General features: G+C 71.5%; 202 protein-coding genes, 1 tRNA gene and 4 pseudogenes (2 of these 207 running past the window's edge). 93 read left to right on the plus strand and 114 right to left on the minus strand.

The annotated features are described in order from the left end of the window. Positions 1–1230, minus strand: partial view of an MFS transporter gene (locus IE269_RS23940; protein ID WP_189825175.1) — the 5' portion only. Its footprint begins 306 nt before the window's first position; only the first 1230 of its 1536 coding nucleotides appear in the window; it begins with the start codon at positions 1228–1230; its stop codon lies off the left edge, out of view. Between the two features lie 88 nt (positions 1231–1318). Then, positions 1319–1987: a TetR/AcrR family transcriptional regulator gene (locus IE269_RS23945; protein ID WP_229898176.1), complete on the minus strand. Its 669-nt coding sequence runs from the start codon at positions 1985–1987 to the stop codon at positions 1319–1321. Positions 1988–2272: 285 nt separating this feature from the next. Between IE269_RS23945 and IE269_RS23950 the strand changes: the two genes are divergently transcribed. Then, positions 2273–3676, plus strand: coding sequence for a M6 family metalloprotease domain-containing protein (locus tag IE269_RS23950; protein ID WP_189825176.1), 1404 nt, complete (start codon positions 2273–2275; stop codon positions 3674–3676). A 27-nt stretch (positions 3677–3703) separates the two neighbouring features. On the opposite strand, the gene IE269_RS23955 is transcribed toward IE269_RS23950, so the two are convergent. Further along, positions 3704–5776: a PIG-L family deacetylase gene (locus tag IE269_RS23955; RefSeq protein ID WP_229898177.1), complete on the minus strand. Its 2073-nt coding sequence runs from the start codon at positions 5774–5776 to the stop codon at positions 3704–3706. Between the two features lie 107 nt (positions 5777–5883). Next, positions 5884–7578, minus strand: coding sequence for a stealth family protein (locus IE269_RS23960; RefSeq protein ID WP_189825399.1), 1695 nt, complete (start codon positions 7576–7578; stop codon positions 5884–5886). A gap of 578 nt (positions 7579–8156) precedes the next feature. Here IE269_RS23960 and IE269_RS23965 point away from each other — a divergent pair. From IE269_RS23965 to IE269_RS23975, 3 genes are all read left to right on the plus strand, one after another. Beyond that, complete coding sequence (locus IE269_RS23965) at positions 8157–9233, plus strand: hypothetical protein (RefSeq protein ID WP_189825178.1); 1077 nt, start codon at positions 8157–8159, stop codon at positions 9231–9233. After that, positions 9230–12121 (plus strand): stealth conserved region 3 domain-containing protein, encoded by a 2892-nt coding sequence (locus tag IE269_RS23970; protein WP_189825179.1) that lies wholly within the window; start codon positions 9230–9232, stop codon positions 12119–12121. The genes IE269_RS23965 and IE269_RS23970 overlap by 4 nt, the downstream gene beginning before the upstream one ends. 31 nt (positions 12122–12152) lie before the next feature. Next, positions 12153–12225: transfer RNA gene (locus IE269_RS23975), tRNA-Arg, on the plus strand. Positions 12226–12285: 60 nt separating this feature from the next. On the opposite strand, the gene IE269_RS23980 is transcribed toward IE269_RS23975, so the two are convergent. From IE269_RS23980 to IE269_RS23995, 4 genes are all read right to left on the minus strand, one after another. After that, positions 12286–13365 carry a hypothetical protein gene (locus IE269_RS23980; RefSeq protein WP_229898178.1) on the minus strand — a complete coding sequence of 360 codons (1080 nt, stop codon included), beginning with the start codon at positions 13363–13365 and terminating at the stop codon, positions 12286–12288. Positions 13366–13390: 25 nt separating this feature from the next. Beyond that, positions 13391–13843, minus strand: coding sequence for a hypothetical protein (locus IE269_RS23985; RefSeq protein WP_189825180.1), 453 nt, complete (start codon positions 13841–13843; stop codon positions 13391–13393). Positions 13844–13889: 46 nt separating this feature from the next. Further along, positions 13890–15437 carry a DEAD/DEAH box helicase gene (locus IE269_RS23990; protein WP_189825181.1) on the minus strand — a complete coding sequence of 516 codons (1548 nt, stop codon included), beginning with the start codon at positions 15435–15437 and terminating at the stop codon, positions 13890–13892. A 313-nt stretch (positions 15438–15750) separates the two neighbouring features. After that, complete coding sequence (locus IE269_RS23995) at positions 15751–15954, minus strand: cold-shock protein (RefSeq protein WP_189825182.1); 204 nt, start codon at positions 15952–15954, stop codon at positions 15751–15753. Between the two features lie 331 nt (positions 15955–16285). On the opposite strand from IE269_RS23995, the gene IE269_RS24000 reads away from it, so the two are divergent. Next, positions 16286–18238, plus strand: coding sequence for a DUF4855 domain-containing protein (locus IE269_RS24000; RefSeq protein ID WP_189825183.1), 1953 nt, complete (start codon positions 16286–16288; stop codon positions 18236–18238). A 221-nt stretch (positions 18239–18459) separates the two neighbouring features. On the opposite strand, the gene IE269_RS24005 is transcribed toward IE269_RS24000, so the two are convergent. Then, positions 18460–21162: a D-alanyl-D-alanine carboxypeptidase gene (locus tag IE269_RS24005; RefSeq protein WP_189825184.1), complete on the minus strand. Its 2703-nt coding sequence runs from the start codon at positions 21160–21162 to the stop codon at positions 18460–18462. Between the two features lie 205 nt (positions 21163–21367). Between IE269_RS24005 and IE269_RS24010 the strand changes: the two genes are divergently transcribed. From IE269_RS24010 to IE269_RS24020, 3 genes are all read left to right on the plus strand, one after another. Continuing rightward, complete coding sequence (locus IE269_RS24010; RefSeq protein WP_189825185.1) at positions 21368–22141, plus strand: GOLPH3/VPS74 family protein; 774 nt, start codon at positions 21368–21370, stop codon at positions 22139–22141. 337 nt (positions 22142–22478) lie between these two features. Then, positions 22479–23342, plus strand: coding sequence for a helix-turn-helix domain-containing protein (locus tag IE269_RS24015; RefSeq protein ID WP_189825186.1), 864 nt, complete (start codon positions 22479–22481; stop codon positions 23340–23342). Between the two features lie 280 nt (positions 23343–23622). Next, entirely contained in the window at positions 23623–23832 is a 210-nt protein-coding gene (locus IE269_RS24020) for a DUF397 domain-containing protein (RefSeq protein ID WP_189825187.1), read from the plus strand. Positions 23833–23963: 131 nt separating this feature from the next. Here the strand turns inward: IE269_RS24020 and IE269_RS24025 are convergent, their stop codons facing one another. After that, on the minus strand, positions 23964–24803 hold the full coding sequence (locus IE269_RS24025) for a hypothetical protein (protein WP_189825188.1): 840 nt from the start codon (positions 24801–24803) through the stop codon (positions 23964–23966). 80 nt (positions 24804–24883) lie between these two features. Between IE269_RS24025 and IE269_RS24030 the strand changes: the two genes are divergently transcribed. Continuing rightward, positions 24884–25669, plus strand: a complete 786-nt coding sequence (locus IE269_RS24030; protein WP_189825189.1) for an SDR family oxidoreductase — start codon at positions 24884–24886, stop codon at positions 25667–25669. Between the two features lie 157 nt (positions 25670–25826). Here the strand turns inward: IE269_RS24030 and IE269_RS24035 are convergent, their stop codons facing one another. From IE269_RS24035 to IE269_RS24050, 4 genes are all read right to left on the minus strand, one after another. After that, the gene (locus tag IE269_RS24035) at positions 25827–26963 is read right to left on the minus strand and encodes an ADP-ribosylglycohydrolase family protein (RefSeq protein ID WP_189825190.1); all 1137 of its coding nucleotides are present in this window, start codon (positions 26961–26963) and stop codon (positions 25827–25829) included. Positions 26964–27055: 92 nt separating this feature from the next. After that, positions 27056–28489: a flotillin family protein gene (locus IE269_RS24040; protein ID WP_189825191.1), complete on the minus strand. Its 1434-nt coding sequence runs from the start codon at positions 28487–28489 to the stop codon at positions 27056–27058. Between the two features lie 82 nt (positions 28490–28571). Beyond that, a complete protein-coding gene (locus tag IE269_RS24045; protein ID WP_189825192.1) occupies positions 28572–29087 on the minus strand; it encodes a hypothetical protein in 516 nt (171 codons plus the stop codon). Positions 29088–29317: 230 nt separating this feature from the next. Continuing rightward, positions 29318–31933 (minus strand): bifunctional FO biosynthesis protein CofGH, encoded by a 2616-nt coding sequence (locus tag IE269_RS24050; RefSeq protein ID WP_189825193.1) that lies wholly within the window; start codon positions 31931–31933, stop codon positions 29318–29320. Positions 31934–32163: 230 nt separating this feature from the next. Here IE269_RS24050 and IE269_RS24055 point away from each other — a divergent pair, with 230 nt between their 5' ends. Next, positions 32164–32592: an SSI family serine proteinase inhibitor gene (locus tag IE269_RS24055; protein ID WP_229898179.1), complete on the plus strand. Its 429-nt coding sequence runs from the start codon at positions 32164–32166 to the stop codon at positions 32590–32592. A gap of 151 nt (positions 32593–32743) precedes the next feature. Here IE269_RS24055 and IE269_RS24060 read toward each other — a convergent pair whose 3' ends face one another. Beyond that, positions 32744–33571: an LLM class F420-dependent oxidoreductase gene (locus IE269_RS24060; RefSeq protein WP_189825195.1), complete on the minus strand. Its 828-nt coding sequence runs from the start codon at positions 33569–33571 to the stop codon at positions 32744–32746. A 117-nt stretch (positions 33572–33688) separates the two neighbouring features. Between IE269_RS24060 and IE269_RS24065 the strand changes: the two genes are divergently transcribed. Further along, positions 33689–34027 (plus strand): hypothetical protein, encoded by a 339-nt coding sequence (locus tag IE269_RS24065; protein WP_189825196.1) that lies wholly within the window; start codon positions 33689–33691, stop codon positions 34025–34027. 18 nt (positions 34028–34045) lie between these two features. Beyond that, a complete protein-coding gene (locus tag IE269_RS24070; RefSeq protein WP_189825197.1) occupies positions 34046–35539 on the plus strand; it encodes a CehA/McbA family metallohydrolase in 1494 nt (497 codons plus the stop codon). A 131-nt stretch (positions 35540–35670) separates the two neighbouring features. On the opposite strand, the gene IE269_RS24075 is transcribed toward IE269_RS24070, so the two are convergent. From IE269_RS24075 to IE269_RS24085, 3 genes are all read right to left on the minus strand, one after another. Then, positions 35671–37269, minus strand: a complete 1599-nt coding sequence (locus tag IE269_RS24075) for an APC family permease (protein WP_189825198.1) — start codon at positions 37267–37269, stop codon at positions 35671–35673. 287 nt (positions 37270–37556) lie between these two features. Then, positions 37557–39893, minus strand: coding sequence for a scabin-related ADP-ribosyltransferase (locus tag IE269_RS24080; RefSeq protein WP_189825199.1), 2337 nt, complete (start codon positions 39891–39893; stop codon positions 37557–37559). A 5-nt stretch (positions 39894–39898) separates the two neighbouring features. Further along, on the minus strand, positions 39899–40288 hold the full coding sequence (locus IE269_RS24085) for a hypothetical protein (RefSeq protein WP_189825200.1): 390 nt from the start codon (positions 40286–40288) through the stop codon (positions 39899–39901). A 141-nt stretch (positions 40289–40429) separates the two neighbouring features. On the opposite strand from IE269_RS24085, the gene IE269_RS24090 reads away from it, so the two are divergent. Next, on the plus strand, positions 40430–41029 hold the full coding sequence (locus IE269_RS24090) for a TetR/AcrR family transcriptional regulator (RefSeq protein WP_189825201.1): 600 nt from the start codon (positions 40430–40432) through the stop codon (positions 41027–41029). Between the two features lie 54 nt (positions 41030–41083). On the opposite strand, the gene IE269_RS24095 is transcribed toward IE269_RS24090, so the two are convergent. After that, positions 41084–43135 carry a galactose-binding domain-containing protein gene (locus tag IE269_RS24095; RefSeq protein WP_189825202.1) on the minus strand — a complete coding sequence of 684 codons (2052 nt, stop codon included), beginning with the start codon at positions 43133–43135 and terminating at the stop codon, positions 41084–41086. Between the two features lie 513 nt (positions 43136–43648). Beyond that, entirely contained in the window at positions 43649–43813 is a 165-nt protein-coding gene (locus IE269_RS24100) for a hypothetical protein (protein WP_229898180.1), read from the minus strand. Positions 43814–44003: 190 nt separating this feature from the next. Here IE269_RS24100 and IE269_RS24105 point away from each other — a divergent pair, with 190 nt between their 5' ends. The 3 genes from IE269_RS24105 (at position 44004) to IE269_RS24115 (ending at position 46536) form a co-directional block, all read left to right on the plus strand. After that, the gene (locus IE269_RS24105; RefSeq protein WP_189825204.1) at positions 44004–44552 is read left to right on the plus strand and encodes a GntR family transcriptional regulator; all 549 of its coding nucleotides are present in this window, start codon (positions 44004–44006) and stop codon (positions 44550–44552) included. Continuing rightward, entirely contained in the window at positions 44549–45328 is a 780-nt protein-coding gene (locus tag IE269_RS24110) for a GntR family transcriptional regulator (RefSeq protein ID WP_189825205.1), read from the plus strand. The genes IE269_RS24105 and IE269_RS24110 overlap by 4 nt, the downstream gene beginning before the upstream one ends. 371 nt (positions 45329–45699) lie before the next feature. Continuing rightward, positions 45700–46536, plus strand: a complete 837-nt coding sequence (locus IE269_RS24115; RefSeq protein ID WP_189825206.1) for a hypothetical protein — start codon at positions 45700–45702, stop codon at positions 46534–46536. Here IE269_RS24115 and IE269_RS24120 read toward each other — a convergent pair. The 6 genes from IE269_RS24120 to IE269_RS24145 all read right to left on the minus strand — a co-directional run bounded on the left by IE269_RS24120 (position 46500) and on the right by IE269_RS24145 (position 53759). Continuing rightward, positions 46500–47957, minus strand: coding sequence for an aldehyde dehydrogenase family protein (locus IE269_RS24120; RefSeq protein ID WP_189825207.1), 1458 nt, complete (start codon positions 47955–47957; stop codon positions 46500–46502). The two genes, IE269_RS24115 and IE269_RS24120, sit on opposite strands and share 37 nt — an antisense overlap. Beyond that, positions 47954–49696: an N-acyl-D-amino-acid deacylase family protein gene (locus tag IE269_RS24125; protein ID WP_189825208.1), complete on the minus strand. Its 1743-nt coding sequence runs from the start codon at positions 49694–49696 to the stop codon at positions 47954–47956. The genes IE269_RS24120 and IE269_RS24125 overlap by 4 nt, the downstream gene beginning before the upstream one ends. A gap of 590 nt (positions 49697–50286) precedes the next feature. Then, complete coding sequence (locus IE269_RS24130) at positions 50287–51405, minus strand: LLM class flavin-dependent oxidoreductase (protein WP_189825209.1); 1119 nt, start codon at positions 51403–51405, stop codon at positions 50287–50289. A 121-nt stretch (positions 51406–51526) separates the two neighbouring features. Beyond that, positions 51527–52312: an SDR family NAD(P)-dependent oxidoreductase gene (locus tag IE269_RS24135; protein WP_189825210.1), complete on the minus strand. Its 786-nt coding sequence runs from the start codon at positions 52310–52312 to the stop codon at positions 51527–51529. Between the two features lie 27 nt (positions 52313–52339). Beyond that, positions 52340–53287 (minus strand): LLM class F420-dependent oxidoreductase, encoded by a 948-nt coding sequence (locus tag IE269_RS24140; protein WP_229898181.1) that lies wholly within the window; start codon positions 53285–53287, stop codon positions 52340–52342. A gap of 136 nt (positions 53288–53423) precedes the next feature. Next, complete coding sequence (locus IE269_RS24145) at positions 53424–53759, minus strand: YkvA family protein (protein WP_189825211.1); 336 nt, start codon at positions 53757–53759, stop codon at positions 53424–53426. Between the two features lie 189 nt (positions 53760–53948). Here IE269_RS24145 and IE269_RS24150 point away from each other — a divergent pair, with 189 nt between their 5' ends. From IE269_RS24150 to IE269_RS24160, 3 genes are all read left to right on the plus strand, one after another. Next, positions 53949–54851 (plus strand): NAD(P)-dependent oxidoreductase, encoded by a 903-nt coding sequence (locus tag IE269_RS24150; protein WP_189825212.1) that lies wholly within the window; start codon positions 53949–53951, stop codon positions 54849–54851. Positions 54852–54982: 131 nt separating this feature from the next. Next, positions 54983–55336 (plus strand): type II toxin-antitoxin system RelE/ParE family toxin, encoded by a 354-nt coding sequence (locus tag IE269_RS24155; RefSeq protein WP_229898182.1) that lies wholly within the window; start codon positions 54983–54985, stop codon positions 55334–55336. Beyond that, positions 55333–55671: an XRE family transcriptional regulator gene (locus IE269_RS24160; RefSeq protein ID WP_189825214.1), complete on the plus strand. Its 339-nt coding sequence runs from the start codon at positions 55333–55335 to the stop codon at positions 55669–55671. The genes IE269_RS24155 and IE269_RS24160 overlap by 4 nt, the downstream gene beginning before the upstream one ends. A 91-nt stretch (positions 55672–55762) precedes the next feature. Here the strand turns inward: IE269_RS24160 and IE269_RS24165 are convergent, their stop codons facing one another. From IE269_RS24165 to IE269_RS24175, 3 genes are all read right to left on the minus strand, one after another. Then, positions 55763–56134, minus strand: coding sequence for an RNA polymerase sigma factor (locus IE269_RS24165; protein ID WP_308436977.1), 372 nt, complete (start codon positions 56132–56134; stop codon positions 55763–55765). 553 nt (positions 56135–56687) lie between these two features. Then, positions 56688–56891 (minus strand): cold-shock protein, encoded by a 204-nt coding sequence (locus IE269_RS24170; protein ID WP_189825216.1) that lies wholly within the window; start codon positions 56889–56891, stop codon positions 56688–56690. A 247-nt stretch (positions 56892–57138) separates the two neighbouring features. Continuing rightward, complete coding sequence (locus IE269_RS24175) at positions 57139–57480, minus strand: MerR family transcriptional regulator (RefSeq protein ID WP_189825217.1); 342 nt, start codon at positions 57478–57480, stop codon at positions 57139–57141. A gap of 921 nt (positions 57481–58401) precedes the next feature. Between IE269_RS24175 and IE269_RS24180 the strand changes: the two genes are divergently transcribed. Further along, positions 58402–60516, plus strand: coding sequence for an outer membrane protein assembly factor BamB family protein (locus IE269_RS24180; protein WP_189825218.1), 2115 nt, complete (start codon positions 58402–58404; stop codon positions 60514–60516). Positions 60517–60841: 325 nt separating this feature from the next. Here IE269_RS24180 and IE269_RS24185 read toward each other — a convergent pair whose 3' ends face one another. Next, positions 60842–62107 (minus strand): amidohydrolase family protein, encoded by a 1266-nt coding sequence (locus IE269_RS24185; RefSeq protein ID WP_189825219.1) that lies wholly within the window; start codon positions 62105–62107, stop codon positions 60842–60844. 234 nt (positions 62108–62341) lie between these two features. Here IE269_RS24185 and afsR point away from each other — a divergent pair, with 234 nt between their 5' ends. The 4 genes from afsR to IE269_RS24205 all read left to right on the plus strand — a co-directional run bounded on the left by afsR (position 62342) and on the right by IE269_RS24205 (position 66554). Continuing rightward, entirely contained in the window at positions 62342–65278 is a 2937-nt protein-coding gene (afsR, locus tag IE269_RS24190) for an SARP-family global regulator AfsR (RefSeq protein WP_189825220.1), read from the plus strand. Positions 65279–65474: 196 nt separating this feature from the next. Further along, positions 65475–65630 carry a hypothetical protein gene (locus IE269_RS24195; RefSeq protein ID WP_189825221.1) on the plus strand — a complete coding sequence of 52 codons (156 nt, stop codon included), beginning with the start codon at positions 65475–65477 and terminating at the stop codon, positions 65628–65630. Positions 65631–65818: 188 nt separating this feature from the next. Beyond that, positions 65819–66196: a DUF6247 family protein gene (locus tag IE269_RS24200; RefSeq protein WP_189825222.1), complete on the plus strand. Its 378-nt coding sequence runs from the start codon at positions 65819–65821 to the stop codon at positions 66194–66196. 157 nt (positions 66197–66353) lie between these two features. Further along, positions 66354–66554, plus strand: a complete 201-nt coding sequence (locus IE269_RS24205) for a hypothetical protein (protein ID WP_189825223.1) — start codon at positions 66354–66356, stop codon at positions 66552–66554. A gap of 152 nt (positions 66555–66706) precedes the next feature. On the opposite strand, the gene IE269_RS24210 is transcribed toward IE269_RS24205, so the two are convergent. Genes IE269_RS24210 through IE269_RS24220 form a run of 3 tightly spaced genes read right to left on the minus strand, consistent with a single transcriptional unit; the run spans position 66707 to position 69092 of the window. Then, positions 66707–67102 carry a hypothetical protein gene (locus IE269_RS24210; RefSeq protein WP_189825224.1) on the minus strand — a complete coding sequence of 132 codons (396 nt, stop codon included), beginning with the start codon at positions 67100–67102 and terminating at the stop codon, positions 66707–66709. Continuing rightward, positions 67103–67393, minus strand: coding sequence for a ribbon-helix-helix domain-containing protein (locus IE269_RS24215; RefSeq protein ID WP_189825225.1), 291 nt, complete (start codon positions 67391–67393; stop codon positions 67103–67105). Positions 67394–67439: 46 nt separating this feature from the next. Continuing rightward, entirely contained in the window at positions 67440–69092 is a 1653-nt protein-coding gene (locus tag IE269_RS24220; RefSeq protein ID WP_189825226.1) for a fatty acid--CoA ligase family protein, read from the minus strand. 97 nt (positions 69093–69189) lie between these two features. On the opposite strand from IE269_RS24220, the gene IE269_RS24225 reads away from it, so the two are divergent. The 5 genes from IE269_RS24225 (at position 69190) to IE269_RS24245 (ending at position 73077) form a co-directional block, all read left to right on the plus strand. Next, entirely contained in the window at positions 69190–70338 is a 1149-nt protein-coding gene (locus tag IE269_RS24225) for a lipid-transfer protein (RefSeq protein WP_189825227.1), read from the plus strand. Positions 70339–70348: 10 nt separating this feature from the next. Further along, positions 70349–70789 carry a Zn-ribbon domain-containing OB-fold protein gene (locus IE269_RS24230; RefSeq protein WP_189825228.1) on the plus strand — a complete coding sequence of 147 codons (441 nt, stop codon included), beginning with the start codon at positions 70349–70351 and terminating at the stop codon, positions 70787–70789. Further along, positions 70786–71565: an enoyl-CoA hydratase/isomerase family protein gene (locus IE269_RS24235; RefSeq protein WP_189825229.1), complete on the plus strand. Its 780-nt coding sequence runs from the start codon at positions 70786–70788 to the stop codon at positions 71563–71565. The genes IE269_RS24230 and IE269_RS24235 overlap by 4 nt, the downstream gene beginning before the upstream one ends. 115 nt (positions 71566–71680) lie before the next feature. Next, positions 71681–72715, plus strand: coding sequence for a DUF1648 domain-containing protein (locus IE269_RS24240; RefSeq protein ID WP_189825230.1), 1035 nt, complete (start codon positions 71681–71683; stop codon positions 72713–72715). 2 nt (positions 72716–72717) lie between these two features. Continuing rightward, positions 72718–73077, plus strand: coding sequence for a GntR family transcriptional regulator (locus IE269_RS24245; RefSeq protein ID WP_189825231.1), 360 nt, complete (start codon positions 72718–72720; stop codon positions 73075–73077). Positions 73078–73150: 73 nt separating this feature from the next. Here IE269_RS24245 and IE269_RS24250 read toward each other — a convergent pair whose 3' ends face one another. After that, a complete protein-coding gene (locus tag IE269_RS24250) occupies positions 73151–73756 on the minus strand; it encodes a hypothetical protein (protein WP_189825232.1) in 606 nt (201 codons plus the stop codon). A 209-nt stretch (positions 73757–73965) separates the two neighbouring features. Between IE269_RS24250 and IE269_RS24255 the strand changes: the two genes are divergently transcribed. Beyond that, the gene (locus tag IE269_RS24255) at positions 73966–74493 is read left to right on the plus strand and encodes a hypothetical protein (RefSeq protein ID WP_189825233.1); all 528 of its coding nucleotides are present in this window, start codon (positions 73966–73968) and stop codon (positions 74491–74493) included. 205 nt (positions 74494–74698) lie between these two features. On the opposite strand, the gene afsK is transcribed toward IE269_RS24255, so the two are convergent. Beyond that, positions 74699–77071, minus strand: coding sequence for a protein serine/threonine kinase AfsK (gene afsK / locus IE269_RS24260; RefSeq protein WP_189825234.1), 2373 nt, complete (start codon positions 77069–77071; stop codon positions 74699–74701). 251 nt (positions 77072–77322) lie between these two features. Next, entirely contained in the window at positions 77323–78138 is an 816-nt protein-coding gene (gene kbpA, locus IE269_RS24265; RefSeq protein ID WP_189825235.1) for an AfsK-binding protein KbpA, read from the minus strand. Positions 78139–78417: 279 nt separating this feature from the next. Here kbpA and IE269_RS24270 point away from each other — a divergent pair, with 279 nt between their 5' ends. Then, positions 78418–79065, plus strand: a complete 648-nt coding sequence (locus IE269_RS24270) for a TetR family transcriptional regulator (protein WP_189825236.1) — start codon at positions 78418–78420, stop codon at positions 79063–79065. Positions 79066–79163: 98 nt separating this feature from the next. On the opposite strand, the gene IE269_RS24275 is transcribed toward IE269_RS24270, so the two are convergent. Further along, complete coding sequence (locus IE269_RS24275) at positions 79164–79664, minus strand: nitroreductase family deazaflavin-dependent oxidoreductase (RefSeq protein WP_189825237.1); 501 nt, start codon at positions 79662–79664, stop codon at positions 79164–79166. After that, complete coding sequence (locus IE269_RS24280) at positions 79664–80698, minus strand: acyl-CoA dehydrogenase family protein (protein ID WP_189825238.1); 1035 nt, start codon at positions 80696–80698, stop codon at positions 79664–79666. The genes IE269_RS24275 and IE269_RS24280 overlap by 1 nt, the downstream gene beginning before the upstream one ends. A gap of 130 nt (positions 80699–80828) precedes the next feature. On the opposite strand from IE269_RS24280, the gene IE269_RS24285 reads away from it, so the two are divergent. The 3 genes from IE269_RS24285 to IE269_RS24295 all read left to right on the plus strand — a co-directional run bounded on the left by IE269_RS24285 (position 80829) and on the right by IE269_RS24295 (position 84175). Beyond that, positions 80829–82019, plus strand: a complete 1191-nt coding sequence (locus tag IE269_RS24285) for a thiolase C-terminal domain-containing protein (RefSeq protein ID WP_189825239.1) — start codon at positions 80829–80831, stop codon at positions 82017–82019. 167 nt (positions 82020–82186) lie between these two features. Beyond that, positions 82187–83425, plus strand: coding sequence for an FAD-dependent monooxygenase (locus IE269_RS24290; RefSeq protein WP_189825240.1), 1239 nt, complete (start codon positions 82187–82189; stop codon positions 83423–83425). A 72-nt stretch (positions 83426–83497) separates the two neighbouring features. Continuing rightward, positions 83498–84175: a pyridoxine/pyridoxamine 5'-phosphate oxidase gene (locus tag IE269_RS24295; protein WP_189825241.1), complete on the plus strand. Its 678-nt coding sequence runs from the start codon at positions 83498–83500 to the stop codon at positions 84173–84175. A 162-nt stretch (positions 84176–84337) separates the two neighbouring features. On the opposite strand, the gene IE269_RS24300 is transcribed toward IE269_RS24295, so the two are convergent. Further along, positions 84338–84769 carry a Zn-ribbon domain-containing OB-fold protein gene (locus tag IE269_RS24300; protein WP_189825242.1) on the minus strand — a complete coding sequence of 144 codons (432 nt, stop codon included), beginning with the start codon at positions 84767–84769 and terminating at the stop codon, positions 84338–84340. Continuing rightward, positions 84769–85218, minus strand: a complete 450-nt coding sequence (locus IE269_RS24305; RefSeq protein ID WP_189825243.1) for a DoxX family membrane protein — start codon at positions 85216–85218, stop codon at positions 84769–84771. The genes IE269_RS24300 and IE269_RS24305 overlap by 1 nt, the downstream gene beginning before the upstream one ends. Before the next feature lie 181 nt (positions 85219–85399). On the opposite strand from IE269_RS24305, the gene IE269_RS24310 reads away from it, so the two are divergent. From IE269_RS24310 to IE269_RS24340, 7 genes are all read left to right on the plus strand, one after another. Continuing rightward, on the plus strand, positions 85400–86584 hold the full coding sequence (locus tag IE269_RS24310) for a flavin-containing monooxygenase (protein ID WP_189825244.1): 1185 nt from the start codon (positions 85400–85402) through the stop codon (positions 86582–86584). A gap of 73 nt (positions 86585–86657) precedes the next feature. Continuing rightward, positions 86658–88082, plus strand: a complete 1425-nt coding sequence (locus IE269_RS24315; protein ID WP_189825245.1) for a serine/threonine-protein kinase — start codon at positions 86658–86660, stop codon at positions 88080–88082. 83 nt (positions 88083–88165) lie between these two features. Then, positions 88166–88993, plus strand: coding sequence for an NmrA family NAD(P)-binding protein (locus IE269_RS24320; RefSeq protein WP_189825246.1), 828 nt, complete (start codon positions 88166–88168; stop codon positions 88991–88993). Positions 88994–89123: 130 nt separating this feature from the next. Beyond that, positions 89124–89648, plus strand: coding sequence for a DinB family protein (locus IE269_RS24325; RefSeq protein WP_189825247.1), 525 nt, complete (start codon positions 89124–89126; stop codon positions 89646–89648). Between the two features lie 258 nt (positions 89649–89906). Further along, on the plus strand, positions 89907–92210 hold the full coding sequence (locus tag IE269_RS24330) for an acetate--CoA ligase family protein (RefSeq protein WP_189825248.1): 2304 nt from the start codon (positions 89907–89909) through the stop codon (positions 92208–92210). Between the two features lie 106 nt (positions 92211–92316). Beyond that, on the plus strand, positions 92317–93186 hold the full coding sequence (locus IE269_RS24335) for an enoyl-CoA hydratase/isomerase family protein (RefSeq protein ID WP_189825249.1): 870 nt from the start codon (positions 92317–92319) through the stop codon (positions 93184–93186). 93 nt (positions 93187–93279) lie between these two features. Beyond that, positions 93280–93996 (plus strand): flavin reductase family protein, encoded by a 717-nt coding sequence (locus IE269_RS24340; RefSeq protein WP_229898183.1) that lies wholly within the window; start codon positions 93280–93282, stop codon positions 93994–93996. On the opposite strand, the gene IE269_RS24345 is transcribed toward IE269_RS24340, so the two are convergent. Together IE269_RS24345 and IE269_RS24350 are read right to left on the minus strand one after the other, a co-directional pair. Continuing rightward, complete coding sequence (locus tag IE269_RS24345) at positions 93997–94815, minus strand: ICP22 family protein (protein ID WP_189825250.1); 819 nt, start codon at positions 94813–94815, stop codon at positions 93997–93999. Positions 94816–94936: 121 nt separating this feature from the next. Continuing rightward, entirely contained in the window at positions 94937–96247 is a 1311-nt protein-coding gene (locus IE269_RS24350) for an MFS transporter (protein ID WP_438817618.1), read from the minus strand. A 70-nt stretch (positions 96248–96317) separates the two neighbouring features. On the opposite strand from IE269_RS24350, the gene IE269_RS24355 reads away from it, so the two are divergent. After that, positions 96318–97304 carry a GlxA family transcriptional regulator gene (locus IE269_RS24355; RefSeq protein ID WP_189825252.1) on the plus strand — a complete coding sequence of 329 codons (987 nt, stop codon included), beginning with the start codon at positions 96318–96320 and terminating at the stop codon, positions 97302–97304. Positions 97305–97332: 28 nt separating this feature from the next. Here the strand turns inward: IE269_RS24355 and IE269_RS24360 are convergent, their stop codons facing one another. From IE269_RS24360 to IE269_RS24375, 4 genes are all read right to left on the minus strand, one after another. Next, on the minus strand, positions 97333–98505 hold the full coding sequence (locus IE269_RS24360; protein ID WP_189825253.1) for an MFS transporter: 1173 nt from the start codon (positions 98503–98505) through the stop codon (positions 97333–97335). Positions 98506–98566: 61 nt separating this feature from the next. Next, positions 98567–99217 (minus strand): ester cyclase, encoded by a 651-nt coding sequence (locus IE269_RS24365; RefSeq protein ID WP_189825254.1) that lies wholly within the window; start codon positions 99215–99217, stop codon positions 98567–98569. Positions 99218–99340: 123 nt separating this feature from the next. Continuing rightward, on the minus strand, positions 99341–100390 hold the full coding sequence (locus tag IE269_RS24370) for a Zn-dependent alcohol dehydrogenase (protein ID WP_189825255.1): 1050 nt from the start codon (positions 100388–100390) through the stop codon (positions 99341–99343). Continuing rightward, a complete protein-coding gene (locus IE269_RS24375) occupies positions 100387–101316 on the minus strand; it encodes an SDR family NAD(P)-dependent oxidoreductase (protein WP_189825256.1) in 930 nt (309 codons plus the stop codon). The genes IE269_RS24370 and IE269_RS24375 overlap by 4 nt, the downstream gene beginning before the upstream one ends. Positions 101317–101401: 85 nt before the next feature. On the opposite strand from IE269_RS24375, the gene IE269_RS24380 reads away from it, so the two are divergent. Beyond that, entirely contained in the window at positions 101402–102328 is a 927-nt protein-coding gene (locus IE269_RS24380) for a cyclase family protein (protein WP_189825257.1), read from the plus strand. A gap of 393 nt (positions 102329–102721) precedes the next feature. Here IE269_RS24380 and IE269_RS24385 read toward each other — a convergent pair. The 4 genes and pseudogenes from IE269_RS24385 to IE269_RS24400 all read right to left on the minus strand — a co-directional run. Further along, positions 102722–103216 (minus strand): annotated as a pseudogene (locus IE269_RS24385) (ATP-binding protein); the annotation flags it as partial. Positions 103217–103632: 416 nt separating this feature from the next. Next, positions 103633–104526, minus strand: a complete 894-nt coding sequence (locus IE269_RS24390) for an acyl-CoA dehydrogenase family protein (RefSeq protein WP_189825258.1) — start codon at positions 104524–104526, stop codon at positions 103633–103635. Between the two features lie 10 nt (positions 104527–104536). After that, on the minus strand, positions 104537–105679 hold the full coding sequence (locus tag IE269_RS24395) for an acyl-CoA dehydrogenase family protein (RefSeq protein WP_189825259.1): 1143 nt from the start codon (positions 105677–105679) through the stop codon (positions 104537–104539). After that, positions 105679–106902, minus strand: a complete 1224-nt coding sequence (locus IE269_RS24400; protein WP_189825260.1) for an amidohydrolase family protein — start codon at positions 106900–106902, stop codon at positions 105679–105681. The genes IE269_RS24395 and IE269_RS24400 overlap by 1 nt, the downstream gene beginning before the upstream one ends. A 152-nt stretch (positions 106903–107054) precedes the next feature. Between IE269_RS24400 and IE269_RS24405 the strand changes: the two genes are divergently transcribed. Beyond that, complete coding sequence (locus IE269_RS24405; protein WP_189825403.1) at positions 107055–108599, plus strand: class I adenylate-forming enzyme family protein; 1545 nt, start codon at positions 107055–107057, stop codon at positions 108597–108599. Positions 108600–108629: 30 nt separating this feature from the next. Here IE269_RS24405 and IE269_RS24410 read toward each other — a convergent pair whose 3' ends face one another. Continuing rightward, positions 108630–109160 carry an EF-hand domain-containing protein gene (locus IE269_RS24410; protein ID WP_189825261.1) on the minus strand — a complete coding sequence of 177 codons (531 nt, stop codon included), beginning with the start codon at positions 109158–109160 and terminating at the stop codon, positions 108630–108632. 103 nt (positions 109161–109263) lie between these two features. After that, positions 109264–109638 (minus strand): STAS domain-containing protein, encoded by a 375-nt coding sequence (locus IE269_RS24415; protein WP_189825262.1) that lies wholly within the window; start codon positions 109636–109638, stop codon positions 109264–109266. Between the two features lie 245 nt (positions 109639–109883). Between IE269_RS24415 and IE269_RS24420 the strand changes: the two genes are divergently transcribed. Together IE269_RS24420 and IE269_RS24425 are read left to right on the plus strand one after the other, a co-directional pair. After that, positions 109884–110486 carry a sigma-70 family RNA polymerase sigma factor gene (locus IE269_RS24420; RefSeq protein WP_189825263.1) on the plus strand — a complete coding sequence of 201 codons (603 nt, stop codon included), beginning with the start codon at positions 109884–109886 and terminating at the stop codon, positions 110484–110486. Beyond that, entirely contained in the window at positions 110483–111637 is a 1155-nt protein-coding gene (locus IE269_RS24425) for a maleylpyruvate isomerase N-terminal domain-containing protein (RefSeq protein WP_189825264.1), read from the plus strand. The genes IE269_RS24420 and IE269_RS24425 overlap by 4 nt, the downstream gene beginning before the upstream one ends. 80 nt (positions 111638–111717) lie before the next feature. Here the strand turns inward: IE269_RS24425 and purU are convergent, their stop codons facing one another. From purU to IE269_RS24445, 4 genes are all read right to left on the minus strand, one after another. Further along, complete coding sequence (purU, locus tag IE269_RS24430; protein WP_189825265.1) at positions 111718–112599, minus strand: formyltetrahydrofolate deformylase; 882 nt, start codon at positions 112597–112599, stop codon at positions 111718–111720. Between the two features lie 29 nt (positions 112600–112628). Continuing rightward, entirely contained in the window at positions 112629–113144 is a 516-nt protein-coding gene (locus tag IE269_RS24435; protein WP_189825266.1) for an SCO4402 family protein, read from the minus strand. Positions 113145–113276: 132 nt separating this feature from the next. Beyond that, positions 113277–114905, minus strand: coding sequence for a hypothetical protein (locus tag IE269_RS24440; protein WP_189825267.1), 1629 nt, complete (start codon positions 114903–114905; stop codon positions 113277–113279). Positions 114906–115148: 243 nt separating this feature from the next. Then, the gene (locus IE269_RS24445) at positions 115149–116537 is read right to left on the minus strand and encodes an NsdA family TPR-like regulatory protein (protein WP_189825268.1); all 1389 of its coding nucleotides are present in this window, start codon (positions 116535–116537) and stop codon (positions 115149–115151) included. Between the two features lie 309 nt (positions 116538–116846). Between IE269_RS24445 and IE269_RS24450 the strand changes: the two genes are divergently transcribed. From IE269_RS24450 to IE269_RS24460, 3 genes are read left to right on the plus strand one after another with little or no spacing between them, the layout of a single operon-like run. After that, positions 116847–117536, plus strand: coding sequence for a bifunctional DNA primase/polymerase (locus tag IE269_RS24450; protein WP_438817619.1), 690 nt, complete (start codon positions 116847–116849; stop codon positions 117534–117536). Positions 117537–117577: 41 nt separating this feature from the next. Next, positions 117578–118396, plus strand: a complete 819-nt coding sequence (locus IE269_RS24455) for an ABC transporter ATP-binding protein (RefSeq protein WP_189825269.1) — start codon at positions 117578–117580, stop codon at positions 118394–118396. After that, positions 118393–120030, plus strand: coding sequence for a transporter (locus tag IE269_RS24460; RefSeq protein ID WP_189825270.1), 1638 nt, complete (start codon positions 118393–118395; stop codon positions 120028–120030). Before IE269_RS24455 ends, IE269_RS24460 begins: the two co-directional genes overlap by 4 nt. A gap of 15 nt (positions 120031–120045) precedes the next feature. Here the strand turns inward: IE269_RS24460 and IE269_RS24465 are convergent, their stop codons facing one another. Next, positions 120046–120921: an alpha/beta fold hydrolase gene (locus IE269_RS24465; RefSeq protein ID WP_189825271.1), complete on the minus strand. Its 876-nt coding sequence runs from the start codon at positions 120919–120921 to the stop codon at positions 120046–120048. A 515-nt stretch (positions 120922–121436) separates the two neighbouring features. Beyond that, positions 121437–122129, minus strand: coding sequence for an iron-dependent transcriptional repressor DtxR (locus tag IE269_RS24470; protein WP_189825272.1), 693 nt, complete (start codon positions 122127–122129; stop codon positions 121437–121439). Positions 122130–122396: 267 nt separating this feature from the next. On the opposite strand from IE269_RS24470, the gene IE269_RS24475 reads away from it, so the two are divergent. Continuing rightward, positions 122397–123152, plus strand: a complete 756-nt coding sequence (locus IE269_RS24475) for an SIS domain-containing protein (protein WP_189825273.1) — start codon at positions 122397–122399, stop codon at positions 123150–123152. Positions 123153–123270: 118 nt separating this feature from the next. On the opposite strand, the gene IE269_RS24480 is transcribed toward IE269_RS24475, so the two are convergent. The 3 genes from IE269_RS24480 to pdxH form a co-directional block, all read right to left on the minus strand. Beyond that, positions 123271–124632, minus strand: coding sequence for a PAS domain S-box protein (locus IE269_RS24480; protein ID WP_189825274.1), 1362 nt, complete (start codon positions 124630–124632; stop codon positions 123271–123273). Positions 124633–124816: 184 nt separating this feature from the next. Further along, complete coding sequence (locus IE269_RS24485; RefSeq protein ID WP_229898184.1) at positions 124817–126046, minus strand: RNA-guided endonuclease InsQ/TnpB family protein; 1230 nt, start codon at positions 126044–126046, stop codon at positions 124817–124819. Positions 126047–126446: 400 nt separating this feature from the next. Further along, a complete protein-coding gene (gene pdxH, locus IE269_RS24490; protein ID WP_189825405.1) occupies positions 126447–127073 on the minus strand; it encodes a pyridoxamine 5'-phosphate oxidase in 627 nt (208 codons plus the stop codon). Positions 127074–127397: 324 nt separating this feature from the next. On the opposite strand from pdxH, the gene IE269_RS24495 reads away from it, so the two are divergent. Then, entirely contained in the window at positions 127398–128498 is a 1101-nt protein-coding gene (locus IE269_RS24495; protein WP_189825275.1) for a citrate synthase 2, read from the plus strand. 47 nt (positions 128499–128545) lie between these two features. On the opposite strand, the gene IE269_RS24500 is transcribed toward IE269_RS24495, so the two are convergent. From IE269_RS24500 to IE269_RS24540, 9 genes are all read right to left on the minus strand, one after another. Next, a complete protein-coding gene (locus tag IE269_RS24500) occupies positions 128546–129133 on the minus strand; it encodes a TetR/AcrR family transcriptional regulator (RefSeq protein ID WP_189825276.1) in 588 nt (195 codons plus the stop codon). Beyond that, positions 129121–129864, minus strand: a complete 744-nt coding sequence (locus tag IE269_RS24505) for an enoyl-CoA hydratase family protein (RefSeq protein ID WP_229898185.1) — start codon at positions 129862–129864, stop codon at positions 129121–129123. Before IE269_RS24505 ends, IE269_RS24500 begins: the two co-directional genes overlap by 13 nt. A gap of 560 nt (positions 129865–130424) precedes the next feature. Then, entirely contained in the window at positions 130425–131456 is a 1032-nt protein-coding gene (locus IE269_RS43825) for a hypothetical protein (RefSeq protein ID WP_438817620.1), read from the minus strand. A 228-nt stretch (positions 131457–131684) separates the two neighbouring features. Then, entirely contained in the window at positions 131685–132860 is a 1176-nt protein-coding gene (locus tag IE269_RS24515) for an acyl-CoA dehydrogenase family protein (RefSeq protein WP_189825277.1), read from the minus strand. Further along, positions 132857–134845, minus strand: coding sequence for an ATP-binding protein (locus IE269_RS24520; RefSeq protein WP_189825278.1), 1989 nt, complete (start codon positions 134843–134845; stop codon positions 132857–132859). The genes IE269_RS24515 and IE269_RS24520 overlap by 4 nt, the downstream gene beginning before the upstream one ends. Positions 134846–134871: 26 nt before the next feature. After that, positions 134872–136476: an acyl-CoA carboxylase subunit beta gene (locus IE269_RS24525; protein ID WP_189825279.1), complete on the minus strand. Its 1605-nt coding sequence runs from the start codon at positions 136474–136476 to the stop codon at positions 134872–134874. A gap of 144 nt (positions 136477–136620) precedes the next feature. Then, positions 136621–138321 carry an acyclic terpene utilization AtuA family protein gene (locus IE269_RS24530; protein ID WP_189825280.1) on the minus strand — a complete coding sequence of 567 codons (1701 nt, stop codon included), beginning with the start codon at positions 138319–138321 and terminating at the stop codon, positions 136621–136623. Next, complete coding sequence (locus IE269_RS24535) at positions 138318–139127, minus strand: TIGR03084 family metal-binding protein (RefSeq protein WP_189825281.1); 810 nt, start codon at positions 139125–139127, stop codon at positions 138318–138320. The genes IE269_RS24530 and IE269_RS24535 overlap by 4 nt, the downstream gene beginning before the upstream one ends. 109 nt (positions 139128–139236) lie before the next feature. Continuing rightward, positions 139237–140181 (minus strand): EamA family transporter, encoded by a 945-nt coding sequence (locus tag IE269_RS24540; protein WP_189825282.1) that lies wholly within the window; start codon positions 140179–140181, stop codon positions 139237–139239. Positions 140182–140453: 272 nt separating this feature from the next. Here IE269_RS24540 and IE269_RS24545 point away from each other — a divergent pair, with 272 nt between their 5' ends. After that, positions 140454–140756, plus strand: coding sequence for a hypothetical protein (locus IE269_RS24545; protein ID WP_189825283.1), 303 nt, complete (start codon positions 140454–140456; stop codon positions 140754–140756). Between the two features lie 1847 nt (positions 140757–142603). Here IE269_RS24545 and IE269_RS24550 read toward each other — a convergent pair. Next, the gene (locus IE269_RS24550) at positions 142604–145498 is read right to left on the minus strand and encodes an FAD-binding and (Fe-S)-binding domain-containing protein (protein WP_189825284.1); all 2895 of its coding nucleotides are present in this window, start codon (positions 145496–145498) and stop codon (positions 142604–142606) included. A gap of 210 nt (positions 145499–145708) precedes the next feature. Here IE269_RS24550 and IE269_RS24555 point away from each other — a divergent pair, with 210 nt between their 5' ends. From IE269_RS24555 to serC, 7 genes and pseudogenes are all read left to right on the plus strand, one after another. Continuing rightward, positions 145709–147247: a sensor histidine kinase gene (locus IE269_RS24555; protein ID WP_189825285.1), complete on the plus strand. Its 1539-nt coding sequence runs from the start codon at positions 145709–145711 to the stop codon at positions 147245–147247. 333 nt (positions 147248–147580) lie between these two features. Beyond that, complete coding sequence (locus IE269_RS24560; protein WP_189825286.1) at positions 147581–148036, plus strand: roadblock/LC7 domain-containing protein; 456 nt, start codon at positions 147581–147583, stop codon at positions 148034–148036. Between the two features lie 116 nt (positions 148037–148152). After that, positions 148153–148503: pseudogene (locus tag IE269_RS24565) on the plus strand (DUF742 domain-containing protein); the annotation flags it as partial. Further along, positions 148484–149107, plus strand: coding sequence for a GTP-binding protein (locus tag IE269_RS24570; protein ID WP_189825288.1), 624 nt, complete (start codon positions 148484–148486; stop codon positions 149105–149107). The pseudogene IE269_RS24565 and the gene IE269_RS24570, both read left to right, overlap by 20 nt. After that, positions 149104–150360, plus strand: a complete 1257-nt coding sequence (locus tag IE269_RS24575) for a cytochrome P450 (protein WP_189825289.1) — start codon at positions 149104–149106, stop codon at positions 150358–150360. The genes IE269_RS24570 and IE269_RS24575 overlap by 4 nt, the downstream gene beginning before the upstream one ends. Continuing rightward, positions 150357–151619 carry a cytochrome P450 family protein gene (locus IE269_RS24580; protein WP_189825290.1) on the plus strand — a complete coding sequence of 421 codons (1263 nt, stop codon included), beginning with the start codon at positions 150357–150359 and terminating at the stop codon, positions 151617–151619. The genes IE269_RS24575 and IE269_RS24580 overlap by 4 nt, the downstream gene beginning before the upstream one ends. Before the next feature lie 118 nt (positions 151620–151737). Beyond that, positions 151738–152856, plus strand: a complete 1119-nt coding sequence (gene serC / locus IE269_RS24585; protein ID WP_189825291.1) for a phosphoserine transaminase — start codon at positions 151738–151740, stop codon at positions 152854–152856. Positions 152857–152957: 101 nt separating this feature from the next. On the opposite strand, the gene IE269_RS24590 is transcribed toward serC, so the two are convergent. Together IE269_RS24590 and IE269_RS24595 are read right to left on the minus strand one after the other, a co-directional pair. Continuing rightward, entirely contained in the window at positions 152958–153797 is an 840-nt protein-coding gene (locus tag IE269_RS24590; RefSeq protein WP_189825292.1) for an ABC transporter permease, read from the minus strand. Beyond that, a complete protein-coding gene (locus IE269_RS24595) occupies positions 153794–154765 on the minus strand; it encodes an ATP-binding cassette domain-containing protein (RefSeq protein WP_189825293.1) in 972 nt (323 codons plus the stop codon). Before IE269_RS24595 ends, IE269_RS24590 begins: the two co-directional genes overlap by 4 nt. 85 nt (positions 154766–154850) lie before the next feature. Here IE269_RS24595 and IE269_RS24600 point away from each other — a divergent pair, with 85 nt between their 5' ends. Further along, complete coding sequence (locus IE269_RS24600; RefSeq protein WP_189825294.1) at positions 154851–155687, plus strand: TetR/AcrR family transcriptional regulator; 837 nt, start codon at positions 154851–154853, stop codon at positions 155685–155687. 193 nt (positions 155688–155880) lie between these two features. Here the strand turns inward: IE269_RS24600 and IE269_RS24605 are convergent, their stop codons facing one another. Then, positions 155881–156843, minus strand: coding sequence for an esterase-like activity of phytase family protein (locus IE269_RS24605; RefSeq protein ID WP_189825295.1), 963 nt, complete (start codon positions 156841–156843; stop codon positions 155881–155883). 69 nt (positions 156844–156912) lie between these two features. On the opposite strand from IE269_RS24605, the gene IE269_RS24610 reads away from it, so the two are divergent. After that, positions 156913–157605: a GDSL-type esterase/lipase family protein gene (locus tag IE269_RS24610; RefSeq protein ID WP_189825296.1), complete on the plus strand. Its 693-nt coding sequence runs from the start codon at positions 156913–156915 to the stop codon at positions 157603–157605. Further along, the gene (locus IE269_RS24615; protein WP_189825297.1) at positions 157592–157798 is read left to right on the plus strand and encodes a hypothetical protein; all 207 of its coding nucleotides are present in this window, start codon (positions 157592–157594) and stop codon (positions 157796–157798) included. Before IE269_RS24610 ends, IE269_RS24615 begins: the two co-directional genes overlap by 14 nt. A gap of 19 nt (positions 157799–157817) precedes the next feature. Here IE269_RS24615 and IE269_RS24620 read toward each other — a convergent pair whose 3' ends face one another. Next, a complete protein-coding gene (locus tag IE269_RS24620; RefSeq protein WP_189825298.1) occupies positions 157818–158279 on the minus strand; it encodes a type 1 glutamine amidotransferase family protein in 462 nt (153 codons plus the stop codon). 51 nt (positions 158280–158330) lie between these two features. Beyond that, positions 158331–159116, minus strand: a complete 786-nt coding sequence (locus IE269_RS24625) for a DUF4184 family protein (protein WP_189825299.1) — start codon at positions 159114–159116, stop codon at positions 158331–158333. A gap of 324 nt (positions 159117–159440) precedes the next feature. Between IE269_RS24625 and IE269_RS24630 the strand changes: the two genes are divergently transcribed. Then, the gene (locus IE269_RS24630) at positions 159441–160373 is read left to right on the plus strand and encodes an SH3 domain-containing protein (protein ID WP_189825300.1); all 933 of its coding nucleotides are present in this window, start codon (positions 159441–159443) and stop codon (positions 160371–160373) included. Between the two features lie 100 nt (positions 160374–160473). Here the strand turns inward: IE269_RS24630 and IE269_RS24635 are convergent, their stop codons facing one another. Both IE269_RS24635 and IE269_RS24640 read right to left on the minus strand, forming a co-directional pair. Continuing rightward, complete coding sequence (locus IE269_RS24635; RefSeq protein WP_189825301.1) at positions 160474–161487, minus strand: hypothetical protein; 1014 nt, start codon at positions 161485–161487, stop codon at positions 160474–160476. 108 nt (positions 161488–161595) lie between these two features. Continuing rightward, positions 161596–162015 carry a hypothetical protein gene (locus tag IE269_RS24640; RefSeq protein WP_189825302.1) on the minus strand — a complete coding sequence of 140 codons (420 nt, stop codon included), beginning with the start codon at positions 162013–162015 and terminating at the stop codon, positions 161596–161598. Positions 162016–162098: 83 nt separating this feature from the next. On the opposite strand from IE269_RS24640, the gene IE269_RS24645 reads away from it, so the two are divergent. From IE269_RS24645 to IE269_RS24660, 4 genes are all read left to right on the plus strand, one after another. Beyond that, positions 162099–162929: a helix-turn-helix domain-containing protein gene (locus tag IE269_RS24645; RefSeq protein ID WP_229898186.1), complete on the plus strand. Its 831-nt coding sequence runs from the start codon at positions 162099–162101 to the stop codon at positions 162927–162929. Continuing rightward, positions 162926–163135 (plus strand): DUF397 domain-containing protein, encoded by a 210-nt coding sequence (locus IE269_RS24650; protein ID WP_189825304.1) that lies wholly within the window; start codon positions 162926–162928, stop codon positions 163133–163135. Before IE269_RS24645 ends, IE269_RS24650 begins: the two co-directional genes overlap by 4 nt. A gap of 68 nt (positions 163136–163203) precedes the next feature. Continuing rightward, positions 163204–164214, plus strand: a complete 1011-nt coding sequence (locus IE269_RS24655; protein WP_189825305.1) for a quinone oxidoreductase family protein — start codon at positions 163204–163206, stop codon at positions 164212–164214. 258 nt (positions 164215–164472) lie between these two features. Then, positions 164473–164862 carry a YrdB family protein gene (locus tag IE269_RS24660; RefSeq protein WP_189825306.1) on the plus strand — a complete coding sequence of 130 codons (390 nt, stop codon included), beginning with the start codon at positions 164473–164475 and terminating at the stop codon, positions 164860–164862. A 143-nt stretch (positions 164863–165005) separates the two neighbouring features. On the opposite strand, the gene IE269_RS24665 is transcribed toward IE269_RS24660, so the two are convergent. Then, positions 165006–165962: a hypothetical protein gene (locus IE269_RS24665; RefSeq protein ID WP_229898187.1), complete on the minus strand. Its 957-nt coding sequence runs from the start codon at positions 165960–165962 to the stop codon at positions 165006–165008. Between the two features lie 87 nt (positions 165963–166049). On the opposite strand from IE269_RS24665, the gene IE269_RS24670 reads away from it, so the two are divergent. The 3 genes from IE269_RS24670 to IE269_RS24680 all read left to right on the plus strand — a co-directional run bounded on the left by IE269_RS24670 (position 166050) and on the right by IE269_RS24680 (position 168834). Next, entirely contained in the window at positions 166050–166775 is a 726-nt protein-coding gene (locus IE269_RS24670) for a COG1361 family protein (protein WP_189825307.1), read from the plus strand. An 83-nt stretch (positions 166776–166858) separates the two neighbouring features. Next, positions 166859–167356: a peptidylprolyl isomerase gene (locus IE269_RS24675; protein WP_189825308.1), complete on the plus strand. Its 498-nt coding sequence runs from the start codon at positions 166859–166861 to the stop codon at positions 167354–167356. A 269-nt stretch (positions 167357–167625) separates the two neighbouring features. Next, positions 167626–168834 carry an esterase/lipase family protein gene (locus IE269_RS24680; RefSeq protein WP_189825309.1) on the plus strand — a complete coding sequence of 403 codons (1209 nt, stop codon included), beginning with the start codon at positions 167626–167628 and terminating at the stop codon, positions 168832–168834. A 10-nt stretch (positions 168835–168844) separates the two neighbouring features. On the opposite strand, the gene IE269_RS24685 is transcribed toward IE269_RS24680, so the two are convergent. Both IE269_RS24685 and IE269_RS24690 read right to left on the minus strand, forming a co-directional pair. Next, on the minus strand, positions 168845–170002 hold the full coding sequence (locus IE269_RS24685; RefSeq protein WP_189825310.1) for an alpha/beta hydrolase family protein: 1158 nt from the start codon (positions 170000–170002) through the stop codon (positions 168845–168847). A gap of 106 nt (positions 170003–170108) precedes the next feature. After that, positions 170109–170612 (minus strand): carboxymuconolactone decarboxylase family protein, encoded by a 504-nt coding sequence (locus tag IE269_RS24690; protein WP_189825311.1) that lies wholly within the window; start codon positions 170610–170612, stop codon positions 170109–170111. 27 nt (positions 170613–170639) lie between these two features. Here IE269_RS24690 and IE269_RS24695 point away from each other — a divergent pair, with 27 nt between their 5' ends. From IE269_RS24695 to IE269_RS24705, 3 genes and pseudogenes are all read left to right on the plus strand, one after another. After that, positions 170640–171200, plus strand: coding sequence for a MarR family winged helix-turn-helix transcriptional regulator (locus IE269_RS24695; protein ID WP_189825312.1), 561 nt, complete (start codon positions 170640–170642; stop codon positions 171198–171200). A 115-nt stretch (positions 171201–171315) separates the two neighbouring features. Beyond that, entirely contained in the window at positions 171316–171909 is a 594-nt protein-coding gene (locus IE269_RS24700) for a Uma2 family endonuclease (RefSeq protein ID WP_189825313.1), read from the plus strand. A 65-nt stretch (positions 171910–171974) separates the two neighbouring features. Beyond that, positions 171975–172358 (plus strand): annotated as a pseudogene (locus IE269_RS24705) (aldo/keto reductase); the annotation flags it as partial. 752 nt (positions 172359–173110) lie between these two features. Here IE269_RS24705 and IE269_RS24710 read toward each other — a convergent pair. Further along, complete coding sequence (locus IE269_RS24710; protein ID WP_189825314.1) at positions 173111–173410, minus strand: hypothetical protein; 300 nt, start codon at positions 173408–173410, stop codon at positions 173111–173113. Positions 173411–173520: 110 nt separating this feature from the next. Between IE269_RS24710 and IE269_RS24715 the strand changes: the two genes are divergently transcribed. Then, positions 173521–174390, plus strand: coding sequence for a helix-turn-helix domain-containing protein (locus tag IE269_RS24715; protein WP_189825315.1), 870 nt, complete (start codon positions 173521–173523; stop codon positions 174388–174390). Continuing rightward, positions 174359–174562 carry a DUF397 domain-containing protein gene (locus IE269_RS24720; protein ID WP_189825316.1) on the plus strand — a complete coding sequence of 68 codons (204 nt, stop codon included), beginning with the start codon at positions 174359–174361 and terminating at the stop codon, positions 174560–174562. Before IE269_RS24715 ends, IE269_RS24720 begins: the two co-directional genes overlap by 32 nt. A gap of 99 nt (positions 174563–174661) precedes the next feature. On the opposite strand, the gene IE269_RS24725 is transcribed toward IE269_RS24720, so the two are convergent. The 18 genes from IE269_RS24725 to IE269_RS24810 form a co-directional block, all read right to left on the minus strand. Next, positions 174662–175171, minus strand: a complete 510-nt coding sequence (locus IE269_RS24725) for a hypothetical protein (RefSeq protein WP_189825317.1) — start codon at positions 175169–175171, stop codon at positions 174662–174664. Further along, positions 175168–175404, minus strand: a complete 237-nt coding sequence (locus tag IE269_RS24730) for a hypothetical protein (protein WP_189825318.1) — start codon at positions 175402–175404, stop codon at positions 175168–175170. Before IE269_RS24730 ends, IE269_RS24725 begins: the two co-directional genes overlap by 4 nt. 2 nt (positions 175405–175406) lie before the next feature. Next, positions 175407–176567, minus strand: coding sequence for a hypothetical protein (locus tag IE269_RS24735; protein ID WP_189825319.1), 1161 nt, complete (start codon positions 176565–176567; stop codon positions 175407–175409). Between the two features lies 1 nt (position 176568). After that, on the minus strand, positions 176569–177906 hold the full coding sequence (locus IE269_RS24740; RefSeq protein ID WP_189825320.1) for a hypothetical protein: 1338 nt from the start codon (positions 177904–177906) through the stop codon (positions 176569–176571). After that, positions 177906–179666 (minus strand): phage tail tape measure protein, encoded by a 1761-nt coding sequence (locus IE269_RS24745; RefSeq protein ID WP_189825321.1) that lies wholly within the window; start codon positions 179664–179666, stop codon positions 177906–177908. The genes IE269_RS24740 and IE269_RS24745 overlap by 1 nt, the downstream gene beginning before the upstream one ends. Before the next feature lie 93 nt (positions 179667–179759). Continuing rightward, entirely contained in the window at positions 179760–180080 is a 321-nt protein-coding gene (locus IE269_RS24750) for a hypothetical protein (protein ID WP_189825322.1), read from the minus strand. After that, positions 180073–180465, minus strand: coding sequence for a hypothetical protein (locus tag IE269_RS24755; protein ID WP_189825323.1), 393 nt, complete (start codon positions 180463–180465; stop codon positions 180073–180075). The genes IE269_RS24750 and IE269_RS24755 overlap by 8 nt, the downstream gene beginning before the upstream one ends. Positions 180466–180479: 14 nt before the next feature. After that, a complete protein-coding gene (locus IE269_RS24760) occupies positions 180480–180944 on the minus strand; it encodes a hypothetical protein (protein ID WP_189825324.1) in 465 nt (154 codons plus the stop codon). Further along, positions 180941–181309 (minus strand): hypothetical protein, encoded by a 369-nt coding sequence (locus tag IE269_RS24765; RefSeq protein ID WP_189825325.1) that lies wholly within the window; start codon positions 181307–181309, stop codon positions 180941–180943. The genes IE269_RS24760 and IE269_RS24765 overlap by 4 nt, the downstream gene beginning before the upstream one ends. 5 nt (positions 181310–181314) lie before the next feature. Further along, positions 181315–181710, minus strand: coding sequence for a hypothetical protein (locus tag IE269_RS24770; protein WP_189825326.1), 396 nt, complete (start codon positions 181708–181710; stop codon positions 181315–181317). Then, entirely contained in the window at positions 181707–183470 is a 1764-nt protein-coding gene (locus IE269_RS24775; protein ID WP_189825327.1) for a phage major capsid protein, read from the minus strand. The genes IE269_RS24770 and IE269_RS24775 overlap by 4 nt, the downstream gene beginning before the upstream one ends. Then, a complete protein-coding gene (locus IE269_RS24780; protein ID WP_308436978.1) occupies positions 183467–184753 on the minus strand; it encodes a phage portal protein in 1287 nt (428 codons plus the stop codon). The genes IE269_RS24775 and IE269_RS24780 overlap by 4 nt, the downstream gene beginning before the upstream one ends. A 99-nt stretch (positions 184754–184852) precedes the next feature. Next, entirely contained in the window at positions 184853–186220 is a 1368-nt protein-coding gene (locus IE269_RS24785; RefSeq protein ID WP_189825330.1) for a terminase large subunit domain-containing protein, read from the minus strand. Between the two features lie 37 nt (positions 186221–186257). Beyond that, positions 186258–186608, minus strand: coding sequence for a hypothetical protein (locus IE269_RS24790; protein WP_189825331.1), 351 nt, complete (start codon positions 186606–186608; stop codon positions 186258–186260). A gap of 201 nt (positions 186609–186809) precedes the next feature. Continuing rightward, the gene (locus IE269_RS24795) at positions 186810–186986 is read right to left on the minus strand and encodes an HNH endonuclease (RefSeq protein WP_229898188.1); all 177 of its coding nucleotides are present in this window, start codon (positions 186984–186986) and stop codon (positions 186810–186812) included. A 132-nt stretch (positions 186987–187118) separates the two neighbouring features. Continuing rightward, entirely contained in the window at positions 187119–187340 is a 222-nt protein-coding gene (locus IE269_RS24800) for a hypothetical protein (protein ID WP_189825333.1), read from the minus strand. 148 nt (positions 187341–187488) lie between these two features. After that, the gene (locus tag IE269_RS24805) at positions 187489–187731 is read right to left on the minus strand and encodes a hypothetical protein (protein ID WP_189825334.1); all 243 of its coding nucleotides are present in this window, start codon (positions 187729–187731) and stop codon (positions 187489–187491) included. A 12-nt stretch (positions 187732–187743) separates the two neighbouring features. Further along, positions 187744–188883: a tyrosine-type recombinase/integrase gene (locus IE269_RS24810; RefSeq protein WP_189825335.1), complete on the minus strand. Its 1140-nt coding sequence runs from the start codon at positions 188881–188883 to the stop codon at positions 187744–187746. 265 nt (positions 188884–189148) lie between these two features. Here IE269_RS24810 and IE269_RS24815 point away from each other — a divergent pair. After that, positions 189149–189775: pseudogene (locus IE269_RS24815) on the plus strand (aldo/keto reductase); the annotation flags it as partial. 641 nt (positions 189776–190416) lie between these two features. On the opposite strand, the gene IE269_RS24820 reads toward IE269_RS24815, so the two are convergent. After that, positions 190417–191148, minus strand: coding sequence for a TetR/AcrR family transcriptional regulator (locus IE269_RS24820; protein ID WP_229898189.1), 732 nt, complete (start codon positions 191146–191148; stop codon positions 190417–190419). Between the two features lie 380 nt (positions 191149–191528). Here IE269_RS24820 and IE269_RS24825 point away from each other — a divergent pair, with 380 nt between their 5' ends. Together IE269_RS24825 and IE269_RS24830 are read left to right on the plus strand one after the other, a co-directional pair. Next, positions 191529–192977, plus strand: a complete 1449-nt coding sequence (locus tag IE269_RS24825) for an APC family permease (RefSeq protein WP_189825408.1) — start codon at positions 191529–191531, stop codon at positions 192975–192977. Positions 192978–193024: 47 nt separating this feature from the next. Continuing rightward, positions 193025–194677 (plus strand): amidohydrolase, encoded by a 1653-nt coding sequence (locus tag IE269_RS24830; RefSeq protein ID WP_189825337.1) that lies wholly within the window; start codon positions 193025–193027, stop codon positions 194675–194677. A gap of 72 nt (positions 194678–194749) precedes the next feature. On the opposite strand, the gene IE269_RS24835 is transcribed toward IE269_RS24830, so the two are convergent. Continuing rightward, on the minus strand, positions 194750–196087 hold the full coding sequence (locus tag IE269_RS24835; protein WP_189825338.1) for an MFS transporter: 1338 nt from the start codon (positions 196085–196087) through the stop codon (positions 194750–194752). Between the two features lie 64 nt (positions 196088–196151). Beyond that, entirely contained in the window at positions 196152–196589 is a 438-nt protein-coding gene (locus tag IE269_RS24840; protein WP_189825339.1) for a MarR family winged helix-turn-helix transcriptional regulator, read from the minus strand. A 154-nt stretch (positions 196590–196743) separates the two neighbouring features. On the opposite strand from IE269_RS24840, the gene IE269_RS24845 reads away from it, so the two are divergent. Next, a complete protein-coding gene (locus IE269_RS24845) occupies positions 196744–196926 on the plus strand; it encodes a ribbon-helix-helix protein, CopG family (protein WP_189825340.1) in 183 nt (60 codons plus the stop codon). 25 nt (positions 196927–196951) lie between these two features. On the opposite strand, the gene IE269_RS24850 is transcribed toward IE269_RS24845, so the two are convergent. Next, positions 196952–198430, minus strand: a complete 1479-nt coding sequence (locus IE269_RS24850) for an NCS2 family permease (protein WP_189825341.1) — start codon at positions 198428–198430, stop codon at positions 196952–196954. 200 nt (positions 198431–198630) lie between these two features. Between IE269_RS24850 and IE269_RS24855 the strand changes: the two genes are divergently transcribed. Then, entirely contained in the window at positions 198631–198936 is a 306-nt protein-coding gene (locus tag IE269_RS24855; protein WP_189825342.1) for a DUF2530 domain-containing protein, read from the plus strand. 232 nt (positions 198937–199168) lie between these two features. Continuing rightward, on the plus strand, positions 199169–201589 hold the full coding sequence (locus tag IE269_RS24860) for a cation-translocating P-type ATPase (RefSeq protein WP_189825343.1): 2421 nt from the start codon (positions 199169–199171) through the stop codon (positions 201587–201589). A gap of 196 nt (positions 201590–201785) precedes the next feature. Here the strand turns inward: IE269_RS24860 and IE269_RS24865 are convergent, their stop codons facing one another. Next, a complete protein-coding gene (locus IE269_RS24865; RefSeq protein WP_189825344.1) occupies positions 201786–204959 on the minus strand; it encodes a sacsin N-terminal ATP-binding-like domain-containing protein in 3174 nt (1057 codons plus the stop codon). Between the two features lie 725 nt (positions 204960–205684). After that, entirely contained in the window at positions 205685–206593 is a 909-nt protein-coding gene (locus IE269_RS24870) for a DUF3027 domain-containing protein (RefSeq protein ID WP_189825345.1), read from the minus strand. 300 nt (positions 206594–206893) lie between these two features. Between IE269_RS24870 and IE269_RS24875 the strand changes: the two genes are divergently transcribed. From IE269_RS24875 to IE269_RS24890, 4 genes are all read left to right on the plus strand, one after another. Further along, a complete protein-coding gene (locus tag IE269_RS24875) occupies positions 206894–208279 on the plus strand; it encodes an MFS transporter (protein ID WP_189825346.1) in 1386 nt (461 codons plus the stop codon). A 118-nt stretch (positions 208280–208397) separates the two neighbouring features. After that, positions 208398–208883 (plus strand): DUF2771 domain-containing protein, encoded by a 486-nt coding sequence (locus IE269_RS24880; protein WP_189825347.1) that lies wholly within the window; start codon positions 208398–208400, stop codon positions 208881–208883. Positions 208884–208888: 5 nt separating this feature from the next. Continuing rightward, complete coding sequence (locus tag IE269_RS24885; protein WP_189825348.1) at positions 208889–209524, plus strand: futalosine hydrolase; 636 nt, start codon at positions 208889–208891, stop codon at positions 209522–209524. Further along, positions 209517–210368 carry a 1,4-dihydroxy-6-naphtoate synthase gene (locus IE269_RS24890; protein WP_189825349.1) on the plus strand — a complete coding sequence of 284 codons (852 nt, stop codon included), beginning with the start codon at positions 209517–209519 and terminating at the stop codon, positions 210366–210368. Before IE269_RS24885 ends, IE269_RS24890 begins: the two co-directional genes overlap by 8 nt. 7 nt (positions 210369–210375) lie before the next feature. On the opposite strand, the gene IE269_RS24895 is transcribed toward IE269_RS24890, so the two are convergent. Beyond that, positions 210376–210759, minus strand: coding sequence for a cold-shock protein (locus IE269_RS24895; protein ID WP_189825350.1), 384 nt, complete (start codon positions 210757–210759; stop codon positions 210376–210378). A gap of 198 nt (positions 210760–210957) precedes the next feature. Between IE269_RS24895 and IE269_RS24900 the strand changes: the two genes are divergently transcribed. Beyond that, positions 210958–211209: a hypothetical protein gene (locus IE269_RS24900; protein ID WP_189825351.1), complete on the plus strand. Its 252-nt coding sequence runs from the start codon at positions 210958–210960 to the stop codon at positions 211207–211209. Positions 211210–211229: 20 nt separating this feature from the next. Here the strand turns inward: IE269_RS24900 and IE269_RS24905 are convergent, their stop codons facing one another. After that, the gene (locus IE269_RS24905) at positions 211230–213395 is read right to left on the minus strand and encodes an MMPL family transporter (RefSeq protein WP_189825352.1); all 2166 of its coding nucleotides are present in this window, start codon (positions 213393–213395) and stop codon (positions 211230–211232) included. Positions 213396–213505: 110 nt separating this feature from the next. Between IE269_RS24905 and IE269_RS24910 the strand changes: the two genes are divergently transcribed. Together IE269_RS24910 and IE269_RS24915 are read left to right on the plus strand one after the other, a co-directional pair. Continuing rightward, entirely contained in the window at positions 213506–214207 is a 702-nt protein-coding gene (locus IE269_RS24910) for a response regulator transcription factor (RefSeq protein WP_189825353.1), read from the plus strand. Further along, complete coding sequence (locus IE269_RS24915) at positions 214204–215898, plus strand: HAMP domain-containing sensor histidine kinase (RefSeq protein WP_189825354.1); 1695 nt, start codon at positions 214204–214206, stop codon at positions 215896–215898. Before IE269_RS24910 ends, IE269_RS24915 begins: the two co-directional genes overlap by 4 nt. Positions 215899–215907: 9 nt before the next feature. Here the strand turns inward: IE269_RS24915 and IE269_RS24920 are convergent, their stop codons facing one another. Further along, positions 215908–216555 (minus strand): HAD family hydrolase, encoded by a 648-nt coding sequence (locus IE269_RS24920; RefSeq protein WP_189825355.1) that lies wholly within the window; start codon positions 216553–216555, stop codon positions 215908–215910. A gap of 130 nt (positions 216556–216685) precedes the next feature. Between IE269_RS24920 and IE269_RS24925 the strand changes: the two genes are divergently transcribed. Beyond that, on the plus strand, positions 216686–217654 hold the full coding sequence (locus IE269_RS24925; RefSeq protein WP_189825356.1) for an ABC transporter substrate-binding protein: 969 nt from the start codon (positions 216686–216688) through the stop codon (positions 217652–217654). A gap of 10 nt (positions 217655–217664) precedes the next feature. On the opposite strand, the gene IE269_RS24930 is transcribed toward IE269_RS24925, so the two are convergent. Beyond that, a complete protein-coding gene (locus IE269_RS24930; RefSeq protein WP_189825409.1) occupies positions 217665–218660 on the minus strand; it encodes a hypothetical protein in 996 nt (331 codons plus the stop codon). A 175-nt stretch (positions 218661–218835) separates the two neighbouring features. On the opposite strand from IE269_RS24930, the gene IE269_RS24935 reads away from it, so the two are divergent. Continuing rightward, positions 218836–221469, plus strand: a complete 2634-nt coding sequence (locus IE269_RS24935; RefSeq protein ID WP_229898190.1) for a helicase C-terminal domain-containing protein — start codon at positions 218836–218838, stop codon at positions 221467–221469. A 9-nt stretch (positions 221470–221478) separates the two neighbouring features. Here the strand turns inward: IE269_RS24935 and IE269_RS24940 are convergent, their stop codons facing one another. Continuing rightward, a complete protein-coding gene (locus IE269_RS24940; RefSeq protein WP_189825357.1) occupies positions 221479–222126 on the minus strand; it encodes a VanZ family protein in 648 nt (215 codons plus the stop codon). A gap of 332 nt (positions 222127–222458) precedes the next feature. On the opposite strand from IE269_RS24940, the gene IE269_RS24945 reads away from it, so the two are divergent. Genes IE269_RS24945 through IE269_RS24955 form a run of 3 tightly spaced genes read left to right on the plus strand, consistent with a single transcriptional unit; the run spans position 222459 to position 223994 of the window. Beyond that, positions 222459–222668, plus strand: coding sequence for a hypothetical protein (locus tag IE269_RS24945; RefSeq protein ID WP_189825358.1), 210 nt, complete (start codon positions 222459–222461; stop codon positions 222666–222668). Further along, entirely contained in the window at positions 222655–223164 is a 510-nt protein-coding gene (locus tag IE269_RS24950; protein WP_189825359.1) for a DUF6879 family protein, read from the plus strand. The genes IE269_RS24945 and IE269_RS24950 overlap by 14 nt, the downstream gene beginning before the upstream one ends. A gap of 23 nt (positions 223165–223187) precedes the next feature. Continuing rightward, positions 223188–223994, plus strand: a complete 807-nt coding sequence (locus IE269_RS24955; protein WP_308436981.1) for a helix-turn-helix domain-containing protein — start codon at positions 223188–223190, stop codon at positions 223992–223994. Positions 223995–224816: 822 nt separating this feature from the next. Here the strand turns inward: IE269_RS24955 and IE269_RS24960 are convergent. The 3 genes from IE269_RS24960 to IE269_RS24970 all read right to left on the minus strand — a co-directional run. Beyond that, on the minus strand, positions 224817–225395 hold the full coding sequence (locus tag IE269_RS24960) for a recombinase family protein (protein WP_189825360.1): 579 nt from the start codon (positions 225393–225395) through the stop codon (positions 224817–224819). A 246-nt stretch (positions 225396–225641) separates the two neighbouring features. Then, positions 225642–225932: an HNH endonuclease gene (locus IE269_RS24965; protein WP_189825361.1), complete on the minus strand. Its 291-nt coding sequence runs from the start codon at positions 225930–225932 to the stop codon at positions 225642–225644. A gap of 773 nt (positions 225933–226705) precedes the next feature. Next, positions 226706–228131 carry the 3' portion of a recombinase family protein gene (locus IE269_RS24970; RefSeq protein ID WP_189825362.1) on the minus strand. Its footprint extends 215 nt past the window's final position, so only the last 1426 of its 1641 coding nucleotides appear in the window; its start codon lies beyond the right edge, outside the window; the stop codon is at positions 226706–226708.

Here is a 228131-nt window from a genome sequence, read left to right on the forward strand (position 1 = left end):
CATGGCGGAGGCGACACCCGCGTCGCGGGCCTCGACGCCGTGCGTGGCGAGCGACATGGCCGGCATGAACGCCGTACCCATGCCGAGGCCGAGCAGCAGCTGCGCGGGCAGGATCAGACCGGCGTACGAGGAGCCGATCTCCAGCTGGGTGAGCAGCAGCATGCCGAGGGCGGCGACCAGGAAGCCGGGGCCCATCAGCAGGCGCGGCGGAACCCGGGTCATCAGTCGGGCGCCGATCTGGGTGGAGCCCGTGATCATGCCCGCGATCATCGGCAGGAAGGCGAAGCCGGTCATGACGGGCGAGTAGCCCTTCACGATCTGGAGGTAGTACGTGAGGAACAGGAACAGGCCGAACATCGAGATGACGGCGAGGCCCAGCGAGGCGTAGACACCGCCGCGGTTGCGCTCCAGCAGGACGCGCAGGGGCAGCAGCGGGTTCTTCACCCGTGCCTCGACGGCCACGAAGGCGGCCAGCAGGACGACTGCGGCGGCGAACAGGCCGAGCGTGGAGGCGGCCAGCCAGCCGTCGCCCTCGGCGCGCGTGAAGCCGTACACCAGGGCCACCAGGCCGAGGGTGGAGAGCACCACGCCCGGGATGTCGAGCGGGGCGCGGTTGCGGCCGCCGGCGGGCTCGCGGATGAAGAGGTAGGCGCCGACGGCGGCGACCACCGCGAAGGGGATGTTGACGAAGAAGGTCCAGCGCCAGTTCAGGTACTCGGTGAGGAAGCCGCCGAGGATCAGGCCGACCGCACCGCCACCGCCGGCGATGGCGCCGAAGATGCCGAACGCCTTGGCGCGCTCCTTCATGTCGGTGAAGGTCACCGCCAGGAGGGAGAGCGCGGCGGGCGCCAGGAGGGCGCCGAAGACGCCCTGGAGGGCGCGGGAGCCGAGCATCATCGCCTGGCCGGTCGCGGCACCGCCGAGGGCGGAGGCGGCCGCGAAGCCGATCAGGCCGACGAGGAAGGTGCGCTTGCGGCCCCACAGGTCGGCGATGCGGCCGCCGAAGAGCAGCAGACCGCCGAAGGCGAGGGCGTAGGCGGTGATGACCCATTGCCGGTTGGCGTCGGAGATGCCGAGGTCCTGCTGGGCGGACGGCAGCGCGATGTTCACGATCGTCGCGTCCAGGACCACCATCAGCTGGGCGAGCGCGATGAAGACGAGCGCCTTCCAGCGGTTGGGGTCGGGTATGGACTCGGCCTTGAGGGAGGGGTTGAGGTCTGTTTTCGGCATGGGAGTAGCCACCTAGGGGTGCGAAAGGCAGGAAAACGGGCGCAGGCCGCGCTGGTGTGCGCAGTCAGCTACTGAGGTCGGCGGGGGTCTACTGAGGTCGGCGGAGGTCTTCCAGGGTTGCCGCGCTGCCCGGCAGCTCGGAGCGTGCGGGCGCTTCGAGCCCGTCGAGGAACAGCTGCAGATGGCGGTGGACGAACTGGTCGAAGTTCACGCAGCCGCCGCTTCCGGGCAGCGGGCGGGTGAGCTGGGACAGCGCCACCATGAGGTCTCCGACGGCGACGTCGGCGCGGAGACGGCCGGCCTTCCTGGCCCGGTCCATGAGGTCTTCGACAGCCGCTTCGAGACGCTCGCGTCCGGCGAGCAGGTCCTCGTGGTTCTTGTCGAAGCCCTCGGACAGCATGGGGCACAAAGCCCCGATCCGCTCGTCGGCGGCCTCGTGGACGAAGCGCCGCAGGGCCTCGAAGGGGTCGCCGCCCTCTTCGGAGACGGTACGGACGGCGGCCTCGGCCCGCTCGGCCACCCGGGACATCACCGACAGCACGACCTCGTGCACGAGGTCGGCGCGGTCAGGGAAGTGCCGGTAGAGCGTGGCGTTGCCGATCACCGCGCGGCGGGCGATCTCGTCGAACGGAACGTCCGGCCCCTGCTCGACGAACATCTCGCGGGCCGCCGCGACGATCCGCTCCCTGTTGCGCAGGGCGTCGGCGCGCGGGCGCGGGACGCTGCGCACTGCGGGTGTTCCGGTTCCGCTCGACACTGCGGCTCTCCTGACTCCGTACGGACTGACTCCCTACGGACCGACTCCGTAGGGACTGCCGGAGAAACGGGGATCAGCTCCCCACTTCCTGCGGACACAGTTCCAAACGGGGATTCGGTCCCCGGTTATTTCCACCACCGCATGTGACCTGGATCACAAGCCGCCCCACCTTCGGCCCACCCAACGCGCGCCTCCGCACCCCCCGCCGGAGGGTGGGCGAACAGGAGCAGTCGGGACTGTCCGGGACGGAACGGACAGGGCTGCGTGGAGCGGAAGGCGATTCCCATGCAGCAGCCGCGCCCCCGCCCCGGCATAACCGGCGGCCCCCTCCCCACCCCGGAAGGCCGCCCCCGCCGGGTCCGCAGGGGCCCGCGCCGCGCGCTCACCCTGGCCGCTCTGGCGGCCCTCAGCCTCGCCGCCGTGACCTCGGCGAGCACCTCGCTCGGGGACACCGGCCGGGTCGCGGCCGGACCGGCCGGAACGCTCCGCGCGGGCCAGGGCACGACCGTACGGACACAAGTGCAGCCCGAGGGTCCGCCGGGCTCCCCGGAGGCCGCGGAGGCGGCCGCGCAGCCGTGCCGCATCGCGGGCACCCGGGGCGTGCAGATGTCCGAGGGGATGCCCACCCCGCCCGGCTACACCCGCTCGACCGGCGAGGTCCGCGCCCTCAACCTGATGATCGACTTCTCGGACGCGCCCGGCGCGGGCCGGGCCCTGGACCGCTTCCAGGAGTTCGCCCCGCAGACCGCCGCCTGGTTCGAGACCAGCAGCTACGGGCGACTGCGGTACACCCCGGAGGCGCCGATCACCGACTGGCTGCGGATGCCGCTGCCGTTCGCCGAGTACGGGATAGAGCGCGGCGCCCCCTTCGAGCCGGGCTACCAGCAGCTGGTGCAGGACATCGTCACCATGGCGGACCCCCAGGTCGACTTCTCCGCCTACGACTTGGTGAACATCCTGGTCACCCCGAACGCGGGCCCCTCCGCCCTGGAGACCGTCCTGTCGGTGACCTTCTCCGGCAATCACGAGGCACCGGTCGCGGACGGAGTTCCGCTGGCCAACACCTCGTTCGTCTACAGCCGCCAGGACGACGGCTCCGGTTCGTACGCGGAGACCGGCTTCAGGGTGCTGCCGCACGAGAACGGGCACGTCTTCGGGCTGCCGGACCTGTACACCACCGACGGCGGCGCCTCCGTGGGGCACTGGGACATCATGTCCGAGGACTGGGGGGCCAACAACGACCTGCTGGGCTGGCACAAGTGGAAGCTGGGCTGGCTGGACGCCCGGCAGGTCGGCTGCGCGTCCCGCCCCGGCCGCACCGAGCTGACCCTGGCCCCGCTGTCCTCCCCCACCGGCGACCGCAAGCTGGCGTTCGTCCCGCTCGACAACGCGTCCGGGTACGCGGTCGAGGTGCGCACCCGGGGCGGCAACGACGACGCGGTCTGCAAGCCCGGTGTGCTGATCTACCGGGTGGACGCCGACGTGGACACCGGCAACGGGCCCATCACCGTCGCCGACAGCGAACGCGACAGCGGCGGCTGCACCCGCCGTCCCAACGTCCACCTGGAGCTCTCCGACGCCCCCTTCGAGCCCGGTACGTCCTTCACCGACCGGGAGCGCCGGGTGCGCGTCGACGTCCTCGGCAGCGACGAGTCGGGCAACCACCGGGTGCGGATCACCCGCAGGTGAGCCCGGCCGCCGCGCCCCACGAAGGCGTCAGGCGGAGGTGACCCCCGGCACCGGCACCGTCTGCAGGGTCGCGTCCGGCGCCAGGCGGGCCAGCAGTGTCTGACCCGAGGCGGTGGCCGCGAGGGTGGCCGCCCCGACCACCGTGCCGGTGACGCTGGACCAGCGCGGCACCTCCGCCGTGCCCAGGGTGGCCAGGCTGGTGCCGCCGTCGTTGTTGCGGGCGGCGAGCAGGATGCTGCCGTCCGGCTCCGTGTGCAGGGCGAGCGCCCCGTAACCCCGGGCCACCAGCCCGGTGCGTACGGGAGTCCACGTCTTGCCGTCGGCGGCCAGCCGGTACGCCAGCGGCTCGGACGTGCCGCCCGCCCGGTAGGCCAGCAGCAGGGTGCCGTCCGGGCGCGCCAGGACGGCCGGCGGGTCGGCCGGTACCGGCAGCCCGGTCGCGGTGAACGTCACGGGCCCCTTGGGGCGCTGCTGCCGCCAGTGGTGCACGGTTCCCTGGGAGCTGCCGAAGACGTGCACGCGCCCCGCCTTGTCGGTGACGGCACACAGCCCCTCCTGCACCTCGGCGCCGCCCAGGTCCTGCCAGGGGCTCCAGCTGCCGTCGGCGCCGCGCTTGCGGCAGGAGACGCCCCTGGCCCAGTTGCGGACGAACAGCCAGACCGTGCCGTCGCCCGCGGTCGCCACCACGGGCGCGCCGACGCGGCGGCCGTGCCCCGGGTCCTTCTCGGGGTTGCCGAGCGACACCCAGGCGCCGAACGGGCCGCCCACGCGCGTCTGTACGGCCGTGACGATCTCCCGGCGGTTGTCCTTGGCCTTGGCGCCCAGTTCGGCGATCCGCGCCGCGTACAGCTGCCTGCGGCCGTCCTTGTGCTGGGTGACCGCGAGTCCCGGCAGCAGCCCGTCGCCGCCGAGCATGCGCGGCTCGGACCAGGTGCCCTCGACCTCGTCGGTCTGCCGCCACATGGCGGCCTGCCCGGACAGCACCGCGAAGGCGGTCAGGGTCTTGTCCGCGTCCAGGAGCAGCTGGGGTGCGGCGGTGGGATGCCGGTGGGAGGTGCGCTGCACCCAGCCGGTGCCCCGGGAGCGGTTGCGGCCGACGTCGTAGTCGCCGCAGCCGGCGACGAAGTCGCAGCCCTCGGGGGTGCCGCCGTAGGCGTTCAGGGCGTTCACCTTGCCGCCGATGACGCGCCGGGGCAGGTTGTGGGGCCAGCGCTCGTTGTAGTAGCCGCGGTAGGAGACCACCGCGCAGGGCGTTCCCTTGCGCTTCTTGAGGTGCTTGGCGAGGGCGGCCTGCGTGAACAGGGCGGCGACGGTGTGGTCGGGGTGGTCGGAGTAGCCGGGCTGGTCGTGGTGGAGCCGGTGCCGGGCGTCGTGGATCTGCCGGTCCGGGTCGGCGTCCAGCATCCGTACGAGGGTGGGCTCGTGGCGGTCCATGAGGTGCACCAGCGCCTCGATCAGCGAGCGGCGGGTGACGCGGGACGGGTCGGTCACCGGGGAGCCGGTGCTGACCAGGGTGCCGCTGACCATGTCCGGGTCCAGCCACATCTTCGGCAGGGTCTGGTTGCCGGGGCGCGGGCCGCCGGGGCCGTGCTGGCGCACGCCCAGGAAGACGAGCCGGACGCCCTCGTGGTCGTCGAGGGTGCTGGTCTCCACCCGCATCCCGCCGGGCAGTTCCTCGGCCCGGGAGGTCCACGTGGCCTTGGGGTCGCCGGTGGCCATGAACGCGTACGCCTGGCGCAGGCCCTGGCGGCGGGCGCCCGCGTAACCGGGGATGTCGGATTTGAATTTGGACTTGGGCTGGCCGGGGACCCGGTTGCGGCCGCTGCTCTCGCCGCAGTTGATGTAGATGCTGACGATGGTGTCGTTGGCGTCCAGGGACTGCTGCGTCTCCGGGTTCATGAAGTACAGGTCGTCGTCCGGGTGGGCGAGCACCTGGAGCACCCGGGTGCCGCTCTTGCCGTCCTCGCCGGGCTGCACGGCGGCGCGCGGCGCGGGCTGCTTGTCGGCGAGGTGCGCGCCCGGCACGTCGGACGGCGGGGGCCCGACGGACGTGCGGGAGGTGCAGCCCACGGCGGTGGCCGCGACGGCGAGTCCGGCCACGACGGCTCGGCGAGAAGGCAGGGGGCGCACGGCGACTCTCTTGCGGACGGGCCGGGCGACTCCGGCGGGACAGGACGGGCCGGATCTGCTCCGGCTGAAGGAACGATTCAGCCGGACGGCAGCTCGTACCGGCTGGGCACCGGGAAGTAGGTCTCCAGGAACGGGCGCAGCAGCGCGTTGCTGCGTGCCATGTCCGCTTCCGTGGAGAGGGTGTCGTTGAGGCAGAAGGCGGCCTTGTCGCGGTCCAGGAGCAGCCGGTCGAGGCGGTTGGCGGCGTTCGGCTTGGAGACGTCGATGTAGGAGTACTCGATGTCGCTGGGCAGCGCGCGCCGGGTGTGGAACGCGTAGTAGTGGTACAGCGACGACGGGATGGCGATGTCGCTGCTGCTGCGGAAGCGCTGTGCGGCGGTCTGCCGGTGCTGCTCGGCGAACTCCGTCTCGATCTCCGCGAGCACCGTGCGCGACAGTGCGTGCGGGACGTGCCGCATCTTGCCGACGGGGGTGGTGCCGAAGCGCTCCTCTATGAGGGCGCGGTTGTTCTTGCCGGCGATGGAGACGGGGACGTCGTCGGGGCCGGGCGGGCCGAGGGGCACCAGCGCCGGTGACGGGAAGAACTTGGTGAGGCCGTTGGAGAGGAAGAAGTCCTTGGGGGACGCCTCCTCGCCGAGGAAGACGTCGTCGTTGAAGTAGAGGAAGTGCTCGGCGAGCCCCTCGATGTGGTGCAGCTGGCTCTCGATGGCGTGCGAGTTGAACGTCGGCAGCACCGAGGGGTCGCGGAAGATCTCGCGGTGGCTGACCACCTTGAGGCCCGGCTGCGAGGTGTCCAGCCACGCGGGGGTCTGGTCGTCGGTGACCAGGTGGATCGTGCGCACCCAGGGGGCGTACATCTCCAGGGAGCGCAGGGAGTAGCGCAGTTCCTCGTGGTCGGCGTACCGGGCGGCGTTGGCGGCCTCCTCGTGGTACGAGGTGCCGCTGACGGAGGCGCGGCGCTCCAGCCAGGCGGGGTCGGAGCCGTCCACCCAGGTGTAGACGACGTCGACCGGGAAGGGGATGTCGTCGGGCAGGACGGTGACGAACTCCTCGCGGGTGCGCACCGTCACCGACGAGGTGTCGCGCGTGCCGTGCGGCGCGGTGAACGTCGCCACGGGCACCTCGACCGACTCGGCGGCGACGGCCACCGACTCGGTGACGGCGTTGCGGCGCAGCGCGGGGGCGGTCAGCCGGTCGTCGGTCTCGCGGGTCCAGAACTCGACCTCGCAGCCGCTCTCGGGGCCCAGGACCAGGCGGCGGGTGGCGTCGGTGCGGTACCAGAACAGGTGCACCGAGGCGGCGCGCTCGTAGCGGCGCCAACCCGCGCCGCGGTAGGCGGGGGCGACGCGCGGCTTGTCGTCGCCGTGGGCGCCGAAGTAGCCGGGGAGGGTGTGGCACAGCTCCTGGAGGGTTTCCAGGGTGCGGCCCCGGTCGACCGCGGAGACGGCGACGGTGGTGGTGCCGGTCTGGCTGCCCCGTACGCAGAAGTAGTCGATGTCCGCGGCCTCCAGGGCGGCGGTGACGGCCGCGAGGTTGGCTCTGCGGGCCGTCTGGGGGGAGAGCCGCTCCTCGGTGAAGGCGATGCGCGGGCGGCCGTCCACGGCGACGACAGCGCCGCCGGAGGAGGCGATCAGCGGGCGGTGCTGGGCGCCGAGGCGGGCGTTGCGGACCTGGCGGACGCCCTGGACGACGGTGGCGGCGCTGACGGCCTTCTTGATGCCGCGGCGCATCTCGGGCGAGTACCGCCCGGCTATCGCGCGCCGCAGCCGCATCGGGGTGACCTTGCGGTACGCGGCGACCAGCGGGGACGACTCGGTGTTCACGGCACCGGCGGCACGCACGGCGGGGCTGCCGCCGGCGGAGGCGCCGGGGGCACCGGCACCGGCACCGGTGACAGCGGAAGCACCGGCGTCGGCGGAAGCACCGGTGCCGGTGGCAGCCGGTGCTGACGGTGCCGAGGAGCTGTCGGCGTCGTCGGTCGCGGCCGTCGGTACGGACGGCCCCACGGCCTGCCGCACGGTCGCCTTCGCGTCCTCGATCTGCTTCATTACCCCTCGCCCGCCCTTGATGATCCCGAACCGGAAACCGGCCCATTCACCTAAACTTTACAAACGCAACAGCCAAGGCACTTCCGCCGGACTCCTCTCATCAATGAGGACAGAGGGAATTCAGAGGAAGTTCGCTCCCGGTCCACAGAGTGGCGTCGATCACACTCCCCTGTCCGGGAGTTGGGCCGCCTCGGGAATTTGCCGCAGCGTGCACGCCCTTGGCAGGATGCCGGGACCCCGGACCGCCCAGCGGCCGAACAGAGAGTGAACATCACCGTGAGTGACGATTTCTTGAGCGGCTCATGAACGACGCCCTGCTCTCCCAGGCCGTCAAGGCCGTCTCCCGCGCCCGGCGCACCGCGGGCCGTGTCCGCCGCCGTGTGGAGCGGATCAACACGGTTCCGGCGCTGGGCGCACGGGTCGGGTCCCGGCCGACGCTGCCGCCCGTGCACCTCTCCCTGCTGTCGGGACGGACCCTCAATCTGGCCGTCCGATGCCCCTCCGCGAGCACCCCGCCGGAGCACGCCCGCCTCGTGTTCGAGCACCGGGGCCGGCGACAGAGCGTGACGCTCGCACAGGAAAAGCACCCCGAGGGGCTGCTCCTGACCGCCACGGTGTCACTGCGGCACGCGGAACTGGACGCACCGGAGGCGACCGGCCCGCGCCTTTCCGACGGTGTGTGGAGACTCACTGTCGTCACGACCGACCGCACCGGCAACGAGAGCCGCTACGGCATAGCCGACCCCACCGCCACGGCACCCGAGGGTCCGACCCTGCCGCACTCCCCCAGCACCACCAGTGGTGCTCTGTTCCGCCCGGTGCGGTCGGTCGACGGGCACGCCATGATCAAGGTGTCCGGCCCGCGCGAGCAGGCCGAGCTGCTCGGCTTCGACCTGTACTGGGACCGGGTGACGGTGCAAGGACGGCTGTTGACCACCGCCGCCCCGCACACCGCCTGGACCGTCGAAGCGGTACGCCGCGGAAGCTCCTCGGCGACAGTGCGCGTGACGCCCGTCTGGGACGGCGACCGCTTCACCTTCGACGTCCCGCTGGACGCCATGGCCCGCGGCGCCAAGGGTGCCCGGGTGTGGGACTTCCAGCTCCAGCGCGGCCGCAGCAAGGCCAGGCTGGGGCGCAGGCTCACCGACGTACGCCATCCCAAGAAGGTGCTCCGTACGCCGTTCCGGACCATCGCCACCCCGGCCGGCGCCCTGCTGCGCGTCCACGCGCACCTCTCCCCGGCGGGCACCTTCGCGGTGAACTGCGCGCCGCTGCCGAACCCGGCCAAGGACACCCCGCCGAACCCGGCCGCCACCACCACCGCCACCGCCAAGACCCCCACGACCGCCACCCCCACGCCCGAGGACTCCGCCCGATGAAGATCACGTTCCTGCTCACCTGGGGCGACGAGATGGGCGGCACCGAGCTGGCCGTCTACACCCAGGCCGCCCATCTCGCCCACCGCCACGAGGTCGAGGTGCTCAGCGTGGTGAAGACCCGGGAGGAACCTTTCTTCCCGGCCGGGCGGGCGATACCCCGCCGCTACCTGGTCGACCGCACGGGCTCCCACCCCCGCCCGGTGCGCGAGCACGACCTGGACGCGAAGACCTGCCGCACCCTGGCCTCCCAGCCCAGCGAGATCATCGACCCCGCGTGGGAGCCGACCTTCGACCGGCTCACCGACATCGAGATGACCCGCGCCCTCAGCGCCCTCGACAGCGACGTCGTGATCAGCACGTCGCCCGCGCTGATGGCCGCCGTCGCCCAGCTGGTGCCGTCGCGCGTGATCACCGTCAACCAGGAGCACCGCGCCTCCCAGCAGCGCGGCGCCGACGTCGAGCCGCTGCTCGCGCAGGCCTGCCGGATCGACGCGCTGGTCGCGCTGACCGACCGTACGAAGGACTGGTTCGCCGACTCCCTCGGCCGCTCGGCCCCCGAGCTGCACGCCATCCCCAACGCCGTCCCCGACGGCTTCCGGCCGCGCTCCGACCTCGGCAACAAGACCATCGTCATGGCCGCGCGCCTGATGGCGGGCAAGCAGGTCGACCACGCCATCGAGGCGTTCGCGCAGATCGCCGGCGAGCACCCGGAGTGGAAGCTGCGCATCCTCGGCGACGGCCCGCACGAGGTGCGCCTGCGCCGCCTGATCGAGGGCCTCGCCCTGCACGACCGGGTCGAACTCCTGGGCCGCAGCGCCAACATGGAGCAGGAGTGGGCGGCCGCCGGCCTCGCCGTCCAGTCCTCCCGCAGCGAGGCGTTCCCGCTGGTCCTCCTCGAAATGTTCGCCGCGGGCGTCCCCGTCGTCTCGTACGACGTCGTGACCGGACCCGCCGAGATCATCCGGCACGGCGTCGACGGCCTCCTCGTCCCCGCGGGCGACAAGGACGCGCTCGCCGTCGCGATGTCGAAGCTGATGGCCGACGACGAGATGCGCCGCGCGTACGGGCAGGCGGCCCGCGAGGGCGTATACGAGCGCTTCAACTCCGAGCGGATCACCGCCCTCTGGGAGGACCTCTTCGCCCGGCTGGTGGCGCGCCGCGACGACCCGCGCCGGCTCGCCGAGCGCGCGGACCGCACCGCGCACCGGATCGCCGCGGGCGGCAGCCGCAGCTTCACCCCGGCCGCACCGGTGTCCATGCTCGCGGGCTCCTCCGACGAGCAGAAGGCCCGCGAGGTGCTGCTCCAGGCGCAGGACCGCACCGGCACCCTGGTCCGCTCGGCGGGCCGGCTCGCCGAGGTGCGCGACGACATCCTCGCGCCGCGCATGGCCGACTGGAACCTGGAGCTGGCCACCGACGCGCTCACCGCGCACGGCGTCCCGTACGTCATCCTGCGCGACGACTCCTTCTCGCACCGCGTCGCCGTCGAGCTGGAGCGCCGCAAGGAGGCCCTGGACGCCCTCGCCACCGCCCTGCACGGCAAGCCCGTGTACGCCGAACTGGTCGGCCCGGACGGTCCCGCGCCCGGCGCGGTGCTCGCGGAGCGGCTGCGCGAGGTCGGCGCGGTGGCGGGCGTACGCGTCTTCAAGCCGGTCGCCACCGAGAGCCGTTCGCTGCGGTACGGGCCCGCCTACGGCTGCACCGTGGAGTTCTGGGCGCTGACCGACGAGGACGACGAACTGCCCGGCTGGCGCACGGCCCCCCGGGGCACCACCCTGCTCGGCCCCCGTCTGCCGCACCTGGACGCGGACGCGACGCTGCGCGTGGGCGAGCGCGACCACCCCACTCTCGCCGCCTTCACCGAGACGCTGATGTGGGAGGTCGACTTCCCCATCGACGTGGTCTACACGTGGGTGGACGACTCCGACCCGAAGTGGCGCGAGCGCCGCGACACGGCGAAGCGGGAGGCGGGCCTGCTCGCACCGGAGGCGGCGGCCGCGGACGCAGACGCCGAGGACAGCGAGGACACCGACGCCGACGCGGGCGACGTCCGCTTCCGCAACCGCGACGAACTCCGCTACTCCCTGCGCTCGCTGGCGATGTACGCCCCCTGGGTGCGCACGGTCTACCTGGTCACCGACGACCAGACCCCGGAGTGGCTGAACACCGAGCACCCGGGCGTCAAGGTGGTCCCGCACCGCGAGATCTTCGCCGACCCCGAGGCGCTGCCGACCTTCAACTCGCACGCCATCGAGAGCCAGCTGCACCGCATCGAGGGCCTCTCCGAGCACTTCCTCTACTTCAACGACGACGTCTTCCTGGGCCGCCCGGTCAACCCGCGCGACTTCTTCTCCAGCAACGGCCAGGCGCTGTTCTTCCGCTCCCCCACGGCCATCCCGCCGACGCCCTTCGCCCCCACCGACGAGGGCTACTTCGGGGCGGCGAAGAACAACCGCGCCCTCCTCAAGGACGCCTTCGGCCGCACCGCCACCCACGGCTTCCTGCACACCCCGCACCCGCTGCGCCGCAGTGTCCTGGCGGAGCTGGCGGAGCGCTTCCCGGCGGAGACCACCGCGACCGCCCGCAGCCGTTTCCGCGCCCCCACGGACCTCTCCGTGGCGGCCTCCCTGCACCACCACTACGGCTACCTCACGGGCACCTCGGCCCCCGCGACCATCTCCTGCACCATGGTCAACGCGGGCTCCTACGCCCACCACACCCGCCTCAGCCGCCTGCTGTCCGCCCGCAGCCACACCATCTTCTGCATCGGCGAATCCCCGACGGCCGAGGTCCCGCCCGAGGAGCAGGACCGGGTGGTCCGCGCCTTCCTCGGCGCCTACTTCCCCGTCCCCTCCCCCTTCGAGCGCGCCCCCTCCTCCATCCGCTAACCTGTCCAGAGCTGCCCCCAGGGGCAGTGTCGCCTCCGTAGCTCAGGGGATAGAGCACAGCTCTCCTAAAGCTGGTGTCGCAGGTTCGAATCCTGCCGGGGGCACAGCAGCAGGCCGAAGGCCCCGCAGCCCGTGAGGGCGGCGGGGCCTTCGGTGTTCCCCGGCTACGCCGTGCGGGCGAACCAGGTGCGGGTCTCGTCGTCGGGCAGTACGCGGATCAGCTCGGCGGAGCCCGCAAGGTGCGGGAAGAAGCGGTCGGCGTTCCAACTGCGCGGGTACACCGGTTCGTCCAGGACGAGCAGGCGGCGGCCGTCCACCACGGGGATGTCGTCGGGCAGCCCCTCGTTCCAGATCCGCTCCCCGTCGGGGGCGAGCAGCTCGAAGGCCCCCAGCGCGACGACGCCGGACATCCCCTGTGCGGGCGCGGGGTCCGTGGCCAGGCGGACGCTCTCGGCACAGGGGGCGGTGCCGGGGAGGTGGCCGCCGCCGACGAGGGTGTGGGCGAGGAGCGTGTGCAGCTGGAAGTTGTCGCCGATGCCCCCGATCCGTACCTCGAAACCCCGTCCCGTCGGCCGGTGCAGCACCACCAGCGGCTCGTCGTCGAGGACGGCAAGGGCGTACGCCAGGCACTTGAGGTCGTGCTGCTCCAGGGCGGCCAGCTCGCGGCAGACGGACAGCAGCGCGGCCGCGTGGCGGCGGCGCACCTCCGCGCTGCGGCACAGCACGGCCAGGGCGGGCGGCTGCCACTGTTCGAGCGCGCACCAGGCCAGCGCCAGCCGGGTGGCCTCGTACTCGTCCCCGTCGAGGCCCAGCCGGGCCGCGAGACCCGCGTCGATGATCTTCTCGTCGGGCTCGGGCAGTTCGCCGGCGCCCCACAGCCGCGCGAACTCCCGTGCGGCGAGGAGGTCTTCTCGTACGGCGTCGAGCACGGGCTCCGCGCAGGCGAGCGGGTCGGCGCCGCGCTCGACGCAGAACCCGGCGGCCATCGCCAGCATCGGACGCGGGCCGACGGGCGGGAAGAGGGGCAGCAGCGCGGCCAACCGGGGCCCGGCGGCGGCGCATTCGGCGTCCGTGGCGCTCTGCACCACCGTCAGCACGGCCGCGAAGGCGGTCTCGGTGCGGCCGCCGTCGCGTGCCTCGACGGCCTGCTCCAGCTCGGATATGACGGTCCCCAGGTCCGGGGCCTCGGGCTTCTTCTTGAAGATCACCGGCACACAGTAGGGGCGGGCACTGACAGCCGTCATCCGCCGGCCTCCGAGGGCGTCCGGCTCAGAAGAACCAGACCACCAGCCGTACGTTCTGCGCCCCGTGCAGCTCGCCGAGCACCCGCATCACCGTCCACACCGGCCCCCAGTGCGTCGCGTCCCCGGCCACCTCGCGGCGGGTGAGGGTGCCGTCCCGGTCCGTTCCGTCCCAGTCGGCGGCGGCCAGTTCCGCCCAGGTGATCCAGGTGGTGCCGCGCTCGTCCGGGGCGCCCGGGTAACCGGCGTACTCGGTGCGGACGCCCTCGGACGCGTCGTGCGGCATGCCCCGGTCCTCGGCCAGGGGCAGGAAGCCGAAGGAGTTCCGTACGCCGAAGAGGCAGGCCAGGGCGGCGTACGCGTTGCCCGTGTTCAGGTGGAGCACGTCGATGGCGGCCTGCCAGCGGGAGTCCTCGTCGTCGGGGCCCCAGAGACGGGCCCCGGGTCGGCACTCGATCATCCCGGCGAATTCGGTGGACATGCGGGAAGTATCGCGGCCGGGCAGCCGGGGGCCCTCCCCTGGTGCGTTACGAGGCCCTGCGTACCGCCGCCGCCTTGCGGGCCGCCGCCATCTCGGCGCTTTCGCGGCGTCCGCGGGAGGGGGCCGGGGAGCGGCGGGCGCGCGGGGCGCGGGTGCGGGTCTCCGGGGCGGCCGGGGACTTCGGGGCGCGGACCGGGACGCCCGAGGGGGCCTGGGCGCCGGTGATGCGGGTCAGTTCGGCGTCGCCGGAGCGGACGGCGGCGGTCTCGGGGCGGATGCCCGCCTCGCGCATCAGGCGGGAGAAGTCGCGGCGCTGGCCGGGGGTGACCAGGGTGACGACACGGCCGGACTCGCCCGCGCGGGCGGTGCGGCCGCCTCGGTGCAGGTAGTCCTTGGGGTCGGTCGGGGGGTCGACGTTGACGACGAGGTCGAGGTTGTCGATGTGGATGCCGCGGGCGGCGACGTTGGTGGCGACGAGGACGGTGATCTCACCGTTCTTGAAGCGCTCCAGGGTGCGGGTACGCAGGGGCTGCGACTTGCCGCCGTGCAGGGCCGCGGCACGGACGCCGCTGGCGAGGAGGTCGGTGGTGAGGCGGTCGACCGCGTGCTTGGTGTCCAGGAACATCAGGACACGGCCGTCGCGGGCGGCGATCTCGATGGTGGTGGCGTGCTTGTCCGCGCCGTGCACTTCGAGGACGTGGTGCTCCATCGTCGTGACCGCTCCGGCGGACGGGTCGACGGAGTGGACGACCGGGTCGGACAGGAAGGTGCGCACCAGCTTGTCGACATTGCGGTCGAGGGTGGCGGAGAAGAGCATCGTCTGCCCGTCTTCCCTGACCTGCTGGAGGAGTTCGGTGACGTCGGGCATGAAGCCCATGTCGCCCATCTGGTCGGCCTCGTCGAGGACGGTGATGCGCACCTGGTCGAGGCGGCAGTCGCGGCGCTCGATGAGGTCCTTGAGGCGGCCCGGGGTGGCGACGACCACGTCCGCGCCCCGGCGCAGGGCGGAGGACTGGCGGCCGATGGACATGCCGCCGACGACGGTGGCGATGCTCAGGCGCAGCGCCTTCGCGTACGGGTCGAGGGCGTCCGTGACCTGCTGGGCGAGTTCGCGCGTCGGTACGAGCACGAGGGCCAGCGGCAGCTTGGGCTGGGCCCGACGGCCGTAGGCGGCGGTGCGGGTGAGCAGCGCCAGGCCGAAGGCGAGGGTCTTGCCGGAGCCGGTGCGGCCGCGGCCCAGCACGTCGCGTCCCGCGAGGGAGTTGGGGAGCGTGGCGGCCTGGATGGGGAAGGGGGTGGTGACGTTCTCCGCGACCAGGGCGGCCTGGACGGACGCCGGGAGGTCGAGTTCGGTGAAGGCGGTGACCGGGGGAAGTCCCGGGGTGACCGTCACCGGGAGGGCGAATTCGCCCTTCAGGGGGACGGGGCGGCGGGAGCGGGGGGCGTTGTTGCCGCCCGTGCGGTTGTTGTTCGTACGGGTGCCGCCGCTGCTGGTGCGGTTTCCGCTGCGGTTTCCGTTGCCGGAACCGCCGCCGGATTTCTTGCCGGCGCTGGTGTCCCGGTTTCCGCCGAAGCGGGCGTAGTTCGTACTCACAAGGGAGTCCTCTCGATACCGGCACGTATCGAGGAAATCCCGGCGCACCGCGAAGGCGCGGGCCGCATTTCAAGAACGAGCCGAATGTCAATAAAAAGCAAAAAGTCGGTCCGGTGCGTTTGGACGCAAGCTGGACGGTGTTCAAACACTAGCCGGGCCGGATTTATTCCCGGGCCCCTCGGCAGACTGCCGGCGCCCGGCGCAAAAACGGGCTGGGACCCGCACACGAGGTGCGAGTCCCAGCCGCGCTTGTCACCGCTGATCAGGCATGGAGCCGTGATCAGAGATCACTGACCCGAGGGTCTGCGATCACTTAGGCGGGGACGATGTTCTCCGCCTGCGGGCCCTTCTGGCCCTGCGTGACGTCGAAGTTCACCTTCTGGCCTTCCTGGAGCTCACGGAAGCCGGAGGTGGCGATGTTCGAGTAGTGGGCGAAGACGTCGGCGCCGCCGCCGTCCTGCTCAATGAAGCCGAAGCCCTTTTCCGAGTTGAACCACTTCACGGTGCCAGTAGCCATGTCAATTCTCCTTCGGGGTGAAACCCGGGGAACACACACTGTGCATGTTCCACGTCGCGCGATGATGACCCCGTCCGGGAGAAAAGCACCGGAAATACAAAAGAAAAGTGCGCCCATCGGAAACGAATGTGACGATTCCGAGGAGAGCACTTGTAAGTCTTTTCGGGAACCACAACTGCAACTGCTAATAACCGTAGCATGCCGCGAGCATTTCGGCACGGCGAGTATTCGTGCCGGTTGCGCAGAGTGCTCGCACAGCGCTTGCACAGCGCTTCGGATACCCGGCTGTGTCGGCCGGATCCTGACGCGGTACGGGTGCGAATCTACCCGCGTGATCAAGAAGGCAACCTTCCTCGGCGCGACGACTTTCCTGGTGGCGGCGGCCCTGGGGGCGCCGGGCCCCGTACCTCCGGCGCCCGGCCCCGCACCCGCACCCGCACCCGCACCCGGTTACCTGACCCCCGCCAAGGCCGGTTTCCACCACGCGGCGCTCGTCTACCACGAGGGCCGGCGCCGCCCCGCGCATCTGGACGCCCTCGCCTCCCTCGGCTTCGACGCCTACGTCGCACTGCGCTTCGTCGCCCCGGCGAGCGGTGAGTGCACCGACTACGGGGCGACGACGGCCGCCGACTGGCGGGGGCTGCTGGACGCGTGGTTCGGCGACGGCGGCGATCTGGCACGCCTCGACGCCGCCGTCGCCCGGGCCGGGAAGGGGCCCGCCCGGGTGGCCGTGGCCGTGCCGTGGCCCTCCCCCGAGCAGCCCGCCTTCGGGCCGGTCGAGGAGGGCGGCCGGTCGCTCGACTTCGGGCGGGCGCAGGACCGTACGACCGCAGTGGACTGGTACGCCCGCGAGGTGCGCGCACGCTTCGACGCGGCCGGGTATCGCCAACTGCGGCTCTGGGGCCTGTACTTCATGCGCGAGGACGCCACCGGCGGCGACCCGGCGTGGCTGCCGCAGGCCACCGCCGCCGTCCGCGCGCACGGCCTGCGCACCCTCTGGATCCCGTACGCGGACGCGCCGGGCGTGGAAGAGAGCGCGCGGCTCGGCTTCGACGCGGTGGTGCTCCAGCCGTCGTACGCCTTCACCTCGCCCCTCGACGGGGGCACCACCAGCGCGTCCCGGCTGCGTGCGACGGCGCGGCGGGCGCAGCGGCTCGGGCTCGGCGTGGAGATCGAGGCGCGGCGGGGCGGGACGGGCGAGGACGGCGGGCGGCTGTTGCGGCAGTACCTCGCGGAGGGGACGGTCCAGGGCTACCGGGGGGCGGCGACGGCGTGGTTCACCGGCTGGGGCGACACGGTGCCGTGGGCGCCGGGGTCGCCCGTGCGCCAGGCGCTCGCGGACTACCTCGCGGGGCGTCCGGTACGGGACGACGACCTGCACCCGCACTGGACCTGGTCCCCGGACCGGACCGTCGCCCGGGCCGCCTTCCCCGCACGGGACGGGCTGCGGGCGCTGCGGGTGGACCTGGAGCCGGGCAGTGCGGTCTCTCTCGTACGGGTCCGGACGCACGCGGCGTCGGGCGGCCGGCGGGACGCGGGGTGGGCGGCGGTGCGGCCGCCGGAGCAGGTCGACGAAGGGGCGCCGTCGGTGGCGGTGCCGCTGGAGGGGCGGGGCGGGGTGGACGGGCTTGAGGTGCGCTTCGACCGGCGGGTGGATGCTCCGGTACGGATGACGGGCGACGCCCAGTGGCAGTGGCCGCCGGTGCGGCCGCCCGCCGCCTCGCCGCCGCTGTACCCGGACGGGGGGCGGCTCACGGACGGGGCGTGGGCGGCGGGGGCCTGGGAGCCGGCGCGGTCGGTGGGCTGGTCGGGGTGGCTGGACGGGGCGCGGGTGGCAGTCGACCTGGGGCGGTCGGGGCCGGTGTCGGAGGTGGTGGTGCGTACGCACGGGGGTGGGGCGGCGGGGGTGTCCTGGCCGGACCAGCCGGTGGTGCTCGTCGCGGACTGTCCGGTGGGGAATCACGCGGGGGCGGGGGTGCTGCCGTGCCCCGTCACTGCGGTACGGGCGGCTCCGCTGGAGGTCACCGGTGGCTCGCACCCGGCGCTGGGCGGGGCCCTCCGCTTTCGGCTGCCGCGCGGGGTGCGGGGCAGGTACGTCACCGTGGCGGTGGGCGGGCGGGGGTGGCTGATGCTGGACGAGGTGTCGGTGCGGGACGCGGCGGGGCGGGAGGTGGGGCTCGGAGCCCCCTACCGGGTTTCCCCGGCCCCGAGCGGGCCGGACCCCGAGGGTGGGCCGTACGGGGAGGGGGCGCGGTGCCCTCGGGAGGGGACGGGGTCGCTGTAGGGCCCTCGGGCGAGGGGCCGGTGCCGGGCGCGTCCGGCACCGGAGGGTGCGGGGAGGGGCCGGAACCGGGGCGGGCCCGGATCGGGCGGGCCGCCCCCTTGCCCGCCCGTCCCGCCCCCGGGGGGGGCGGCGGCGGAAGGGGAGGGCGGCCCCGCCGCCCAAGGGGGCTAGGGGGGGGAGGGAAGCGGGCGGAGGGAACCGGGACCACCCACTCCCCCCACTCAGCCCAGACGCCTCAGCTTCGTGCCGAAGCCCGGTTCGATCAGGTCGGACTGGAGGGCGACCGGGGCCGAGACCTTGCCCGGGCCCGTGCCCACCGTGACCTCGCCGACCACGTCGCCCGCCTTCCCCGCGTGCGGGACCGGCTTGCCCGCCTGGGCGCCGACCGCCAGGTCGACCTTCAGGCCCGGCCAGCCGATGGCCTTCAGCTCCTTGGTCGCCACGACCGGCGTCCGCCCGCCGAGCCCGTCGTCCACGTACCCGACGACATCGCCCTTCTTGATCACCTGCGCCGAGGTCACGACCTCCTGCGCCTTCTTGATCAGCTCCAGGCTCTTGTCGATCGCCCGCTGGAGCTTGCGTTCCAGCACCGGTCCGGTCGTCTGGTTCATCACCGCGCCGATGATCCGGCGCGGCTTCCCGTCGACGATCGTGGACGCCGTGAAGAGGAGGTTGCCGCCGGCCGGGGTCGTCGAGCCGGTCTTGATGCCGTTGACGCCCGGCTCAAGAAGGATCTTGTTGTTGTTGTAGATCCGGCCGGGAAGGCCCGGGATGTCCACCTGCGGCATGTCCACGATCTCGCGGAACACGTCGTTCTCCATCACGGCCCGGCCCAGCTTGATCTGGTCGAGCGGGGTGCTGACGGTGCCCTTGTCGAAGCCGCTGGAGTCGGTGTACTTGGAGTTGGTCATGCCGAGGTCCTTGGCCGCGGCGTTCATCTTCTCCAGGAACTTCTCCTCGGAGCCCGCGTCCCAACGACCCAGCAGCCGGGCCACGTTGTTGCCCGACGGGATCATGAGCATCATCAGCATCTGCCGCTGCGTGTACTCCTGCCCCTCCTTGATCTGCGCCGTGGACTCGTCGCCCTTCTTGCCGTCCTCCTCGGCGGCCTTGTCCACCTTGATCTTCGGGCCGGTCTCCTTGCCCGTGATCGGGTGGTCCTTGAGGATCACGTACGCCGTCATGGCCTTCGCCATGCTCGCGATCGGCGCGGGCTTCTGCGGGCCCTCGGTGCCCATCGAGCCGACGCCCTCGACCTCGATCGCCGACTGGCCCTCGCCGGACCACGGCATCTCGGTGGTGCCGCCGCCGAAGGTGTACGTCGGGTTCGCGCTCAGTGCCAGCTTCGGGTCCGGCAGCGGCCGTACGAACTGCACCACCGCGAAGATCAGCAGCAGCAGAACGATCAGCGGCGTCCAGATCTTGAACCGGCGCACGGTCGTGCGCACCGGCGTCTCCGGCGGCGCGGGCTTGTTCGTCAGCTCGGCCAGCAGGTCCAGCGGCGGCTTCGGCGGCAGCGGCTGCTGCCGGGTCCGCTCGGTCTCCGGCAGCCCGGGCCCGGCCGGCGGCGGAACCGGCCGCGGCTGCGCGGCCCCCGGCTGCGCGCCGGTCTCACCGGGCTTACGGGGCGGCCGCGGAGCCCGTACGTCGTCGGGCTTCAGCGGTACGAACTTGCTGGTGCGCTCGGCGTCCGACTCCGGCTTGGGCAGCGGCGAGGACTTCGCCGCGCCCGCGCCGCCGCTGGGCTTGAGCTGCTTGTCGGAGGGCAGCTTGAGCATGGCGGTGGGCTGGTCGACCTTCGGCCCGGAGGGCCGCATGGTCTTGAAGACGGCGGTCGCCTGATCGACCCCCTTGCCGTCGTCCTCGCCCTTCTCGCCGTCGCCGTCCTCGCCGTCGGCCTTGCCACCGTCGGCCTCGGCCTCGTCCTCGTCCGTCTCGGCGGCGGGTTCGGGCTTCTTCGCCGGTACGGGGGCGGCGTCACCGTCCTCGTCCGCCTCGGCAGCCGGTTCGGGCTTCTTCGCCGGTACGGCAGCGGACGCAGCCTTCGCGTCCGGGCCTTCGGCGTCGCGGTCCTCGTCCTCGTCCTCGTCCGCCTCAGCGGCCGGTTCGGGCTTCTTCGCCGGTACGGAAGTGGGGGCGGCCTTCTTGTCCGAGGCGTCCGTGTCGGGCGCGTCCGGGGCCTCGTCGGAGGCGTCGGAGGCCGATGCGGAGGCGTCGGAAGCCGAGGCCGAGGCCGCGTCGTCGCCCTTGTCCGCCGCAGTGGGCTTCTCGTCCGGTGCGGAGACTTCCGCTTCCGGTGCGGAGGCTTCCGCTTCCGGCGTGGAGGCTTCCGCTTCTGGTGCGAGGGGCTCGTCCGGGACGTCCTTGTCGGCATCGCCGGCCGCCGTGTCGCCGGTCGGGGACTTGGCGTCCGCCTCGGCGTCCTTGTCGTCGTCGTCCGAGGTCGCCACCCACGCGGCCACCGCCGCGCGCAGCCGGGAGTCGCCGGGCTCGGGAGACTCCGGGGACTCGGCCGCCTCGGGCTCCTCCTCGCCGGAGGGTGCCGACTCGGATTCCGCTTCCGCGGCGTCCTCGGACGCCTCCGGCAGCTCCGTGCCCCTCGGGCGGGTGCGGAAGGTCGCCGTCGGCTGGTCCGTGCCGCCGTCGGCCGGCTCCTCGTTCGCCGGAGCGTCCGGTGCCGGGTCGTGCGTCACCGGGGTGTCTGCGGCCGCATCCTCAGCCGTATCGGATGTGTCGGATGTGCCGGACGTAGCGGACGCGTCCGAAGCGGCGCGCGATGCGGACGGGCCGTCGCGGAAGACCGCGAGCCTCGGATCCCGCTTCTCGCTCGCATCACGCGCCTCGCGCACCTCGCTCGCTTCGCTGCCAGCCGTCTCCCCCGACGACTTCCGCTGCTCCGACTTGCCGGGGGACTCGCCCGCCACCGATGCCTCCTCAACGCCAACAAGAGTCGTGACGGGATCTCCCCCGCCTGTCCGATCCATGGACCAGTGTCCCGCTACGAGACCCGCACCCACGTGCTAGACGAGAACGACATACCTACTGGTTCCCGTACGAAGCACCCAGGCACTCTCGACAGATGAATGTGAGAGGGGTCACCCTGTCATTCATCCACGCGGGGAGGCATGGATGGGCAGGAGCCGCAGAACAATTCCGGAGGAGCTTCTGCTGCTCGCTCTGGACCCGGCAACGGGTACCACAGCGCAGCCGCAGTCGCTCGACCTCGGCCTGGCCGGGGCACAGCTAGTGGAGCTGGCTCTGGCAGGACGGATAGCCCCTGACGGGGATCGTATCGCCGTGGTGATGCCACGGCCGACCGGAGATCCGACACTGGACTCCGCACTGGAACTGCTGCGCCGTCGTGGCAGTCCGGTTCGGGCAGTGAACTGGATCGGCGGGCCCCGACTGGGGCTGCGCCAGATCTATCTCGCGCACCTGGAGCGGTGCGGCATGGTGCATGCCGTATCGGGTCAGATGTGCGGGGTCTTGCCGACGACTCGCTACCAGGCGACGGACACGGCAATCAGCCGGGACATCCGTGCCCGGCTGGACAGTGCGATCCGCACCGGCGTACCGCCGGACCCGCGGACCGCGGCGCTCGCCGCGCTCGCTCACGCAGTGGGGCTCGGCAAGCACCTGTATCCCGGCAACGAGGGCCGGTCGTCGAGGTCCCGTCTGCGGGATCTGATTCGGCACGACCCGATGGGCGGACTCGTGGCGCACGCCGTGATGGACGTCCAGAACGGGGTGGCCGCCGCGCCACGCCGTGCAGCACCCGGCAGCACGTCCTCCGGCCAGGGTTCCCCTGGCGGCGGCGGGGCCGGCGCACGCCAGTCGGCACAGTCGGCGTCCGTGTCCGCGCAGCCGCACCGCGGCAGCATGGCCAGGGCCGCAGCTCACTGACGTACGAACGCACGACGCATCACGCACGACCCGAAATAACAGCAAGCCGCCGCGCCGACGTCCCCAAAGACCCGGTTCGGGAGCCGCAGTACACACGCGGGGCAGTGGACCGGCCGTCCGGACGAGGGCCGGGCCACTGCCCCGCGCGTGCGTTTCCCCCGGGACCGGCCGGGACCGATGGCGGGGAAACACGGGAAACCGGTACGGATGCGTACACGGTGCGGCACCCTGTGTCGCCATTTCCCGGCGCGGCCAGCCCAGTTGGTGGCACTCTGCAAAGACCGAGCAGGACCGAGCAGAGCAGATTCGCGCAGCACGCAGCCGGAGGTGCAGTCCCGTGGCGTCCCCCAACATCAACCCGACCGTCAGGCGACGTCGACTGGGACAGGAGCTGCGCAGGCTCCGCGAGACGAAGGGCCTGACAGCGGAGGGCGTGGCCGAACGGCTGCTGGTCTCCCAGTCGAAGATCAGCCGTCTGGAGAACGGCCGCAGGAGCATCAGCCCGCGCGACGTCAGGGATTTGTGCAACGTGTACGAGGTGGAGGACCCGAGGGTCGTCGAATCGCTGATGCAGATGGCCAAGGACTCCCGCCAGCAGGGCTGGTGGCACGCCTTCGGCGACATCCCGTACAGCGTGTACATCGGCCTGGAGACGGACGCGGAGAGCCTGCGCGTGTACGAGCCCCAGGTCGTCCCGGGACTGCTCCAGACCACGGAGTACGCGGAGGCGGTGATCTCCGGCGCGCTGCCCGAGAGCACGCCCGAGGAGTGGCGCAAGCGGGTCGGCGTCAGACTGCGCCGGAAGGAGCGCATCACGACGGCCGCGGTGCCGCTGCGGCTGTGGGCGGTGATCGACGAGTCGGTGCTGCGCCGCGAGGTCGGCGACCGGCATCTGATGCTGGCGCAGCTGGAGCACCTCCAGGAGCTGTCGAAGCTGCCCCATGTGACCATCCAGGTGCTGCCGTTCTCGGCGGGCGCGCACACGGGTCTGAGCGGCCACTACGCGATCCTGGAGTTCCCGGAGACGACCGACTCCAGCGTCGTGTACATCGAGGGCGTCACCAGTGACCTGTACCTGGAGAAGACGGCCGACGTGCAGAAGTACACGGTGATGTACGAGCACTTGAGGGCGAAGGCGATGAGCGCGGAGGACTCGATGGAGTACATCGCCGACATCGCGAAGCAGCACTACGCGAAGTAGCGCTGCGCGAAGTAGCGCTGCGCGAAGCAGCCGGTTCCTGCTGTGCGCCCGGTGCGTCGCCTCTGTGGGAAACCCCGGGGCGGCGCACCGTACACCTTCCCCTCGTACGAGTGGAAGACCCACCGGTATATGCCATCCGGTCGAGTGAACACCCCCTGTGGGTAAGGGAGTTCCGGCGTAGCGTCGATCACGCCAAGCAAGACCGCTGGCAGACCGCGTCGAACGCCTTCGGCGGACGCTCGCGGCGATCGACGAACGACTGGTGGAGGCTGAAAAAGACATGGCGATTCTCAAGGGCGCGACGGCCGAGTGGACGAAGTCCTCTTACTCCGGCGGAAACGGTGCGTGCGTGGAGGTCAAGTCCCCGGCGGTGCAGGCGATCGACGTGCGGGACTCGAAGGCGCCCGAGGGCCCTTCGATCACCTTCGCGCCGGGTGCGTGGACGTCGTTCATCACCGAGGTCGGCCAGGGAAGCCTCGGAGACCGCTGAAACCGTTCCGACCGCTGATACGGCAGATGCCGCCGACACGGCCACACCGCCGGCCGGCCTTCGCCGTACAGCACGCACGAGCCCTCTCGACCGGCCCGCCGTCCTGGCCGAGGGGGCTCTTCCCTTGCCGTCTAACGGAGTTGGTCGACGTAACGGTCCGTCCCGACCACCGTCGGAATGAACGGCGCGACGAGTTCGACCCGCCCGAGCCCGGCCCCGGCGACCGCCTCCCCGAGTCCGCCGAAGCGCTCCTCCCACCGCTCGCGGGGGTCCTCCTCCAGGAACCACAGCAGCGTCAGCCGGGTGTCGACGCCCTCCACCTGCTTGACGTACGTCATCCGGTCCCCCGGCAGGGGCGTCGGCCGGAAGACGGTCACCATGGCCGCCGACGACCCGGCGAGCTGCTTGGGCAGGTGCGCGGCACGCAGCCACTCCGCCAACTCCCGCCGCTGGTCTGCGTCCTGAGCGTCGATCACCTCCAGCACCAGCCCCTTGTACGGGTGGTCGAGGGCGTGGAAGTCGCGCGGCCCGGCGGCGCCGTCCCGGTAGACGGTCGCCACGTGGTCCTGGAAGGCCGTGAAGACATGGGTGCGGGCCTGGTGGACGCGGGCGTCGCGGTTGAGCCGCTTGTTGATGGCGACGGTCCACTTCATGTGGTCGTCGTAACGCCCTTCGGTGATCCAGTACGTGGACAGGTAGCACCCGGCGGTGACGGGCTCGGCGACCGCCGACTCGGCCGGATACCGCAGGAGTTGGAGGTCCCGGGTGGCGACCCACCTCCTGCCCGCGTACATCCAGGGCATGGCCATGGCGCCGGCCATGTAGTGGTCGTCCTCGTACCAGCGGTTGTACGCGTACTCCTGGCCCGGGTGCGGTTCGACCATGGTGATCAGGGCGTGCCCGGGCCGCACCCCGTACGGCCCGACGGCCGCCAGCTCGGCGTACGTCTCGCTGCGCGTGTCCTCGCTCATCCCCGCCCCTTCCAAGTGACGTGACCGGGACCTACCCTGACGGACCGTCAGACAATTGACCAGAGTCCGGAGGCAGTGACGTGCTCATCGAGGGAAAGACGGTCGTCGTGTCCGGCGTCGGCGCGGGCCTCGGCCACCGGGTGGCGGAGGCGGTGGTGCGGGACGGCGGCAACGCGGTCCTCGGCGCCCGTACGGAGTCCCGCCTGGCGGAATGCGCCGCCGCGATCGACCCGGACGGCAAACGGACGGCCTGGCTGGCGACCGACATCACCTCCGAGGCGGCCTGCGACCGGCTCGCCGCCGTGGCGGTGGAGCGCTTCGGGGCGATCGACGCGGTGGTCCATGTCGCGGCGTTCGACACGTACTTCGGCGGCCTCGAATCGGCGGACTTCTCCGCCTGGCAGCAGGTCCTGGACGTGAACCTGCTGGGCACGCTGCGGATGACCCGGGCCTGTCTGCCCGCCCTGAAGGCGGGTCCCGGGGGCTCGGTGGTCATCATCGGCACCCAGTCCGCGATCGCCGCGCCGACGGAGGTGGAGCAGGCCGCCTACGCGGCGTCGAAGGGCGCGCTCACCTCGGCGATGTACTCCCTGGCCCGGGAGCTGGGACCGCACGGGGTGCGGGTGAACACGGTGCTGCCGGGGTGGATGTGGGGGCCGCCGGTGGAGGGGTACGTGGCGTACGCGGCGGGCGTGGAGGGGGTGGCGGAATCGGTGGTCCGGGAACGCCTGAACTCCCGGATGGCGCTTCCGGCCATGGCCACGGACGGCGACGTGGCGAACGCGGCGATCTTCTTCGCCTCGGACCGGGCGGGGGCCATCACGGGGCAGCAGTTGTTGGTGAATGCGGGTGAGGTGATGCGGTGACCGGGGGCGGGGGTGCGGGCAGGGGGGCGGTGTCCGGGTGGGCCGGTGTCGGGGGTGCGGGCAGTGGGCGGTACCGGGGCGGGCCCGGATCGGGCGTACCGCCCCCTTGCCCGCCCGTCCCGCCCCCCGGGGGGGGCGGCCCCGCCACCCAAGGGGGCTAGGCGCGCGGGTATCGGGCCAGCCAGCCCGGGGAGCCTGCCCCCGGGGTGTGGAGAGACGCCCCCTGTGTCATCTCCATGGCGAAGTCGTCCGCCAGTTCCAGGAGCGTGGAGCGTCCCTCCACCTCCACCACCCACCCCGCCGGCAAAGCCGTCTCCCCGTGCATCGCCCCCAGCAGCGCCCCGCACAGAGCCCCGCAGGCCGCCGACGCCCCGCCGTGGTTCACCGCCAGGCGCAGCCCGTGCCCCACGTCCTCCCCCACGAGCGCGCAGTACACGGCCACCGCCAGCACCCCCTCCGGCGTCCGCCCGTCCCCCAGCGCCTCCACCCGCTCCGGCGTCGGCAGCCCCTGCCGGACCCCGTCCAGCGCCGCCCGCAGGGCATCACTCACCAGCTGGTGCCCCGGCCGGGCCGCGAGCTGTGCCAGCGCCCGCTGCACCGCCGCGTCCAGCCCCTCTCCCCGGGCCACCCCGTGCACCAGCACCGCGAGCGCCCCGGCAGCCAGGCAGGACACGGGATGCCCGTGGGTCAGCGCCGCGCACTCGGCGGCGAGCTGGAAGACCAGCGGCGCCTCCCACCCCACCAGCAGCCCGAACGGTGCCGCCCGCACCACTGCCACCGCGTCCCGCGAGGCAGGGTTGTGCGGGGCCTCCAGCGTGCCCATCGCGGGCTCCTTGAGCGCCCCGAGGCACTCGCGGGTCGGCGAGCGGCGTACGTACAGCCACTCCTCGCGGGCCAGCCACCCGTCCTCGGGGCGTCGTTCGTCGGGGCCCCAGTCGTGCTGGGTGGCGGCCCAGCGGAGGTAGGCGCGGTGCACGTCGGTGGGCGGGTGCCAGGCGCCGGTGTCGCGCCGCACCTGGGCCCGGATCAGCCCGTCGACGGTGAACAGGGTCTGCTGGGTGCCGGCGGTGATCGCCCCGCGTCTGCCGTACGCGGGCAGCAGGTCGACGACGCCCGCCTCTCCGCACCCGGCCCGGATCTCGTCCAGGGAGAGGGAGTCCACGGCGGCCCCGAGGGCGTCGCCGATCGCGCCGCCGAGCAGCGCACCGCGCACCCGGCTGCGGAAGTCCTGCTGCTCGGTACGGCCCCAGACGCCGGACGCGGCGGCGGTGGCGGCGGCAGTGCTGCTGCTCATGGCGCGCCACAATAGTTGATCGGCCTGTGGCTTTTAAGGTCCGGAAAGTTCCCGAAAAGCCACAAGCCGATCCGAATCACAGAGAGTTGATCTCAGTCGGTAATGGGAATCTGCCCGTTCGCGGTGGCACCCCCACCGGCCCCCGAGACCGCCCCGGACCCCTTCTGCGCGATCCCCTTCAGCAGGCCCGCCAGGTCGACCCCGGTCGTGGAGCTGAGCAGTTCCATCCCCTGCGCCACGTTGTCGGTGACCGTCCGGGAGAGCTGCGAGGCCCCGTCCGTGGAGATCACCGTCATCTTGTCGATGGCGCTGAGCGGCTCGGACGCCTTCGCCACGACCTGCGGCAGCGCCTCGACCAGCATCTGGATGACGGCCGCGTCCCCGTACTGGGCGAACGCGTCGGCCTTCTTCTGCATGGCCTCGGCCTCCGCCGAACCCTTCGCGGCAATCGCTGCGGCCTCGGACTCGCCCTCGATGCGCACGGCCTCGGCGAGCGCCGCACGGCGCAGCTTCTCGCCCTCACCGGTGAGCCGGGAGCGCTCGGCGTCCGCCTCGGCCTCCTTGACCTGGCTGATCCGGCGGGCCTCGGCCTCCTGCTCGGCCTGGTAGCGGGCGGCGTCGGCGGGCTTGCGGACCTTGGTGTCGAGCTCGCGGTCGGTCAGTGCGGCCTGCCGCTGGGCGACCTTCTCCTGCTCGGAGAGGACTTCCTGCTGACGGGCGGCCTCTGCGAGCGGACCTGCGGCGTTCGCCTTCGCGGCGGCCGCCTCGGTCTCGACGCGGATCTCCGCCTGCTTGAGGTAGAAGGTCCGTTCGGCGATGGCGATTTCCTCGGCGGCCTTCAGCCGGGCCTGCTCGGAGGCCCGCTTGGCGATGGCCTCCGCGATGTCGGCCTCCTGGCGGGCGCGGGCGGCCTCGGGCCGGCCCAGGTCCTCCAGGTAGGAGCCCTCGGTGGTGATGTCGTGGATCTGGAAGGCGTCCAGGACGAGGCCCTGCCCGGAGAGGCTCGCCTCGGCCTCCTCCGCGACCTGCCCGGCGAACGCGGCCCGGTCCCGGATGATGTCCTCGACCGACATCCGGCCGACGATGGCGCGCAGCGCGCCCGACAGCACTTCCTGGGTGAAGCTGTTGACCTGGCCCTGCTGCTGGAGGAAGCGCTGGGCGGCGGCCCGGATGGCGTCCTCGTTGCCGCCGACCTTGACGATGGCGACGCCTTCGAGGTTGGCCTTCACCCCGCGCAGGGTGACCGCGCCGCGCACCGAGATCGGGATCTGGCGGCTGGACAGGTCGAGCGTGGACTTCTGCTGCACGAACGGCACGACGAAGACACCGCCGCCGACCACGACCTTCTGGCCGCTGTTGTCGGTGCTGATCCGACCGGTGACCGGATCGGTGGACTTCTTGCCGCGCCGCCCGGTGATGATGAACGCCTCGCTGGGCCCCGCGACCTTGTACCGCGAGACGACGACGAGGGCGATCAGGACGAGGAGTACGACGACTCCGATGACGGCGATGACGACTGGACTCATGGGCATTCCCCCGAGCTGGTTGGTGCGTTGGGTGGGTCAGCCCCTCCGGCCTGGGAGGAGCGGGGAGTACGGGAGGGCCGGCTCAGCGCTCCACCGGCCGCACCGCCACGGACGTGGAGGACAGGCTCGCCTCGACCCACACGTCCGCGCCCCGGGCCACCGGTGTCGCGCTCTTGGCCGCGTACTTCACGGGCTGCCCGCCGAGGTACACCAGGACTTCTCCGTAGCCCTCGGCGGGGATCGCGGTGACGACGGAACCGGAGGTCCCGATCAGGTCCTCGCCGCGCGGTGTCGCGTCCGTCTGGTCGCGCATCAGCACCCGGGTGAGCTTCCAGGTGAGCCAGGCGGCGACGAGTCCGGCGACGATGCCCACCCCCGTGGCGGCACCGGCGCCGAGCCCCGTCGTACCGAGCGTGATCGCCCCGGCGAAGCCGAGCATCGCGGTGAAGCCCGCGATCACCGGCAGCGACAGCAGCCCGTCGAACAGTCCCTCCAGGGCGGAGAATCCGCCGAAGAGGCCCTCCAGTATCCCGTCGAAGACCAGCGCGAGGAGCAGCAGCACCACGCCTGCGATGCCGAGACCGAGAAACAAGGTCATGCCTGCCCCTTCCCTCGTGGGCGCCGAGTCTTTGACCTGACTGACTTGTCTGAACTCTCGCACACGGCACTGACATTCGACATTGCCCGATCCCGGCAGTCTTTACGCTTTCTTGATGCCGGGCGGAGGTGAGCCCCGAGAACGCCGAAGGGCGCCGCCGCACCAGCGACGACGCCCTTGTCCGGGCCGTGGTTCCGGGGTCAGCCCCCCGACACTCAATCCCCCGGCACTCAGTCCCCCAACACCGGCAGCAGTTCCGGAAGGTGACCGTCCGAGGCGTGCGCCGCGTCCACGCGCTCCTGCGGCACCTCCCCGTACAGGGTCGTGCGCGGCTTCGACGGGCGGCCCGCCGCGTCCGCGATGGCGATCAGGTCCTGGATGGAGCGGTAGGACCCGTAACTCGACCCGGCCATCCGGGAGATGGTCTCCTCCATCAGCGTGCCGCCGAGGTCGTTGGCCCCGGAGCGGAGCATTTCGGCGGCGCCCTCCGCGCCCAGCTTCACCCAGCTGGTCTGGATGTTGGTGATGTGCGGGTGGAGGAGGAGGCGGGCCATGGCGGTGACGGCCCGGTTGTCGCGGACGGTCGGGCCCGGCCGGGCGATGCCCGCGAGGTAGACGGGCGCGTTGGTGTGGATGAAGGGCAGCGTCACGAACTCCGTGAAGCCGCCGGTCTCCTGCTGGATGCGGGCCAGCGTGCGCAGGTGGCCGAGCCAGTGGCGGGGCTGGTCCACGTGCCCGTACATCATGGTGGAGGAGGACCGCAGCCCGACCTCGTGGGCGGTCTTGATGACGTCGATCCACTCGGCGGTGGGCAGCTTGCCCTTGGTGAGGATCCAGCGGACCTCGTCGTCGAGGATCTCGGCGGCGGTGCCCGGGATCGACCCGAGTCCGGCCTCCTTGGCGGCGGTCAGCCACTCGCGGAACGAAAGCCCGGTGCGGGTGGCCCCGTTGACGACCTCCATCGGCGAGAAGGCGTGCACGTGCATGTCCGGCACGCGGTCCTTCACGGCCTTCGCGATGTCGAAGTACGCGGTGCCGGGCAGGTCCGGGTGGATGCCGCCCTGCATGCAGACCTCGACCGCGCCGACGTCCCACGCCTGCGCGGCCCGGTCGGCGACCTGGTCCAGGGAGAGGGTGTACGCGTCGGCGTCGGTGCGGCGCTGGGCGAAGGCGCAGAAGCGGCAGCCGGTGTAGCAGACGTTGGTGAAGTTGATGTTGCGCGTGACGATGTACGTCACGTCGTCGCCGACCACGTCGCGGCGCAGGGTGTCGGCGATGCGGCACAGCTCGTCGAGGGCGGGGCCGTCGGCGTGCAGGAGGGTCAGCGCCTGAGCGTCCGTCAACTTGGTGGGGTCGTCAGCCGCTTGGGACAGTGCGGCCTTCACCTCGCCGTCGATGCGACTGACGTCGCCGTTGATCTGCGAGGGCACCATCCCGGGGGCGGCGGCCTCGCGCAGGGCCTCCCAGTCGCCGTACACCGCGTCGAAGTCGTTGCGGCGGTCGCCGGTGCGGCCGGTGGTGTCGATGGTGCGGTGCAGGTCGGTGCGGCCGGCGCTGGTGAAGGCCTCGTCGGGCTCCTGCCAGGGGAGACCGGTCGGCTTCACGTCCGTACGGGCGAGACCGGTGGCCGGGTCGGCGAGGGCGGTCACGTGCGGGACGATGCGCGGGTCCAGCCAGGGTTCGCCGCGCTGGATGAACTCCGGGTAGATGGTGAGGCGTTCGCGCAGTTCGAAGCCGGACTCGGCCGTGCGGGCGCCGAGTTGGTCGATGTGCGGCCACGGGCGCTCGGGGTTGACGTGGTCGGGGGTCAGTGGGGACACCCCGCCCCAGTCGTCGATTCCGGCGCCGATGATCAGCGCGTACTCCTCATCCACGAGGTTCGGCGGGGCCTGGATGCGGGCGGAGGGGCCGAGGATGTGGCGGGCGACGGCGATGGTCGCGGCCAGCTCCTCCAGCTCCGCGTCGGGCATCTTGCCCATCGCCGTGTCCGGCTTGGCGCGGAAGTTCTGGACGATGACTTCCTGGATGCCGTGGTAGGCGCGGGCCGTCTTGCGCAGCGCGAAGAGGGAGTCTGCGCGCTCCTCGTAGTTCTCGCCGATGCCGATGAGGATGCCGGTGGTGAAGGGGACGTTGGAGCGGCCCGCGTCCTCAAGTGCCCGCAGGCGGACGGCGGGCTCCTTGTCCGGGGAGCCGTGGTGCGGGCCGCCGGGCTCGCTCCACAGGCGGGTCGCGGTGGTCTCCAGCATCATGCCCATGGAGGGCGCGACGGGCTTCAGGCGCTGGAGCTCGGTCCAGGTCATCACGCCGGGGTTGAGGTGCGGGAGGAGTCCGGTCTCCTCCAGTACGCGGATGGCCATGGCGCGTACGTAGGCGAGGGTGTCGTCGTACCCCTCGGCCTCCAGCCACTCCCGGGCCTCCGGCCAGCGCTCCTCCGGGCGGTCGCCGAGCGTGAACAGGGCTTCCTTGCAGCCCATCTCCGCACCCTTGCGCGCGATGTCCAGGACCTCGTCCGGGGACAGGTACATGCCGTGACCGGCGCGGCGGAGCTTGCCGGGGACGGTGACGAAGGTGCAGTAGTGGCACTTGTCACGGCAGAGGCGGGTGAGGGGGATGAAGACCTTTTTGGAGTACGTGATGACGCCCGGACGTCCGGCGGCTTCAAGTCCCGCGTCGCGCACGCGGGCTGCGGAGGCGGAGAGGTCCTTGAGGTTCTCGCCGCGCGCCTGGAGCAGGACGGCGGCCTCGGTGACGTCGAGGGCGACGCCGTCACGGGCGCGTTTGAGGGCGCGCCGCATCGCGTTGTCCGTGGGACCTTGGCTGGTGGGCTGCGCTGCGGGGCTGGTCATCCTTTGAGGATACGTTCGACGTTTGTGGGGGGTCTGGGGGGCGGGGTGGGCGTGACACGGCGGTGGTGGGGGTCGTTGGACGGGGCGCGCCTCTGCAGCTTTTCCGCCTCTTCTGGGAGTTCCGTATGTCGCTTGTGCACCGTCGTCGTGTTGTCGCTGCCGTGCTTCCGTTGATCGCCGTCCTTGCCGGGAGTGCGCCGGGGGCTCAGGCCGTGGGTGGGGGTGGGGGTGTGGACCGTCTCATCGTGACGGTGGCCGGGTCCGGGTACGTCACGCACGACGGGACGTGGGAGCTGGTCTGCCACCCGGCGGGCGGCACGCATCCGTGGCCCGAGATGGCCTGCGACCACCTGGACGGGATGCAGGGGGATCCCTTCGCCCCCGTGCCCGACGATGCCATGTGCACGGATCAGTACGGGGGGCCGGCCGTGGGGCGGATCACGGGGACGTGGAAGGGGCGGGAGGTGGATGCGGTGTACTCGCGGACGAACGGGTGCGAGATGGTGCGGTGGGACGGGATGGTGCCGGTGCTGCTGCACACGAAGGGGGCGGGGATGCCGTTGGCGTACCAGGATGTGCCGGGGCCGATGAGCGAGGTGTCCCCCGCATCGCTCGACCCGGCGGCGATCCCGGGGCTGGCCCCGGGGCTGGCCCACTGAGCCTGGGGCTGGGGGCGCTTCCCCGGGCGGGGAGCGTTCGGCTCTGCCCCGCCTGGGCAGGGGTCCCCAGCCCCGCCCCTTCACCTAAAGCGCTTGGCCGCGCGGCGGAGTGGGTGGCTGGTCGCGCAGTTCCCCGCGCCCCTGAAGGGGCTTACAGGTACGTGGCGTAGTCGTCCAGGACCGTCAGGACTTCCGGCTCCGGCGACGGGGGGAGTTGGAGGACGACCTCCTCCACGCCCAGTTCCGCGTAGTGGTCGAGTTTGCCCGTGCTAGGGAGGACCGCGTACGGGACCACCTGGAGGGACTTGGGGTCGCGGCCCGCGTCCTCCCAGGCGCGGCGCAGGACCGGGATCGACTCCGTCAGGCCGCGGCCGCCGATCGGCATCCAGCCGTCCGCGTACGCCGCGATGTCCGCGAAGAGGCGGGGGCCCGCCGCCCCGCCGATGAGGATGCGCGGGGCGCCGCCGGACGGTTTCGGGTGGGCCTCGCTGGCGCGGACCGAGCCGAACTCGCCGTCGTAGGCGGTGGGTTCGGGGGACCACAGGGCCCGCATCAGGGCGACACGATCCTTGCCCAGGTCGCGGCGGGTGCGCCAGTCCACCCCGTGGTCCGCCGCCTCCTCCTTGTTCCAGCCGAAGCCCAGGCCCAGCGTGAAACGGCCGCCGGAGAGGTGGTCCAGGGTCGCCACCTGCTTGGCGAGGTCGATCGGGTCGTGCTGGGTGATCAGGGTGATGCCGGTGCCGAGCGTCAGATGTTCCGTCACGGCTGACGCCTGGCCGAGGGCGACGAAGGGGTCGAGCGTGCGGCCGTACTCGCGCGGGAGGTCCCCTCCCCCGGGGTACGCCGTCTCGCGGCCCACCGGTATGTGCGTGTGCTCGGGGAGGTAGAGGCCGGCGAATCCGCGCGTCTCCAGCTCCCTGGCCAGGCGTACCGGCGTGATCGTCTCGTCGGTCAGGAAGATCGTCGTCGAAATCCGCATGGAAACTCCTCCGTCGGGCACCTGTTGGCCGATTCACGCTAAGGCGTACCGTGCCGAAAGCCGAGGGTCCGCAAGGGCCCCGATCCCCACCCGTTCCGTACGGGAAGGCTCCCCACCATGCGCATCCGCACCAGGACCACCACCACCTTCCTCCTCGCGGGCACCCTCTTCCTGGGTGCGCCCGCCCTCTCCCTCTCGTCGGCCTCGGCCGCGCCCCGGACGGCGACGGCGGTGTCGGCAGCCACGTCCGCTTCCGCGTCCGTCACCGTGAAGGGCGTCCACAGCCAGGCCGCCGCGTCCGTCCACGCCGCCGATTCCCTCGCCAAGCCGAAGAAAAAGAAGAAGACGAAGTCGAAGATCGGCAAGCTGCTCGGGATCGTCATCGGGGTCGTCGTCGTGATCCTGGTCGTGCTCGTCATCCTCTATCTGCTGCGCCGCAACCGCCGGTCCACCTGAGCGGTCCACCCTCGCCCCATGACGGAGTCGACGGAACCGAGGGAGCAACACGCCTCCAGGCGTGCCCTGTTCACCGCCGGGGCGGCGGCCGTGCTCACGCTCGCGCCGATGAGCTTCGCCCGGGCGGAGGGCGGCGGCCCGGTGACACGCACCGTGCGCGGCACGCTGCCTCCGGGTGCGCCCGACTTCGTACACCTGCCGGTGGAAGTGCCGCGCGGGACACGGGAGTTGCGTGTCTCGTACGCGTACGAACGGCCGCCCTCCCCGCCCGGTGTCCCCGGCAACGCGCTCGACATCGGGCTCTTCGACGAGCGGGGCACGGCGCTGGGCGGGCGGGGGTTCCGGGGGTGGTCGGGCGGGGCGCGGAGCGAGTTCTTCGTACGGGGGGACGCGGCAACGCCCGGATATCTGCCGGGGCCCGTGCGGGCGGGGGTGTGGCACGTCGCCCTCGCCCCGTACACGGTCGCGCCGCAGGGGCTGTCGTACGAGGTGGCCGTGACCCTCGTGCCGGGACCGGCCGCCCGTACGCCCCGGCCCGTGTATCCGCCCTCGCGGGCGAAGGGGCGGGGGCGGGCCTGGTACCGGGGTGACTGCCATCTGCACTCCGTGCACTCCGACGGCCGCCGCACCCCTGCGGAGATCGCGGCGCTGGCGCGGGCGGCCGGGCTCGACTTCATCACGACGACGGAGCACAACACGCCCTCCGGGCACGGGAGTTGGAGCGGGCTGTGGGGCGACGACCTGCTCGTGCTCACCGGCGAGGAGGTCACCACCCGCAACGGGCACGTGCTGGCGCTGGGGACGGATCCGGGTACGCACACGGACTGGCGGTACCGGGCCCGCGACAACCGCTTCGGCCGGTTCGCACGGGAGATCCGGCGGGCCGGGGGTCTGGTGGTCCCGGCCCATCCGCACGCCACGTGTCTGGGGTGCGGGTGGCAGTTCGGGTTCGCGGAGGCGGATGCGGTGGAGGTGTGGAACGGGCCGTACACGCCGGACGACGAGGTGTCCCTCCAGGCGTGGGACAAGACCCTGGCAGCCGGTGCCGGGCGCTGGACCCCCGCCATGGGCAACAGCGACGCCCACCGGGACCCCGACCGGGTCGGGCTCCCGCAGACCGTCGTCCTCGCGGACTCGCTCTCGCGGGCGGCGATTCTGGAGGGGATACGGGCCGGGCGGTCGTACGTCGCCGAGTCCTCGGGGGTGGAGGTGGGGCTGACCGCGACCGATGCGCGGGGGCGGGGCGCCACGCTGGGCGGGCGGCTGGTGGTCGCGCCCGACTCGCCGGTCGTGGTGCGGCTGAGGGTGTCGGGGGCGGCCTCCGACTGCACGGTCCACCTGGTCACCGATCAGGGGACGGTCCGGAGTGGCCCGGCCGGGGCCCCGCTGGAGTGGACCACCACGTCCTCGTACGCCTCCTACATCCGCGCAGAGCTCCGCCACCCGCCGACGGTCCCGGGCCTCCCGGGCCCCCTCGCCGCTTTCACCAACCCCATCTTCCTGACGAGCTGATCAACCGTGCCCCTTTAGGGGCGCGGAAGCGCAAAGCCCCGTCGCGCCCGCGCGGCGGAGCCGCACATCGAAACAGCCCCGCGCCCCTAAAGGGGCACGGAAGCGCAAAGCCCCGCCCCGCACCCCACCCCTCAGTCCTGGACCACCAACGCCGGCGTCTCCTTCGTCAGGACCTCGCCCCGGAAGAAGGCCGGGCTGCGGCGCTGCATCACCAGCATGATGGCGAAGCCGACGACGAGGAGGCCGACGCCGATGACGAAGACGGAGCCCACGCCGAAGACGGACGAGCCGCTGCCGTACGCCGGGTCCCACATGTCGTACAGGGTCTTGAAGAAGACGGCAGTCAGGAGCAGCCCGCCCAGGATCGGGAAGACGCCCTTGAAGAGCGCGTCGCGGACCGACGAGGTGAGGTCGCGGCGGAAGTACCAGGCGCAGGCGAAGGAGGTGAGGGCGTAGTAGAAGCAGATCATGAGGCCGAGGGCGTAGATCGTGTCGACCAGGACGTGCTCGCTGACCAGGGTCATGACCGTGTAGAAGATGCCGGTCGCCACGCCCGCGTGGACCGTCGCCCGCCCCGGGCTCTTGAAGCGCGGGTGGACGCGCGAGTAGGAGGCCGGGAGGGCCTCGTACGCCGACATGGCGAGGACCGTGCGGGCGACCGGGATGAAGGTCGTCTGGAGGCTCGCGGTGGCGGAGGCCAGGACCGCGACGAAGAGGGCGATGCCGAGGACGGGGCCCATGACCGGGCCTGCCAGGGCGGCGAAGACGTTGTCGGAGGTGTCCGGGTTGCCGAGGCCGAGGCCCTTGTCGCCGGAGCCCACGGCCATCTGCGCGGCCACGGCGGTGGCCAGGTAGGAGCCGACCAGGACGACCATCGCGATGAGTGCCGCACGGCCGGGGGTCTTCTCGCTGCCGGTGGTCTCCTCGTTGGCGGTGAGACAGGCGTCCCAGCCCCAGTACATGAAGATCGAGAGGGAGAGCCCCGCGGTGAAGGCGGCGAAGGAGCCCACCGAGAAGGGGTTGAACCAGGACCAGGAGAAGTCCAGGCCGCCCGCGAACTCGGGAAGGTCGCTGCCCGCCTTGGTGAAGGCCATGACGACGAAGACGGCAAGGACAGCCAGCTGGAGGCCGACGAGGGCGTACTGGACGCCCTTGGTCGCCGTCATGCCGCGGTAGCTGACGAGGGTCGCGATGGCGATCAGGGCGAGGCAGGTCAGGATGTGGACCGGTTTGTTGTCCTCGAGGGCCGCCACCTTCTCGCTGCCCGTGAGCTCGCCCGCCAGGAGCCAGAAGTAGGACGTGGCGACGCCTGCGAGGTTGGAGAGGACGATGATCGTCGCGACGACCAGGCCCCAGCCGCACATCCAGCCGACGCGCGGACCGAAGGCCTTCACGGTCCAGGTGAAGGAGGTGCCGCAGTCCGGCATGACCGTGTTCAGCTCGCGGTACGCGAAGGCCACCAGCAGCATCGGCAGGAACCCGGCGAGGAAGATCGCGGGCATCTGGAGGCCGACCTCGCCGGCCGTGGAGCCGAGGGTGGAGGTCAGGCAGTAGACGGGGGCGACGGTGGAAATACCGATGACGGCGCTGCCGAGGAGGCCGACGGAGTTCCCGCCGAGCCCCTTGTTGCGTACGCCGTCGCCGGATGTGTGCAGGGCTGCCCCCTCGGGCCCCTGCGCGACGCCCCTTACCGGGTCTCCGGCCTGCGGGTTTGTTTCCACCTGTGTCATGAAAGGGACGTTAGATCCTGCGGTTTCCACATCCGGAGGATGAAAGTCCGGTTCAAGATCCTTGAGTTGAGGGGGTTGGTGTCCCTTTTTGCGTGAGGTTCTCGGGGGTGTTGGCGGGCGTACACCTTCGGAATGGAGGCCGGGGGGCGCGTAGGTGGGTTGCGGAAACCGTAGGTCCGCCCGGTATGCCCGGTTTCAAAATTTCCCGTGACGCGGGGTGACGTGGGGTGACACGCGGCAGGGCCCGTCGGAAGCGCACTCCGGCGGGCCCTGCTCCGTACGAAAACTCAGCCCGTCACCTGCCCCGTCGACCTGACCCACACCAGCGTTCCGCCCTGGAAGCGCTGGCGCCAGTTGCCGCCGCCCGCCGGTTCCTCGTCGCCGACCGGCATCCCGAGCCTGCCCGCCTCGGCGCCCAGGGAGCGGTGGCGGGTGCCGATGCCGCCCCACACCGCGTGCGTACCGGTCGTACGGGACCAGTACAGGAAGCCCCCGTCGAACTGCTGGACCACCCCGCCCGTACGCGCCCGCGCCGGGCGGTGCGAGCCGACCGTGCAGCCGAGGCGTCCGGTGGCTCCGCCCAGTGCGTCCCACTTCGCGGCGAAGGCGCCGGCCGGGGCGAGGCAGGTGCGGACCTGGCCGGTCCGCCTGACCCAGATCAGGGTTCCGCCCTGGAAGCGCTGGAGCCAGTCGCCGTTGCCGCGGGGCTCCTCGTCACCGACGGGGAGGCCAAGGTATCCGGCCTCCGCGCCCAGCGACCGGTAGCGGGTGCCGATGGCGCTCCACACCGGGTGCGTGCCGGTCGTACGGGACCAGTACAGGAAGCCGCCCTCGAACTGCTGGACCACGCCGCCGCTCTGCGCGCGGGCGGGCCGGTACGTGCCCACCATGCAGCGGAGCTTGCTCCTGCCGCCGCCGACCTCGTACCACTTCTGCGTGAAGGCCCCCTCGGGGACGCGCTTGCACGGGGCGGAGGAGACGATTCCGGCGGTGCGGCTCCAGTAGACCGTGCCGCCCTGGAAGTCCTGCCGCCAGCCGCCCGGCACCGCGTACTCGGGGGTGGTGGGCAGACCGAGCGGGCCGTTCTCCGCGCCTGTGTCCCGGTACCGCTTGCCGATCGCGCCGGTGGCCCACACCGGGAACACCGCGTCGCGGCCCGCGCCCGCCGCCCAGTAGAGGCGCCCGCCCTGGAAGTCCTGCCGGGAGCCGCCCTTCACCTTGCGCTCGTCGCTGACGGGGAGCTTCAGGCGGCCCCTGTGCGAGTCGAGCCAGCGGTACCACTCGCCGATCGCGTCCACCTCGGGGCGCACCCCGTAGACGGTGTTGCCGACCTTGTAGAGCGAGCCGCCCGCGAAGAGCTGGAGCGTGCCGCCGGGCACGGGCTGCGGGTCCGAGGTCGGGCAGCCGTACGAACCGGACGCGCCGCCCAACTGCGCCCACTTGCGCCCGAATTCACCGAGCGCCGTGCCGCAGAGGCGGGAGAGGGTGGTCTCCGTGCCATCGTTGAACAGGGCCGTGACCGCGACCCGTCCGGCGTGCTTCGCCGGGTCCAGGTCGGCCATGGCGGCGGGCCGCACGGTCGCGGCGGCGAGCGTGAGCCGGGTGGTGCCCACGGGGACGGTCGCCACCTGCCGCCAGGCGACGGTGTCCGAGCCCCGGACATACACCGCGTACGACGCCACCCGCCCGGCACCCTTCGCGGGAGCCTGCCAGGTCAGGGGCAGTTCGCCGTTGGCGGCGAGCGAGCCGCTCACCTTGCGGGGCGGCTCGGCGGCGTCGTAACAACTGCCGGGACGGAGAGGGACTTTGTCACTCAGGTCGGTGACGGCGCTGCGCCGCTTGGCCCCCAGCGTGTCCACCAGTCCGCCGAGGCCCTTCACGAACTCGATCGCGCCGAGCTTGTGGCAGGTCGCCCAGGGCTGGGCGCGCAGCGAGACGTACGGGTCGCGGGTCTTGAGCGCCCAGTTGCGGGTGACGGTGGGGATGGTGCCCCAGGGCATGTAGTACGGGTCCGGATCGGCGGCGTCGGCGGCGAGCGTGGCGGTGGCCGCGGACTTCGGGACGTTGAAGGCCCGGCCGTACGGGTCGGCGGCACGGCCGCCGACGGCCTGCACGCTCGTGCCCGGGGTATGGGGTCCGGTGCCGAAAAGGATGCTGACCTCGTTCGGGCCCGGCTTCTGGATCACCCCCTTGTAGCCGGGATTCACCCGGTATTCCAGGGGGATTTTCCAGACTCCCTTTCCGTTGTAGCGGAAAGCGCCCACGATGAATTCCGGCTTGATTCCGCCGACGAATGCGATCTCCGACTCGTGGTCCATCGCGTCGGTCTCCAGCATCGCGTCGACCGCGAGGCCGCCGGGCGCGTCCACGACGTACACCCACTGCCCGAAGATCTTCGGGTGGCGGGTGCGGTACGAGGTGCTGGAGAGGCCGCTGTTGGGGACCTGGACGCCGGGGCGCACCCGCAGCGAGCCGCCGGGGCCGAGCTCGGTGGGGTCCATGCCCGTACTGAACACGTGCTCGGGTGTGCGGTAGGCGCCGGAGCCGGGGCCGCCCGTGCCCCGGAACAGCAGGGCCTTGTCGTCGCGCCAGACGATCTTGCGGCCGGCGTTGTCGGAGGCCACGCGGGTCAGGTGGTGGCGCGCCAGTCCTTGTACCACTGCTTGCCGGTGATCTCCCGGGCCTTCGCGGCGGGCAGCTTCGCCACCCAGGGCGGTGTCTTGCCCCTGGTCGGCACGCACTCGCGGGGCAGCCCGGCGGGCGCGTGCTCGGGGGCGCCGGTGGGGAAGGCGCCGGGGGCGATGGCGGCGTATCCGGTGAGCGGGGGCGGGGGCGGGGTGGGGCCCGGGGCGGGGGCGGCCGGTCCCTTTTCGATGCCCGTCCCCTTTTCGACGCCCGTCCCCTTTTCGTCGCCCGTCTCCGCGAACGCGGAGGGAATTCCGGGTGCGAGAAGCGCAGCCGAGACGAGCAGAGCCGCGAATGCCGCCGTCTTTCGTCCCGCGTGACTACCGAATTTCATGCATGGCCTCCGTCGGCGCTCGAGCTGAGCCCATGCTCAACGGGTTCTCTGGTGATAAACGGTTGAACGCCACGTGTCGGCGGGGACCGCCCGTTCGGCCGAACGGATACCCTGGCGCACGATCCGGGGAGGGATGCAGCCATGGGGCGGATGCCTGCGGCGCAGCGGCGGCGCCAACTGGTCGAGGCGGCGATCCGGGCGATGGCCCGCGACGGTGTCGCGAAGACGACCACCCGGTCCGTGGTGGCGGAGGCCGGGGTGTCGCTGAGCGTCTTCCACTACTGCTTCGGCTCGAAGCAGGACCTCCTCGAAGCGGTCATGGACACCATCTCCGAGCACTCCGAGTCCGACGTGCTGGCCCGGCTCGCCCCGAGCCCCGGTTCCGCGCTGCGCACGACGATCCGGGCCGGCCTCCAGGCGTACTGGGACCACGTCCTGGCCCATCGCGGCGAACACATGCTGACGTACGAACTCACCCAGTACGCCCTGCGCGAGCCGGGTTACGAACACCTCGCGAGGCGGCAGTACGAGCGCTACCTGACCGCTCACCTCAAGGTGATCCGGCAGCTCGCCGAGGCCCTCGGCGTGGAGCTGACGGTGCCGGAGCCGACGGCCGCCCGCTACCTGGCGGCGCTGACCGACGGTCTGACCCTCAACTTCCTGGTCCTGGGCGACGAGGCGAAGGCGGCGGAGGTGCTGGACACGGTGGCGGACCAGATCCTGGGCCTGGTACGGCAGTAGCCCCCGCCATTCGGGGGCGGGGGCTACTGGCTCACTGGGTACGGGAGTTGAAGGTCACCCGGCGAAGACCGAGGCCTCCTTCACCGAGTACCCGTACTTGGTGGCGCGTGCCGTGCCGTACATACGGACGTAGCGGGCCTGCACCGGGGCGAACACGGCCGTGTCCAGCCCGCCGTCCGCCTTGTCCGTGCTCCACACGGACCGCCATGCCTTGCCGTCGTCCGAGACCTCGATGCGGTAGCCGCGGGCGTAGGCCTTCTCCCACTCCAGGGAGACCCGGCCGACGGTGCGGGTGGCGCCCAGGTCGACCTGGAGCCACTGCCCGTCGGACCAGTCGCTGGCCCAGCGGGTGCCGAGGTCGCCGTCCACGGCGCGTCCGGCGGCGAAGCTGGTGAAGGGGTTCCACTCGGCGGAGCTGGCGGAGGCCGGGGCTCCGGCGGCGAGGTTGGCGGAGGCCTTGTGGGTCTCGGTCGCCTTCCAGGTGGTGAGGTAGGACTCGGCGCCGCTCATCAGGTCCTGGACGGTGTCCTTGCCCGCCTGGCCCGCGCTGAGCCTGATCTGCTCGACCCAGTCGGGCACGGTGCCGACGTGGGCGGCGCCGTCGGTGTTGAAGTCCCAGGTGCGCTCGCCGGTCTTCTGGCGGTCGATGACGGAGCCGCCGTCGGCACTGCGGAAGGGGTACTTCACGGCGTTGGGGGCGTCCGGGCCGCCGGGGGCGGGCCAGCCGCCGACGCCGTTCATGTCGGTGCCGTAACCGAGGCCGACACCGTACTTCTGACGCAGCGGCCTGGTCCCCTCGGACTCCTTGGCGAAGCTGTCGGCGCTGGACATGTACGAGGCCTTGAAGCCGCCGAGGCGGTAGAGGCGCTCCAGCCAGCTGTCGTCCATCCAGCTGTGGCTGGACAGCACACCCGGGTAGTTCGCGGACTCCAGCAGATCAAGAGTCCGCGAGGCGGCCTTCACGCTCATGTGGTCGAGTTCGAGCATCATGTTGCGTTTCATGAGGCCCTTGACGGCGTACTCGCCGAGGCCGGTGAGGCCGCGGGTGTTGCACTTGCCGCCGTTGTCGGCGGGGACCTTGACGCCCGGGGGCAGCAGCTTGGTCACCTCGGCGGGGGCCTGGGCGTTCCCGGCCGGGTTGTCCTGCTGCGGACCCGCGCACTGCTCGGTGGCCCAGAACGTACCCGTGGACAGGAACTGCCCGATGTTCACGGCCGTACCGATGGTCCCGTTGTCCATCCGCACACCGCACAGCGCGTTGTCGAACTTGTGACAGAGGAACATGCTCCGCACCCCGAGCTTGTACAGCTCGTCGAGCCCCTTGTCGATGTCGTCCTTCCCGCACTGGGCGACGTCGAGGATCTGCTTGCACCCGAAGGGCTCGGAGGTCTCGACCCCGAGCACCACGGCCAGCTTCCCCTGCTCGGCGACCTTCCTGGCCTGCGCGGAGTCGGTGACGATACGGAAGAAGCCCTTGCCCGGGCCGCCGTAGATCTTGTCGACGTACGCCTGCATCTCGTACGTCTTGCGGGCCTGGAGCCGGATCGACTCCATCTCGTCGCACCCACGGTCGCGCGCATAGATCGAACACAACAACCCATTACTGACCAGGTCGTTGACGAGCACCCGCTGCCCGCCGCGCCAGGCGCGCTCCAGCCAGGCGTAGTAATTCTGCTGGTGGCTCAGGGAGTTGTGGGCGGGCCAGTCCTTGAAGGTGGGCCAGCCGACGGGGTCGTGGTGCCCGTCCGCGCCGCCCGTCACATTCTCGAAGAGCGCGAGCGCGCCGTCGGGGTAGTGCTCGGGGCAGTCCTTGAGGGCGGTGGCGACACCGGCCTCGTCGAAGGGCTTGCCGCAGATGATGCGGCCACCGAAGCCCTCGTTGGACATCACGTGGTTGTGGGCGTCGACGAATCCGCGCACCTTGCCCTGGGCGTCGGTGCCTTTGAAGGGTTCGCCGGTGACGTTGATCTGCGAGTCGGCGGCGGGCCGCGCGGTCGGCTCCCACCAGGGGCTGTCGGCGCCGGCGGCCTGTGGGGAGGCCACGCCGAGAGTCAGCAGGAGGGTCACGACTGCGGCGAAGAGGCCATGTCTGCGTTGGGGGGTCATCCGGGCTGCCTTCGGTCCGGGACGGTGACGCGCCGACTGACGACCTGTTGCTGTTACCGGTCGTTACTCGCGCGTAGGTCCCGTCGAGAATGACCTTCTGCTGACAGTCAGTCAAGGGTCCGGGACAAACGACCTGTTGGGTGTCGGGGGGCGAGTCTCACGGCCCCTCCCCCTGGCCGTACGAGGCCGCCCACTTGCCGCGCGAGAAGTGGCACACGCCCTCGGGCGTGATCTGTACGCGGCTGCCGTAGACCGGCAGCACCTTCACGGGTACGCCCCTCCCCTACTCGGCGGAGCCCCCACTCCGACCCTGCCCCCTGCACCGAGCGCACCGGCACAGCGGCCACGCCCCGCTCGGCACCGGCGCGAGCCGGTCCCCGCTCCGGAACACCTGCGTCTCGGGCCAGGTCCGCCCGCCGTCGCGGGACACCCGCATCGTCATCAACGGGTACGTGTCGTCAGACGCCGACAGGTGCCCGGCCCCCGGGCCGGAACCGGCACCGGCCGCCGGGGTCACCCCCGCTCCCCGTGCGGATGATTGCGCAGCTCGACATCCGCATCGGTGACCGCCGAGTGGTCGAACTCCTCCCGGGCCCGGTCCCGCTGCCGCACGAGCACGGCACAGACACCGCACCCCTCGGCGGGCTTCGGGGCCTCCAGCGGAAGCCCCAGGTGCACGGGCGGGCTCATTACTGTCGACGTCTGCTGCATACCTACCGCCCATCAAAGGTGGCTTCACGACAGCCCAACCTTACTGCTATTCACGAATAGTGGGAAGATTTAGCGAGAGGTCCCACTTAGGGTGAGGAGCGCCCGGTGCGAAGCTGTAAGGCGCGAGGGGATTCGCAGGCCGTACGGGAGGAACGCCGTGAGCAGCAGTAACGAGTGGACCAGCAGCACATCGACGCCGTACCTCGCGCCACGCACGAAGGGCCAGTCCGACGCGTGGTCCGCAGAGGCCGCCGCCACTGGACGCAGGGGTACGCAGACCATCGTTCAGGCAGGTGAAGCCCCGGCCCCGGAGCAGGTGGCGGAGCTGTTCGGCATCGTCGCCGGCGCACCCGTGGTCACGCGCCGCCGCATCATCCAACTGGACAGCAACCCGATCGAGTTGACCGACACCTTTTACCCGGCCGACATCGCCCTGGGCACTCGTCTGGCCGGAACGGCCAAGATCCGAGGCGGCGCAGTGACGCTGCTTGCCGAACTCGGGCACGTCGGTGTGCGTGTACGCGAGGAAGTCACCGCGCGCATGCCGGACGAGGCCGAGCGAGAGGCCCTCCGCATGGGCCCGGACGAGCCCGTGCTCCGGCTGACCCGCGTCACCCTGGACGCGGACGACCGGCCGATCCAGGTCGATGTGATGCTGATGCCCGCCCTCAGCCAGCGACTGCACTACGAGATCAGGATCGGATGACCGTGCCCCGCACCGACACCGCCGCCGCCGACCGCCGACCCCTCCACGAGCGGATCGCCGCCGACCTGCGCGACGAGATCATGAGCGGCGACCTGCCGCCGGGCGGCAAGCTGCCCTCGACCGCGCAGCTCAAGGAGCGGTTCGACGCGTCCAGCGCCACCGTGCAGAAGGCGCTCCAACTCCTCAAGGAGGAGGGGCTGGCCGTCGGCCGCGCAGGCTCGGCGGTCACCGTACGGGAGCACCGGCAGCGGACAATGCGGCCCGCCTCGTACATGGCCCCGGCCCCGGCGGGCGAACCGTACCGCTGGCTCACCGAAACCTCGAAGCTCGGGGCGAACCCGCACAGCACCCTCCTCGACGTGACCGAGACCGCACCCCCGGCCGACGTCGCCGCCCGCCTCGGCCTGGCGCAGGGCGAGACCGCCGTACTGCGCCGCCAACTCCTCACCCTGGACGACGAACCGGTGGAACTGGTCGCCTCCTACTACCCCGCCGACATCGCCCGGGGCACCCCCATCGCCGAGCGCTGCAAGATCCGGGGCGGCACCCCCGCCCTGCTCGCCGAACTGGGCTTCCCGCCCCGTCTGAGCATCGACCACGTCTCGGCCCGTGTCCCCACCCAGGACCAGGCCACCGCCCTGCGCCTCCCCGGCAACCTTCCGGTCCTGCGCACCCTGCGCGTGGTCCTCAGCGACGCGGAACGCCCCATCGAGGCAACCGTGATGGTCAAGGCGGGACACCTCTACGAGCTCCAGTACGAGTTCACACCGGAGTAGGCCCTCACACCGCACCGGGCCCGCGAGATTCGAGAATCCAGGGTCGAGCGGCATTCTCTGGGGAACGGATGGTGAGGCTTTACCCGACCACCCACCCCGGTCGCGGGCGGGCGCGTACACGTGCGCGCGATGGGCCCTCGTGCGGCCCGCGTGCGGCCCAACTCCCGTACGGCTGACGCGATATGACTATTTGTGACCGTGTCGCGACCATGGGTTGCGGACGTGTACGGTGCGTCTCAACAGATCGGCCCCCGTGGGTGCTAGCCCGCACCACACGGAGGCCTGACCACCGCGATACAAGCCTTACAGGAGGCGATCAGCTAATGGCTGTTGAGCAGCTTAGTCCTGCCCCGCACGCTCCCGCACACCCCATGGCCGTAACCGGCTTCGGAAAGCAGTCCGCGCCCGACCAAGAGCCGCGCCACCAGACCTCGTTCGCGCACCTCCCGCCCCGTGAAGCGGGCATCGCCGAGTACATCGACCGGCTGCCCGACGGGTCCGACATCAGCATCAAGACCCTCGCCCGCGAGATCGCCGCCCACGGCCAGACCGCGATCGCCTCCGCCCTGCGCAACCTCGCAGAAGCCGGTCACCTGCGGCGATTCCGGGAAGCACTGTGGGGCCAGGACAACACCGTGCGGTGGGTGCAACGTACGTACTTCACACGGACAGCGAGGCCGGACGCCTGGTGGCGGTCATTCGTATGCGGCGAGAGCACGGAGAACCAGATCCCCGAGAAGGAGGAGGCCGAGGAGCGGGCGTACGTCGCCCTCGCCCGCCTCGCGCACCGGGTACCGGAGTTGACGCTGTCCGAGAACGCCTGCCGGGAACTGGTGCCGTACGCCGCCGAGTGGTTCCGGCGGGGCGCCTCCGAGGAGCGGCTGATGAACACCGTGGCGCTGCTGCTGCCGAAGGTCGTGCACAGCCCCTTCGCCTTCGTGCAGGCCAAGCTGATCAAGCAACTGCCGCCGCCACTGCCCGCACCCCGCCAGGGCGTGCTCATCATGGAGTGCGCCGAGTGCGGCACACCCGGAGCCCCCGCCGCACTGCCCGGCGGCCTCTGCCGCCCGTGCCGCAGCCAGCCCTACGTACCGCAGCAGCGCGGCCTGCCCCCTGAGGTCGTGCACGGAAAGGCTGCCCGCATCCGCCACGACCTCCGGGAAGCCGCAGGTCAGCCCGGCCAGACCACCGATTGGAGCTCGCTGTAGGCGTGCAGGGCGTAGGAGCCCACGTCGCGGCCCACTCCGCTCTGTTTGAAGCCGCCGAAGGGGGCCTCCATGTTGCGGCCGATGGTGTTGACGCCGACGCCGCCTGCGCGGAGGCGGCGGGCGATGCGGAAGGCACGCGAGACGTCGCCCGACCAGACGTAGTCGATCAGGCCGTAGTCACTGTCGTTGGCGAGGGCGATTCCTTCTTCTTCGTCGTCGAAGGGGACGACCACGACGACCGGGCCGAAGATTTCCTCGCGGACGATCCGCATGTCGTTGGTGCAGTCGGCGAAGAGGGTGGGGGAGATGTAGAAGCCCCGGTCCAGGGGCGGGCGTTCGCCGCCTGCGACCAGGCGGGCGCCCTCCTTCTTGCCCAGCTCGATGTACGACTCGACACGGTCGCGGTGGGCGGCGGAGATGACCGGGCCGACGACGGTGCCGGGTGCGGTCGGGTCGCCGACCTTCATGTAGCCGATGTAGGCCTGGAGCTTCTCCAACAGGGGTTCGTAGACGGCGCGTTGGGCGAGGACGCGGGTCGGAGCCGTGCAGATCTGGCCGCTGTAGAAGGAGAAGGTGGTGCCGATTCCCATGGCCGCCGAGTCGAGGTCCGCGTCGTCGAGGACGAGGGCCGCGCCCTTGCCGCCCAGTTCCATCAGCTGGCGTTTCATGCCTCGGCCGCAGACCTCCGCGATGCGGCGGCCGACGTCCGTGCTGCCGGTGAAGCTCACCATGTCGACGTCCGGGGAGTCGACGGCCGCCTCGCCGACGGCGACCGCCCGGCCGTTGACGACGTTGAGGACGCCGGGCGGCAGGCCCGCCTCGGTCAGTGCTTCGGCCATGCGGAAGACGGAGAGGGGGTCCTGCGGGGCGGGCTTGACCAGGACCGTGTTGCCCATGGCGAGGGCGGGAGCGATCTTGCCGGAGGGGTTGGCCCAGGGGTTGTTGTAGGAGGTGATGCAGGTGACGACGCCGACCGGCTGGCGCACTTCGAGCGCGCCGAAGATGCCCGCCTTGCCCATCGGGCCCGCTTCGTTGATCTGCGGCGGGATCGCGGTCTCGGTCGGCTCCAGCGCGCCCTTCGCGTAGCGACGGAAGCGGGCCTCGCCGACGGCGACCTGCATGCCGCGTGCGGTGCCGGTGGTGGCTCCGGTCTCGGCCTGGGCGAGCGTCGTGTACGGGTCCGACTCGCGGCGGATGATGTCGGCGGCCCGGTCGAGGATGGCCGCGCGCTCTTCGGGGCGGGTCCGGGACCAGGTGGTGAAGGCCTCGCGGGCGGCGGCTGCGGCCTCGTACACCTGCTGTTTGCTCGCCTCGGGGGCGAGGCCGACGACTTCCTCGGTGGCGGGGTTGATGACTTCGTAGTGGCCGGAGGCGGGGGCTGTCCATTCTCCGTTGATCAACAGGCTCTGGGTGCGCGTCATGTGGTGCTCACCGTCCTCGTGTCGCGGCCGGAACGCAGGACCGTGCCCGGGACCGCGCCGGTTATCTGGTCGTTGCGGATCGTTTCGACGCCGTTGACGCGGACGCTGACGATGCCGATCGCCTTGGAGTCCAGGCGGGGGCTGTCGCCGGGGAGGTCGTGTACGAGGGTGGCGGGGCCCGCGTCGATGCGTTCCGGGTCGAAGAGGACCAGGTCGGCGTGGAAGCCCTCCTCGATACGGCCGCGTTCGCGCAGGCCGAAGAGCTGGGCGGGGTCGTCGGTGAGCATCTTCACCGCTGCTTCGAGCGGCAGGAGCTTGCGGCCGCGCAGGCAGTCGCCGAGGAAGCGGGTCGTGTACGGGGCCCCGCACATCCGGTCCAGGTGGGCGCCCGCGTCGGAGCCGCCCAGCATGACGTCCTCGTGGGTCCAGGTCTCGCGGCGCAGGGTCCAGGAGGCGGGGTCGTTGTCGGTGGGCATGGGCCACAGGACCGTACGGAGATCGTCGTTGGCGCAGATCTCGACGAGGCAGGCGAAGGGGTCCTGGCCGCGTTCGGCGGCGATGTCGTTGACGACGCGGCCGGAGAGGTTGTGGTTCGCGGTGCTGTAGGTGTCGCCGATGACGTAGCGGCCGAAGTCGGCGAGACGGCGGAAGACGCCCGCTTCCTTGGAGTTCGCGCGGCGGAGCATTTCGGTGCGGATGTCCGGGTCGCGGAGCTTGGTGATGCGTTCGGGGACGGGGAGGGAGAGGATTTCGCCCCAGCCGGGGATGAGGTTGAGGGCGCAGAAGGTGCCCAGCGACATGTTCATGGGGGTGAGGATCGGCATCGTGAGGGCGACGATGCGGCCGCCGGCCTTGCGGGCGCGTTCGCTGGGGAGGAGCTGGCGGGGGACGCGTTCGGGGACGGCGGCGTCGATGGTGAGGACGTTCCAGTTGAGGGGGCGGCCTGCGGTCGCGCTCATCTCGACGAAGAGGTCGATTTCGTCGTCGTCGAACTGGTCGAGGCAGCCCGCGACGATGGCCTCTATCTGGGTGCCTTCGTGTTCGCCGACTGCCTTGCTGAGCGCGAGGAGTTCGGCGGGGCGGGCGTGGCGGGAGGCGACCGGTTTGCCGTCGCCGTCGGAGTGGGTGGAGGACTGGGTGGTGGAGAAGCCCCAGGCTCCGGCGTCCATGGCGTCGTGCAACAGGCCCACTATCTCGGCGAGTTCGGCCTTGGTGGGCTGGCGGTCGGTGACCGCGTCGGGGCCCATGACGTAGCGGCGGAGCGCGCAGTGGCCGACCATGAAGCCCGCGTTGACGGCTATGCGGCCTTCGAGGGCGTCGAGGTATTCGGCGAAGGTCGACCAGGACCAGTCGACGCCCTCTTCGAGGGCGGCCAGGGCCATTCCCTCCACCTTGGACATCATGCGGCGCGTGTAGTCGGCGTCCTCGGGGCGGTCGGGGTGCAGGGGCGCGAGGGTGAAGCCGCAATTGCCGCCGGCGACGGTGGTGACGCCGTGGTTGAGGGAGGGGGTGGCGTAGGGGTCCCAGAAGAGCTGGGCGTCGTAGTGGGTGTGGGGGTCGACGAAGCCGGGGGCGAGGATGAGGCCGGTGGCGTCTTCCTCGCTACGGGCTTCCTCCTGGATCGAGCCCGGCTCGGCGATTGCTGCGATGCGGCCGTCGCGGATGCCGAGGTCGGCGGGGCGGGAGGGGGTGCCGGTGCCGTCGACGAGGGTGGCGTTGCGGATGAGGTGGTCGAGCATGGGGGTCCTTTCGGGGGGTCGTCTTTCTCTCGGGGGCGGCCCCGTGGGCCCCGAGGCCCGGGTGGGCTTTACGGGGTACGGCCTCGGGGCTTTACGGGGTGCGGCCCCGGGCCCCTGGGTTGGGGTACGGGGCCGGGGGCCGTGGGGGGCGTCGGGGTGGGGGTGGTGGGTGGCTGCGGCGGGGCCCGGGGTTGTGCCGCGCCCGGCACCGGGGTGTTTTCGCCCCAGCCCCGCCCCTTCACCTAAACCCTGCGGGGCTTCGTGGGGTGCTGTCCCAGACCGGGGCTACGCCCCTTGCCCCCTGCACGGCTTCGCCGCGCGTCCTCAAACGCCGGACGGGCTGAGATGCCTGACGTGCCGCCCGAAGGGCAGGCACTCCAGGGGCGCGGGGAACTGCGCGACCAGCCACAACGCACCCGCACGGAACCCGTCCACAGCCCCGCTGGTTTAGGTGAAGGGGCGGGGCTGGGGCACCAACCCGCCGAAGGCGGGCCGGGGTTCGGGGGCAGAGCCCCCGCCAGTGACCCCAGCCACCCACCGCCCCGCACGGAACCGGCCCCACAAGGCCACCCCGCACGGAACCCCCCGAACTACCCCTGCCGCATCCGCGAGGTCCTGTGCACCGGATCCGTGTCGATCTTCGGAATCACATGCTCCCCGATCAACCGAATCGTGTTCATCGTGTCCTCCGGCGACACCCCGATCGGCAGCCCGAACGACAACTGGTCCGCCCCCGCCTGCTCCCACCGCCGGCACTGCTTCAGCACCTCGTCCGGATCCCCGCAGATCATCAACTCCTCGGCGATGAGCAGCTCGATGATCTCCTCGCTGTACTCCGGCAGCAGCTCCGGCCACTCCGGAATCCCCTCCGGCCGCGGGAACGTGTCGTGGTACCGGAACAACAGCGACTGCAGGTAATTCAGCCCCCCGTTCACCGCCACCTGCACCGCCTTCTCGTGCGTCTCGGCGCAAATCGCCGTCGACGTCACCATGACGTTGTCGTTGACGAACGCCCCCACCGGCTCCGCGTCCTTCACCGCCGTCTTGTACGACTCGACGACCCACTCCATGTCGGAGACCTTCTGGACGCTGAAGCCCAGCACCCCGAGCCCCTTCTTCCCCGCCATCGCGTACGACGACGGCGACCCCGCCGCGTACCACATCGCCGGGTGCGCCTTCCCGTACGGCTTCGGGAGGATCTTCCTCGGCGGCAGCGACCAGTGCTTGCCCTGGAAGCCCTCGTACTCGTCCTGGAGCCACATCTTGGGGAACTCGGAGATCGTCTCCTCCCAGATCTCCTTGGTGTGGTTCATGTCCGTGATCCCCGGCATGAAGCCCAGGATCTCGTGCGACCCGGCCCCCCGCCCGCTGCCGAACTCGAACCGCCCCCCGCTCAGGTGGTCCAGCATGGCGACCTTCTCCGCCACCTTCACGGGGTGGTTCACCGGCGCCAGCGGATTGAAGATCCCCGACCCCAGGTGAATCCGCTCCGTCGCGTGCGCGAGATACCCCAGGAAGACGTCATTCGCCGAGAGGTGCGAATACTCCTCCAGGAAGTGGTGCTCGCTCGCCCACGCGTACTTGAACCCCGACTTGTCCGCCTGGATGACGTACTCGGTCTCCTCGATCAGAGCCTTGTGCTCCGCCTCGGGGTCGACCTTGGCACGCGCGGCAGGCACGTAACCCTGCACGAAGAGACCGAACTCCACTGAAGTTCACCGTCCTTGGTGTTTTCTGACGCTCCGTCAGTTCCTACGCGACCGACTGTTCCACCGCACCACGGGACCGTCAATACTGACGACCCATCAGATACTGCCTCGCGGGACCGCCTCACAGGACGGAGACCCCCGCGAGCCATCCCCCGTCCACCACGAACGGCTGCCCGGTGATGTACGAGGAGTCCTCCGACGTCAGGAAGAGCGCCAGCGCCGCCACCTCCTCCGGCCGCCCGATCCGCCCCAGCGGCACCAGCTTCTTGTACAGCTCCGCCACCCCGGCCGCCGCCGCCTCCGCGTCCACACCCGGGTCCAGCGACGCCGGGTTGGTCATCGGCGTGTCCACCGCCCCCGGACACACGGCATTCACCCGGATCCCCTTCGCCGCCAGCTCCATCGCCGCGACCCGGGTCAGCCCGAGGATCGCGTGCTTGGTGGCTGCGTAGGCCCCGACGTACGCCATGCCCGTCATGGCCGTGTACGAGGCAGTGTTGACGATGGTCCCGCCGCCCGCCGCCTCGATCTCGGGGGCGACGGTCCGTATCCCGAGGAAGGCACCCACCTGATTGACCTGGATGATCTGCTGGAACTCCTCCAGCGGGGTGTTCACCAGCTCGTTGAAGCGCAGGATGCCCGCGTTGTTGACCAGGCCGTCGATCCTCCCGAAGGCGTCCTTGGCGGCGGCGACGGCCGCCGTCCAGTCCTCCTCGCGGCTCACGTCGAGGTGGACGTACAGAGCAGCATCCTCCCCCAACTCCTTGGCCAGGGCTGCCCCTTGGTCGTCCAGTACGTCCCCGAGCACGACCTTCGCACCTTCCGCCGCGAAGAGCCGCGCCTCCTGCTCGCCCTGCCCGCGTGCCGCGCCCGTCACGACGACGACGCGCCCGTCCAGCTTGCCCATGCCCCGCACACTCCTTCGGTAGATCCCTCACTGCGACAGCAGCGGGGCCACTTCCGCGGCGAACGCCGCCATCTGGTCGGTGAGTTCGGTGACGCTGCGGCTGCGGAAGCGCACCTGGATCTGGTCCACGCCCATCGCGCGGTACGCCCGCAGCGACTCGGCCAGGGCGTCCGGCTTGCCGGTGAGGGTGCGCCGGCCGACCTCCCAGCCGGGCTCGCCGACGTACAGGGGCTCGGCGATGGCCCCGATCTCGATGGGGTCGGTGACCCCGGCCTCCGCCCGCAAGCTCCGCAACTTCTCTATCTGGTACGGGAGTTTGTCGCGCGGGTCGCCCTGCGGCAGCCACCCGTCCCCGCGTACGGCGGCCCTCCGTACGGCGGCGGGCGAGGACCCGCCCACCCACACCGGCACCCGCTCCCGCGCCGGACGCGGCCGCTGCCCGAGGCCGCTGAACGCGTACCGCTCCCCCGCGAACTCCGGGAACTCCTCGGGCCCCAGCGCCGCCCGCAGCGCGTCGATCGACTCGTCCAGCACGGCGCCCCGGCCCGCGAAGTCGGCGCCGAGCGCGGCGAACTCCTCCTCGACGTGCCCGGCCCCGACCCCCAGCACCAGCCGCCCGCCGCTCAGATGATCCAGCGTGGCGTACTGCTTGGCGGCGGCCAGCGGGTGACGCAGCCCGACCACCGCCACATGACTCAGCAACTGCACGCGCTCGGTGACGGCGGCCAGGTAGGAGAGGGTGGCCACCGGGTCGTACCAGACCGTGCTCATCGCATCGGCGAGCCGCCGCGGGATGGCGACGTGGTCGCACACGGCGATGTACGCGAAGCCGCCGCGGTCGGCGACACGTGCCACCTCGGCGAGCTCTTCCGCGCCCGCCGCCGCTTCCCACCCCTCCGCGTAGATGACGCTCTGCGACTGGACGGGGAGCTGCATCCCGTACGACAGCCGCCCTTCGGGCAGGACCCGGACCATGGACAGACCCCCATATCTGACGGGTCGTCACGCACTCGACGACCGCCCCATCGTCATAGCTGACGCTTCGTCAGACAAGGGGCGGGGCAGAGTCCGTTCGCGGCCCCGCCCCCGCCGGGATCCTCCGCAACTCCCCTTACTTCACCGACCAGTCGGCGCGCTCGACGACCACCGGCTGCTCGCGCCGCCCGCGCCCCACGCCGGCCTTCTCCGCAGCGGCGTACAGCGACCGCAGCGCGATCAGCATGATCCCGATGTCATCGAGCAGCACGGGATCGGGCAGCAGGTCCACCGGGCTGACCAGATAGACCACGGCCCCCCAGAACAGAAACTTGTTCTCGACCGGAATCCCCGCCTCGTTCAGCAGCTTCCGGGCCTTCACCATCTTGACCAGCAGGATCACGGCGACGACGACCATCGCCACGACCGCGAGCCCTGCCAGGACCAGCAGAACGACCGTCCCGTCACTCATGAGTCCTCCTCGTCGGCGTCCCCGTACGTGTACCCGGACGACGGCGTTCCGCCACCCCCCGTGCGCAGGTTCCCCCAGGTGCACCGACCACCCACCTTTTAGTACGTACTTGAGCGCGGCGGCACGCGCCCCGAAGCTGGAGTCAGCCCACTCGGGCCCACTCCACCCCCTCCGCAAGGGAGCTCCGCCATGCCCGCACACGCCACACCCGCCCCCTCCGCCTCCCCTGTGACGGTCCTGGGCCTCGGCCTGATGGGCTACGCCCTCGCCGACGCACTCCTCACGGCGGGCCACCAGGTCACGGTCTGGAACCGCACGCCCGCCAAGGCGGACCCTCTCGTCGCACGGGGCGCGACACTCGCCCCGTCCGTCCGCGAGGCGATCGAATCGAGCCCCCTCACGATCTCCTGCGTCCTGGACTACGACACCCAACACGCCCTCCTGACCCCCGCCGCCGGCGCCCTCCACGGCCGCACGCTGGTGAGCCTCACCAACGGCACCCCCGCCCAGGCCCGCGAGACGGAAGCCTGGGCACTGGCCCTCGGCGCGACCTACCTCGACGGCGGAATCATGGCCGTACCCCACCAGATCGACACCCCCGAGGCCTTCCTCTTCTACAGCGGCGCCCAGGACCCCTTCGACCAGCACCACCCCACCCTCTCCGTCCTCGGCACCCCCCACCACCTGAGCACGGACGTGGGCGTCGCCGCCCTCTACGACCTCGCCCTCCTCAGTGCGATGGACATGATGTTCGCGGGCTTCTTCCACGCGACAGCGGTGGCGACCTCCCACAAGGGCACGTCCGCGACGGACTTCGCGCCGCACCTGGTCGCCTGGCTGACGAGCATGCTGAGCATGGTCCCGCTGATGGCCGCCGACATCGACTCCCCGGCCGCCCCTGCCTACGCCCAGTCCCTCGACCTGGTGGCGGCCGCCGCCCAGAACATGGCGGACGCGGCCCGCGAGGCTGGAGTCCTCCCGGACCACTTCGACCGCTCGGTCACTGCTTTGCGGCAGCGCATCGCCTCCGGCGAAACGGAGTACACGGCCGCCTCAGCGGTGTCCCAGCTGCGGGTCCCGGCCCGGGGGTGAGTCCCTCGCCGGGCCGGGAGGTCAACATCCTCCGTCCGACCGCTCTCCCGGATGAATGACCTCACACGCCCTCCCGGCAAGTTAACGCTTGCATTAACTTCTTGCGCGTGACTCAATGGAAAGTAGTCCTCGTGGCTGAGGTCGACACATGGTTCGTGGAACTGGCACGGACAGACTGGGAGAGCGCCGGGCAGGTGGCGGACGCCATCGACATGCTGGCCACGTTCGGCCCCACGCTCGGCCGCCCTCTGGTCGACCGGATCAAGGGCGCCGAGCAACACCACCTCAAGGAGCTCCGCCCCGGTTCGGCGGGCACGAGCGAGATCCGGATCCTGTTCGCCTTCGACCCCGTGCGCCGCGCCGTCCTATTGGTGGCCGGTGACAAGGCCGGCGACTGGCACCGTTGGTACGAGAGCAATGTGCCGATCGCCGAGAAGCGCTACCAGCAGCACCTGACCGAGATTGAGACCAGGGAGTACGAATGAGCACGGTCGACTGGGAAGAAACCAAGCGCAAGGTGATCGCGGAGCGTCGCGCCGCCGGGCTACCCGTGCGCAGCCCCGAGGAGAAGCGGGCCGCCATGGAACGCCTCACGGCGGAGGTACGGGCGTACCGCCTCGCCGAACTACGCCGCGAGCAGTCGCTCACACAGCGCGACGTCGCCGCGACGATGGGGGTGTCTGCCCCGCGCGTGTCGGCCATCGAGCACGGTGACGCCGATAGGACCGAGGTGGCGACGCTGCGGTCGTACGTGGAAGCCCTCGGCGGCCGCCTTCGCGTGGTGGCCGATTTCGGCGACACCGAATTCACGGTGGCCTGAGTTCCCCGCCCCCGGTCCGCCGACCGGGCCAAGCCCAGGCCGCAGCCCCGAGCGACGTGAACACCTCCCACTCGCCCCGCCCCAACTCCCTCTACTCAACAGCCGCTTGCCCTGCATGAGCCATCCGCCCGACCAGCCCCTCGGCGAAGTCCGGTACGTCCTCGACCACCGGCACCCGCCCCATCGCGGCCCGGTGCCGCCGCGCCGCCCGGCTCGTATTGCGGAGCACGTTCGTGGCGATGCCCAGGAGCCACGCCCGTACGCTCTCCCCCTCGTCCCGCACCTTCTCGCGCAGCCGCCACGCCTCCAGGAAGGTCAGGGACACGACGTCCTGCGCGGCGTCCCAGTCGCCGCTGTACCGGACGGCGTGGCGGTACACGAACGCGGAGTGCTCACGGAAGAGTTCACGGAACACGTCGGGATCGCCCGCACGGATGCGGGCGTGCACGGAGGTCGGCTTCACACCTCTTCTTGTCCGCACCCACCCCTCGGTTCCCGTGACGCCCGTCACACTCACCCCGTCGCCGGCCGCGCCAGGTCGCGCACGGACTCGCCTCCACCCCGCGGGGGGGCAGTACGGACACGACGTCCGCCTCCCCCACCGCCCGGAACAAGCCATGCATCCCCCCCGGCCGCCACACGGCCACGGTGCACCTCATCGACTGTGAGGCGGAACCGGGCGGCCGCACTGCGGACGGCACCCCGTCCCCCCACGCCCTGCCGGACTTCCTCGTCCTCCTCAACCCGGCACCCTCGGAGCCGGGCCCCTTCCGTGCCGCCGTGGAAACCTTCGACCGCCCCGATCGCTGAGCCCGACAGCCCGGGACTGCTCCTGCGCATCGACGTCAAGGTGTTGACCGGCCGGCCGTACTTGGCAAACAGGAATTCCCGCGTCGGGCGGAATGCACCGCGTGGCCACCACCGACAACCGATCCGGCCGATCACCGAATCCCATTCCCCGCATGTTCCCTTACGATTTCTTGCGCTTTCTTCGCGCGCGGGAAATGCGTGAAGGGTCAGCAGGGTGTGATGTTCTCCGCCGTCGGGCCCTTTTCGTGGGGGACGAGGTCGAAGGTGACTTTCTGGCCCTCGGTCAGTGCCTGGGGGTCGTCGCCCGCGATGTGGGCGAAGTGGGCGAACACGTCTGTGCCGTCCTCGTCCTGCTCGATGAAGCCGAAGCCCCTGGCCGCGTTGAACCACTTCACAGTGCCGGACGCCATTTCCGTCTCCTTCGGGCCGTACGCCGGCCTCGCAATTCGCGGTGCCGGATCGCGCAGTGATGCCCCACTCGGAGAAAAGGCACGAGTGCAACGGAAATTGACAGTAGCACGGCGTAATTGGGCTCCGGGCGGGCTGTTTTCTCCGTCGGCGGGGGCAGGAATTGACGTGCAGGGGGAGCAGCTCTTACGGGGCGGGGCGGCTGCGGCATCCGTGTGCCGCGCCGCCCTCGGGGCGCCGCTCCCCGGATCAGGGCGCGGGCGGCGGCTCCTGCGACGCCTCGGCGGCCTTGCGGTACTCGGCGTTGAGCCGGCGGGCCTCTTCGAGCTGGTCCTCAAGAATGATGATGCGGCAGGCCGCTTCGATCGGGGTGCCCTGGTCGACCAGTTCGCGGGCGCGTGCGGCGATGCGCAACTGGTAGCGGGAGTAGCGCCGGTGGCCGCCCTCGGAACGGAGCGGGGTGATCAGCCGGGCCTCGCCGACGGCGCGGAGGAACCCCTGTGTGGTTCCCAGCAGCGCGGCGGCCCGGCCCATGGTGTAGGCGGGGTAATCATCGTCGTCGAGACGGTCGAGCGAGTCGTCTGCTGTCATTGGCACCTCTCTGCGGAACGCGTGGAGGGGCCCTGGCGCCATTTGGCACCAGGGCCCCGAAGGAACTGCTACACCATCCGTCGGCCTGTGTACGAGGCCGACCTTCTGTTTCCGCCGACCCGACCTGAATGCTGCCGGGGTTGCGGGGATCGCGGTTGCTTGACCGGAGACCACCTCACTGTCGCGATGTCCTGCGGTACCCGGGTGTTCAGTCTTTCACCCGGGCGATCCTGATGGCGTCTGGCTCCTCCGTTCTCCCTCTGGGACTGGTACGTACTGCTGGTGTTGCTGATGTTGCGTACTGCTGATCGTGCTCCCCGGTGCGTGCGTCCGCAGCCGACGCCTTCACCGGGGTACTGCTCCTTCACTTCACTGCGGGGTACTGCATGGGTGATGCGGTACTGCACGGGTACTGCTGTCGGCGGCCCCTGATCACTGCGGGCCACCCGGTCCGGTCGCCAGTTCCGTCGCCGTACTGCGCATTCCTTGGCTTCGGCACTCCGCCACCGCACCGCTCTGCTGTGCACTTTCGGTACTGCTGCCCGGCAGTTCGTGTCTGCCGGGTTCTGCTCGATCTCGGCTACATGAGAAACCATAGCCGTGGCGGCAGCGAATGTCTACCTTCGCCAAGGTAGATTTTCGACGCTGGTCGCGAGAGGCAGTCGGTGTTCAGGGCTGCAAGGTGCTGACAGCCCTGTGACCTGCGGTGACCCCTGTGCCCCCAGGACACCCGTATGGCAGACTCGCGGGCTGAAATTCCAACGGCATCGGGGGATCGCCATGCAGCCACCGCCTCATCCGCAGCCGCAGCCGCACCCGCACCCGCAGGGGCATCCGCAAGGGCCTTACGGGCCACCCGGGGGGTACGTTCCCGGGCCGCCGCCGCCCCAGCAGCCTGAGCCGGCGAGGTTGCTCGCCAAGGTGCAGAGCCTCAGCAAGATGGCCGTGCTGGGGGTGCTGTTCGGTGTGCCGTTGAGCTTTGGTGGGGCGCATTACGGGATCACGCAGAAGCCGGCGGGGTTCATAGCCGCGCTGATAGGTGCCGTGCTGCTGCTCGGTGGGGTGTTGGGGTTCGTGCGGGTCAGTGCGTTGCGGAGGCAGTTGCGGGCGCACATGCCCGAGGCGCAGCGGTCGCCCGTCGCGCATCTGGCCAGTGCGCGGAAGGCCGCCACGCTGGCCGCGTATCTCAACGGGTTGTTGGTGCTGCTCGGGCTCGCCGGTGGTGGGTGGCTGCTCGTGATGGGTGGGGAGTGGGGGGCGTACGAGAACTCGTTCGGGTTCGGTGCGCTGATGATGGGGGTTGTGCTGCCGCTCGGGCTGGCGCTCGCGGCCGGAACGACGATTCCGGATCTGTTGAGGGTGGTGCCTGCCGGGGCCCGGACCGGGCAGGCCCTGTACGGGGTCTTCACGCTCGTCGCGACGTTGATGATCGTGCGGGGGGACGGGATCCTGGCGAAGGCCGTGGGCGGCGTCATCGCGCTGGTCGCGCTCGGGGCGATCAAGCTGCTCGGGCGGTGCATGCGGCAGATGGGCGGGTTGCCCGCGCGGGCGCCGGCCGGGCCTTCGCAGCAGCCCCAGCAGCCGTATGTTCCGCCGCAGCCCGGGCCGTACGGGAACGGTCCGTACAACAATGCTCCGTACGGGAATCAGCCCTACCCCCAGCCCCAGCCCCCCGCTCCCCCGCGCAGCCGTGGCGGGCTCATCACCGCCCTCGTGCTGGTGCTGCTGCTCGTCGTGGGCGGCGGCGGGTTCTACTACGCCCACCACACCGGCCTCATCGGCGGCTCCGAGCCCAGCACCGACGTCACCGAGAGCGCGCAGGCCGCGCAGTTCGGGATCGGTGGGGAGCGGAAGCCGTTGTGGACCGGGGTCATCGGGCAGTCGCAGGGGCCCTTCCGGGCCGTCGCCGGTGACCGGGTCGGGGTCCGGATCGCGGGCAATGTGCTGTGGGGGTACGACCTCAAGTCCGGCCGCAAGGTGTGGGAGTTGAGCGACGACCGGGGGCACGAGATCTGTGCCGTCGCGCCGACCACGCAGGGGAATCTGCTGGCCATGCTCGTCCGGCAGGGCGGCGGCGACCGGTGCGGGGCCGTCTCCGGCATCGACGTCAACACCGGCAAGGAGCTGTGGAGCCGAGCCGTCATGAAGGACGACGAGCAGCAGGGCATGCGCCAGCCGGAGATCGCCTTCGCGGGGGACTCGATCGTGACGGCGGGTGGGGCCGGGCCGGTCGTGCTCGACGCCCGCAGCGGGAAGGTCCGGTGGAGTGGGGCCGCGCAGCGGAACCAGGACGGGGAGGCGTTGGCCGTCGCGCACGTGAAGGTGCGTGGTGGTCGGGTCGTGGCGAGTTACGTTCCCGAGCTGGGGGCGGATACGCCGAAGCTCCAGGTCTTCGACCTGCGGTCCGGAAAGGTCCTCGACCGGCCGGAACTGCCCGAGGCCCCGAAGACGGTGGACGGCGGCAAGCGCGGCCACGCCCGCATCATGGGTGCCGAGCCGCTCGTCGTCGCCGTGGACAGCGACGGCATGCGCGACCCCGTGTACTACTCCCGCTCCGGGAAGAAGTGGGTGCCGCTGCGCACGGCCGACGTCCAGGGCAAGAGCATCCGCAAGCACGAGGAGCAGGACGGTGTCGTCGCCGACGACACCACGTACGTGCAGGCCTTCAAGACCGATGACATGACGCTGGACGTCGGGTTCGACACCGTCGTCGTCGGCTTCGACCTGAAGACGGGCGCGGTGCGCTGGCAGCACGCCCTGAAGCGGGATTCCAGCGAGATCCGCTTCCTGCCGGGCGGGCCGAGGGGGTCCGTGCGGGCGGTCGTGTCGGCGTACTACACCGGCCTGCAGCTGTACGCGTTCCCGTTGGCCGGCGGCGAGGCCGTGCGGGGCGGGCGGCTGGCCCTGGACTCCGACGACGGGGACTCGACGAGCGCCTTCGGGGGGACCTTCGACGCGGCGGTCGGCGCAGGGACGCTGTTCGCGGTCAACGGGCTGGGGACGGCGGTGGCGGGGTTCCCGGTCGGGGAGAAGTAGCCCGACCGTGCCCCTTCAGGGGCGCGGGGAACTGCGCGCCCAGCCACGACGCGCCCGCACGGAGCCGTGCAATTGCCCCGCGGGTTTAGGTGAAGGGGCGGGGCTGGGGACCCTCTGGCCCGGCGGACCGGTGCTTCACGTCCCCGGCACGGGGAGGCGCCCCGAGGGCCCTGGAGCTGCGCGCACCCGACGTGCAAGGTGCGGGCAGGGGCCGGTGCCGGGGTGGGCCCGGATCGGGCGGGCCGCCCCCTTGCCCGCCCGTCCCGCCCCCGGGGGGCGGCCCCGCCGCCCAAGGGGGCGAGGGTGGTGGAAGGGCCCCGGAGGGCTACTTGCCCGGCCAGAGGCCGTCCGGGGTCAGGCCGAGCAGAGAGATCGCGTTGCCGCGCACGATCCGGTCCACCACGTCCGGCGGCAAGTGCCCCATCTGGGATTCGCCGACCTCCCTCGACTTCGGCCACGTCGAGTCCGAGTGCGGGTAGTCCGTCTCGTAGAGGACGTTGCCGACGCCGATCGCGTCCAGGTTCTTCAGGCCGAAGGCGTCGTCGAAGAAGCAGCCGTAGACGTGTGAGGCGAAGAGCTCGGACGGCGGGCGGTGGACCTTGTCGGCCACCCCGCCCCAGCCGCGGTTCTCCTCCCAGACCACGTCCGCGCGTTCCAGGATGTACGGGATCCAGCCGATCTGGCCCTCCGCATACATGATCTTCAGGCCCGGGAAGCGTTCGAACTTGCCGCTCATCAGCCAGTCGACCATCGAGAAGCAGCAGTTGGCGAAGGTGATGGTCGAGCCGACGGCGGGGGGTGCGTCCGCCGAGGTGGAGGGCATCTTCGAGGACGAGCCGATGTGCATCGCGATGACCGTCCCCGTCTCCGCGCAGGCCGCGAGGAAGGGATCCCAGTCGTCCGTGTGGATGGACGGGAGGCCCAGGTGCGGCGGGATCTCGGAGAAGGCGACCGCGCGGACGCCGCGGGCGGCGTTGCGGCGGACCTCGGCGGCGGCGAGTTCCGCGTCCCAGAGGGGGACGAGGGTGAGCGGGATGAGGCGGCCGTGGGCCTCGGGGCCGCACCACTCCTCCACCATCCAGTCGTTGTACGCCCGTACGCCCAGCAGCCCCAGCTCCCGGTCCTTCGCCTCCGTGAAGGTCTGGCCGCAGAAGCGCGGGAAGGTCGGGAAGCAGAGCGCGGACTGCACGTGGTTGACGTCCATGTCGGCGAGGCGGTCGGGGACCGAGTAGGAGCCCGGTCGCATCTGCTCGTACGTGATGACTTCGAGTTTGATCTCGTCGCGGTCGTAGCCGACGGCCGTGTCCAGGCGGGTGAGGGGGCGGTGCAGGTCCTCGTAGATCCACCAGTCGCCGATCGGGCCTTCGTCGCCCTTCTCGCCCATGACCGGCGCGAACTTCCCGCCCAGGAAGGTCATTTCCTTCAGAGGGGCCCGGACGATACGGGGCCCGATGTCCCGGTACTTGGCGGGGAGGCGGTCCTGCCAGACGCCGGGGGGCTCCACCGTGTGGTCGTCCACCGAGATGATCCTCGGGAAGGTGTCGGTTTCGCTTGCTGTGTTCGTTGTGCTCGCTATGCCCGTTCCGTCCATGTCGTACGTCTCCCTGTTCGTCTCCGCACCGGGCTCCAACCAGCGCCACGGTACCGCCGATCTGACGATCCGTCAGGTGCGTGTGCGTACAGGGGTGGACGCAGTTTCCGCCCGCATTCTTGAGGTTCCTCTGAGGTTCGACTGCTGACGCACTCGGCATGGACAAGGCAAACTGACCCTGTCAACAAGAGCCGCAACAAGGGCGCTACGGGAAGTAACGGCAGGGGGAGCGCGATGGACCGCATACCGGGCGAGGTTCCGGGCGAGGACACCGCCACCCGTGAACTGCGCTTCAGCCTGCTGGGGCCGGTCCGCGCCTGGCGCGGCGGCGAACCCGTGCCCGCCGGTTCGCCGCAGCAGCGGGCCCTCCTCGCCCTGTTGCTGCTCCGCGAGGGGCGCACCGCGACCGCCGCCGAGCTGATCGACGGCGTGTGGGGCGAGGAGCCGCCGTCGCAGGCGCTGGCCGCGATACGGACGTACGCCTCCCGACTGCGCAAGGCGCTCGGCGCGGACGTGCTGGTCAGCGTGGCCGGCGGGTACGCGATCCGGCCCGCGCCCGGGGCGCTGGACCTCGCGGTGGCACAGGAGTTGACCGTCGACGCGGACAAGGCCCGGGCGGGCGGCGACCGTTGCGCGGCGCGCTCGCTGCTGGGCAAGGCGCTCGGGCTGTGGGACGGGGAGGCACTGGCCTCCGTACCCGGACCGTACGCGGAATCGCAGCGGGCGCGGCTGGAGGAGTGGCGGCTCCAGCTCACCGAGACCCGGCTCGACCTGGACCTGGAGGTCGGCTGCCACGCGGAGGCGGTGTCGGAGCTGACCGCGCTCACCGCCGCGCACCCGCTGCGGGAGCGGCTGCGCGAGCTGCTGATGCTGGCGCTGTACCGGTGCGGGCGGCAGGCGGAGGCGCTCGCCGTGTACGCCGACACGCGCCGCCTCCTCGCCGACGAACTCGGCGTGGACCCGCGCCCCGAACTCTCCCGCCTCCAGCAGCGCATCCTGGAGGCCGACGAGGAGCTGGCCCGCCCCGTCGAGATCCCGGCGGCGGTCGCGGCCCCGCCCGTCCGCCCCGCCCAACTCCCGGCCTCCGTACCGGACTTCACCGGCCGCGCCTCCTTCGTACGCGAACTCGGCGAGCAGCTCGCGCAGGCCGAGACGAGCGTGATGGCGGTGTCGGCGCTCGCCGGGATCGGGGGCGTCGGCAAGACCACGCTCGCGGTGCACGTGGCGCATGCGGCGCGGCCGCACTTCCCGGACGGTCAGCTGTACGTCGACCTCCAGGGGGCGGGGTCGCGGCCCGCCGAGCCGGAGACGGTGCTCGGCGCGTTCCTGCGGGCGCTCGGCACGGCGGACACCGCGATCCCGGACTCGCTGGACGAGCGGGCGGCGCTGTACCGCTCGACGCTGGACGGGCGGCGGGTGCTGGTCCTGCTGGACAACGCGCGCGACGCGTCGCAGGTCAGGCCGCTGCTGCCCGGCACGCCCGGGTGCGCGGCGCTCATCACCGCCCGCACCCGGATGGTCGACCTGGCGGGCGCGCACCTCGTCGACCTGGACGTGATGTCGCCGGAGGAGGCCCTCCAGCTCTTCACGCGGATCGTGGGCGAGGAGCGGGTCGCCGCCGAGCGGGAGGCGGCGCTCGACGTGGTCGGGGCGTGCGGCTTCCTGCCGCTGGCGATCCGCATCGCCGCCGCCCGGCTGGCGTCGCGGCGCACGTGGACGGTCTCCGTCCTGGCCGCGAAGCTCGCAGACGAGCGGCGCAGGCTGGACGAACTCCAGGCGGGCGACCTCGCGGTCAAGGCCACCTTCGAGCTGGGCTACGGGCAGTTGGAGCCCGCCCAGGCCCGCGCCTTCCGCCTCCTCGGCCTGGCGGACGGCCCGGACATCTCCCTGGCCGCGGCCGCCGCCGTACTGGACCTCCCCCTGTACGACGCGGAGGACCTGCTGGAGGCGCTGGTCGACACCTCCCTCCTGGAATCGGCCTCGCCGGGCCGCTACCGCTTCCACGACCTCGTACGGCTCTACGCGCGTGCGTGCGCGGAGCGCGACGAGCAGCCGCCGGAGGAGCGGGGGGCGGCGCTGTCGCGGCTGCTGGACTTCTATTTGGCGACGGCGGCGGGGGTGTACGCCATCGAGCGCCCTGGGGACCGGCTGGTCGAGCACCTGGAGCCGACCGACCGCGCCGGTCTCGCCTTCACCGACCGGCACACCGCGCAGGACTGGCTGTACCGGGAGGCGGGGCCACTGCTGGCGTGCGTACGGCAGTCGTCGGGGGCGGGGTCGGTGCGGCGGGCGGTGGATTTGTTGTGGGCGGCGCTGGATCTGGGGGAATCGGGCGCCAACGCCAAGGAGTACGAGTCGACGGCGCGGGCCGTGAAGGAGGCCGCGCGTACGCACGGGGACGAACGCGCCGAAGGGCGGGCATTGCTGACGCTCGCGGACGTGCACCACACGTCCGGGCGCTTCGAGCAGGCCGAGCTGGAGGCCGAAGGAGTCATACGGCTGGCATCCGCCGCAGGGGACCCGCTGCCCATCTGCTGGGCGCTCAATGCTCGTGGCGTGGTGGCCCTTTACCAGAGCAGGCACACCGACGGCGAGGCTCACTTCTCGCTGGCCATCGAGCACTTCCGCCGTATCGAGGACCGTCCCGGCGAGGCAAGCGCTCTGTGCAACCTGTCCCGCATCCATCTGGCCACCAGCCGCACCGAGAGCGCCGTCTCGCTCGCCCGCCAGGGCATTGCGGTCTACGACGGCATGGGGAACACCCTGCGGGGCGCCAATGCCCGGTACGCCCTGGGGCTGGCACTCACCCAGGACGGCCAGCACGAGGCGGCTGCGGAGCAGCTTGTCCAGGCCCTGGAGGTGTTCCGGGACAGCCGCCAACGTCTCTGGGAAGGCATGTCCCTCTTCCGGCTGGCCGAGGTCGACCTGGCGGCCCGGCAGCCGGCTCCGGCAGCCGCCAAGGCCGAGCAGGCCCTGAGCCTGCTGCGAGGCATCGGCGGCGAGTGGCGGCGCGGCAACGTACTCACCGTCCTCGGCACCGCATTGCACGAGGTCGGCCAGCAGGGGCGCGCGCGGGTGTGCTGGGAAGAGGCGCTGGCGATCTTCGAGGATTCGAATGCCGCCGAAGCCACGGGCGTGCGCAGGCTGCTGGCCCCACCCGTCGTCGCCTAGGCGTTCATCGTTCGTTTATCGCCGTCCGGCACGCTTCTGGGTATCGGGTCCGTCGCGTCGGGGGGCAGGCGGGGCCGTGCACGGGGCGTCGCACTAGTGTGAACGGCCCTGGAGGCCCGCCCCGTTGCCCACGGGGGAGCGACCGGGCGGGCCTTCACCCCACTGTCCGTCTGCGAATCAACAGGAGCCACCCACCATGAGCGACCCGAAGAAGAACGACTCCGACATAAAGCCGCTCGACATCCACGCCACGGGCGCGGACGCCGACAAGCCGAAGCTGAAGGACATTCACGCCACCTCTGAGCCGGTGACCAACGGAGACATCCACGCCACGTCGGAGCCGGCCAACTAAGACCTTCCTGCACGGGGATCGGCCGCGGCGGCGCGGAGGGGGAGCCGCCGCGGCCGCATGCTTTCCCGGGCCGGGTCAGCCGCACCCTGTATCCGCAGGTCAGATGGGTACGGGGTCGCAGGCAACCCGCGCCCTCGTTCCGCCCTCCTCCCGTACGAGACCAGATCGGAAAGGCCGGAACGACCGACATGACCGCCCAGCGCACCCCTTCTCCTCGGACCCAGCCCGCCACGGACACCCTGCTCCCGCGCCCCGACCGCACCACCGCCGCCCTGCGCGCCGCGGTGGCCCGGCTGGCTCCCGCGCGGCTCCCGGAGATGGAGCGGCAGATGGAGGAGGCCCTCTCCCTGGCCGCCCGCACGGGCAGCCTCTCCCCGCTGACGGCGTTCCTGGAGAGCTGGGCGGTGGCGATGGAGATAGCCCGCGTCCCGTCCTCGGCGGACCGCCTCCGCGAGGCGGAGTACGCGGCCCGCTCGGCGGCCCCGGGCTCCCCGGAGTGGCGCTCGGCGATGGAGGCGATCGGCGCGGTGCAGGGCGAGGCCCGGAGGGCACTGGCGGAGGGCTGAGTCATGCCCGGGGCCGAACCGGAGTGACCGCCTCACGCGAGGGTGATCGGCCAACTACGCACCGCGAGCGAAAAGTTCTGGCCAAAGCTCTTGAGCGCCGCCCCAGCCGTCACTACGGTCACTCCCGTCCCACACCCACCTCATCCCGGGAGACCTCATGACCCGCGCCAAGAAGATCCTCGTCACCGCCGCCATGGTGGCCGCAGCCGCCGCCGTCGGCACGTCCCCGGCCCTGGCCGACGCGCACGCGACCGTGGCTCCGCAGGACGCCCACGCCACGTCGACGGACGACCTCCACGCCACGTCCACCACGAACGACCTCCACGCCACGTCCACGGACGACGCCCACGCCTCCTGACCCCGCGCGTTCCGCCCGGGGCGGAGACCCCCGCCCCGGGCACGCTCCCGCACCGCATCCCGCCTACAGCGACCGGCCGACCGCTTCGGTCCCTTGCCCATGGCGGCACCGCAGTGTCCCCACCGGTGGCCCGGTACGGAAGGGGCCGCATGTCACAGGGGCATGACGCGCACCGTGGGCGGGCACAGCTTCGTCATGTCGTCCTCGTCGGAGGTGAAGAGGGCGACCCGGCCGCGCTGCCGGCCCGCGATCACGGCGAGGGCGGCGTCGATGGCGTACTTGTGACCGTGCAGGCCGGTCTGGCGGAGGAGCTGGATGGCCGTGTCGGCGATCTCTTTGGTGACGGGTTCGACTGCGATCAGGGACATGGTCCAGGACCAGGCGGGCGCACTGATCTTGTCGTGGTACGCCTCGATGAGAGTCATCGAGCTGGTCACCACGTGAATACGGGACCGCCGGGCTTCCTTGAGTCGGGACCTCATCGCCAGGTCGCCGCGTGCCGCCCTGGAGAGCGCCTCACAGTCGAGTACGTAACTCAGCTCCGGCACTTACGCCGCCCGGCCTTCCCGCGCCCCGGCAGCTTGAGCGGCTGCACTCTCCTGCTGCTCGAACCAGAGCTCGATCTCACGCCTCTCGGCCTCCGCAGCAGCCAGCGCATCCTCCGGAACAGGCCCGTACTCCCCTTCCAACCGCTCGACCAGTTCACCCAGTCGGTCGTTCTCCCGCTGACGCCTTATGGCCTGTGTGACATACGCACTGAACGCCCCGGCACCCACCTCGCTACGGATCTCCTCGGCCAGCTCTTCCGGCAGGGTGACGGTGTACTTCTTGGTTGCCATACCTCAAACCATACCGGGATGGAAGTGACCCGCACCACTCCACAGCTCAGCGCCCCGCCCGCCCCCTCAGCTCCCCCTTCACCACCTTCCCGCTCGCGTTCCTCGGCAGGGACGGGAGGAATTCGACCTCCCGGGGGACCTTGTAGTTGGCCATCTCGCGACGGCTCCACGCGATCACGTCGTCGGAGGTGAGAGAGGTGTCCGGGCGGCGGACGACGTACGCCTTGCCGACCTCGCCCAGGCGGGGGTCCGGGATGCCGATGACCGCGACGTCGGCGATGTCCGGGTGCAGGCCCAGGAGCTGTTCGATCTCGGCGGGGTAGGCGTTGAAGCCGCCCACGATGAACATGTCCTTGATCCGGTCCGTGATGCGGAGGTTGCCGGACGGGTCGAGCACGCCGACGTCGCCCGTGCGGAGCCAGCCGTCCTCCGTCAGCGCCGCCGCCGTGGCCGCCTCGTCCTCGAAGTAGCCCTGCATGACGTTGAAGCCGCGGACGAGCACTTCGCCGGGGGTTCCGGGCGGCGCGGAGATGCGTACCTCCGTACCGGGAATGGCCCGGCCCGAGGTCGTCGCGATGGTGGCCGGGGGGTCGCCGCGGCGGCACATCGAGACGATGCCCGAGGCTTCGGAAAGGCCGTAGGCGGTGAGGACCGTCGCGATGTGGAGTTCGGAGCGGAGGCGTTCGACCAGTTGCAGGGGGACGACGGCCGCGCCTGTGACGACGAGGCGGAGGGCCGTCAGGTCGTGGGAGGTGCGGGCCGGGTGGTCCAGGAGGGACTGGTGGAGGGTCGGGGGGCCGGGGAGGACGGAGATGCGTTCGGCGGCGATGTTGGCGAGGACGGTGTCCACGTTGAAGACGGGCTGCGGGACCATCGTCGCGCCGCGCGTCAGGCAGGCGATGATGCCGGCCTTGTAGCCGAAGGTGTGGAAGAAGGGGTTGACGATGAGGTAGCGGTCGCCCTCGCGGAGCCCGGCGAGGTCCGCCCAGATGTCGTAGGCGCGCAGGGTCTGGGTGTGGGTGATGACCGCGCCCTTGGGGCGGCCCGTGGTGCCCGAGGTGTAGATGATGTCGGAGGGGGCGGTGGCGGGGATCTCCGCTGCACGTGCGCGGACCGTCTCCCCGCTCACGGATTCGCCTGCCGCGAGGAAGTCCTTCCAGGTCAGGAAGGTGGAGGGGGCGGCGTCGTCGGAGAGGACGACGACATCGGAGAGGTGCGGGAGGCCGGGGAGGGGGCCGCCACCCCCCGGGCCGTCCCCGGGGCCCTCCCCCGGGCCTTCCGCCGTCGCGCGGCGGAGGGAGGCGACGTACGACGTGCCGAGGAAAGTGCCCGTGATGAAGAGGAGTTTGGTGCGGGACTGGGCGAGGACGTAGGCCGCCTCGGTGCCCTTGAAGCGGGTGTTGAGGGGGACGAGGACCGCGCCCGCCGTCACCGCGCCGAGGGCGGAGACGATCCAGTCGAGGGTGTTCGGGGCCCAGATCGCGACCCGGTCGCCCCGCCGCACCCCCCGGGCGAGACAGGCCGCCGCCGCGCGCTCGACACGGTCGCCCAGTTCGGCGTACGAGACCCGGGTTCGCCCCTCGACGACGGCCTCCCGGGAGCCGTACCGCCCGGCGGCGTACCGCACCAGCTCGGGGACGGTGCGCCAGGGGGTTTCTCCCCGGACCTCTGTCGCTTCGTCCTGTGCGTCGAACTGCATCGCAAGCCCTCCCACACCGCTAGCTGACTATCCGTCAGATTAGCTGTAGCCTGACGCGCTGTCAGCAGTCAGGACGATCGCGGAGAGGCTGTGGAGCATGCCGGGACTCAAGGACGCGACTGCGATAGTCGGCATCGGGCAGACCGAGTTCGCCAAGCAACTCACCGCGAGTGAGAAGGAGTTGGCATGTCGGGCCATTCTCGCTGCGCTGGACGACGCGGGCATCGACCCCTCCGAGGTCGACGGGTTCGCCTCGTACACCATGGAGGAGACCGACGAGGTCGAGGTCGCGAAGGCGGTCGGGGTCGGGGATCTGACGTTCTTCTCCAAGGTCGGCTTCGGGGGCGGGGGTTCGTGCGCGACCGTCGGGCACCTCGCCTCCGCCATCGCGACCGGGCAGGCGAGCGTCGGCGTCGCCTGGCGGTCGCGGAAGCGGGGCAGCGGGCCGCGCCCCTGGAAGAACACCACCGTCCAACTCCCCACCCCCGCCCAGTGGACCCGCCCCTTCGGCCTCCTGCGGCCCGCCGACGAGATCGGCATGCTGGCCCGCCGGTACATGCACGAGTACGGCGCCACCCGCGACCACCTCTTCAACGTCGCCCTCGCCTGCCGCAACCGGGCGAATCAGAATCCGGCCGCGATGATGCACGAGCGACCGCTGACCCGCGACATGTACATGAACGCCCGCTGGATCAGCGAGCCGCTCTGCCTCTTCGACAACTGCCTGGAGACGGACGGGGCGTTGGCGTGCGTCATCGTCTCCGCCGAGCGGGCCCGGGACTGCCGGCGCAAGCCCGTGTACGTCCACTCCGCCGCCCAGGGGCTGCCCGCCCAGCACCACGGCATGGTCAACTACTGGAACGACGACCCGCTGACCGGGCCTGCCTGGACCGCCGCCCGACACCTGTGGAAACAGGCCGACTTCGGGCCGGAGGACGTGGACGTGGCGCAGATATACGACGCGTTCACGCCGCTCATCCCGCTGTCGCTGGAGGGGTACGGCTTCTGCGGGCGCGGCGAAGGGGCCGCGTTCACGGAGGGCGGGGCGCTGGAGAGCGGCGGGCGACTGCCGATCAACACCGGCGGGGGCGGGCTGAGCGAGGCGTACGTCCACGGCTTCAACCTCATCAACGAGGGCGTGAAACAGCTCCGCGGCACCTCCACCGCCCAGGTCCCGAACGCCTCCACCTGCTTGGTCACGGCGGGCGAGGGCGTACCGACGTCCGCCCTTCTGCTGAGGAGTTGAGAACATCCCCATGACCGACGCCCTCCTCTCCCCCGCCGTCGACCCCGACGGCGCCCCCTTCTGGGAGTACGCCGCCCGCGGCGAACTCCGCGTCCAGGCCTGCACCCCCTGCGGTGAACTCCGCTTCCCGCCCCGCCCGTGCTGCCCGCACTGCCACTCCTTCGACTCTGAGTGGCGACCGATGAGCGGGCGCGGCACGATCTGGTCGTACGTCGTCCCGCACCCGCCCCTCCTCCCCGCCTACGCGGCGCAGGCCCCGTACAACGCGGTGATCGTGGAGCTGGCGGATGCCCCCCGCATCCGTCTCGTCGGCAATGTCGTCGCCTCCGCCGACGCCGCCCTCGACTCGGTCGACCCGGCCCGGCTGCGGATCGGGGCCCGGGTGCGCGTGGCCTTCGGGAAGCTGCCCGACGGCACGACGGTCCCGCGCTGGCTGCTGGAGCGGCCATGACCACCACGACCGTACGACTGGAACGCGACAAGGAGAGCGGGGTCGCGGTCGTCACCCTCGACCGCGAGGCGAAGCTGAACGCCATCGACCTGGACATGGCTGCCGAACTGGCCGCCGCCTGGTGCGAGTTGCGCTTCGACGACACCGTGCGGGCGGTCGTCCTGACCGGCGCCGGCGCCCGCGCCTTCTGCACCGGCATCGACCGCTCGGTCGACGTGCCGCAGCCCTCGTCCCCGTACTCGATCGACGACCCCCTCCTCACCATCGGCCCGAAGGCCAACGACCTCTGGAAGCCGGTCGTCGCGGCGGTGCGCGGGATGGCGTGCGGCGGGGCGTTCTACCTGCTGGGCGAGGCGGAGTTCGTGGTGGCGGGCGAGAGCGCGGCCTTCTTCGACCCGCACACGACGTACGGCATGGTCAGCGCGTACGAGACGGCCCTGCTGGCCCAGCGGATGCCGTACGGGGAAGTGGCCCGCATGGCGCTGATGGGCACGGCCGAGCGGATGTCGGCGCGGCGGGCGTACGAGGTCGGGTTCGTGTCCGAACTGACGCCGGAAGGCGAGGAGTTGGCTGCTGCGGTGCGATCGGCGGAAGTGATCGCCGGATATCCGACGGAGGCCGTGCAGGGGACGGTCCGTGCGGTGTGGGCGACCAGGGAGGCGGCGCGCGCGCAGGCCTACGCACAGGCGCCGCACCTGATCGCGCTGGGGAATCTGCCTCCGGAGCGCCAGGCGGAGCTGTTCGGGAAGCGGGGGGCGGACTTCCGGATCCGCTGAGCCAGGACCCGGACAACACCCCCGGGGCCGCCCGCGAATTGTTCGCATCGAATGCGAACAACCCTTCCCCCACCTCCAGTTGTTCTACTACTATGCGAACAACTGGAGGTTCATCATGGCATTACGCAGCAGCATCCGCATGAGTCCGGCCCGACTGCGCCTCACGGCGCTCACCGTCGCCCCCTTCTTCCTGGCCCTGGCCGTCTACGTCACGACGTTCGCCGTGCTCCACGACGACCTGCCCGACCCCCTGGCCACCCACTACGACACCTCCGGCGCCCCCAACGGCTACGTCGGGCGCAGCACCGTGCTGTTCGTCGGCACCGGCCTGCTGTTCCTGCTCGGTACGGTCTGGACCTGGTGCAGCGTGGGCAGGGCCGCGCCGACCGGCCGGATCGGCGTGTGGGCCATGCCCGCCGGCGGCTGGGGCGTCGCCGCCTTCCTGGGGACGGTCCTGACCTCGATGCTCCACGCCAACGCCGGACCGGGCGACGGCTCCGCGGCCCGCTTCCCCGGCTGGTACTTGGCGGTGGCACTGGGTGCGGCAGCCGTCGCGGCCGTGCTGGGCGCACTGGCCACCCGGGCGATCGTGGGCTCCGTACCGCCGGGCCGCGTCCCGGAGACACCGCCGGGCGGCACCCCGGACCGGATCGACCTCGCCGCGAACGAGGTGGCGAGCTGGGCGCGCGGGCTCGCCCCCTGGACGATGGTGCTGGCCGGGCTGCTCACGCTGGCGGGCGGGGTGCTCGCCTGGGTGGTTACGGACTGGCGGGTGTTCGCTCCGCTGTTCCTGCTCGGGCTCGCGGCGTTGCTGCTCGCCTCGGCGTACGTCACGGTGGACCGCCGGGGGCTGACCGTCGCCCCGGCGCTGCTGCCCTGGCCCGCGATACGCATCCCGCTGAGCGGCATCACCGAGGTGTCCAGCCGTAGGATCAGCCCGACCACCGACTTCGGCGGCTGGGGCTACCGGGTGCGGGCGCACCGCACCGGCCTGGTCACCCGCTCCGGCGACGCCCTGGTCGTACGGCGCAGGAGCGGGCGGGAGTTCGTGGTCACCGTGGACGACGCGGCCACCGGGGCCGCGCTGCTCGCCACTCTGCTGGACCGGAGGGCGGGCCGGACGGACCGGGCAGACCGAGAGGGCCGCTGACCATGCTGTTCAAACTGGACGCCGCCTCACCGGTACCGCTGGGCGACCAGATCGCATCGTCGGTGCGCGCCGCCGTCGCCGACGGCACGGTGGAACCCGGCGAGCGGCTGCCCGCCGCCCGCGTACTGGCCGACTCCCTCGGCATCAACGTCCATACGGTGCTGCGCGGCTACCAGCGGCTGCGCGAGGAGGGCCTGATCGAGCTGCGGCGGGGGCGCGGCGCGGTGGTCGTCGACAACCCGGTGTCGCCGGGGCGGGCCCGCATCCTGGAACGTATCGGCGAACTCGTCGAAGAGGCGCGCAAGTTGGGCATGCCGGAGGAGGACCTGCTGGCGCTGGTCCGGGCGAACCTGGCGGGCTGAGCGGGACCCTGCGGGGCGTACCGAAGGGGCCCGGCCGCGAGAGTGCGGCCGGACCCCTTCCCGTATGTGTGACTCAGGAGCTGGTGCGGCTCGGGTACTTGACCTCGCAGCGGCCCGAGAGGGTCTCGGTCGAGCGCTTCACGTAGACGGTGGAGACGTCGACGGAGCGGGTCTGGCCCGGGGCGACACCGATGATGCTGGTGGTGCGGGAGCCGACGGTGGAGCCCTGGTTCGTGAAGCGCACCGTGAAGCTGTAGTTGTAGGTGCTCGACGAGCTGCTGTTGGTGGCGCTGATGGTGGCGAGCATGCCGCGCGACGGGTCGTACTTGCACTCCGTGATCTTCAGATCGCGGTTGGCGGCACTGCTGCCGCCGCCGCTGATGCCGGAGACCGAGCCGCCCGAGCTGCTGGAGCTGGAGGAGCTGGTGCTGTCCGAGCCGCCGGTGGTGGAGGAGCTGAAGCCACCGCTGGAGGAGCTGGAGCTGCTGCTGGAGTCATAGCCGCCGGTGGACGAGCTGGAGCTGCTGGAGTCGCTGCCCCCGCTGCTGCTGGAGCCGCCGGAGGAGCCGTGGCTGCTGGAGCCGCCGCCGCAGCTCCCGCCGTGGGAGCCGCGGGCTCCGGTGAGCGCGACGACGGCGATGCCGAATACGGCCACTGCGCGGACATGGCGGAGCTTCATGCTTCCAACCCCCGTTGATGTGAAGCGAGATGGGACGAAATGGGCATTCATGCCCGGGCGGATCTGGCAGGAGCCGCCGCAAAGTAAAGAACCCGTAAGGGCGAGTGCATGACACCCTAGCAGCGCCTGTCACGTGGCGTGTCCCGAACCTCGGGCGTAGCGTCGAAGCTCCGCAGACCCTCGCAAAACCTCGACACGAGGAGCTCGAGATGGTCAGAAACGCCCTCGGTGCGGTGCTTGCGCTCGCCGGTGCGACGGCCGCCGTGTGGAGCCCTTTCCGGGCCTGGAACGACGGTCGGCGCGGCCGTGACTACCGCATCGAAGACCTCTTCGACGGGATCACAGACGTCCGGGCGGACCTGGCCGGTTCCCTCCTGCTGCCGTTCGTTTTCGCGGCGGTGGTCGTCCTGATCGCGGTGTTCCTGCGGTCGCGCTTGCTGGTGGGGCTCGCGGGGCTGGTCACGCTCGGTTTCACCGTGCTGTGGATGGTGCGGCAGGGGCAGGCCGCGGGGGGCCTCGCGGTCAATGCGGACGGGACGGGGCTGGGGATGGGGGTCGCCAGTGCGGCGGGCGGGGGCGTGCTGATGCTGATCGCGGCGGTGGTCATGAACGGGCGCGGGCCGCGACGGGGTCGGCGGAGTCGGCGGGATGTGGCGCCGGGGCCGGTGACGGAGGCGCCGTACGCCGGGGAACCCACGCAGCAGGTGCCGACCATGGACGGGCGTCCGGGGGTGTAGTCGGCGCCCGGCACCGGGGTGTTTTCGCCCCGGCCCCGCCCCTTCACCTGAAGCGCTCGCCGCGCGGCTGGCATCTCAGCCCGTCCGGCGTTTGAGGACGCGCGGCGAAGCCGTGCAGGGGGCAAGGGGCGCAGCCCCATCGGGAACAGCACCCCACCACCGGCCGCACCGTGCAACGGACCCCACCCGAAGCCCCCCGGAGGGCTCAGCGGGCCCGGCCCGTGGCGGTGCCCTTCACCGCGTCCAGTGCGTACACGCAGCGGTCCTTGCTGCAGGCGTAGACGATGCCGGCCTCGGCCACCGGCGAGCCGGTGATCTCGCCGCCCGTCTTGAGCTTCCAGCGGAGCTGACCGCCCACCGCGTCCACCGTGTAGAGGCAGTGGTCGGCGGAGCCGAAGTGGACCCGGCCGTCGGCCACCACCGGCGCCCCGACCAGTTCGCCCCCGGCGGCGAAGCGCCACTTCGGGGTGCCCGTGACCGCGTCCAGCGTGTAGAGCGCGCTGCCGCTGCCCACGTGCACATGGCCCGAGGCGACCAGCACCGGTTCGGTCGACTGGCGGGACTCGGTCGCGATCCGCCAGCGGTCCTTGCCGGTCGACGCGTCCAGTGCGTACACCGTGCCGAGGTAGTCGGCGAGGTAGATCCCGCCGCCGGTCACGGCGGGGCCGGGCGCGAAGGCGGGCGGGGAGAGGAAGACCGCCGGTGCCTCGAAGTGCCAGCGGACGTGCCCGGAGTCCCGGTCGACGGCGAGGACCCGGGTCCCGGCGGAGATGTAGACGTAGCCGTCCTCGGCGGAGGTCACCCGCACCGGCACGTTCCCGCAGGACGCCGCGTCGCCGACGGGATACGACCAACGCTCCACGCCGGAGCGGGAGTCGAGGGCCCGCAGCCTGGCGTCCTGCCACACGAAGACCGTGTCGCCGTGCAGGTCGGGCCCCGCCTCCGGGGTCTCGAAGTCGGTCTGCGCGCCGGTGATCTCCCACAGCTTCTGCCCGCTGGAGGCCTCCCAGGCCTGTACGCCGCCGCCCCGGGTGCCGGTGACGACCGTCCCGCGTCCGGCCTTGAGGGAGTACACCCAGGCGTCGGTGGGCAGCCGCCACCGTTCCGCCCCGTCGGCCGCGTCGAGCGCGTACAGCGTCGGCCCGTCGGAGGCGTGGATGCGGCCCCCGGAGACCGCCATCGCCCAGGCGACGTCGCGGGTCTTGAACTGGCGGCGGCCGGACGCCACGTCCAGCGCGTGCACCTCGAAGGAGGTGACGTAGACGAGGTCGCCCGCGACGGCCGGCGTGCCCCACACGTCGTTCGACATGCGGAAACGCCAGGGCCGCCACCCGCCGGGCGCGGGCCCCTCGGGCGGCTGCTGCGGGGGTACGGCGGCGGGCGCGACCGGCGCCCCGTTCACGGCGGCCCCGCCGGGCGCGCGCACCCAGCCGGTGGCGGACTCGGCGACGGCCGCGGCCGCCCCGTGCCCGTCGGCGACCCGGGGGCCCGGCCCGATCGGCACCTTCGCCCCGGCGAGCCGGATCGGCCCGTCCGCGTACGACGGCGGGGGTGCGGCCTGGCCGGTGCGCGGGTCGTGGTTCCAGTCACGGGGCGGGTACGGCGGCGGACTCGGCGGGCGCGGCGGCGGCGAGGGGTCGCGGGGCGGGGACGACTTGTAGGGGGGCGCGGTCGGGGTGACCCGGCCGCCGCCCCGGCGCTGCTCGATCATCGCGGTGGCCCGTCCGGGCAGCCACGCGGAGGCGGTGCCGGAGTCGTCGCCGCCGGAGGAGAAGAGGTGCGGGGCGAGCTGGGCCTGGAGGTCGGCGGGGCTGGGCCGCATGGCGGCCTCCATGCCCATGCAGGACTCGATGAGCGGACGCAGCTCGTCCGGGAGTCCTTCCAGGTCGGGGCCCTCGCGGAGCAGCATGAAGACGGTCTCGACGGGGTTCGCCCCGTGGAAGGGGGCGTGCCCGGTCGCGGCGAAGACCAGGGTGGAGCCGAGCGAGAAGATGTCGCTCGCCCCGGTCACGCTGCGGGAGTCGCGGGCCTGCTCGGGCGACATGTACGCAGGGGTGCCGACCGCGACGTTCGTCATGGTCAGGCGGGTGTTGGAGACACCGGACGCGATGCCGAAGTCGATGACGCGGGGGCCGTCCTCGACGACGAGGACGTTGGAGGGCTTGAGGTCGCGGTGGACCAGGCCCGCCCCGTGGATGGACTGGAGGGCCTCGGCGATGCCGGCGGCCAGCCAGCGCACCGCGTTCGCGGGCATGGGCCCGCACTCGTTCACTATTTCTTCGAGCGAGGGGGCCGGGACGTACGCGGTGGCCAGCCACGGCACGGCCGCCCTCGGGTCGGCGTCGACCACGGCCGCCGTGTAGAAGCCGGAGACGGCGCGCGCCGCCTCGACCTCACGCGTGAAGCGGACCCGGAACAGCTGGTCCTCGGCGAGTTCCGTCCGTACGGTCTTGATCGCCACCCGGCGACCCGACGCGGAGCGCGCCAGATAGACGAGCCCCATCCCTCCGGCCCCGAGCCGTCCGAGGACCTCGAACGGGCCGATCCGCCGCGGATCGTGCTGCGTCAGCTGCTCCACTTGCCTGCCACCTCCCCGTACCAGGCCGCGAAACACAGCCCCGGGGGCATTCTTCCTGCCGAAGGCCGCAGTGGCTAACCCGGGGCCGGAATGGAATGTTTCCCCCCATTCCGTACACGTTTGGTGGAGATTCCGGTCGCAAGTGGAAGCGGCGGGACCACTTTGCGGCCGCGCGAGCGCACTCCCGGGCCGCGCAGGCACGCCCCATGAGCTGCGCAGGGACGCCCCCGAGCTGCGCAGGCTCGCCCCGGCTACCCCTTCGGCTCCTGGAGCACCGCGAACACCGCCCCCTGATTGTCGACCAGGATCGCCATCCGCCCGTACGGAATGTCGAACGGGGGCTGGCTGACCCGGCCGCCGAGCCGCTTGGCCTCCGCCGCGGTCGCGTCGCAGTCCTCGACCATGAAGTAGCTGAGGAAGTGCGCGGGCATCTCGGCGGGGAGGGCGTCGGTGATGACGGCCCGTCCGCCGATCGCGGTGTCGTCGCCGGGCTCGGTGCCCGCGGGCGACCAGGTGCGGAAGGCGACGCCGCTCTCGTCGTCCGTCAGCTCGGCCAGGTCCTGCGTACCGAAGCCGAAGACCTTGTCGTAGAAGGCGTCGACGCGCTCCAGGTCGGCCTCGCGCACATACGCCTCGGTCCAGCAGAAGGCGCCGGGCACAGCCGTCCGCTCGAAGCCGGGGTGGCTCGCGCCCTGCCAGACGCCGAAGACCGCGCCGCCGGGGTCGGCGATCTGCGCCATCGTGCCGTACGGGCCCACGGGCATCGTGTCCATGACGATCTGGCCGCCGGCCTCGCGGGCCCGGGCCACCAGGGCGGCGGTGTCCGGGGTGGCGAAGTAGACGCCCCAGGCGGTGGGCATCCGGCCGTCGGCCTTGGCGGCGAGCGCCGCCACGTTCTTCCGGTCGTCGCCCTCGCCGACGTACGCCTGCGTGTAGTAGCCGTATTCCTTGTCCGCGGGCTCGTCGAAGGTCCAGCCGAACAGGCCGCCGTAGAAGCGCCTGCCCGCCTCGACGTCGGGCAGCGCCACATCGATCCAGCAGGGCACACCTTCAGCGAATGCGGTCATGGACCGATCCTTCCCGCTTGGGGAAATCCCCGCTCGGAGATATCCACCGACGTTGTCCACAGGCTGTTGATAACACTATTGGGGGATGCCTGTGGACGCCCTGCTGCATACCGCCATTCGAAGTCCCCGGGGGCCCGGCCGCCCCGCCGCTGTCCCCTTTATGCGCCCCGGCCGCACCTTCCGCCTCTTCCCGCCCCCGTCAACTCCGGCCAAGTCTGGCCGGAAACCCATTTGCACTCGCCGAATCGCGCTCCGATCACCCCTCGGTAAGCTGACGGCATGACAGGACAAGTACGCACCGTCGACGGCCGCGTGGCCGGTCGACGCGGTCAGGCGACGCGGCAGAAGCTGCTCGACTGCCTCAGTGAAATGCTCAGCTCGTCCCCCTACCGGGACGTCAAGGTCATCGATGTGGCCCGCAAGGCCGGGACTTCGCCCGCGACCTTCTACCAGTACTTCCCCGACGTCGAGGGCGCCGTCCTCGAAATCGCGGAGGAAATGGCCAAGGAGGGCGCGGGGTTGACCGACCTCGTCGCCGGGCGCTCGTGGGTCGGCAAGGCCGGGGCGCAGACCGCCGAACAACTCGTGGACGGATTCCTCGACTTCTGGCGGAAGAACGACGCCATCCTGCGCGTCGTCGACCTCGGCGCGGCGGAGGGCGACAAGCGGTTCTACAAGATCCGCATGAAGATCCTGAACTCCGTCACCAACTCCCTGACGGACGCGGTGAAGGACCTCCAGTCGAAGGGCAAGGTCGACAAGGACGTGTCGCCGGCGGCGATGGCGGGCTCGCTCGTCGCGATGCTCGCGGCCGTCGCCTCGCACCAGAAGGGCTTCACCACCTGGGGCGTCAAGCAGGCGGAACTCCGCCCGAACCTGGCGCAGTTGGTCCACTTGGGCATCACGGGCAAAAAGCCCGCCAAGTAGCAGAACCCGTACCGGACGAACCCCCACCAAGTCCTGTCACCCGACGGCGGACCACGCATGTGGTCCGCCGTCGGCGTATCCGGCCTTCAGGAACGGGCTCAGCGCCGCTCGATCCGGAACAGCCGGATCTCCCGCTCGATCCTCTTCTGGTACGTCGCGTACGGCGGCCAGAACCCCAGCACCGCCCGCCACGCGTCCGCCCGCTCCTCCCCCGCGAGCAGCCGCGCCCGCACCGGAATGTCCTGCCCCTCCCAGTGCACGGAGACCTCCGGGTGGGCCAGCAGGTTGGCGGTCCAGGCGGGGTGCCCCGGACGGCCGAAGTTGGACCCGATGAGGATCCAGGTCCCCTTCTCCGGCTCCGGCATGCAGGCCAGCGGGGTCTGTCGCGGCTGCCCGGTCTTCGCGCCGCGCGCGTGCAGGATCACCCCCGGCAGCATCCGGGTGCTCATCATCGTCCGGCCCTTGCTGAGCCGGTGGACGGCACGGTCCACGGCCGGGATGACGTGCGGGGCGATCCGCGCGAAGGTCCGCGTGGAGGACACCTTCTGCATCATCTTCACGCCCACCGGCGTGCCCGCACTCTTGCTGGTCCTCGCCATCACACGGCCTCCCGTCCCGCTGCTCCCGCTTCGGTACGCCCGAACGCCCCCGACACCTCCACCGCCCGCGCCCGCAGCCGCTCGACCGGCCCGAACAGCACCTCGTCGGCGGCCGCCCGCGCGAAGCAGTCCCGCGCCTCCCGGGCGCCGTCACCGCCGCCGACCCGCATGACCTCGGTCGCTGCCGTACGGAGCGCCTCCAGCCCCTGCGCGAGGGCGAGCACACCGCCGCTCGCGTCCGCCGGGTGCCAGACGGTGCGGTACGCCGCCGAGCGCGCCGCCTCCACCGCCGCGTACGCCTCGGCGAGCCGGACCCGTCCCCCGGCCCGGTCGGCGGCCGGTGCGAGGAGCCGTTCGGCGACCCCGACGGCCTCGGCCGCCAGCACGACGGCCGCAGTGCGCCCGACCGTGCCGAGCGCCTCCGCCACCCCTTCCCCGCTTCCGAGCAACTCCCCGTCCACGTAACGCAGTTGCAGGGTGGCCTGCGGGCGCGCCTCCTCCGCCGCCGTCTGCCGCACACGGGCGAGCCCGACGGCTTCCTTCGCCCGTACGAGGAAGAGCAGCACCCGGCCCCGGGCGAAGCCGCCGGTGTGCGCGGCGACCAGGAGCAGGTCGGCGCTGTGCCCGTCGAGCACCTGCTCGGCCTGCCCGTAGAGCACCCAGCCCTTCTCGCCACGGCGCGCCTGCACCCCGCCGGAACGTCCGCCTCCGGCCCAGCCGCCGTCGGCGTTGTCGCCGGTCAGCCCGAGCGCGACGGACAGCGCGGCACCGGAGACGGCGAGCGCGGCACTGCTGTGACCTGCGACGAGGTCCGGCAGCAGGGTGGCGCGCTGCTCCTCGGTGCCGAGGGCGGCGAGCAGTGGCGCGGCGAGTACGTCGGTCGTGAGCAGCGGCGGGGCGAGTGGCGCACGCTCCAGCCCCTCGGTGAGCCGGCACCAGAGCTCCCGGCGGTGCTCCCCGGGGGCCGTCGCGTCGAGCAGTTCGTGCAGAGTGCGGCGGATCGCGTCCTGCTCCGCGGTGAAGGCGGCATCCATCCGGTGTGCTCCTCCCCTGAATCTGACGGGGCGTCATGCTAGAGCGCGACCGCTGGGATGCCCATAGCAAGACCACCCTCAATCCCCTTGGCCACATGCGCACTTGAACATCTGATGTACCGTCAGATTCATGACACCCACACCCCTGAGGACCCCCCGGGCCGGGACCCGCAAGGTCGCCGTCGCCGGTGTCGCGCTCGCCGACTGCGGACGGGTGGACGACGCCACCCCGTACGCGCTGCACGCCCAGGCCGCCCGCCGGGCGCTCGCCGACTCGGGCCTGGACCGCTCGGTGATCGACGGCTTCGCCTCCGCCGGACTCGGCACGCTCGCACCCATCGAGGTCGCCGAATACCTGGGCCTGCGCCCGGCCTGGGTGGACTCGACCTCGGTCGGCGGCGCCACCTGGGAGGTCATGGCGGCCCACGCCGCCGACGCCATCGCCGCAGGTCACGCCAACGCGGTACTCCTCGTCTACGGCTCGACGGCCCGCGCCGACATCAAGGCGGGGCGGCGCACCTCGAACCTCTCCTTCGGCTCGCGCGGCCCGCTCCAGTTCGAGGTGCCGTACGGGCACACGCTCGTCGCCAAGTACGCGATGGCCGCGCGCCGGCACATGCACGAGTACGGGACGACCCTGGAGCAGCTCGCCGAGGTGGCGGTGCAGGCGCGGGCGAACGCGGCGACCAACCCGGACGCGATGTTCCGCACTCCGCTGACCGTGGACGAGGTCCTCTCCGGCCCGATGATCGCCGACCCCTTCACCAAGCTGCACTGCTGCCTGCGCAGCGACGGGGGCTGCGCGGTGCTGCTGGTCGCCGAGGACTACGTACCGGATCTGGCGAAGGAGCCGGTGTGGGTGCTGGGTTCGGGGACGTCGGTGTCGCACACGACGATGTCGGAGTGGGAGGACTTCACGGTCTCGCCCGCCGCACGGAGCGGCCGACTGGCTTACGAGCGGGCCGGGTTGAGCCCCGCTGATGTGGATGTGGCGCAGATCTACGACGCCTTCACCTACATGACGCTGGTGACGCTCGAAGACCTGGGCTTCTGCGCGAAGGGGGAGGGCGGGGCGTTCGTGGAGAAGGGGCGGCTGCTGCGGGACGGAGGACTGCCGGTGAACACGGACGGGGGCGGGCTCTCGGCCTGCCATCCGGGGATGCGGGGGCTGTTCCTGCTGGTGGAGGCGGTACGGCAGTTGCGGGGCGAGGCCGGGGATGGGCAGGTGCGCAAGGCGGGCGGGCGGTTGCCGGAGGTGGCGGTGGCGTCGGGGACGGGGGGCTGGTTCTGCTCGTCGGGGACGGTGCTGCTGGGGAGGTGAGCGAGGAGGGCAATGCTGCGGAGCCCTTCGGAATCCACACCTCCGTTTAAATCTATACAAGCGTCATAGACAAGCGTCTTACACACTCGTACAGTCGAGTCATCGACCGGCGCACGCACACACGGTGCACCCGCCCGAGTCGCCGACTCGCCTACGAGGAGACCGCCATGAGCACGAAGACCTCCCCCGTCCGCACCGTCCTGATCTCCGGCGCGAGCATCGCCGGACCCGCGCTCGCCCACTGGCTCCACCGGTACGGCTTCACGCCGACCGTCGTGGAGCGCGCCCCCGAACTGCGCTCCGGCGGCTACAAGGTGGACCTGCGCGGCGAGGCCGTCGAGGTCTGCGAGCGGATGGGGATCATGGACGAGGTCCGCGCCCACTCCACGGACATGCAGCTCGGTGCGTACGTCGACGCGGACAACCGGGTGGTCGGGGAGATGCCGGCAGCGTTCTTCGGCGGGCGGGTGGACGGCGACGACGAGATCATGCGGGGCGATCTGGCCCGGATCCTGTACGAGCGGACCCGTGACGACGTCGAGTACCTCTTCGGCGACTCGATCGCCTCGCTCACCGAGGACTCCGACGGCGTGCTCGTCACCTTCGAGAACGCGCCGCCGCGCCGCTTCGACCTGGTCGTGGGCGCCGACGGGATGCACTCCCACACCCGCCGCCTGGTCTTCGGCGACGAGGAGCGCTTCCGGCGTCACCTGGGCGCGTACATCTCGATCTTCACCGCGCCGAACGACCTGGAGCTCGACCGGCGCGAGGTGTACCACGTGGTGGTGGACAAGATGGTGTGCGCGTACAGCTCGCAGGGGCAGCAGACGGCCCGCAACATGTTCGTCTTCGCCTCGCCGGAGATCCCGTACGACCACCGCGACACGGCCGCGCAGAAGCGCATCCTGCACAACACCTTCGCGCAGAACGAGTCTTGGGAGATCCCCCGGCTCCTCTCCCACGCCGCTTCCGCCGACGACTTCTACTTCGACTCCATCAGCCTGATCGAGATGGACCGCTGGTCGAAGGGCCGCGTGGTCCTGCTCGGCGACGCCGCGCACTGCGTCTCCCCGGCGGCGGGCCAGGGCACGGGCCTCGCCCTCATCGGCGCGTACACCCTGGCCGGTGAACTGGCCGCCTCCCGGGGCGACTTCCGCCAGGCCCTCGATGCGTACGAACGCCACATGCGCCCCGGTGTCGAGCACACCCAGGACTTCGCCCGCAAATTCGTCACCCAGATGACGGTCGACCGCCAGTGGAAGATCCGCCTGCGCCTGCTGATGCTGCGGACGCTGCCGAAGATGCCGTGGCGGAACCTCATCGCGAAGAAGATCACGGAGGACGTGCAGAAGGCGGCGCACGTGGTGCCGCTGAAGGGGTACGGGGCGGGGCGGGTGGCGGCGTGAGGGAGCGGGGCGCAAGAGGGGGGGCGGGGCGTGCCTGCCGTGCGCCGCGACGGCCGTAGGCACAATCACGGCATGACGACCGACGACCCCGCCTCCCGCGACTTCCGCACCCTGCTCCACTCGCTCCGGGTCTGGGACGGCATCCCGCTCCCGGCCTTCGACACTGCCGCCGCTCCCGCCGCCCCGCTCCCCCTCTTCCGCACCTGGCTGCGGGAGGCCGCCGAGGCCGGGCAGGTCGAGCCGCACGTCATGACGCTGGCCACCGCCGACGCGGACGGGCGCCCCTCGACCCGGGTCCTGACCCTCCACGACGCGGACGACGACGGCTGGCACTTCGGCACCCACAGCACGAGCCGCAAGGGCCGCGAACTGGCCGCCCGCCCGGACGCCGCCCTCGGCTTCTACTGGCCGGCGCAGGCCCGCCAGGTCCGGATCGAGGGAACGGTCCTCACCGGCACCCCGGAAGCCGCGACGGCCGACCTGCACGCCCGCTCGACGGGGGCGCTGGCGGCGGCCCTCACCGGGCGGATGAGCGAGGTACTGGGATCGCAGGCCGAGTTGGCGCAGGCATCGGAAACCTCCTGGGCACGCGCCGAGGCCGACCCGACCCTGACCGCGCCGACCTGGACGCTGTACTCACTGGTCGCACGCGAGGTCGAGTTCTTCCAGGGCGACGCACGACGCCAACACGTACGCCTGCGATACCGCCGCGAAGGGGACGGCTGGGTACGGGACCTGCTGTGGCCCTGAAAGGGGCGCGGGGAACTGCGCGCCCAGCCACAACACACCCGCACGGAACCGGTCCCTTTGCCCCGCGGGTTTAGGTGAAGGGGCGGGGCAGGGGCAAAACCACCCCGGTTCCGGGCGCAGGCACAAAGAGGGCCCGCCCCCGGCACGACGCATACCGCCCCCCTACCGCTCACCCGCAACGCGGAACACCGGCACCGCGTACCCCTCCCCCTCCCGGAACGCGACCTCCACCCCCGCCCCGATCCGCAGCTCCGACTCCGCACACCCCACGACCTCGGTCATCATCCGTGGCCCCTCCTCCAGGTCCACGACCGCAGCAACGTACGGAACACGCTCCCCGAAGGGCGGCAGGTCGTTGCGGTGCACCACGGACCAGGTGTAGAGGGTGCCGCGCCCGCTGACCTCCTCCCACTCGACGTCCTCGCTCCAGCAGTACGGGCAGAACTCCCGGGGATAGTGGTGCGCCCGCAGGCACGCGCCGCAGCGGCGGACCAGCAGCCGGCCCTCGGCGGCGGCCTGCCAGTAGGGGCGGGTGAAGGCGTCGATGTCGGGGTCGGCAGGGGAGGGCGCGCGCGTGGCCCCGTCAGCAGTCATCAGAAGAGTCCGATCGCATGGTCGAGGGACCAGGTCTGCCAGGACATGGCAAAGAGGGCGACCAGCGAGATGAGCGCCATCATCGCGTTCTGCCCCTGCTCGGCCCAGTCGTGGATCATCAGGACGAGGTAGAGGAGGTTGAGCAACAACCCGCCGACGAGGGCGACCGGGGTGAGGAATCCGGCGATCAGCCCGAGCCCGAGGGCGAGTTCGGCGTAGACGACGACGTACGCCATCGTCTTCGGCCGGGGCGCGACGACCTTCTCGAAGCCGCGCTTGACGAAGGGCCACTTGTGCTTGCCCGCGACGTCCGCCGCCCAGGCGATGCCGGTGCCCCGCTCGAACCACCCCTTCTTGTCCTTGTGACGCCAGCTCTCCAGCCACCAGAGGCCGAGGCCGATACGGAGCACGGCGAGCCATTCCGCGCCGGTGAGCCAGAGGGACTCCATGCGAACCTCCCTTCCCGGAACACTTTCTGACGGGCCGTCAGTTGACCGGATCGGACGCCACTCCGCAAGAGGCGGGGCCCCTGTCCGGACGAAACCCCCACCCCACGTGATCAATTCGCAACCCGATCCCCCACATGACCGAGACCCATCAACCCCACCCCCGCCACTACGCTCACGCCTCATGGCCCCCACCGACACCTCTCCCGGCATCGCCACGACCAACGACCGCCCGGTCTACGTCATCGGCGCCGGCCCCGGCGGACTCGCCGCCGCGGCGGCCCTGCGCGCACGCGGGGTCCGCGCGGTGGTCCTGGAGAAGTCCGACCGGGTCGGGGCCTCCTGGCGCGCCCACTACGACCGCCTCCACCTGCACACCACCCGCGCCCTCTCCGGCCTCCCGGGGCTGAAGATGCCCCGCTCGTTCGGGCGCTGGGTGTCGCGGGACAACGTCGTCCGGTACCTCGAAAAGTACGTCGAGCACCACGAGTTGGAGATCGTCACCGGCGTGGAGGTGTCGCGCGTCGAGCGCACCGCCGACGGCACCGCCTGGCTGCTGCACGCCAGCGGAGGGCGCGAGCTGACCGGTTCGGCGGTGGTGGTCGCCACCGGCTACAACCACACCCCGCACCTCCCCGAGTGGCCGCACTCGTCGGCGTACAAGGGACAGCTCCTGCACGCCCGCGACTACCGCAACCCCGCCCCCTTCCACGGCAAGGACGTCCTGGTCGTGGGCGTCGGCAACACCGGTGCCGAGATCGCCGCCGACCTCGCCGAGGGCGGCGCCTCCCGGGTCCGGCTCGCCGTGCGCACGGCGCCGTACATCCTGCGCCGCTCGACCGCGGGCTGGCCCGCCCAGCGCACCGGCATCCTGGTGCGCCGGCTGCCGGTGCCGCTGGTCGACAGGGCGGGCGACGTGGTCTGCCGCATCTCCGTGCCCGACCTCTCGGCGCAGGGGCTCGCGCGTCCCACCCACGGCCTGTACTCGCGGGTGAAGGAGGGTGCGATCCCGGTGCAGGACGTCGGGCTGATCACCGCGATCAGGGCCGGGAAGGTCGAGCCGGTGGCCGCCCTCGACTCCTTCGACGCGGAGACCGGCGAGGCGGTCCTCGCGGACTCCTCACGGCTGGCCCCGGACGCGGTCGTCGCCGCGACCGGCTACCGCCGCGCCCTGGAACCGCTGGTCGGCCACCTCGGCGTACTGGAATCCGACGGCCGCCCGACCTTCCACGGCGCCCGCACCTCCCCGAAGGCCCCCGGCCTGCACTTCACCGGCTTCACCAACCCGATCTCGGGGATGTTCCGTGAGATGGCCATGGACGCGGAACGCATCGCCCGCGCCCTCTCCCGCCCGCCGAAGCGCCGCTGAACCACCGTCCCGCGACCCAACTTCCTTGCCGAACAGGGCAGTCCGCCCTCACCCCCTCCCCTACGCTGAATCCGTGGCCGACGTGGACGAGGTGCTGATCGGGGGGCGCTACCGGCTCCAGGAACTCATCGGGCAAGGGGGGATGGGGCGGGTCTGGCGGGGGACGGACGAGACGCTCGGGCGTCCGGTCGCCGTCAAGGAGGTGCTGCTGCCGCAGGGGATCACGGCCGAGCAGCGGGACGTACTCCTCCGGCGCGTCATGCGCGAGGCGCGGGCCGCGGCGCGGCTCAACCACCCGGGGATCATCACCGTGCACGACGTCGTCGAGCACGCCGGGGCGCCGGTCATCGTCATGGAGTACGTCACGGGCCAGTCGCTCGCCGCGGCCGTCGCCCGCAGTGGCGGGCCCGGCGGGGGGCTGCCCGTGCGGCGGGTCGCCGAGATCGGGCTCGCGATGCTGGCGGCCCTGGAGCGCGCGCACGCGGCCGGGATCGTGCACCGCGACCTCAAGCCCGACAACGTCCTCCTCATGGACGACCGGGTGATCCTCACCGACTTCGGCATCGCGCACATGGCGGACGCGACGACCGCCCTCACCCACACGGGCACCCTCATCGGCACGCCCGCGTACATGGCCCCCGAACAGTTGGTGGGCAGGCCGCCGGAGGCCTCGACGGATCTGTGGGCGCTGGGGGCGACGCTGTACTGCGCGGTGGAGGGGCAGCCGCCGTTCAGCGCGGAGACGTTCACCGCGCTGTGCATCGCGGTGGCGACGGAGGAGCCGAGGCCGCCGCAGCGGGCGGGCGCGCTGGCCCCCGTACTGGCCATGCTCCTGACCAAGGACCCGGCACTGCGGGCGGACGCGGGGCGGGCACGGGCGGGGCTGGAGGCGGTGGTCGGCGGGGTGGGGACCGGTGGGGCGGGGACCGGTGGGGCGGTGCCTGTCGTCCCGACGCAGGTCGATCCGCGGGCGACTCCCACGCCGGTGCGGGCGCGAGCGGGGACGGGGGCGGGGGCGAGGACGGGGACGGGGCCCGATGCGCTCACCGTGAGCGCGGCCGGGCGGCGGCAGGGTCCGCAGGGGCCGCAGGGAGGCGTACCGGCGCGTCCTGCGCGGGCGCCGGGTGCGGGGATGGCGCCGGGCATGTCCAAGTGGCTGCGGTTCCTGGGGTGTCTGGCCCTGGTCTGGGCGATCGCGTTCCTGCTGCCGTGGAACCGCATGCGAGGCCTCACCCTGATCGGCCTCCTCGTCATGTTCGCCGTCGCGGCGCTGAACGCCTTCCCCCGGCCCCGACTGCGGCCGGTGGCCGTCTGGGGGTGCGCGGTGGTGGCCAACCTGGCCCTCTTCGTGGCACTGGGGCTGCTGGTCCGGGTCGGCTTCGGACGGGGACCGCTGCACAGCCTCGTCAACGCGCTCCTCATGGGTACGGGCGCGTGGCTCATGTGGTGGAAGCTGCGGGTACGCGAGGACCGACCGACACCCCAACTAGGCCACTAATTGGCCTAGTTGACCCTTACCCTCCCCGTACGGCGGACCGGGCGCCCCCTCGCGCCCCGGCGACGCACGACACGAGGAGCAGCATGACGATTCTGGTGACAGGCGCGACGGGCAACCTCGGCCGGCTGGTGGTCGAGCGCCTGCACGAGGACGGCCATACGGTACGGGCGCTGACGCGCGACGCGTCGGCCCGGGCGGCGGCCGGGCTCCCCGAGGGCGTCGAGGTGGTGGAGGGCGACCTCACCCACCCGGACACCCTGTCCGCCGCCCTCGACGGCGTCACCGCCCTGCACCTGCTCGGCTCCACGGGACACGACCACACCCCCCTCGCCGCCCCCTCCGACCTCCTGAACCTCGCCGCCGGGGCGGGCGTGCGGCGACTGACCGTCCTCGCGCCCGGCGACGATGCCTGGGAAAAGTCCCTCCGCGCGAGCACCCTCGCCTGGACGCTCGTCTGGCCGATCGACTTCATGCCCAACACGCTGGGCTGGGCCGACGTCATCCGCACACAGGGTGAGGTCCGCGAACCGTACGCCTCCCGCCGCACCGCGTCCGTCGACGAGCGAGACGCCGCCGAGGTGATCGCCACTGTCCTCACCCGGGGCGGACACACCGGCGAACGCCTGGTGATGACCGGCCCGCAGGCCCTCACCCCCACCGACAAGGTCGCGGTCCTCGCCACCGCCACCGGCCAGGACCTGCGCTTCACCGAACTCACCGACGACGAGGCCCGCGCACAGTGGCGCGCGGAGGGCCGGCCCGAGGAGGGCATCGACTTCATGCTCCACATGTGGGCCACCGTCCCCGCCTCCGTGTCCCGCACCACCTCCACCGTCACGGACATCCTCGGCCGCCCACCCCGCCCCTTCACCGACTGGGCCACCACCCACGCGGCAGCGTTCCGGCCCTGAACGTGCCGCCCCAACAGCGGAGTTGCGAGCGGCCCGGCAAAAATCGGGCCGGTCTCAACCGGTGCGCTCGCGCATCCCGTGGGGCATGATCTCCGCACGGTGTTGTCCGGCAACGCGAGAGGGGCCGCAAGTGACCGCTGATATCGGGTGGCAGGACATTTCCCTGGGCCTCTTCCGGCGGCTGCGGGCCGAGCTGAACCAAGGGGTCGAGGGGCTCGACGACGCCGCCCTCGTACAGGTCCCCGCTCCCGGCACCAACTCCATCGGCTGGCTCGCCTGGCACATCGCGCGCGCCCAGGACCGGAACCTGTCCGAGCTGCTGGAGGTCCCGCAGCTCTGGCTGACCGACGGCTGGGCGGACCACTTCCACCTCCCCGCCGACCCCGCCGACACCGGCTACGAGCACTCCCGCGCCCAGGCTGCCGCCTTCCGTGCCCCGGGCAGCAAGGACCTCCTTGCCTACCACGACGCCGTCCACGGCCTCGTGGAGCGCTACTTCGCGGAAGCCCCCGACGCCGACCTGGGCCGCGTCGTCACGAGCCCCACCCTGCGCGACTCCCACACCGTCCAGGAACGCCTCCAGGCCCTCCTCGCCGACTCCTTCGCCCACGTCGGCCAGATCGCACTGCTGCGCGGCCTGCTGCCGGACGAGTAGCCCCCGCACCGGGGCCTCCCCGCCCTCCGGCCCGTCCCGCCGGAGGGCGCGTCGCCATGCGCCCTCGCGCGGCCCGTCGCCTCACCCTCTGTTCCGCTACTTCACGCCAACTCCCTTCCGTTACAGACATGCCCGTACAACAGGTCCCGCCCGCCCTGTTCCTGACGGACCGTCAATTCAGTAATCTGACAGAGCGTCAGTGAATTGCCATTCCGGTCTCCGGACGTCTCCGGACTACGAGCAGGAGCGGGCTCAGCGATGCTTGGATCAACACACGGCACCCTCACCTCCGGCCTCCGCGCCCGCGTCGTCGCCTGCGGGGACGACGCCCGGTCCGCCTCCGTGCACGGCACGACCGCCGCCGCGACCCGGGCTCCGGGCGCCGCCGCACCGGTCGCCGCCGACGTCGCGGCCTCCGGGGCCGGTACCGCCACCGCCGCCGACCTGGACGTCAGCGGGCGCCCGCTGTACGCCCCGGTCCCCGACCTGGACCGGTTCTTCCGCCCCGAGTCCGTCGCCGTCGTCGGCGCCTCCGACGCCGAGGGCCGGCCCAACACCGGGATCACCCGCCAGCTCCTGGCCTGGGCCGAGCGCGTGGGGGCCCGCCTGCACCCCGTGCACCCGACCCGGGAGGCGGTGTTCGGGCTGCCGTGCGTGCCCTCCGTCGCCGATCTGCCGGAGCAGGTCGATCTCGCTGTGCTCCTCGTGAAGGACCCCCTTCCGCTGGTGGATCAACTGGCCGATGCCAAGGTCAGGTTCGCCGTCGCCTTCGCCTCCGGTTTCGCCGAGACCGGTGAGGACGGGGCCGCCGCCCAGGCCCGCCTGGCCGCCGCCGTCGCCGCCACCGACTCGGGGTTGCGTCTCCTCGGTCCCAACACCAACCTCAACGCCTTCGAGGAGTTCCGGGAGGACCTGGACGGTCCCGCCATCGCCCTCATCACCCAGTCAGGTCATCAAGGCCGCCCTGTGTTCTCCCTCCAGCAGCTCGGGGTTCGGCTCTCCCACTGGGCCCCCACCGGCAACGAGGCCGATCTGGAGACCGCCGACTTCATCTCCTACTTCTCGCAGCTTCCCGAGGTGGGCGCGATCGCCGCCTACATCGAGGGGCTGAAGGACGGCCGTTCCTTCCTGCTCGCCGCCGACCGCGCCGCCCGCAACGGGGTGCCCGTCGTCGCCGTCAAGGTCGGGCGGACGGAGACCGGGGCCCGTACCGCCGCCTCCCACACCGGGAAGCTGACCGGCGCGGACGACGTGGTGGACGCCGCGATGCGACAGTTCGGCGTGATCCGGGTGGATGGGCTCGACGAACTCCAGGACACCGCCGCCCTGCTGGCCCGAGCCCGCAAGCCCCGGGCGGACGGCGTCGTCGTGTATTCGATCTCGGGCGGAACGGGTGCGCACTTCGCGGACCTGGCGACGGCGGCCGGACTGGAGCTGCCGACGCTGAGCGACGCCAAGCAGGCGGAGCTGCACGAGTGGATACCGGAGTATTTGAATGTGGCCAATCCGGTCGACAACGGGGGCCACCCGGTCGGCGACTGGCGCGGGCGGAAGATCATCGACGCGATCCTCGCCGACCCTTCGGTGGGGGTGCTGATCTGCCCGATCACCGGCCCCTTCCCGCCCATGAGCGACAAGCTCGCCCAGGACCTGGCGGACGCCGCCGAGGCGACGGACAAGCTGGTGTGCGTGGTGTGGGGGTCCCCCGTCGGCACCGAGGCCGCGTACCGCGAGACGCTGCTCGGGTCCTCCCGCCTCGCCACCTTCCGCACCTTCGGCAACTGCATCACCGCCGTCCGCGCCTACCTCGACCACCACCGCTTCACGGCCTCCTACCGCTCTCCCTTCGACGAGGCGCCGCGCACGCCGTCCCCTTCTTTCCGCAAGGCGCAGGCACTGATGCGTCCGGGCCAGCAGCTCAGTGAGCACGCGGCGAAGCAGTTGCTGCGGGCGTACGGCATTCGCGTACCGCGCGAGCAGCTGGTGACCAGCGCGGCGGCGGCCGTGCGGTCGGCGGCGCAGGTCGGCTACCCGGTCGTGATGAAGGCCTCCGGCCCGCAGCTCGCCCACAAGACCGAACTCGGCCTGGTGAAGGTCGGGCTGACCTCGGCCAGCCAGGTCCGGGACGCCTATCGGGAACTGACGGACATCGCCGCGTACGAGAACATCCCCCTGGACGGCATCCTGGTCTGCCAGATGGTCGCGCGGGGCGTGGAGATGGTCGTCGGCGCCGGCCGCGACGCGCTCTTCGGCCCCACGGTCACGGTCGGGCTCGGCGGCGTACTCGTGGAGGTCCTCGGCGACGCCGCCGTACGCGTACCCCCCTTCGGGGAGCCGGACGCGCGGGCGATGCTCGGCGAACTCCGGGGGCACGCACTCCTCGAGGGGGTCCGGGGGGCGCCCCCGGCGGACGTGGACGCGCTGGTGGAGGTCATCCTGCGGGTGCAGCGGATGGCTCTGGAACTCGGCGACGACCTCAGCGAGTTGGACATCAACCCGCTCATGGTCCTCCCGAGGGGTCAGGGCGCCGTGGCTCTGGACGCACTGGCCGTCTGCCGCTGATGCTTCGGGGACCACGATCGCTTCGGGCACCACACCCCTCCCCTTCCGCACGCGCCTCCCCTTCCGTCCCCGCACTCCCCACCTCGCGAACTGGAGTCGTACGCCCATGAATTCCCCCTCCTCGGACTCGCCGGAATCCCCGGACTCGCCGAAATCCCCGGACAGCTCGTCACTCTCCGTGCATTCATTGATACTCCACGCCACTGACAACGGGGTCTCCTGGATCACCCTCAACCGCCCCGAAGCCATGAACGCCGTCACCTGGGACCAGCGGGAACGCATCATTTCGCTGCTCGCCGAGGCCTCCGCCGACCCCGGGATCCGGGCAGTCGTGATCACCGCCACCGGCAAGGGCTTCTGCGCGGGCGCGGACCTGCGGAGCGACGGTCCCGGCACCCCCGCGCACGACCGGGTCCCCGGCGACGTCGCCCGGACGATCCGGCTCGGCGCGCAGCGCCTGATCACGGCCGTGCTCGACTGCGAGAAGCCGGTGATCGCCGCCGTGAACGGCACCGCGGCCGGCATCGGGGCCCATCTCGCGCTCGCCTGCGACCTGGTCGTCGCGGCCGAAGAGGCCAAGTTCATCGAGGTGTTCGTACGGCGCGGGCTCGTCCCGGACGGCGGCGGCGCCTACCTGCTGCCCCGGCTGATCGGCCCCCAGCGGGCCAAGGAGCTGATGTTCTTCGGCGACGCCCTCCCGGCGGCGGAGGCCGAACGCCTGGGCCTGGTCAACCGGATCGTCCCGGCCGACGAACTGGAGAAGACGGCCCGCACCTGGGCCGAACGCCTGGCCGCCGGGCCGACCCGGGCCCTCGCCCTCACCAAGCAGCTCGTCAACGCGTCCCTGGACTCCGACCGCACCACCGCCCTCGCCGCCGAGGCCGCCGCCCAGGAGATCAACATGACCACCGCCGACGCCAACGAGGGCGTGGCCAGCTTCGTCGAGCGCCGCACCCCGCGCTACCGGGGGCTGTGACCGCACACGCACACAGCCCGAGCCCTCCGGACCCGTGACCGCAGGCCCGCGCGTCTTCCTATCTGACGACCCGTCAGCTTCAATGGAGGGGTGATGGGACACGCAGGGATGGCGGCCACCGCCGTCCGATACCTCAGGTCCGTCGGCGCCTCCACGGTCGCCGAGCCGCAGCCGGTTCAGGCACTGCCCCGCCCCGATCTGCGGGCCGTCCACCCGGACGAACGGCTTCCGCTCGCCCCTGCCGAATTCCGCCGCGTACTCGGGAACTTCGCGAGCGGCGTCACCGTTATCACCTCACCAGGCACCGTTGTCAGCTCACCAAGCACCGTTGTCACCTCACCAAGCAGCACCAGCAGTACCGGACCAGGAGCGGCGGAGGCCGCAGGACCGGACGAGGCCGACTCACCCGCCGGGTTCGCCTGCCAGTCCTTCGCGTCGCTGTCGCTCGACCCGCCACTGGTCGTCTTCATGGTGGCCCGTACGTCGACGACCTGGCCCCGGATCGCCCGCGCCGGGGTCTTCTGCGTCAACGTCCTGGGCGCGCACCAGGGCGAGTTGTGCATGGCCTTCGCCCGCAGCGGCACGGACAAGTTCGCGGGCGTGGAGTACGACGCCGCGCCCGTCACCGGCTCGCCCCGCCTGGCCGGCGTCCCGGCCTGGATCGACTGCACGATCCAGACCGTGCACACGGGCGGCGACCACCTGATCGTGGTCGGCCGCGTCGAAGCACTGGACGCGACCGCACCGGACGCCCCGGAGGGCGCCCCGCTGCTCTTCCACCGGGGCTCGTTCGGCGGCTTCGCGGGCTGACTAGCCGGGCGAGGGCGTGGACTTGAGGCCCCACGTGACATCGACCCTGGTCTTCGCGCTGCCGAAGACCACCACGTGCCCCTTGTCGCCGTACTTCTCGCGACGCCAGTCGGCGAACGCCTGGGCCTGGGCCTTGCACACGTCGGTGGTCTGCACGCCGCAGTCGGAGGCGATACGGGCCTCCATGACGTCGCTCTTCTCCGGCTTGCGGATCTTGGCCATCCGCATCTGCTGGGCGAGGGCGTCGTCCGTCTTCGACGGGGTCGTCTTCACGTATGCCGTGAACGCGGTCAGCATGCCGTACCAGCGGTGCGCCCCGACGGTGGGGACGCCGTTGATCCGCTGCGGCGAGCCCGACGGCGGCGTGTAGTCGGGGCCCCAGCACTCGCTCGGTCCCTCCGGAAGGCCGTCGCCGCCCGCGCCGGGCTCGGAGGTGAGGTCTTCACCGGAACCGCCGACATCCTCGGAGGTGAGGTCCTCGCCCGTACCGCCCACGTCCTCCGAGGTCAGGTCCTCGCCCGTACCGCCGACATCGTCCGACGTCAGGTCCTCCCCCACGCCGCCCGCATCCTCCGACGTGAGGTCCTCGCCGGTACCGCCCGCGTCCTCCGAGGTCAGATCCTCCCCGGTGCCACCGACGTCCTCCGACGTCAGATCCTCCCCCGTACCGCCCACATCCGGCGTGCTGCCGTCCGGGCAGACGATCCCCTTGCCCGCCCCGGCTCCCTTGCCCGCCTCGACGCCCCCGGCAGCCTTCTCCGTGCCGCAGGACGTCAGCGCCGTGGCGCACAGCGCGGCAGTCGCCGCCGCGAGCACCACACGCCGAGCCGTACGAGCAGTACGAGCCGTACGAGCCGTACGAGCGCCCACAGGTATTCGGTTCCCGGTCCCAGTCATGCTTCCCCCACTTTCCCCCTGGTCAGGGGCCTGGTCAGGCCCCCTATCCTGCCAGTCGCACCTCCGCCGCCGGCCGCTTTCGGATGATGAGCGCCATCAGCGCGGCCATCGCGCAGAGCGCCCCCGACGCGTACCAGACCACGTCGTACGACCCGAAGACGTCCCGCGCGACCCCGCCGAGGAACGCCACCAGCGCCGCCCCCACCTGGTGGGACGCCAGCACCCAGCCGAAGACGATCGCACTGTCCTCGCCGAAGTATTCGCGGCACAGCGCGATCGTCGGCGGCACGGTCGCCACCCAGTCCAGCCCGTAGAAGACGATGAACAACACCATCGGCGGGTGCACGGACGGGGCCAGCAGGACCGGCAGGAAGAGGAGCGAGACGCCACGCAGCGCGTAGTAGACCGCGAGCAGACGGCGGGCCTCGAAGCGGTCGGTGAACCACCCGGAGGCGATCGTTCCGATCACGTCGAAGACCCCGATCACCGCGAGCAGCCCCGCCGCCATCGGAATCGGCATGTGGTGGTCGTGCGCCGCCGGTACGAAGTGGGTCTTGACCAGGCCGTTCGTGGACGCCCCGCAGATCGCGAAGGTTCCGGCGAGCAGCCAGAAGGGGCCGGTGCGGGCCGCCGAGAACAACACCTTCACCGCCCGTCGGGCGGCCCCCGGCTTCGGCTCCGGCTTCGGCACGAACTCCGTCGATCCGTACGGTGCGAGCCCGACGTCCGCCGGGTGGTCGCGCAGCAGCAGCCATACGAACGGGACCACGACCAGCGCCGCGAGCGCCACGGTGATCGAGGCGGGCCGCCAGTCGTAGCTCTCCACCATCCAGGCCAGCAGCGGCAGGAACACCAGCTGCCCGGAGGCCCCGGCGGCGGTCAGGATGCCGGTGACCAGCCCGCGCCGGGCCACGAACCACCGGTTGGTGACGGTCGCCGCGAAGGCCAGCGCCATCGAGCCGCTGCCCAGGCCCACCAACACGCCCCAGTACAGGACGAGTTGCCAGGCCGCCGTCATCGTGACGGTGAGCGCCGCGCCGACGGCTATGACGGTCAGGGCGCACGCCACCACCCGCCGGATGCCGAACCGGTCCATGAGCGCCGCCGCGAACGGCGCGGTGAGCCCGTACAGCGCGAGATTGACCGAGACCGCGAAGCCGATCGTGCCGCGCGACCAGCCGAAGTCCTTGTGCAGCGGCTCGATGAGCAGACCGGGCAGGGAGGCGAAACCGGCCGCGCCGATGATCGTCACGAAGGCGACCGCCGCGACGAACCAGGCGCGGTGGACACGGGGTCGGGGAGCGGGCCGCAAAGGGGCGACGGGCTGCTGCACAGGGGGTGTCGTCTGGGTCACGGGAACAGCTTCCGGGAGCAGGCCAGTGCGATCGAGTGGCCCGAGGGACAGCATTCGCTACGATCGGGCCATGCCGAGCCGGAAACTCCACCGCATCGCCGTCCTCGCCCTCCCCGAGGTCATCCCCTTCGAGCTGGGCATCCCGCACCGGATCTTCGGCCGGGCGAACGACGAGCACGGAGTCCCGCTGTACGAGGTCGTGACCTTCGGGACCGAGCCCGGTCAACTGCTGGACACCCAGGCCGATTTCAAGCTGTGCGTCGAGCACGGGCCGGAAGTCCTGGCGCAGGCCGACACGGTGATCGTCCCGGCCGCGTACGAACCCGCGAGCCTGTACCAGGAGGGACGGCTGCCCGAGGAGATCGCCGAGGTCTTCCGGCAGGTACGGCCCGGGACCCGGCTCGCCTCGATCTGCACCGGTGGGTACGTCCTGGCCGCCGCCGGACTCCTCGACGGCCGGCCCGCGACCACGCACTGGCACTGGGCGGAGCACTTCCAGCGGCTGTTCCCCGCGGTCCGGGTCGACCCCGAGGTGCTCTACGTCGACGACGGTGACGTGCTGACCTCTGCGGGGGTGGCTGCGGGCATCGACCTGTGCGTGCACATGGTGCGGCGGGACTTCGGGGCGGCCGTCGCCAACGACGTGGCGCGGCGCAGTGTCGTACCGCCGCACCGGGACGGCGGGCAGTCACAGTACATCCGACGGCCCGTGCCGGAACCGCAGTTGGCGACGACAACGGCGGCGCGGGCCTGGGCGCTGGGGCATCTGCACGAGCCGATCCAGCTGCGGGACATGGCCGAGCAGGAGTCGATGTCGGTACGGACCTTCACGCGGCGGTTCCGCGAGGAGGTCGGGGTGAGCCCGGGGCAGTGGCTGGCGCAGCAGCGGGTGGAGCGGGCGAGGCACCTGCTGGAGTCCAGCGATCTGTCGATGGAGGGGGTGGCGAGGGAGGCGGGCTTCGGTACGGCGCAGTCCATGCGGGGGCACGTGCAGGGGGCGCTCGGGGTCTCGCCGACGGTCTACCGGCGTACGTTCCGTACGGGGCGGGTGGGGTGAGCTTCCGGGCCCTCGTCGTGCCGGGCCCCTAAAGGCCCGACGGAACCAGCTTCCCCCGCTCCCCCACCGCCGCCACCCCCACCAGCCCCAGGCACATCCCCGCCCCCCACAGAATCGCCGTCGACGGTGCCGCCACGCTCTGCACCACCCCCGCCAGCACCGCGCTCGCCGCGTAGCCCGCGCCCACCGAGGCGTACATCAGCGAGTAGCCCGCAGCGAAGGCGCTCTTCGGCAGGGCTTCCTTCAGCGACAGGCTGCGGGCGATCTGGACGCCGGACTGGCACACCCCCGCCACCACCAGCCCCACCCCGATCCACAGCATCTCCGGCACCAGTGCGATCGCCGCCACCACCAGCGAAACCCCCACCAGCAGCACCAGCGACTGCCGGGACGGGTTGCCCGGCCAGGTGCGCAGGCCGTAGACGTACGCCCCCACCGCCGCCGCCACCGAGTACGCCGCCAGCAGCGGGCCCGCCCAGCCCACCGCCACGCCCCGCTGCTCCAGCAACGCCGGAAGCACCAGTTCCGCGAGCGCCAGCAGGGACAGCCCGGCCGCCCCGGTGACGTACAGGGGCCAGGCGGCGGCCAGTGTGCGCGCCATCGAGACGCCGCCCCGGTCGCCCTCGTCCGCCGGCCATCCGGCGGGCAGCGCCCACAGGCCCGCCCCGGCCGCCGCCATCAGCCCCGCCGCGAGGTACATCGGGACCACCGGGTCCAGGCCGAGCGCCAGACCGGTCGCGACGGCCGGTGAGGCCGCCCAGATCCCGTACGAGAGGATCGCGTCCGCGCTGAACGCCTTCGCCACCGCCGACTCCTCCACCATCGAGGTCAGCAGCGCCCTGGTCCCGCCCGGCACCGCCCCCGGCGCCCCACCGGCCAGCGCGGCCAGTGCCCCCAGCACGACGGGGTGCGCCCCCGCGCACAGGGCGAGCCCCGCGAAGGCGAGCGCGCCGACGGCGAGGCCCGCGGCCAGGGCGGGGCGCGCACGCACGGCCTTCAGCCGGGGGCCGAGGACGGACGCGCCGACCACCTCCCCGACGACGTACACGGCGGCCAGCGTCGCCCCGATGCTGTACCCGCCGGGCCTCTCCCGCACCAGCAGCACCACCGCGAGCGGCGCCATCGCCACCGGCAGCCGGGCCGCGACGGTGACGCCGGCGAGGGTGAGGAGCGGGCGGGTGGCGAGGGCGCGATAGCTCATGTCCGGACCGTATCCACGTCCACTCGCCCCCGCTCAACCCCTTTTTCCGGGCGACGGAGCATCAGTGCGCGACCGGGCACCCGCCCGTCATCTGCCCCAGGAACGCGTTCGGGTCGTAGAAGTGCTCCACCTCCACCAGCTTCAGGTCCTCACTGACCTGCGCCACGCTCATCCCGAACATCTCGATCTTCCGGCCGTCCGGCTGGAAGCCCTTGTACTCGCCCTCGAAGGTGCCCCAGTGCCGCCACTTGAACGCCACCGTCGGCGGCGGGGACAGCACCTGGAGGACCTCCCAGTAGAAGCCCTGCGGGAACGCCGTGTGGAAGACCTCGTGCGAGGACTCGAAGGTGTCGCCCTGGCCGTAGAAGACGGAGTCGCCGATGAGGATGTTGTAGCTGCCCCGGTCCACGATCTCGGCCGAGTCCGCCCACGCGCCGCCGTTGATCCGGGTGCGGAACCGGTCGCTCACCATGGACACCCAGGTGGCCGGGTCCGCCTTGTGGGACACCTCCATCTCGAAGACCTGCACGATGCTCTCGACGATCGCCTCCAGCGAACCGGCCTCGTGCCGGGTGCTGCGCTGGCCGGGCATCACGGTGTGCGAGAGGTGGTAGTCCGGGGCCCCGGCCCGCCAGTCGCCGGGCTCGGCGGCGGCGATGACCGCGTCGCGGCCCTGAAGCCAAAGAGGTGTGGAGTCCGCTTGAGTCGTCATGGCGCGCATACTCACGCATTCAACCTTTGGCCACAAGCACACAGGCGGTGCCGTCCACCCATCAACTCCCTTATGCACAAGTGGAGTTGCACGATCCGAACGACACCGCCGACGCGACCTCCCTCAGAACACCAGCACCCCCCGCGCCACCCGCCCCTGCTCCGCGTCCTGCGCCGCCTTCGCGAAGTCCTCCACCGGGTAGGTCTCCGTCACCAACTCGTCGAGCAGCAGAAGCCCTTGGCGGTACAGCTCCGCGTACAGCGGGATGTCCCGCTGCGGGCGCGAGGACCCGTACCGGCAGCCCAGGATGGACTTGTCCAGGAACATCGCGGCGGGCAGGAAGGTCGCCTCGTCGGTCGGGGCGGTCATGCCGAGCAGGATCGCCTGACCGTGCCGGTCGAGGAGGTCGATCGCCGTACGGATCAGACCGGTTCGGCCCACGCATTCGAAGACGTGGTCCGCACCCGTCGGCAGTACGTCCCGTACGTCGTCCGTCGACGTCAGGAACTCCGTCGCCCCGAAGAGCCGCGCCGGTTCCTCCTTCGCCGGGTTCGTGTCGACCGCCACGATGCGCGAGGCACCCGCGAGGCGCGCGCCCTGGATGACGTTCAGGCCGATCCCACCCGTCCCGATGACCACGACCGTCTCACCGAGCGCCACCCGCGCCCGGTTGAGGACCGCTCCCACGCCCGTGACCACGCCGCAGCCCATCAGCGCGGCGGAGGTCAAGGGGATGTCGTCCGGGATCTTGATCGCCTGGACGGCCTTCACCAACGTGCGTTCCGCGAAAGCCGAGTTGGAGGCGAACTGGTACAGCGGGTTGCCGCCCCGCGAGAAGGGCTGTCCCGGCATCCCGATCGCCTTGCGGCACATCGTCGGCCGCCCCCGGTCGCACTCCGCGCACGCCCCGCAGCCCGCGAGCGTGGAGAGCGCCACGTGGTCGCCGGGCGCGACATGCGTGACGCCCGCGCCGACCGCCTCCACCACGCCCGCGCCCTCGTGGCCGAGCACCACCGGCACGGGGAACGGAATCGTTCCGTCCGTGACCGAGATGTCGCTGTGGCACAGGCCCGCCGCGCGGATGCCGACCAGGACCTCCCCCGGCCCCGGGTCCCGTATCTCCAGGTCGTCGACCACCTCGACCTGCTTGCCGTCGAAGACAACCGCCCTCATCGTGCTCCCCCTTCAGCATTGGGTCGTTCCTTCTTCGCCGCCGCCTCGCGCATCGCCTCCAGCTGCGCCAGCAGCGGCATCGGGTCCACTCCCACCGTCCCGGGCAGGAAGTCCGCGATGCTCTCCGGCGTCCAGGAGCCCGACTCCGCGTATCCGGCGCGCAGTTCGCGCGGCTGCGCCCACACCGCGATCTTGGGTCCGGCGATCGTGTAGACCTGCCCGGTGATGCCCTCGGCGCGAGCCCGCTCGGAGAGCAGGTAGACCACGAGCGCCGCCACGTCCTCGGGCTCGCCGATCTCCTTCAGCTCCATGGGTACGTTCGCGGACATGCGGGTACGGGCCACGGGCGCGACCGCGTTCGCCGTCACCCCGTACTTGTGCAGGCCCAGCGCCGCGCTCCGTACCAGCGAGATGATCCCGCCCTTGGCCGCGCTGTAGTTGGCCTGGGCGACGCTGCCCTGGTGGTTGCCGCTGGTGAAGCCGATGAGCGTGCCCGAACCCTGCTTGCGCATGACGGCGGAGGCCGCGCGGAAGAGGGTGAAGGTGCCCTTGAGGTGGGTGGCGATGACGGGGTCCCACTCCTGTTCGGACATGTTGAAGAGCATCCGCTCGCGCAGGATTCCGGCGACGCAGACCACGCCGTCGACACGTCCGTACCGGGCGAGGGCGGTGTCCACGACCCGCTGTCCGCCCGCCATGGTGGAGATGTCGTCCGCGACGGCGACGGCCTCGCCGCCGGCCGCCTCGATCTCCTTGACCACCGCCGCCGCGACCTCGCTGGTCGGCTCCGCGCCCTCCATGGAGACGCCGTAGTCGTTGACGACCACGCGTGCGCCCTCCGCCGCGCACGCCAGCGCCACCGCCCGCCCGATCCCGCGCCCCGCTCCGGTCACCGCTATGACCTTGCCGGTCAAGAAGTTCCCCATCACCACGCCTTCCCAAGGTTTCTGACGGACCGTTAGATTTTAGAACCCGTACGACGCCCCGGCACAAGACCCAGGAGGCCAGCGAATGTCCCTGCCAGCCGAGTTCCACGACATCGCCAAGCGCGTCAACAACTGGGGTCGTTGGGGAGCGGACGACGAGATCGGCACGCTGAACCTGATCACCGACGAGGTGGTGCGGGAGGCCGCCCGGACCGTACGCAGCGGTCTGCGCATCCCGCTCGCGCTGCCCCTCCAGCAGGACGGCGTGCAGACCGGCGTGATCCCGGGGCGGGTCAACCCGCTGCACTCGATGGTGCAGATCAACCAGGAACTGTTCGGCCCCGGCACCGTCGCCACCAGCGACGACGCCGTGACCATGGGCCTCCAGGCGGGCACCCACTGGGACGCCCTCACCCATGTCTCGCACTCGGGGAAGATCTACAACGGCCGCCCGGCCGACACCATCGCCCCGCACACCCGCGCCGCCTTCAGCGGCATCGACAAGGCCCGGCACGTGGTGTCGCGCGGCGTCCTGCTGGACGTGGCCCGCGCCCGGGGCGTCGAACGCCTCGCCGGGGACCACGCGGTGACGCCCGAAGACCTGGAAGCGGCCGCGGAGTTGGCGGGCGTGCAGGTCCGCGCGGGCGACATCGTGCTCGTACGGACCGGGCAGATCCAGGTGTATCTGGGCGGCGACAAGCACGGGTACGGCTATCCGTCACCCGGGCTCTCGATCCGTACGCCCGAGTGGTTCCACGCGCGGGACGTCGCCGCCGTCGCCAACGACACCCTCACCTTCGAGATCTTCCCGCCGGAGATCGAGAACCTCTGGCTGCCCGTGCACGCGCTCGACCTGGTCGAGATGGGGATGCTCCAGGGCCAGAACTGGAACCTCGAAGAGTTGTCCACAGCCTGTGCACAAGAGGAGCGGTACGCGTTCCTGCTGTCCGCGATGCCGGAGCCGTTCGTCGGCGGCACGGGCACACCGGTCGCGCCGGTCGCGATCCTTTAGACCCCGCACCCCGGGACACCGGTCACGCGCAGCGGAAGGCGGCCGTCCACCAGGGGCGGCCGCCGCCACGTCCCGACCCGCACTCGCCGAGGAGGCCGGTGCTCCGCCTCGACGTCCCCTCGCTCACGAATCGCACGTTCAAGCGTGATCAGGGCACCCGAAGGCGTCAACAGCACCTCGGCGAAATGCGCGTCATGTTCGGTTTGTGACGGCGCACGACGGCTTGTACGAGGGCTCGAAAGGGGGCTCGTACGCCGAAGCGAACGGCGACTCGGCACCGGGCTCCCGGCGCTTGTCCCGCGACGTCTCGCGCGGCTTCTCCCGGGGCTGCTCCCGCGCCGCCTCCGCGAGCCCCTCGCGACCGGCCGGCACTCCGCGGTCCGCGCACGCCTTCTGCGGCGGGCGCACCTCGCGGTCCACCTCGCACCAGATCCGCTTGCCCGCACCCTCGGCCTGCCAGCCCCACCGGTCGGCGAGGCCGTCGACGAGTTCCAGACCGCGTCCGTTCGTGTCGTCGCCCTCCGCGTGCCGGGGCTTGGGCGGGCAGGCGCTGACGTCGGCGACCTCCACCCGCACCGTGCCGCCCGAGACCGCCGAGCCGGAAACGGAACCGGAATCCGATGCCCCGTTCCCGTTCCCGTTCGCGCCCGCTTCGCCTGCGGCGCCCTCGCCGGGGATCCCCGGCAGCAGCATCCGCAGCACGGCCGGACAGCCCGTGTGCACGACCGCGTTGGTCACCAGCTCAGAGATGAGCAGGACCAGCGTCTCCGCGACCGGCTCGTCCGCCTCTATGCCGCACCCGACGAGCCGGGACCGCGCCCACCTGCGGGCCCGCCCCACCTCCGCGGGGTCGGCCCCGACCTCCAACTGCACCTGAAGCACCTGCACCGCTCACACCATCCGAACCGGCGGACACAACGCCTCGCGTCTCCACAGGGTCACGGAACGTGATTCCCTTGTGGGACAGCATGGTTGACGTACAGTCACCGCAACAAGCGCTTCAGGCATATTCCAGCGCGAAGGAGTACGCATCCTGCATACTGTGCGACGCACGCTGCGGAGAGTCGAACGTGAGCACTTGTGGCGCCTCCGTCCGACGCGAGGAGCGGTTCCGTCGAAGCGCGTCGCCCGGTCCGGGGCCGCCGTACAGGCCGCACCGGGAATCTGGCGCTCCACCACCACTCGCACCTGACGGAGCGTACCCGAGCGACGACCCGACTCCGGCCCGTGACGACTCCTGCAAAGGACACAACCCGATATCGACACAGGGTGACCCGTTCATGACCTGTTCTGGCAGCGGCCGTTCACGCCGGATCGCCCAGAAGTGCGGCCGCCAGTTCTTCTTCCGCCTCCGCCTTCGAGGGCCCGCGCCCGGCCCGCACCCATGCCCGCTTCAGGTGCAGGTGTACGTCGGCCTCCCAGGTGAAGCCCATGCCGCCGCAGACCTGGAGGCAGTCGCGCGCGTTGCGTACGGCCGCCTCGTCGGCGAGGAGCTTCGCGGCGGCGCGCTCCACGGCCGTGCCGGTGACGGCGGCCGCGTACACGGCGGTACGGGCGGTCTCGACCCGCACGAGCATCTGTGCGCACAAGTGCTTGACCGCCTGGAAGCCGCCGACCGGCTGCCCGAACTGAACACGCTCGCAAGCGTGTTGGACGGCCAGGTCGAGTGTGCGGGCGGCGGTGCCGACCTGTTCGGCGGCGGTGAGGAGGACGGCTTCGGGGGGATACGGGTACGGGGTGCGCCGCGAGAGTCGCGTCAGCGGCGTCAGGGGGTCGACGGAACGCACCTTCATCGCGCCGTTCAGAGCGTCCTTGTCGGCCCGGACGATGACGTCCGCGTCTCCCAGGTGCTCGACGAAGTGCCCGTACGGCGCCGTCACGACCACCTCCCCCTCCGCCGCCCCCTTCACCTCACCGGCCGCCAAGTGGGTGTCGATGAGCGGCCCCGGCAGCAGGGCCCGCCCCGCCTCCTCGAAGAGCAGCACCGCCTCCGGCAGCCCGAGGCCGACACCGCCCTCCGCCTCGGGCAGGCGCAGCGCGAAGAAGCCCGCCTCGCCGAGGGCGCGCCAGAGGTCGCGGTCCAGCTCGCCGCCCGCGTCGACGGCCGCGCGCAGGGCCTCGCGGTCGAAGCGCCGGGCGAGGAGGTCTCGTACACCTTGCCGCAACGCCCGCTGATCGGCGGTCAGTTGGAAGTCCACGGGGGTCCGCTCACCGGCCCTTCGGGAGGCCGAGGATGCGCTCGGCGACGATGTTCTGCTGGATCTGGGAGGTGCCGGCGGCGATCGTGTACGAGAGGGAGGACAGCCGGTCGAGGGTCCAGTCGTGGTCGAGGTCGAAGGCGTCGGGACCCAGGACCTCGGCGGCCGTGTCGTACAGCTCCTGGCGGGCGTGCGAGTAGCGGAGCTTGAAGACGGAGCCGCCGACACCGGGGACGCCGCCGGTCTTCTGCGCCTCGCTGACGTTCCACTGGGTGAGCCGCCACAGGGTCATGAACTCGGCGTTCAGTCGGCCGAGTTGGCGTCTGACGGCCGGGTCGTCCCACGTTCCGTTGGTCCGGGCCTCGCGCGCGACTTCCGCGAGCGTGCGGCGGCAGGCGACGACCTCGCCGACGAAGGCGGTGCCGCGTTCGAAGGAGAGGGTGACCATGGTGACGCGCCAGCCGTCGTTCTCCGCGCCCACCCGGTTGGCGACGGGGACGCGCACCTCGTCGAGGAACATCTCGGCGAACTCGGTGGACCCGGCGAGCGTGCGCAGCGGACGGACCGTGATGCCGGGCGCGTCCATCGGCATGGCGAGCCAGGTGATGCCCTTGTGCTTGGGAGTGTCGGGGGTGACAGGTGTGGTGCGGACGAGAAGCTCGCACCAGTCGGCGACCTCGGCGTGCGAGGTCCAGATCTTGGACCCGGTGACCACGTAATGGTCACCGTCGCGGACCGCCTTCGTGCGCAGCGACGCCAGGTCGGAGCCGGCCTCGGGCTCGCTGAAGCCCTGGCACCAGACCTCGTCGCCGCGCAGGATCGGCGGCAGCCAGCGCTCCTGCTGCTCCGGCGTGCCCTCGGCGGCGATGGTCGGGCCCGCGTGCAGCAGCCCCACGAAGTTCGCGCCGACGTAAGGCGCCCCGGCGCGCTCGGTCTCCTCCAGGAAGATGAGGTGCTGGGTGGGGGTGGCCTCGCGCTGGAGGTCGGCGTACCCGGCGTCGTACAGCATCCGCTGCCAGGTGGTGTCGTACGCGCGCCTGCCGGGCCAGTCGAGGGGGTCGGGCCGCTCCGGCAGCCCGGGGAGCACGCGCGCGAGCCACTCCCTCAACTCGGTCCGGAACTCCTCCTCCTGGGGTGTGTACGCGAGATCCATCAGCGGCCCTGACGCCCCTGGCCCAGGTGGCGGCCCGTGTCGAGGTCCAGGCCGAGCATGCGGATGGCGTTGCCGCGCATCAGCTTGTAGACCGTCTCGTCGTCGAGACCCTTCACATGGTCGAGGGCGACCTCCTTGGTGTGCGGGAAGGTCGAGTCGACGTGCGGGTAGTCGGTCTCGAAGGTGGCGTTGTCGCGGCCGACGACGTCGAGCGAGGCGACGCCGTGTTTGTCGCGGAAGAAGCAGCAGAAGATCTGCCGGTAGTAGTACGTGGAGGGGGGCTCGGGGATGAGGTCCTTGACCCCGCCCCAGGCGCGGTGCTCCTCCCAGACGTCGTCGGCGCGTTCCAGCGCGTACGGGATCCAGCCCATCTGCCCCTCGCTGTAGGCGAGTTTGAGCAGCGGGAACTTCACCAGCACACCCGAGAAGAGGAAGTCCATCATCGACGCCATCGCGTTGTTGAAGGACAACGAGGCCTGCACGGCGGGCGGGGCGTCAGGAGATGCGGCGGGCATCTGCGAGCTGCTGCCGATGTGCATGTTGACGACCGTCCCGGTCTCCTCGCAGACGGCGAAGAAGGGGTCCCAGTAGCCGGAGTGGATGGAGGGGAGCCCGAGGTGGGTGGGGATCTCCGAGAAGGTCACCGCCCGGACCCCGCGTGCCGCGTTGCGACGGATTTCGGCCACCGCGAGGTCGATGTCCCAGAGCGGGATGATGCACAGCGGAATGAGGCGCCCCCCACTGTCGCCGCACCACTCCTCGACCATCCAGTCGTTGTACGCGCGCACGCAGGCGAGAGCGACCTCCTTGTCGTGGGCCTCGGCGAAGGTCTGCCCGCAGAAGCGAGGGAAGGTGGGGAAGCAGAGGGAGCCCTCGACGTGGTTGAGGTCCATGTCCGCCAGGCGCGCCTTGGGGTCCCAGCACCCCCGCCGCATCTCCTCCCGCGTGATGCCTTCGAGCGTCATGTCGTCGCGGTCGAACCCGACGGCGGCGATGTTGCGCTTGTACGGGAACTTGAGGTCCTCGTAGATCCACCAGTCGGTGGGCGGCCCGTCCGGGTCCATCGTGATCTGGTACTTGCCCGCGACGTACGCGAGCTCCCCGATCCCGGCGGTCAGCGGCTGCGGTCCTCGGTCCCGGTACTTCGCGGGGAGCCAGGTGGAGAAGAGGTGCGGGGGCTCGATCACGTGGTCGTCGACGCTGATGATCCGAGGCAGTTCCATCCGGCGTTCCCCTTACGGCAGTTCGCGTTTCTGATGACCCGTCAGAAATTAGGCTAGCTTCCGGACCTCTGGACCGACAAGGGATCGCGCCCTACGCTCACGGCTAGTTCTGACTGTCCGTCAGTTACGGGGAGCGTGAAGTGACTTCACCCATGCAGACCGCCCGCCAGCTCGACTCGTCCGGCACGCTCTGGGAACTCGTGGAGCGCCGCGCCGACCTCACCCCGCACCGCCCGGTACTGCTCCAGGAGGACCGCACCCTCAGCTTCGGCGGACTGCGCGACCGCGCCGAACGGGTCGCCGCCGGGCTGTACGAGCTGGGGGTGCGGGCCGGCAGCACGGTCGCCTGGCAGCTCCCGACCCGTATCGAGACGGTGCTCTTCTCCCTCGCACTCGCCCGCCTCGGCGCGGTCCAGTCACCGGTGATCCCCTTCTACCGGAGCCGCGAAGTCGGCTTCGCGCTGCGGGAGTCGAAGGCCGACTACTTCGCGGTGCCGGGCGAGTGGCGGGGCTTCGACCACGCCGCCATGGCACACCGCCTCACGCTCGAACTCCCCCGCCCCCTCCTCGTACTCCAGGTGTACGACGACCTGCCGGACGGCGACCCGCGCCTGCTGCCCCCGCCCCCCACCGAGGGCACATCCGTCCGCTGGATCTACTGGACCTCGGGCACCACCTCCGCCCCACGCGGCGTCCTGCACACGGACCGCTCGCTCATCGCGGGCGGCTCGTGCCTGGCACACGCCCTGCACCTGCGCCCGGACGACGTGGGCTCGATGGCCTTCCCGTACGCGCACATCGGCGGCCCGGACTACCTGGTGATGCTGCTCCTGTACGGCTTCCCGGCCGTCCTCTTCGAGCAGTTCGCCATGCCGGAGGCTTTGGCCGAATATCGCCGTCACGGGGTGACGGTCGCGGGCGGCTCAACAGCCTTCTACTCGATGTTCCTCACCGAGCAGCGCAAGGACCCCGCCACGCCCGTCCTTCCGACCCTGCGGCTCCTGGCGGGCGGCGGCGCGCCGAAACCGCCGGAGCTCTACCACGCCGTCGTACGGGAACTGGGCTGCCAGCTCACCCACGGCTACGGCATGACCGAGGTCCCGATGATCACGATGGGCTCCCCGGACGACACGGCGGAGAACCTGGCCACCACCGAGGGACGCCCCCCGGAGGGCATGTCCATCCGCATCACGGACCCGGAGGGCAAGCCGGTCCCGGCGGGGGTCGACGGGGAGGTGCGGCTGCGCGGGGAGGCGGTGTGCCAGGGCTACTTGGGCGCGTCGTCCGACGCCGGGACCTTCGACCCGGACGGCTACCTGATCACGGGCGACCTGGGCCACCTGACGGCCTCCGGCCACCTGGTCCTGACCGGCCGCCTCAAGGACGTCATCATCCGCAAGGGCGAGAACATCTCCGCCAAGGAGATCGAGGACCTCCTCCACGAACACCCGTCGGTGGCGGACGCGGCGGTGATCGGCCTGCCGGACGCGGATCGGGGCGAGCGGGTGTGCGCGGTCCTGGAACTCCGGGGGCCGTCCGTGACGCCGGCCGAGGTGATCGCGTACCTCCGCGAGTCGGGCCTGGCCACGCACAAACTCCCGGAACAGGTGGAGGTGGTGGACGCCCTCCCCCGCAACGAGACCCTCCGCAAGGTCCTGAAGTACCGCCTGCGCGAGATGTTCGGCTCGGGCGGCTGAGGAGGGTCCGTCACGGGGGAAGCCGGGGCGCTACTGGGGGTCGGGGCCGTCAACCGTGTAGTACGTCGCGAAAGCCGTCAACGTCTCCTCCTCCGTGATCCGCCCGTCCCCATCCGCATCGAGCGCCTCCGCCACCTGCCCCGCCAGCTTCTCGTCCGCGCCGAGGACCCGGAGCAGCCGGGTGGCGGCCCCGACCGTGACCCCGTCGCCCTCGCCCTCCGCGGAGGCGGCGATCTCGATCGCCGCGTGCAGGAACGGCCGGGCGATCTCCGCGAACCGCTTCGGGTTGTCCCGCAGCCGCTTCACCGCCCCCGTCACGAACTCGTCGCGGCTGACCCGCTGGTCGCCGTCGACGTCGGCGATTCCGGCCATGCCCTGCCAGAACGCCTCGGCCCCGCTGTACAGGGCCTGGCCCTTGTCGCAGCGGGCTGTCGTGTTGAACTCGGCAAGGATGGCGGCTGCCGCGGCACTGAAGTCCTCGCGGTCGATGTATCCGTTGCCGTCCTGGTCGAAGGAGGCGAAACGGGCCGCTGTCTTGCGCTCGTACTCTGCGCTGTCCATGCAGGGGAGGGTACGTCCTTGACGTGCGGAGGAAGCCATTTCCGCAGGGAAATCATCCACCGGTGGGGCAGTTGGACACCAGGGCGACCCCGGGGGCGTCGGCTCAGGCGGACAGCGCCTGCGCGGTGTCGTCCACCGCGGTGTCCACATCCGGGTACACCTCGAACAGCCGCCGCACCCCGAGCGCCGCCAGCACCCGGTTCACATGGCTGCCGTCGACCGCCCCCCGCGCCGGCAGGATCAGCCGCAGACTCCCCTGACAGGACCTCATCAGCCGCCGCGCGGCGATCAGAACACCCACGCCACTGGAGTCGCAGAAGAGCACGTCCGAGAGATCCAGCACCACCCGGTGCCGCCCGTCCGCGACGGCCCCGTGCACGTGCTGCCGCACCGCCGGTGAGGTCACCAGGTCCAGTTCGCCGGAGATGTGCAGCACGGCCCAGCTGCCGTGCTCTGCCTCTGTCACCTTCAGCGTCACGCGTCGGACCTCTCAACTAACCGGAAGTAGCCCTTCCTCATCGCGGCTTCCCTAGCCGCAGTCCCATGAAACACCGCGTGTCTGTGAGGCCCGCACCCAGGATGCGCGCAATGACCGGATCACTACCATCCCGGGCCGCGTACGGAGCGCACTTGCGGCAAAGGGGCGTGCGCCGCCCGGTCTCGCACTACATTCGAAAGAGCAGGTGCTTCGGGGCGCAGCGGTACGGGGTTGGGGGGAATCGGATGCCGAAGGACGCACCGCCGCGCTGGGACCGCAGGATGCAGCAGCGGCTGGCGCGGGGCGAGGCGGCGGCACTCGGGGAGCTGTACGACAGGTTCGCCTCCCTGGTGCACAGCCTGGCGCACCGGGTGCTGGACGACGAGGACGCCGCCGACCAGGTCACCCGTGACGTCTTCGGCCACGTCTGGGAGAACCCCCAGTCGTACGACCCGAAGGACGGCTCCATGCGGGCCTGGATGGCGCGGCTCACCCACCGGCGTGCCGTGCACCGGCTCCGGCAGGCGGAGGCGGCCGCCCTGGAGGACGGCGAAGGCACCGCGGAGGAGCTGGAACTGAAGGTGCACCGGGCGGCGGCCGTGGCCCGCGCGGACTACATCGTGACATCGATGCCCGCCCCGCTCCGCGAGGCCCTGGAGCTGGCGTACTTCGATCGGCACGACTACCGGCAGACCGCCTCCCGGCTCAGCATCACCGAGGACGAGGCCCGCCGCAGACTCCGCCTGGGGCTGCAACTGCTGTCGACGGCGAACACCGTGCCGGGCACCGGTCCCGGCTCCGGCCTGGACACCGGCACTGGTGCTCAGGGTTTCGGGGGCGGACTGTGAGCGAGGAGTACGGCGAGAGGTACGGCGAGGGAGACGACGACGGGGCGTCCGGCACCCTGTCGCACCGGGTGCTCAAGTCGCTGCTGGGCGCGTGGGCGCTGGCGGCCTGTTCCGCCGAGGAGACGCTCGCCGTGGAGGAGCACCTCACCGCGTGCGCCCCGTGCGCGGACGAGGCGCTGCGGCTGCGGGACGCGGTCGGCCTGCTCCAGTCCGAGCGCGGCCTCGACCTGGACCCGATGCTGCGCTCCCGGGTCCTGGACACCTGCCTGGGCCGCCGTCCGGCGCGCATCCCGGTGCCGGCCTGGGCCCAGCCGTACGACACGGAGACGGCCCGCCTGGACGCCCTGCTCGCCGACATAGACCCCGGCGAGTGGCACGCCCCGGTGCAGCTGCGCTGGTTCGAGGAGGACCATCCGGTACGGCGCAAGGCGACGGTCGCCGCCGTCATCGGGCACCTGATGACCGTCGACGGGCTGGTCGCCGACGCGCTGGGCCTGGCCGACCCGGTCGCCTTCGACGGCGGCGGCGACCCCACCAGCCGCACGGAGGCGTACTGGCTCGGCTCCCGGCAGCCTCCCACCCGCGCGGTGCGCGTCCCGTGGCGCGAGCAGAGCCACACCCTGGTGCGCACGGTGTCCTTCGCCGGGCGCGGCTCCGCCGAGCTGGAGGTGTCGTACGGGGCCTTCTCGCTGCCCCTCAAGGACGCCCTCCTGGAGCGGGCCTTCGAGTGCTGGGTGCACGCCGACGACATCGCACGGGCCGTGGACTACCCGTACGAACCGCCCTCGGGGACGCATCTGCACGAGCTGATCGACCTGGCGGCCCGGCTGCTCCCCGGCACGCTGGCCGCCCGCCGCAGGGCCGGACTCGCGCCTCCCGTGCGGGGGCTGGTCGCGGCGGGCGCTCCGGGGCGCACGCTGCACCTGGAGGTGGAGGGCGCGGGCGGCGGCCACTGGTACATCCCGCTGGACTCCCCCGCAGCCGCTGCCTCCGCGGAGCACGAGGTGGCGCACATCGCGCTGGACGGCGTCGAGTTCTGCCAGCTCGCGGCCGGGCACGTGTCGCCTCAAGAGGCGGCGGCCGGACAGGGCGGCGACAAGGGTGCGGTACGGGACGTGCTGTTCGCGGCGGCGTCACTGTCGCGGTTGTGACGCAGTGGCGGTTGTGACGCAGTGGCGGTGCTTGCGCGTGCACCCTTGCGACGGTGCACGCGCGAGCACCACTCCTGGTGCTAGGCGAAGACGACCGTACGGTGCCCGTTGAGCAGCACCCGGTGCTCGCTGTGCCACTTCACCGCGCGGGCGAGGGCCTGGCACTCCACGTCGCGGCCGATGGCCACCAGCTGCTCGGGGGTGACCTCGTGGCCGACCCGCTCGACCTCCTGCTCGATGATCGGTCCCTCGTCGAGGTCGGCCGTCACGTAGTGCGCGGTCGCACCGATCAGCTTCACCCCGCGCGCGTGCGCCTGGTGGTAGGGCTTGGCGCCCTTGAAGCTCGGCAGGAAGGAGTGGTGGATGTTGATGATCCGGCCGCTGAGCTGCTTGCACAGGTTGTCGGAGAGCACCTGCATGTAGCGCGCGAGCACGACCAGCTCGACGTTCTCGGCGGCGACCAGGTCGAGCACCTGCTGCTCGGCCTCGGCCTTGGTGTCCTTCGTCACGGGGATGTGGTGGAAGGGGATGTCGTACGTGCCGACCAGCTCGCGGAAGTCCGGGTGGTTGGAGACGACGGCGGCGATCTCGACCGGCAGCGCCCCGATCCTTGAGCGGAACAGCAGGTCGTTGAGGCAGTGCCCGAACTTGCTGACCATCAGCACGATCCGCATCCGGTCCTCGGCCCGGTGGATCTGCCAGTCCATCCGGAAGGAGTCCCCGATGGCGGCGAAGCTGGCCCGCAGCTTCTCCACGGACACCGGCTCCTCGGCGGAGAACGCGACCCGCATGAAGAACAGCCCCGTGTCGTGGTCGCCGAACTGCCGGCTGTCCTCGATGTTGCAGCCGGTCATGAACAGATAGCTGGACACGGCGTGCACGATGCCCTGCTTGTCCGGGCAGGACAGCGTGAGGACGTAGTGGTCGGTTTCGGGCCGTTCGGCAGGCTTGGGGTCGCTCATGACCCCAGAGGATCGCACACCGTGCTGATTCAGGCGGACCTGGTCAGAATGCGGATGACCTCCAGCGAGCGGGGCGCGACGTCCGGGTCGTCGCCGTCGCTCTGCGCCATCCGTACGTGCGCGTCACGGGCGGCCCGTACGGCCTCGGGCCAGCCGGGGTGGGCCATGTACGCCGACACGGGGGCGTCCGCGCCGACCTGGTGCATGATGCGCAGGACCCGGAGCACGGCCACGTCCACGAGGGCCGCTTCGTCCGGGTCCCGGAATATGGACCCGACGTACTTCTCGGCGGACCAGTTGTCGAGCCAGGTGTCCTCGACGAGCCGGTAGACGGCGTCGGTGATGTCCCCGTAGCCCTCCACTCCGGCGAGCCAGCACTCCTGGTGGAAGACGGGGTCGGAGAGCATGTGCAGCGCGGATCGCACCTGAGTGCGCCAGCGCCACCACGGCATGTCATTCAGCGGCATGCCGCCCATGGTGGTGGAGCGACGGCCGCGACGGGAAGAGTTCGCTGAACTTTGCACGGTCGTCGATCGTACGGGCATGCGATTCCAGTCCGGACAAAGCCCCCACACAGGGCACGCACAGGGCACTGTCGTGATACCGGCGCGGGCACCGGTGCCGGGTGCGGCGCGAGCACCAGTGCCGGTGCTCGCGCCGCACTCCCGCGCCGGTGACTACAGCTCGCTCGCCTGGTGCTTGGTCAGGCCGTACTTCTCGGCGATCGTGTTCCAGGGGTTCACGGCCTGCTGCTTCTGCTGCGAGGCCTTGCCGCTCTCGCGGTCGCCCGCACGCCGTTCCGAGGTCGCCTTCGCCCTGCCGTCGCGGCAGAAGCGGTCCTTGTCGCCCGCCACCTTGTCCGCCCACGACGCGTAGTGGTCGTCGGCCGCCGCCGACGCCTCCCACGCACCGTTGAGCGCTGCGGTGAGCGCCTGGTTGCCCTCCAGCTTGTCGACCTTGAGGGACTGGAGGCGGGTCACCAGACCGCGCCGCTGGGTGGCGGCGGCCCGCAGGTCGGTGGCGGCCTTCGACAGGTCGCCGCACTGGCCGATGGCGGCGACCGCGTTGATCACCGAGGCGCGGCTGTCGTTGCTGTCGGCGAGCAGCTTGTCCAGCGCCTGCGCCTGGCCCTTCGCCCCGTCGGCGGCCTTCTCGGCGGGCTCCTGGTTGGGCAGCTTGGAACCGGCCGCGGTGTTCGTGGCGCCGGTGTCCTTGTCGTCCTCGCCGGCGTTCATCAGCGCGCTGATGCCCAGGCCGATCACCGAGCAGCCGACCACCACGGCCGCGATCAGCGGCACCGGCGAGATCTTGCGCCGCCGCTGCTCCGGCCCACCGGGTCCGCCGCCGCGCGGGGCGGGCTGCTGGAACTGCTGGTAGCGCGCCTCCTCCTGCTCGGCCTCCTGCTGCCGGGGCGGCAGGAAGCGCGGCATCTGCTGCGTCGAGCCCGCCGGCTCGGGCTGCGCGCCCGGCGTCGGCGGCTGGGTGCGGAAGAGGCTGTCGAACTCCGCGGGCGGCTGCCGCTCCCCGGGGACACCGGGCAGCACGGGCGCCCCGTGCGTGCCGTTCCCCGCCTGCTGGGGCTGCTGCACCTGTTGAGGCTGCTGCGTCTGTTGTACGCCGTCGGGGCGGGCCGCGTACGGGGCGTCCGCCGGGACCGGCGGAAGGTACTGCGTGGCGTCCGCGTCCGACCCCGCGGGCGGCTGGAGCGCCTGGCCCCCGAGGAACTGCGTGCCCTCGAGCTGACCGCCCTGCTGCACGCCCTGCTGAGCTCCCGGCTGCCCTGCGGGGGCCTCCGGCGGCAGCGCACCGGGCCCGGACGGCACGGGCGGCATGAACTGCGTCGGCTCGGCATCACTGCCGGGACCGACGGGCTCCGCCGGCACGGGCTGCATGTACTGGGTGGGCTCGGCGTCCCCGCCGGACTGCACGGGCGCACCCCACACGGGCTGCTGCATCTGCTGCCCCTGCGGCTCCCCGAACGCTCCCTGCGGCATCTGCGCCTGCCCGGCCTGCGACTCCTGGGCCTGCTGGGCCTGCTGCCACTGCTGCGGTGCCAGCGGTCGCGGCTGCTGCGCGGGCACCGGTCCCGGTGCCTGCGTCCCCTGCGCCGCTCCCGGCCCCCACGGCTGGCCCCAGCTCTGGCCCTGCTGCGGTGCCGCCTGCCCCGGTGCGTGGCCCGGCATCGGGCCCGGCGCCTGCGAAGGCTGCGGCGGCTGCCACTGCTGCTGCGCCGGGGGCAGCACTACGCCCTCGTGTGCGGGGCGCACGGGATGCTGCGGCTCATCACCCTGCTCGCTCTGCGTCAACGGGGGCTCCTGCCATCGGTTCTGGGCGGCCTCGCCGCACGGGCGAGGGACGGAATCACCGGTTCACGCTACCGGGTGATACCGCCCCCGGGCCACGCACCCATGATCCGGGCAGGCCAGGACCGTACCCCCACCTCCTCCCCGTAACAAACGGACGGAAGTTGACGCTGATTAAGGCCCCGCATTGACGAGAAGCGCCCCGAGGAGCGCTTCCCTCTCAAGCCGACCTCCCGGACCGCCCTCTCAGGCCGCCTGGACCTCGATCCGCGCCCCGAACTCCCGCACCGCGGGCTCGTCGCGGTAGGGCGCGAGCCGCTGCTGGAAGTCCTCCAGGTACTCCGCACCCCGGTTGGAGCGCAGGGTGCTCAGCAGTTCCACCGCGCGCGTGCCGGTGTGACAGGCCTGCTCCACCTCGCGCTGCTGCACCTGTGCCGACGCCAGGAGCACCAGCCCGATGGCCCGCCTGCGCACCCTGCTGTCGGGGTGCCCGGCGAGGCTCTCGTTGGCCCTGCGCGCCGCCGCGTCCGCCTGCCCGAGGTCCCGGTGGCAGTGCGCCAACTCGTCGGCCAGATAAGCCTGGTCGAAGTGGGCGATCCAGGTCGGGTCGTCGCCGGAGTCGGCCTCGTCGTGCGCCTTCTCCATCGCGGACTGCGCCTTGGCGGCCACCGCGCCGCAGGTGCGCTCGTCGCCCAGCAGGGCGTGCCCACGGGCCTCCGCCGCGTAGAACATCGCCTCCGCACGGGGAGTGACCCGCCCGCGCGCACCCTCCTGCGCCGCACGTGCCAACTGGGCGATCTCGCGCGGGTTCCCGAGCTGCGCCGCCAGGTGGCTCATGGACGCGGCCAGGACGTATCCCCCGTAACCGCGGTCACCCGCCGCCTGTGCGAGCCGCAGCGCCTGGATGTAGTACCGCTGCGCCAGCCCCGGTTGCCCGGTGTCGACCGCCATGTACCCGGCCAGCTCCGTCAACCGTGCGACGGCGCCGAAGAGTTCGCGCCCCACCGATTCCCGGTACGAGCCCGAAAGCAGCCCGGAGACCACGCTGTTGAGGTAGTGCACGACGATCGGACGCACGTGCCCGGCACCGAACCGGTGGTCGAGGGCCTGGAGCGCCTGTGTCGTCGCCCGCACCGCCTCCACGTCACTGGGCCCCACCCGGGACCCCGCCGTGCGCGCCACCTGGTGGTCGGCACCCGTGATCAGCCAGTCCCGGCTCGGCTCCACCAGCGCGGAGGACGCCACCGAGGACCCCGACAGGAAGTCCCTGCGCCCCACGTCGCTGCGCCACAGCTCGCAGACCTGCTCGATGGCCCCCAGCACCGTCGGCGAAAACTGCAGTCCGATGCCGGAGGCCAGGTTCTTGCCGTTGGCCATGCCGATCTCGTCGATGGTGACGGTGCGCCCCAGCTTGCGGCCGAGCGCCTCGGCGATGATTCCGGGGGCCCGCCCCCTGGGCTGCTGACCGCGCAGCCACCGGGCCACCGACGTCTTGTCGTAACGGAGATCGAGTCCGTGCTCGGCGCCGCACATGTTGACCCGTCGGGCCAGCCCGGCGTTGGAGCAACCGGCTTCCTGGATGAGCGCCTGGAGTCGTTCGTTCGGCTGTCGGGCGACGAGCGGCCTGGCTGCCATGTGTACCCCCTGGTGCGGGCGCTGATGAAGTCCTCGTGAATTCCCTTGAATCCGCGCGGAGATCAATGCCCGGTGGATATGCAAACAATGCAGGTAATACCTGGAGATGACGGTGATGACGGTGATGACGGAAGCCAGAGGTATTTCCGGTACCTCCTCGCTTCCACTTCTGTGGTTGCCCGCTCACCGCACCCCACCCACCTGCGCGCCCCCGCCCGTGCACCCATGCGCCCCGCATGCAGGATCGATGCTCCAGCTCCCTCTCGCGCGCGCCCGTAACCGGAGTTGGTGCGTGCAGTTGAGTTGTTCGTGGAAGAGACCATCGGAGTCACGGACGTCACGGACGCAGCCCAGATCCCCCAGCAGCGCGGCGATCAACTGCTCGACAGCGCCGTGCGGTACGCGGAAGAACGGCACTGGGACGTGGTCCCCGGCACCTGGCTGGAGGCCGAAGAGGGGGTGGAGCGCTGCACGTGCGGGGACGTGGCGTGCGCCGCCCCCGGTGCGCACGCGGCGAAGAACGACTGGGCGACGCAGGCGACCGGCAGCGCCGTCGCCGCGCGCCGGATGTGGCAGAAGAACCCGAAGGCCTCGATCCTGCTGCCTACCGGCCGCACCTTCGACGCCATCGACGTGCCGGAGACGGCCGGATTCCTGGCGCTCGCCCGCATGGAGCGCATGGAGCTGACCCTCGGCCCGGTCACCAACACCCCCGACCGCCGCCTGCTGTTCTTCGTGCTGCCGGGCGCGGGCGCCAAGATTCCGGATCTGGTAAGGAAGTTGGGCTGGGCCCCGAGCGCCCTGGACCTGATCGCACGCGGCGAGGGCGACTACGTGGCCGCCCCGCCGACCCGCATGGGCGCGATGGGCGCCGTGCAGTGGGCACGCCGCCCCACCCCCGCCAACCGGTGGCTGCCGGACGCGGAAGAGCTGATCAGCCCCCTCGCGTACGCCTGCGGGCGCGAGGCAGCGGCTGCGCGGGGGCGCGCTCGAACATAAAGTGGGCCCCGTATCACGGGGACCCACGAAAGGCTGACGACATGCCTGACCAGGCATTCGACAAGGCGGGCGGAGCGCATACGGCGCCGCCCGCCGCTGTACGTGTACAGGGTTTGTGGAAGCGGTTCGGCGACCAGGTGGCCGTCGCCGGAATCGATCTGGAACTGCCGGCCGGGAAGTTCATCGGCCTGGTCGGCCCGAACGGGGCGGGCAAGACCACCACCCTGTCGATGGTGACGGGGCTGCTGCGCCCCGATCATGGCACCGTGCACATCGGCGGCCACGACGTGTGGGCCGACCCGGTGCAGGTGAAGTCGCGGATCGGCGTACTGCCGGAGGGACTTCGGCTGTTCGAAAGACTGTCGGGGCGCGAACTCCTCGCCTACAGCGGGCGGTTGCGGGGGCTGCCCGGCGACGAGGTCGACAAGCGCGCCACCCAGCTTCTGGACGTACTCGATCTCGCGGGCTCGCAGCACAAGCTGGTCGTCGACTACTCGACCGGTATGCGCAAGAAGATCGGGCTCGCGGCCGCACTCCTGCACAACCCGGAAGTGCTCTTCCTCGACGAACCGTTCGAGGGCGTCGACCCGGTGTCGGCGCAGACCATCCGCGGGGTGCTGGAGCGGTACACCGGCTCCGGTGCCACCGTCGTCTTCTCCAGCCATGTGATGGAACTGGTGGAGTCGCTGTGCGACTGGGTGGCCGTGATGGCCGCCGGACAGATCCGCGCGCAGGGCACCCTCGCACAGGTGCGCGGCGACGCACCGACGCTGCAGAACGCGTTCCTGGAGCTGGTCGGGGCGAACGGGCACAACCCCGGGGACAGCCTGGACTGGCTCGGCGGCGGGGCTCCGCGATGAGCGTCGTCGCGGGCCATGCGCCCGGTGCGGAGTCCACCGGCGCCGTCTCCACGGGGCTGACGCCCTTGTTCGTACGGCTGAAGCTGTCGCTGTTGAAGAACGGGCTGCGGCAGTCGTCCGGGCGCAGGACGGCGTTCATCATCAGCGCCGTACTGGTGCTGGTTTTCTCGGCGTTCCTGGTGCTGGGGCTGATCCTGCTGCGGGAGACGCAGTACGCGCCGACGGTGACGGTGCTGCTGGCGCTCGTGACCGCTGTGGCGTGGGCGTTCATGCCGCTGTTCTTCCCCAGCGGTGACGAGACGCTGGATCCCTCGCGGCTGGTGATGCTGCCGCTGCGGCCCCGGCCCCTGGTGCGGGCGCTGCTGGCGGCGTCGCTGGTGGGCATAGGGCCGCTGTTCACGGTGTGCCTGGCCGTCGGCTCGGTGATCGCCGTCGCGCACGGCTTCGCTGCGGCAGTGACCGCCGTCGTGGCGGCCGCCCTGCTGGTGCTCACCTGCCTGGCGCTGGCGCGGGCCGTGGCGACGGCGAACGTACGGCTGCTGACCAGCCGGCGCGGGCGCGACCTGGCCGTGCTCAGCGGATTGATCATCGCCGTCGGCATCCAGTTCGTGAACTTCGGCTGGCAGCGGCTGGCCGCCACCGGCGGCATGTCGGTGCTGGAGCCGGTCGCGAACGTCGTGCAGTGGCTGCCGCCCGCCTCCGCCGTCGGTGCGGTGCACTCCATGAGCGAGGGCGCGTACGGGCGTGGCCTCGTGCAGCTGCTGCTCACGCTGGTGGTGCTGGCGGCGCTGTTGTGGTCGTGGGAGCGCGGGCTGGTCAAGCTGATGACCGCGCCGGACGGCTCGACCATCCAGGCGGCGTCGGACTCCGCGCGCAAGGAGTCCAAGGCGGGCCTGCTGACGCGCCTGCTGCCGGACGGGCGCACGGCGGCCACCGCACAGCGGGTGCTGCGCTACATCTGGCGCGACCCGAAGACCAAGGGCGCCTGGATCACCTCGCTGGCGATCGGGTTGATCGTCCCGGTGTTCAACGCGCTCCAGGGCACCGGCTCGGCGTACTGGGCGTGCTTCGCGGCGGGGATGCTCGGGATGCAGACCTTCAACCAGTTCGGTACGGACACCTCCGCGTTCTGGATGGTGGCGACGACGATCTCCACCGTGCGGGACGCCTACGAGGAGCTGCGGGCGCGGCTGCTGGCACTGCTGGTGATCACCGTGCCCTACACCCTGCTGGTGGCGGGCGTGACGACGGCGCTGGCGGGCGACTGGTCGGTGCTCCCCGAGGTTCTGGGGCTGGCCTTCGCCCTGCTGGGGGCGCTGCTCGCGGCCGGTCTGGTGGCGTCGGCCCTGTACCCGTACTCGGTCCCGCAGGACGGCACGTACAAGAACGTCGTTCCGGGGCAGGGGTCGCTGGCGTGGATGTCGCTGCTGGTGGGGCTCGTGGTGTCGACGGTGGTGTGCGCGCCGCTGATCGCGCTGACGGTCTGGCTGCACGTGGCCGGGCTGACGACTTGGTTCCTGCTGCCGCTGGGGATCGCGTACGGAGTGCTGGTGACCTGGATCGGGCTGAAGGTGGCCGCGCCCAGGACCGCCGCCCGGCTGCCGGAGATCCTGGCGGCGGTGAGCAAGGGGTAGGGCGCGGGGCGCCGGCTACGGGGTCGGCACGGTGTGGCCGCCGGTCTCTTCCAGGAAGGGCTCGATGGCGGCCCGCCAGCCCTCCGGCTGGTCGTAGTGGACCAGGTGGCCGGCGTCCACCACCTCGGCGTACTGCCCCCGCGGCAGCACCCGCACCATCTCCTGGGCCTCCGCGCGGCCCAGCTCGCCGTCCAGGCCCCGCACGACCAGCGTGGGGCACTGGACCTGGGACAGCTCGTCCCAGTGCGCGTCGTAGACCCAGGTGGCCCGGGAGAGCAGCATCTGGCGGCGGGAGAAGACCGGGCGCCAGCCGTCCGCCCGCTCGGCCATCACCTCGGCGAAGAACTCGCCGCGCGCCGGGGAGGGGCGCTCCACCCAGGGGTCGTCCTCGCCGAACCACTTGCGGACGTCGGCGAGCGTCGCGAACGGCACCGGCCAGGCCTTGAACCAGTCCTCCCACTCCCGCTGGGAGGCCGCCCCGAGCGCCGAGGCCCGCATGTCGCACACGACCAGGGCGCGCACCAGGTCCGGGCGCTTGGCGGCGAGCTGCCAGGCGGTGAGGGCGCCCATGGAGTGCCCTATCAGCGTGACCGGGGCCAGGCCCAGCTGCTCCACCACGGCCTCCGCGTCCGCGACGTAGGCGTCCCGGGAAAAGGGGCCGTCGGAGGGCTTCTCGCTGCGGCCGTGGCCGCGCTGGTCGAGGGCGACGGCCCGGTGCCGCTCGGCGAGCCACCTGGCGGTGGCCGCCCAGTGCGAGGAGCGGCCCATCAGGCCGTGCAGCAATAAGACGCCGGGGAGCTGCTCGGGGTCGCCGTCCTTGGGCGGGTCCGCGAACTCCCAGGCGGCGAGGCGTGCGCCGTCGGCTCCGGTCACGTCGATGCGCCGCACCATATGGCCTGGCACCCCCTTCTCGTACGGATCGTGCGTACTCGCCCCACGCTATCGAACTCGTATTCGAACATCGGGTCGCGGAGCCCAAGAACCCTCTTTCGAGTGACAGCGCTCAAGGATTGGCGTTCGCTGCCGAGGGGAGATCTTCTTCGGGAGGCGGACCGCTCGGGGAAGACGGTCCGCGGGAGCCGGCCTGAAGAGCTCGGGGCTCCAGGCCGGCACAGGGGAGGACAGGCCCCGGCGCCTCAGGGCGCCGGGGCCCTCCTTGTGCGGGGCGCGGCCGCGCGGACCGCGCTTGTGCGGGCTGCGCTCACACAAAACGTACGACGGGTGCATCTCCCGCCTCCTCCCCGGCCGCGAGTCGGGCCCGGCCGGCAGCCCTCATGCACATCTGGTGCCCCGGTTCGTGTGCCGCAGACACAGCGTGGCACGCGATCCGTCCGGCCGCTGGGATTCCGGCGGAGAAGTGGGCGGCGGAACGGGACCCAAGTCCCGTTCCGCCGAACGGAGTTGACTCAGCGCTTGGCGACGAAGACGTGCGACGCCGTCTCCGCGTCCAGCTCGGCCGCCTCGCCGCTGCTGCCGACCAGCACACCGCCGGGCGACTCGGTCACGCTGACCACCGAACCGGGCTGCACGCCCGCGCGGCGCAGCGTGTACATCAGTTGGGCGTCGGTCTGGATGGGCTCGCCGATGCGCCGTACGACCACGGTCTTGCCCTCCGTGCCCGGCGCGAGCTCGTTGAGGCTGACCATGCCCTCGTCCAGGAACGGGTCGGCCTCGGACTTCTCGCCCAGCTCCTCCAGACCCGGGATCGGGTTGCCGTACGGGGACTCGGTGGGGTGGCGGAGCAGTTCGAGGACGCGGCGCTCGACCGCCTCGCTCATCACGTGCTCCCAGCGGCACGCCTCCGCGTGCACCTGCTCCCACTCCAGGCCGATCACGTCGACGAGGAGGCACTCCGCGAGCCGGTGCTTGCGCATCACGCGCGTGGCCAGCCGGCGGCCCTCCTCGGTGAATTCCAGGTGCCGGTCGCCCGCGACCGTCACCAGGCCGTCGCGCTCCATGCGGGCCACGGTCTGACTGACCGTCGGACCACTCTGGTCAAGGCGCTCGGCGATGCGGGCGCGCATGGGGACGACGCCCTCCTCCTCGAGTTCGAGGATGGTGCGGAGATACATCTCCGTGGTGTCGATCAGTCCGGACATGTGTGCCCCTCGATGCTGTGACAGAAATCGTCGTGCGCTCGGTCTTCGTACTCGGTTGTGCTCAGTCGTCCTGCGCCGGCCCGTGTCCCAATTCTGACGCATCGCACTGACAACCGTGCCGGGCCGGGGCGCGGCCGTATTGACAGCTCCCGGCTCCAGACCGCAACGTGATCCGCGGCACGGACGCCGCCCCTGTTCGTAACCTTGGGTAACCGCCCCGCATTCCCGGCATCTCCCATGAAACCGCCACTGGAAAGGCCCTCCGCGATGAGCGAGAACAAACTGGCCGGTCAGTTCTTCGACGCCGCGATCGGCCTGCTCCATCGCGTACGGGACGAGGAGGCGGCCTCCATCGCCGCCGCCGGGACCGCGATCGCCGACACCGTCGCCGCCGGGGGGCGGCTCTTCGCGTTCGGTGCCGGGCACTCCTCGCTCGCCGCGCAGGACGTCGTCTACCGGGCGGGCGGGCTCGCCCTGATGAACCTCCTCGCGGTGCCCGGCGTCGTCGGCATCGACGTCATGCCCGCCACCCTGGGCTCCGCCCTGGAGCGCGTGGACGGCCTCGCGGGCGCGGTGCTCGACAGCAGCCCGGCCAAGCCCGGCGACGTACTCGTGGTGATCTCCCTGTCCGGGCGCAACGCGCTGCCCGTCGAGATGGCCATGAACGCGCGCGCCCTGGGGCTGAAGGTCATCGGCGTGACGTCCGTGGCGTACGCGAAGGACACCAAGTCGCGCCACAAGTCGGGCAGCTTCCTCAAGGACCACTGCGACATCGTGCTCGACAGCAAGATCGCGGTCGGCGACGCGGAACTGACGACGGAGGGCATCGACGCCCCCTTCGCACCCGCCTCCACGGTGGTCACCACCGCCCTGATGCAGGCGGTGATGGCGGCCGCCGCCGGGGAACTGGCGGAGCGCGGTGTCGAGGTGCCGCTGCTGCGGTCGGGCAACGTGGACGGCGGGCACGAGTGGAACGGGCGTGTGATGACCGAGTACGGCGACCGGATCTTCTTCCGGCACTGAGGGACTTCCGGGCCTCCGGTGCTGGTGCAGGATCTGCCTCGCACCGGTGCTGGTGCTGGTCCTGGTGCTGGTGCTGGTGCTGGTGCTGGTGCTGGTGCTGGTGCTGGTGCTGGTGACGTCAGCGCTCCCTCAGTACCTGCGCCAGGTCCACCGACGACGCCACCCGTACGGCGATGCTCTCCGCGTACGTCGCGTCCGGGCGTTCGAAGGCGGGGCGGGTCGCACCGCGCAGGAAGGTGACCACGCCCACCGTCCGGCCCCGGCTGCGCAGCACCGTGCACAGGGCGTGCACCGCGTCGTGCGGCCACTGGCGCTCCGTCGCCCACGCCGGGGCGTCGGCGCGCGGGCCCGCGCTCGCGCGCACCGCGCCGGTGCGCTCCAGCGCCTGGAGCGCCGGGTGCCCCTCCCCGTACCGCACGGGAATGCACGCCTCCGCGTTGTCCGCCGTGCACGGGCCCGGCTCGCCCGCGGGAGTGGCCGCGATCCGCACCAGCCGTTCCTCGCGCAGTACGTCGATCAGCGCGTGGTCCGCGAACCCGGCCAGGCCGAAGTCCAGATAGGCGGCAGCGGCCTCCAGCGGGTCCTCGCACTCGGCCGCCGTGCGCGCCGCCCGCTGCAACTGGTTGCCCCGGAACCGCAGCCGGGCGGCGTCCTGTTCGGCGGTCTTGGCGTCCGTCACGTCCTGGAAGATCCACCCGACGCCCAGCGGTACGGGTTCCTCCGCAAGGGGTGACGCCAGCCGCAGGAAACCGCTGCGCCAGCACCGGCGCCGCTCCCCCTCCGCCGTGCGCAGCGTCACCCACAGGTCGACCGGAGCGGGCGGCGTGCCCTCCGCCAGTACGTGCTGGAGCGCCCCCTCCAGCTCGTCGACGCCCTGCACGACGGTCTCCCCCAGCGGACGCCCCAGCAGCGTCGTACGACCGCCCCCGAGCGCACGCGCGGCATGCACATTGACGACGGTGGGCCGCAGATCCACGTCCACCAGCACCACCCCCCACGACGCGTCCTCGAACAAGACCTCGCTGAGCGCGATGGCCCGTTCCAGGTCGATCTGCGCGTGCACCTCGCCGAACGCGCTGTAGACCCCGGTCGGCTTCCCGTCGGCCCCCGTCACGGCCGCCGACTGGGTCCGCACCAGCACCCGCCCGCCGTCCTTGCGCAGCAACGCGAACTCATGCACCTGCCGCCCGCCCCCGTGCATCGCGGCCATCAGCCGCCCCTGCACCTCGTCGGCATCGGCGCTGCGCACCGCCCACCCGGCGAACCCGCGCCGCCCCACCGCATCCTCGGCGCTCCACCCGAGGATGCGCTCGGCCTCGCGGTTCCAGTGGGTCACGACCCCGTCGGCGTCGAACGCACAGAGCGCGGCGTCCATCCCGTCCAACAGCGCCGCGAGCAGCTCCGACCCGGCCCCCGCTTCCGCCCCGGACCCCGCCTCCGGCTCCGGCTCGGCGGTCCCGCTGCTCAGAGAAGCACTCACCCCGCACCCCCCGCAGGTGTCCGTCTGTGCACCGCGCGTTTGTGCTGCACGTCCGGATCATTCAACTCCACTGTGTCGCAGAGCACACCGGCTTCTGCGAAATCCAGGTGCTTCGGCAACCGGCGAAGGATTTCTTTCCGGACTCTTGAATGCTCCCCGTGCAGTAAGCAGGGGGATTTCTGGCTCAGGCTGCCGCCCGGACGAGCTTCCCCAAGCTCTCGGCTTCGCTCGAGCAGGGGACACCCCACTCACGCGCGGAGTTCTTGTCCCTGGGGGACGCAACCCCGCACGCAGTGCAGGTGTAGGTGCGTTCACCCAGCGGCAGGGCGTGCTTGGCTCTCGCTCCGCACTGCGCGCAGTCCATCGTGGTGAACGCCGGATGGATGAGGTACACGATGCGCCCGTGCTTACGGGCCATCTCAACCAGGGCCTGCTTCGTAGCGCCGATGGCGGCATCCGAAGCCTTGCGGGCCATCGTGGTTCTGGCCAGGAACCTGGGCCGGAAGTCCTCCACGGCCAATTCGTCATGATCGCGAACAACGCGCTTGGACCACTTACGGGCATCATCCTGCCGCTGCCGGGCAACTTTCTTGTATGCCTTGGCGCGTTGGCGCTTCGCCTTCCGGTAGCCCTTCGACGCGGCTTGGCCCTTCTTCGGCTTCCGGCGGGCCATCATCCGGTCGTAGCGGCAGACCTTCGCCTGAGACTTCTTGCCGTGCTCGAGGTGGGGCAGATCGTGGGCGTCGGAGGTGGTGGTCGCGGTCTCTGTCACGCCCCAGTCGATTCCGATCACCGCACCTGTCGGCGGGAGCTGCTCAGCGGACGCGGGGACGACGAAGGATGCGTACCAGTGCCCGAGAGTGTCCTGGTGGACGCGCACCGAGGACGCTGCGGCAGGCAGTTCCCGCGACCACACCACTGACAACTCGATACCGCCCGCGAGGTGCAGACGGCCGTCCTTGAGGCGGAAACCGTTCCGGGTGTAGTTCAGGCTGACTCTGTCCTCGTGCTTCCTCTTGAACCCCGGCAGCCCAGCCCGCCGCCGCACCGGAACGCGCTCCCGAATGTCCTTCTGCGCCTTGGCCCGGGACTTCCCGAAATCCCGGACGAGCTGCTGCTGCGGAACAGAGGCCCCCTCCCGCAGCCACGCCGTCCGTCTCCGGGCCTGGGTGAGCATCTTGTCGAGCTGCGCGGGACCGCAGGTCAGCCTTTCGGCATCGGCCGGGAGGGCTCTGTTCCGGGCGTGCGTCTGCTGGGACTTGGCAACGCACTCGTTCCACAACCACCGACACCGGTCCCACTCCGCCGCCAGCAACGTCCGGGCGCTGGACGACACCCGGAGCCGGTAGGTGAACCGGGCACGCCCGGCCTCCCCCGCTCCCGAGGCCCGGCCAGGCCCTGTCGTTGTCGTCATGGCGGGGAACTAGCCAGGCAGGCGCACATCCGTACCCCTTTGGCGCACACGTCCACCTGTCGCGTCACAGGCCGTACAAGCGTGCGAACCTCTGTCTCTCCGCCACGCCCTCAAACGTTTCCAATAAATCGGTTGAGGCTCCCGGCGAGGGCTCCTAATGTGTGGCCCACGCTGAAAGGAGGTGTTTCGGGAAATGATTTCTTTCCGGACTCGCGAGGTGGCTGCGGGCTAGTTGCCCGTCGTCGCACTCAGTGCGGTAGCCGGCGCAGCCGGTTCCAATCCCAAGCAGTCACCGCCCCGCGGGCTCGCCGGTATGTCCGGCCGGCCTCCTCCTCGGAGGGGACCAGAGCCCGCGGGGTTCTGCGTTGTACGGGGTGTGTGGTTCTACGGGTGTGTGGTTCTACGGGTTGAGGCGTTCCACGGACCAGGCGCCGGGGCCGGTGCTCACGTAGCGCAGCCGGTCGTGGAGGCGGTTTTGGTGGCCCTGCCAGAATTCGACCGTCTCCGGGGTGATGCGGAAGCCGCCCCAGTGGGGCGGGACGGGGACCTTTTCGCCTTCGGGGTAGCGGGCGGCCAAGTCGTCGTAGGCGGTGGTGAGTTCCTCGCGGGTGGCGATGGGGCGGGACTGGTTGCTCGCCCAGGCGCCGAGCTGGGAGCCGTGCGGGCGGGTGCGGAAGTAGGCGGCCGTCTCGGCGCGGGAGACGCGGGCGGCGGTGCCGGTGACGATGACCTGGCGGGCGATGCTGTGCCAGGGGAAGAGCAGCGAGACGTGCGGGTTCGCGGCCAGTTCGGTGCCCTTGCGGGACTCGTAGTTGGTGAAGAAGACGAAGCCGTCGCCGTCGTAGGCCTTCAGGAGCACCGTGCGGGTGCTGGGGCGGCCGTCGGGGGTGGCGGTGGCGACGACCATGGCGTTGGGCTCGTCCAGGCCCGCGGTGACCGCCTGCTGGAACCAGTGGGCGAACTGTTCCATGGGCGTGGCGGCGAGCGTCTTCTCGGCGAGGGGCTCGCTGCGGTACTGCTCGCGCATGGCGGCGGGGTCGGGGAGGGGGCCCTCTGCGGAGGGGTCGGACGCGGCGGGAGCTGTGTTCGGCACGGGGCCATCCTGCCGCAGGGGGTGGAGCGTCCTCGCACAGAGGGTGCGCAGGGACGGGGTGAGGTGTGGGCGCAGTCTTCCCCGCTCCAACTGGCCTTAATCCTCTCGAAAGTGGGTCGTGGAGTGTGCCTGTTCTCACGCTTCCCCGCATCAGTGGAACCCGCCAAAATCCGGGGTGGAGCCACTGTCGCCTCCCCACAGCAGGGGTATCGTTCCTGCCTCCCGCCGCTTGGCCTACACGCATAGAGGAGCCGCCTGATGTCCGACTTCGTACCCGGACTCGAGGGAGTCGTCGCGTTCGAAACGGAGATCGCCGAACCGGACAAGGAGGGCGGCTCGCTCCGCTACCGGGGTGTCGACATCGAGGACCTCGTCGGGCACGTGTCCTTCGGGAACGTGTGGGGTCTGCTGGTCGACGGTGCGTTCAACCCGGGTCTGCCGCCGGCCGAGCCGTTCCCGATCCCGGTGCACTCCGGTGACATCCGGGTCGACGTGCAGTCGGCGCTGGCGATGCTCGCCCCGGTGTGGGGTCTGAAACCGCTGCTGGACATCGACGAGGCCACCGCCCGCGACAACCTGGCGCGGGCCGCCGTGATGGCGCTGTCGTACGTCGCCCAGTCGGCCCGCGGTCAGGGGCTGCCGATGGTGCCGCAGCGCGAGATCGACAAGGCCGAGTCGGTGGTCGAGCGGTTCATGATCCGCTGGCGCGGCGAGCCGGACCCCAAGCACGTGAAGGCGGTCGACGCGTACTGGACGTCGGCGGCGGAGCACGGCATGAACGCCTCCACGTTCACCGCGCGGGTGATCGCCTCCACCGGTGCGGACGTCGCCGCCGCCCTGTCGGGTGCGGTGGGCGCGATGTCCGGGCCGCTGCACGGCGGTGCGCCGTCGCGGGTGCTGGGCATGATCGAGGAGATCGAGCGCACCGGTGACGCCCGTGCGTACGTCCGTCAGGCGCTCGACAAGGGCGAGCGGCTGATGGGCTTCGGGCACCGCGTGTACCGCGCTGAGGACCCGCGTGCGCGTGTCCTGCGGCGTACGGCCAAGGAGCTGGCGGCCCCGCGCTTCGAGGTGGCGGAGGCGCTGGAGAAGGCCGCTCTGGAGGAGCTGCACGCGCGCCGCCCGGACCGGGTGCTGGCGACGAACGTGGAGTTCTGGGCGGCGATCGTGCTGGACTTCGCGGAGGTCCCGGCGCACATGTTCACGTCGATGTTCACGTGTGCGCGCACGGCCGGCTGGTCGGCGCACATCCTGGAGCAGAAGCGCACCGGGCGGCTGGTGCGTCCGTCGGCGCGGTACGTGGGTCCGGGCGCGCGGAACCCGCGGGAGATCTCGGGGTACGAGGACATCGCGGGCTGAGGTCCGCGGGCGGTACGGGTAAGGGGCGTCCTCCGGGAGGGCGCCCCTTACCCGCGTGTGCCGAGGGCGGCCTCCAGCACCTGCGCCCACTGGGCGACCACCTTGTCGCGGCGCACGGTGTCGTCGGTGAGGAGGTTGGCGAGGCCGAGGCCGCGGGCCATGTCGAGGAAGCCCTGGACGATCTCGCGCACTCCGGGGCGGGTTTCGTCGGCGTGCAGGAGTTCCACGGCGATGCGGTGGCTCTCGCGGCCGACCCTGGCCTCCAGTTCGGTGACCCTGGCGCGCAGTTGTTCCTCGTTGGAGGCGGCCACCCACAGGTGCAGGGCGGCCCGGAAGAGGGGGCCGGTGTAGAGGTCGACTATCGCGCCGACGACGGCCGCTATGTGGTGTCCGGGCAGGGCGCGCAGTGCGGAGGAGCGTTCTTCGGCGACGTATTCGACGGCGGCGGTGAACAGGTCCTCGCGGGTGGGGAAGTGGTGCTGGGCGGCGCCCCGGGACACGCCCGCCTTCTCGGCGACGACGGACACCGTGGAGCCTGCCCAGCCGCGTTCGGCGAGGCAGGCCACGGCGGCCTCCAGCAGCCGCTGCCGGGTCGCCCGGCTGCGGTCCTGTTTGGGGGCGGTTACAACAGCCACGCGGGGTCCCGTCGTTCGAGGTGTGCGGTGACGCCCTCGCGTGCCTCGGCGGACGCGAACAGCGCTGCCGAGCGTTGTACCAGGTCTTCCGCGTCCCGGTCGAAGGCGTTCCGCATCTCGGCCGTCAGCAGCCGCTTGGTTTCGGCGAGCCCCTGCGGGGAGGCCCTGCGCAGTGCGTCCAGCACCGGTGCGAGGACGGTGTCCACGTCCGGTGCTGTTTCGGTGAGCAGTCCGATCTCCTGTGCGCGCGGTCCGGCGAAGACCTCACCGGTGAGGAAGTACCGGGATGCCGCCCTGGGGTCGAGGCGGGGCAGCAGCGGAATGGAGATGACGGCGGGGGCGACTCCGATGCGTACCTCCGAGAAGGCGAAGTCGGAGGCGAGGGAGGCGAACGCCATGTCGCAGGCGGCGAGCAGTCCGAGCCCTCCCGCGCGCGCGTGCCCGTCGACGCGCGCCAGCACCGGTTTGGGGAGTTCGGCGATCTGTCGCAGCAGGGCGACGAACGCGTAGGGGCTGGCGGGCGATTTGAGGTCGGCGCCCGCGCTGAAGGTGTTGCCGTTGTGCGCGAGCACCAGCGCCCGCACGGAGGTGTCCTTCGCGTACCGGTCGAGGGCGCGGCTCAGCTCGCTCACGAGGGACGCCGAGAGGGCGTTGCGGTTCGCGGGCGAGTCGAGGGTGAGGGTGGTGATGCCGCGGTCGTGCGTGGTGGGGGCCAGGGCCTGCCGTGTCACTGTCGCTCCCTCGCTATCGCTGCTCTGTCGCGCCGCATGGTTGTCGGCGTCGTATACCGGTCCTGCTGACCGAGCGGTAGTGCGTCCTGTCGCCAGGATTCATGCTCAGCCGCGTGCCCCGAACGGTGTTGGGCACACTGGTCGTCCGCTGTTGCCATACGGCCGGGTGCCAGCCTCTGCGGGCCGGTTCCGTTCCGTGTTCGGCGGACTTCCTCACGCCCCCGGTCCACCGGATCGGCCTGGACGTTCCGATACCCGCCACCATCGCTCTGGTGGTGGCGGGGCGGTTTCGTCCGTTGCCGGATCGGGTGTCCGAGGGCGCGCCTCCCGATCGCGATGCCTGCCGCGTCATGCCGGGTCATCGCGCGTTTACTGCTGGTCAGTGGTTTCTTCCAGTGTGCGGCTCCCCACATCGAGGTATAGGCCGCATCGACTGCCACCAGGGTCAGACCCTGCGAGGCTGCCATGTTGACCAGCCGGGCTCTGATCTTGCCCGTGGGAATGCAGCCGAGGAGGCGGCGGAAGCGCTTGTTGCCACCGAACCTCTCACGGGTCTTCCCTTACGAGAAGTCCAGATCCTCGATGGCAATCGCGGTTACACCGAGCCCGGAGGCCCGGCGCAACAACTGACTCAGGGAGTGGCGGAGTTGCGCATCCCGGAGGCTGGCGGGACCAGTGAGGTCGCACGGGAAGCGGTGCGGATTGCCGACCGGGTTGCCGTGCACGTCCAATTGGTACGCCGCAAAGTGATCCGCATTGGTGTCCACCCCGATCAGCCCCTCCGCCCGCACGGAGGCGATGGAGCCCACCTGGACGGTGGGCCTCTTCCACGAGGCGGTCAGATACCAACGCCCCCTGACTGCGTCGAAATGGATCTCGTACGCAACCGCTTGGTGGAGGGCAACGCGGTCCGCCCACTCCTGCCCACGGTGCCGGAATGCAACCTGCGCGGACAGCAGGTACCGCCCACGAGGCGCATTGGCCATGCGTGCCAGTGGCGTCGGCAACTTGATACTGACCTCACCGTTGGGAGTGACGCGGATCGTGTCATTCCCAAACTTCTTCCCGGCCTCCCCATCTGCGCGCAGGAACCAGCGCGCGGACTCCCAACGCTCCCTCCACTGAGCCTCGGTAAGCCCGGCTGCGACCAAATGATGGCGGTTGCGCGCGAGCTTCCTTCCTCCCCGGACCACTCGCACACGCCCCACCGCGAGATCAGCCTCTACGGCAGACAGGCGGGCTTCCAGAATGTGGAGGCGGCGAGACTTGTGGAACCACTCGGCCTGCGACCGGTATCCCCCCGGATTGCCCCTCGTTCCCTTGGCCCCGAGGGGCAGGGACAACCGGCGGCGCAACATTCGGATGCCGTCGGTAAGAGTGTCCCGGTACGCCAGTTGGCTACGCCGCGCCAACGCGTACTGGTCGTGGGTGCTCTTGGTCAGCGCACCCGCCCACCTTGAGGACGAACGTGCCGTGAGCTCCCTTTTGCGCAGTGCCCACGTCCGGCTGGTGTGCTCTTGCCCGGCCCGACAGTACTGGGCGAGGTTCGAAGCGGCGAGGGACCCGAGGTGAGCACCGACAAGACGCAGCACGGCCTCGTCCCCATGCGTGAGTCCTTTGAGCCGATCTCGGACCGTGACCCCTGGAGCCTCCTGGACCACGTATGGGTCACCGATTGGCCGCAACGCTCGCTTCCGCACACTCACCTCCCCAGCCTTCTTCACGACAGCCCTGATGGCTCAGGACCGTATGAGATGCGCCCAGTGGGCACACAGGAACGGAACTGGATCACCCGATCGAGTGCACTCAGGGGCAGGGCATCAGTACGACTTGGGAAGCCCCAGGGACTGGTGGGACACGAAGTTGAGGATCATCTCCCGGCTGACGGGGGCGATCCGGGCCACCCGGGAGGCAACGATCAGCGAGGCGAGACCGTACTCGCGGGTGAGGCCGTTGCCGCCGAGGGTGTGCACGGCCTGGTCGACGGTCTTGACGCAGGCTTCGGCGGCGGCGTACTTCGCCATGTTGGCGGCCTCCCCCGCGCCCATGTCGTCGCCCGCGTCGTACAGGGTGGCGGCCTTGCGCATCATGAGGCGGGCCAGCTCGATCTCGATGTGCGCCTGTGCGAGGGGGTGCGCGAGGGCCTGGTGGGCGCCGATGGGCGACTTCCAGACGGTGCGCTCCTTGGCGTACTGGACGGCCCTGCCCAGCGCGTAGCGGGCCATGCCGACGGCGAACGCGGCGGTCATGATGCGTTCGGGGTTGAGGCCGGCGAAGAGCTGGAGGAGTCCGGCGTCCTCGTCGCCCACCAGGGCGTCGGCGGGGAGGCGTACGTCGTCGAGGACCAGCTCGAACTGCTTCTCCGGGGCCTGGAGTTCCATGTCGATCTGCGAGCGCCCGAAGCCGGGGGTCTCGCGGGGGACGATGAACAGGCAGGGCTTGAGGCTGCCGGTCCTGGCGTCCTCGGTGCGTCCGACGATCAGGGTGGCGTCGGCTATGTCGACGCCGGAGACGAACACCTTGCGGCCGGTGAGCACCCAGTCGTGGCCGTCGCGGCGGGCGGTGGTGGTGATGCGGTGGGAGTTGGAACCGGCGTCGGGCTCGGTGATGCCGAAGGCCATGGTGAGGCTGCCGTCGGCGAGACCGGGCAGCCACTGCTGCTTCTGTGCGTCGGTGCCGAAGCGGGCGATCACGGTGGCGCAGATCGCGGGCGAGACCACCATCATCAGCAGGGGTGATCCGGCGGCCCCCAACTCCTCCAGGACGATGGACAGTTCCGTGATGCCGCCGCCTCCCCCGCCGTACTCCTCGGGGATGCTGACGCCGAGGTAGCCGAGCTTGGCGGCCTCGGACCACAGGGCGTCGGGGTGCGCCTCCTCGGCGACGATCCTGGTGAAGTAGTCGCGTCCGTAGCGCTTGCCGAGGGTGGCGACGGCGGCGCGGAGCGCCTGCTGCTCCTCGGTCTCGATCACAGCGTTCTTGTCGGTGGTGCTCATGCTTCCTGGTCCTCCTGTGCACTGGTGTCCGTGACGACGGCGAGCAGGGTGCCGACCTCGACCTGGCGGCCGGGGGCGGCGTGGAGCGCGGTGAGCGTGCCGGAGGCGGGAGCGGTGACGCGGTGCTCCATCTTCATGGCCTCCAGCCACAACAGGGGCTGGCCCGCCTCGACCCGGACGCCTTCCGCGAGCCCTTCGGCGATCCGTACGACCGTCCCCGGCATGGGGGCGAGCAGGGAGCCGGGGGCGGTGCGCGCGGTGGGGTCGGGGAAGCGGGGGGCGGGGGTGAGGGCGTAGGAGCCGGTGGGGGTGTCGACGTACACGGTGCTCGCCCGCACCGTGCTGGTGCCCTGGCCGCTGCGTCCGGTGCTGGTGCTTGCGCCGCTGCGTCCGGTGCTGGTGCTCGCGTGCACCTGTACGCGGTGGCGGATCTGCACCCCCTCGGTTTCGAGGACGACCTCGTGCGGGGTGACGGAGACGACGCGGTCGACGCCCTCCACGCGGTAGCCGCCGTCGCGCTCGCGCCGGTAGCGGACTTCGTGGCCGTTGTACGTCTTGGTCTGCGGCTGTGACGGGACGTTCCGCCAGCCTCCGCCGAAGCGCCCGCCCCGTGCGGCGGCGTCCGCGAGGGCGGCGGCGACGGCGGCGAGCGCCTCGCCCGGGGGCGGGGTGGTGAGGGCGTCGAGGTGGCGGTCGTAGAAGCCGGTGTCCAGGCGGGCGGCCCGGAAGTCGGGGTGGCGCAGGGAGCGCACGAGGAGGTCCCGGTTGGTGACGGGGCCGTGCACGCGGGTGCGGGCGAGGGTGTGCGCGAGGGCGCGGACGGCTTCGGCGCGGGTGGGGGCGTGGGCGATGACCTTGGCGAGCATGGGGTCGTAGTGGACGCCGACGGTGTCGCCGCTCTCGAAGCCGGTGTCGAGGCGCAGTCCCGGCCCGGTGGGGACGTCCAGGGTGTGCAGGACGCCCGTCTGGGGCTGCCAGCCGCGGGCGGGGTCCTCGGCGTACAGGCGGGCCTCCACGGCGTGCCCCCGGGCGTCCGGGGGCGTCGGCGGGAGTGCGTGTCCCTCGGCGACGCGGATCTGGAGGGCGACGAGGTCGATGCCGAACACGGCCTCGGTGACGGGGTGTTCGACCTGGAGGCGGGTGTTCATCTCCAGGAAGTACGCCCTGCCGTTCGCGTCGACGAGGAACTCGACGGTGCCGGCGCCGACGTACCCGACGGCGCGGGCGGCGGCGGTGGCGGCGTCGTGCAGGGTGGTGCGCTGTGCGTCGGTGAGCCCCGGGGCCGGTGCTTCCTCGATCACCTTCTGGTGCCGGCGCTGGAGCGAGCAGTCGCGGGTGCCGAGCGCCCACACGGTGCCGTGCGTGTCGGCGAGAACTTGCACCTCTATGTGGCGACCGTTTTCGACGTAGGGCTCGGCGAAGACGTCGCCGTCACCGAAGGCGGAGCGCGCCTCGGCGGAGGCTGCCGTCACCTCGTCCTGGAGTTGTGCGAGTTCCCGGACGATGCGCATGCCGCGTCCGCCGCCCCCGGCCGCCGCCTTGAGCAGGAGGGGCAGATCGGCGTCCGTCGCGGTGGCCGGGTCGACAGGGGCGAGCAGCGGGACGCCGGCCTTCGCCATCAGTTCCTTGGCGCGGGTCTTGGACGCCATGGCCGCGATGGCGTCCGGGGACGGACCGATCCAGGTGAGTCCGGCGTCGGTGACGGCGCGGGCGAAGTCGGCGTTCTCCGACAGGAACCCGTACCCGGGGTGCACGGCGTCCGCACCTGCGGCAAGGGCGGCCTTCACGACCAGTTCGCCGCGCAGGTAGGTGTCGGAGGGGGCCGCGCCCGGCAGACGTACGGACGCGTCGGCGGTACGGGTGTGCAGGGCGTCCGCGTCCGGGTCGGAGTGCACGGCGACGGTGTCGATGCCCAGCTCGGCGCAGGTGCGGAAGACGCGGCAGGCGATCTCGCCGCGGTTGGCGACGAGGAGGGTGTTGATCACTGGGTTCTCCGGGATCACTGGGTGCCTCACATCCGGAAGACGCCGAAGCCGCCGCGCACGCCCTCGACGGGGGCCGTGTGGACGGCGGACAGGCACAGGCCGAGGACGGTGCGGGTGTCGCGGGGGTCGATGACCCCGTCGTCGTACAGCCGCCCGGACAGGAACATCGGGAGGGACTCGGACTCGATCTGCTGCTCCACCATGGCGCGCAGTCCGGCGTCGGCCTCGTCGTCGTACGGCTGCCCCTTGGCGGCGGCGGAGGCCCGGGCCACGATCGAGAGCACTCCGGCGAGCTGCTGCGGGCCCATCACGGCGGACTTGGCGGTGGGCCAGGCGAAGAGGAAACGGGGGTCGTAGGCGCGCCCGCACATGCCGTAGTGCCCGGCACCGTAGGAGGCGCCCATGAGGACGGAGAGGTGGGGGACTTTCGAGTTCGCCACCGCGTTGATCATCATCGCGCCGTGCTTGATGATGCCGCCCTGTTCGTACTCCTTGCCGACCATGTAGCCGGTGGTGTTGTGGAGGAAGAGCAGCGGGATGTCGCGCTGGTTGGCGAGCTGGATGAACTGGGCGGCCTTCTGCGACTCGGCGCTGAAGAGCACCCCTTGGGCGTTGGCGAGGATGCCGACCGGATAGCCGTGGAGGGTGGCCCACCCTGTCACCAGGCTGGTGCCGTACAGCGGCTTGAACTCGTCGAAGTCGGAGGCGTCGACGATGCGGGCGATGACCTCGCGCGGGTCGAAGGGGGTCTTCAGGTCGCCGGGGACGATGCCGGCGAGTTCTTCTTGGTCGTACAGGGGTTCTTGGACTGTCGCCGGGTCCGGATCCGGGTGTGCCTTGCGCCAGTTGAGGCGCGAAACGATACGCCGGGCCTGGTGCAAGGCGTCGTGCTCGTCGACGGCGTAGTGGTCGGCGAGGCCGGAGGTGCGGGCGTGCATCTCGGCGCCGCCGAGGGACTCGTCGTCGCTCTCCTCGCCGGTGGCCATTTTGACGAGGGGCGGGCCGCCGAGGAACACCTTCGACTGCTTGCTGATCATGACCGTGTGGTCGGACATGCCGGGGACGTAGGCACCGCCGGCGGTGGAGTTGCCGAAGACGACGGCGATGGTGGGGATGCCGGCGGCGGACAGACGCGTGATGTCGCGGAAGAGGGCGCCGCCGGGGATGAAGATCTCCTTCTGGGAGGGGAGGTCTGCTCCGCCGGACTCCACGAGGCTGATGCACGGGAGGCGGTTTTCGTACGCGATCTGGTTGGCGCGGAGGGCCTTTTTGAGGGTCCAGGGGTTGGAGGCGCCGCCGCGGACGGTGGGGTCGTTGGCGGTGATGAGGCATTCGACGCCCTCGACGACGCCGATGCCGGTGACCATCGAGGCGCCGACGGGGTAGTCGCTGCCCCAGGCGGCGAGGGGGGACAGCTCCAGGAAGGGGGTGTCCGGGTCGAGGAGGAGCTCGATGCGCTCGCGGGCGAGGAGCTTGCCGCGTTTGCGGTGGCGGGCGAGGTACTTTTCGCCGCCGCCGGCGAGGGCGGTTCGGTGGGCCTCTTCGAGGGCGTCGAGCTTGGTGAGGGTGGTGGTGCGGTGGGTGGTGTAGGTGGGGGAGGTGGGGTCGAGGGTGGTGGGGAGGGTGGGCATGAGAGGCCTCTCCGGGGGTGGGGTTCAGACTCGGGGTGCGCTCGTGCGGGTGGGTGGGTGGCTGGTCGCACCCCTGGAGTGCCTGCCCTTCGGGCGGCACATCAGCCCGTACCGGGGGCGAGGGATGGACCCTCCGGCCCCGCCTCACAGCAACCCCTCCGGGATGTCCGTGTGGCGGGAGCGGAGCCATTCGCCCAGGGCCTTGGCCTGGGGGTCGAAGCGGGACTGGGAGGCCACTCCCTCGCCGAGGAGGCCCGTGACGGTGAAGTTCAGGGCGCGCAGGTGCGGGAGGACGGTGCGGGTGACCGGCAGGTCCCGGGTCTCCGGGAGGAGTTCGCGGAGGCGGGCTTCCGTGAGGTGGTGGGCCAGCCACCGCCAGGCCTCGTCCGTACGGACCCACAGGCCGACGTTCGCATCACCGCCCTTGTCCCCGCTCCGGGCCCCCGCCACGAGCCCGAGCGGTGCCCGGCGGGTCGGACCGGAGGGCAGTGGGCGGGGCAGCTCGGGCTCGGGTACGGGGTCGAGGGGCCGGGTCCGTACGGCAGGCGGCACCGGCTGCGTGCGCCCGTCCGGCAGCACCGCCACGTGCGCCGCCTCCGCCGCTGCCACGTACCGCGCCGAGAACACCCCGTACGGCGCCCCCTTGCCCGGCGGTGCCGTCACGTGGAAGCCCGGGTAGCTGCCGAGCGCCAGCTCCACCGCCGCCCCGCTGACCGCCCGCCCGACCTTCTCCGCGTCCGGGTCCCGTACGACGAGCCGCAGCAGGGCGCTCGCGGTCTCCTCCGTGGCCGCGTCCTCGCGGTCGGCGCGTGCGAGTTCCCAACGCACCTGTGCCGGACGCCCCTTGGCCGCGTCCAGGGCGTCCTCGACCTGTCCGCGCACCAGGTCCGCCTTCTCCTCGACGTCGAGCCCGGTGAGGACGAAGACGACCTCGTTGCGCCAGCCGCCGATGCGGGTGAGCCCCGTCTTGAGGGTGGGCGGCGGTTCCTCGCCCCGTACGCCGGAGACCAGCACCCGGTCGGGCCCGTCCTGTGTCAGTACGACGGTGTCGAGGCGGGCGGTGACGTCAGGACCGGCATAACGCGCGCTGCCGGTCTCGTAGAGGAGCTGTGCCGTCACCGTGCCGGTGTCGACGACGCCGCCCGTGCCCGGGTGCTTGGTGATGACGCTGGAGCCGTCGGCGTGGATCTCGGCGAGGGGGAAGCCGGGGCGGCGCACGTCGTGGGCGCCGAAGAAGGAGTAGTTGCCGCCCGTCGCCTGGGTGCCGCATTCCAGTACGTGACCGGCCACGACAGCGCCCGCCAGTTCGTCGTACGCTTCCGGGCCCCACCCGAACCAGTGCGCGGCCGGTCCTGTCACCAGGGCGGCGTCGGTGACGCGTCCCGTGACGACGACGTCCGCCCCGGCGTCGAGGCAGGCGGTGATTCCGGAGCCGCCGAGGTAGGCGTTGGCGGTGAGGGTGCCCTCGGGCCACTGACCGTTTCCGATCAGGTCGTCCCCCTGTACGTGACCGACCTTGACCGGAATGCCCAGCCGTTGCGCCAACTCCCGCAGCGCTGTGGCGAGCCCGGCGGGGTTGAGCCCTCCCGCATTGGTGACGATCTTGACGCCCTTGTCGTGGGCGAGCCCGAGACCGGTCTCCATCTGCCGCAGGAAAGTCTTGGCGTACCCGGCGGCAGGGTCCTTCAGCCGGTCCCGGCCGAGGATGAGCATGGTCAGCTCGGCAAGGTAGTCGCCGGTGAGGACGTCGAGTTCGCCGCCGGTGAGCATCTCGCGGACGGCGTCGAAACGGTCGCCGTAGAAGCCGGACGCGTTGCCGATGCGCAGGACCTCGGGCCGGGTCACGGCCGCTCCCCCGGCTTCACGGACCCCTTGGGTGCCCGCCCCTCCCCCGCCGGTCCCGCGAAGGCCTGCGCGATGTCCAGCCACCGGTCCGCGTCCGGGCCCTCCGCGCGCAGCGCCAGGTCCGCCCGGTGCGCGCGCTGGGTGGCCAGCAGGCAGAAGTCCAGCGCGGGCCCGGTGACCCGCTGTGCCGCTTCCTCGGGCCCGTACGTCCACGACTCGCCGCCCGGGCCGGTCAGTTCCACCCGGAACTCCTCCTCCGGCGGCTTCAGGCCCCGTACGAAATAGGCGTAGTCGCGGGCCCGGACCCCGATCCTGGCCACCTGCCGCAGCCGCGCGGTGGGGGTGCGGCGGATGCCCAGCGCGTCGGCGACGTCCTGGCCGTGCGCCCAGGTCTCCATGAGGCGCGCGGTGGCCATCGAGGCGACGCTCATCGGCGGCCCGTACCAGGGGAAGCGGGTGCCTGCCGGGGCGGCTGTCAGGACGTCGTGCAGGCGCTCGCGGCCCTCGCGCCAGCCGGCCAGCAGCTCGGCGGGCGGCAGGGCGGCGCCTTCCGCCGCGCCCTTGTCGACGAAGCCGTCGGGGTCCGCCGCCGCCTTGGCCGCTTCGGCCGCGAAGGCGTCCGGGTCGGTCGCGGACAGCAGTGCGACCCGGTCGGTCCAGGCGAGGTGGGCGATCTGGTGGGCGACGGTCCATCCGGCGGCGGGGGTCGCGAGACTCCAGCGGGCGTCGGGCAAGTCCCTTACGTGAAGATCGAGTTCGGCGCTCTCGTCGTGCAAGTCGCGGAGGACGGCTTCGAGTTCGGACACGTGGCGCTCCCGTTCGGGCGTGGCTGCGTGCCCGGGAGCATGACAGCCCCCGGAGAAACAAGCAAGCGTGCTTGAATCTCGCGGGGGCTGTTCCGTGGAGCCGAATTGGCTAGCTCTGCGGGATTTTGCGCCGCGCCTGGCTGCGTACGGCACCGACGCTCGCGCCGATCACCAGCGCGATCGCCAGGGCGTCGACCAGTGACAACGCCTGGTGCAGGATGAGGAATCCGGCGCCGGCGGCAATCGCGGGCTCCAGGCTCATGAGGACCGCGAAAGTCGGAGCGGGCATCCGGCGCAGGGCGATCAGTTCGAGGGTGTACGGCAGGACCGAGGACATCACCGCGACGGCCGCGCCGAGACCGAGCGTCACCGGGTCCAGCAGCTTGCTGCCCGCCTCCAGGACTCCCAGCGGAAGACTGAGGAGCGCAGCGACGGCCATCGCGAGGGCGAGTCCGTCGGCCTGCGGGAAGCGGCGTCCGGTCTTGGCGCTGAAGACGATGTACGCGGCCCAGCAGGCGCCTGCGCCGAGGGCGAAGGCCGCACCGACGAGATCGAGGCCGCCGAAGCCGGACGAGCCGAGGAGGGCGACTCCCGCGAGCGCCAGCGCCGCCCACAGGACGTTCGACCACTGCCGGGAGGCGAAGACCGAGAGTGCGAGCGGCCCGAGCACCTCCAGGGTGACGGCGGCGCCGAGCGGGATGCGGTCGGTGGCCTGGTAGATGCCGGTGTTCATGCCGCCCATGGCGAGACCGAAGGCCAGGATCGTGCCCCAGTCCCGGCGGGTGTAGCCGCGTACCTTGGGGCGGCAGACCAGGAGCAGCACGATCGCGGCAGCGGCCAGGCGCAGGGTGACGACGCCGAGAGCACCGGTCCTGGGCATGATCAGCACGGCGAGCGCCGAACCGAACTGGACGCTCAGCCCGCCCGCCACGACGAGCGCCACGGGGCCCAGACCGGTGCCACGCCGCTTACTGGTGGGGGTGGTGGCCGCTGCCGCAGCGGCTTCCGCGTCCAGGAGGGGGGCGGGGGCGCCCGGGGGCTCAGCGGCGTTCACTGTGGTGCACCTCGCGTTCAATGGGATGTACTCCCATGATGGCACGGGGAGTTGGGGTCCGGCACGGGTTTCCGGGGCCGGACCCGGCTGCTTCACAAATTATTTATCGTTCTCGAATTCGAAACCCTTTGCCTTTTCTTAGTCCAGGCAATTCTCAGTGCTTCTTGTTGCATTACTCGCGCCACCCTTAGCGTTCCTCTCACCAAGTCGGCACGACGGCACGGGAATTCCCCGCGCCCGGCCTGCCGGGCCCTTGAGTGAAAGAGAGCCACATGCTCAGCATCGAAGAACTCGAAGCGCAGGACGCGGGCCTGCTGCCCGACCGGGAGGCCCTCGGCGTCCTGAAGTTCAACTGCACGACCCCGGGCCACCACCCGACGCCGTGCCCGCCCCCGGCCCATCACGCGCCGGTCCACCACGCTCCCGTGCACCACCACCCGGTCCACCACCAGCCGGTGCACCACCACCCGGTGCACCACGCGCCCGAGCACCACGGCCCGGCCCACCACGGCCCCGCCCACCACGCGCCCGCCCACCACGGCCCGGCGCACTGCGAGCCCGCACGGCACTGCTGAGCAGCGTCTCCGCAGCGCCCGAGCGGTTCCTGAACACCGGTGCGGCGACGGACCCCGGTACCGCCGCCGCACCGGACCTCCGAAGATCCGGACCTCCCAAGATCCAGTCCCCGGAGCTCCGGACAGGACAATTCAGCCTGCCCGCATTCCGTAAATTCCGCTCCTGCCGACCGGCCTTTCATGATTCGTTCCTCTGCCATTCCCGCCGTTCCCGCCGCCCCGACGGAGAACGAAATCCCGTTCCCCGCTCCCCCGCCGCGCCTGACCGACGGCCTCCAATTGCACGGCCTCTACAAAGGCTCCGGTTATGCCGAGCCCGTCTACATCGCCCGGCGCGCGGACGGCCAGACTGTGCACCTGTCGTACCTGCTGCACCTCACCGCGTCCTCGGTCGACGGCGTGCGCGACGCGGAGGCGATCGCCGCCCGGGTCTCCGCCGCGTACGGCAGGGAGGTGAGCGCGGACAACGTCGCCTTCCTCGTCGAGCGCAAGCTGGAGCCGCTGGGGGTGACTGCGCCGCCGGGGCAGCAGGACAGCGCCCTCGCGGCGGACGTGCCGCGCTCCTCGCTGCTGCTGGGGCTGATGGGGCGCGGCACTCTGTTCACGCCGTCCGTCGTCGGTGTCATCGCGCGCACCCTCGCGTGGTTGCACCGGCCCTGGGCGGTCGCCGCCGTGCTCGCGGCGGCCGTGGCGATGGACTGCTGGCTGTTCCTGGTGCACGGGGCGGTGTCGTCACTGCTGACGGTGCTCGACCAACCCCTGTTGCTGCTGGCCGTGTTCGGGCTCGTCGTCGCCTCGCTGGTGTTCCACGAGTTCGGGCACGCCTCCGCCTGTCACTACGGTGGCGCCCGTCCCGGACGCATCGGCTGCGGGATCTACCTGCTGTGGCCGTCGCTGTACACGGACGTCACGGACGTCTACCGGATCAGCCGGGCGGGGCGGCTGCGCACCGACCTCGGCGGGGTGTACTTCAACGTCCTGTTCATGGTGGCGCTCACCGCCCTCTACAGCCGGACCCACTGGGACGTGCTGCTGGCCGCCGTCTATCTCGGGCACTTCGAGGTGTTCGAGCAACTGGTGCCGGTGGTGCGGCTTGACGGCTACTACATCCTGGCGGACGTCGCGGGGGTGCCCGATCTGTACGGGCAGGTGGTGCCGATCCTGCGCAGCGCCCTGCGCCTCAAGCCCCGGGAGAGCCCCGTGCGGCTCACCCGCAGGGCCCGGGTCACGGTCACCGTATGGGTGCTCGCGGTCATCCCGCTGATGCTGGCCGACCTCGGCTACAGCCTGTGGAACCTGCCCCGGATCGCCGCCACGGCGCTGCGGTCGCTGTCCGCGCAGGTGACATCGGCGTTCGACGCCCTGTCGCAGGGCGACGCGGCCACCAGTGCGGTGGCGGTCCTCGGGCTGGTACTGCTCCTGCTGCCGCTGATCGGTCTCGTGTGTCTGCTGGGGCGCTTCCTGCGCCGGCTGTTGCGGGCGGCCGCCGTGGCGACGGCGAAGCGGCCGCTGGCGCGGGCGGTCCTGGTCACTGTCGCGCTGACGGGTGTGGTGGCCACCGCCACCGGGTGGTCGACGGGCCTGACGCCGGAGCCGGTGCCCGTGCGCCGCAGTGCGCTTCCGTTCAGCCCGACCGCGCCGAAGCCTCCGAGGCCCGTGCACTCCGGACCGCCCGTGCCGCACCACCGTGTCCACCTCAGGCCGCTGCCGAAGCCGCCGTGGGGTTCGCCCGGCGGTTCCGCCGCCGCGTCGCCGCACCCGGCCGCGACGCGGCCCTCGGCCTCGGCCCCTGGGACGGCGACGGCGACGCACCCCGGGGCCGGACCCTCCGCCACGCCCGCCGGTGCTCAGCCGTCCACGACGGCCCCCGGGGCCTCGCCCGCACCGGAGCCGCCGGGAGCCCCCGGGCCGTCCGGCACGGCCTCCCCGGCCCCGCCCAGCCCCTCGGCGAGCACTTCGGCCAGGTGCCGGGGGCGGCGGCCGGAGAGCTGCTCGGCCTGCGTACGGCACGAGAAGCCGTCGGCGAGCAGTTCCACGCCCGCTTCGGCGCCCCGGACGGCGGGCAGGAGGTGTTCCTCCGCGCAGGCCACCGAGACCCCGTAGTGCCCGCGCTCGTAGCCGAAGTTCCCGGCGAGCCCGCAGCAGCCCCCGGCCAGCGCGCCCGTAAGGCCCGCCCTGTCCCGCAGGCGGGCCTCCGCCGCGTCGCCGAGGACGGCGTGCTGGTGGCAGTGCGTCTGGCCGGCCACGGCACGGTCCAGGCGCGGCGGCGTCCAGTCCGGGGCGTACTCCTCAAGGGCCTGCGCGAAGGTCCTTACGTTCGCGGCCAGTTCGGCGGCGCGCGGGTCGTCGCCCAGCAGCTCCGGCAGGTCGCTCTTGAGGGCGGCCGCGCAGCTCGGCTCCAGGACGATCAGCGGGGCGTCCAGGGGTACGGCTTCCAGGGTCCGGCGCATGACGTCCCTGGCCCGGTCCAGCTGGCCCGTCGAGACGTACGTCAGCCCGCAGCACAGGCCCGCGCGCGGCAGCCGCACCCGCAGCCCCGCCGCCTCCAGCACCCGGACCGCCGCGATGCCCACACCCGGCGACAGGTGGTTGGTGAAGGTGTCCGGCCACAGGGTGACGACGGGGGCGGACGCAGGCGCCGGTGTACGGGGCCGGGTGCGCGCCCAGTGCCGGAAGGTCCGTGAGGCGATCTGCGGGATCGGGCGCTCCGGGGCGATGCCCGCCGCCTTCTTGGCGAGGGACGCCAACGGGCGCACCGCTGCTGCGGTGTTGACGAGCACCGACACCGGTGACGCGATACGCAGCCACTCCGGCAGCCGTCCCAGGGCGTAGTGCGAGGCGGGGCGCAGGCGGCCGGCGTAGTGGTGGTGCAGGAACTCCGCCTTGTAGGTGGCCATGTCGACGCCGACGGGGCAGTCGCTCCGGCAGCCCTTGCAGGACAGGCACAGGTCAAGGGCGTCGCGCACCTCCGTCGAGCGCCAGCCGTCCGTGACGACCTCCCCGGCGAGCATTTCGTGCAGCAGTCGCGCGCGCCCGCGCGTGGAGTGCTGTTCTTCGCCGGTGGCGCGGAAGGAGGGGCACATGACGCCGGCCCCGGCTTCTGTCGTACGGCATTTGGCGACGCCCACGCAGCGGCGTACGGCGGCGGAGAAGTCGCCGCCGTCGTGGGGGTAGGCGAAGGCGACGCCTGGCACCGGCTCCGGCGGCAGGACGGCGAAGCGCAGGTTCTCGTCCAGGCGGGCGGGGCGGGCGAGCATTCCGGGGTTCATGCCGCCTGTCGGGTCCCACGCGTCCTTGAAGTCCTCGAAGAGGTGCACGAGTTCGTCGCCGTACATCCTGGGGAGCAGTTCGGCCCGGGCCTGGCCGTCGCCGTGCTCGCCGGAGAGGGAGCCGCCGTGGGCGGCCACCAGGTCGGCGAGTTCCTCGGAGAAGCTGCGGAAGCGGGCGATGCCCGCGCGCCGCAGGAGGTCGAAGTCGATGCGTACGTGGATGCAGCCGTCGCCGAAGTGTCCGTACGGGGTCCCGCGCAGCCCGTGCGCGGCCAGCAGCGCCCGGAAGTCGCGCAGGTAGGCGCCCAGGCGGGCGACCGGGACCGCGCAGTCCTCCCAGCCGGGCCAGGCCTCGGAGCCGTCGGGCATCCGGGTGGCGGTGCCGCTGGCGTCCTCGCGGATGCGCCACAGGGCCCGCTGGCCGGCCGCGTCGGCGACCACCGTGCCGTCGACGGCGTCCGCGCCCCGGACGATCTCCTGCGCCCGTGCGCGGGCCTCCTCGGGGCGCTCGCCGCCGGTCTCGACGAACAGCCAGGCCGCCCCGCGCGGCAGCAGGCCCCGCTCCCGCTCCGGTACGAGGTCGGCGGCCATGCCCTCCACGGTCAGCGGCCCGTACGGGAGGATGCCGGGCGCCGCCTCGGCCGCCGCGCTCTCGTCGGCGTACCCGAGGACGGCGAGGGCCCGCGCGCGGGGTGCTTCCACCAGGGAGACGACGGCCTCGGTGACGACACCGAGGGTGCCCTCGCTGCCGCAGAAGGCGCGGGCGAGGTCGACGCCGTTCTCGGGCAGCAGGGCGTCCAGGGCGTAACCGGAGATCCGGCGCGGGAGTTCCGGGAAGCCCGTGCGCAACAGTGCGAGGTTTTTGTCCACAAGGGTGCGCAGTCCTGTGCGCAACAGTGCTTCCGGTGCTGCCTCCCAGCCGCCGCGCGACAGGTGCAGTGCGTCGCCGCCATAGGTGAGGACGTCCACCTTCCGGACCTGGTCGGCGGTGGTGCCCCAGGCCACGGAGTGGGAGCCGCAGGAGTTGTTGCCGATCATGCCGCCGAGGGTGCAGCGGCTGTGCGTGGAGGGGTCGGGGCCGAAGGTCAGTCCGTGCGGGGCGGCCGCAGCGCGCAGTGCGTCGAGTACGAGTCCGGGCTGGACGCGTGCCGTACGGGAGGCGGGGTCGAGGTCCAGGAGGGCGCTCAGGTGCCGGGTGGTGTCCAGGACGACGCCGGTGCCGGTGGCCTGGCCCGCGATGGAGGTGCCGCCGCCGCGCGGGACGACCGGCACGCCGTGCGACCGGCAGACGGCGAGGGCGGCGGCGATGTCGTCACTGTCGCGCGGGGCGACGACGCCCAGCGGGACCCTTCGGTAGTTCGAGGCGTCCATCGTCATGAGGGCGCGGGCGGCGGCGTCGAAGGATACCTCCCCGCGCACGGCCGCCCTCAGGTCTGCTGCCAACTCGGTCGTCTCACCCTGTCGTTCAGCCATGCGTCCAGGATGCATGGTGCACTTAATCGGGCGGAGTCGGTCGACTTGTCCTTCTCATCCTTTGGAAAAACAAACAAGAACTTTCCCAACTGATCATCAACTCTCCTATAGTGAGCACGCTTTAGACGGACATTCCGCTTCCGGTTCGCCGCCCATCGCCCCCTTCGTCACCCTCGCCACCCCCTCTCCACCCCAAGAGGCCCACTTCCCATGTCGTTGCGCCGCGCGTCCGCACTGGCCCTGTCGACCACTGCGGTCGTCGGCGGCCTGCTGGTCCTGGGAGCGGTACTGCTCGCTCCCGCCGAGGTGAGGGCCCCGGTGGCCTGGGGCGGCGGGGTCGCGGCCCTGCTGCTGGCCGCCGCGGTCACCGCCGCCGTGCACGCCACGCTGCGCGTACGCGCCCTCGCGGGCGTTCTCGCGCGCGGGCAGGAGGACGCCGACCGGTTCATCGGGGAAACCCTCCCGCAGCTCGTCACACGGCTGCGTGCGGGCGACTCCGCGTCCACCGCGCTGAACACCGCCACCCGCGGGCTCGGCGACCTGGACAACCCCAACGCCCGAGCGCTGCTCGACATCCTCGCCACCGAGGTCGGCCGCGGCGAGGCGGCCCGAGCGGCCGCCATGTCCGCGTGCGCGAACGCGGCGGGCCGCATGCAGGCGCTGGCCACGGGCATGCTCGCCGACCTGCGCGAGATGGAGCACCGGCACAGCGACGAGGACGTGCTCGGCGACCTGTTGCACTTGGACCACCGCACCGCCCAGGCCGGGCGTCTCGCGGACAGCATCGCCGTTCTCACGGGTGCCCGGTCGGGGCGCAGGTGGGCGAAGCCGATCGTCATGGAGTCGGTGCTGCGGGGAGCCATGGGGCGGATCAATGGCTATCAGCGGGTGCGGTTGCACTCCACCAGTGAGGTGGCTGTTGCCGGGCATGCGGCTGAGGGGGTCATGCATGCGCTGGCCGAACTGCTGGACAACGCTGCGAACTTCTCGCCGCCCACGGCCGAAGTGCACGTGTACGTGGAGGAGGTCCCGGCGGGGGTCATCATCACCGTCGAGGACAGCGGGCTGGTCATGAGTGACGTCCAGCTCCGGCGGGCGGAGCGGGCGGTGTGTGCGGAGACGCCGTTGGATCTGACGAGTCTCTCGGGGACGCGGCTGGGGCTTGCGGTGGTGGGGTGTCTGGCGCGCAAGCACAACTTGACGGTGTCGTTCAGGCCGTCGGCGCGGGGTGGGACGGGGGCGCTCATGCTGCTGCCGCAGGAGTTGCTCACGCAGGTGGTGCCGCAGGTGCCGGTGGCTCCTGTGCCGGTGCAGGCTGCACCGGTGCCGGTGCGTGCGGTGGCGCCGGCGCCGGTCGCAGCGCCGGGCGCCGATGACGTCGTACGGGAGGAGCCGACGACGCTTCCCGTGCGGCGGAGGGAGCATGCCCGGGCGGAGGCGCCGCAGGCCGTGGTGCCTGCCCGGCCCAGTGAGCACGTTCTGCCCGCAGAGGTCGCTGCGGCTCCCGAGCAGGGGTCCGACACCACCGGTGGGCTGCCCCAGTTCGGGGAGAGCGGGCTGCCGAAGCGCAAGCGGGGGCGGACGTTGGCTGCGGCGCATCCGGACGGGCCGCAGGCGCCGGCCCGGCCTGCGCCGGGGGCGGCGGCGCGGCGGGATGCGGCGAACCGGTTCAGCACGTTTCGGCAGGCTGTGCAGGGGCGGGCTGATGCACCGGGGGAGGGGGGTGTGGACTCGTCGTCCGGTCCTTGAGGTCGTGGTGGGTTGCTGTTCGCCTGCGGCGGGCTGCCCCAGCCCCGCCCCTTCACCTAAACCCGCGGGGCAGTTGGACGGTTCCGTGCGGGTGCGTCGTGGCTGGCGTCTTGCGCAGTTCCCCGCGCCCCTGAAGGGGCGCGGATCAGCGGACCCGGTCGCGCCCGCGCGGCGGAGCCGCACATCGAAACAGCCCCGCGCCCCTGGAGTGCCTGCCCTTCGGGCGGCACATCGGCCCGTACCCCCGCGCCCCGCAGGCAAGCCCCACTCCCCGCCAAGTCACCCCCCTACCCCCAGAACAAAACGCCCCCACCCGGAAGGCCAAGAAAGCTCATGACCGCCACCACCGACGAAAAGCTCAACTGGCTGCTGGAGAGCCTCCTGGAGCGCACCCCCGGCGCACGTCACGCCCTCGTTCTGTCCCGCGACGGGCTCAAGCTCTGCCGTACCCCGGAGCTCTCCGTCGACCAGGCCGACCAGTTGGCCGCCATCGCCGCGGGCATCCAGAGCCTGACGCACGGCGCGTCGATCGAGTTCGGCGACGGCAGCGGCGGTGTGCGGCAGGCCATGGCCGAGTTCTACGGCGGCATCCTGTTCATCGTCGAGGCCGGAGCGGGCGCGCACCTCGCGGTCGTCGCCGGCGAGGACTCCGACGTCGGCCTCATCGGCCACAACATGAGCGAGCTCATCGAGCAGCTCGGCGAGCACCTCAGCGCGGAGCCCCGCACCGGCACGACGGGCACCACCGGCACCACCAGCAAGGACGCCGACAGCACCCTCTCCGCATGAGCGCCGGCGGCACCGGAAGCACCGGAAGCACCGGAGGCACAGCGAGCACCAGCACCGGCGGCACCGCGAGCACCGCGAGCACCAGCACCGGACGCACCCCCGCCCGCGCAGCATCCCGCCCCGGCCGTGACGACTCCCCCGATCGCCTCTACACCGTCACCGGCGGTCGCAGCCGTACCCACTCCGACGCCTTCGACCTCGTCACCCTCGTCGTCGCGGAGAGCGCCCCCGCGCCCGGCATGCAGTCCGAGCACGCGGCGATCCTGCGCATGTGCGACTACCCCGTCGCCGTCGTGGAGATCGCCGCCGAGCTGGGCCTGCCCGTGAGCATCACCCGCATCCTGCTGGCCGACCTCCTCGACACCGGCCGGATCAGTGCCCGCCACCCCCGCGCCGCCCCCGAATCCGCCGAACTTCCCGAACCCGAACTCCTGGAGCAGGTGCTCGTTGGCCTCCGCAACCTCTGACCAAGCGCCGCGCACCCAGCGGCATTTGTCCCGCACCGCCGACAACGGTCTGAAGATCGTCGTCGTCGGCGGCTTCGGCGTCGGCAAGACCACCCTGGTGCGCTCCGTCAGCGAGATCCGTCCCCTCAACACCGAGGAGACGATGACCCGCGCGGGCGAGGGCGTGGACGAACTCGACCGGACCAGCACCAAGACCGCCACCACGGTCGCCTTCGACTTCGGCCGGATCTCCGTCGACGACCGCACCGTCCTCTACCTCTTCGGCGCGCCCGGCCAGGAGCGTTTCTGGTTCCTGTGGGACCGGCTGTTCTCCGGCACCCTCGGCGCGGTCGTCCTGGTCGACACCCGCCGGCTCGCCGACTCCTGGTACGCCATCGACCGCCTGGAGCACCACGGCACGCCCTTCGTCGTGGCCCGCAACGACTTCGGCGACGCCTCCCAGCACACCGACGCCCAGGTGCGCGAGGCGCTGGACCTGCCCGAGCACGTACCGATGATCACGTGCGACGCCCGCGACCGGGAGTCGGCGAAGGGCGTCCTGATCAAGCTCGTACAGCACCTGTACGCCCTGTCCACCGCAGCCCGAGGGAGCACCCACCAGTGACGACCGCACCACCTCCCGGCTGCCCCGCCCACGCGGAGCGGGTCCCCCTCGGCGGCCCCCGCTTCCAGACCGACCCCACCGCCCTCTACCGCGAGCTGCGCCGCGAGCACGGCCCCGTCGTGCCCGTCGTGCTCCCCGGCGACATCCCCGCCTGGCTGGTCGTCGGCTACCGCGAGCTGCATCAGGTCACCACCGACGCGACCCTCTTCACCCGCGACTCCACCCTGTGGAACCAGTGGGACAACATCCCCGAGGGCTGGCCGCTCGCCCCCATGATCAGCCGTGAGCAGCCGTCGATCCTCTACACCGTCGGCCCCCGCCACCAGGCCCGCGCCGCCGTCATCAGCGACGCGCTGGAGGCGATCGACCCCTTCGAACTGCGCCGGTACGCCGAGGAGTTCGCGGACGGGCTCATCGACCAGTTCTGCGCGACCGGCGAGACCGACATCATCAGCCGGTACGCCATGCTGCTCCCCGTCCGCGTACTGGCGCGCGTGTACGGCGTGCCCGACGAGCACGGCCCCGACCTGGTGTCCGCCCTGGTCGACATGGTGGACGGACGTGAGCGCGCCCTCGCGGGGCAGGCCCACGTCCAGCAGACGATCCTCGCCCTGGTCGCCGAGAAGGCGCAGCACCCCGGGTCCGACGTCGCCTCCCGCATGCTCGCGCTCGCGGAGAAGACCGGGTTCACGCCCGCCGACGTGGCGTTCGACCTGATGGTGATGGCGGCGGCGGGCCACCAGCCGACCGCCGACTGGATCGGCAACACCCTGCGTCTGATGCTCACCGACGACCGGTTCACCGCGTCCCTGTCGGGCGGCCGGCACAGCGTCGCCGAGGCGATGAACGAGGTCCTCTGGGAGGACACCCCCACCCAGAACGTCGCGGGCCGCTGGGCCGTCCGCGACACCCGCCTCGGCGGCCGCGCGATAGCCGCCGGCGACCTGGTCCTCCTCGGCCTCGCGGCGGCGAACGGCGACCCCCAGGTCCGTACCGACGCCTCCGTCCTGACCGGCGGCAACAACGCCTTCTTCTCCTTCGGGCACGGCGAGCACCGCTGCCCGTTCACCGCGCAGGAGACCGCCGAGGTCATCGCCCGCACCGCCGTCGAGGTGCTGCTCGACCGGCTGCCGGACCTCGACCTCGCCGTCCCCGCCGCAGACCTCACCCGCCGACCGTCCCCCTGGCTGCGCGGGATGACCGCGCTGCCGGTGACGTTCACGCCCACTCCCGCCCTCGGAGGCCACAGATGACCACCGCGCAGACCTGCCCGTACTCCGGAGACTCCACGAGCGGCCCCATAGCCCTCGACCCCCTCGTCCGCGACCTCGTCGGCGAGGGCGCCGCCCTGCGCGCCGCCGGTCCGCTGGCCCGCATCACGCTCCCCGGCGACGTCCCCTGCTACGCGGTCACCCGGCACGCCGAGGCCCGCCAGCTCCTCACCGACCCGCGTCTGGTGAAGGACATCAACCAGTGGAACGCCTGGCAGCGCGGCGAGATCGCCATGGACTGGCCCCTGATCGGCTTCGTCGCACCCGGCCGCTCGATGCTCACCGTCGACGGCCCGGAGCACCGCCGCCTGCGCCTGCTGGTCGCCCAGGCGCTGACCGTACGACGGGTGGAGCGGCTGCGCGGCAACATCGAGGCGATCACGAACACCCTCCTCGAAGCGCTCTCCGGCCGCACGGCCACCGAAGTGGTCGACCTGAAGGCCGAGTTCGCCCAGCCGCTGCCGATGCGCGTCGTGACCGCCCTCATGGGCGTCGAGCAGGTCGACCGGCCGCGTCTGAAGGAGGTCTTCGACCGGTTCTTCTCCAGCGAGACCGAGCCGGGCGAGATGCCGCGCGTCCTCGCGGAGATCGACGAGATCTTCTCCGCAGTCCTCACCGACAAGCAGGAGAACCCCGGCGACGACCTCACCACCGCCCTCCTCCAAGCGTCCGAGGAAGGCGACAGGCTCACCGAGGAAGAAATCCTCAACACCATCAAGGTGATGATCGTCGCCGGTCACGAGACCACGATCAGCCTGATCCTCCAGGCGGTCATCGGCCTGGAGACCCACCCCGACCAGCGCGCCAAGGTCCTCTCCGGCGAGGTCTCGTGGGAGGCCGTCATCGAGGAGACCCTGCGCTGGTCGACCCCGACCTCGCACGTCCTGCTCCGGTACGCCACCGAGGACATCCCCGTCGGCGACAGCGTCCTGCCCAAGGGCGAGGGCCTGGTGGTCTCCTTCGGCGCGCTCGGCCGCGACGAGCTGGTGCACGGCGAGACGGCGGAGGACTTCGACGTCACCCGGCAGAGCGGTACGAAGCACATCTCCTTCGGGTACGGTCCGCACGTCTGCCCCGGTGCCGCGCTGGCCCGCCTGGAGGCGGCCGTCGCCCTCCCCGCGCTGTACGCGCGCTTCCCCGACCTCACCCTCGCGGTGCCCGCCTCGGAGCTCCGCAACAAGGCCGTCGTGACGCAGAACGACCTCGTCGAGGTGCCGGTGCGCCTGGGCAAGCAGGCCTGACCAGCACGTTTCCCGTACGCATAGATGTACGAACGTACGACACGAGCCGGAGTGTCAGTCGTCTCATCCGCCGGACGGATGTAACGACCGGCCCCCGGAAGCGGCTACGCTCCGGCTCGTGGCTGAGATCCAGATTCCCGCTGACATCAAGCCCGCCGACGGCCGTTTCGGCGCGGGCCCCTCCAAGGTGCGTACGGAGGCGCTCGACGCGCTTGCCGCCACCGGCACTTCCCTCATGGGCACGTCCCACCGCCAGGCTCCGGTGAAGAACCTGGTCGGCTCGGTACGGGACGGCGTGCGCGACCTCTTCTCCCTCCCCGAGGGGTACGAGGTGATCCTGGGCAACGGCGGCTCCACCGCCTTCTGGGACGTCGCGACGCACGGCCTGATCGAGAACAAGTCCCAGCACCTGTCCTTCGGCGAGTTCTCGTCGAAGTTCGCGAAGGCGGCCAAGCTGGCGCCGTGGCTGGCCGACCCGACCGTCATCTCCTCGGACCCGGGCACGCACCCGGAGCCGCAGGCCGAGGCGGGCGTCGACGTGTACGCGTACACGCACAACGAGACCTCCACGGGTGTCGCGGCGCCGATCAAGCGCGTCGCGGGCGCCGACGAGGGCTCCCTCGTGCTGGTGGACGCCACCTCCGGTGCGGGCGGCCTCCCGGTCGACATCACCGAGACGGACGTCTACTACTTCGCCCCGCAGAAGTCCTTCGCGGCGGACGGCGGCCTGTGGCTGGCGGCGTTCTCCCCGGCCGCCCTGGAGCGCGCGGCGCGCATCCACGGCTCGGGCCGTCACGTCCCGGAGTTCTTCAGCCTCCCCACGGCGATCGACAACTCCCTCAAGAACCAGACGTACAACACCCCCGCCCTCTCCACGCTCTTCCTGCTCAACGAGCAGCTGACCTGGCTGAACAAGCAGGGCGGCCTCGACTGGGCGGTCAAGCGCACGGCGGCCTCCTCGAACGCCCTGTACTCCTGGGCGGAGACCTCGAAGCACGCCTCCCCGTTCGTCTCGAACCCGGCGCAGCGCTCGCAGGTCATCGGCACGATCGACTTCTCCGACGAGATCGACGCCGCCGCCATCGCGAAGGCCCTGCGCGCCAACGGCATCGTCGACACGGAGCCGTACCGCAAGCTGGGCCGCAACCAGCTGCGCGTGGCGATGTTCCCGGCGATCGACCCGGCGGACGTGCAGGCGCTGACGGCGTGCATCGACTACGTCATCGGCCAGCTGTAACGCGTACGAGGAGGGGCCCGGCCGCACGAGCACCACGCGGCCGGGCCCCTCTCACGTACTACCGGCCGGGCCCCTCTCACGTATTACCGGCTGATCACGTCCTACCGGCTGAGCCGCCGGAACCTCCGCACCGCCAGCGGCAGGAAGAGCGCCGTCAGGGCCAGCGGCCACACCACCGCCATCAGCACCGCGTTCTCCTCGACCCAGCTCCCCCCGCTCGCCACCGGATTGCCGAAGAGCTCGCGGGCCGCCGTCACCGTGGACGACACCGGGTTCCACGCCGCGACCGCGCCCAGCCAGCCGGGCATCAGGGACGGGGCCACGAAGACGGACGAGATCATCGTCAGCGGGAACACCACCCCGAACAGCCCGCCCGCCGCTTCCGGCGTGGGGAGCAGCAGCCCGAGCCACACCCCCACCCAGATCAGGCTGAACCGCAGCAGCAGGAGCAGCCCGAAGGCGGACAGGGCTCCCAGGGGCGTCCCCTGGGCCCGCCAGCCCATGGCCAGTGCCGTGAGCGCCAGGATCGTCAGCTCCGCGACGGCGATGACCAGGTCGGCGAGGCCGCGTCCGGTCGCCACCGCCGAGGTCGACATCGGCATCGAGCGGAAGCGGTCGATCACTCCCTTCGAGGCGTCGTTCACCATCACCGTGGCCGTCAGCATGAAGCCGGCCGCCATCGTGGAGGCGAACATCCCGGGCATCAGGAACTCCCGGTAGTCGCCGCCACCGGGCACCGCGATCGCCTTGCCGAAGACAAATCCGTACAGGAGGACGGAGACGATCGGGAAGCCCAACTGCCAGAGGATCATGACGGGTTGGCGCTGGTAGTGGGTGAGGCTGCGGCGGGCCACGTTCCAGGCGTCGACGGCCGCCCGGCCCAGCCGTCCGCCGGGGCCTTCGGCCACCATCGGGCCGCTTTCCAGTTCCGCCACGCTCATGCCGCGACCTCCTCGACGCTCTCGATGTCCGTACGGTGTCCGGTCAGCCGCAGGAACACGTCGTCCAGGCTCGGCCTGCGCAGGCCGATGTCCTCGACGCCGATCCCCCACTCCTGGAGGGTGCGCGCCACCTCGGTCAGCGCCGCCACCCGGTCGGCGACCTGGCCGTGCACCCTGCGCTCCGACTCCACGCATTCCGGGGGCACTTGGGCGACCGCCGCCACCGCCCCCAGCACGACCGGCAGGTCCGCCGCCTGTTCCGCGACGACCTCGACACGGTCCCCGCCGACCCGGTTCTTCAGCCCGTCGGGGGTGTCGTCGGCGATGGCGCGGCCGTGGTCGACGACCGTGATGTGCGAGGCCAGCTTGTCGGCCTCGTCCAGGTACTGCGTCGTCAGCAGTACGGTCGTGCCGCGCGCCACCAAGTCCCTTACGGTGTCCCAGACTTCACCCCGGCCGCGCGGGTCGAGCCCGGTCGTCGGCTCGTCCAGGAAGAGGACGTCCGGGGCGAGGATCATGGAGGCGGCGAGGTCGAGCCTGCGGCGCATGCCGCCGCTGTACGAGGCCACGCCCTTCCCGGCGGCCTCGGCGAGGTCGAACTGCTCAAGCAGCTCCCCGGCCCGCTCCCGGGCCCGCCGCGTCCCGAGCCGGAAGAGCCGGCCGAACATCTCCAGGTTCTGACGCCCTGTCAACACCTCATCCACGGCGGCATATTGACCGGCCAGCCCGATGCGCCCGCGCACCCTGCGCGCCTCGCGCACCACGTCGAGACCGGCGACCTCGGCCCGGCCGCCGTCCGGCGAGAGCAGGGTCGCCAGAACCCGTACCACTGTCGTCTTGCCCGCCCCGTTGGGGCCGAGCAGTCCGTGCACCGTGCCGCGCCGGACGTTCAGATCCAAGCCGTCGAGGGCCTTCTTCTCTCCGTACACCTTCCGGAGCCCCTCCGTCCGGACCGCGTACTCGTTCATGGTGCTCCCCTTCCCGTTGAACTGAGTACACCGTACCCTTAATCGAGTACAGCGTACCCAGTTCTCGAGAAATAGGGTGACCCGCATGAGCGACACGGACCACACGGAGACCACAGAGCCCACCGACACCACCGACACCACCGACACCACCGCGGACCTGGCGGAGGTCGCGAAGGAGCGGGTCGGTGCGCTGCGCCCGAGCCTCGAACTCCTCTGGGGCACCGGCGAACGCCCCTCCCGCGGCCCCAAGCGGGGCCTCTCCCTGGAGGCCGTCGTCGACGCGGCGGTCAAGCTCGCCGACACGGAGGGCCTGGACACCCTCTCCATGCGCCGCCTCGCGGGCGAACTGGGCACGGGCACGATGTCGCTCTACCGGTACGTCCCCGGCAAGACGGAACTGCTCGACCTGATGCTGGACCGCGTCCAGGACGAACCGGCCGAGACCCACGACCCGGCGGCGGCGAAGGACTGGCAGGGCGCCGTGTCCGCCATCGCGCACGGCGCACTCGAACTGCACCTGCGCCACCCCTGGCTGCTCAAGGTCAACCAGAGCCGCGCCCTGATGGGCCCGCGCTCACTGCGCATCATGGAACGGTCACTGGCGGGGCTGCGCGGAATGACCGGCCTCTCGGACCCCGAGCTGATCTCGGTGTACATGGCCGTCCAGAGCTTCGCGAAGGGCACGGCCCGGATGGTGGTCGAGACGCGGGAGGCGGCGGAGGAGACGGGCCTGGGCCACGAAGCCTTCTGGGCGGGCCAGGCGCCGTACCTGGAGCGGGCGATGGCGAGCGGGGACTACCCGCTGATGGCCACCCTCTCCGAGGACACCTTCGACCCCGCCTTCGACCACTTCGGCTTCGGCCTGGCCCGGCTGGTGGACGGCTTCGCGGCACTCGTGGCGGCGCGGGCCGCGGGCCGCTAGAGCGTAGTGCGGGGCGGGGCGCTGGGCGGGGGGCGGGACGGTTCATCGGCACCCGGTGCCGGGGCGGGTTTCTCCCCTCCCCGCCCCTTCCCGAAACCCTGCGGGGCTGTGACCGGTTCCGTGCGGGTGCGTCGTGGTTGCTCGCGCAGTTCCCCGCGCCCCTGACGGGGCACGGAACGGAGCCCCGCGCCCCTCACCTCTTCCTGCGGAACCCCAGCCACGCCACCACGGCCACCCCCGCCAGCCCCAGCACCAGCACGCCCTTGCCCGAGAGCCCCGTCTCCTCGGCCGGAGCGGGCTTGCCCGAGGGCGACTCGGAAGTGCCCGACCCCGAAGGGGAGTCGGAGCCGCCCTCCACCTTCAGCGCGTACACCTCACTCTGCTCCCCCTCCGCCCCGACCAGCATCGTCCGCCCGTCCGGCGTGAACGTCACCGACTCCGACTGCCCCCGGTACCCGATGCCGAGCGCCTCGCCCTCGCCCATCTCGGGCCACCGGTAGCTCTCCGCCGACAGGTACGACCGCAGCACCAGCCGCTTCCCGTCCGGCGAGAAGGCCCCGTCCGTCACCCACGGAATGTCGTGGATCTTCCGGAAGACGTTCGTCCGCCCGGCCACGAGCTTCGCGGGCCCCTCGTAGAGCCCGGCGCCGTCCTCCTCCTTGGACCCGATGTAGACCCGCCCGGTCTTCGGGTGGACCATCATCGCCTCCGCGTTGCGCGCCCCGTCCGCGTACTTCACGTCGTACTGAGTGGTCCGTACGGTCTGGTCCTTCAGCTCCTTGGGCTCGGGGAAGCGGTAGATCCACACGTGGTCCCACTTGCCGTTGAGGTTGTCGCCGATGTCCCCCACATACACATCGCCGTCCGGGCCGACCGAGATCGCCTCCATGTCGCGCGGCTTCCCGACCCCCTTCATGGTGATCCGCGCAACGGTCTCCCCCGACTTCGAGTCCACGGCGTACACGTACGGCCCGTCCTGGTCGTTGTGCGTCCAGTACACGCCCGGGTGCGCCCGGCTGGCCGCGAGGCCGCTGGACTCGGTGATCCGGGGGTCCTTGATGGTGAACCCCCCGTCGTCGGCGAGAGCCGCCGTCGGGGTCCCCACGACCAGGCCCGCCACGGCCGCCGCCACCACACACGTACGAGAGATGCGCATACGCCCAAGTGTTCAGCATCACGATGCGGCACGATGCAAGCCCCGCCCCGCATCCCCGATGATGACCGGATGCGCAGCTTCCTCTTCGTCGGTGACTCCATGACCATCGGCTGTCCCGGCGACTACACATGGCGCTACCGCATGTGGCAGCACCTGGAAGCGACGATGCCCGGCGGGTACGAAATCGTCGGCCCCCGCACCACGTTGTACGACCCGGCCACCGCGGCCCCGACCTCCGACGCGTACGCCGACCCGTCCTTCCCCGCCCGCCGCCACCTGGCCGGCTGGGGCGAGGGCTGGCTGCACATGGCCCCCGCGATCCGCGCGGCCGTCGCCGACACCGGCGCGGACACCCTCCTGGTCTCGCTCGGCCTGATCGACCTCGGCTTCTACACGAACGCCGAGCAGACCGCCGCCAACCTCGCCCTCTTCCTCGACGAGGCCCGCGCCGCGAACCCGCACGTCAGCATCGCGATCCACCCCGTCATCCCGAACGTCCGCGCCGAACGGGACGCCCCCTTCGCCGCCCAGTGCGCCCGCTTCAACGAACTCCTCGCCAAGACGGTCGCCGACCGGGACCGCCCCGGCTCGCCGATCGTGCTGGCCACGACCCACCCGACGTACGACATCCACACGGACACCTACGACGGCACGCACCCGGGCCCGACCGGCGAGCACAAACTCGCGGCGGCCTTCGCCGACGCCATGCACCAGGCGTGGGGCGTCGGTGGCGCATACTCCCTGAATCATGAATGCGCGTAAGCCACGGCGACCGACTCCCGCCCCACCCGAGATCACCTACACCAACTGCCGCCGCTGCGGCACGGAGATAGCGGGCCTGGACGGCCGCTACGCATGCGGCGTCTGCGGCTGGACGAACCACTACTCGGAGGGCTACCGCACCCTGCCCACCGCCCAGGACGACCCGGACTGGACGGGCCCCAACTGCCGCTGAGCGGGCGGGTGTTGGGGACTCAGCGAACCCGGCCCGCCATCCACGGCGAGAGCAGGTTCGAGGGGACCATCTCCTTGTACGTCTCGTCGCCGGGCAGCGGTACGACCAGGAAATATCCCGGCGGGAAGAAGCGGCCCTTCACGTACGCGAGCCCTCCGTACACCGACCGCAGGAACGCGGGCACGGAATCGCGCGGTACGTCCGGGACCTCGACCCCGTCGATCACGAACCGGGCATCCCCGTCCGCGTACAACTGCACGGCGACGGCGGGCGTCCCGCCCACGATCTCGACGAACGCGTCGTGCGGCAGCCCGCCGCCCGCGTCGGTGGTCGCGAAGACCCCTGCATCCGTCCGCCGCGTGACCTGGTCCGTCCCGATGTCGTCGGTGACGGTCACCTCCCGCCCGTACTCCCGCGCGACCTCGCGGATCGCGACGACGGCGGCCTCGGTGGACGGCAGGTGTCCATGTGCGTGTCCCATGCCTTGATCATCGCGCAGGGCCACACCGGTGGCACATCGCGCTGCCGCCGGTCAGACGGGCTGCGTACGGCGCCGGGTGAGCCGGTACGCCGTCCACCCGACCCCGTACAGCGTGATCAGCAGGAAGCCCGTGCCGACGCCCGCGAGCAGCATGTTGGTGGCGTGGTACCAGGCGAGGCCGAAGCCGGTCGGCCACTCGCCGTTGAGCGGGCGGGGCGGGAAGACGAGCGCGGAGGCGGCGGAGAGCAGGATTCCGGCGGCGAGCAGCAGGCGTACGACGGTCCTGGCGGTGTGCGTCAGCACGCGCGGGTCCTCGCCCTCCGGAGCCTTGCGGTACCAGGCGACCGCCCACCACACCAGGGCGACGAGCCCGACGACGCTGCTGCCGTCCTGGACGAGCTGGGTGCCGGTGAAGCCGCCGATCACGGGGTCCAGGCCCCAGTCGACGTACGTGCCGTGGGTGAGGTCGTCCCACAGGACGTGGGTGGCGGCGCCGACGACGGTGGACAGCAGGATCACGGCGGCCGACTTCCAGGACCGCCACCGGAACCCGTTCACGGGCCCGGCCAGCCGCCGCCGCAGCGGGGCGGGCGCGAGGTCGGTGAGGGGCCGCTTCAGCAGCCCGTGGAAGAGGGCCAGGACGACGAGCGACAGCAGCGGCGCGACGGTCACCACACCCAGCCACTCATGACTCAGCAGCCCGACGCGCGGCAGCGGCATGTACCCCACCAGGTCGGGCGCCATCGCCCCGACGACCAGCGCGGACGGCATGAGCAGCCCGCCGGTGAGCCGCCGCAACGGCAGTACGGCGGCGGGGTGGACCAGGGTGTACGGCATGGCGCGGCGGGCTCCGGGGAGGGGTGGGACGGGCGGTCGTCTCAGTCTTTACGGTGATCCGACGCGTCCCGTACGCCTGTGGGACGACCCCGCCTGGCACCTTTGGCAGAGGCGGCGGGGTGCTCTCGCCGCGCTCCCCGCAGCAGGTACGTGTGCCTCACCGGCGCGCCGGGGCCCCGCGCCCAGGCAGGACGGGCCCGTACGGGTGGCAGCCGCGGGCCATTGGAGTGGCCGCACCGCGTGCCCCGATCGAGCGCACCCAGCACGGGCCTCCCCTCCCGACACTGCTGCTGCCACCTCACCGATCACATAAGGGGACAACCCGTGTTTTCACCCGCCTCGGGGCGCCTCACGCTGGGCGCGCTCACGCTCGGCACCGCGTTCGCCCTCTGCGCGCCCGTCGCGGCACAGGCCGCCACCGCCGCCACCCCCACCGCCCACGGCAAGGTCACCTCGCAGGCGCGCCTGCTGGTCCGCGCCGCTCCGTCGACCGGCGCCGCCCGCATCGGCACGATCGCCCCCGGCGCCCAGGTCCGGCTCGCCTGCAAGGTGCGCGCGCAGAACGTCTCGGGCAACTCCCTCTGGTACAAGCTCAGCGACCGTACGGGCTGGACGAGCGCACGGTACGTCACCAACCGGGGCGCCATCCCGTGGTGCCCCTCCGCCCACCGTGCCGCGCCGGGCACCACCGACCCGTGGCCGGGCGGCGGCAAGCCGGGCCACGGTCACGGCAAGCCCGTCACGGGAGCGGAGGGTCCGCAGGGGCCGGAGGGTCCGCGAGGTCCCGCCGGTCCCGCAGGCCCGATGGGCGAGAAGGGCGCGGACGGCGCACCCGGTGCGGCAGGTCCCGTCGGCCCCGCAGGCGCGAAGGGCGCGGACGGCGCACCCGGCCCCGCAGGGCCCAAGGGCGACAAGGGCGACACCGGCTCTGCCGGGCCGAAGGGCGACCCGGGTCCCGCAGGCGCGCAGGGCGAGCGGGGCGTGATGGAGGTCAAGTACCTCGCCAAGGAGACTCCCGTCGGTGCCAACACGCAGGTCAACGCGACGAGCCCGTCATGCCCGACGGGCTGGCGCGTCGTCGGTGGCGGCTTCCACATGTCGACTCCCCAGGGCCAGGACTTCAAGATTCTGAGATCCTCTCCGGACCACACGGCCAACAACTGGAACGCGTACGTGCGCAACGAAGGCACCGACGCGACCGGCAAGCTCAACGTCTTCGCCACCTGCATCCAGGCGGACCGCATGAGCACGAGCTGATCCACCGACGTCCGGGCCACCGCGCACCGCACGTCCGAGCACCCCGGGCCCCGTACCGCTCAGTTCCACCGGTACGGGGCCCGGGCGCGCCCGGAGGCGCTCAGCCGCCCGTGAGTCCCGGTACGGACACCCCCGCCGCGTCCAGCCGTTCCCGCCAGCCGGGCAGCTCCGGCTCGTGCGGCCGGGGCTCAGGGGCGAGCCCCAGCCCCCTGCGCACCTTTTCCCCGATCGCGACCCGGCACGGCCCGCAGGTGTCCTCGTCCCCCACCGGCCGGAACATGTGCTCCTTGCGGTCGCCGCCCCCGGCGCACTCCACCATCTCCGCAGGCTGCACAGGCAGCAGCGGCACCTCACCCAATGCCGGCAGCGGCGGCAAGGTAGCCGGAACCGGCGGCATCTTGACCCGCAGCCGGTGCCCCAGCAGCCCCACCGCCGACCGCACCCCGCCCGGCGGCAACTGCGACATCAGCACCCGCCGCAGTTCCCTGGGCGAGATCCCGCGCCGCAGCCACTCCGCCGCGACGACGGCGAGCTTGCGGGCCTCCCGTACCCCCAGGTAGAGCGTCTTGTCGGCGTACCGCAGCGAGAGCAGCACCTCTTCGGCGACGGCAAGGTCCCGCCGCTCGGTCTTCCCGTCGTCCCGCTCCTCCCAAGGCAGCGCCTCGGGCTCGGCGACCTCCGGTTCGACAGGCTCCAACTCGGCTTCGGGGGCAGGGGGGTTGGTCTGTCGCATCTCATCGTTGTCATCTAGGGGTTGGGAGTCGCCGAGCGACGGGCCGACCCGCTCACCGACCGTCCGATCCGTATCACTCGGAAACTCCCACGGTACGTTCGTCACCTGCTGCGAGGTGACCCAACGCCCGCCCTCCGCCTGGTACTTGACGTCTCGTACGTAGCCGCCCTGGACGAGCTCGCGCTTGGCGCGCTTGTACGGACCGTTCTTGATCCCGACGTCGGCGGCGTGCTCGCTGAGCGGTTTACGAAGCTGGTTCTCGTGCACACCGCACACGTGCATGAGCAGAATCTTCGCGTCGCTGCTCAGGGCGTGAGAGCGCACGAGCGTGTGCGGGACCTTGATGAAGGCGCGCGAGGGCGCGGTAACATGCCGAAGCATCCCGGGGACTCCTGTTGTCCTCGTGGTGAAGGTTCCCGGTTGGTGTTGGCGCACCGCCGGGGGCCGCCCCGCCACCCCCTCATGGGGTAACAGAACGTTATGACGCGGTCACCGTAGCGCACTTGCCGCCCGCGTGACCATTTCTTGCAGCAACTCCACCTCAACGAACGGCACTTCGAGCGTGGGTAGCGATCTCCAGCCCAGCGGATAGGTCTCGCCGGCCATCGCGGGTACGCCGACGAAGGCGAGCGCCCCGGCCTCGCGGCTCAGCGCACGGGCCCCTGCGGGCCAGCGGTAGGCGGCGGCCGTTTGCGGAGGCAACAGGAAGTAGTGGTACTCGTCGCCGGTGTACTCGCGGACGATCGGTCCCGCGCGGAAATCGGTGAACTCCATGAGCAGGTACGCCACATGCTCCCCGAAGAAGCCCCCGATACGGATCGCGTCGAAGTGAATTCCGGCGTGCCGGAGGGCGTGGCCCGAGGCGGGCACCCAGTCCGGCATCAATGCCGGTGAACTTTTCTGTTCCATACGGCAAAGGGTGGTGCGGCGCAGCTAGCGTGACCAGGGACACACGCACGCTGTGCAGGGCTGTGCACTTGGGGGAGGTCACTGTGCACTCCGGTGAACGACGAGGGTCGAAGGCGTTCGGCGCGTTGCTGCGCTTCCACCGCGAGCTGGGAGGCCTCTCCCAGGAGGCCCTTGGGGCTCGTATCGGATACTCGAAGTCCCAGGTGGCCATGGTGGAAAAAGGGGAACGCCGCCCCAAGAGACTTTTCGTCCTCAAGGCAGGGGACGCACTTGGTGCACAGGGTGCGCTCCTGGCTGTGGCCAAAGTCGAGTTCCCGGACTCGCCGGACGATGAACTGCCCCGCGAACCGTCCAGCTTGGACGAATACTTGGCGGAGGAAGGGGAGGCCGCGTCCATTCGCTCCTACCAGAACATGGTGTTCCCCGGCCTGCTGCAAACCGAGGAGTACGCACGTGCGGTCCACCGGTCTGGTTCGTTCCCGACCCCCGACGACGAGACCGTCGAGCAACGGGTGGCACAACGCATGGAACGCAAGGCGCTGATCCACCGCAGGCCGGTGCCCGACCTGACCTTCGTGTTGGAGGAGAGCACACTGACCCGCCCTCTGGGGGGTCGCGCCTGCCTCAAGGCGCAGTTGCACCACGTGCTCGATCTCAGCGAACTCCGACACGTCAGGATCCAGGTCATGCCGCATGACCTGCGCTCGCACCCCGGGCTGATGGGATGCCTGATCCTTCTGGAGACCGGAGACCACCGGCACCTCGCGTACATCGAGGGCCCCAGAACCAGCCGATTCATCACTGAGCAGCCCGACTTGGGGAACCTGAACGGCACGTACGGTGTACTGCAATCGCAGGCACTTACCCCCGATGCATCCGCCAAGCTGATCACAAAGGTGGCGCAGGAACTATGAACACGGCCCTGACCTGGCGCAAGAGCAGCTACAGCGGTGACCAAAACGGCGAGTGCGTAGAGGTCGCCGCTGCCCGCGCGGGAAGCAACCCCACCGCCATCCACGTCCGGGACTCCAAGGACACCACCCGCCCCGCGCTCACCACCACCCCCACCGCGTGGACCGCCTTCCTCACCCTCCCCCGAGACACCCAGCGAACGCGCTAACCGCCCACCGGGAATCGGATCGCCACCAACGGAGTTGGTGGGGAGACGTGAACCGGAACGGGAGAGTCATGCGAGCGATACAGGTGTACGAAGTGGGCGGCCCCGAGGTCCTGAAGGAGGCCGAGATCGACCAGCCCCGGCCCGGGCCGGGCGAAGCGGTCGTGGAGGTCGCCGCATCCGGGGTCAACTTCCTCGACGTCTACCAGCGCGAAGGCCGGTACACCCTCCCTCTGCCCTTCACCCCGGGCACCGAGGGCGCCGGCACGGTCCTCGAAGTGGGACCCGGCGTCACCGACGTCGCCGTCGGGGACCGAGTCGGTTGGGTGGAGATTCCCGGTTCGTACGCCGAGCAGGCCGTCGTGGACGCCTCCCGGCTGGTGCCGCTGCCGGACGACATCGACTTCGAGACGGCCGCCGCCGTGCTCCTCCAGGGCATGACCGCGCACTATCTCGTCAAGGACGCCTACCCGGTGCAGGGAGGCGACACGGTGCTCGTGCATGCGGCTGCCGGTGGCATGGGGCTGCTGCTGACCCAGCTCATCACCCATCTCGGCGGCAGGGTGATCGGCACGACGTCGACCACGGCGAAGGCCGAACTGGCGAAGCGTGCCGGGGCCGCCGAGGTGATCCTCTCCTCCGCGGTGGACGACCTCGCGGCCGAGGTGAGGCGGCTCAACGGCGGTCAGGGACTGCCGGTCGTCTTCGACGGCGTCGGGGCGCACACCTTCGACGCGAGCCTCGCGAGCCTGCGGGCCCGGGGCCATCTGGTGCTCTTCGGGGCGGCGAGTGGTGCCGTGCCGCCCTTCGATCCGATGCGGCTCGCCGGGGGCGGTTCGCTGACCCTGATCCGGCCCAGCCTCGGTGACTTCATCGCCGACCGGCCCGAACTGCTCCGGCGGGCGGCCGAGGTGTTCGAGTGGGTGCGCTCCAAGGCGCTTGAGGTCAACGTGACGGGCCGCTACGCGCTGTCCGAGGCAGCTCAGGCCCACAGCGATCTGGAGGCGCGCCGCACCACCGGCAAGCTGCTCGTCGTCCTCGATGCGGCCGCTGTGGGACGCCGCGAGGAGACGCAGGGCTGATCGCGGAGGGGGGGGACGGGGTCGAGGGTCTTGGAGACGGAGAGGCAGAGGGCGCGGCCGGCCCCAACACCCGTACGCGGAACCCCAGGCGCTCCACCCACCCTCACCGTGTGGACCGCCTCCCCGCCCCTCCCCCGAGCCGCGCGGCGAGCGCTTGGGGGAAGGGGCGGGGAGGGGAGAGAATCCCACCCCAACACCGGGCCCGTCACGGCCGACCCGAGCAGCCACAGCCTCACCCCCGAGAAAGCACCCGCCCGCATGCGCATAGCCAAGCCCGGGCCCGTATCGGCCCGAAGATGGACGCCCCTCACCGTCGCCAACGCCGCCCTCGCGCTCGCCCTGGAGGCCGCCCTCCTCGCCGCCCTCTTCTTCTGGGGCCTGGACACCGGTCCGAACACCCTCACCGGCATCGCCCTCGGCATCGTCAGCGCGGCGCTGGCTGCGGCGATCTGGGGAGCCTTCCTCGCGGCGGGCGGCCCGAAGTTCCCGCTGCCGGTAGGGCCCGAAATCGCCCTCAAGCTGGGCCTCTTCGCGGTGGGCGCGGTCGCGCTGGCCGACGCGGGGCGGGGCACGCTGGGGGTGATCCTCGGGGGGCTCGCGGTGGTGAGTGTGGCGGTGGAGTACACAGCGGGGGGCGCGCCCGGCTAGAGGGCACCCCGGCCGCACCCCCTCCGGTGGATCCACCGGGATCCCTGGCCTGCGCCCGCGCCTTGGGGGGCCGGGGGCCCTTCCCTGTACTGGACCGGCTCAGCTCCGGCCCGCCGGGCCAAAGGGTCCCCAACCCCGCCCCTTCACCTCAACCCGCGGGGGCAGTTGGACGGTTCCCGTGCGGGTGCGTCGTGGCTGGTCGCGCAGTTCCCCGCGCCCCTGAAAGCCGCCCCCGCGATTCTCCTCCACTCCTCCACGCCGCCCGGCAATGGCCGTGCCCACGTGAGCTGTTGGCGAGCCTCCAAGTCGCTGAGCAGACGGGCGAGTTGAGGACCGGCCACCCCCGTCCCGTCCGGCACCGTCGGACCGTGCACCGCCCTCAGCGCGGCATATCGGGCCAACTCATCCTCGTAGAAGGAGACTTCCTCTTCGACCCGCACCGCCAGGTCGTCCGACTGCATCGCCCGGTGCAGTTCGAGGACCGGCGGTTCGGCGGACTCCGCCATCGCGGCGGCGAGACGTGCGTGACCGTCCAGGACCAGGTGACAGTCCAGGCCGCTCACCCACCACAGGAGCACCGGCGGCAGCGTCCCCTCCCGGACCTGCTTGCGGTACGCCTTGACCCGGCCGTCGTCCGGACCCGGCATCGGTCGCAGGGGCAGGACTTCCCACCCGGTGGAGTGCAGGTGCCAGTCCAGGTAGCCGCCCGGATGCCCCTCCACGAGCATCTCGCGCCAACCCGCGAGCCGGCTCTCGTACGAGAGGAGCCAGCGGCCCTCGTGCAGCGGGCTGCCCGGCGACTCGTCCAGGTGGCGGGCGAACCGGTGGGCCCACCGCTGCGGGTCGCCCGCGAGGGTGCGTGCCGTGTCGGCCCGCAGCGGCGGGACGCAGGAGCGGTAGGCATCCGTACGCCAGAAGTCCACGCCCCCGAGGCCCTCCTCGACCACCGCCAGCAGCACGGGCCGCTCCTGCTGGGCCAGCAACAACCGCCGTCCCCCGGCGGTGAACACCCCGAACCCCGGCCGGGGCCTGCCCTCCTCCACCTCCAGGGCGAGCCCGGTCCACACCCTTTCGCCCCGCCTGAGATCGCTGCGCCGCATCCCAGGAGCGTAGGTGCCCGGCCCCTCCACCGGACGCCCCGGTGTCGGTGCGGGCCGGGGGCGGGGGCCCGCACCACCATGGCCCCCATGGCCCCCACGCACCCCCTCCTCCTCACCGGCACCCTCCTCGCCCTCTCCCTCAGCCCCGCCCACGCGGTCCCCGCCCCCGTCGAGCAGTCGTTCTGCGCGCCGCAGCAGGCGGGGCACGCCCGCTTCGACCTCTGTACGGGTACGGACGGGAACGCCCTCCGGGTCTGGGTCGCCCGGCCCACCTGCGACCGGGCCGCGCGCCCGTGTCGTATCACCGGGTCCTGGACCTTCCACCCGACCACCGAGCGCACCCAGGTGTACGCGCCCCTCGCGCGCGGCGAAGCCCTCCGCTACCCCGGGCCCGGAACGTACGACATCGAAGCCCAGCTCGACATCGAGGCCGGTGGCCGTCGCACGCAGGAGCAGGTCACCCAGGGCATGCGGTACACCCGGGCCGACTCCGGGCCCCGGCTCTCGTTCGCGGCCGAGCGACGGAAGGACGTGCTCGTGCTCACCGTCAGGAATTCCGGGCCGGCAGCCGCCCGTGGCGTACGGATCGTCGTCGACAACGACCGGTATGGGGTCGGGGCCGCCCCGACCTCCGAGCGGATGACCGCCGACCCGCACTGTCCGGGCGCCAACAGGGTCCTGGCCCGGTGCTCGCTCGGGACCATCGCGCCCGGCGGGGCCGTGAGCGTGCCCCTGCGCCCCGACCTCGCGGACTCGGCGAAAGTCCGGCTGACGGCGGACAACAGCGTCGGGAATCTGTCCCAGCAGCTCTAGCGACTCACCCCCGTCTACGCGCTGACCTGCGATTTCGTGGGCCGGTTGGCCGCCCGTACCCCCCAGGTGTCAGGATTGCCCCCATGACGATCCAGACGTACTTCGACATCACGATCAACGACGAGCCCGCGGGCCGCATCACCTTCAACCTCTTCGAGGACGTCGTCCCGAAGACGGTCGAGAACTTCCGCGCCCTGTGCACGGGCGAGCAGGGCTTCGGCTACGCCGGTTCCTCCTTCCACCGCGTCATCCCGGACTTCATGCTCCAGGGCGGCGACTTCACCGCCGGCAACGGCACCGGTGGCAAGAGCATCTACGGCGAGAAGTTCGCCGACGAGAACTTCCAGCTGAAGCACACCAAGCCGGGTCTGCTCTCGATGGCCAACGCGGGTCCGAACACCAACGGCTCGCAGTTCTTCATCACCACGATCGTCACCGGCTGGCTCGACGGCAAGCACGTCGTGTTCGGCGAGGTCGCGGACGAGGAGAGCATGAAGCTCGTCAAGAAGATCGAGTCGCTGGGCTCGCAGTCCGGCCGCACCCAGGCGAAGATCACCATCGCCTCCTCCGGCCAGCTCTAAGCAGCTGCCCCTGTCGCCCGTACGGCAGGAACGCTTCACCTCGAAGCCCGGCGCGCGCACCCCTCGGTGCCGCGCCGGGCTTCGGCGCGTACGGGGACCCGCACGCGAGCCCCCGCCTGGCTGATTTCCGCCCGGACCGCTTTCCGCCGCAACCGCCGTTTTACGGCCAAAGGCACGCGGATCCATTCATCCCGCCCCCACCCCCGATTACGTTCAGCAGCCTGCCGAACACCCACGGTAGAACCCTCATTCGTACGGGAGGCACACGCATGTCCGCACCTGTGGCCAACTTCTGGGGCGACCTCGACCCGAACAACCGCATCGCCTTCCCCGAAGCACCGCGCCCCGACGAGACCTGGGAACTCGGCGACGGCGGCACCGCGTGGGTCTACCGCGTCCCCGGCCGCAAGGAGATCCAGCGGCCCGTGATCCTCTCCGACGGCTTCTCCAGCCTGCCCAGCTCCTACAACGAGCTGCACTACGGCCTGGAGGGCGACGGCTCCCCGGACTACAAGTTCATCTCCGCCGTGCACGAGAGCGGCCACGACCTGGTGCTGCTCGGCTACGAGGACCGTACGAAGTCGATCATCGACAACGCCAAGGTCGCGGTGCGGTGCATCCACGAGGCCAATGCCCGCAAGGCGGGCAACGCCCAGCTGACCGTCGGCGGCTTCAGCATGGGCGGCCTGATCACCCGGTACGCGCTGGCGAAGATGGAACGCCAGCGGATGAACCACGAGACCGCCGTGTACCTCTCGTACGACACCCCGCACCGCGGCGCCTGGCTGCCCATCGGCATCCAGAAGCTGGTCCCGTACATCCTGGGCGACTCGCGCATGCTGAGCCTGGTGAGCAGCCCGGCGGCCAAGCAGATGCTGCGCTGGCACACCAGCACGGTCGTGGGCGAGCCGACCCCGAACAAGGACCGCGAGACCTTCCTCGGGGAGCTGGAGCGGGTCGGCGGCTGGCCCCAGATCCCCCGCCTCCTCGGCGTCGCGAACGGCGACGGAAAGGGCGTCGGCAACGGCATCAAGCCCGGCGAGACCGCGCTGACCGCCGAGGGCGACCTCAAGGGCACCAAGCTCTACACCCAGCCCGGCGGCAAGGGCGCGCTGGTCGCGGAGCTGGCGAAGACGGGCGGGGAGCCGGTGACCGTCCGTACGGACACGATCCCCGAGCTGGACGGCGCCCCCGGCGGCACCCTCGGCAACTTCGCCCTGGTCGCGGGCCTGCTCCAGCAGCTCGGCGCTCCGGCGACCGCGCACCACCCGGCGACCTGTTTCGTGCCCTCGGGCAGTGCGGTCGACCTCGCGGACTTCGACCTGTCGACCCCGGAGGCGGACCCCTTCGCCGACCTGCGCAAGGTGTCGGAGGAGAACACCGGCCTGCACGACTTCCTCCTCTCGTCGACGAGCACGCCGCACACGTCGATGACGCGTGAGCTGGGCGAGTGGATCGTGGGCAACCTGCCCGACTAGCGCTTCCCGGCTACGGGTTGTGGAAGGCGACCTCGGGGTTCGCGGCCGTCGGGCCGTCGAGCAGCGGGGTCGCCTTCCCCTTGAGGTGGCGGTCGAAGAAGGCCGCCACGTACGTCCTCGTGATCTCCCCCGACCGGGCCCCCGGCAGCGGCGCCGCCGGGTCGACCACGCCGAGCTGCCCGCCGAGGACCGGCACGTCGTTGAAGGAGAAGTGCCCGGTCCCGGCGACCGTCAGCCACCTCTTCCACCCGTCCATCGCCGCCCATGCCTCGCCCCACTGGCCCTTCCCGCCGGGGCGGTGCGTGGCGTCCGTGCCGAGGAGGAGGAAGGGGCGGCCCTTCAGGCCGGCCCCGGGGAGTGTGTCGAAGAAGGCGCCGTCGAGGTTCGCGCCCGCCCCGATGCGCGGGTCGGCCGCCATCGCCGCCGCCGCGCCGTTGCCGCCGATGGAGTGGCCCGCCATGCCGATCCGGCGGCGGTCCACGAGGTGGGCGAACGGGCCCCGCCGGTCGAGCAGGCGGTCCAGCACGAAGGACGCGTCGGCGGCCCGTACCGGCACCACCTGCGCGGACGGCGCCTTGACCAGCGTCAGCGTCCGGCCGCCGGGGAACCGGGTCCCGAAGGACTCGTACGCGTGGTCCATGGCCGCGACGACATACCCCCGGCTCGCCAGCTCCTCCGCGAGGAGGGTGAGGGTGGACCGGTGCAGGCTGTAGCCGGGCGAGAGGAGGACCAGGGGGTACTTGCCGGGCAACGGGCGGGCGTCGGGGCGGGAGTTGGTGCGGGTGCCCGCGAGGAGGTCCGCGGGGAATTCCTCGGCACGACGCATGCCCTCCAGGAGGAGCCTGGCCTCCCCCTGTGTCATGTACGGGGAGGTGTCGCGGGTGCCCTTCCGGGCGGCGGGACAGTGGACGGAGACCATCAGCTCGCGGGGCCCCGCCGAAGGCACCCAGGGGTCGGTACGGCCCCGGTCCACGAGGTGCAGCTCCTTCCGCCCGACGGCGAACTTGCCGGTGGGGGCGGGGAGTTCGAGCTGTACGGAGGCGGAGACCTCGGCGCGAGGCCCGGCCGGCTCGGCGGCGAGGGCCGTCCCCGCCCCGGCGAGGGGAGCGGTGACGGCGAGGGCGATCAGGGCTGCTGCGGAGGCGACGAAACGCCGGTTTCGGTTCATGGGGCGAACGTACGGACCGGGCTGCCCCCGACACCCCTGCCGAAAGTCATGCTCGGCCCCCGCCTTTCCTCCGGGGTCCCCCTGGGGCTTCCGGGGTCGAAGTGCCCTATCCCACCAGGCGGTTGGCGAAGGTGGAGAGGGTGTACGTGCCGATCCCGAGGACGACTTCGAGGGCATTGCGCTGCGTGTACCCGTGGGCGTAGAACGCCTTCAGCCCGGCGTCGTCGACCTCGCCACGACCGTCCAGCACGGCGCACGTGAAGAGACGTACGGCCTCCAAGGCCGGGTCGTCCAGGGGGCGTTGCTCCGACAGTGCCGCGACGACCTCCGCCCCCGCCCCCAGCTTCTCCAGCTTCCCGGCGTGCATCCGTACGCACAGCCCGCACTCGTTGCGCGCCGCGACCGTCATGATGACGACCTCCCGCGCGACCGGCTCCAGCGTCACGCTCTCGAACAGTGCGCTCATCCGCAGGAAACCGTTCAGCAGCTCGGGCGATTCGGCCTGCCTGGCCGCCGGGGGCGGCACGAAGCCGAGGTTCCCGGCGATGGACTCCAGGGCCCGGACGGATCCGGTGGGGGCGGTCTCGGTGGTGTGCTCGATGAAGGGCATGGGTGACTCCTCAGCCGTGGACCTAGAATGGACAACATGGTTGACGATGAGATGAAGGTAAACCGGGTTGTCGATTCGGGCAAGGGGATCCGCGCGGCGGGTGAGGAGGTTCTCCCGACGGGCGAGGACGGCCCCGCCTGGGAGCTGCCCTTCCTGCTGCTCTCCGGGTTCCGGTCACTGATCGACCGCCTGCACGCCGAACTCGCCGCCCAGGGGCACCCCGACGCCCGCCCCGCCCACGGCTTCGCCCTCCAGGCCGTCGGGCCGGACGGCGCCACCGCCAGCGAGATCGGGCGGCGGCTCGGCATCTCCAAGCAGGCGGCGGGCAAGACCGCCGACCGGCTCGCCACGCTCGGTTACGTCACCACGGCCGCCGACACCGCCGACGCCCGCCGCAAAATCGTCCGCCTCACCCCGCAGGGCCGCGATCTGCTGACCCGGTCGGCGCTGATCTTCGAGTCCCTGCGGGCCGAGTGGGCGGCTGCGGCCGGACCCGACCGCGTACAGGAAATGGAGGCCGCCCTGCGGACGGTCGTCCCGCCTTCCGACCGGTATCGGCTGGATGCGGCGGGGTGGTTGGGCGGGTGAGGCGGGCAGTCAACGCCGGCGGGGCCGTCACCCCTGCGTCACCACGTCACCGTGCGTATCGTTGTAGTGCGCGACTGCCCGCCGGCCACGAGCGGCAGCGGGGAGGAGCGGCACCATGACGATCACCGAGGCGCCCGAGGGGATCAGGATGGCCGACACCAGCGACGAGCCCACTCTGGACATGATGTTCGAGTGGCTTGAGCCGACCCCCGAGGGATACAAGGTCGAGATCGTCGAGGGGGCCGTTTACATGTCGCCGCAGAGGGACACGCACTGGCAGATCGTCCGCAGGATCGTGCGCGCCCTGGAGGACCGGTTCGGCCTCAAGGTCAAGGTCACGTCCGACGTACGCATCGACTTCGAGGGGCGGCTGAACGGCCTGGCTCCCGACGTGGTGAAGCTTCGCGACGACGCACGGAAGGACCCCGAAACCGGCCGCTGGAACCACCGGGACATCGAATTCGTGGCCGAGGTCATCTCCAAGGACACCGCGGCCAACGACTACGGCTCCAAGAAGGCCACTTACGCCGCCGCAGGCGTCCCGGTGTACCTGATCGTCGACCCGTGCACCGGCGAATGGCACCTCCACACCCTCCCCAAGGGCGACGAGTACAAGGGCAGCCTGTCCCTGGACTTCGGCGAGAGCGTCGACATGACCGGCACCGTCCTCGACCTCACCCTCGACACGAACGACTTCCCCCGCGACTGAGCCCCCGCCGGGACCGTACGGGACCCCTTGCATCGAGTGCGCTCGAAGGCGTTGGGTTGAGGGTCATGAAGTACACACAGCTCGGACGCACCGGACTCAAGGTCAGCCGTCTCGTCCTCGGCACGATGAATTTCGGGCCCGAGACCAGCGAGGCCGACAGCCACACGATCATGGACGCCGCCCTCGGCGCGGGCGTCAACTTCTTCGACACCGCCAATGCGTATGGGTGGGGCAACAACAAGGGCCGCACCGAGGAGATCATCGGCTCGTGGTTCGCCCAGGGCGGCGGGCGGCGCGACAAGGTCGTCCTCGGAACCAAGGTGTACGCCAACATGGCGGGCGACGGCGAGGTGCCGTGGCCGAATCACGACAAGCTGTCGGCCGTCAATATCCGGAGGTCGGTCGAGGCCAGTCTGCGGCGGCTGGGGACCGACTACATCGACCTCTTCTCTTCACCCTTTGCTCAGTCCGGGTGTTGAGCGGGTCATCATCGAGTCCCCCCAGCGGACATAACCGCTGGTAGTTCTAATAATGACCTCTTCTCTCCACCCTTCGCGTTACCGCTGGTGAAGTAGGGGCCGCCCTCGTCTTGGTCTACCGCCAGAGGCAAGGGTACTACTGCGGTGTAGGCCAGTTGGCAGACGGCATTGGCAGTACGTGGCATCTGCCCGAATACCCGGTGCAAGCGCGTTCCCTGGGTAGCTTTCGCCCCATGGCAACCACCAACGATGACGCCAGAGATTCCGGCCCCCCGCTGGCTCTGGTCTTACTGCCCGGCCAGTGCGCCGGTTGCGGCGAGAAGGAAGCATTCGCCAGCGCGTGGGAGTGCGAGGAATGCAACGCCGGTCTGGCGTGCGATCACTGCGGACGCTGCTCCGCGCACCCGTCGTGCACCCCGAATCGGGAGAGTGCACGCGATTGGGTCGAGTCCATGTACGAGGCTGACCACATCTGACTACGCACAACAGAGCCCCGTCCGTGCGGCCGATCATCCACACGGACGGGGCTTGTCGGACGGCTCCCGGGCGCGGCGACGCCGGAGCCGTCTCCCGTACCCGGGCTCACCGGGGCGGGTACGGGGGCAAGGGGTAGATCCAATCAGGCTGGAGGAGTGCGGTCAGCAGGAGTCCGATGGATGCGGAGATCATCAGGACGAACAAGGGCCCGGCGAAGCGGGTGACGCGGGCCCATAAGCGGTGCATCACCTTCGCCCGGCGTACTGGTGGTCAGGCCTGATCCGGCAGGTCGGCAGGGTCTCCCAGTCGCCTCCGAGGACGTTGCAGAGTTCGGCGTGCAGTTGCTCCGCCTCGGCGGGGCTCATCCACACGCCACTGTCCCCGCGCATCTTGCCGTTGAGCATGACCATGAGCGGGAGGAAGATGCGGTCCGGGTCTCCGTCGTGTTCCACGCGCTGGACGCGCTGGGCGGGGATGCGGTCGAGACGCCACCCGGCGTCCGGGCGGTACTTCGGGGGCTGGGGGGCTTTCTGGGGGGTCGGCACGCTTGCCTCCGTCGGGTTTCGCAGTGGGTACCTCAACCCTGGGAGCGGATCGCTAGCCTTGAGAAGGGGGGCGGACCCTCCAACTGGCGTTGTGTAGAAGGGTGTTGGCCATGGGTCGTACGCAGAGCCACCAGGGGAAGGAGCAGGGCGAGCGGAAGTCACCCCGCAAGTTCTTCGCGGACGAGTTGGTACGGAAGCGCGAAGCGGCGGGACTGACGCAACAGGCCGTGGCTGACGCACTTCTCACGTCGCCCCAGAACGTGGCCCACTGGGAGGCGGGGCGGCGGAAACCCCAGCTAGACGACGCGAAGCGGCTGGATGAGCTGTACGGGACGGACGGCATCCTTGCCCGGATGCGCGAGGAACTGGACGAGGACAAGTTCGCGGACCACTTCGAGCAGGCGGCGGAGCTGGAAAAGCTGGCCCTGGGCATTCGCGTCTACGGGGCCACCCTCGTCCCCGGCCTGCTCCAGACGTCCGACTACGCGCGGGCGGTGTTCCGGGCGGGCACACCGAACTACACAGCCGCCGCTGTAGAGCGTCGGATCGACAACCGCATAGAGCGGTCGACGCTGCTGGACGATGCCGACGCTCCGGAAATGTGGGCATTGCTGGATGAGTCGGTCGTGCTCCGCCGGATCGGCGGCGGCGCGGTCATGGCGGAGCAACTGCGGCACATCGCGGAGCTTGGCCGATCGGGGCGCGTGCGGACGCACATCCTCCCCTTCTCCCATGGCGCACATGCCCTGTTGGAGAGCATGGTGGTCCTAATGCGGTTCTCTGACGCTCCCCCGGTCGCGTACGTTGAGGGTCTGCGAACAGGGCAATTGCATGACGATCCGGCCGTGGTCCTCGCGTGTCAGGCGTCGTACGACCTGGCCCTAGCCGACGCACTGCCGGTAGAGGCATCGCTGTCCCTACTTGAGAAAGCGGCGGAGGAATACGCACATGATCGATATGCACGACCTTGGCAAGGCTGAGTGGCGCAAGTCGAGTTACAGCGGCGCGAGCAACGGCGATTGCGTTGAGGTGGCGGACGGCTTCTCCGGCGTGGTGCCGGTGCGCGACAGTAAGAGCCCTGCCGGTCCTGTCCTCGTCTTCCCGGCGGCGGCCTGGGGTCCGTTTGTGGCGGACGTGGCAGCGCGGCGTTAAGGCTCACCAGGCAGCAGCCCCGACGGGTTCCGTCGGGGCTGCTGTCTTTTCCGCGGTGGGACTTTGGTCCCGGCGCCGGCGGGGACCTTAGTCCCGGGGTCAGGGTCCGGCCTCGTACGAGGCCGGGAACGCTGCGGCGGCGTCCGGGTTGTGCTCGATGGCGATCGGCCACGACAGGCCGGTGAGGTTCACGGCGGTGAACTGGTATTTCGGGTCACCCCCGACGGCCTTGAGATAGCCGGTGTTCACGTCGACGCGGAGCACGGGCGAGAAGATGGCGAGACCCGAGACGCCGACCACGGTCACGGTGGCGGAGAAGTACGACGGCGGGCGGGCGTCCGGGGCCCACGAGGTCAGGAACTCCTCTGATCCGGCGTTCATCTTGCCCCCGTCCGCGCGGCGGATCTGCCCGAAGAGATGCACGCGCCCGTTCTGCCGGTAGTAGAACGCGGTCTTCTTGGCGTACTCCGCCTTCAGGGGGAGTTCCCGGGTTACGGGCTTGGCCTGCTGGTCCAGCGCTTCCGCAAGGGCCTGGATCTGCTCCCAGCCCCGGGGCGGGTCGGACGGCTCGGGGTAGGGGTAGGCGAGCAGCGGGGTATGTCCGGTCATGACTTGGTCTCCAGTACGCAGAGGACGACATTGGCGGCGCGGCCGACGAGGACGAGGACGGTTTCCCCCACGGCCACGGCGAGACCCTTGGGGATGACTGCCTGGCAGTCGCGGACGTTGTAGAAGTCGCACGTGGCCCACGGCGCGGTGATGGCCTTGACCTTGGCCACGTAATGGCGGTCGGGGCGTTCCGGGTCCTGCTGGCCCTGGAGCACCTGGGCGATCGTGGGCATGGTCAGTTCTCCTCTGGGGTGTCGGGGACGTTGGCCAAGGTGACCTGCATGTGGCCCCCGTCGGCGGTGAGCGGGAGCGTGATGGCCGTGACGTGGCCGGTGAAGTCCCCGCCATCGGTCCGGACGCGGGCGACGTCCCCCAGCTCCACCCGGTAGTCCGGCAGGACGTTGATGGGCTCCGTGCGGCCGATGGCGGCCACCTTGGGCAGCAGCGCCTTCGCGGCGTCCATGCACTGCTTGGACGTCGTGAGCAGATCGGATTGGTAGAAGCGGGGTTTGTACCCGTAGGGCCCTTGGGGGTGGATCGGTGACCCCGGGGTCTCGATGCTCTTGGACACCCACGGCGGCCGGGACGAGAGTTCGTCACCGGTCTTTCCGATCGCCACGACGGTGTTGTAGAGGCGTTCCCGGGTGCCGGTGCGGGCGCGGTTCACGACCGTTCCCCGGGCCCCCGAGACGAGGTCGACGTCTGGGCGCGTGGTCGGCGTGACTTCGGGGAGGGGCGGCGCGGCGTGCGGGCGGCCCTCGTCGTCGATGAACCAGCGGCCCGGCCACGCCGTACAGAGGTCGTCCAGGTTCTTCGCCCGGTCCCGCTCCCAGATGGTGGCGGGGTTGACCTTCTTGGTGATGGACAGGCGGGGGTCCACGTACGGGTCCGTACGGACGACGGACGCCATGAGCCGGAACTCAGCGGCGTACGTCTTGGCGGTCGACCACGGGCCCCGGGCGATCATCAGGCGTTCGTCCACGATGCGCTGCGCGACGTCGACGGCGGTCACGGACACCGTGCGCTCCAGCTCATCCACGGACCACTCGGAGATGAGGTACCACCCATGGTTGAACAGCTCCACTTCCCCGTTCGGGAGGGTGAGGCCAATCCGTACGTTGAGCTGCTGGCCGAAGACTGCCAGCGGGTGGGCGGGGTCTCCCTGGGGGTCCCAGTTGGTGGCGTTCTCGGGGTCCCGGATGGGCACCGTGATGTTCAGGCGGCGGCGCAGCGTGGCGGTGTCGTCGTACTGGATCGTCCCGGACGTGACCGGCACGCGGGCGGCCAGCAGCCGGTACGGGGTGTACTCCCCGGGGCCCATCCACGCCGACACCTCACAGACGACGTCGTGGCTGGTGGTGATGAGCTGCTGGTAGATGTCGCTGGACGGCCGCATGTCACACCTCCCCTTCGGGACCTTGGTCCCGGCGCCGGCGGGGACCTTGGTCCTGGGGCCGGCGGGGACCATCGGCCCACTCGGCGCCGGGACCTTGGTCCAGGTACGGGCGCGGCCCGGGGTCCGGCGGCGCGCTCTGCTTCGGGGCGGCGATCCACTCCCCGACGTCCAGCCACGACGGGAAGCGCTCCGCCACGGCCTCCCACGTCTCGTACGCGGCGGCAAGCTGCGTCCAGGTCGTCCCGGCGATCCGGGCCGTGGCGGGGATCGGCGCGACTTCCTGCACCTGCACCTGTGTGAGGCGTTCCCACGCGTTCCCGATGCCCGGATACAACCGCTGCTCCGCCAGGTTGCCGACGGCCACGTACACGGCCTTGAGGGACGAGGCGGCCTGAGTGCGGAGCAGCACGTGGCGGGACGAGAGCAGCACCGAATACAGCGACTCCAGTTCCTCGCGGGAGCGGGTGAGGAGCGACCACGTGCCCTTGGGGCGGACGTGCCGGTCGGTGAGGACGACCGGGTCCGCGCGGCCCATGACCACCAGGAGCGATTGGCGGGACTCCCATTCCCGGGCGTCCCACGCCTGGACCTGTACGGGCACCGTGCGGCCACTGCGGGTGTCGGTGAGGAAACACCCCCGGGTGCCGCTGATCATGACCTCGTTGGACGTCAGTACCGTCCGGGTGCCGTCGTTGAGTTCCAGGGTGAGCCGGTAGGTCACCGGCTGGTCCAACGGCGCTTCCCCGTCCTCCAGGGACAGGTTCACGGCCTTCCGGTCACCGGCCCAGATGTCCACGTCGAAGTCCCCGCCAGCGCTCGGTACGTACCGGCGCAGCGTCCACCGGCGGATCTTGTCCGGCGCGGCGATCCACGTTGCGATGTGGATGCGGGGCAGGGGGTAGGCGTCGTAGACCGTGGCCCAGACGGTGGCGTCCCCGACGTCCACCGTGACGGGGACTTCCGCGTACTCCTCGGTCCGGGCCACGTCCTCCCACGTGACGACCCCGGCCTCTACGTCCGGCCACACCGGCCACCGGTCGGGGACGGCGCTCCAGGTGGGCGCGGGCGACGGCGCGGCGGCCACGGCGGACGCGGTGTAGGTGGTGTGTCCCGGGACGGTGTACGGGTGCGTCGTGGTGCCGGTGAACAGCCCCGGGTCTCCCTCTTGGGCGGTGAGGGTCACGCGCAGCTTCTCGCCCCCGTCCCCGGGGTCCACGAGGGCGACCCCGGCGGCCTTGGCGTTGGTGACGGTGAAGGTGGCCAGCGTCCGGCCCGCCTCGGTCGTCGTGACGGCCACGGCCAGGACGAGGCGCGGGAGCGGCCACGGCTGGGCGGCCATCACGCCCACCCCCCGGCCTGGAGCCGCGCCCCGTCGGCGTTCATCGCGCCGACCACGGTTCGGGTGATGCGGCCCTGGAGCTGGGTTCCGTCCATGGTGATGTACACGGTCGTAGACGGCCGCAGGACGCGCGCGGCGTCCCGCAGGGCCCCGGGGCTGCTGGCGTAGCCGGTAGGCCCGTACGCGGCCGGTGAGGGCGGCGCAGCGCTGTACGTGACGAGGTCGATGGCCTTCTTCAGCAGCCCCCCGCCGGGGATCTTGCCTATCCAGTCGATCACGGACCGGACCTTGTCAATGACCCACTGGGCGGCGTCCCTGATCCGGTTGAACCCGTCGCGGATCATGTTCAACGGGTTCGGGAACCGGATGCGGCCGAACCAGGAGACGACCGCCTTCACCTTGTCCACGACCCAACCCACGGCGTTCTTGCAGGCGTTGAACGCGGAGACGAACGCGCCTCCGATGTACGCCCCGGCCCGCTTCACCGCGCCCCACACGGCGTCCACGATCCGGCGGAAGGTCTCGGACTTCTGGTAGGCGGTGTAGACGGCGGCCCCGAGCGCGATCACCAGCATGGCGACCCGTACGAGGGGGTTGGCGCTCAACACGAGGTTGAACAGCCGCTGGGCAACCGCCCACGCCTTCGTTGCCACGGCGGCCACCCGCTGGGCCACGGTGAGCGCGCCGACCTGGACGGCCAGGATTCCAAGCTGCACCTGGGAGACGACGAACGCGGCCACCAGCGGCCCGGCCAGCAGCGCGGCAATCGCCCCGGCGGCCACCAGGAGCGGCGCGAAGTCGCGGGCGGTCTGGACGACCCCCTTACCGGCGTCCACGACGCCCTTCACGAACCCGACCACCCCGGGAATGACACGTGTCACCAGCGTTTGGCCAAAGTCCTTCACAGCGGGAAGAACGGTCCCCGAGAGCCAGCCGCCCAGCAGCGAGAGGGCGGGGCCCAGCCGCTCCCCGATGGCGGACGCCACGGAGCCGACGGCCGGGAGCAGCTTGTCATTGGCCCACTGCGCGACCTGGGTAAGAACGGGGAGAACCTTGGCCCCGAGCGCGGCGGCCATGTTGTCGAACTGCGCTGCCAGCCTTTGCTGTTGACCGCCCAGCGTGTCGGATTCCTTGGCGAAGTTGCCAGTGGCATCCTTGGACTGTTGGGTGATCAGCGCAAGACGCGCTTGGGTGTCGGTGAGCTTCTGCGACGCGTGCGCGGCCTTGTAGGCGTTGACGGCGGTCTGGCTCAGGTTCAGCCCGTAGCGCTCCGCCGGGTCCGCCTCACCCCGGAACGCGGACGAGAGCGCGTCGACCGCTTCGGCGGTGGTACCGCCGAACATCGACGCCAGGTCCGCGCCCTTGGTGATCAGGTCGTTCGTGAGCTTGCCGACGTCCCCGACGGCCACGCCCTGATTCTTGAGACTGGCCCCGAGCGTGACGGCCATGCCGGAGTACGCGGCCTTGGACAGACCGGCCGACTGGGCCGCACCGGCGGCCCACTGCTTCATCTGCCCGGACGACCCCTTGAAGACGGCGTCCAGGGCCCCGAAGTTCTGCTCTACCTCCGACGCCGACGAGACGGCGCGCTTGGCGAAGTCGGCGATACCGCCCCCGAGCGCGAGCGCTCCGGCGGTGACGGCAAGGGCCTTGATGTGCGACCCGAGCGACGAGAACGCGCGCTGGGCCTGCTGCGCGCCCCGGGCGGCGCGGGACGCGTCAGCTGTGATCCGGACGGCCAGCGTTGCCGGTCTGCCCATGACGGGGGCTCCCTACTCCCCCCGGAGTGGACTCCCCCTAATCGGCGGCGAGTTCATCGAGAACCCGCCACATCATGGCCACCTCGAAATTCGTCAGCTCCCTGCACTCTCGGGGGCTGATTCCCCATGCCTTGGAGAGGACGACCCGGGCGTAGACCCGGGCAACGTAGGGTCCGCCTCGTCCTTGGGATCGGGGGACTCCACGGTGACCACGTCGTCCATCCGTAGCGTCTTCCACCGGTCGTCAGGGACGCTCGGGTCGGTGCGCTGGCGGGTCACCACGGCGACGGCGCACGCGAGAGAGAACGCGTGCCGCTCGGTGTCGGCGGGGCTGATGCCCAGCAGCTCGTACACCTTGTCCGTCTCCGGCCCGGTGAGGTCCCCGAAGTCCGATACCCACTTGTCGTCAGCCACCGTTCTCGACCCTTCTCATGAGTTGCCGTAGGGCCTGCTCGTAGTGAGCGGCCCACTGGGGCTCGGTGCGCTGGGCGGCGATCGCAATCCAGGGGTTGGGGCTGATGTTCATCGGCCGACGGCGGCGGCCTGGCGGGGTGCCCCAGTGGACGACCCCGGCGTACGGGATGCTGGCCCGCCCGGCGCGGACGGTGGCCATGGTGCGCGTGCCGGACGAGCGCATGGACGCGGACATACGGCCGGTACGGCGCGGCGCGAGCTGGGCGGCGGCGCGCATCACGGTGGCCGCGAGCTGCTGATGCTCGCCCTTGAGCTGGTCCAGCAGTTCGTTACCACCGGCCCGGCGCAGCGCGCGGCGTACCTCGCGCATCCCCTCGACGCGCACGACGGTGGCGGCCACTACTTCCCCTTCACCAGGGCGGGCGCGGCCTGCTCAGGGGCGGGAGTCTCCGCCGGGGTGACGGTCGGCTTTCCGTTGCACGGCCACTCCGCCTCGACGTCGATACGGGTGTTCACGTCTCCGCCGAACGCCAGCGCCTTCACGGTCACGCGGCCGGTGAAGGTGGGGCCGGTCTTGTTCGGCTTCCACGTGAACTCGACGGTTTCCCCGTCGTGTTCGAACGCGTACATCTGAAAGCCCTTGGGGTCGGTGAAGTCCTGAATGCCGGTGAACTTCATGGCCCACGTGGTCTTGGTGGCGGCGGCCAGCGTGTCCCCGCACAGCACCTCTACCGGGTCCCCGGCCTCGTCGAAACTCGGCTCCAGGGTGACGGCGGTGGTCTGGCAGGAGACCTTGAGGGCTTCCTCACCATCGGGGCCGAACGTGAGGGCCCCCTCTTTCAGCTTGGATTCCGTGACGCTCATGGGGCGTACTCCTCGATCTCGACTTGATAGGCCATGGACGGCTCCGTGGCCCCGGCGTCGTACGGCTCGAACGCCACCAGTTCGGCCAGCGTCCACCCCGGGCCCTCGTCCTCCAGGACCTCCAGGACGTCGTCCAGGAGGCGGCCCAGCGGGTCCAGCTCCGCGCGCGCGCCCGGCGTCCCGACGACGAGGATTCGCCACCGGTACTTGTGGCCCCCGCACGCCACCCCGCCGGGGGTGAGCATCGGCGGCGGGACGAGGACGCACGGCGCGACGACGTTGCGCGGGTCGGTCGTCACCGGCCGATCCACCCCGGCCCGGATGCGGTCGGCCAGATGCTCCATGGCGTCCGTGATGCGGCTCATGACGATCACCCTGTCTGGGCCGGAGCCCATGAGCCGATGCCCAGCAGCCGTTCGACGTCCGGGTCCCAGCGGGACACGTAGACGGCTCCGCCCCCGGCGTCGCCGTACCCGACGACCCCGGTAGGGCTGGAGCGGCGGGCGAACAGCCGTTGCGCCTGCATGAGCAACGCGGCCTTGATGTCGGCGGGCACCTGGACGGGACCTTCGTCCCGGCGCCGCTCGGGACCTTCGGATGTGCCGGCGGGGGGACCTTGGTCCCGAAGTCTCGGGATCGTCCGGACGGCCAGCGCGTTGATACCGGCCACGGCCGCGCGCATCCACACCCCGTCCGGGGTGCCCTCTGCCGGGGTGGGGATGCCGACGAGGGCGGCCACCTCGTCGGCGGTCACGTACTCCGTCACCCTCCGCCCCCGGACGCCTTGGGGCCGATGGCGACGAGTTCGCCCGGCTGGGGGGCGTACGTGGCGTAGTAGGCGTAGGCGGCGACCTGGACCCCGAGAACGGACGGTTCCACGGCCTGGAGGGTCCCGCGCTGGTCCTCGTACACCTCGATGGCCTCACTGGCACCGACGATCAGGGTCTTCTCAGGCAGCTTGCCGGAGACGACCACGGACAGTCCGCCGAAGTCCCCGCCGGTCGGGTTGGCGGGGCGCAGCGACCCGAGCGCGTTGGACGGCGAGAGGGCGGGGAACAGCGGTCGCTTGTTCCCGTCGACCATCGCGCCGATGGTGGCCCAGACGTCCGGGCTCATCCACACCCGGTCCGCCGGAACGTTCTGGTTCTTGTTCGCCCCGTACACCTTGGCGGCGGCCTGGTAGATCGCTGCGTTGAGCTTGGCGGGGTCGTCGTACGCGGACTCCACCTTGTCCGTCGCGGCGGCCACCAGGGCGGCGGTGGCGATCGTCTCGGCGTCCGCCATCAGGTTCTCGGTGAGGTCCTGGACGATCAGGGCGAGCGCGCCCGGCGACGTCCAGTCGATGACCTGGCGGGAGATGTTGACCCACCCGCCGTACGTGCTCTTGGCGATCTCCTCCAGGTCGATCTTCATCGGCCGGTTGACCAGTTCGGACTTCTCGGCGGTCTGCTCACCGGTCTGGGTGTGCTGCTTCACCCGGGCCCTGGAGAACTTCCCGGAGCCGCTGGGCATGGTGCGCGGGGTGAGGGACTGCCACACCGGCCGCTTCACCACGAGCTGATCCAGGAGCGGGCCCGTGATCACCTGCGGGAGCAGACCCGGGACAAGCTCCGTCGTCTCGTGCACGGGCGTCGCGGCCTGGATGACCTGGCGTACCCGCTCGAACGGCGCGGCGTTGCCGTTGACCATGAGTTCCAGGCTTGCCGAGAGGTAGTCGGCGGCGTCCACGCGCTCACGGCCGACGACGACGGCGGGCAGGGTCCGGCCGTAGCCCTCACGGTCCACCACGTGGGCGGCGGAGATGGTGGGGGTCGGGGCGGGCCCGTCGGCGGGGAGCAGCGGCGCGGACTCTGCCGGAGCGCGCTCCGCGAGGATGCGCCGGACGAGGGCTTCCACGTCGGCGTCCGGCCGGGTCTCCGGCGCGGTGGGGGTCTCGGTGGTCATGGCGGGCCTTCCTGTGGCGGTGACGCGCGACGCGCGTGCACGTGAGTAGGCGGGCAAGGCGACGAGGGAGACTTCGCGCAGCGCGGCGCGGGTGACGGTGACGCCCTTCTCGTCGGCGTCGTCGTCCCACTCCAGGGGCTCGACGCCGACCGAAAGCCCGTCCAGCACGCCATCGGCGGCCAGCATCAGGGCCTCGTCTGCGGCGGCGTGACGGCCCAGACGGAATTCCCCGTCCGCCCCGGTCTCGGTGTCGGACAGGCTGGTCATGACCCCGAGCGGCTGGGCGGTGTCGTGGTCGCGCAAGAGCTTGACGTGGCTCATGTCGTCCCCGTCGAACTCCAGGGACCCCGGCGCGAACGTCACGGACGAGAACGGGCCCCCGGGCCTGCTCCGGACGCCGTACTCAAGGATCTGTCCGCCCACGGTCCGGGCGGCCACCTTCCGCTTCTTGCCCTCGTCCTCGTCGCCCTGGTCCTCGTCGGCGGGGGGCCCGTCGGCGGCGGGCGGCGCGGCCTGGTCCTCGTCCTCGTCCTTCTTGGGCGGGAACGCGGCGCGCAGCGGCGTCGTCATGGTCAGAATCACGGGGTGCCTACCTGGGGTGCGGGGGCGGGACCTTCGTCCCGGCGCCCCGCGGGACCTTGGTCCCGAGCGCCGGCGGGACTTTGGTCCTGCCGCGGTGAGGTCTGCGGCTGCTTCGGCGCGGGCCCGGTGAGGTCTTCGGCGGCGCGCGCCTCGTCCACGGACATCACCCCGAGCGGGACGAGGGACGAGTACCGCTGTGCGCGCTCCAGGGGGACGCCCCGGGCGAAGTCGGAGAGGTCGAACCGGACCTTCTGCCCGCGCGGGCACCCGTTGCGGTCGCTCATGCTCAACCGCTGCTCAATGGCGTTGAGGTACGGGGTGAAGTCCAGCTCCGTGAGGTCCCGGCGCTGACTCTCCAGGTTGCTGTACGTCATGGAGTCGCCGTACGAGACGGCCAGGTACCGGGGCGGGATGCCCATGTGGCGGGCGACCTGGAGCGCGCATTCCTCGCGCGCTTCCACGAGCTGGAGATCAGCAGCGGTCGACTGGACGGGGACGTAGTCCACCCCGGCGTTCAGCCACCGTGTGGAGCCGTCGTTGAACGACGCGCGCCACCGGGCCATGAACTGGGCCACCTCGGCGTCCGTGAGTTCGTACTGAGACGTCTGCTTCAGCACGCCCGACGGAATCTCGGGGGACGCGTACCGCGCGGCGGCGGCCTCCAGGAGCAGCGCGGTCGTGATCGCTCCCCGGGCGAAGTGCAACAGCCCCTCGTCGGGCCCGTCGAACCGGATCAGGTCACCGGCCGGGACGATGTGGCCCTTGTACGTGGCCCACTCCCGGGTGACCTCGTCGCTCCCGGCCTCCCGCTGGACCTGGACGAACTCCGGATTCAGCCGGACCACCTTGGTCGGGTAGCCGGTCCAGGAGTCCCGTTCGGTCACGCGCCACCAGGCGCACGGGTACAGGACGAGGTCTTCCACCGTGACGGCGATGGTGCGGCAGTACGCGCGCCACGCCTCCGGCTGCTCCAGGAGCGGCCCGGGGGCGATCTGCTCCCCGTCGCGCCAGCGAGCCAGCGGCAACGACCCGATGGCCCCGGAGATGAGACGCACGCCCCGGCGAACCACGGGGACTTGCAGCGCCACAGCGCGGGGGATCGGGCCACCGTGCGCGAGCCACGAGGCGGACGGGTCGTGATCGGCCTGGATGCGCGCCGCAAGGGCAGGAGAGAGCCCTTGCGGCGCGCGGGCGGCGTCGTCCCCGATCTGCATGGACGTGGTAGCCGCGCGCACGACCCTGGCGCTTGTGCGTACCCGTGATATCGGGGCAAACCAACCCATGTGATGACGATATGGGTGACACGTGTAAACGGCGACTCGGGAGGTCGGGACCTTCGTCCCGGCGCCGCTCGGGACCTTGGTCCTTTGGCCGGCGGGGACCTAGGTCCCGGCGACGACGAGGTGAGGGGCGGGCGCGGCGGGCGCGGGGTGGGCCAGTCCGTACAGGGCGAGTTCGGCGGCGATCAGGGCGGCCGGAGAGGAACCGTCCCCGGCGTGCGTCCGGGACAACACCTCTTGCTCCCTCACGGTGCGGGTGGTCGCGGCGGCCAGCGCGGCGTTCATCCGTCCGGCGCGGTCCGGCCGCACCCGCAACGTTCCGTCGGCCAGTCCGTCCAGCGCTTCCGCGTGGGCGGCCACCAGGTCCCCGGCGGTGAAGTCCAGCAACGGGACGTTGGTCCGGCGCTGGGCCGACAGGGCGGCGTGCACGGTGCGCGCGGGCCCGTGCGGGTCGATGACGACGGACACCGGCCGGTGACGCTGGACGAGCTCCAGCAGACGCGGGGCGATCCACCCGACTCCGCCCCGGTGTTCCACCACCTCGACGGCGGCCACCCCGGACGCCAGCCGCCCGGCGGAGACGATCACCCCGCCCGAGCGGTCGGCGGCCACCTCGACCGCGAACGACACCGGGGAGCGCGGCGCGAACTTCTCGATCGTCTGCGCGCGGTCCCACAGCGCCGGATTGATGGCGAACGTCGTGGACGTCGTCCAGTAATTTCCGTACGCGCGGGCGAACTCGGACACGCCCATGGCGGCGCGCGCCTGCTCCAGGGCGGACATGCTGATGGTGTGCCCGAGCGCCGGATGGTGGGCGGCGTACACGTCCAGGTCGTCCAGGTCGGCGGTGTCCTCGGGGATGCTCCACTCAAAGAACGCGGCCGGGGACGGCGCACCCGTGCGCAGCGCTTCCCGGCACTGGTCCACCAGGGAGCGCAGCCACCCCGAACGCGCCGTTCCGGCGGTCGAGACAAGCCAGATCTGCGCGGCCGGTTTGGTCGCCTGGGTGGGAACGATCGCCTGGGTGAGCGTGGCCCCCTGCTCCGTGGAGAACGCCCACACCTCGTCCACGCCGACGAGGTCGGTCGACTTGCCGTGCAACCCGTCCTCCGACGGGGCGAAGATGCGGAACTCACTGCCCGTACGCCACGACACCGACTCGCTTCCGTTCGTGCGCCGGATCGTCGCCAGCGGCGCTATCACGGAGCGGTCGACGCGCTTGGCGCACTCCATCCACACGTCCCGGGCATCGTTCCTCGTCTGGGCCGTGAGCCAGCACGAGGCATCCCGTACGGACAGGCAGCGGTGCGCGAACAGCGCGCGGAGCAGCGCGGTCTTGCCCGACTGGCGCGGCACGGTGACGAGGACGAGGCGATGCCGCAGCAACCCCGTGGCGGGGTCCACCTCCAGGGCGGTGTCCGCCACCTGGCGTTGCCACGGCATGAGCGGCGTCCCGAGTTGCTCGGCCACCTTGGCGACGGCGGGGCCGAACGTCGGGACCCCGGGGTTACGCGGCGTGCACCAACGTGGGGGTGGCGAGGCTTGCAAGGAACTCCCCCAGCGAATCGTCACCGGTACCGGCGGATTCCGGCGTGAGCTGCATGGCGTCCAGGACGTCCAGGACGCGCGGGAGGAGCTGGGCCACGGCGTACCGCTCCCCGGCGCTCACGGCCTCGTCCAGGGCCCGGCCAGCGACCCGGGCCAGCGCTTCCACACCGGCGAACCGGGGATCAGCCTTCCCGCCCTTGCGGGACGCGCGTACGGCCGCAGAGATGCCCTTCTCGGCGGCCCCGGGGCGGCGGGACCCCCGTGGCTTCCTGGCACCCGGGACCTTACGGGACGTCTTAGTAGTCGCCATGTCTCCCATTTTCGCAGGTCAGGCCCTATTGGGCGCGTTGAGCGGGTACCCCCCACCCCTTGGGCGGGGAGAGAGAACACTGGGCGCGGGGTGTCCGCGCGGGCGGCGTCGTCAGAAAACCGTGGCGGGTCGTTGGTCCCGGCGCGCGAAGGACCTTGGTCCCGGCGCCGGCGGGGCCGTAGGGCCCGGGACCTTGGTCCTTCACCAGTCGCGCGACGGTTCGGCCACCAGTCCGTCCCCCTTGGCCAGGTTGCACGGCGCGCACAGCGGTTGCAGGTTGTCGGGCCGGTCGTCTCCCCCGTGCTTGCGCGGCACGATGTGATCGGCGGTGGTCGCGGGCTCTCCACACGTGCGGCACAGCGGCTCAGCGGCCAGCACAGCGGCCCGCACCCGCCTCCACTCACTGGAGGACCCCCCATCCCCCAGCGCGCTCACGGGAGCCATATGCACCCCGCCCCCATCACCACCAGCATCCCGGCGAACACCAGCAGCGCAACGGCTATCGCGCGGTCAACTCTGCTCATGGGGCCAGCCACCTTTCCAGCGGGAACCGTCCGCCCCGTGTCGGGCGTCCAGGGGGTCAGGCTCAGGCACGGCGATACGCTCCCGCTGTGCGGCCACCAGGGGGCGCGGTGAGGCCATGCAGCGGCTCACCAGGGCGAACAGCAACGCCACCAGGGCGAAGTTCACCAACGACATCGAGACGACGGCGGCCACTGCTACGGGAGTCATGTCCCGATCTTGACCGGCCAGCGGCCGACACGCGCGCCGACATACGCCAGAGGGGCCCCGGGTGTGTCCGGGGCCCCTCTGGTCCTGCCTGGTGTTGCGTGCGTGCCTTGCGCCGTGCCCTGATCTGAACACGGCCCACCAGGGCGCGCTACTCGGCGTACTCCGGCAGGGTGGGCGCGGTGACGTAGCCCAGCAGCCCCGACGAGTCGAACAGCAGCCGTTCCCCGTCGTCCATGACGAAATCGTCCAGGTGGGCGGGACGCTGGCACGCGGTGCACTCCACCAGCACCCCGGCGGGGTCGGTGGTCTTGCGGTAGCGGCCCTCGTGGCAGCCGCCGCAGTACAGGGCGGTGATCATCAGGGGGCGGTTGATCTGCGGTGTCTCGGTCATCGTGGGACGTCCTTACGCTTCGGCTGCGGGGCGCAGCGGTTCGGCGGCGGGGCGGCGCAGCGGGATGATGTTCTGATCGTGGCGGGGGGTGATCAGGTCGTTCATCAGGTCGTTCATGGTGGTGCGGTGTTCGACGCTGGTCACGTGGTGGATGTAACCGCGCGTCGTCTCGATCTTCTTATGCCTCATCATCGTCTGCACCCAGACGATGTCCTGACGGCGCCGGTAGAGGTCGGTGGCGTAGAACGCGCGGAGCTTGTGGGCGGACGTCACGACGCCGTGTTTCAGGGTCCAGCCGCAGAACGCGAGGGAGGCTTTGTTGCCGTTCCAGTCGGCGTACGGGGCGATCGTCTCGTACGGCTCGAAGTTCGCGCGCAGGTAGTACGCGACGGCTTCCGGAACGGGCTGCCAGACGTCCGGGAGGTCCTGGCGGCCCTTGGAGTCCACGAGGCGCAGACTCCATTCCATGCCCTCGTGGCGGAGGTGGTGGGGGCTCACGCGGAGCGTTTCGGAGATGCGCAGACCGGCCCCGGACATGAGGAGCAGCATGGCGCGCATCGTGCGGGCCATGGCGGCGGTCTGGTCGTTCTCGGACTCGGCTTCCTGCTCCGCGCGGAACAGAAGCGTCTTCAGGTCCTCGCGGTGGATGGGGACGTGGCGCACGGAGTCAGAGCCGCGCGACTTCATGCCCTTGGTCGGGTCCTCCATGCCCTTCCACTTGGCGAAGGAGCGCACGGCGGTCATCAGGGCGGCGCGGTACGAGCGGGTGACGCCCTTCTTTCCCTGGGCACGGGAACGCGCCTGGGCGTCGGTGAAGAACTGCGTGACGTCCGATGCGGTGAGTTCGCGCGCGGGCTTGCCGGAGTGCTTGACGACGCGGTTCGCGCACCTCGTGTAGCCGTTCACGGTGTTCTGCGACATTCCGTCGGCGTCCAGGAACACGGCCCACGCCAAGAGGTCCGGGTCGTCCATGTTCATGGGCAGGCCGGTGCGGCGGCGCTCCCCAAGACCGTTGGCGCAGTAGGCAAGCCAGCCCTGGAGCGCCTTGGTGTAGTTCCGGATGGTGGTGGGGGCGGCGGTGCGTCCGGCGAAGTGCTGCCGGACGGCGTCCACGGGGAGGTCCGCCGGTTCGACCATGAGGCGTACGGACATGGCGTTGACGCACCGGGCCCACCCCTTCACAGCGTCTTCCCCGTGCCCGGCCTCCAGTCGGGCATTGATCCATCGCTGAATCGCGGGGTGACCCGTGACGTTCCTCTGAGCTGCCATTACCTGCCGTCCTCCATGATCTTCTTCGCACGCTGGGTGCAGTCCAGCGGCGGCGACCTGGAGTCGGAGACGCGCCACACTCGGAAGGGTCCACATGCCCTACGGGGTCACCCGTTGGTGTGGAGTCCTGAGTGGTAGTGCAGATAACGACGTGTACCAGTTCCATCATGTCGACCGGGCGACTCCCTTCGAGGAGATCTGGCAGGCCGTCGACGTGCTGGTGCAGCAGGGGAAGATCCTGTACGCCGGGTCGTCGAACTTCGCCGGGTGGCACATCGCGCGCGCCAACGAGACCGCGCGGCGGCTCGGCTCGTACGGGCTGGTGAGTGAACAGTGCCTCTACAACCTCGCCGAGCGGCGGGCCGAGATGGAGGTCATTCCGGCGGCCCAGGAGTACGGGCTCGGGGTCATCCCCTGGTCCCCGCTGAACGGCGGGCTGCTCGGCGGCGCGCTGCGCAAGGAGCGGGAGGGGGCCGGTTCGGGGCGCACCGCGTCCGGGCGGGCCGCCGACGAGCTGGCGAAGCCGGAGGTGCGGGCGAGGGTCCAGGCGTACGAGGACCTGCTCGACAAACACGGGATCGAGCCCGGCGAGGCGGCGCTCGCGTGGCTGCTGACGCGGCCGGGTGTGACGGGCCCCATCGTCGGCCCGCGCACCGCCGACCAGCTCGCGTCCGCGCTGCGGGCGGTCGAGCTGGAACTTTCGGCGGAACTGCTGGCCGGGCTGGACGAGGTCTTCCCGGGGCCGGGGGCGTCGCCGGAGGCGTTTGCCTGGTAGGCGGCGGGCGGTCAGTTCCCGAGGATGGAGGCCGCCGCGATGACGACGAACATGAGGACCAGGACGCCGGCCATGATCTGGTTGCGGATTTTGGGATTCACGTATCGAGCGTAACCGGCGGGGCGGGTGGGGCCGGTCACCGGTCACCGGTCACCGGTCAGGTCGAGGCTTGGGCGGCGGGGCCGCCCCCTCCCCCCTCTCCCTCGCCCCCTTGGGCGGCGGGGCTGCCCCCTTCCACCTCCCCAGCCCCCTCTGGGCGGCGGGGGCCGCCCCCACCCCCCCTCCCCGTCCCCTTGGGCGGCGGGGCCGCCCCCCGGGGGCGGGACGGGCGGGCAAGGGGACGGCCCGCCCGATCCGGGCCCACCCCGGTTCCGGCCCCTGCCCGCACCTTGTACGCCGGGTGCGCGCAGCCACAGGGCCCTCGGGGCGCCTCCCAGCACCGGGCACGTAAAGCCCCGGCCCGCTGGGCCAAGGAGGCCCCAGCCCCGCCCCTTCACCTAAAGCGCTCGCCGCGCGGCTGGGTGGGTGGCTGGTCGCGCAGTTCCCCGCGCCCCTGAAAGGGGCACGGTGGTGGGGCGGGCCCGTACGAGCAGGGCGCGCCCGCGCGGCGGTAGCCGCAAATGCGGCACAGCCCCGCGCCCCTAACGGGGCGACGCGTCGATCGCCGCGAGGAGCAGGTCCAGGGCGCGTTCGAAGGCCGAGTCGCGCATCAGGGGGAGGTGGGGGCGGGCCTCGTGGAGATGGGGGTACGTCTCGGCGGAGACCTCCGCGTAGACCGCGCCCCACGCCCCCTCGTCCCCCTCCCGCTGCTCCGGCCGCAGGCCCTGCACCGCCGCGTCCAGGGCCGCATGACCCAGCACCGTGTCGATGAACGCGTGGTAGTGGCGGACCGCGTCCCGGGGGCCGAAGCCCGCCGCGCGCAGCAGGCCCAGGCCCGTGTCGATGGCGCGCTGTTCGTTGGGGAGGCGGGTCACCCGGAAACCGCTCAACAGGGCTGCGCGCGGGTGGCGTTGGGCCGAGTGGTAGGCCCGTACGCCGAAGTCGCGGAGCGAGGCGCGCCAGTCCGTGGGGTCGGGGGTGAAGTCGGTCATCGTCTCGCCGATGAGGCGGTCGCCGAGCGCCAGGTGGAGGTCCTCCACGGAGCGGAAGTAGCGGTAGACCGCGCTCGGGTCGGCGCCGAGGGCCTGGCCCAGTTTGCGCATGGTGAGGGAGTCCGCGCCGTTCTCGTCGACGAGGGCGAGGGCCTTGTCGACGATCGCGTCGGAGGAGAGGACCGTCCCCGAACGGGTCGGCCGCCGCCGCTTCCGCTCGGCCGGCACCCGGGTCGCCCCACCGGCCACGTCACCGCTCGCCCCACGCGCCTCACCAGCCACCGGGCGCGCCCCGCCAGTCGCCCCACCGGCCACGTCACCGCTCGCCCCACGCGCCTCACCAGCCACCGGGCGCGCCCCGCCAGTCGCCCCACCGGCCACGTCACCCTCCCCGGCAACCACCCCACTCGCCCCGCCCGACATCCTCACCGTCACACCCCTCCCTCGCCGTACAGCCGTACAACCTGCCGCGCGCCAGTTAACCACCGCGTTACGTCAACACCATTGACATAACTCTGACGGCGGCTGTTTCATCGGCGCACACCACCCGACATCCCACCCATGACCCCGCAGGAGTGTGCGCCGTGCCCCCGAACACGCAGCAGCCACCGTCGCCGACGTCGCCGCCCGCCCTGCGCCGCTCCCTCGGCGTCAAGGACGGCATGGCCATCGCCGCCTCCAGCACCGCCGCCACCACGAGCATCGGCATCGGAATGGGGTCGCTCGCGGCCTACGCGGGGCGGCAGACGCCCGTGCTGCTGCTCATCGCGTTCCTGCCGATCGTGGGGATCGCCCTCGCCTACGCCCGGCTCAACCGCACCGAGCCGAACTGCGGCAGCGGCTACACCTGGGTGGGACGCACCATCGGGCCCTGGACCGGGTTCCTCACTGGGTGGGTCGTGCTCGTCGGCACCATGATCTTCATGGCGTACACCGGGGCCGTGACCGGGTCGGTCATCCTCCAGTTCCTCAACAAGCTGGGGATCGAGTCCGCCTTCGGCATCGCGCTCGACCCCACGTCCACCGGGGTCAGCACGGTCGTCGGGCTCGTCGCGCTCGTGGCCGTGACCATCACCGCGATCACGGGCGTACGCGGGGCCACCCGCCTCCAGCTCGGGCTGCTGATCTTCGAGTACGCCGTGCTGCTCGTGTTCTGCGCGTGGGCGATCGTCGTCGGCGACCAGCCGTTCTCCTTCTCCTGGCTGAACCCCTTCGAGATTTCGTCCGGGCAGTCCCTCGCCCAGGGGCTCGTGCTCGCCGTCTTCATCTTCTGGGGGTGGGACGCCGCCTTCAGCGTGAACGAGGAGAGCAAGGACCCGAAGGACGTCGCGCGCGGCGGGTTCATCGCGCTGTTCACGATGCTGGGGCTGTTCTTGTTCGCGTCGATCGCGTTCCAACGGGTCATGGACACCGGTCAGTTGGTGGAGAACGGGCCCGCCGCCCTCACCTTCCTCGGCTCGCACCTCGCCTCCGAGCCGTGGGCGTCCCTGCCTCTCGCCGCACTGATGTGCTCCGCCTTCGCCTCGCTCCAGTCGAGCGTCATCCCCACCGCTCGCGGCAACTTCGCGATGGGCCGCGACCGTACGCTCGGCAAGGTGTGGACCCGTATCCACCCGCGCTTCGGGACCCCGGCGGTCGGGACCCTGATCCTCATGGCCATCGCCGCCGGCATCGCCGTCCTCGCGGTCGGCATCCCCAAGCTCAACGACATGATCCTCACCGCCGTGAACTCCATCGGCCTGACGGTCTCCCTCTATTACGGGCTCACCGCGATCGCCTGCGCGGTCCGTTTCCGGGCCAACCTGCGGGCCGGGGCCCGCGAGGCGCTCGCCTCCGTCATCGTGCCGGCGGCGAGCGGGCTCGCGCTGTTCGGACTCGGGGGGTACCTCGCGTACACGTACGCCACGATGAGCGACCACTTCGAGGCCAGCCCGGACAACGGGTGGTTCATGCTGACCATCCCGGTGGTCGTGGTCGGGTCGGGCTTCGTCGCCGCCGCCGTCGCCAAGTGGGTACGGAAGTCCCCGTACTTCACCCCGGAGGGACGCGGCCGGGGCACCGACCCCGACAATGTCGTCCTCCCCATGGACCGGGCCGCCACCCCTCTCTGACCAAAGCCCCCGCCGATCTGTCCGCACCACCGCAAGGAGCACCCCCCATGCCCACCTTCGACCAGCCCGCCGACCTCGTCCTCACCGGCGGGACCGTGCACACCGTCGACGCCGCCCGCAGCCGTGCCACCTCCGTCGCCGTCCGGGGCGGGCGGATCGTCGCCGTCGGGCACGACGAGGTGCGGGACCTGATCGGACGGGGGACGCAGGTGGTCGACCTGGCGGGGAAGTTGCTGCTGCCGGGGTTCCAGGACGCCCATGTCCACCCCGTCGGCGGCGGCGTCGAGATGGGGCAGTGCGACCTGACGGGGGCGATCACGGCGGACGAGTACCGCGAGACCATTCGTGCGTACGCCGATGCCCACCCCGAAGCGGAGTGGATCACCGGCGGCGGCTGGTCCATGGAGGCCTTCCCCGGCGGGACGCCCGACCGGGCCTTCCTGGACGCGCTCGTGCCGGACCGCCCGGTTTATCTCGTCAACCGGGACCACCACGGCGGGTGGGCCAACTCCCGTGCGCTGGAGGTGTGTTCGGTGGACCGGGGCACCCCCGACCCCGCCGACGGCCGCCTGGAGCGCGACGCGGACGGTGTGCCGACCGGCATGCTCCAGGAGGGCGCGATGGGGCTGGTCGCCCGGCACGTCCCCGACCTCACCGACGCCCAGCTCCTGGCCGGACTCCTCCGCGCCCAGGCCCTCCTCCACTCCCACGGCATCACCGCCTGGCAGGACGCCCTCCTCGGCGACCACGCGGGCATGGCCGACCCGGCACGGGCGTACGCGAAGGCCGCCCGCGACGGGCTCCTCACGGCACGCGTGGTCGGCTCGCTGTGGTGGGACCGGGCGCGCGGCGAGGAGCAGATACCCGAACTCCTGGCCCGCCGCGCCGACTTGACGATCGGCGACCGGCTGCGCGCCTCCACCGTCAAGATCATGCAGGACGGCATCGCCGAGAACCACACGGCCGCCATGCTCGACCCCTACCTCACCGCCTGCGGCTGCGCCTCCGACAACTCCGGCATCTCCTTCATCGATCCCAAGTCCCTCTCCTCGTACGTCACTTCGCTCGACGCGGCGGGTTTCCAGGTGCACTTCCACGCGCTGGGCGACCGTGCGGTACGGGAGGCACTGGACGCGGTGGAGGCGGCCCGGGCCGCCAACGGCCACACCGACACCCGCCCCCACCTGGCCCACCTCCAGGTGGTCCACCCGAACGACGTCCCGCGCTTCCGCGCGCTGGGCGCGAGTGCGAACATCCAGGCCCTGTGGGCGGCCCACGAACCCCAGATGGACGAGCTGACCATCCCCTTCCTGGGCGCGGAACGCGCCGCCCACCAGTACCCCTTCGGCGACCTGCTGCGCGCCGGGGCCACCCTCTGCGCGGGCAGCGACTGGCCGGTCAGCAGCCCGGACCCGCTCGCCGCACTCCAGGTCGCGGTCACCCGCCGGGAGCCCGGCGCGGACGCGGACGTACCGGTTTTCCTCCCCGAGCAGCGGATCGACCTCGGGTCGGCGGTGGCCGCGTACACGGCGGGCAGCGCGTACGTGAACCACCTCGACGAGACGGGCTCCATCCGCCCCGGCCTGCTCGCCGACCTGACGGTCCTGGACCGCGACATCTTCGCGGCCCCGGCGGAGGAGATCGCGGAGGCGAGGGTGGTGGCGACGTACGTGGGCGGCGAGGCCGTCTACGGGTCGTAGGCACGGAGGTACCCAGGTACGCAGAAGGGCCCCGGCCCGGGGAAGGGCTGGGGCCCAGAAGGGCTGCGCTGGTTACGCCACCGCCACCAGCTCGCGCCGGCGCGCCCTCGCGCTCGGGACCAGCCGGAGGTGTTCGTGCCCCCGGCGCAGGTCCAGCTTCGGGCGCAGGCCGCCGACGCGGAGCAGCAGCGCACCGACTCCCAATGCGGCCACCGCCGAGATGACACCGCCCGCCGCGAAGCCGATCCGGGCTCCGTACGTGTCGGTGATCCAGCCGAGCAGGGGCGCCCCCAGCGGCGTACCGCCGGTGAAGACCATCATGAAGAGGGCCATGACGCGGCCCCGCATGGCCGGGTCGGTCGCCATCTGCACGCTCGAATTCGCCGTGACGTTGACCGTCAGGCCGAACATCCCGATCGGCACCATCAGCGCCGCGAACAGCCAGAAGGACGGCGCGAAGGCGGTCACCGCTTCGAGGACGCCGAAGAGGAGCGCCGCGCCCACCAGCAGCCGCAGCCGTGACGTACCGCGTCGGGCGGCCAGCAGCGCACCCGCGAGCGAGCCCGCCGCCATCAGCGTGTTGAGCAGGCCGTACGTTCCCGCGCCCTCGTGGAAGACGTCGTCCGTGAAGGCCGAGAGCCAGATCGGGAAGTTGAAGCCGAAGGTCCCGATGAAGCCGACCAGCACGATCGGCCAGATCAGCTCCGGGCGGCCCGCGACGTACCGCAGTCCCTCACGCAGCTGTCCCTTGCCGCGCGGGGTGCGCTCCACCTTGTGGAGTTCGGACGTACGCATCATCAGCAGACCGGCGATGGGGGCGAGGAAGGAGAGGCCGTTGAGGAGGAAGGCCACGCCACTGCCCACGGCGGTGATCAGCACGCCCGCCACCGCCGGGCCGACCAGTCGTGCCGACTGGAAGTTCGCGGAGTTCAGGCTGACGGCGTTGCGGATGTCGGCCGGGCCGACCATTTCGGCGACGAAGGTCTGCCGGGCCGGGTTGTCGACGACGGTGACCAGACCGCCGACGAAGGCCGTGGCGTACACGTGCCAGACCTCGACGTGCCCGGACAGGGTCAGCGCGGCCAGCGCGAGGCCGGTGAGGCCCATCGCGGACTGGGTGACCAGCAGCAGCGGCCGCTTGGGCAGCCGGTCGGCCAGGACCCCTCCGTACAGACCGAAGAGCAGCATCGGGAGGAACTGCAGGGCGATGGTGACGCCCACCGCGGAGGCGGACCCGGTGAGGGACAGCACCAGCCAGTCCTGGGCTATTCGCTGCATCCAGGTGCCGGTGTTGGAGATGACTTGCCCGCTTGCGAAGAGCCGGTAGTTCCGGTTCCTGAGCGAGCTGAACATGGACTGCTTGGGGGTGGTCGGTGCGGGGGCGGAGTCTGCTCCGGATCCCGTACTCAAAGTGGGTTCGCCTCCTCGACGGCGCGCGGGGTTGTTGTCGGCAGGGGCCCACCCTGAGCGGTTTCTACAGGTGGGCGAGTTTCTCCAGGACCGGGGCGGCAGCGCGCAGCTTCGCCCACTCGTCCTCGTCCAGACCGTCGGCGAGGTGGGACAGCCAGACGTTTCGCTTGCGGCGGCTCTCTTCGAGCATGGCCTCGGCGGTCTCGGTCTGGCTGACCACCTTCTGGCGGCGGTCCTCGGGGTGCGGCTCCAGCCGGACCAGTCCCTTGGCTTCGAGCAGCGCCACGATGCGGGTCATCGACGGCGGCTGCACGTGCTCCTTGCGGGCCAGCTCGCCCGGGGTGGCGCTGCCACAGCGGGCCAGGGTGCCGAGCACCGACATCTCGGTGGGGCTCAGCGATTCGTCTACACGCTGGTGCTTCAGACGCCTGCCCAGCAGCATGACTGCGGAGCGGAGGGCGTTCACGGCGGCGGCGTTGTCGCCGTGGGACAGGTCAGGCATGTTTGTTAGCGTAACTCATTACCCATGCTAAGGACCACCTGAATCACAGGGGTATACGCAGTGGTGGCGGATCTCACCACAGATGTCACCCGTACGGGTGAGCCTCAGCCGGAAAGTGACGTGCCCGGCCGCCCACCGGCCCGACCCTGGGGAAATGGATTCGTCAGTGCTCAGCCTGCGGATAGACGGCGATCTCCTCGACCGGCTCCGGGAACGTGCCGCAAAACGCGGAATGAGCGTCCAGGACTACGTGACCCGGACGCTCATTCGCGACGACTTCGACGAGCGCTTCAAGACGGCGGTCGACGAGACGGAGAAGTTCTACGGGCTGACGTGAGCCCGTAGACCTGAAGACGAGGCGCTTACGTCAGACCCAGCGCCGGCATCAGGTAGTAGAAGGCGAAGACCGCCGACACCGCGTACATCGCGATCGGCACCTCACGGCCGCGGCCCGCCGCGAGCCGCAGCACGCAGAAGGTCACGAAGCCGATGCCGATGCCGTTCGTGATCGAGTACGTGAACGGCATCATCAGCATGGTCAGGAACGCCGGGATCGCGATCGTGTAGTCGCTCCAGTCGATCGCCTTGACCGAGCCCGCCAGGATCATGAAGCCGACCGCCAGCAGCGCGGGGGTGGCCGCCTGCGACGGGACCATCGTGACGATCGGGGTCAGGAAGAGGCCGACCGCGAAGAGGCCGCCGGTGACCATGTTGGCGAGACCCGTGCGCGCGCCCTCGCCGACACCCGCCGTGGACTCCACGAAGCAGGTGGTCGCGGAGGAGGAGGTGCCGCCGCCCGCGGCGACCGCGAGGCCGTCGACCAGGAGGACCTTGTTGACACCCGGCAGGTTGCCCTGGGCGTCGGTCAGCTTGGCCTCGTCGCCGACCGCGAGGATCGTGCCCATCGCGTCGAAGAAGCAGGACAGGAGCACGGAGAAGACGAAGAGGGCGCCGGTGAGGATGCCGACCTTCTCGAAGCCGCCGAAGAGGCTGACCTTGCCGACCAGGCCGAAGTCCGGGAGCGCGACCGGGTTGCCCGGCCACTGCGGGGTGGTAAGGCCCCAGGCCTTCGGGTCCAGGCCCGCGACCGCGTGGATGATCATCGCGATGACGGTCATGACGACCATCGAGATCAGGATCGCGCCCGGCACCTTGCGGGTGAGCAGCGCCATCGTCAGCAGCACGCCGAGGATGAAGACCAGCACCGGCCAGCCGGTGAGGTGGCCGCCCGTGCCGAGCTGGAGCGGGACGGTGGTGTGCGCGGCGTCCGGCATGCGGGTCACGAAGCCGGAGTCGACCAGGCCGATCAGCATGATGAACAGGCCGATGCCGATCGCGATGCCCTTGCGCAGGCCCAGCGGTACGGCGTTCATGACGCGCTCGCGCAGCCCGGTGGCGACCATCAGCATGACGATGACACCGGCGAGGACGACCATGCCCATCGCGTCCGGCCAGCTCATCTGCGGGGCGAGCTGGAGGGCGACGACGGTGTTGACGCCGAGACCGGCGGCGAGCGCGATCGGCACGTTGCCGATGACGCCCATCAGGAGGGTGGAGAGGGCCGCGGTCAGGACGGTCGCGGTGACCAGCTGACCGTTGTCGAGCTGGTGCCCGTACATGTCCTTGGCGCTGCCGAGGATGATCGGGTTCAGCACGATGATGTACGCCATCGCGAAGAAGGTGGCGAGACCGCCGCGCAGTTCGCGGCCGACGGTCGAACCCCGCTCGGTGATCTTGAAGAACCGGTCGAGCCCGTTGACCGGCCCCGTCGGCTGCGCCTGGGACGGCTCGGGGGCGGGCGGCTGCTCGGCGGCATCCACCGGGGAGCTGGCGGGGGACATGCGTGACCTCACGGGGAGACAGGAGCGGGGCGAAATTCGGCCTGACTTGGAGGTTTAAACGAACGGAACAAGTCAAACCAAGACAGATTCAGTATGAATGCATAAGGCGAAGATCGGTATCTCCGCGCGTAGACCCTTGGGCCGACTGGCCCGACAGGCGTCCCGTGCCCCCCTCACGAGTGCCGCCTACACTGACCCGCATGGCGAAGTGGACAGCGAAGCACGAGGCACCCGAGCCCCTGGAGGGGCCCGTCGTCGGCACCATCGTCGGCGGCACGATCATCTGGTTCGTGATCTTCCTCGCCCAGGCCGCGTTCTACGGCTGGTTCGCCGACCGCGGCCTGACCTGGTGGTACTGGACCCCGCTGGCCGGCGGCGGCCTCGGCCTCATCGGCATCTGGTACGTGCGCGGACGCGACGCGGCACTCAAGCGCTTCGCCGCGGAGAAGGCGGCCCGGGAGGCGGCGGAGGGCGAGGGCGGGACGCCGGGGGCGGTCACTCCGTAACGGAGGACGCAGGGCGCGGTCGCTCCGTAACGACGGGGCACGGTCGCTCCGTATCCGGTCCGGAGGCTGCCGAACATCGGTCGTGAGTCGTCCCGTAACCGACCGAAGTCGACCGTTGTGTACGACTCCCGGTCGCCCCGCATCGTCCCCCGGGCGGATCTTGCCTCCCGGTGGCCCTGAAATTCGGGCACTCGACGGGTGAACCCGAACATCCGGCCGTACCGTCGGTGCCATGACGCACATTGACGCGGGCTCGGAGCTGGACCCCGTACACCCGGTGAAACCACCCGCATCCGAAGGGGCCCTCGCCGTGCGCGCGACCGGCCTCAGCTCCGCCGAAGTGGCGGAACGGATCGCGCGGGGCAAGGTCAACGACGTACCGGTGCGGAGCTCGCGCTCCACGGCCGAGATCGTCCGGGGCAACGTCTTCACCCGCTTCAACGCGATCATCGGCGTGCTGTGGATCATCATGCTGTTCGTCGCGCCGATCCAGGACAGCCTCTTCGGCTTCGTGATCATCGCGAACACCGGCATCGGCATCATCCAGGAGCTGCGCGCCAAGAAGACCCTCGACGGCCTCGCGGTCATCGGCGAGGCGAAGCCCACGGTGCGCCGTGACGGCGTGGCCGCCGAGATCTCGACCTCGGAGATCGTCCTCGGCGACGTCATCGAGCTGGGTCCTGGCGACAAGGTGGTGGTCGACGGCGAGGTCGCCGAGGCCGACAGCCTCGAAGTCGACGAGTCGCTGCTGACCGGTGAGGCCGACCCGGTCCTCAAGAAGCCGGGCGACGTGATGATGTCCGGCTCGTTCGTGGTCGCGGGCGGCGGCGCGTTCACCGCGACGAAGGTCGGCCGCGAGGCGTACGCGGCGCAGCTCGCCGAGGAGGCGTCCCGCTTCACCCTCGTCCACTCCGAGCTGCGTACGGGCATCTCCACGATCCTCAAGTACGTGACGTGGATGATGATCCCGACGGCGATCGGCCTGATCATCAGCCAGATGGTCGCGAAGGACAACGACTTCAAGAACTCGGTCGCGCGGACCGTCGGCGGCATCGTCCCGATGATCCCCGAGGGTCTGGTGCTCCTGACCTCGGTGGCCTTCGCGATCGGTGTCATCCGGCTCGGCCGCAAGCAGTGCCTGGTGCAGGAGCTCCCGGCCATCGAGGGCCTGGCGCGTGTCGACGTGGTCTGCCTCGACAAGACCGGCACCCTCACCGAGGGCGGCATGGACGTCACCGAGCTGCGCCCGCTGGGCGGGGCGGACGAGTCGTACGTACGACAGGTGCTCGGCGCCCTCGGCGAGTCCGACCCGCGCCCCAACGCGAGCCTCCAGGCCATCAAGGACAAGTACCCGGACGACGCCGAGTGGCGGGTCCTGGAGTCCCTCCCCTTCTCCTCCGCGCGCAAGTACAGCGGGGCGTCCTTCAGCGACGGCACGGGCGAGAACTCGACGTGGCTGCTGGGTGCGCCGGACGTGCTGCTGCCTTCCGGGGACCCGGCCCTCGCGGAGATCGACGAGCTGAACGCCCAGGGCCTGCGGGTCCTGCTCCTCGCCCGTGCGGCGGGCGAGCTGGACGACCCGCAGGTCGGCGCGGGCGCCACGGCGACCGCCCTGATCGTCCTGGAGCAGCGGCTGCGCCCCGACGCGGGCGACACCCTCGCCTACTTCGCCGACCAGAACGTCCAGGCCAAGGTCATCTCCGGCGACAACGCCGTGTCCGTCGGCGCGGTGGCCGGGAAGCTCGGCCTGCCGGGCGCGGAGAACACCGTCGACGCCCGCACCCTCCCCACCGACCAGGCCGAGATGGCGAAGGTCCTGGAGGCCAACGCGGTGTTCGGCCGCGTCACCCCGCAGCAGAAGCGGGACATGGTCGCCGCCCTCCAGTCGAAGGGGCACACGGTCGCCATGACGGGCGACGGGGTCAACGACGTGCTGGCGCTGAAGGACGCCGACATCGGCGTCTCGATGGGCTCCGGTTCGGAGGCCACGCGCGCCGTCGCGCAGATCGTGCTCCTGAACAACAGCTTCGCGACCCTGCCGTCGGTGGTGGCCGAGGGGCGTCGGGTCATCGGCAACATCACGCGGGTCGCGACCCTGTTCCTGACGAAGACCGTCTACTCGGTGCTGCTGGCGATCCTGGTCGTCTGCTCGCAGGTCGACTACCCCTTCCTCCCCCGCCACCTGACGCTGCTGTCGACCCTGACGATCGGCGTCCCCGCCTTCTTCCTGGCCCTCGCCCCCAACAAGGAGCGGGCGAAGCCGCACTTCGTGAAGCGGGTCATGCGGTACGCGATCCCGAGCGGCGTGATCGCCGCCGTCGCCACCTTCACGACCTACCTGATCGCCCGGCACCACTACACCGGCCCGGACGCCCTCGCGGCCGAGACGAGCGCGGCGACGCTGGCCCTGTTCCTCGTGTCGATGTGGGTGCTGGCGATCATCGCCCGGCCGTACACGTGGTGGCGCATCGCGCTGGTGGCGGCGATGGGGCTGGGCTTCCTGATCGTGCTGGTCGTGCCGTGGCTCCAGAACTTCTTCGCGCTGAAGCTGATCGGGACGACGATGCCGTGGACGGCGGTCGGGATCGCGGCGGTGGCGGCGGGGCTGCTGGAGCTGGCGTGGAGGTGGGTCGGGAAGAAGTGGGACGCGTAGCCCCGTAGGGGGGCGGGAGGGTTCCGTGCGGGTGGGCGGGGGCTGGTCGCGCAGTTCCCCGCGCCCCTGGATGCCTGCCCTTCGGGCGGCATCATTCAGCCCGTCCGGCGTTTGAGGACGCGCGGGCGCAGCCCGTGCAGGGGGCAAGGGGCGCAGCCCCATCAGGAACAGCAACCCCATCCCCCCGGCACGAGGGCTAGTCGAACCACCGGTTGCGCGCCAGTTCCGCCGTGCGGGAAGGATCCTCCAGCAGCGCCGCCACCTCGAAGCGGCGCGGCCACTGGGCAGCGGCCCAGGAGAGCCCCGCCGCCACCCCCTCCAGGGTGGCCGCGTGGATGACCCCGTCCGGCGTCCGCCGCCAGTCCAGTTCGACGCCCCCCGCGAGGAGCTCGTCGTGCTCGTAGTAGGTCGCGGGGGTGGCGGAGCCGAGGAGTTCCCGCACCTCGGCAGGGACCTCGTGCAGGGTCCCGGCGGACGTCACCTCCGCCGGCACCGTCTCGCTCAGGCGACGGACCTGAAGCAGCTCCGCCAGCGCCGCCGCCCGCGCCGGGGCGACCGGGAGGAGGGGCAGCTCCCCGGTCAGCGGAAGCAGGTCGGGGGCGTCGGCGATGACGGCCTCACCGGCGTCCACGACCTCCACCCTCCCGTCCGTCACCACGCACAAGTCCTCCGGAATGGTGACCTGTTCGGGGTCGAGCTCCGCCAACGCCGTGTACAGGGCGTGGAGCTGGGACGGCGTGACGTCGCTCTCCGGATCGGTCATCCGGCCCAGCAGTTCCGCCGCGCCCCCCGGCTCGGCGAGGAGCGACGCCAGGCTGGTCCGTACGCCCAGAGCCCGTAGCACCTGCTCGTCGTCGAAGCCGGTGGCGTCCGCCTCGTCGTACAGGCCCTCGAGGAGCGCGTCCCCGCCCGCCGCGAGCAGACCGGCCGGGCGGCGGCCGTCCAGGACGGGGTGGTCGCGCAGCCACCACGCCGTGTACGGGCGTACGGACCGGGTCGTCCCGTCCGGCAGGAGCACCCGCACCTGCTGGGTGAGCGCGTCCCGCAGCGGCGGCTGCGCGAGCAGGGCCAGCGCCTGCGGCCACTTGTCGTCGTCGACCAGGTCCAGGTCGCGGACCGCCACGATCTCCGTCGCCACCGGCGGCAGCGGCGTGTCCGGGAGCTGGTCGAGCACGTCCTCGCACCACACGTCGACCGCGTCGAGGAGCCCGGCGTCGTCCGGCTCGGCGAAGTCGGTGTCCCGGGGCTCGAACTCGTCCGGGTCGAGGACCACGTCAGTGGCCCGTACGAGGGCGAAGGTGGCCAGGACGCCGACGGCGGCCAGCACCTCCTCGCCCCACCTCTCGGTCAACTCCTGGTCACAGAGCGCTAGTTCGTCCTCGCGCATGACGGAGGCGAAGGCGCTGCCGGGGACGACCAGCTCGCCCGCCGGGGAGAGTTCGCCGTCCTCGTCGGGGAGGGCGAGCGCCCCGAGCCAGGGCTCGTCACCGGGGGCCAGGTCCGCATCCCGTACGAGACCGAGCACCGTGTCGGCCAGCTCCTCCGCGTCGAGCGCGTCCTCGTCCCACACGTCGGAGCCGTCGAGGGAGGCGGCAACCGCCGCACGCACCTGGGGAGTTGTGAGCACCGCGCGCGGGGTCGCCGGGAGCGCGCCCAGCTTTTCGAGGAGGGGGTGGGCGGCGTCCGCGTGGGCGACGCGCAGGCCGAGGCGGGCGAGGTTCTGCGGGGCGGTGGCGTCCGGGAGCGGGAGGAGGACCTGGCGGGGGCCGATCGCGGTGCGGCCGCCCGCGAGGGGGACCGGGAGTCCGGCGAGGCGGTCCGGGTCGACGCCCGCCAGGGACTCGTACAGCCGGTGCCACCAGCCGGGTGCGCGCTCGGCGCCCGCGATGCGCTCAATGGCGTCGCCGAGGGGGAGCCGGCCGACGCCCAACGTGCGCAATTCCGCGCGGCGTTCGAGCCCGGCGGGCAGAAGGGTGGGCAGGACCTCGGAGAGGACCCGTACGGTCTCCTCCCCCGCCCCCTCCACGACCTCCGCCTCGAAGGGGCGCAGCGCGGGCTGCTCCTCGGTCGGGTGGGCGGGCAGCAGGAACGCGACACGGGGCAGCAGGGCGACGACCGCGGCCCGCAGCGCGCCGTCGAGGACGCCCTTGCCGAGGGGGCCGGGGGTGAGGTCGAGGGTGCCGGTGGACACCGGCTCCCAGTCCCGGAGGAGTCCGGCGTACGCGTCCGCTGCACGCTCGACCAGGAAGTCGGTGAGAGGGCCGGGGGCGGGGTGGCGGCGGGTCGGGTCGAGGGGGAAGCTCGCGATGAGCAGGGCGGGGACGCCCAGCGGCTCGTCGGTGGGCGTCGGCGCATGGACGACGCGGGCGGTACGGGGCGGGACGGGCGCTCCGTCGCCGTCGACGGGGACGGCCCAGGTCAGCGACCAGTGGGGGCGCAGGCGCTCCTCGACGGGGCGGTCGGCGAGGAGGGCGGGGGCGAGGGGGCCGGAGGCGGTGGTGGTGCGCCAGCGGGTGGTGGTGGCGGGCTGGGTGCTGGGGGTGCCGGGCTGTGTGCCGGGGGCACTCGACGTCGTGTCCGTGATGTGGACGTACGCCCCGTGGGTCGACCGGGTCAGGGTGCGGGTCGTCTCCGGGGTCTCGACCACGACCTCCGTCAGGCCCGGGAGGGTGAGGAGGAGGGCGTCGTCGATCGCGGCCACGAGGTGTTCGACGAGGGAGAGGGCGGCCGGGTCACGGAGGGGCAGGACGACGACCGTGTCGTAGCCGTCCGGGGCGGTGCCCTCGGCGGGCAGCGGGAGGCGCAGGAGGGGTACGTGGCCGTCGCGGCGGCGGAGTTCGTCGGCGAGGCCGGGGCTGCCCAGGGCCGCCTCCTCGGCCATGCCGCGTGCCTCCGCGAGGGACCAGCGGACGCCGCCGTGGCGGCCCAGCACGGCGGGCTCGTCGCTCACCGCGAGTACGGCTGCGAAGCCCACGCCGAAGCGGCCCACGGCGGTGTCGCTGTCCTCCCGCTTGGCGGAGGCGCGCAGCGTGCTGAGGGACTCGGCGCCGGCGGCGTCCAGCGGGGCGCCCGTGTTCGCGGCGGCGAGGAGGGCGGGGCTGTCGGCGGTGGCGGGGTGCAGGGTGAGGCGGAGCTTTCCGGGGACGCCCGCGCGGCCGGCCGCGTCGGCGGCGTTCTGGGCGAGCTCCACGACGAGGCGGTCGCGGTAGCCGCCGAGGGCGAGGTCCTCCTCGGCGTTGGCGTCCTCGCGGAAGCGGGCGGGGGTGGCGGTCCAGGCGTCGAGGACACCGCGGCGCAGGCGGGCAGTGCTGAACGGGTCGCCGGGGGTGGAGTCTTCGGCCCCGGGGGTGTCCGTCTGCTGAACGCTCACGGTGGTGCTCCTCTGGTGGGGTGGGGGCTGCGGCGTGCAACGTATCGCGGCGTGGACCTTTGCCTCTGCCCGGTGGGGGCGGGGGCAGTCCTCTTGTGCCGGGGTCCCCCGCACCCTGCACGTCTCCTGCACGGGACCGGGTGCGGGGATCTGCCCGGGCCCGGCTTCCCCGTGCCGGGTGCGGGGGCGCCCCTTCAGGGGCGCGGGGCCGTTTCGATGTGCGGCTCCGCCGCGTGGGCGCGCCCTTCCCGTGCCGGGAGCTGGGCGCCCCTTCAGGGGCGCGGGGCCGTTTCGATGTGCGGCTCCGCCGCGTGGGCGCGCCCTTCCCGTGCCGGGGGCTGGGCGCCCCTTCAGGGGCGCGGGGCCGTTTCGATGTGNCCCCTTCAGGGGCGCGGGGAACTGCGCGACCAGCCACCCACTCACCCGCACGGAACCGGTCCCATGCCCCTGCGGGTTTAGGTGAAGGGGCGGGGCTGGGGACCCTCTGCCCAGGCAGCCGGGGGCTGCACCCACTCGGTACCGGGCGGGCCCGGAGCCCTGGGACCGCCTCCCGGCACCGGGTAGGCGAAGCACCGCCCCGCCGGGGCAAGGAGGCCCCAGCCCCGCCCCTTTCCCTAAAGCGCTCGCCGCGCGGCGATGGACGGGTTCCGTGCGGGAGCGTCGTGGTTGCTCGCGCAGTTCCCCGCGCCCCTGAAAGGGGCACGCCCGGTATCGCCCCGAGAGGATCAGGAGTGGCCCAAGTCCTCCGACGCCGGGTCCTGGGTCGTCGGGACCGACCCGCCCTCCGGGTCCGGCCGGAGGGGGAAGGCGTCGACCGCCATCGAGTCCAGGACCGGCACCGGCTGCTTCCCGGGCTTCGGGACGACCGCCTCCGAGTGCCCTCCGCAGCCGTACGAGAGGGAGACGACATGACCGTCCGCCGGGCCGAATTCGTTGGCGCAGATGCCGAAGGCCTGGCCGAGCGAGCCCGAGACGGGGATCAGGAAGGCACAGGAGACGCAGGCCGCCGGGGCCGCCTGGGCCATCGGGGTCTTCGCCCCGTACTCCTCGTCCCAGCGGTCCGCGGCCAGATGGAGGCCGTAGCGGGAGAGGACCCGGGCGCGGCGCATGCCGAGCTCTTCGGCGACCGAGGTGATGGAGCCCCGGACCGGCGGAACCGCGGTCGTGGCCAGTTCGGCGTCCTCGGCCTCGACGAGGGATTCCATTTCCTCCGAGAGCAGGGAATTGGGCGGGGGTGCGTCCTCGCCCGTCCAGCCCGGCTCCAGGCGGAGGTCTTCGGCCTCGGTGGGGAGCAGGTCGCCGGGGCCCATGTCGCCGGGGCGCAGCCGCTCGCTCCACGGCACCCATTCGGGGGCCTGGAGGGAGTCGGGCCCCGGGAGCAACACCGTCTCGTCGATGGTCACGAACTTCGCGCGGGAGGCACGAGCGACAGTGACCGCCCAGCGCCAGCCCCGGTAGCCCGGTTCCTTGGCCTCGAAGAGGTGGGTGACCACCCGGTCGCCCTCGGAGAAGAGAGAAACGTGCTCGCCCACCACCCCGGGGAAGGCCGCCTCCTCGGCGGCCTCGCGTGCGAGGTCGACCGCTTCTGCGCACAGACGGTCGGGGGTACGGCTTCTCGTCGTCGCAGCACTCACAGGTTTCGCTTCTCTCCTACGCCGTATCACGGGTGCGCCTGCCGAGGAGCGATGTAGACGGATGTCGGATGTACGAGCCGCGGGCGGAGCGGACCAAGGGGCCGCGTCGACGTCCGCGCCCGGTCCTGTCCTGTCTACGTGTCTCGGGCACACCTTCCGCGAACCATTCTGCGGGATCGCTGAGAGGCGCGCGGCCGAGGACAACCGCCGGTGGCGCGCTACGCACGCTACCCCCTCCGCCGCCCCCATCCCACCTGCACGTCCGAATCCCGGTTCGGGTCGTGTGGGGTCGGCGCGTCGTTGGGGCACTATGACGTGGTGACCGGTACCCGTACGTCGTCACGCAGTTCCGCCCCAACTGGGCCGCTCCGCAAGGCGGGCCGGGCGGTGGGGCATGCCCTCCACCTGCCGTTCACGGGTACGGCGAAGGGCATCCGGCGGGCCACGCACGCGAACGGCGCGGGTGAGTCCGGGCTCGGCAAACTCATCGAGCTGCACGCCGTGAACGGCGCAGGCGACGTATTGATCACAATTGCGCTTGCCTCGACTGTTTTCTTTTCGGTGCCGACGGATGAGGCGCGGGGGCGGGTGGCCCTCTACCTCGCGATCACCATGGCGCCGTTCACTCTTCTCGCCCCCGTCATCGGGCCGCTGCTGGACCGTCTGCCGCACGGGCGCAGGGCCGCGATGGCCGGTGCGATGCTCGCGCGGGCGGTGCTGGCGCTCGCCATGTCGGGGGCGGTGGCGACCGGCGGCATCGAGCTGTATCCGGCCGCGCTGGGTGTGCTGGTGGCGTCCAAGGCGTACGGAGTCGTACGCAGTGCGGTGGTGCCGAGACTGCTGCCGCCGCGGTTCTCGCTGGTCAAGGCGAACTCGCGGGTGACGCTGGCGGGGCTGCTCGCCACCGGGGCGGCTGCTCCGATCGGGGCGGGGTTGCAGCGGATCGGCCCCGCGTGGCCGCTGTACGGGGCTTTTCTCGTCTTCGTCGCGGGGACTTTTCTGGCTTTCTCCATGCCGGGGAAGGTGGACTCCGCGAAGGGCGAGCGGCGGGCCCATCTGGCGTCCGAGCACGTCGGCGAGGCGCAGACGAAGACCGGGCTGCGGGATGTCGGGCCGTCCGTGGTGCACGCCCTGCAGGCGAATGCCGCCCTGCGGGCGCTCTCCGGGTTCCTGATCTTCTTCCTCGCCTTCCTGCTGCGGCAGCATCCCCTCGCCGGGCAGAGCGCGGCCGTCTCGCTCGGGATCGTCGGCGTCGCGGCGGGGCTCGGGAACGCGGTCGGCACGGCGGTCGGGGCCTGGCTGAAGTCCCGCGCCCCGGAGCTGATCATCGCGACCGTGCTCGGGGTCGCCCTCGCCGTCTCCGTCCTGACCTCCGTCTTCTTCAGCGGGTTCCTGGTGGCCGCGCTGGGCGCGGTGGCCGGGCTGTGCCAGGCGCTCGGCAAGCTCTCGCTGGACGCGCTGATCCAGCGGGACGTGCCCGAGGGCGTCCGGAATTCCGCCTTCGCCCGTTCGGAGACCCTGCTCCAGGTGGCCTGGGTGGTGGGCGGGGCCATCGGCATCGCGCTGCCGCTGGTGGCCTGGCTGGGCATGGGGGTGGGTGCGGCGCTGGTCGCCCTGGGCGCCCTGGTCTCCGTGCGGGGCCTGATGCGGGCCGCCCGCTCGAAGGGCCGTACGGCACTCAAATAATCCCGAGTACGGCGCTCGAGCAGTCCCGAGTACGGCGCCCAAGCAGCCCATACCGGGGCGGGACACCCCGGAAGGCCCCCGGCGTGGCCCAGCAGTGCCGGAGCGATAGCCTTCGCGCATGACCGTTGCGTTGTTCACGGGCAAGGCCCGCCGTACCACTGCCGCCCTCGGCGTTGCCGCTGCCGGGCTGCTCGTCCTCTCCGCCTGCGACAAGCCGACGCCCCGCGCCACCGTCACGGTCGGCACGAGCTCGGTCAACGCCGAGGCCGGCTGCTACGACGCCGACAAGGGCATCGCCGAGAAGGACATGAAGGCCTGCCTGAACAAGAAGCCGGCGGAGACCGTCAAGCTCTCCCTGGAGGACACCCTCCGCCTGGGCGTCGACCCCGAGGTCGCCGAGAACGGCTGGTCCCTGTTCCTCAACGGCGAGCAGGCCGAGCGCGAGCCGTACAAGAAGACGTACCGCACCCTCCCCGGCTCGGCCTTCTTCGGCCCCCGCCAGGACGGCTCGCCGGCCCCCAAGCAGGTCGTGCTGAGCATCGTGGAGACCGGCAGCAACAAGCTCATCGGCTCCTGGAACTTCAAGCTGGAGAAGGCTGCCTGAGTCCGGTGGACATCCTCGTCGTGACCGCGGTCCCCGCCGAGCGGGACGCGGTCACGCGTGCGTATGAGGGGTACGACGTCGTGGCCGGCGGCGTCGGGCCCGCCGCCGCGGCCGCCTCCACCGCCCGCGCGCTGGCCACCGGCTCGTACGGTCTGGTGATCTCGGCCGGGATCGGCGGCGGCTTCCCGGGCCGGGCCCCCCTCGCCTCCGTGGTCGTCGCGGACGTCATCGTCGCCGCCGACCTGGGCGCGGAGACCGCCGAGGGGTACGTGCCCGTCACCGGTCTCGGGTTCGGGACCGTGGAACACCTGCCTCCGGCCGATCTCGTACGAGTGACGAGTGAGGCCGCCGGAGCCGCCACCGGCACCGTCCTCACCGTCTCCACCGTCACCGGCACCGCCGCCCGCGCCGCCGAGCTGAGCGCGCGGCATCCGCGGGCCGCCGTCGAGGCGATGGAGGGCTTCGGGGTGGCGGAGGCCGCCGCCCTGTTCGGGCTGCCGGTGCTGGAGATCCGCGCCGTGTCCAACGCGGTGGGGCCGCGCGACCGGGACGCCTGGCGGATCGGGGACGCGCTCGGTGCGCTGAGCGACGCCTTCGGGAAGATCGCACCCGTACTCAAGGGTTGGACACCACATGACTGACAAGCCGCTGAACATAGCCTTCTCGCCCTGCCCCAACGACACCTTCGTCTTCGACGCCTGGGCGCACGGCCGTGTCCCCGGGGCCCCGGCGCTGGACGTCACCTTCGCGGACATCGACATCACGAACGGCATGGCCGAGCGCGGCGAGTTCGACGTGCTGAAGGTGTCGTACGCGGTGCTGCCGTGGGTCCTGGAGGAGTACGCGCTGCTGCCGTGCGGCGGGGCGCTCGGGCGGGGCTGCGGGCCGCTGGTGCTCACCCGCGGGGCCGGGGTCGACCTCACCGGGAAGACCGTGGCCGTGCCGAGCGAGCGCTCGACGGCGTACCTGCTGTTCCGGCTGTGGGCGGCCGACGTGGTGCCCGGCGGGGTCGGCGAGGTCGTCGTCATGCCGTTCGACCAGATCATGCCCGCCGTGCGGGACGGGAAGGTGGACGCGGGACTCGTCATTCACGAAGCCCGCTTCACGTACCAGAACTACGGTCTGCACAAGCTGGCCGACATGGGCGAGCACTGGGAGGCCACCACCGGGCTGCCCATCCCGCTCGGCGCGATCATCGCCAAGCGCTCGCTGGGCGAGGAGCGGCTGCGGGAGCTGGCACAGGCCGCCAGGGCGTCCGTGCAGATGGCGTGGAAGGACCCCGAGGCGTCGCGTCCGTACGTCTCGGAGCACGCCCAGGAGATGGACCCGGCCGTCGCCGACCAGCACATCGCGCTGTACGTGAACGAGTTCAGCGCCGACCTCGGCGAGGACGGGTACGCGGCCGTGCGCGGGCTGCTGGAACGCGCGGCGGCCGAAGGGCTCGTTCCGCCCCTCGGCCGCGATGCGCTGAGTTTCCCCGCCTGATCAGGCGTTATACGTCGAGCTGGTCCGCCACCGCGCGCAGCAGGCCCGCGATCTTCTTGCCCGCGGCCTTGTCGGGGTAGCGGCCCCGCTCCAGGGACGGGGTGATGTTCTCCAGGAGGGTGGTGAGGTCCTGGACGATGGAGGCCAGCTCGTCGGGCTTGCGGCGCTGGGCGGCGGCCACCGAGGGGGTCGGGTCCAGGACCGTCACCGACAGGGCCTGGTCACCGCGCTGGCCTGCGACGACACCGAATTCGACGCGCTGTCCGGGCTTGAGGCTCTCGACACCGGCCGGGAGCACCGAGGAGTGGACGAAAACGTCGCCGCCGTCGTCGCGGGAGAGGAAGCCGAAGCCCTTCTCGCTGTTGAACCACTTGACCTTGCCGGTAGGCACCGTCTGTCCTCGTCCTCGTACTCGTCGGGTCCGGACAAGCCGCGAAAACGGGTCCGGATAGCACTACAGCGGGTCTCCAGTGACCCGCCACTCATTAGGCTAATGGTCTGCTCGCCGCTGACAAGAGTCGCCGGGGGCTCCCCCGGGCCCGGTCGGGCCCCGGGCCGACTCCCAGGGCTTGGGAACTACCCTTGCCGGGTGAGCAACGAAACCCGTACGACAGAGTCCGCGGAGTCCACGGCCGGCGATCGGCTGGTTCGCATCGGTGCGATCGTCTTCTTCGTGGGCGCGATCGCGACGCTGGTGACGGTGGCGCCGCTGTTCCTGGGCACCGAGCCCTTCCCGTCGATCGCGTACGCGGTCTGCATGCTGATGGGCGTCGGCTTCGTGATCGCGGCGGCCGGTGTGCTGACGTCGATCGCGGCGCAGCGCAGGGCCGCGCGGGGCTGAGTCTCCCGCGCAGGGGTCCGCTACGGGTTCTCCACTCGGCCGGATTCCTCCCTCAGCGGTGCGGGCTCCACCCGCAGCAGCCGGGCCGCCGGGGCGGGGAGCCACCAGTTCCACTTGCCCATCAGGGCGACGGCCGCCGGTACCAGGAGGCCGCGCACCAGCGTCGCGTCGAGCAGGATGCCGAGCGCGACGCCCGAGGCGAAGATCGACACGTCCAGCTCGCCGCCCGAGGCCATCGAGGCGAAGGAGCAGAAGAGGATCAGCGCCGCGCAGGTGACCAGGCGGCCGGTGCGTCCGATGCCGTTGACGACGGCGGTGCGTGTGGAGCCCGTGCGGTCGTACTCCTCGCGCATGCGGGCCAGGATGAAGACCTCGTAGTCCATCGACAGCCCGTACAGGAACGCGAAGACCGCCACCGGGACGAAGGTGCCGATCGAGCCGTCCGGCCGGATGCCGAGGAGCGTCTCGGTGCCCCAGCCCCACTGCCACAGCACGACCATCGCGCCCAGCACCGCCCCCAGCGACAGCAGGTTGAGGACGATCGCCTTCAGGGGGAGGAGCAGGGAGCGGAAGGCGCGGGCCAGCATCACGTACGTGACCAGGGAGAGCGCGGCCAGCGTCCAGGGGAAGGCGCTGTAGGTGACGGACACGTAGTCGAGCTGCTGGGTGACGTTGCCGCCGACCAGGACGCCGTCGGGGACCCGGTCGACGACCCGGGCGACGGTGTCCTCGCCCGCCGGTGAGCCGCCTTCGGCGTGCGGGAGGACCGTGAGGAGGGCGGAGCCGTCCCGGTGCCGTCCCGAGGCCGCGACCGCGTGGACGCCTTCGGTCGCGCGCAGGGTGTCGGCGACCGCGGTCGCGTCGGTGCCGGCGGGAACGTACACGTCGAAGGCGGTCAGCACGCCCGAGGGGATGTGGGCGTCGGTGAGCGCGGTGAGGCCGGTGCGGCCGGGGCCCGTGTCGGCGAGGCGGTCGGTGGTCGGCACGGACAGGTTGAGGCCGAACGCGAGGCAGGAGAGGGCCAGCAGGGCCGCCGCGCTGAGCGCGGCCGTCAGCAGGCGCAAGCGCACCACCCGGCGGGCCACCGCCGTCCAGAACCGCCCGGCGGACGCCTCCCTGGCCAGGCCTGCGCGCATCGGTTTCCCCGCCTCCCGGCGGCGGGCCGACCTGCGGCCGGAGGAGGACAGCAGCAGCGGCAGCAGGGTCAGCGAGACCAGGGCGCTGGCGGCGGTGACCGCCATGCCGCCGACGCCCAGGCTGCGGAGCAGCGGAATCGGGAGGAGCGCCAGGGTGAGCAGGCCGACGCCGACCGCGCCCGCGGAGAGGACGACCGCGTGCCCGGAGGTGGCCATGGCGCGGCGCACCGCCGCGTCGCCGTGGTGCCCCTTGGCCTCCTCCTCGCGCCAGCGGGTCACCAGGATCAGCGCGTAGTCGATCGCGATGCCGACGCCGAACAGCGGCAGCATGATCACCGTGGTCTCGTGCACCGCGATCAACGGGCTCGCCGCGAGCAGCCCCAGGAACGACACCGGCACCGCGACCAGCGCGGTCAGCAGCGGCACGAGGGCGAGGGCGGAGCGGAAGACGTACAGGAGGGCGACGATCGCCGCGCCGAGGGTGACCGCCAGCTTCACCGGCACGTTGAGGCCGCCCGTGTCCGCGCCGGTGGCGAGGGTGTCGAGGCCGGTGACGTGGACGGTGGAGCCCGGCGGCAGGGCGGGGCGCATCGCGTCGGCGATCAGCGGGCCGTACGCCGGGGCTTCGCCCAGTGCGCTGCCGGGCAGGCCGCCCTGCTCGACGGGGCCGCCGAAGACCAGGCCGAAGGTGGTGCGGCCGTCGGTGCCGACGAAGGCCGGGTCGCGGGTGTTCGCGTACGAGGAGACGCGGGCGCCGATCCGGTCCGCGGCGGCGTCGAAGGCCCGGCCGAGGGCGGCGCGCGCGTCCTCGGCGCGCTGTCCCTCGGGGAGGGTGACCACGGGGACGAAGGGGCGTTCGTAGCCGCCGTTGCCGTACGTCTGGACGATCTTCTGGTTCGCCTCGTGGCCGGGGAGGCCGGGGTAGGCGTTCCGCCCGTCCATGGACGGGACCAGCAGGGCGACGGCTCCGGCGCCGGCCAGCAGGAGGGCGGCGACGAGCAGGCGCACGAGTCGTTCGCGTCCGAGGACGAAGTCGCAGAGTTTTTCCATGGGCTCAGGTCAGCAGGGCGTTCTTCGGGGCTTCGGTGGTTGTTCTGGGAGATCGCTGAGAATGTCCGCCAAGACCGGTCAACGTGCTCCTGATTGAGGACACTTGGTGCGTGGATCACCCGACGAAGCACCGTGTCCTGGTCGTTGACGACGAGAGCTATCTGGCGGACCTGGTCGCCACCGCCCTGCGCTACGAGGGCTTCGAGGCGGCCACCGCCGGGAACGGGGCCGCAGCGGTCCGCCAAGTGGCCGACTTCCGGCCGGACTTGATCGTGATGGACGTGATGCTCCCCGACGGCTCGGGCATCGACACCACCCGCAGGCTGCGCGAGGCGGGGAACCGGGCGCCGGTCGTCTTCCTCACCGCCCGCGACGCCACCGAGGACAAGGTGGCGGGGCTGACGGTGGGCGGCGACGACTACGTGACCAAGCCGTTCAGCCTGGAGGAGCTGATCGCCCGCATCCGGGCGGTGCTGCGGCGCACCGCGCAGGCCGTGGAAGTGCACGGCAGGCTCGTCTTCGCCGACCTGGAGATCGACGACGACGCGCACGAGGTGCGCAGGCACGGGGTCCCGGTGGCGCTGACGCCGACCGAGTTCAAGCTGCTGCGCTATCTCGCGGCGCACGCGGGCCGGGTCCTGACGAAGCGTCAGATACTGGACCACGTCTGGGAGTACGACTTCGGGGGCAGCGACGCCGTGGTCCAGACGTACATCTCCTACCTGCGCCGCAAGATCGACGCGGTGGAGCCCGCGCTGATCCAGACGGTGCCCCGGGTCGGTTACGTGATGAGGGTGCGGGGCGAGCGGTGACGCTGCGGGCGCGGCTGGTGCTGGTGGTGGTCGCGCTGCTGGTGCTGGGGATGGCGCTGTCGGTGGGGGCGACGTTCGGGGCGCTCCAGGACTGGCGGAGCGACCGGGCCGACGAGGTGCTGGTCGCGGCGGCGGACGCGGTGCGGGGGGAGCTGGACCTGCCCCGGGGCGGGCAGACGGAGGCCGTGTGGGAGGCGGCGGCGGGGCGCGGGGACGTGCCGTCATTCTTCCAGGTGCGGGGGCGGGACGGGTCGGTGCGGGAGACGGCGGACTTCGGCGGACGACCGCCCGTCGCAGGAACGTACGGCCCGGGATTCCACGAACTCCCCGACGGAGGCTGGCTGCTCTACGGAAAAACCCTGCCGGACGGGCTGCTGCTGGTCGGCATGCGCACCGACGGGGCGGACGAGCTGGTGCGGCGCACCGCCGTGGTGGCGGTGACCTCGGGGGTCGTCGCGCTGCTGGCGGTGGCGCTGCTGTCCTGGCACGGCGTACGACGGGGGCTCCGGCCGCTCGAAGCCATCGCCGAGACCGCGTCGGCCATCGGGGAGGGCGACTTGGCCCGGCGCGTCCCGCCCGCCGGGCCGCGCACCGAGGTGGGCAGGCTGGGCGCGGCCCTCAACGCGATGCTCGCGCGGCTGGAGGCGGCCGCCGAGGAGCGGCGGCGCTCGGAGGAACGGCTGCGGCGGTTCGTCGCCGACGCCTCGCACGAGCTGCGCACCCCGGTGGCGACGGTGCGCGGGTACGCGGAACTCTTCCGGCGGGGCGCGGCCGAGCGCCCCGAGGACCTGGCCAGGGCGATGGCCCGGATCGAGTCGGAGGCGCGGCGGATGGGCTCCCTGGTCGAGGAGTTGCTGCTGCTGGCGAAGCTGGACGAGGGGCTGCCGATGGGGTCGGAGGAAGTGGACCTGACGGTCCTGGCGGCGGAGGCGGTGGACGACGCGCGGGTCCGGGCCCCGGAGCACCCGCTCTGGCTGGAGGACTCCGGCGGGCCCGTGGTCGTACGGGGCGACGCGGACCGGCTCCGGCAGGTGCTGGCCAACCTGCTGGCCAATGTGCGGCAGCACACGCCGTCGGGGACGCGGGCATGGGTGCGGGTCGCCCACGAGGGCGGGGCGGCGGTCCTGGACGTACGGGACGAGGGCCCCGGCCTCGGGTCCGGCGACCCCGCGCGCGTCTTCGCCCGCTTCTACCGCACGGACGCATCCCGGGCCGCGCACGGGGAGGGCGCGGGGCTGGGCCTGGCCATCGTGGCGGCGGTGGCGGAGGCCCACGGGGGCTCGGCGGAGGTGGTCCCGGCTGCGCGGGGGGCACACTTCCGGGTGCGGGTGCCCCTTTCAGGGGCGCGGGGAACTGCGCGAGCAACCCCCCACCCAGCCGCGCGGCCGAGCGCTTTAGGTGAAGGGGCGGGGCTGGGGCCTCCTTGGCCCAGCGGGCCGGGGCTTCACGTGCCCGGCACGGGGAGGCGCCCCGAGGGCCCCGGGGCTGCGCGCACCCGGCACCCAAGGTGCGGGCAGGGGCCGGTACCGGGGCGGGCCCGGATCGGGCGTATCGCCCCCTTGCCCGCCCGTCCCGCCCCCGGGGGGCGGCCCCGCCGCCCAAGGGGGCTAGGGAAGAGGGGGGTGGGGGCGGCCCCGCCGCCCAAGGGGGCGAGGGAGAGGGGGGGAGGGGGAGCGCCCCCGAGAGGGTGAGGGGGACGGTCAGGCCGTGAGGGTGTGGAGCCAGGACGGGAAGGCGGTCAGGTCGGGCAGGACCACGTCCGCGCCCGCCTCCCGGAGCGGAGCTTCGCCGTACGGGCCCGTGGTGACCGCCACCGCCAGCGCGCCGGCGGCCTTCGCGCCGCGGACGTCGCCCAGGTGGTCGCCGACGTAGATCCGCGCCCCCTCCTCGCGCAGCGCCTGCGCCTTGCCCTCCGCCCACACGTTGCCCGCGAGGACGTCCACCTCGATGCCCAGGTGCGCGAGGTGCAGCTTCGCGTTGGGCTCCCACTTGCCGGTGACGACCATGACCCGGCCGCCCGCCTCCCGTACCGCCGCGACCGCCTCGCGCGCGCCCGGCAGCGCCGTGGAGGGCTCGATGGCGTACGCGGGGTAGAGCGAGCGGTAGAGGTCCGCCGCCTCCTCGATCCGGTCGGCCGGGAACCAGTTCGCGATCTCCTGCTCCAGCGGCGGCCCGAGCCGGGTGACGACCAGGTCTGCGTCGATCGGCACACCGGTCTCGGCCGACAGCTGCCGGTACGCGGCCCGGATGCCCGGACGCGAGTCGATGAGCGTCATGTCGAGGTCGAACCCGACGGCGAAGGGCGGGACGAGGGGCGCGGTCAGGGGCTGGTCCGGGGTGGAAGTCATGCGGCCATTGTGCCGCGAGGGTGTTCGAGGGCCGCCCCTACACTGAGGGTCGCCTCACACGCTCACCTGTGCCTTCTTCCCCTCCTTCGGATTCCCCGCTCCCCGCCCGAAGTTCAAGGAAACCCCGCTCATGCACCGTGCGCCGCGCCCCCTCGCCGCGCTCTGTCTCCTCGCCGTCCTCGCCGCCCTGGCCGCGTGCACCGGCTCGCCGGATGCCGCCACGCGGAGCGCCGCACGTCCCACTCGTACCGTCGACACCGTCATGGGCGAGGTGACCGTTCCGGCCGTGCCGCGGCGGGTGGTCGTCCTGGACACGGCGGAGCTGGACTCCGCGCTCGCGCTCGGCGTCACCCCCGTCGGCGCCACCCACGGGGACGCCCCGACCGGCTTCCCCCGCTATCTGCCCGCCGCGCGGCTCACCGGGGTCAGGGACGTCGGCGAGTCCATGAACCCCGACCTGAAGGCCGTCGCCGCGCTCGAGCCGGACCTGATACTCGCCGGGAAGGTCCGGCACGAGGACAAGTACGACGCCCTGCGGGCCATCGCCCCCACCGTCATGACCGACGGCACCGGCCAGTCCTGGAAGCAGAACTTCCAGGTCCACGCCGAGGCGCTGGGCCGCGCGCGGGAGGCGACGCGGACGGTCGCCGCCTACACGGAGCACACCGCGCGCGTCACCGAGTCCCTCGGCGGGAAGGCCGCCGCCGCCCGCACCCAGGTCAACGTCATCCGCTTCGTCGAGGGCGCCGACATCCGCATCCAGGGCCGCCGCACCTCCCTCGGCGTCGTCCTCGCGGACGTGGGGCTCGGCCGTCCGCCGGTCACGGCCAGGGCCGCGGGCGGTTTCTCGTACGACATCGGGCCGGACCGCATCGCGCTGGCGGGCGAGGGCGCCTCCGTGCTCCTGCACTCCACGTACGGCGACCCGAAAGCCGCGGGCCGCACCCGCACACTGGCCTCCCCCGCCTGGAAGGCCCTGCCCCCGGTGAAGGCGGGCCGTGCCTTCCCCGTCGACGACGAACTCTGGGTGCGCAGCACGGGCTACCTCGCGGCGGACCGCATCCTGACCGAGCTCCAGGCCCGCCTGACGCGCCGTTGAGCCGTGGGCTCTAGCGGCTCATCCGCCTCGCCCGCCACAGCAGGAACAGCGCCGAGGTCACGGCCGCCACCCGCACCAGCACCGGCCACAGCCCCGTCAGCGCCTCGGTCAGCGCACCGTCGGCCTGGAGGGACAGGGGCTCGCCCCAGCGCCCGTCCGTACGGCCCCACAGCCACACCAGTCCCCCGGCGACCACCACCCCCGGCAGCCCCAGCGCCGCCCACTTCGCCTCGGCGCGGGTCAGCTTCCGGGAGAAGTACGCGAGGAACCAGCCGCCCAGCAGGAGCAGCAGGTTCCCGACCACCGCGCCCGCGACCAGCAGCACGGCGGCCAGCAGCAGGAAGGGGCTCCCGCGCGGAACGAGGGGCGCGCGGGCGGGCGCGTCCTCCTCGACGTCCACGGGTGCGCCGCCGCGCCGCCGCAGCCGGGCGGGCAGCCACCGGCGGCGCTGCTCCTCGACGGGCGCCTCCTCCTCGTCCCCGGCGTCCTCCTCCTCGTCCTCCTTGGGAGGCCGGAGTATCTCGGGGATCTCCACGCCCCCGGTGAAGCCGGGCACCGCCGTGCCCAGGCCGCCGAAGGGGCCCGGTTCCGTACGCCACCAGTCGGGGTCCGAGTCGCCGGAGCCGAGTTCGTCGGTGCCCGCGACATGCGGGGCGGACGGACCGGACGGCGGCTTCTGGAAACCCACCGGCGGCTCGGGTTCCGGCGCGGCGGCGCGCCGCTGCCGGGGCACCCTGCGTGACGTACGCGTGGACAGCACCGCCTCCACCCCGCCGCCGTCCGCCGCGTCCACGACCTCGTCCGGGGTGCCGAGCCGGCCAAGGATGCGCTGCACGGCGGCGGCGCTGTCCGGGCCGCCGATCGCCTTGGCGCGCTGCCGGTCGATCTCCCCGCGCAGGGCGCTGACCAGGCGCATCCGGTCGCCGGAGGTCAGCTGGCGCTGCTGGGCGAGGTCGCCGACCCGGCTCAGGTAGTCGAAGACCAACTGGTCGCTCTCGATGCCCACGGCGTCCGTCCCCTGCGTGTTCTGCGGCCCCGACGGCTTCGGCACCTCGCGGATCCCGTACGTGGATCTCCTGCCCGCAAGTGCCGGTCGGCCACGCCCGGTTGCCGACCCGCCCCGCACCGACGGTAGCGCCTGCCGCTCGGGACCGGGCGGTTCAGGGGCTAACGTGGGGCGGATGGGGACCAGCGAGCGCGACCTGGAGGCGCACGTGCCCGAACAATTCACCACCGGGAACCACACGGCGGACACACCGGCGGACCGCGACACCGGCCGCGCGGGCGTGCCCGCAGACCCCGGCACGGCCCACGGGCACACCCATGCCCCGAACCTCCCGGGCCCCACCACGCCCGCCACGGGTGCGAGCACACCCACCACCCCGCCCCGCACCCTCGCCGAATCCCTCCGCACCCGCCCCGACGCCTCCCTCTCCGCGCTCCTCCGCGCCCGGCCCGACCTGCTCAATCCCGTTCCCGGCGACCTCACCCTCCTCGCCACCCGCGCCGGGACCCGGGCCTCCGTCGTGCGCGCCCTGGAGCGGCTGGACCGGTTCTCGCTGCAGACCGCCGAGGCCCTGGCCGTGGCCCCCGACCCGGCCCCGTACGAGACCCTTCTGCACCTCATGACCGGCGACGAGGGCGACCCGGCGACCGCCGAAGCCCTCCCGCACGCCGTGCACACCCTGCGTGAACAGGCCCTGGTCTGGGGCGCCGACGACCGCCTGCGCCTCGTCCGCACCGCCCGCGAACTCCTCGCGCCCTCCGCCACGCACCCCTCCCCCACCGGCCTCGGCCCGACCGTCGCCGAGGCGACCGCCGGGATGTCCCCGACCCGGTTGCAGGAGATCCTCACGGCGATCGGCGTCCCCACCACCCACGACCCGGTCTCGGCGGTACGGGCCCTCACCGCCCTGTTCACCGACCGCACCCGCATGGACGCCCTGCTCGACACCGCGCCCTCCGACGCGCTCACCGTCCTCGACCGGCTGGTCTGGGGTCCGCCGTACGGCGAGGTCAGCTCCGACCCGGCCCCGCCCGTGCGCTGGCTGCGCGACCACGGCCTGCTGCTGCCGACCAGCGCCCGCACCGTCGTCCTGCCCCGCGAGGCCGCCCTCCACCTGCGCGCCGGCCGCGCCCACCGCACCACGGAACCCGCGCCTCCGCAGCTCGTGCCCGCCCCCGCGCACTCCCCGAAGATGGTCGACCTCACGGCGGCGGGCCAGGCCTTCAGCGCCCTGTCCACCGTCGAGGAGCTCCTCAAGGACTGGGACAAGGGCGGCCCCTCCGTCCTGCGCTCCGGCGGCCTGAGCGTCCGCGACCTCAAGCGCACCGCCACCGCCCGCGACCTCACCGAGCCGACGGCCGCCTTCTGGCTCGAACTCGCTTACGCGGCAGGGCTGTTGGCGTCGGACGGGCAGGCGGACGAGCGGTACGCGCCCACTCCCGCGTACGACGAGTGGCTCGACCTGCCGCCCCAGGACCGCTGGTCCCGCCTCGCCGCCGCCTGGCTGCGCGCCACCCGCACCTCGGGCCTGGTCGGCGGCCAGGACGCGAAGGGCCGCACCCTGTCCGTGCTCGGCCCGGACCTGGACCGCTCCGCCGCCCCGGAGGTACGCCGCCGGGTCCTGACCCTGCTCGCCTCGCTCCCGGAGGGCACCGCCCCCGACCCGGAAGCGGTCCTCACCCGCCTGCGCTGGGAACGCCCGCAGCGCGGCACCACCGGCGAACTCCGCGCCCGCCTCGCCCTGTGGACCCTGGACGAGGCCGAACTGCTGGGCGTGACGGGCCGCGGCGCCCTCTCCGCGCACGGCCGCGCACTCGCGGGCCTGGACACGGAGGCCCCCTCCGAGGCCGAGCCGGAAACCGGGGCCGCCGCCCTCCTCGCCCCCCTCATCCCCGAGCCCCTGGACCACGTCCTCCTCCAGGCCGACCTGACCGCCGTCGCCCCCGGCCCCCTCCAGCGGCCCCTCGCCGAGGCCCTCTCCGTGCTGGCCGACATCGAGAGCCGGGGCGGCGCGACCGTCTACCGCTTCACGCCCGGTTCGGTGCGCCGCGCCCTGGACTCCGGCCAGAGCGCCTCCGACCTGCACGCCTTCCTGGCCGCGCACAGCCGCACCCCGGTCCCGCAGCCCCTCAGCTACCTCATCGACGACGTGGCCCGCCGCCACGGCCACCTCCGGGTGGGGGCGGCCTCCTCGTACGTACGCTGCGACGACGACGCCGTCCTCGGCGAGATCCTCGCCGACAAGCGGTCCGCCGGGCTCGGCCTGCGCCGTCTCGCACCGACCGTGCTGGCCTCCCGCGCCGAACCCGCCGCCCTCCTCGACGGCCTGCGCTCGATGGGCTTCGCCCCGGCGGCGGAGTCGGCGGCCGGCGACGTCCTGATCACCCGGGCCGACGCGCACCGGACGCCGCCCCGGACGGCTCCCGTCCCGGTGCCGGAAGGTCCTCCCGTACCGGACGAGACACTTCTCCACGCGGCCCTGCACGCGATCCGGGCGGGCGACATGGCGGCCAACGCGGTCCGCAAGCCGACCACCCCGACGGCTTCGCGGCCCTCGCGCGCCCACGACTCGCTGCCCCGCACGTCCTCCGCCGAGACCCTGGCGACGGTCCAGGCGGCGGCGATGACGGGCTCGGCGCTGTGGATCGGCTACGTCAACGCGGACGGGGCGGCGAGCCAGCGCGTGATCGCGCCGGTGCGGGTGGAGGGCGGCTTCGTCACCGCGTACGACCACACGGCGGACGAGGTCAAGACGTACCCCTTGCACCGCATCACGGGAGTCGCCGAACTGGCCGACGACCCCGCGTAGCCACTCCGGTCAGGGTGTCCGGGCCCCGGCGCCACGCGCGCGGGCCCGGGCGGCGAGGCCGCTGCCCCAGGTGCGCCAGGACGCCTTCCCGGCCGCCGGCTTGTCGAGCGACGGCGCGCCGGTCGCGGGCTCCTCGACGGGCGTCTCCTCCCGGAACCGCTTGCGGTGCACCACCCGCCCCAGCCGCCGCCCCAGCACCAGGTACCCGAGCAGCGCCCCCGTCGTATTCATGATCACGTCGTCGACGTCGAAGGCCCGTCCGGTGACGATCGCCCCCTGCGCCAGCTCCACCAGCACGATCACCGCGACCGTCGCCAGCAGCATCCGCACGAACCGCCACCGCCTCGGCCCGAGGATCGGCAGCAGCACCCCGAACGGCACCCCGAGCAGGATGTTCCCGCCGACCTGCTTGCAGGCGGCGAGGAAGGTGTAGTCCTGCGCGTACTGCCGCAGCGAGGCCCCGGGGCGGAGGTTGCTGTGCACGAGGCCCTCGGAGGCGGGCGAGGGCACGAGGGTCAGTTTCGCCAGGACGACGGAGAAGCCGATCAGCACGAGAAAGGCCAGCAGGATCAGGGCGGTCCGTAGGAGCACCCAGCTCCACAGCGGACGCGGCTCCAGCGGTTCCACTTCGGCGGCGGGCGTGCGTTCGGCAGTCATGGCATCCCGCTTACCCCCGCGATCCCGGCTCTCACCCGTGGACCGGGGGCGCGCGTGAGGCACTATGGAGGTTTGACCGCGCGCGGAAGGACTCACGGCGTTGAACGGACCCCTCATCGTCCATACGATCAGGTCCGATGCACATACTTAGCACAACGGCGCGGACGCCGTGAAGCCCTGAACACCCGTCCGGCCGACCAGGGATGAGCAACAGTCAGGGCCCTTTCCCGTTCTGGAAAGGCGTACCCCTTGACCTTGATCGTGCGGCGTCGAAGCATCGAAGACACCCGAGTGGAACTGTTCCACTCGGCTCCCGAGCGAGGGAGACGTCGATGTTGCGGAAGCTGTCCGGTGACCCGGAGTGCAAGAACGGCACATGCCCGACCCTGTTCGTCACCGAAGACGAGAAGAACTACGTCGTACAGGGCTACGTGATCACCGACCCCGAGCGGCTGGCGCAGCTACAGCTACCCGAAGGGGAGTCGGCGGTCCTGATCCCCCGTGCCGTCCTTGAGGAGTACTTCGCCCATGCTGACCGGTGAGGCTTTCGGGGCCCTCTTCGAGACCTTCGAGCGGACGGCATTCCGGCTGGAGACGCTGGACGAGTACGACGTCGAAGAGGAGCGCGAGGAGATCGCGCGGTTCCTGGCGGGTGAGGACATGGGCCCCGATTGGGACGACAACCCGTGGGTGCGTTCCATGACCGACTGGGGCAAGCAGGTAGGGCGCGTGCACGTCCTCCGATCCCCGCTCACGGACTATCTGCGGTACGAGCTGGCGGCCTATCCCGGCAACATCAAGGCGGGGGAGAGCATCGGGATCGTTGATCTCGCAGACCAGGACGTGGCCGGTCTCCCGGACCATGACTTCTGGCTCTTCGACGACCGCGACGTGTACCGGATGCACTACACGCCGGCGGGGGCGTTCGTTGGCGGGGAGCATCTTCCGCCGCATCGGCTCGACGAGTACCGGGCCTACCGTGACCGGGCCCTTGCCGTGGCCGTTCCGTTCGCCGACTACTGGGAGCGCCACCGCTGATAGCAGACAGCCTTGGGGCAGCCCTGCGGACGCTACGAGAGGCATCGGGACTCACCGGTGACGTGGTCGCCCGTAGGGCCTCCATGTCTGCGGGGAAGCTGTCCAAGCTCGAAACCGGCAAGGTCCGGCCGACGGTGCAGGACGTCGACCTGATCATGACCGCGCTGGGCGTCTCCGATGCGGTGAAGGACGAGTTCCTGGCGACCGCCCGCGCAGAGGCGACGGAGGCGACTGCATGGCGTCTCCTGCGCCGTATGGGGCCGTGGAAGCACCAGCGGACCATCAAGGCAATCGAGGCCAGCACAACCACGCTCAGGCTGTTTCAGGGGCAGCTCATTCCGGGGCTGTTGCAGACGCCGGAGTACATGAGCGCCGTGTTCTCCCTGCCCCCGGCGCTCCCGGACGAGAGTCGGGCCAAGACCGTTGCTGCGCGCATGGAGCGACAAGCCGTTCTGTACGACGACGGGCGCTCGTTCCATTTCGTGATCTGTGAGCACGTGCTCCGGTGGCTGGTCAGTGAGCCGGTGATCATGGCTCTTCAGCTCGACCGGCTGGTTTCCCTGTCCCGACTCCCCAATCTCTCCGTGGGAGTTGTTCCACTGACCGGCCGTATGCCTGACTTCCCGATGACGTGCTTCAGCCTCCATGACGACCGCCTGGTGATCGTGGAGACCTTTCACTCAGAGGTCACGACCAGAGACCCCAAAGACGTTGAGACGTACGTCGACACGTTCGAGCGGTTCGCCTCAGTGGCCCTCTACGGGGACGACATGAGAACCCTCGTGGAGTCCATCCGAGACGGATTCTTGCCCCAACAGGAAAGCCCCTAGGACGCCTGATAAGCAGGGCGAACCATGGTTGTCATCCGACAGACGACAACCGGCGGGACACCCATGCTGAGTGACTACGAAGCAAGAAGGCCGACCACGTACCTGCTCAAGGAACCCCGGCTCGAACCCACGCCGATTCCAGGTTGCGGCGGGTGCCTGAGCATCTGCGTCAGACGTGAGAACTGTCGATCCGTCGGGGACTTCTCCGGGGTGTCCGACTGCAATGTCGAGCTGCGGGAACACCAGGACGCCAGGCACTGCGCATGACCAGCAAGAGGGCGCAGAAGAAGCCGGACTTCACGCTTCTGACCATCCGGGTGTCCCGAGATTCAGGGAAGACATGGGAGCCCAAGCGCGAAGTGCGGAGCAGCGAGAAGCTGGCCCCGCTCCCTATTGGTGCGTGGCCCATGTGCGAGTGCCCGCGCTGCCTCAAGTAGGCCCCGGACCCGTGGGGACGGCGGAGCGACACGGCCCCGCGATCCGGTGAAGGAAGCACCGTCAGGCTTCCTGCGCAGCCCCGTCGGTGTCGGTCGCCGGCGGGGCTTCTCCATGCCAGCCATAGCCACCCCAATACCCGTACGGAATCCGGCTTGCTATACCTCTGCGGTGGCATAACCGCCCTCAAGGACCCCCTCCCCACCCCGTAACAGCGCCTAAAACCCACCCAGCGTGCGCACCGCGAGCTTGGGCCGGGATCGGCAGAAGGCGCATCCGCCGACCTTCGCCCCGCCCCGCCCCGCCCCACACCCTGAACACCCCACACCCCGAGCAGTAGAGAGACCGCCCACCACAGACGGCAGACGGTCTCTCGGATTCGGTCGGTCACACGTCGTCGCTCAGCGCCCGGTACAACGTCGCGCGGGACACCTTGAGCACCTTGGCAATGGCCGTGACGCTCTCCCCCTTCGCGCGCCGGGAACGGGCCGCAGCGAGCTTGTCAGCGTCCATCACGGCCGGACGTCCACCGGTACGCCCCTGAGCCTTGGCAGCGTCCAGACCGGCCCGTGTGCGCTCCACGATCATGTCCCGCTCCAGCTCAGCGAACGCCACCATCATCGTGAAGAAGAATTTTCCCTCACCCTTCGGGGAGTAGCTGCCCGCCAGCGTGCCCGTCAGGATGCGCAGGCTGATCCCACGGGCGTGCAAGTCCTCGGCGATCGTCAGAACATCCTTGGTGGAGCGCCCCAACCGGTCCAGCTTCCACACGCACAGTGTGTCGCCCTCCCGCATGTAGTCGAGAGCGGCTATCAGTCCCGCACGGTCGGCGTTCTTGCCCGATGCCTTGTCCTCAAAGACCCGCGTGCAACCCGCCTCACTCAGGGCGTCCGCCTGAAGCTGCGCATCCTGCGCGTTGGTGCTGACTCGCTTGTAACCGACCAGGGTTCCCGTGTTCGTCGTCATGCATGGATCGTCTCAGAACCCGTCTCAGAACACCAGGGGTTTCAGGCATGTTCTGAGACGGGTTTTGCAACAGAGTTTCGGGGGCCCGGGGTGGTCGGCGGGACCGTCTCATAAACCATCGTTTGATAGACGCCCCGCCGACCGTCACGCAGCGCAACACCCCGCACAAATGCCCTTAGTTGCCATGCGAGGGTTTTCCCTCCCTGCCGCGCAGGATCTGAGCAAGAGGGGGGTCACCCCCTGGGGTCACCCGGGAAGCAGCAGCAGCGGCTTCCACTCGTCCATCAACTGGTCCTTCTTCGAGCCGTTGCAGAGCACACAGACCACGCGCATGTTCGCCACCGTAGACAGTCCGCCCCGCGATATCGGGATCACGTGATCGATCACCCCGCCCTCGGGCAGCGGAGCCGAGCAGTGGAAGCAGCCCGCATCTCCGTGAGCCGCACGCACCCGGCGCTGAAGCGTCACCCGGCGCGCTGCCGTGCGCTGCTTCTTCTGACACGAACTGCACACGCCATCACGGAACTTGAGGATCACGGGCGTACCGCAACGCCGACATGGAACCGGATCAGGCTTGGTCCGGGCGCGCTTACGGATGTACTCAGCGGCACGACTGCACGCATCCGAGCAGTACCGGCGGGCAGGCCCCCGAGACACACCCACAAGGTTCGAGCACTGCGGCCCCTGACACGGCCTGCGCGCCTCCACCTCCCGTCGCCGCTCCGCCACCTTCCGACGTTCAGCCCGGCGTGACTCCTCCACCTCCTCGGCGCACTGCTCGCAATACTTGGCCCACGCCTCACGACCGTGTGGCTTGTCGCAGCGATAGCACCGCGCAGGACCAACGGCAGCACGCACCGCCTCACGGGCCTTACGCGCAGCCGTCTGCAACCGGGCCGACTCGACACACAACGGCGCGCCACATGTCGTGCGGGCGTCACGGGGGCGCTCCCCAAGGCACTCCGAACACGTCGCGCGCGTCTCCTCCAACGCCGACACAACCCCACCCCTCATCATTTTTGTTGATCATGAAACCCCTCGACGAACCCCCTACAGGCCAGTAACCGCAAGGGTCAGCACCGGTCGCGGAACGGGGAGTAAAGAAGCAAAGGAGGCGCACGCAGACCGCACCCCCGCAACACCACTCCGTCATCCCCCCGACAGAAACGTGACCGCCCCCGGCGCGCCCCCGACTGTATGCACGCGGACTGACACCCTCCACCGCATTCCCCGACGCCACACACACCCCCAGGAACGCCGAACGGCCCGCCACCGGGGAATCCCAGCAACGGGCCGCGAACGGCGCTCAGTCAGCCTCCGTACAACTCCACCTCCCGGGCCACGGCACGCTGTATGACCGCTTCAACGTCCTTGCCGTCAGCGTCCGCACGGCGGATCTCGCCGTCCTCCCCGAAGTGGACCGTGAGGCGGGACGTGTCGAGCTTCGGTCCACCCTTGCGGGACATGCCGACTTCCACATACGTCCCGGCGTCCAGCAGCAAGTCCCGCTTGCCCGCCGTATCGGCGTCCTTCCAGTACTGCCCGTGGGTGCGGCCCGTCGGGACTGCCTCAACGCCCGCAGGCTTGGCAGTGCGCTGCTTCTCGTTCAGCGAGGCCAACCGCTCTTCCAACTTGGCGTACTGAGCCGCATATCGCGCCGCGCCTTCCTCTCCCTTGAAGAGACCACGGTCATAGCGGTCCTTCTCCAGGTCACCCAGCGCTTCTCGGGCCTGCCGGATCTGCGGGCGGAAGTCCTCCCCTGCGTGCTCCACCATGAGCACCACAGGGAGTGCGCCGAAGCTCGTGAGGAATCGGTCCGCGACGTACTGCTCCATGCCCTCACCAGCGATGCTCACGCCGTAACAGGTGCTCTCCGTGCCCGCTTGGAGCGCCTTCAACCGGCCGATGCAGCGATACCGGGTCCGCCCCTTGGCGACGTACGTGTACATCCGTGTCTTGCACACCGCGCAGTACACGACCCCCCGGAGCAGCGACGTACCTTCCCTCCGACGGTCACCGGGGTTGGCCCGCCGGCCCAACTCGTCCTGCAACTCCTGCCACGTGTCCGTGCTGAGAATCGGCGTGCGGCCGACCATGGGCAGCCCGTCCGTCATCAGGATCGGCTTGCCGTCCTCGATGACCTGGCCCAGCAACTGGGGGTTGGTCAGCAGGCTGCGCAGCGTGGACGTGTACCACTGCTTCGAGTCGCTGCGCTTGCCCGTGGTCTGCCGGGACGAGTGGCCGGGCGAGGGTTTGTCCGACGCGGTGAGGTCCGTTGCGATCTTGAGGAGTGAGTCCTTGTTCAGGACCCGCTTCACGATCCCGTGGATGGTCTCCGCTTCCTCCGGGTTGACCTCCAGGACTTTCCCGGCACCCTCGGGGTTCGGGACCACGCGGTATCCGTACGGCACCCTGCCGCCCGTGTAGCGCCCTTCCCGGCGCAGGTGCTCGTGAGCGCTGGAGACACGCATGCCGATGGTGTCTGACTCCAGCTCTGCAAAGACCGCGATCACCTTCGCCATGGCGCGCCCCATCGACGACGTGAGGTCCAACGGCTCACTGGCCGACGCAAGCGCCACACTCGCGCTCTGCGTGACCTTCATGATCTCGGCGAAGTCCACCGTGGACCTGGCCAAGCGGTCGATCTTGAAGAACACGATCACGTCGAAATCGGCGAGCCGCGACAGCACCCTTTGCAGCCCCGGACGATCCAGCCCACGGGAATAGCCGGAGACG

Origin of the sequence: Streptomyces spiroverticillatus, from assembly GCA_014650415.1 — a bacterium.
GTDB lineage: Bacteria > Actinomycetota > Actinomycetes > Streptomycetales > Streptomycetaceae > Streptomyces > Streptomyces spiroverticillatus.

What these genes read in the sequence shown, in the direction of transcription:
- IE269_RS23950 (WP_189825176.1), top strand. Translation starts at nt 2,273, where the DNA reads ATGCAGCAGCCGCGCCCCCGCCCCGGCATAACCGGCGGCCCCCTCCCC.
- IE269_RS23960 (WP_189825399.1), bottom strand. Translation starts at nt 7,578, where the DNA reads ATGCGGCTGCGGCGCGCGATAGCCGGGCGGTACTCGCCCGAGATGCGC.
- IE269_RS23965 (WP_189825178.1), top strand. Translation starts at nt 8,157, where the DNA reads ATGAACGACGCCCTGCTCTCCCAGGCCGTCAAGGCCGTCTCCCGCGCC.
- IE269_RS23970 (WP_189825179.1), top strand. Translation starts at nt 9,230, where the DNA reads ATGAAGATCACGTTCCTGCTCACCTGGGGCGACGAGATGGGCGGCACC.
- IE269_RS23980 (WP_229898178.1), bottom strand. Translation starts at nt 13,365, where the DNA reads ATGACGGCTGTCAGTGCCCGCCCCTACTGTGTGCCGGTGATCTTCAAG.
- IE269_RS23985 (WP_189825180.1), bottom strand. Translation starts at nt 13,843, where the DNA reads ATGTCCACCGAATTCGCCGGGATGATCGAGTGCCGACCCGGGGCCCGT.
- IE269_RS23995 (WP_189825182.1), bottom strand. Translation starts at nt 15,954, where the DNA reads ATGGCTACTGGCACCGTGAAGTGGTTCAACTCGGAAAAGGGCTTCGGC.
- IE269_RS24010 (WP_189825185.1), top strand. Translation starts at nt 21,368, where the DNA reads ATGGGCAGGAGCCGCAGAACAATTCCGGAGGAGCTTCTGCTGCTCGCT.
- IE269_RS24020 (WP_189825187.1), top strand. Translation starts at nt 23,623, where the DNA reads ATGGCGATTCTCAAGGGCGCGACGGCCGAGTGGACGAAGTCCTCTTAC.
- IE269_RS24025 (WP_189825188.1), bottom strand. Translation starts at nt 24,803, where the DNA reads ATGAGCGAGGACACGCGCAGCGAGACGTACGCCGAGCTGGCGGCCGTC.
- IE269_RS24035 (WP_189825190.1), bottom strand. Translation starts at nt 26,963, where the DNA reads ATGAGCAGCAGCACTGCCGCCGCCACCGCCGCCGCGTCCGGCGTCTGG.
- IE269_RS24040 (WP_189825191.1), bottom strand. Translation starts at nt 28,489, where the DNA reads ATGAGTCCAGTCGTCATCGCCGTCATCGGAGTCGTCGTACTCCTCGTC.
- IE269_RS24045 (WP_189825192.1), bottom strand. Translation starts at nt 29,087, where the DNA reads ATGACCTTGTTTCTCGGTCTCGGCATCGCAGGCGTGGTGCTGCTGCTC.
- IE269_RS24050 (WP_189825193.1), bottom strand. Translation starts at nt 31,933, where the DNA reads ATGACCAGCCCCGCAGCGCAGCCCACCAGCCAAGGTCCCACGGACAAC.
- IE269_RS24060 (WP_189825195.1), bottom strand. Translation starts at nt 33,571, where the DNA reads ATGCGGATTTCGACGACGATCTTCCTGACCGACGAGACGATCACGCCG.
- IE269_RS24065 (WP_189825196.1), top strand. Translation starts at nt 33,689, where the DNA reads ATGCGCATCCGCACCAGGACCACCACCACCTTCCTCCTCGCGGGCACC.
- IE269_RS24070 (WP_189825197.1), top strand. Translation starts at nt 34,046, where the DNA reads ATGACGGAGTCGACGGAACCGAGGGAGCAACACGCCTCCAGGCGTGCC.
- IE269_RS24075 (WP_189825198.1), bottom strand. Translation starts at nt 37,269, where the DNA reads ATGACACAGGTGGAAACAAACCCGCAGGCCGGAGACCCGGTAAGGGGC.
- IE269_RS24085 (WP_189825200.1), bottom strand. Translation starts at nt 40,288, where the DNA reads ATGAAATTCGGTAGTCACGCGGGACGAAAGACGGCGGCATTCGCGGCT.
- IE269_RS24090 (WP_189825201.1), top strand. Translation starts at nt 40,430, where the DNA reads ATGGGGCGGATGCCTGCGGCGCAGCGGCGGCGCCAACTGGTCGAGGCG.
- IE269_RS24095 (WP_189825202.1), bottom strand. Translation starts at nt 43,135, where the DNA reads ATGACCCCCCAACGCAGACATGGCCTCTTCGCCGCAGTCGTGACCCTC.
- IE269_RS24110 (WP_189825205.1), top strand. Translation starts at nt 44,549, where the DNA reads ATGACCGTGCCCCGCACCGACACCGCCGCCGCCGACCGCCGACCCCTC.
- IE269_RS24115 (WP_189825206.1), top strand. Translation starts at nt 45,700, where the DNA reads ATGGCCGTAACCGGCTTCGGAAAGCAGTCCGCGCCCGACCAAGAGCCG.
- IE269_RS24120 (WP_189825207.1), bottom strand. Translation starts at nt 47,957, where the DNA reads ATGACGCGCACCCAGAGCCTGTTGATCAACGGAGAATGGACAGCCCCC.
- IE269_RS24125 (WP_189825208.1), bottom strand. Translation starts at nt 49,696, where the DNA reads ATGCTCGACCACCTCATCCGCAACGCCACCCTCGTCGACGGCACCGGC.
- IE269_RS24135 (WP_189825210.1), bottom strand. Translation starts at nt 52,312, where the DNA reads ATGGGCAAGCTGGACGGGCGCGTCGTCGTCGTGACGGGCGCGGCACGC.
- IE269_RS24140 (WP_229898181.1), bottom strand. Translation starts at nt 53,287, where the DNA reads ATGGTCCGGGTCCTGCCCGAAGGGCGGCTGTCGTACGGGATGCAGCTC.
- IE269_RS24145 (WP_189825211.1), bottom strand. Translation starts at nt 53,759, where the DNA reads ATGAGTGACGGGACGGTCGTTCTGCTGGTCCTGGCAGGGCTCGCGGTC.
- IE269_RS24150 (WP_189825212.1), top strand. Translation starts at nt 53,949, where the DNA reads ATGCCCGCACACGCCACACCCGCCCCCTCCGCCTCCCCTGTGACGGTC.
- IE269_RS24160 (WP_189825214.1), top strand. Translation starts at nt 55,333, where the DNA reads ATGAGCACGGTCGACTGGGAAGAAACCAAGCGCAAGGTGATCGCGGAG.
- IE269_RS24170 (WP_189825216.1), bottom strand. Translation starts at nt 56,891, where the DNA reads ATGGCGTCCGGCACTGTGAAGTGGTTCAACGCGGCCAGGGGCTTCGGC.
- IE269_RS24175 (WP_189825217.1), bottom strand. Translation starts at nt 57,480, where the DNA reads ATGACAGCAGACGACTCGCTCGACCGTCTCGACGACGATGATTACCCC.
- IE269_RS24185 (WP_189825219.1), bottom strand. Translation starts at nt 62,107, where the DNA reads ATGGACGGAACGGGCATAGCGAGCACAACGAACACAGCAAGCGAAACC.
- afsR (WP_189825220.1), top strand. Translation starts at nt 62,342, where the DNA reads ATGGACCGCATACCGGGCGAGGTTCCGGGCGAGGACACCGCCACCCGT.
- IE269_RS24195 (WP_189825221.1), top strand. Translation starts at nt 65,475, where the DNA reads ATGAGCGACCCGAAGAAGAACGACTCCGACATAAAGCCGCTCGACATC.
- IE269_RS24200 (WP_189825222.1), top strand. Translation starts at nt 65,819, where the DNA reads ATGACCGCCCAGCGCACCCCTTCTCCTCGGACCCAGCCCGCCACGGAC.
- IE269_RS24205 (WP_189825223.1), top strand. Translation starts at nt 66,354, where the DNA reads ATGACCCGCGCCAAGAAGATCCTCGTCACCGCCGCCATGGTGGCCGCA.
- IE269_RS24215 (WP_189825225.1), bottom strand. Translation starts at nt 67,393, where the DNA reads ATGGCAACCAAGAAGTACACCGTCACCCTGCCGGAAGAGCTGGCCGAG.
- IE269_RS24220 (WP_189825226.1), bottom strand. Translation starts at nt 69,092, where the DNA reads ATGCAGTTCGACGCACAGGACGAAGCGACAGAGGTCCGGGGAGAAACC.
- IE269_RS24225 (WP_189825227.1), top strand. Translation starts at nt 69,190, where the DNA reads ATGCCGGGACTCAAGGACGCGACTGCGATAGTCGGCATCGGGCAGACC.
- IE269_RS24230 (WP_189825228.1), top strand. Translation starts at nt 70,349, where the DNA reads ATGACCGACGCCCTCCTCTCCCCCGCCGTCGACCCCGACGGCGCCCCC.
- IE269_RS24235 (WP_189825229.1), top strand. Translation starts at nt 70,786, where the DNA reads ATGACCACCACGACCGTACGACTGGAACGCGACAAGGAGAGCGGGGTC.
- IE269_RS24240 (WP_189825230.1), top strand. Translation starts at nt 71,681, where the DNA reads ATGGCATTACGCAGCAGCATCCGCATGAGTCCGGCCCGACTGCGCCTC.
- IE269_RS24245 (WP_189825231.1), top strand. Translation starts at nt 72,718, where the DNA reads ATGCTGTTCAAACTGGACGCCGCCTCACCGGTACCGCTGGGCGACCAG.
- IE269_RS24250 (WP_189825232.1), bottom strand. Translation starts at nt 73,756, where the DNA reads ATGAAGCTCCGCCATGTCCGCGCAGTGGCCGTATTCGGCATCGCCGTC.
- IE269_RS24255 (WP_189825233.1), top strand. Translation starts at nt 73,966, where the DNA reads ATGGTCAGAAACGCCCTCGGTGCGGTGCTTGCGCTCGCCGGTGCGACG.
- kbpA (WP_189825235.1), bottom strand. Translation starts at nt 78,138, where the DNA reads ATGACCGCATTCGCTGAAGGTGTGCCCTGCTGGATCGATGTGGCGCTG.
- IE269_RS24270 (WP_189825236.1), top strand. Translation starts at nt 78,418, where the DNA reads ATGACAGGACAAGTACGCACCGTCGACGGCCGCGTGGCCGGTCGACGC.
- IE269_RS24275 (WP_189825237.1), bottom strand. Translation starts at nt 79,664, where the DNA reads ATGGCGAGGACCAGCAAGAGTGCGGGCACGCCGGTGGGCGTGAAGATG.
- IE269_RS24280 (WP_189825238.1), bottom strand. Translation starts at nt 80,698, where the DNA reads ATGGATGCCGCCTTCACCGCGGAGCAGGACGCGATCCGCCGCACTCTG.
- IE269_RS24285 (WP_189825239.1), top strand. Translation starts at nt 80,829, where the DNA reads ATGACACCCACACCCCTGAGGACCCCCCGGGCCGGGACCCGCAAGGTC.
- IE269_RS24290 (WP_189825240.1), top strand. Translation starts at nt 82,187, where the DNA reads ATGAGCACGAAGACCTCCCCCGTCCGCACCGTCCTGATCTCCGGCGCG.
- IE269_RS24295 (WP_189825241.1), top strand. Translation starts at nt 83,498, where the DNA reads ATGACGACCGACGACCCCGCCTCCCGCGACTTCCGCACCCTGCTCCAC.
- IE269_RS24300 (WP_189825242.1), bottom strand. Translation starts at nt 84,769, where the DNA reads ATGACTGCTGACGGGGCCACGCGCGCGCCCTCCCCTGCCGACCCCGAC.
- IE269_RS24305 (WP_189825243.1), bottom strand. Translation starts at nt 85,218, where the DNA reads ATGGAGTCCCTCTGGCTCACCGGCGCGGAATGGCTCGCCGTGCTCCGT.
- IE269_RS24310 (WP_189825244.1), top strand. Translation starts at nt 85,400, where the DNA reads ATGGCCCCCACCGACACCTCTCCCGGCATCGCCACGACCAACGACCGC.
- IE269_RS24320 (WP_189825246.1), top strand. Translation starts at nt 88,166, where the DNA reads ATGACGATTCTGGTGACAGGCGCGACGGGCAACCTCGGCCGGCTGGTG.
- IE269_RS24330 (WP_189825248.1), top strand. Translation starts at nt 89,907, where the DNA reads ATGCTTGGATCAACACACGGCACCCTCACCTCCGGCCTCCGCGCCCGC.
- IE269_RS24335 (WP_189825249.1), top strand. Translation starts at nt 92,317, where the DNA reads ATGAATTCCCCCTCCTCGGACTCGCCGGAATCCCCGGACTCGCCGAAA.
- IE269_RS24340 (WP_229898183.1), top strand. Translation starts at nt 93,280, where the DNA reads ATGGGACACGCAGGGATGGCGGCCACCGCCGTCCGATACCTCAGGTCC.
- IE269_RS24355 (WP_189825252.1), top strand. Translation starts at nt 96,318, where the DNA reads ATGCCGAGCCGGAAACTCCACCGCATCGCCGTCCTCGCCCTCCCCGAG.
- IE269_RS24360 (WP_189825253.1), bottom strand. Translation starts at nt 98,505, where the DNA reads ATGAGCTATCGCGCCCTCGCCACCCGCCCGCTCCTCACCCTCGCCGGC.
- IE269_RS24365 (WP_189825254.1), bottom strand. Translation starts at nt 99,217, where the DNA reads ATGACGACTCAAGCGGACTCCACACCTCTTTGGCTTCAGGGCCGCGAC.
- IE269_RS24370 (WP_189825255.1), bottom strand. Translation starts at nt 100,390, where the DNA reads ATGAGGGCGGTTGTCTTCGACGGCAAGCAGGTCGAGGTGGTCGACGAC.
- IE269_RS24375 (WP_189825256.1), bottom strand. Translation starts at nt 101,316, where the DNA reads ATGGGGAACTTCTTGACCGGCAAGGTCATAGCGGTGACCGGAGCGGGG.
- IE269_RS24380 (WP_189825257.1), top strand. Translation starts at nt 101,402, where the DNA reads ATGTCCCTGCCAGCCGAGTTCCACGACATCGCCAAGCGCGTCAACAAC.
- IE269_RS24395 (WP_189825259.1), bottom strand. Translation starts at nt 105,679, where the DNA reads ATGGATCTCGCGTACACACCCCAGGAGGAGGAGTTCCGGACCGAGTTG.
- IE269_RS24400 (WP_189825260.1), bottom strand. Translation starts at nt 106,902, where the DNA reads ATGGAACTGCCTCGGATCATCAGCGTCGACGACCACGTGATCGAGCCC.
- IE269_RS24405 (WP_189825403.1), top strand. Translation starts at nt 107,055, where the DNA reads ATGCAGACCGCCCGCCAGCTCGACTCGTCCGGCACGCTCTGGGAACTC.
- IE269_RS24410 (WP_189825261.1), bottom strand. Translation starts at nt 109,160, where the DNA reads ATGGACAGCGCAGAGTACGAGCGCAAGACAGCGGCCCGTTTCGCCTCC.
- IE269_RS24420 (WP_189825263.1), top strand. Translation starts at nt 109,884, where the DNA reads ATGCCGAAGGACGCACCGCCGCGCTGGGACCGCAGGATGCAGCAGCGG.
- purU (WP_189825265.1), bottom strand. Translation starts at nt 112,599, where the DNA reads ATGAGCGACCCCAAGCCTGCCGAACGGCCCGAAACCGACCACTACGTC.
- IE269_RS24435 (WP_189825266.1), bottom strand. Translation starts at nt 113,144, where the DNA reads ATGCCCGTACGATCGACGACCGTGCAAAGTTCAGCGAACTCTTCCCGT.
- IE269_RS24445 (WP_189825268.1), bottom strand. Translation starts at nt 116,537, where the DNA reads ATGGCAGCCAGGCCGCTCGTCGCCCGACAGCCGAACGAACGACTCCAG.
- IE269_RS24455 (WP_189825269.1), top strand. Translation starts at nt 117,578, where the DNA reads ATGCCTGACCAGGCATTCGACAAGGCGGGCGGAGCGCATACGGCGCCG.
- IE269_RS24460 (WP_189825270.1), top strand. Translation starts at nt 118,393, where the DNA reads ATGAGCGTCGTCGCGGGCCATGCGCCCGGTGCGGAGTCCACCGGCGCC.
- IE269_RS24465 (WP_189825271.1), bottom strand. Translation starts at nt 120,921, where the DNA reads ATGGTGCGGCGCATCGACGTGACCGGAGCCGACGGCGCACGCCTCGCC.
- IE269_RS24470 (WP_189825272.1), bottom strand. Translation starts at nt 122,129, where the DNA reads ATGTCCGGACTGATCGACACCACGGAGATGTATCTCCGCACCATCCTC.
- IE269_RS24475 (WP_189825273.1), top strand. Translation starts at nt 122,397, where the DNA reads ATGAGCGAGAACAAACTGGCCGGTCAGTTCTTCGACGCCGCGATCGGC.
- IE269_RS24485 (WP_229898184.1), bottom strand. Translation starts at nt 126,046, where the DNA reads ATGACGACAACGACAGGGCCTGGCCGGGCCTCGGGAGCGGGGGAGGCC.
- pdxH (WP_189825405.1), bottom strand. Translation starts at nt 127,073, where the DNA reads ATGCGCGAGCAGTACCGCAGCGAGCCCCTCGCCGAGAAGACGCTCGCC.
- IE269_RS24495 (WP_189825275.1), top strand. Translation starts at nt 127,398, where the DNA reads ATGTCCGACTTCGTACCCGGACTCGAGGGAGTCGTCGCGTTCGAAACG.
- IE269_RS24515 (WP_189825277.1), bottom strand. Translation starts at nt 132,860, where the DNA reads ATGAGCACCACCGACAAGAACGCTGTGATCGAGACCGAGGAGCAGCAG.
- IE269_RS24525 (WP_189825279.1), bottom strand. Translation starts at nt 136,476, where the DNA reads ATGCCCACCCTCCCCACCACCCTCGACCCCACCTCCCCCACCTACACC.
- IE269_RS24545 (WP_189825283.1), top strand. Translation starts at nt 140,454, where the DNA reads ATGCTCAGCATCGAAGAACTCGAAGCGCAGGACGCGGGCCTGCTGCCC.
- IE269_RS24550 (WP_189825284.1), bottom strand. Translation starts at nt 145,498, where the DNA reads ATGGCTGAACGACAGGGTGAGACGACCGAGTTGGCAGCAGACCTGAGG.
- IE269_RS24555 (WP_189825285.1), top strand. Translation starts at nt 145,709, where the DNA reads ATGTCGTTGCGCCGCGCGTCCGCACTGGCCCTGTCGACCACTGCGGTC.
- IE269_RS24560 (WP_189825286.1), top strand. Translation starts at nt 147,581, where the DNA reads ATGACCGCCACCACCGACGAAAAGCTCAACTGGCTGCTGGAGAGCCTC.
- IE269_RS24580 (WP_189825290.1), top strand. Translation starts at nt 150,357, where the DNA reads ATGACCACCGCGCAGACCTGCCCGTACTCCGGAGACTCCACGAGCGGC.
- IE269_RS24590 (WP_189825292.1), bottom strand. Translation starts at nt 153,797, where the DNA reads ATGAGCGTGGCGGAACTGGAAAGCGGCCCGATGGTGGCCGAAGGCCCC.
- IE269_RS24595 (WP_189825293.1), bottom strand. Translation starts at nt 154,765, where the DNA reads ATGAACGAGTACGCGGTCCGGACGGAGGGGCTCCGGAAGGTGTACGGA.
- IE269_RS24600 (WP_189825294.1), top strand. Translation starts at nt 154,851, where the DNA reads ATGAGCGACACGGACCACACGGAGACCACAGAGCCCACCGACACCACC.
- IE269_RS24605 (WP_189825295.1), bottom strand. Translation starts at nt 156,843, where the DNA reads ATGCGCATCTCTCGTACGTGTGTGGTGGCGGCGGCCGTGGCGGGCCTG.
- IE269_RS24610 (WP_189825296.1), top strand. Translation starts at nt 156,913, where the DNA reads ATGCGCAGCTTCCTCTTCGTCGGTGACTCCATGACCATCGGCTGTCCC.
- IE269_RS24615 (WP_189825297.1), top strand. Translation starts at nt 157,592, where the DNA reads ATGAATGCGCGTAAGCCACGGCGACCGACTCCCGCCCCACCCGAGATC.
- IE269_RS24620 (WP_189825298.1), bottom strand. Translation starts at nt 158,279, where the DNA reads ATGGGACACGCACATGGACACCTGCCGTCCACCGAGGCCGCCGTCGTC.
- IE269_RS24625 (WP_189825299.1), bottom strand. Translation starts at nt 159,116, where the DNA reads ATGCCGTACACCCTGGTCCACCCCGCCGCCGTACTGCCGTTGCGGCGG.
- IE269_RS24635 (WP_189825301.1), bottom strand. Translation starts at nt 161,487, where the DNA reads ATGCTTCGGCATGTTACCGCGCCCTCGCGCGCCTTCATCAAGGTCCCG.
- IE269_RS24640 (WP_189825302.1), bottom strand. Translation starts at nt 162,015, where the DNA reads ATGGAACAGAAAAGTTCACCGGCATTGATGCCGGACTGGGTGCCCGCC.
- IE269_RS24650 (WP_189825304.1), top strand. Translation starts at nt 162,926, where the DNA reads ATGAACACGGCCCTGACCTGGCGCAAGAGCAGCTACAGCGGTGACCAA.
- IE269_RS24655 (WP_189825305.1), top strand. Translation starts at nt 163,204, where the DNA reads ATGCGAGCGATACAGGTGTACGAAGTGGGCGGCCCCGAGGTCCTGAAG.
- IE269_RS24660 (WP_189825306.1), top strand. Translation starts at nt 164,473, where the DNA reads ATGCGCATAGCCAAGCCCGGGCCCGTATCGGCCCGAAGATGGACGCCC.
- IE269_RS24665 (WP_229898187.1), bottom strand. Translation starts at nt 165,962, where the DNA reads ATGCGGCGCAGCGATCTCAGGCGGGGCGAAAGGGTGTGGACCGGGCTC.
- IE269_RS24670 (WP_189825307.1), top strand. Translation starts at nt 166,050, where the DNA reads ATGGCCCCCACGCACCCCCTCCTCCTCACCGGCACCCTCCTCGCCCTC.
- IE269_RS24675 (WP_189825308.1), top strand. Translation starts at nt 166,859, where the DNA reads ATGACGATCCAGACGTACTTCGACATCACGATCAACGACGAGCCCGCG.
- IE269_RS24680 (WP_189825309.1), top strand. Translation starts at nt 167,626, where the DNA reads ATGTCCGCACCTGTGGCCAACTTCTGGGGCGACCTCGACCCGAACAAC.
- IE269_RS24685 (WP_189825310.1), bottom strand. Translation starts at nt 170,002, where the DNA reads ATGAACCGAAACCGGCGTTTCGTCGCCTCCGCAGCAGCCCTGATCGCC.
- IE269_RS24690 (WP_189825311.1), bottom strand. Translation starts at nt 170,612, where the DNA reads ATGCCCTTCATCGAGCACACCACCGAGACCGCCCCCACCGGATCCGTC.
- IE269_RS24695 (WP_189825312.1), top strand. Translation starts at nt 170,640, where the DNA reads ATGGACAACATGGTTGACGATGAGATGAAGGTAAACCGGGTTGTCGAT.
- IE269_RS24700 (WP_189825313.1), top strand. Translation starts at nt 171,316, where the DNA reads ATGACGATCACCGAGGCGCCCGAGGGGATCAGGATGGCCGACACCAGC.
- IE269_RS24715 (WP_189825315.1), top strand. Translation starts at nt 173,521, where the DNA reads ATGGGTCGTACGCAGAGCCACCAGGGGAAGGAGCAGGGCGAGCGGAAG.
- IE269_RS24720 (WP_189825316.1), top strand. Translation starts at nt 174,359, where the DNA reads ATGATCGATATGCACGACCTTGGCAAGGCTGAGTGGCGCAAGTCGAGT.
- IE269_RS24725 (WP_189825317.1), bottom strand. Translation starts at nt 175,171, where the DNA reads ATGACCGGACATACCCCGCTGCTCGCCTACCCCTACCCCGAGCCGTCC.
- IE269_RS24730 (WP_189825318.1), bottom strand. Translation starts at nt 175,404, where the DNA reads ATGCCCACGATCGCCCAGGTGCTCCAGGGCCAGCAGGACCCGGAACGC.
- IE269_RS24735 (WP_189825319.1), bottom strand. Translation starts at nt 176,567, where the DNA reads ATGCGGCCGTCCAGCGACATCTACCAGCAGCTCATCACCACCAGCCAC.
- IE269_RS24740 (WP_189825320.1), bottom strand. Translation starts at nt 177,906, where the DNA reads ATGGCCGCCCAGCCGTGGCCGCTCCCGCGCCTCGTCCTGGCCGTGGCC.
- IE269_RS24745 (WP_189825321.1), bottom strand. Translation starts at nt 179,666, where the DNA reads ATGGGCAGACCGGCAACGCTGGCCGTCCGGATCACAGCTGACGCGTCC.
- IE269_RS24760 (WP_189825324.1), bottom strand. Translation starts at nt 180,944, where the DNA reads ATGAGCGTCACGGAATCCAAGCTGAAAGAGGGGGCCCTCACGTTCGGC.
- IE269_RS24765 (WP_189825325.1), bottom strand. Translation starts at nt 181,309, where the DNA reads ATGAGCCGCATCACGGACGCCATGGAGCATCTGGCCGACCGCATCCGG.
- IE269_RS24780 (WP_308436978.1), bottom strand. Translation starts at nt 184,753, where the DNA reads ATGGGTTGGTTTGCCCCGATATCACGGGTACGCACAAGCGCCAGGGTC.
- IE269_RS24790 (WP_189825331.1), bottom strand. Translation starts at nt 186,608, where the DNA reads ATGGCGACTACTAAGACGTCCCGTAAGGTCCCGGGTGCCAGGAAGCCA.
- IE269_RS24800 (WP_189825333.1), bottom strand. Translation starts at nt 187,340, where the DNA reads ATGACTCCCGTAGCAGTGGCCGCCGTCGTCTCGATGTCGTTGGTGAAC.
- IE269_RS24805 (WP_189825334.1), bottom strand. Translation starts at nt 187,731, where the DNA reads ATGACCGAGACACCGCAGATCAACCGCCCCCTGATGATCACCGCCCTG.
- IE269_RS24810 (WP_189825335.1), bottom strand. Translation starts at nt 188,883, where the DNA reads ATGTCCGTACGCCTCATGGTCGAACCGGCGGACCTCCCCGTGGACGCC.
- IE269_RS24825 (WP_189825408.1), top strand. Translation starts at nt 191,529, where the DNA reads ATGGCCATCGCCGCCTCCAGCACCGCCGCCACCACGAGCATCGGCATC.
- IE269_RS24830 (WP_189825337.1), top strand. Translation starts at nt 193,025, where the DNA reads ATGCCCACCTTCGACCAGCCCGCCGACCTCGTCCTCACCGGCGGGACC.
- IE269_RS24840 (WP_189825339.1), bottom strand. Translation starts at nt 196,589, where the DNA reads ATGCCTGACCTGTCCCACGGCGACAACGCCGCCGCCGTGAACGCCCTC.
- IE269_RS24845 (WP_189825340.1), top strand. Translation starts at nt 196,744, where the DNA reads ATGGATTCGTCAGTGCTCAGCCTGCGGATAGACGGCGATCTCCTCGAC.
- IE269_RS24850 (WP_189825341.1), bottom strand. Translation starts at nt 198,430, where the DNA reads ATGTCCCCCGCCAGCTCCCCGGTGGATGCCGCCGAGCAGCCGCCCGCC.
- IE269_RS24855 (WP_189825342.1), top strand. Translation starts at nt 198,631, where the DNA reads ATGGCGAAGTGGACAGCGAAGCACGAGGCACCCGAGCCCCTGGAGGGG.
- IE269_RS24860 (WP_189825343.1), top strand. Translation starts at nt 199,169, where the DNA reads ATGACGCACATTGACGCGGGCTCGGAGCTGGACCCCGTACACCCGGTG.
- IE269_RS24880 (WP_189825347.1), top strand. Translation starts at nt 208,398, where the DNA reads ATGACCGTTGCGTTGTTCACGGGCAAGGCCCGCCGTACCACTGCCGCC.
- IE269_RS24890 (WP_189825349.1), top strand. Translation starts at nt 209,517, where the DNA reads ATGACTGACAAGCCGCTGAACATAGCCTTCTCGCCCTGCCCCAACGAC.
- IE269_RS24905 (WP_189825352.1), bottom strand. Translation starts at nt 213,395, where the DNA reads ATGGAAAAACTCTGCGACTTCGTCCTCGGACGCGAACGACTCGTGCGC.
- IE269_RS24920 (WP_189825355.1), bottom strand. Translation starts at nt 216,555, where the DNA reads ATGACTTCCACCCCGGACCAGCCCCTGACCGCGCCCCTCGTCCCGCCC.
- IE269_RS24925 (WP_189825356.1), top strand. Translation starts at nt 216,686, where the DNA reads ATGCACCGTGCGCCGCGCCCCCTCGCCGCGCTCTGTCTCCTCGCCGTC.
- IE269_RS24935 (WP_229898190.1), top strand. Translation starts at nt 218,836, where the DNA reads ATGGGGACCAGCGAGCGCGACCTGGAGGCGCACGTGCCCGAACAATTC.
- IE269_RS24940 (WP_189825357.1), bottom strand. Translation starts at nt 222,126, where the DNA reads ATGACTGCCGAACGCACGCCCGCCGCCGAAGTGGAACCGCTGGAGCCG.
- IE269_RS24945 (WP_189825358.1), top strand. Translation starts at nt 222,459, where the DNA reads ATGTTGCGGAAGCTGTCCGGTGACCCGGAGTGCAAGAACGGCACATGC.
- IE269_RS24950 (WP_189825359.1), top strand. Translation starts at nt 222,655, where the DNA reads ATGCTGACCGGTGAGGCTTTCGGGGCCCTCTTCGAGACCTTCGAGCGG.
- IE269_RS24960 (WP_189825360.1), bottom strand. Translation starts at nt 225,395, where the DNA reads ATGACGACGAACACGGGAACCCTGGTCGGTTACAAGCGAGTCAGCACC.